This window comes from Flavobacterium sp. CAU 1735 (assembly GCF_039888695.1).
Lineage (GTDB): Bacteria > Bacteroidota > Bacteroidia > Flavobacteriales > Flavobacteriaceae > Flavobacterium.
Map to the genome: position 1 here is coordinate 1,097,086 of NZ_JBDQQQ010000001.1, position 230,686 is coordinate 1,327,771.

At 39.0% G+C, this 230,686-nt stretch carries 237 protein-coding genes, 1 tRNA gene and 1 pseudogene (1 of these 239 cut by a window edge); 126 read left to right on the forward strand and 113 right to left on the reverse strand.

All coding sequences use genetic code 11. The features are described 5' to 3' along the window. Positions 1–723 carry the 5' portion of an MFS transporter gene (locus AAFN64_RS05170; protein ID WP_300486649.1) on the reverse strand. Its footprint begins 450 nt before the window's first position, so 723 of the gene's 1,173 nt are visible here — the first part of the coding sequence; its start codon is at positions 721–723; its stop codon lies off the left edge, out of view. A gap of 277 nt (positions 724–1,000) precedes the next feature. Between AAFN64_RS05170 and AAFN64_RS05175 the strand changes: the two genes are divergently transcribed. The 3 genes from AAFN64_RS05175 to AAFN64_RS05185 all read left to right on the forward strand — a co-directional run bounded on the left by AAFN64_RS05175 (position 1,001) and on the right by AAFN64_RS05185 (position 3,855). Next, positions 1,001–1,408: a hypothetical protein gene (locus tag AAFN64_RS05175; RefSeq protein WP_136402666.1), complete on the forward strand. Its 408-nt coding sequence runs from the start codon at positions 1,001–1,003 to the stop codon at positions 1,406–1,408. Positions 1,409–1,575: 167 nt separating this feature from the next. Then, positions 1,576–2,040 (forward strand): protease complex subunit PrcB family protein, encoded by a 465-nt coding sequence (locus tag AAFN64_RS05180; protein ID WP_347759497.1) that lies wholly within the window; start codon positions 1,576–1,578, stop codon positions 2,038–2,040. Positions 2,041–2,205: 165 nt separating this feature from the next. Next, entirely contained in the window at positions 2,206–3,855 is a 1,650-nt protein-coding gene (locus tag AAFN64_RS05185; protein ID WP_347759498.1) for a patatin-like phospholipase family protein, read from the forward strand. Here the strand turns inward: AAFN64_RS05185 and AAFN64_RS05190 are convergent. Then, positions 3,839–4,828: an alpha/beta hydrolase gene (locus AAFN64_RS05190; RefSeq protein ID WP_347759499.1), complete on the reverse strand. Its 990-nt coding sequence runs from the start codon at positions 4,826–4,828 to the stop codon at positions 3,839–3,841. The genes AAFN64_RS05185 and AAFN64_RS05190 overlap by 17 nt on opposite strands. 143 nt (positions 4,829–4,971) lie before the next feature. Here AAFN64_RS05190 and cls point away from each other — a divergent pair, with 143 nt between their 5' ends. Beyond that, positions 4,972–6,447, forward strand: a complete 1,476-nt coding sequence (gene cls / locus AAFN64_RS05195) for a cardiolipin synthase (protein ID WP_300486665.1) — start codon at positions 4,972–4,974, stop codon at positions 6,445–6,447. Positions 6,448–6,529: 82 nt separating this feature from the next. Continuing rightward, positions 6,530–7,276, forward strand: a complete 747-nt coding sequence (locus AAFN64_RS05200) for a metallophosphoesterase family protein (protein ID WP_347759500.1) — start codon at positions 6,530–6,532, stop codon at positions 7,274–7,276. A gap of 7 nt (positions 7,277–7,283) precedes the next feature. On the opposite strand, the gene AAFN64_RS05205 is transcribed toward AAFN64_RS05200, so the two are convergent. Beyond that, positions 7,284–7,730 carry a nuclear transport factor 2 family protein gene (locus AAFN64_RS05205; protein WP_347759501.1) on the reverse strand — a complete coding sequence of 149 codons (447 nt, stop codon included), beginning with the start codon at positions 7,728–7,730 and terminating at the stop codon, positions 7,284–7,286. Positions 7,731–7,874: 144 nt separating this feature from the next. On the opposite strand from AAFN64_RS05205, the gene AAFN64_RS05210 reads away from it, so the two are divergent. Then, positions 7,875–8,459: a DUF308 domain-containing protein gene (locus tag AAFN64_RS05210; protein ID WP_300486674.1), complete on the forward strand. Its 585-nt coding sequence runs from the start codon at positions 7,875–7,877 to the stop codon at positions 8,457–8,459. 123 nt (positions 8,460–8,582) lie between these two features. Then, a complete protein-coding gene (locus AAFN64_RS05215) occupies positions 8,583–9,278 on the forward strand; it encodes an alpha/beta hydrolase (protein ID WP_300486677.1) in 696 nt (231 codons plus the stop codon). Between the two features lie 52 nt (positions 9,279–9,330). Here AAFN64_RS05215 and AAFN64_RS05220 read toward each other — a convergent pair whose 3' ends face one another. Beyond that, positions 9,331–10,554 carry a hypothetical protein gene (locus AAFN64_RS05220; RefSeq protein WP_347759502.1) on the reverse strand — a complete coding sequence of 408 codons (1,224 nt, stop codon included), beginning with the start codon at positions 10,552–10,554 and terminating at the stop codon, positions 9,331–9,333. 406 nt (positions 10,555–10,960) lie between these two features. Between AAFN64_RS05220 and AAFN64_RS05225 the strand changes: the two genes are divergently transcribed. From AAFN64_RS05225 to AAFN64_RS05275, 11 genes are all read left to right on the forward strand, one after another. Then, on the forward strand, positions 10,961–12,769 hold the full coding sequence (locus AAFN64_RS05225) for a hypothetical protein (protein ID WP_347759503.1): 1,809 nt from the start codon (positions 10,961–10,963) through the stop codon (positions 12,767–12,769). Between the two features lie 39 nt (positions 12,770–12,808). After that, a complete protein-coding gene (locus tag AAFN64_RS05230; RefSeq protein ID WP_347759504.1) occupies positions 12,809–13,930 on the forward strand; it encodes a ferritin-like protein in 1,122 nt (373 codons plus the stop codon). A gap of 17 nt (positions 13,931–13,947) precedes the next feature. Beyond that, positions 13,948–14,775, forward strand: a complete 828-nt coding sequence (locus tag AAFN64_RS05235) for an EboA domain-containing protein (RefSeq protein WP_347759505.1) — start codon at positions 13,948–13,950, stop codon at positions 14,773–14,775. Positions 14,776–14,808: 33 nt separating this feature from the next. Continuing rightward, on the forward strand, positions 14,809–15,714 hold the full coding sequence (locus AAFN64_RS05240; RefSeq protein WP_347759507.1) for a TatD family hydrolase: 906 nt from the start codon (positions 14,809–14,811) through the stop codon (positions 15,712–15,714). A gap of 8 nt (positions 15,715–15,722) precedes the next feature. Continuing rightward, a complete protein-coding gene (gene eboC / locus AAFN64_RS05245; RefSeq protein WP_347759508.1) occupies positions 15,723–16,613 on the forward strand; it encodes a UbiA-like protein EboC in 891 nt (296 codons plus the stop codon). 23 nt (positions 16,614–16,636) lie between these two features. Beyond that, positions 16,637–17,797, forward strand: coding sequence for a 3-dehydroquinate synthase (locus AAFN64_RS05250; protein ID WP_300486697.1), 1,161 nt, complete (start codon positions 16,637–16,639; stop codon positions 17,795–17,797). A 1-nt stretch (position 17,798) separates the two neighbouring features. After that, positions 17,799–19,094 (forward strand): metabolite traffic protein EboE, encoded by a 1,296-nt coding sequence (gene eboE / locus AAFN64_RS05255; RefSeq protein WP_347759510.1) that lies wholly within the window; start codon positions 17,799–17,801, stop codon positions 19,092–19,094. Beyond that, complete coding sequence (locus AAFN64_RS05260) at positions 19,039–20,463, forward strand: nucleotide pyrophosphatase/phosphodiesterase family protein (protein ID WP_347759512.1); 1,425 nt, start codon at positions 19,039–19,041, stop codon at positions 20,461–20,463. The genes eboE and AAFN64_RS05260 overlap by 56 nt, the downstream gene beginning before the upstream one ends. Before the next feature lie 11 nt (positions 20,464–20,474). Next, positions 20,475–20,897, forward strand: a complete 423-nt coding sequence (locus AAFN64_RS05265; protein WP_347759514.1) for a VOC family protein — start codon at positions 20,475–20,477, stop codon at positions 20,895–20,897. Positions 20,898–21,054: 157 nt separating this feature from the next. After that, positions 21,055–23,487: an outer membrane beta-barrel protein gene (locus AAFN64_RS05270; RefSeq protein ID WP_347759516.1), complete on the forward strand. Its 2,433-nt coding sequence runs from the start codon at positions 21,055–21,057 to the stop codon at positions 23,485–23,487. A 131-nt stretch (positions 23,488–23,618) separates the two neighbouring features. Continuing rightward, entirely contained in the window at positions 23,619–23,846 is a 228-nt protein-coding gene (locus AAFN64_RS05275; RefSeq protein ID WP_300486712.1) for a hypothetical protein, read from the forward strand. Here the strand turns inward: AAFN64_RS05275 and AAFN64_RS05280 are convergent. After that, on the reverse strand, positions 23,841–24,374 hold the full coding sequence (locus tag AAFN64_RS05280; RefSeq protein WP_300486714.1) for a DUF308 domain-containing protein: 534 nt from the start codon (positions 24,372–24,374) through the stop codon (positions 23,841–23,843). The two genes, AAFN64_RS05275 and AAFN64_RS05280, sit on opposite strands and share 6 nt — an antisense overlap. A 325-nt stretch (positions 24,375–24,699) precedes the next feature. On the opposite strand from AAFN64_RS05280, the gene AAFN64_RS05285 reads away from it, so the two are divergent. Both AAFN64_RS05285 and AAFN64_RS05290 read left to right on the forward strand, forming a co-directional pair. Then, positions 24,700–25,167 carry a GNAT family N-acetyltransferase gene (locus tag AAFN64_RS05285; protein ID WP_300486716.1) on the forward strand — a complete coding sequence of 156 codons (468 nt, stop codon included), beginning with the start codon at positions 24,700–24,702 and terminating at the stop codon, positions 25,165–25,167. 30 nt (positions 25,168–25,197) lie between these two features. Beyond that, positions 25,198–26,046, forward strand: a complete 849-nt coding sequence (locus AAFN64_RS05290) for an EamA family transporter (protein ID WP_347759517.1) — start codon at positions 25,198–25,200, stop codon at positions 26,044–26,046. Positions 26,047–26,428: 382 nt separating this feature from the next. Here the strand turns inward: AAFN64_RS05290 and AAFN64_RS05295 are convergent, their stop codons facing one another. After that, complete coding sequence (locus tag AAFN64_RS05295; protein WP_347759518.1) at positions 26,429–27,325, reverse strand: 3-hydroxyacyl-CoA dehydrogenase; 897 nt, start codon at positions 27,323–27,325, stop codon at positions 26,429–26,431. Between the two features lie 212 nt (positions 27,326–27,537). On the opposite strand from AAFN64_RS05295, the gene dapB reads away from it, so the two are divergent. Beyond that, positions 27,538–28,338: a 4-hydroxy-tetrahydrodipicolinate reductase gene (dapB, locus tag AAFN64_RS05300; RefSeq protein ID WP_300486724.1), complete on the forward strand. Its 801-nt coding sequence runs from the start codon at positions 27,538–27,540 to the stop codon at positions 28,336–28,338. Between the two features lie 42 nt (positions 28,339–28,380). Here dapB and AAFN64_RS05305 read toward each other — a convergent pair whose 3' ends face one another. The 6 genes from AAFN64_RS05305 to AAFN64_RS05330 all read right to left on the reverse strand — a co-directional run bounded on the left by AAFN64_RS05305 (position 28,381) and on the right by AAFN64_RS05330 (position 34,127). Beyond that, complete coding sequence (locus AAFN64_RS05305) at positions 28,381–29,232, reverse strand: aldo/keto reductase (RefSeq protein WP_347759520.1); 852 nt, start codon at positions 29,230–29,232, stop codon at positions 28,381–28,383. 78 nt (positions 29,233–29,310) lie between these two features. Then, complete coding sequence (locus tag AAFN64_RS05310; protein ID WP_300486729.1) at positions 29,311–29,697, reverse strand: DUF1634 domain-containing protein; 387 nt, start codon at positions 29,695–29,697, stop codon at positions 29,311–29,313. Positions 29,698–29,708: 11 nt separating this feature from the next. Then, positions 29,709–30,542, reverse strand: coding sequence for a sulfite exporter TauE/SafE family protein (locus AAFN64_RS05315; protein WP_300486731.1), 834 nt, complete (start codon positions 30,540–30,542; stop codon positions 29,709–29,711). Between the two features lie 109 nt (positions 30,543–30,651). Next, positions 30,652–31,293, reverse strand: a complete 642-nt coding sequence (locus AAFN64_RS05320) for a FadR/GntR family transcriptional regulator (RefSeq protein WP_300486734.1) — start codon at positions 31,291–31,293, stop codon at positions 30,652–30,654. Positions 31,294–31,439: 146 nt separating this feature from the next. Next, positions 31,440–33,137 carry a ribonucleoside-diphosphate reductase subunit alpha gene (locus AAFN64_RS05325; protein WP_347759522.1) on the reverse strand — a complete coding sequence of 566 codons (1,698 nt, stop codon included), beginning with the start codon at positions 33,135–33,137 and terminating at the stop codon, positions 31,440–31,442. A 15-nt stretch (positions 33,138–33,152) separates the two neighbouring features. Beyond that, positions 33,153–34,127, reverse strand: coding sequence for a ribonucleotide-diphosphate reductase subunit beta (locus AAFN64_RS05330; protein WP_300486740.1), 975 nt, complete (start codon positions 34,125–34,127; stop codon positions 33,153–33,155). Positions 34,128–34,656: 529 nt separating this feature from the next. Between AAFN64_RS05330 and AAFN64_RS05335 the strand changes: the two genes are divergently transcribed. The 17 genes from AAFN64_RS05335 to AAFN64_RS05415 all read left to right on the forward strand — a co-directional run bounded on the left by AAFN64_RS05335 (position 34,657) and on the right by AAFN64_RS05415 (position 54,891). Continuing rightward, positions 34,657–35,568 carry an NAD(P)/FAD-dependent oxidoreductase gene (locus AAFN64_RS05335; RefSeq protein WP_300486743.1) on the forward strand — a complete coding sequence of 304 codons (912 nt, stop codon included), beginning with the start codon at positions 34,657–34,659 and terminating at the stop codon, positions 35,566–35,568. 123 nt (positions 35,569–35,691) lie between these two features. Then, positions 35,692–35,868 (forward strand): histone H1, encoded by a 177-nt coding sequence (locus tag AAFN64_RS05340; protein WP_136402700.1) that lies wholly within the window; start codon positions 35,692–35,694, stop codon positions 35,866–35,868. A 172-nt stretch (positions 35,869–36,040) separates the two neighbouring features. Then, complete coding sequence (locus tag AAFN64_RS05345) at positions 36,041–36,652, forward strand: nucleosidase (RefSeq protein ID WP_347759524.1); 612 nt, start codon at positions 36,041–36,043, stop codon at positions 36,650–36,652. 93 nt (positions 36,653–36,745) lie between these two features. Next, positions 36,746–37,288, forward strand: coding sequence for a GNAT family N-acetyltransferase (locus tag AAFN64_RS05350; RefSeq protein ID WP_300486751.1), 543 nt, complete (start codon positions 36,746–36,748; stop codon positions 37,286–37,288). Positions 37,289–37,490: 202 nt separating this feature from the next. Further along, complete coding sequence (locus AAFN64_RS05355; RefSeq protein ID WP_300486754.1) at positions 37,491–38,516, forward strand: NAD(P)-dependent alcohol dehydrogenase; 1,026 nt, start codon at positions 37,491–37,493, stop codon at positions 38,514–38,516. Positions 38,517–38,731: 215 nt separating this feature from the next. Next, on the forward strand, positions 38,732–40,318 hold the full coding sequence (locus tag AAFN64_RS05360; protein ID WP_347759526.1) for an ABC-F family ATP-binding cassette domain-containing protein: 1,587 nt from the start codon (positions 38,732–38,734) through the stop codon (positions 40,316–40,318). Between the two features lie 559 nt (positions 40,319–40,877). Then, positions 40,878–41,135 carry a hypothetical protein gene (locus AAFN64_RS05365; RefSeq protein WP_347759528.1) on the forward strand — a complete coding sequence of 86 codons (258 nt, stop codon included), beginning with the start codon at positions 40,878–40,880 and terminating at the stop codon, positions 41,133–41,135. 270 nt (positions 41,136–41,405) lie between these two features. After that, a complete protein-coding gene (locus tag AAFN64_RS05370) occupies positions 41,406–43,013 on the forward strand; it encodes a T9SS type A sorting domain-containing protein (protein WP_347759529.1) in 1,608 nt (535 codons plus the stop codon). Between the two features lie 8 nt (positions 43,014–43,021). After that, positions 43,022–46,378, forward strand: coding sequence for a hypothetical protein (locus AAFN64_RS05375; protein WP_347759530.1), 3,357 nt, complete (start codon positions 43,022–43,024; stop codon positions 46,376–46,378). A gap of 10 nt (positions 46,379–46,388) precedes the next feature. Beyond that, positions 46,389–49,952, forward strand: a complete 3,564-nt coding sequence (locus tag AAFN64_RS05380) for a DUF6443 domain-containing protein (protein WP_347759531.1) — start codon at positions 46,389–46,391, stop codon at positions 49,950–49,952. 6 nt (positions 49,953–49,958) lie between these two features. Then, on the forward strand, positions 49,959–50,471 hold the full coding sequence (locus tag AAFN64_RS05385; protein WP_347759532.1) for a hypothetical protein: 513 nt from the start codon (positions 49,959–49,961) through the stop codon (positions 50,469–50,471). A gap of 283 nt (positions 50,472–50,754) precedes the next feature. Beyond that, positions 50,755–51,066, forward strand: coding sequence for a hypothetical protein (locus AAFN64_RS05390; protein WP_347759533.1), 312 nt, complete (start codon positions 50,755–50,757; stop codon positions 51,064–51,066). A gap of 3 nt (positions 51,067–51,069) precedes the next feature. Continuing rightward, entirely contained in the window at positions 51,070–51,588 is a 519-nt protein-coding gene (locus AAFN64_RS05395) for a hypothetical protein (RefSeq protein WP_347759534.1), read from the forward strand. 502 nt (positions 51,589–52,090) lie between these two features. Then, positions 52,091–52,624: a hypothetical protein gene (locus tag AAFN64_RS05400; RefSeq protein WP_347759535.1), complete on the forward strand. Its 534-nt coding sequence runs from the start codon at positions 52,091–52,093 to the stop codon at positions 52,622–52,624. Positions 52,625–52,716: 92 nt separating this feature from the next. After that, the gene (locus tag AAFN64_RS05405; protein WP_347759536.1) at positions 52,717–53,271 is read left to right on the forward strand and encodes a transposase; all 555 of its coding nucleotides are present in this window, start codon (positions 52,717–52,719) and stop codon (positions 53,269–53,271) included. A 292-nt stretch (positions 53,272–53,563) separates the two neighbouring features. Further along, positions 53,564–54,253 (forward strand): hypothetical protein, encoded by a 690-nt coding sequence (locus AAFN64_RS05410; protein WP_347759537.1) that lies wholly within the window; start codon positions 53,564–53,566, stop codon positions 54,251–54,253. 215 nt (positions 54,254–54,468) lie between these two features. Continuing rightward, positions 54,469–54,891, forward strand: coding sequence for a hypothetical protein (locus tag AAFN64_RS05415; RefSeq protein WP_300486777.1), 423 nt, complete (start codon positions 54,469–54,471; stop codon positions 54,889–54,891). 113 nt (positions 54,892–55,004) lie between these two features. Here AAFN64_RS05415 and AAFN64_RS05420 read toward each other — a convergent pair whose 3' ends face one another. Beyond that, positions 55,005–56,018: a phosphotransferase gene (locus AAFN64_RS05420; RefSeq protein ID WP_347759538.1), complete on the reverse strand. Its 1,014-nt coding sequence runs from the start codon at positions 56,016–56,018 to the stop codon at positions 55,005–55,007. Between the two features lie 642 nt (positions 56,019–56,660). Between AAFN64_RS05420 and AAFN64_RS05425 the strand changes: the two are divergent. The 4 genes and pseudogenes from AAFN64_RS05425 to AAFN64_RS05440 form a co-directional block, all read left to right on the forward strand. Then, positions 56,661–56,999, forward strand: a pseudogene (locus tag AAFN64_RS05425) (MerC domain-containing protein); the annotation flags it as partial. Positions 57,000–57,050: 51 nt separating this feature from the next. Next, positions 57,051–57,269 (forward strand): GDCCVxC domain-containing (seleno)protein, encoded by a 219-nt coding sequence (locus AAFN64_RS05430; protein WP_347759902.1) that lies wholly within the window; start codon positions 57,051–57,053, stop codon positions 57,267–57,269. A gap of 132 nt (positions 57,270–57,401) precedes the next feature. Further along, positions 57,402–57,743, forward strand: coding sequence for a hypothetical protein (locus AAFN64_RS05435; RefSeq protein WP_347759539.1), 342 nt, complete (start codon positions 57,402–57,404; stop codon positions 57,741–57,743). Between the two features lie 30 nt (positions 57,744–57,773). Then, the gene (locus tag AAFN64_RS05440) at positions 57,774–58,046 is read left to right on the forward strand and encodes a hypothetical protein (protein ID WP_347759540.1); all 273 of its coding nucleotides are present in this window, start codon (positions 57,774–57,776) and stop codon (positions 58,044–58,046) included. Between the two features lie 73 nt (positions 58,047–58,119). On the opposite strand, the gene AAFN64_RS05445 is transcribed toward AAFN64_RS05440, so the two are convergent. From AAFN64_RS05445 to AAFN64_RS05455, 3 genes are all read right to left on the reverse strand, one after another. Next, on the reverse strand, positions 58,120–58,935 hold the full coding sequence (locus tag AAFN64_RS05445; protein ID WP_347759541.1) for an alpha/beta hydrolase-fold protein: 816 nt from the start codon (positions 58,933–58,935) through the stop codon (positions 58,120–58,122). A 332-nt stretch (positions 58,936–59,267) separates the two neighbouring features. Continuing rightward, positions 59,268–60,254: a fumarylacetoacetate hydrolase family protein gene (locus AAFN64_RS05450; protein WP_347759542.1), complete on the reverse strand. Its 987-nt coding sequence runs from the start codon at positions 60,252–60,254 to the stop codon at positions 59,268–59,270. Between the two features lie 574 nt (positions 60,255–60,828). Beyond that, entirely contained in the window at positions 60,829–61,398 is a 570-nt protein-coding gene (locus AAFN64_RS05455) for a hypothetical protein (protein WP_347759544.1), read from the reverse strand. Between the two features lie 144 nt (positions 61,399–61,542). On the opposite strand from AAFN64_RS05455, the gene AAFN64_RS05460 reads away from it, so the two are divergent. Beyond that, a complete protein-coding gene (locus tag AAFN64_RS05460; RefSeq protein ID WP_300486787.1) occupies positions 61,543–61,692 on the forward strand; it encodes a hypothetical protein in 150 nt (49 codons plus the stop codon). 167 nt (positions 61,693–61,859) lie between these two features. On the opposite strand, the gene AAFN64_RS05465 is transcribed toward AAFN64_RS05460, so the two are convergent. Then, a complete protein-coding gene (locus AAFN64_RS05465; RefSeq protein WP_347759545.1) occupies positions 61,860–62,072 on the reverse strand; it encodes a helix-turn-helix transcriptional regulator in 213 nt (70 codons plus the stop codon). 3 nt (positions 62,073–62,075) lie between these two features. Further along, complete coding sequence (locus AAFN64_RS05470; protein WP_347759547.1) at positions 62,076–62,633, reverse strand: DUF2975 domain-containing protein; 558 nt, start codon at positions 62,631–62,633, stop codon at positions 62,076–62,078. 196 nt (positions 62,634–62,829) lie between these two features. Here AAFN64_RS05470 and AAFN64_RS05475 point away from each other — a divergent pair, with 196 nt between their 5' ends. After that, positions 62,830–62,970 carry a hypothetical protein gene (locus tag AAFN64_RS05475; RefSeq protein ID WP_347065392.1) on the forward strand — a complete coding sequence of 47 codons (141 nt, stop codon included), beginning with the start codon at positions 62,830–62,832 and terminating at the stop codon, positions 62,968–62,970. Positions 62,971–63,014: 44 nt separating this feature from the next. On the opposite strand, the gene AAFN64_RS05480 is transcribed toward AAFN64_RS05475, so the two are convergent. Together AAFN64_RS05480 and AAFN64_RS05485 are read right to left on the reverse strand one after the other, a co-directional pair. Next, a complete protein-coding gene (locus AAFN64_RS05480) occupies positions 63,015–63,656 on the reverse strand; it encodes an NAD(P)H-binding protein (RefSeq protein WP_347759548.1) in 642 nt (213 codons plus the stop codon). Between the two features lie 145 nt (positions 63,657–63,801). Next, entirely contained in the window at positions 63,802–64,773 is a 972-nt protein-coding gene (locus AAFN64_RS05485; RefSeq protein WP_347759549.1) for a polysaccharide deacetylase, read from the reverse strand. Between the two features lie 278 nt (positions 64,774–65,051). Here AAFN64_RS05485 and AAFN64_RS05490 point away from each other — a divergent pair, with 278 nt between their 5' ends. Beyond that, complete coding sequence (locus tag AAFN64_RS05490) at positions 65,052–65,555, forward strand: flavodoxin (protein WP_347759550.1); 504 nt, start codon at positions 65,052–65,054, stop codon at positions 65,553–65,555. A 56-nt stretch (positions 65,556–65,611) separates the two neighbouring features. Here the strand turns inward: AAFN64_RS05490 and AAFN64_RS05495 are convergent, their stop codons facing one another. Further along, on the reverse strand, positions 65,612–66,241 hold the full coding sequence (locus AAFN64_RS05495) for an NAD(P)H-dependent oxidoreductase (protein WP_347759552.1): 630 nt from the start codon (positions 66,239–66,241) through the stop codon (positions 65,612–65,614). 104 nt (positions 66,242–66,345) lie between these two features. On the opposite strand from AAFN64_RS05495, the gene AAFN64_RS05500 reads away from it, so the two are divergent. The 8 genes from AAFN64_RS05500 to AAFN64_RS05535 all read left to right on the forward strand — a co-directional run bounded on the left by AAFN64_RS05500 (position 66,346) and on the right by AAFN64_RS05535 (position 72,391). Further along, positions 66,346–66,714: a helix-turn-helix domain-containing protein gene (locus AAFN64_RS05500; protein WP_347759554.1), complete on the forward strand. Its 369-nt coding sequence runs from the start codon at positions 66,346–66,348 to the stop codon at positions 66,712–66,714. 63 nt (positions 66,715–66,777) lie between these two features. Beyond that, positions 66,778–67,548, forward strand: coding sequence for a methyltransferase domain-containing protein (locus AAFN64_RS05505; protein ID WP_347759904.1), 771 nt, complete (start codon positions 66,778–66,780; stop codon positions 67,546–67,548). A 154-nt stretch (positions 67,549–67,702) separates the two neighbouring features. Continuing rightward, positions 67,703–68,131, forward strand: a complete 429-nt coding sequence (locus AAFN64_RS05510) for a DUF1801 domain-containing protein (protein WP_347759556.1) — start codon at positions 67,703–67,705, stop codon at positions 68,129–68,131. A 25-nt stretch (positions 68,132–68,156) separates the two neighbouring features. Next, positions 68,157–68,963 (forward strand): AraC family transcriptional regulator, encoded by an 807-nt coding sequence (locus tag AAFN64_RS05515; RefSeq protein ID WP_347759558.1) that lies wholly within the window; start codon positions 68,157–68,159, stop codon positions 68,961–68,963. 82 nt (positions 68,964–69,045) lie between these two features. Further along, a complete protein-coding gene (locus AAFN64_RS05520; RefSeq protein ID WP_347759559.1) occupies positions 69,046–69,939 on the forward strand; it encodes a tetratricopeptide repeat protein in 894 nt (297 codons plus the stop codon). 188 nt (positions 69,940–70,127) lie between these two features. Next, positions 70,128–70,460, forward strand: coding sequence for a PadR family transcriptional regulator (locus AAFN64_RS05525; protein WP_347759561.1), 333 nt, complete (start codon positions 70,128–70,130; stop codon positions 70,458–70,460). Beyond that, positions 70,457–71,059: a hypothetical protein gene (locus AAFN64_RS05530; RefSeq protein ID WP_347759562.1), complete on the forward strand. Its 603-nt coding sequence runs from the start codon at positions 70,457–70,459 to the stop codon at positions 71,057–71,059. The genes AAFN64_RS05525 and AAFN64_RS05530 overlap by 4 nt, the downstream gene beginning before the upstream one ends. A 9-nt stretch (positions 71,060–71,068) precedes the next feature. Next, positions 71,069–72,391: a serine hydrolase domain-containing protein gene (locus tag AAFN64_RS05535; protein WP_347759564.1), complete on the forward strand. Its 1,323-nt coding sequence runs from the start codon at positions 71,069–71,071 to the stop codon at positions 72,389–72,391. Positions 72,392–72,536: 145 nt separating this feature from the next. Here the strand turns inward: AAFN64_RS05535 and AAFN64_RS05540 are convergent, their stop codons facing one another. From AAFN64_RS05540 to AAFN64_RS05560, 5 genes are all read right to left on the reverse strand, one after another. Continuing rightward, positions 72,537–73,334, reverse strand: a complete 798-nt coding sequence (locus tag AAFN64_RS05540; RefSeq protein WP_347759566.1) for an AraC family transcriptional regulator — start codon at positions 73,332–73,334, stop codon at positions 72,537–72,539. Positions 73,335–73,406: 72 nt separating this feature from the next. After that, positions 73,407–74,822, reverse strand: coding sequence for an aldehyde dehydrogenase family protein (locus tag AAFN64_RS05545; protein ID WP_347759567.1), 1,416 nt, complete (start codon positions 74,820–74,822; stop codon positions 73,407–73,409). Between the two features lie 100 nt (positions 74,823–74,922). Further along, positions 74,923–75,729 (reverse strand): helix-turn-helix domain-containing protein, encoded by an 807-nt coding sequence (locus tag AAFN64_RS05550; RefSeq protein ID WP_300491526.1) that lies wholly within the window; start codon positions 75,727–75,729, stop codon positions 74,923–74,925. A 145-nt stretch (positions 75,730–75,874) separates the two neighbouring features. Then, on the reverse strand, positions 75,875–76,603 hold the full coding sequence (locus AAFN64_RS05555) for an SDR family oxidoreductase (protein WP_347759568.1): 729 nt from the start codon (positions 76,601–76,603) through the stop codon (positions 75,875–75,877). 3 nt (positions 76,604–76,606) lie between these two features. Next, positions 76,607–77,605 carry an SDR family NAD(P)-dependent oxidoreductase gene (locus AAFN64_RS05560; protein ID WP_347759569.1) on the reverse strand — a complete coding sequence of 333 codons (999 nt, stop codon included), beginning with the start codon at positions 77,603–77,605 and terminating at the stop codon, positions 76,607–76,609. A 209-nt stretch (positions 77,606–77,814) separates the two neighbouring features. On the opposite strand from AAFN64_RS05560, the gene AAFN64_RS05565 reads away from it, so the two are divergent. Beyond that, a complete protein-coding gene (locus AAFN64_RS05565; protein WP_347759570.1) occupies positions 77,815–78,450 on the forward strand; it encodes an MgtC/SapB family protein in 636 nt (211 codons plus the stop codon). 45 nt (positions 78,451–78,495) lie between these two features. Here the strand turns inward: AAFN64_RS05565 and AAFN64_RS05570 are convergent, their stop codons facing one another. After that, a complete protein-coding gene (locus AAFN64_RS05570) occupies positions 78,496–80,883 on the reverse strand; it encodes a TonB-dependent receptor (RefSeq protein WP_347759571.1) in 2,388 nt (795 codons plus the stop codon). 125 nt (positions 80,884–81,008) lie between these two features. On the opposite strand from AAFN64_RS05570, the gene AAFN64_RS05575 reads away from it, so the two are divergent. Beyond that, positions 81,009–81,149: a hypothetical protein gene (locus AAFN64_RS05575; RefSeq protein ID WP_347759572.1), complete on the forward strand. Its 141-nt coding sequence runs from the start codon at positions 81,009–81,011 to the stop codon at positions 81,147–81,149. A 37-nt stretch (positions 81,150–81,186) separates the two neighbouring features. Here the strand turns inward: AAFN64_RS05575 and AAFN64_RS05580 are convergent, their stop codons facing one another. From AAFN64_RS05580 to AAFN64_RS05605, 6 genes are all read right to left on the reverse strand, one after another. Beyond that, on the reverse strand, positions 81,187–82,995 hold the full coding sequence (locus AAFN64_RS05580; RefSeq protein ID WP_347759573.1) for a serine hydrolase: 1,809 nt from the start codon (positions 82,993–82,995) through the stop codon (positions 81,187–81,189). Between the two features lie 62 nt (positions 82,996–83,057). Then, positions 83,058–83,915 (reverse strand): cytochrome c biogenesis protein CcsA, encoded by an 858-nt coding sequence (ccsA, locus tag AAFN64_RS05585; RefSeq protein WP_300491514.1) that lies wholly within the window; start codon positions 83,913–83,915, stop codon positions 83,058–83,060. Beyond that, entirely contained in the window at positions 83,912–85,210 is a 1,299-nt protein-coding gene (locus AAFN64_RS05590) for a cytochrome c biogenesis protein ResB (protein ID WP_347759574.1), read from the reverse strand. Before AAFN64_RS05590 ends, ccsA (AAFN64_RS05585) begins: the two co-directional genes overlap by 4 nt. A gap of 21 nt (positions 85,211–85,231) precedes the next feature. Continuing rightward, positions 85,232–86,722, reverse strand: a complete 1,491-nt coding sequence (nrfA, locus tag AAFN64_RS05595; protein WP_347759575.1) for an ammonia-forming cytochrome c nitrite reductase — start codon at positions 86,720–86,722, stop codon at positions 85,232–85,234. Positions 86,723–86,743: 21 nt separating this feature from the next. Beyond that, entirely contained in the window at positions 86,744–87,322 is a 579-nt protein-coding gene (gene nrfH / locus AAFN64_RS05600; protein WP_300491509.1) for a cytochrome c nitrite reductase small subunit, read from the reverse strand. 390 nt (positions 87,323–87,712) lie between these two features. Then, on the reverse strand, positions 87,713–88,699 hold the full coding sequence (locus tag AAFN64_RS05605; RefSeq protein WP_347759577.1) for a hypothetical protein: 987 nt from the start codon (positions 88,697–88,699) through the stop codon (positions 87,713–87,715). Positions 88,700–88,940: 241 nt separating this feature from the next. Between AAFN64_RS05605 and AAFN64_RS05610 the strand changes: the two genes are divergently transcribed. Beyond that, positions 88,941–89,516, forward strand: a complete 576-nt coding sequence (locus AAFN64_RS05610; RefSeq protein WP_347759579.1) for a Crp/Fnr family transcriptional regulator — start codon at positions 88,941–88,943, stop codon at positions 89,514–89,516. Positions 89,517–89,580: 64 nt separating this feature from the next. Beyond that, positions 89,581–90,591 carry an NAD-dependent epimerase/dehydratase family protein gene (locus AAFN64_RS05615; RefSeq protein ID WP_347759580.1) on the forward strand — a complete coding sequence of 337 codons (1,011 nt, stop codon included), beginning with the start codon at positions 89,581–89,583 and terminating at the stop codon, positions 90,589–90,591. A 40-nt stretch (positions 90,592–90,631) separates the two neighbouring features. Here the strand turns inward: AAFN64_RS05615 and AAFN64_RS05620 are convergent, their stop codons facing one another. Further along, positions 90,632–91,177 carry a hypothetical protein gene (locus AAFN64_RS05620; protein ID WP_347759582.1) on the reverse strand — a complete coding sequence of 182 codons (546 nt, stop codon included), beginning with the start codon at positions 91,175–91,177 and terminating at the stop codon, positions 90,632–90,634. 140 nt (positions 91,178–91,317) lie between these two features. Between AAFN64_RS05620 and AAFN64_RS05625 the strand changes: the two genes are divergently transcribed. After that, a complete protein-coding gene (locus AAFN64_RS05625) occupies positions 91,318–91,860 on the forward strand; it encodes a dihydrofolate reductase family protein (protein ID WP_300491504.1) in 543 nt (180 codons plus the stop codon). Positions 91,861–91,909: 49 nt separating this feature from the next. Here the strand turns inward: AAFN64_RS05625 and AAFN64_RS05630 are convergent, their stop codons facing one another. Next, positions 91,910–92,848, reverse strand: coding sequence for a ring-cleaving dioxygenase (locus AAFN64_RS05630; protein ID WP_347759583.1), 939 nt, complete (start codon positions 92,846–92,848; stop codon positions 91,910–91,912). Between the two features lie 310 nt (positions 92,849–93,158). Between AAFN64_RS05630 and AAFN64_RS05635 the strand changes: the two genes are divergently transcribed. Next, positions 93,159–94,748, forward strand: a complete 1,590-nt coding sequence (locus AAFN64_RS05635) for a sigma 54-interacting transcriptional regulator (protein WP_347759584.1) — start codon at positions 93,159–93,161, stop codon at positions 94,746–94,748. Here AAFN64_RS05635 and AAFN64_RS05640 read toward each other — a convergent pair whose 3' ends face one another. The 16 genes from AAFN64_RS05640 to AAFN64_RS05715 all read right to left on the reverse strand — a co-directional run bounded on the left by AAFN64_RS05640 (position 94,749) and on the right by AAFN64_RS05715 (position 108,525). Further along, positions 94,749–95,366, reverse strand: coding sequence for a TMEM175 family protein (locus AAFN64_RS05640; protein ID WP_347759585.1), 618 nt, complete (start codon positions 95,364–95,366; stop codon positions 94,749–94,751). Positions 95,367–95,368: 2 nt separating this feature from the next. After that, entirely contained in the window at positions 95,369–95,719 is a 351-nt protein-coding gene (locus AAFN64_RS05645) for a hypothetical protein (RefSeq protein ID WP_347759586.1), read from the reverse strand. Continuing rightward, positions 95,719–96,339, reverse strand: a complete 621-nt coding sequence (locus AAFN64_RS05650) for a dienelactone hydrolase family protein (protein WP_347759588.1) — start codon at positions 96,337–96,339, stop codon at positions 95,719–95,721. The genes AAFN64_RS05645 and AAFN64_RS05650 overlap by 1 nt, the downstream gene beginning before the upstream one ends. 11 nt (positions 96,340–96,350) lie before the next feature. Beyond that, a complete protein-coding gene (locus AAFN64_RS05655; protein ID WP_347759590.1) occupies positions 96,351–96,641 on the reverse strand; it encodes a GNAT family N-acetyltransferase in 291 nt (96 codons plus the stop codon). Between the two features lie 3 nt (positions 96,642–96,644). After that, positions 96,645–98,003, reverse strand: coding sequence for a sigma-54 dependent transcriptional regulator (locus AAFN64_RS05660; RefSeq protein WP_347759591.1), 1,359 nt, complete (start codon positions 98,001–98,003; stop codon positions 96,645–96,647). Positions 98,004–98,011: 8 nt separating this feature from the next. Continuing rightward, on the reverse strand, positions 98,012–100,285 hold the full coding sequence (locus tag AAFN64_RS05665; protein ID WP_347759593.1) for a histidine kinase dimerization/phosphoacceptor domain -containing protein: 2,274 nt from the start codon (positions 100,283–100,285) through the stop codon (positions 98,012–98,014). Between the two features lie 52 nt (positions 100,286–100,337). Beyond that, positions 100,338–101,003 (reverse strand): YoaK family protein, encoded by a 666-nt coding sequence (locus AAFN64_RS05670; protein WP_347759594.1) that lies wholly within the window; start codon positions 101,001–101,003, stop codon positions 100,338–100,340. 4 nt (positions 101,004–101,007) lie between these two features. After that, positions 101,008–101,481, reverse strand: a complete 474-nt coding sequence (locus AAFN64_RS05675) for a DNA starvation/stationary phase protection protein (protein WP_347759595.1) — start codon at positions 101,479–101,481, stop codon at positions 101,008–101,010. A gap of 1 nt (position 101,482) precedes the next feature. Further along, positions 101,483–101,911, reverse strand: coding sequence for a DoxX family protein (locus AAFN64_RS05680; protein WP_300491482.1), 429 nt, complete (start codon positions 101,909–101,911; stop codon positions 101,483–101,485). 10 nt (positions 101,912–101,921) lie between these two features. Beyond that, a complete protein-coding gene (locus tag AAFN64_RS05685) occupies positions 101,922–103,808 on the reverse strand; it encodes an amidohydrolase (RefSeq protein WP_347759596.1) in 1,887 nt (628 codons plus the stop codon). Positions 103,809–103,814: 6 nt separating this feature from the next. Beyond that, positions 103,815–104,543 (reverse strand): M17 family peptidase N-terminal domain-containing protein, encoded by a 729-nt coding sequence (locus tag AAFN64_RS05690; RefSeq protein ID WP_347759597.1) that lies wholly within the window; start codon positions 104,541–104,543, stop codon positions 103,815–103,817. Positions 104,544–104,560: 17 nt separating this feature from the next. Next, positions 104,561–105,946, reverse strand: a complete 1,386-nt coding sequence (locus tag AAFN64_RS05695; protein WP_347759598.1) for an alginate export family protein — start codon at positions 105,944–105,946, stop codon at positions 104,561–104,563. A gap of 33 nt (positions 105,947–105,979) precedes the next feature. Then, complete coding sequence (locus AAFN64_RS05700) at positions 105,980–106,612, reverse strand: hydrolase (RefSeq protein ID WP_347759599.1); 633 nt, start codon at positions 106,610–106,612, stop codon at positions 105,980–105,982. A 143-nt stretch (positions 106,613–106,755) separates the two neighbouring features. Next, on the reverse strand, positions 106,756–107,070 hold the full coding sequence (locus tag AAFN64_RS05705; RefSeq protein ID WP_300492122.1) for a phosphoribosylpyrophosphate synthetase: 315 nt from the start codon (positions 107,068–107,070) through the stop codon (positions 106,756–106,758). 8 nt (positions 107,071–107,078) lie between these two features. Next, entirely contained in the window at positions 107,079–108,074 is a 996-nt protein-coding gene (locus AAFN64_RS05710; RefSeq protein WP_347759600.1) for an alpha/beta hydrolase, read from the reverse strand. Positions 108,075–108,336: 262 nt separating this feature from the next. Next, the gene (locus tag AAFN64_RS05715; RefSeq protein ID WP_347759601.1) at positions 108,337–108,525 is read right to left on the reverse strand and encodes a hypothetical protein; all 189 of its coding nucleotides are present in this window, start codon (positions 108,523–108,525) and stop codon (positions 108,337–108,339) included. 287 nt (positions 108,526–108,812) lie between these two features. On the opposite strand from AAFN64_RS05715, the gene tpx reads away from it, so the two are divergent. The 13 genes from tpx (at position 108,813) to AAFN64_RS05780 (ending at position 121,152) form a co-directional block, all read left to right on the forward strand. Beyond that, a complete protein-coding gene (gene tpx / locus AAFN64_RS05720; protein ID WP_300492117.1) occupies positions 108,813–109,310 on the forward strand; it encodes a thiol peroxidase in 498 nt (165 codons plus the stop codon). A gap of 8 nt (positions 109,311–109,318) precedes the next feature. Continuing rightward, positions 109,319–109,687: a diacylglycerol kinase family protein gene (locus AAFN64_RS05725; protein ID WP_300492116.1), complete on the forward strand. Its 369-nt coding sequence runs from the start codon at positions 109,319–109,321 to the stop codon at positions 109,685–109,687. 46 nt (positions 109,688–109,733) lie between these two features. After that, a complete protein-coding gene (locus AAFN64_RS05730) occupies positions 109,734–112,265 on the forward strand; it encodes a DNA translocase FtsK (protein ID WP_300492114.1) in 2,532 nt (843 codons plus the stop codon). Position 112,266: 1 nt separating this feature from the next. Next, positions 112,267–112,911: an outer membrane lipoprotein carrier protein LolA gene (locus AAFN64_RS05735; RefSeq protein ID WP_347759602.1), complete on the forward strand. Its 645-nt coding sequence runs from the start codon at positions 112,267–112,269 to the stop codon at positions 112,909–112,911. Between the two features lie 7 nt (positions 112,912–112,918). Continuing rightward, on the forward strand, positions 112,919–114,367 hold the full coding sequence (locus AAFN64_RS05740) for an LptF/LptG family permease (RefSeq protein WP_300492111.1): 1,449 nt from the start codon (positions 112,919–112,921) through the stop codon (positions 114,365–114,367). Continuing rightward, complete coding sequence (gene ribB, locus AAFN64_RS05745; protein ID WP_300492110.1) at positions 114,357–115,493, forward strand: 3,4-dihydroxy-2-butanone-4-phosphate synthase; 1,137 nt, start codon at positions 114,357–114,359, stop codon at positions 115,491–115,493. Before AAFN64_RS05740 ends, ribB begins: the two co-directional genes overlap by 11 nt. 145 nt (positions 115,494–115,638) lie before the next feature. Then, positions 115,639–115,723 (forward strand) — tRNA-Ser (locus AAFN64_RS05750). 273 nt (positions 115,724–115,996) lie between these two features. Beyond that, positions 115,997–116,464: a hypothetical protein gene (locus tag AAFN64_RS05755; RefSeq protein ID WP_347759604.1), complete on the forward strand. Its 468-nt coding sequence runs from the start codon at positions 115,997–115,999 to the stop codon at positions 116,462–116,464. A gap of 159 nt (positions 116,465–116,623) precedes the next feature. After that, entirely contained in the window at positions 116,624–117,004 is a 381-nt protein-coding gene (locus tag AAFN64_RS05760) for a hypothetical protein (protein ID WP_347759606.1), read from the forward strand. Between the two features lie 144 nt (positions 117,005–117,148). After that, positions 117,149–117,805, forward strand: coding sequence for a hypothetical protein (locus AAFN64_RS05765; protein ID WP_347759607.1), 657 nt, complete (start codon positions 117,149–117,151; stop codon positions 117,803–117,805). 17 nt (positions 117,806–117,822) lie between these two features. Then, positions 117,823–118,731 carry a putative phage abortive infection protein gene (locus AAFN64_RS05770; protein ID WP_347759608.1) on the forward strand — a complete coding sequence of 303 codons (909 nt, stop codon included), beginning with the start codon at positions 117,823–117,825 and terminating at the stop codon, positions 118,729–118,731. 339 nt (positions 118,732–119,070) lie between these two features. Beyond that, positions 119,071–120,150 (forward strand): hypothetical protein, encoded by a 1,080-nt coding sequence (locus AAFN64_RS05775; protein ID WP_347759610.1) that lies wholly within the window; start codon positions 119,071–119,073, stop codon positions 120,148–120,150. 330 nt (positions 120,151–120,480) lie between these two features. Further along, a complete protein-coding gene (locus AAFN64_RS05780) occupies positions 120,481–121,152 on the forward strand; it encodes a hypothetical protein (RefSeq protein ID WP_347759611.1) in 672 nt (223 codons plus the stop codon). A 190-nt stretch (positions 121,153–121,342) separates the two neighbouring features. On the opposite strand, the gene AAFN64_RS05785 is transcribed toward AAFN64_RS05780, so the two are convergent. Further along, the gene (locus AAFN64_RS05785; protein WP_347759613.1) at positions 121,343–121,861 is read right to left on the reverse strand and encodes a GNAT family N-acetyltransferase; all 519 of its coding nucleotides are present in this window, start codon (positions 121,859–121,861) and stop codon (positions 121,343–121,345) included. Between the two features lie 208 nt (positions 121,862–122,069). Here AAFN64_RS05785 and AAFN64_RS05790 point away from each other — a divergent pair, with 208 nt between their 5' ends. Beyond that, positions 122,070–122,594, forward strand: coding sequence for a hypothetical protein (locus AAFN64_RS05790; RefSeq protein ID WP_347759614.1), 525 nt, complete (start codon positions 122,070–122,072; stop codon positions 122,592–122,594). A gap of 88 nt (positions 122,595–122,682) precedes the next feature. Next, entirely contained in the window at positions 122,683–123,063 is a 381-nt protein-coding gene (locus tag AAFN64_RS05795; protein ID WP_347759616.1) for a 2-dehydro-3-deoxyphosphooctonate aldolase, read from the forward strand. 209 nt (positions 123,064–123,272) lie between these two features. Here AAFN64_RS05795 and AAFN64_RS05800 read toward each other — a convergent pair whose 3' ends face one another. Further along, positions 123,273–123,548 carry a hypothetical protein gene (locus AAFN64_RS05800; protein ID WP_347759618.1) on the reverse strand — a complete coding sequence of 92 codons (276 nt, stop codon included), beginning with the start codon at positions 123,546–123,548 and terminating at the stop codon, positions 123,273–123,275. A 389-nt stretch (positions 123,549–123,937) separates the two neighbouring features. Between AAFN64_RS05800 and AAFN64_RS05805 the strand changes: the two genes are divergently transcribed. From AAFN64_RS05805 to AAFN64_RS05885, 17 genes are all read left to right on the forward strand, one after another. Next, entirely contained in the window at positions 123,938–124,210 is a 273-nt protein-coding gene (locus AAFN64_RS05805; RefSeq protein WP_347759619.1) for a hypothetical protein, read from the forward strand. Between the two features lie 69 nt (positions 124,211–124,279). Continuing rightward, positions 124,280–124,915 (forward strand): hypothetical protein, encoded by a 636-nt coding sequence (locus AAFN64_RS05810; protein WP_347759620.1) that lies wholly within the window; start codon positions 124,280–124,282, stop codon positions 124,913–124,915. Positions 124,916–125,023: 108 nt separating this feature from the next. Next, positions 125,024–125,203: a hypothetical protein gene (locus AAFN64_RS05815; protein ID WP_347759622.1), complete on the forward strand. Its 180-nt coding sequence runs from the start codon at positions 125,024–125,026 to the stop codon at positions 125,201–125,203. 44 nt (positions 125,204–125,247) lie between these two features. Beyond that, the gene (locus tag AAFN64_RS05820) at positions 125,248–125,808 is read left to right on the forward strand and encodes a hypothetical protein (RefSeq protein WP_347759623.1); all 561 of its coding nucleotides are present in this window, start codon (positions 125,248–125,250) and stop codon (positions 125,806–125,808) included. Between the two features lie 284 nt (positions 125,809–126,092). Next, positions 126,093–126,644, forward strand: coding sequence for a hypothetical protein (locus AAFN64_RS05825; protein WP_347759624.1), 552 nt, complete (start codon positions 126,093–126,095; stop codon positions 126,642–126,644). Positions 126,645–126,840: 196 nt separating this feature from the next. Then, on the forward strand, positions 126,841–127,683 hold the full coding sequence (locus tag AAFN64_RS05830) for a leucine-rich repeat domain-containing protein (protein WP_347759625.1): 843 nt from the start codon (positions 126,841–126,843) through the stop codon (positions 127,681–127,683). 126 nt (positions 127,684–127,809) lie between these two features. Next, positions 127,810–128,322, forward strand: a complete 513-nt coding sequence (locus AAFN64_RS05835) for a hypothetical protein (RefSeq protein WP_300492246.1) — start codon at positions 127,810–127,812, stop codon at positions 128,320–128,322. A 420-nt stretch (positions 128,323–128,742) separates the two neighbouring features. Then, the gene (locus AAFN64_RS05840) at positions 128,743–129,294 is read left to right on the forward strand and encodes a hypothetical protein (protein ID WP_347759626.1); all 552 of its coding nucleotides are present in this window, start codon (positions 128,743–128,745) and stop codon (positions 129,292–129,294) included. A gap of 12 nt (positions 129,295–129,306) precedes the next feature. Next, positions 129,307–130,098 (forward strand): polysaccharide deacetylase family protein, encoded by a 792-nt coding sequence (locus AAFN64_RS05845; RefSeq protein WP_347759627.1) that lies wholly within the window; start codon positions 129,307–129,309, stop codon positions 130,096–130,098. A 340-nt stretch (positions 130,099–130,438) separates the two neighbouring features. Further along, positions 130,439–131,266, forward strand: coding sequence for a hypothetical protein (locus AAFN64_RS05850; RefSeq protein ID WP_347759628.1), 828 nt, complete (start codon positions 130,439–130,441; stop codon positions 131,264–131,266). Positions 131,267–131,276: 10 nt separating this feature from the next. Next, positions 131,277–131,900 (forward strand): hypothetical protein, encoded by a 624-nt coding sequence (locus tag AAFN64_RS05855; protein WP_347759629.1) that lies wholly within the window; start codon positions 131,277–131,279, stop codon positions 131,898–131,900. A 94-nt stretch (positions 131,901–131,994) separates the two neighbouring features. Beyond that, a complete protein-coding gene (locus AAFN64_RS05860) occupies positions 131,995–132,681 on the forward strand; it encodes a hypothetical protein (RefSeq protein WP_347759630.1) in 687 nt (228 codons plus the stop codon). A gap of 70 nt (positions 132,682–132,751) precedes the next feature. Beyond that, positions 132,752–133,411 carry a hypothetical protein gene (locus AAFN64_RS05865; RefSeq protein WP_347759632.1) on the forward strand — a complete coding sequence of 220 codons (660 nt, stop codon included), beginning with the start codon at positions 132,752–132,754 and terminating at the stop codon, positions 133,409–133,411. Between the two features lie 74 nt (positions 133,412–133,485). Further along, on the forward strand, positions 133,486–134,115 hold the full coding sequence (locus AAFN64_RS05870) for a DUF1629 domain-containing protein (RefSeq protein ID WP_347759633.1): 630 nt from the start codon (positions 133,486–133,488) through the stop codon (positions 134,113–134,115). A gap of 93 nt (positions 134,116–134,208) precedes the next feature. After that, a complete protein-coding gene (locus tag AAFN64_RS05875; protein WP_347759634.1) occupies positions 134,209–134,928 on the forward strand; it encodes a hypothetical protein in 720 nt (239 codons plus the stop codon). 2 nt (positions 134,929–134,930) lie between these two features. Next, a complete protein-coding gene (locus AAFN64_RS05880) occupies positions 134,931–135,551 on the forward strand; it encodes a hypothetical protein (protein WP_347759635.1) in 621 nt (206 codons plus the stop codon). A gap of 63 nt (positions 135,552–135,614) precedes the next feature. After that, entirely contained in the window at positions 135,615–135,956 is a 342-nt protein-coding gene (locus AAFN64_RS05885) for a hypothetical protein (RefSeq protein ID WP_347759636.1), read from the forward strand. A gap of 230 nt (positions 135,957–136,186) precedes the next feature. Here the strand turns inward: AAFN64_RS05885 and AAFN64_RS05890 are convergent, their stop codons facing one another. Next, positions 136,187–137,314, reverse strand: coding sequence for a WG repeat-containing protein (locus AAFN64_RS05890; RefSeq protein WP_347759638.1), 1,128 nt, complete (start codon positions 137,312–137,314; stop codon positions 136,187–136,189). A 338-nt stretch (positions 137,315–137,652) separates the two neighbouring features. On the opposite strand from AAFN64_RS05890, the gene AAFN64_RS05895 reads away from it, so the two are divergent. The 4 genes from AAFN64_RS05895 (at position 137,653) to AAFN64_RS05910 (ending at position 139,704) form a co-directional block, all read left to right on the forward strand. Then, a complete protein-coding gene (locus AAFN64_RS05895; protein ID WP_347759640.1) occupies positions 137,653–138,039 on the forward strand; it encodes a hypothetical protein in 387 nt (128 codons plus the stop codon). A gap of 84 nt (positions 138,040–138,123) precedes the next feature. Then, complete coding sequence (locus AAFN64_RS05900) at positions 138,124–138,480, forward strand: hypothetical protein (RefSeq protein ID WP_347759641.1); 357 nt, start codon at positions 138,124–138,126, stop codon at positions 138,478–138,480. Between the two features lie 75 nt (positions 138,481–138,555). Further along, positions 138,556–139,047: a hypothetical protein gene (locus AAFN64_RS05905; RefSeq protein WP_300491127.1), complete on the forward strand. Its 492-nt coding sequence runs from the start codon at positions 138,556–138,558 to the stop codon at positions 139,045–139,047. Between the two features lie 54 nt (positions 139,048–139,101). Next, entirely contained in the window at positions 139,102–139,704 is a 603-nt protein-coding gene (locus AAFN64_RS05910; protein WP_347759642.1) for a hypothetical protein, read from the forward strand. Between the two features lie 113 nt (positions 139,705–139,817). Here the strand turns inward: AAFN64_RS05910 and gwsS are convergent, their stop codons facing one another. The 5 genes from gwsS to AAFN64_RS05935 are packed head-to-tail and all read right to left on the reverse strand — an operon-like array spanning position 139,818 to position 143,350. Next, positions 139,818–140,888, reverse strand: coding sequence for a grasp-with-spasm system SPASM domain peptide maturase (gene gwsS / locus AAFN64_RS05915; protein WP_347759644.1), 1,071 nt, complete (start codon positions 140,886–140,888; stop codon positions 139,818–139,820). Continuing rightward, on the reverse strand, positions 140,885–141,106 hold the full coding sequence (locus AAFN64_RS05920; RefSeq protein ID WP_347759645.1) for a hypothetical protein: 222 nt from the start codon (positions 141,104–141,106) through the stop codon (positions 140,885–140,887). The genes gwsS and AAFN64_RS05920 overlap by 4 nt, the downstream gene beginning before the upstream one ends. Continuing rightward, positions 141,096–142,067 carry a grasp-with-spasm system ATP-grasp peptide maturase gene (gwsG, locus tag AAFN64_RS05925; protein ID WP_347759647.1) on the reverse strand — a complete coding sequence of 324 codons (972 nt, stop codon included), beginning with the start codon at positions 142,065–142,067 and terminating at the stop codon, positions 141,096–141,098. Before gwsG ends, AAFN64_RS05920 begins: the two co-directional genes overlap by 11 nt. Positions 142,068–142,075: 8 nt before the next feature. Then, positions 142,076–143,089: a hypothetical protein gene (locus tag AAFN64_RS05930; protein ID WP_347759648.1), complete on the reverse strand. Its 1,014-nt coding sequence runs from the start codon at positions 143,087–143,089 to the stop codon at positions 142,076–142,078. A gap of 57 nt (positions 143,090–143,146) precedes the next feature. Continuing rightward, positions 143,147–143,350 carry a hypothetical protein gene (locus AAFN64_RS05935; protein ID WP_347759649.1) on the reverse strand — a complete coding sequence of 68 codons (204 nt, stop codon included), beginning with the start codon at positions 143,348–143,350 and terminating at the stop codon, positions 143,147–143,149. A 341-nt stretch (positions 143,351–143,691) separates the two neighbouring features. Between AAFN64_RS05935 and AAFN64_RS05940 the strand changes: the two genes are divergently transcribed. Together AAFN64_RS05940 and AAFN64_RS05945 are read left to right on the forward strand one after the other, a co-directional pair. Further along, positions 143,692–144,255, forward strand: a complete 564-nt coding sequence (locus tag AAFN64_RS05940; RefSeq protein WP_347759651.1) for a hypothetical protein — start codon at positions 143,692–143,694, stop codon at positions 144,253–144,255. Positions 144,256–144,368: 113 nt separating this feature from the next. Next, positions 144,369–145,109, forward strand: coding sequence for a DUF3667 domain-containing protein (locus tag AAFN64_RS05945; RefSeq protein WP_347759652.1), 741 nt, complete (start codon positions 144,369–144,371; stop codon positions 145,107–145,109). 176 nt (positions 145,110–145,285) lie between these two features. On the opposite strand, the gene AAFN64_RS05950 is transcribed toward AAFN64_RS05945, so the two are convergent. Together AAFN64_RS05950 and AAFN64_RS05955 are read right to left on the reverse strand one after the other, a co-directional pair. Further along, positions 145,286–145,681 carry a VOC family protein gene (locus AAFN64_RS05950; protein WP_347759654.1) on the reverse strand — a complete coding sequence of 132 codons (396 nt, stop codon included), beginning with the start codon at positions 145,679–145,681 and terminating at the stop codon, positions 145,286–145,288. A gap of 74 nt (positions 145,682–145,755) precedes the next feature. Continuing rightward, complete coding sequence (locus AAFN64_RS05955) at positions 145,756–146,787, reverse strand: RNA ligase family protein (protein WP_347759655.1); 1,032 nt, start codon at positions 146,785–146,787, stop codon at positions 145,756–145,758. Positions 146,788–147,114: 327 nt separating this feature from the next. Here AAFN64_RS05955 and AAFN64_RS05960 point away from each other — a divergent pair, with 327 nt between their 5' ends. The 8 genes from AAFN64_RS05960 (at position 147,115) to AAFN64_RS05995 (ending at position 152,461) form a co-directional block, all read left to right on the forward strand. Then, positions 147,115–147,945 carry a DUF4747 family protein gene (locus AAFN64_RS05960; RefSeq protein WP_347759656.1) on the forward strand — a complete coding sequence of 277 codons (831 nt, stop codon included), beginning with the start codon at positions 147,115–147,117 and terminating at the stop codon, positions 147,943–147,945. Continuing rightward, positions 147,942–148,439 carry a hypothetical protein gene (locus AAFN64_RS05965; protein WP_347759658.1) on the forward strand — a complete coding sequence of 166 codons (498 nt, stop codon included), beginning with the start codon at positions 147,942–147,944 and terminating at the stop codon, positions 148,437–148,439. Before AAFN64_RS05960 ends, AAFN64_RS05965 begins: the two co-directional genes overlap by 4 nt. A gap of 161 nt (positions 148,440–148,600) precedes the next feature. Further along, positions 148,601–149,317 (forward strand): hypothetical protein, encoded by a 717-nt coding sequence (locus AAFN64_RS05970; protein WP_347759660.1) that lies wholly within the window; start codon positions 148,601–148,603, stop codon positions 149,315–149,317. A 107-nt stretch (positions 149,318–149,424) separates the two neighbouring features. Then, positions 149,425–150,066, forward strand: a complete 642-nt coding sequence (locus AAFN64_RS05975) for a hypothetical protein (RefSeq protein WP_347759661.1) — start codon at positions 149,425–149,427, stop codon at positions 150,064–150,066. 44 nt (positions 150,067–150,110) lie between these two features. Then, positions 150,111–150,440 carry a hypothetical protein gene (locus tag AAFN64_RS05980; protein WP_347759663.1) on the forward strand — a complete coding sequence of 110 codons (330 nt, stop codon included), beginning with the start codon at positions 150,111–150,113 and terminating at the stop codon, positions 150,438–150,440. A gap of 45 nt (positions 150,441–150,485) precedes the next feature. Then, the gene (locus AAFN64_RS05985) at positions 150,486–150,899 is read left to right on the forward strand and encodes a hypothetical protein (RefSeq protein ID WP_347759664.1); all 414 of its coding nucleotides are present in this window, start codon (positions 150,486–150,488) and stop codon (positions 150,897–150,899) included. Positions 150,900–150,972: 73 nt separating this feature from the next. Continuing rightward, the gene (locus AAFN64_RS05990) at positions 150,973–151,536 is read left to right on the forward strand and encodes a hypothetical protein (RefSeq protein WP_347759665.1); all 564 of its coding nucleotides are present in this window, start codon (positions 150,973–150,975) and stop codon (positions 151,534–151,536) included. A gap of 76 nt (positions 151,537–151,612) precedes the next feature. After that, on the forward strand, positions 151,613–152,461 hold the full coding sequence (locus tag AAFN64_RS05995; protein ID WP_347759666.1) for a hypothetical protein: 849 nt from the start codon (positions 151,613–151,615) through the stop codon (positions 152,459–152,461). 95 nt (positions 152,462–152,556) lie between these two features. On the opposite strand, the gene AAFN64_RS06000 is transcribed toward AAFN64_RS05995, so the two are convergent. From AAFN64_RS06000 to AAFN64_RS06025, 6 genes are all read right to left on the reverse strand, one after another. Next, positions 152,557–153,015, reverse strand: a complete 459-nt coding sequence (locus AAFN64_RS06000; protein ID WP_347759668.1) for a GyrI-like domain-containing protein — start codon at positions 153,013–153,015, stop codon at positions 152,557–152,559. Between the two features lie 63 nt (positions 153,016–153,078). Further along, the gene (locus AAFN64_RS06005; RefSeq protein WP_347759670.1) at positions 153,079–153,708 is read right to left on the reverse strand and encodes a hypothetical protein; all 630 of its coding nucleotides are present in this window, start codon (positions 153,706–153,708) and stop codon (positions 153,079–153,081) included. 81 nt (positions 153,709–153,789) lie between these two features. Beyond that, a complete protein-coding gene (locus AAFN64_RS06010) occupies positions 153,790–154,659 on the reverse strand; it encodes a cation diffusion facilitator family transporter (RefSeq protein ID WP_347759671.1) in 870 nt (289 codons plus the stop codon). A 78-nt stretch (positions 154,660–154,737) separates the two neighbouring features. Next, on the reverse strand, positions 154,738–157,248 hold the full coding sequence (locus tag AAFN64_RS06015) for a cation-translocating P-type ATPase (RefSeq protein WP_347759673.1): 2,511 nt from the start codon (positions 157,246–157,248) through the stop codon (positions 154,738–154,740). A 19-nt stretch (positions 157,249–157,267) separates the two neighbouring features. Continuing rightward, the gene (locus tag AAFN64_RS06020; RefSeq protein WP_347759675.1) at positions 157,268–158,077 is read right to left on the reverse strand and encodes an alpha/beta fold hydrolase; all 810 of its coding nucleotides are present in this window, start codon (positions 158,075–158,077) and stop codon (positions 157,268–157,270) included. Positions 158,078–158,118: 41 nt separating this feature from the next. Then, positions 158,119–158,655, reverse strand: a complete 537-nt coding sequence (locus AAFN64_RS06025) for a DUF2867 domain-containing protein (RefSeq protein ID WP_347759676.1) — start codon at positions 158,653–158,655, stop codon at positions 158,119–158,121. Between the two features lie 79 nt (positions 158,656–158,734). Here AAFN64_RS06025 and AAFN64_RS06030 point away from each other — a divergent pair, with 79 nt between their 5' ends. After that, positions 158,735–159,361, forward strand: a complete 627-nt coding sequence (locus tag AAFN64_RS06030) for a TetR/AcrR family transcriptional regulator (RefSeq protein ID WP_347759677.1) — start codon at positions 158,735–158,737, stop codon at positions 159,359–159,361. A 15-nt stretch (positions 159,362–159,376) separates the two neighbouring features. Here the strand turns inward: AAFN64_RS06030 and AAFN64_RS06035 are convergent, their stop codons facing one another. The 10 genes from AAFN64_RS06035 to AAFN64_RS06080 form a co-directional block, all read right to left on the reverse strand. Further along, positions 159,377–159,745, reverse strand: a complete 369-nt coding sequence (locus tag AAFN64_RS06035) for a nuclear transport factor 2 family protein (RefSeq protein ID WP_300485807.1) — start codon at positions 159,743–159,745, stop codon at positions 159,377–159,379. Position 159,746: 1 nt separating this feature from the next. Beyond that, positions 159,747–160,190 carry an SRPBCC domain-containing protein gene (locus tag AAFN64_RS06040; protein ID WP_300485805.1) on the reverse strand — a complete coding sequence of 148 codons (444 nt, stop codon included), beginning with the start codon at positions 160,188–160,190 and terminating at the stop codon, positions 159,747–159,749. 18 nt (positions 160,191–160,208) lie between these two features. Beyond that, the gene (locus tag AAFN64_RS06045; RefSeq protein ID WP_347759678.1) at positions 160,209–161,120 is read right to left on the reverse strand and encodes a hypothetical protein; all 912 of its coding nucleotides are present in this window, start codon (positions 161,118–161,120) and stop codon (positions 160,209–160,211) included. An 11-nt stretch (positions 161,121–161,131) separates the two neighbouring features. Further along, the gene (locus AAFN64_RS06050) at positions 161,132–161,578 is read right to left on the reverse strand and encodes an SRPBCC family protein (RefSeq protein WP_300485801.1); all 447 of its coding nucleotides are present in this window, start codon (positions 161,576–161,578) and stop codon (positions 161,132–161,134) included. Between the two features lie 11 nt (positions 161,579–161,589). Beyond that, positions 161,590–162,075: a VOC family protein gene (locus AAFN64_RS06055; RefSeq protein ID WP_347759679.1), complete on the reverse strand. Its 486-nt coding sequence runs from the start codon at positions 162,073–162,075 to the stop codon at positions 161,590–161,592. A 187-nt stretch (positions 162,076–162,262) separates the two neighbouring features. Further along, positions 162,263–162,760, reverse strand: coding sequence for a VOC family protein (locus AAFN64_RS06060; protein ID WP_300485797.1), 498 nt, complete (start codon positions 162,758–162,760; stop codon positions 162,263–162,265). A 72-nt stretch (positions 162,761–162,832) separates the two neighbouring features. Next, the gene (locus tag AAFN64_RS06065) at positions 162,833–163,765 is read right to left on the reverse strand and encodes an AraC family transcriptional regulator (protein ID WP_347759680.1); all 933 of its coding nucleotides are present in this window, start codon (positions 163,763–163,765) and stop codon (positions 162,833–162,835) included. A 205-nt stretch (positions 163,766–163,970) separates the two neighbouring features. After that, positions 163,971–164,525, reverse strand: a complete 555-nt coding sequence (locus AAFN64_RS06070; protein WP_347759681.1) for an AAA family ATPase — start codon at positions 164,523–164,525, stop codon at positions 163,971–163,973. Positions 164,526–164,658: 133 nt separating this feature from the next. Further along, entirely contained in the window at positions 164,659–167,064 is a 2,406-nt protein-coding gene (locus tag AAFN64_RS06075) for an alpha-ketoacid dehydrogenase subunit alpha/beta (protein WP_300485791.1), read from the reverse strand. 205 nt (positions 167,065–167,269) lie between these two features. After that, positions 167,270–170,152, reverse strand: coding sequence for an aminopeptidase (locus AAFN64_RS06080; RefSeq protein WP_347759683.1), 2,883 nt, complete (start codon positions 170,150–170,152; stop codon positions 167,270–167,272). Between the two features lie 208 nt (positions 170,153–170,360). Between AAFN64_RS06080 and AAFN64_RS06085 the strand changes: the two genes are divergently transcribed. Then, the gene (locus AAFN64_RS06085) at positions 170,361–172,325 is read left to right on the forward strand and encodes an endonuclease (protein WP_347759684.1); all 1,965 of its coding nucleotides are present in this window, start codon (positions 170,361–170,363) and stop codon (positions 172,323–172,325) included. Between the two features lie 70 nt (positions 172,326–172,395). Here the strand turns inward: AAFN64_RS06085 and AAFN64_RS06090 are convergent, their stop codons facing one another. Both AAFN64_RS06090 and arsC read right to left on the reverse strand, forming a co-directional pair. Beyond that, a complete protein-coding gene (locus tag AAFN64_RS06090) occupies positions 172,396–174,873 on the reverse strand; it encodes an outer membrane beta-barrel family protein (protein ID WP_347759685.1) in 2,478 nt (825 codons plus the stop codon). A 96-nt stretch (positions 174,874–174,969) separates the two neighbouring features. Next, positions 174,970–175,311 (reverse strand): arsenate reductase (glutaredoxin), encoded by a 342-nt coding sequence (arsC, locus tag AAFN64_RS06095; RefSeq protein ID WP_300485785.1) that lies wholly within the window; start codon positions 175,309–175,311, stop codon positions 174,970–174,972. A 115-nt stretch (positions 175,312–175,426) separates the two neighbouring features. Between arsC and AAFN64_RS06100 the strand changes: the two genes are divergently transcribed. Then, complete coding sequence (locus tag AAFN64_RS06100) at positions 175,427–176,338, forward strand: CPBP family intramembrane glutamic endopeptidase (RefSeq protein ID WP_347759686.1); 912 nt, start codon at positions 175,427–175,429, stop codon at positions 176,336–176,338. Beyond that, a complete protein-coding gene (locus AAFN64_RS06105) occupies positions 176,331–177,371 on the forward strand; it encodes an AMP-binding protein (protein WP_347759905.1) in 1,041 nt (346 codons plus the stop codon). Before AAFN64_RS06100 ends, AAFN64_RS06105 begins: the two co-directional genes overlap by 8 nt. 99 nt (positions 177,372–177,470) lie before the next feature. On the opposite strand, the gene AAFN64_RS06110 is transcribed toward AAFN64_RS06105, so the two are convergent. The 3 genes from AAFN64_RS06110 to AAFN64_RS06120 all read right to left on the reverse strand — a co-directional run bounded on the left by AAFN64_RS06110 (position 177,471) and on the right by AAFN64_RS06120 (position 181,379). After that, positions 177,471–177,896, reverse strand: a complete 426-nt coding sequence (locus AAFN64_RS06110) for a DoxX family protein (protein ID WP_300485781.1) — start codon at positions 177,894–177,896, stop codon at positions 177,471–177,473. Between the two features lie 118 nt (positions 177,897–178,014). Beyond that, positions 178,015–179,646 (reverse strand): M1 family metallopeptidase, encoded by a 1,632-nt coding sequence (locus AAFN64_RS06115; RefSeq protein ID WP_347759688.1) that lies wholly within the window; start codon positions 179,644–179,646, stop codon positions 178,015–178,017. 104 nt (positions 179,647–179,750) lie between these two features. Further along, positions 179,751–181,379 carry a carboxyl transferase domain-containing protein gene (locus AAFN64_RS06120; RefSeq protein ID WP_347759689.1) on the reverse strand — a complete coding sequence of 543 codons (1,629 nt, stop codon included), beginning with the start codon at positions 181,377–181,379 and terminating at the stop codon, positions 179,751–179,753. Positions 181,380–181,556: 177 nt separating this feature from the next. On the opposite strand from AAFN64_RS06120, the gene AAFN64_RS06125 reads away from it, so the two are divergent. Beyond that, positions 181,557–182,201: a DUF47 family protein gene (locus AAFN64_RS06125; protein ID WP_136402937.1), complete on the forward strand. Its 645-nt coding sequence runs from the start codon at positions 181,557–181,559 to the stop codon at positions 182,199–182,201. Between the two features lie 31 nt (positions 182,202–182,232). After that, positions 182,233–183,300: an inorganic phosphate transporter gene (locus AAFN64_RS06130; RefSeq protein WP_347759690.1), complete on the forward strand. Its 1,068-nt coding sequence runs from the start codon at positions 182,233–182,235 to the stop codon at positions 183,298–183,300. Positions 183,301–183,352: 52 nt separating this feature from the next. Here AAFN64_RS06130 and AAFN64_RS06135 read toward each other — a convergent pair whose 3' ends face one another. Then, complete coding sequence (locus tag AAFN64_RS06135; RefSeq protein ID WP_300485773.1) at positions 183,353–183,772, reverse strand: hypothetical protein; 420 nt, start codon at positions 183,770–183,772, stop codon at positions 183,353–183,355. A gap of 142 nt (positions 183,773–183,914) precedes the next feature. Between AAFN64_RS06135 and AAFN64_RS06140 the strand changes: the two genes are divergently transcribed. Genes AAFN64_RS06140 through AAFN64_RS06150 form a run of 3 tightly spaced genes read left to right on the forward strand, consistent with a single transcriptional unit; the run spans position 183,915 to position 186,661 of the window. Then, complete coding sequence (locus tag AAFN64_RS06140) at positions 183,915–184,928, forward strand: bifunctional oligoribonuclease/PAP phosphatase NrnA (protein WP_347759907.1); 1,014 nt, start codon at positions 183,915–183,917, stop codon at positions 184,926–184,928. 3 nt (positions 184,929–184,931) lie between these two features. Beyond that, positions 184,932–185,540: a gliding motility-associated peptidyl-prolyl isomerase GldI gene (gldI, locus tag AAFN64_RS06145; RefSeq protein ID WP_300485771.1), complete on the forward strand. Its 609-nt coding sequence runs from the start codon at positions 184,932–184,934 to the stop codon at positions 185,538–185,540. A gap of 29 nt (positions 185,541–185,569) precedes the next feature. Continuing rightward, positions 185,570–186,661 (forward strand): peptidylprolyl isomerase, encoded by a 1,092-nt coding sequence (locus AAFN64_RS06150; protein WP_300485769.1) that lies wholly within the window; start codon positions 185,570–185,572, stop codon positions 186,659–186,661. Positions 186,662–186,704: 43 nt separating this feature from the next. On the opposite strand, the gene creD is transcribed toward AAFN64_RS06150, so the two are convergent. The 4 genes from creD to AAFN64_RS06170 form a co-directional block, all read right to left on the reverse strand. Further along, positions 186,705–187,979, reverse strand: a complete 1,275-nt coding sequence (gene creD / locus AAFN64_RS06155; RefSeq protein ID WP_347759909.1) for a cell envelope integrity protein CreD — start codon at positions 187,977–187,979, stop codon at positions 186,705–186,707. A 71-nt stretch (positions 187,980–188,050) separates the two neighbouring features. Beyond that, positions 188,051–188,500, reverse strand: a complete 450-nt coding sequence (locus tag AAFN64_RS06160; protein WP_347759692.1) for a hypothetical protein — start codon at positions 188,498–188,500, stop codon at positions 188,051–188,053. Positions 188,501–188,547: 47 nt separating this feature from the next. Then, on the reverse strand, positions 188,548–188,844 hold the full coding sequence (locus AAFN64_RS06165; protein ID WP_300485765.1) for a transcriptional regulator: 297 nt from the start codon (positions 188,842–188,844) through the stop codon (positions 188,548–188,550). A gap of 5 nt (positions 188,845–188,849) precedes the next feature. Continuing rightward, positions 188,850–189,458 carry a hypothetical protein gene (locus AAFN64_RS06170; RefSeq protein ID WP_347759694.1) on the reverse strand — a complete coding sequence of 203 codons (609 nt, stop codon included), beginning with the start codon at positions 189,456–189,458 and terminating at the stop codon, positions 188,850–188,852. A gap of 107 nt (positions 189,459–189,565) precedes the next feature. Here AAFN64_RS06170 and AAFN64_RS06175 point away from each other — a divergent pair, with 107 nt between their 5' ends. After that, complete coding sequence (locus AAFN64_RS06175) at positions 189,566–189,853, forward strand: hypothetical protein (protein ID WP_300485761.1); 288 nt, start codon at positions 189,566–189,568, stop codon at positions 189,851–189,853. Positions 189,854–189,855: 2 nt separating this feature from the next. Continuing rightward, complete coding sequence (locus AAFN64_RS06180; protein WP_347759695.1) at positions 189,856–190,212, forward strand: DUF1801 domain-containing protein; 357 nt, start codon at positions 189,856–189,858, stop codon at positions 190,210–190,212. A 64-nt stretch (positions 190,213–190,276) separates the two neighbouring features. On the opposite strand, the gene AAFN64_RS06185 is transcribed toward AAFN64_RS06180, so the two are convergent. The 4 genes from AAFN64_RS06185 to AAFN64_RS06200 form a co-directional block, all read right to left on the reverse strand. Further along, the gene (locus AAFN64_RS06185; RefSeq protein ID WP_300485757.1) at positions 190,277–191,122 is read right to left on the reverse strand and encodes a hypothetical protein; all 846 of its coding nucleotides are present in this window, start codon (positions 191,120–191,122) and stop codon (positions 190,277–190,279) included. Between the two features lie 15 nt (positions 191,123–191,137). Then, the gene (gene kdsA, locus AAFN64_RS06190) at positions 191,138–191,956 is read right to left on the reverse strand and encodes a 3-deoxy-8-phosphooctulonate synthase (RefSeq protein WP_347759696.1); all 819 of its coding nucleotides are present in this window, start codon (positions 191,954–191,956) and stop codon (positions 191,138–191,140) included. A gap of 91 nt (positions 191,957–192,047) precedes the next feature. Further along, positions 192,048–192,515, reverse strand: a complete 468-nt coding sequence (locus tag AAFN64_RS06195) for a 2-dehydro-3-deoxyphosphooctonate aldolase (RefSeq protein WP_347759697.1) — start codon at positions 192,513–192,515, stop codon at positions 192,048–192,050. A gap of 2 nt (positions 192,516–192,517) precedes the next feature. Then, positions 192,518–193,003 (reverse strand): DUF4199 domain-containing protein, encoded by a 486-nt coding sequence (locus tag AAFN64_RS06200; protein ID WP_300485751.1) that lies wholly within the window; start codon positions 193,001–193,003, stop codon positions 192,518–192,520. A 117-nt stretch (positions 193,004–193,120) separates the two neighbouring features. On the opposite strand from AAFN64_RS06200, the gene AAFN64_RS06205 reads away from it, so the two are divergent. Next, a complete protein-coding gene (locus tag AAFN64_RS06205) occupies positions 193,121–193,681 on the forward strand; it encodes a YeeE/YedE thiosulfate transporter family protein (protein WP_347759698.1) in 561 nt (186 codons plus the stop codon). Between the two features lies 1 nt (position 193,682). Beyond that, entirely contained in the window at positions 193,683–194,096 is a 414-nt protein-coding gene (locus tag AAFN64_RS06210; protein ID WP_347759699.1) for a DUF6691 family protein, read from the forward strand. Positions 194,097–194,139: 43 nt separating this feature from the next. Here AAFN64_RS06210 and AAFN64_RS06215 read toward each other — a convergent pair whose 3' ends face one another. Both AAFN64_RS06215 and prmA read right to left on the reverse strand, forming a co-directional pair. Next, positions 194,140–194,415: an ATP-dependent Clp protease adaptor ClpS gene (locus tag AAFN64_RS06215; RefSeq protein WP_300485746.1), complete on the reverse strand. Its 276-nt coding sequence runs from the start codon at positions 194,413–194,415 to the stop codon at positions 194,140–194,142. A 27-nt stretch (positions 194,416–194,442) separates the two neighbouring features. Continuing rightward, complete coding sequence (gene prmA / locus AAFN64_RS06220; protein WP_300485744.1) at positions 194,443–195,276, reverse strand: 50S ribosomal protein L11 methyltransferase; 834 nt, start codon at positions 195,274–195,276, stop codon at positions 194,443–194,445. 89 nt (positions 195,277–195,365) lie between these two features. Between prmA and AAFN64_RS06225 the strand changes: the two genes are divergently transcribed. Next, positions 195,366–196,583 (forward strand): porin, encoded by a 1,218-nt coding sequence (locus tag AAFN64_RS06225; RefSeq protein ID WP_300485742.1) that lies wholly within the window; start codon positions 195,366–195,368, stop codon positions 196,581–196,583. 197 nt (positions 196,584–196,780) lie between these two features. On the opposite strand, the gene AAFN64_RS06230 is transcribed toward AAFN64_RS06225, so the two are convergent. Both AAFN64_RS06230 and AAFN64_RS06235 read right to left on the reverse strand, forming a co-directional pair. Further along, on the reverse strand, positions 196,781–197,842 hold the full coding sequence (locus AAFN64_RS06230) for a nitronate monooxygenase (protein WP_347759701.1): 1,062 nt from the start codon (positions 197,840–197,842) through the stop codon (positions 196,781–196,783). Between the two features lie 130 nt (positions 197,843–197,972). Then, positions 197,973–201,038: a choice-of-anchor I family protein gene (locus AAFN64_RS06235; RefSeq protein WP_347759703.1), complete on the reverse strand. Its 3,066-nt coding sequence runs from the start codon at positions 201,036–201,038 to the stop codon at positions 197,973–197,975. Positions 201,039–201,339: 301 nt separating this feature from the next. On the opposite strand from AAFN64_RS06235, the gene ccsA (AAFN64_RS06240) reads away from it, so the two are divergent. Together ccsA (AAFN64_RS06240) and AAFN64_RS06245 are read left to right on the forward strand one after the other, a co-directional pair. After that, positions 201,340–204,480, forward strand: coding sequence for a cytochrome c biogenesis protein CcsA (gene ccsA / locus AAFN64_RS06240; RefSeq protein ID WP_300485736.1), 3,141 nt, complete (start codon positions 201,340–201,342; stop codon positions 204,478–204,480). Positions 204,481–204,618: 138 nt separating this feature from the next. Further along, on the forward strand, positions 204,619–204,852 hold the full coding sequence (locus tag AAFN64_RS06245; protein WP_300485735.1) for a hypothetical protein: 234 nt from the start codon (positions 204,619–204,621) through the stop codon (positions 204,850–204,852). Positions 204,853–204,884: 32 nt separating this feature from the next. On the opposite strand, the gene AAFN64_RS06250 is transcribed toward AAFN64_RS06245, so the two are convergent. After that, positions 204,885–206,114 (reverse strand): MFS transporter, encoded by a 1,230-nt coding sequence (locus tag AAFN64_RS06250; RefSeq protein WP_347759704.1) that lies wholly within the window; start codon positions 206,112–206,114, stop codon positions 204,885–204,887. 354 nt (positions 206,115–206,468) lie between these two features. On the opposite strand from AAFN64_RS06250, the gene AAFN64_RS06255 reads away from it, so the two are divergent. Further along, entirely contained in the window at positions 206,469–206,984 is a 516-nt protein-coding gene (locus AAFN64_RS06255; RefSeq protein ID WP_347759706.1) for a hypothetical protein, read from the forward strand. Between the two features lie 112 nt (positions 206,985–207,096). Here the strand turns inward: AAFN64_RS06255 and AAFN64_RS06260 are convergent, their stop codons facing one another. After that, on the reverse strand, positions 207,097–208,290 hold the full coding sequence (locus tag AAFN64_RS06260) for a thioredoxin family protein (protein WP_347759708.1): 1,194 nt from the start codon (positions 208,288–208,290) through the stop codon (positions 207,097–207,099). A gap of 356 nt (positions 208,291–208,646) precedes the next feature. Between AAFN64_RS06260 and AAFN64_RS06265 the strand changes: the two genes are divergently transcribed. Then, positions 208,647–209,384: a hypothetical protein gene (locus AAFN64_RS06265; protein WP_347759709.1), complete on the forward strand. Its 738-nt coding sequence runs from the start codon at positions 208,647–208,649 to the stop codon at positions 209,382–209,384. Positions 209,385–209,391: 7 nt separating this feature from the next. On the opposite strand, the gene AAFN64_RS06270 is transcribed toward AAFN64_RS06265, so the two are convergent. The 3 genes from AAFN64_RS06270 to clpB all read right to left on the reverse strand — a co-directional run bounded on the left by AAFN64_RS06270 (position 209,392) and on the right by clpB (position 213,439). Continuing rightward, positions 209,392–209,982 (reverse strand): hypothetical protein, encoded by a 591-nt coding sequence (locus AAFN64_RS06270; protein WP_347759711.1) that lies wholly within the window; start codon positions 209,980–209,982, stop codon positions 209,392–209,394. Between the two features lie 18 nt (positions 209,983–210,000). Further along, positions 210,001–210,678: a hypothetical protein gene (locus AAFN64_RS06275; RefSeq protein ID WP_347759712.1), complete on the reverse strand. Its 678-nt coding sequence runs from the start codon at positions 210,676–210,678 to the stop codon at positions 210,001–210,003. A gap of 154 nt (positions 210,679–210,832) precedes the next feature. Further along, positions 210,833–213,439, reverse strand: a complete 2,607-nt coding sequence (gene clpB / locus AAFN64_RS06280; protein ID WP_347759713.1) for an ATP-dependent chaperone ClpB — start codon at positions 213,437–213,439, stop codon at positions 210,833–210,835. A 155-nt stretch (positions 213,440–213,594) separates the two neighbouring features. Here clpB and ytxJ point away from each other — a divergent pair, with 155 nt between their 5' ends. Further along, entirely contained in the window at positions 213,595–213,978 is a 384-nt protein-coding gene (gene ytxJ / locus AAFN64_RS06285) for a bacillithiol system redox-active protein YtxJ (RefSeq protein ID WP_347759715.1), read from the forward strand. A 29-nt stretch (positions 213,979–214,007) separates the two neighbouring features. On the opposite strand, the gene argH is transcribed toward ytxJ, so the two are convergent. From argH to fahA, 12 genes are all read right to left on the reverse strand, one after another. Beyond that, positions 214,008–215,288 (reverse strand): argininosuccinate lyase, encoded by a 1,281-nt coding sequence (gene argH, locus AAFN64_RS06290; protein ID WP_347759716.1) that lies wholly within the window; start codon positions 215,286–215,288, stop codon positions 214,008–214,010. A gap of 1 nt (position 215,289) precedes the next feature. Then, positions 215,290–216,369, reverse strand: coding sequence for a M20 family metallo-hydrolase (locus AAFN64_RS06295; RefSeq protein ID WP_347759717.1), 1,080 nt, complete (start codon positions 216,367–216,369; stop codon positions 215,290–215,292). A gap of 2 nt (positions 216,370–216,371) precedes the next feature. Continuing rightward, positions 216,372–217,160 (reverse strand): acetylglutamate kinase, encoded by a 789-nt coding sequence (gene argB / locus AAFN64_RS06300; RefSeq protein WP_347759718.1) that lies wholly within the window; start codon positions 217,158–217,160, stop codon positions 216,372–216,374. Further along, positions 217,147–218,100 carry an N-acetylornithine carbamoyltransferase gene (locus AAFN64_RS06305; RefSeq protein WP_347759720.1) on the reverse strand — a complete coding sequence of 318 codons (954 nt, stop codon included), beginning with the start codon at positions 218,098–218,100 and terminating at the stop codon, positions 217,147–217,149. The genes argB and AAFN64_RS06305 overlap by 14 nt, the downstream gene beginning before the upstream one ends. Positions 218,101–218,106: 6 nt before the next feature. Next, a complete protein-coding gene (locus tag AAFN64_RS06310; protein ID WP_347759722.1) occupies positions 218,107–219,243 on the reverse strand; it encodes an aminotransferase class III-fold pyridoxal phosphate-dependent enzyme in 1,137 nt (378 codons plus the stop codon). A gap of 20 nt (positions 219,244–219,263) precedes the next feature. Continuing rightward, positions 219,264–220,229: an N-acetyl-gamma-glutamyl-phosphate reductase gene (gene argC / locus AAFN64_RS06315; RefSeq protein ID WP_300489672.1), complete on the reverse strand. Its 966-nt coding sequence runs from the start codon at positions 220,227–220,229 to the stop codon at positions 219,264–219,266. Continuing rightward, complete coding sequence (locus tag AAFN64_RS06320) at positions 220,222–221,412, reverse strand: argininosuccinate synthase domain-containing protein (RefSeq protein ID WP_347759911.1); 1,191 nt, start codon at positions 221,410–221,412, stop codon at positions 220,222–220,224. Before AAFN64_RS06320 ends, argC begins: the two co-directional genes overlap by 8 nt. Before the next feature lie 32 nt (positions 221,413–221,444). Next, positions 221,445–222,062, reverse strand: a complete 618-nt coding sequence (locus AAFN64_RS06325; RefSeq protein WP_300489669.1) for a GNAT family N-acetyltransferase — start codon at positions 222,060–222,062, stop codon at positions 221,445–221,447. A gap of 472 nt (positions 222,063–222,534) precedes the next feature. After that, positions 222,535–224,004, reverse strand: a complete 1,470-nt coding sequence (locus AAFN64_RS06330; RefSeq protein WP_347759724.1) for an N-acetylmuramoyl-L-alanine amidase — start codon at positions 224,002–224,004, stop codon at positions 222,535–222,537. Positions 224,005–224,008: 4 nt separating this feature from the next. Further along, positions 224,009–224,857: a hypothetical protein gene (locus tag AAFN64_RS06335; protein WP_347759725.1), complete on the reverse strand. Its 849-nt coding sequence runs from the start codon at positions 224,855–224,857 to the stop codon at positions 224,009–224,011. A gap of 163 nt (positions 224,858–225,020) precedes the next feature. Further along, positions 225,021–226,205, reverse strand: a complete 1,185-nt coding sequence (locus AAFN64_RS06340) for a hypothetical protein (protein WP_347759727.1) — start codon at positions 226,203–226,205, stop codon at positions 225,021–225,023. A 108-nt stretch (positions 226,206–226,313) separates the two neighbouring features. After that, positions 226,314–227,597, reverse strand: coding sequence for a fumarylacetoacetase (gene fahA, locus AAFN64_RS06345; protein WP_300489657.1), 1,284 nt, complete (start codon positions 227,595–227,597; stop codon positions 226,314–226,316). A gap of 111 nt (positions 227,598–227,708) precedes the next feature. On the opposite strand from fahA, the gene glyA reads away from it, so the two are divergent. Next, positions 227,709–228,983, forward strand: a complete 1,275-nt coding sequence (gene glyA / locus AAFN64_RS06350; RefSeq protein ID WP_300489654.1) for a serine hydroxymethyltransferase — start codon at positions 227,709–227,711, stop codon at positions 228,981–228,983. A 330-nt stretch (positions 228,984–229,313) separates the two neighbouring features. On the opposite strand, the gene AAFN64_RS06355 is transcribed toward glyA, so the two are convergent. Further along, positions 229,314–229,718, reverse strand: coding sequence for a VOC family protein (locus tag AAFN64_RS06355; RefSeq protein WP_300489650.1), 405 nt, complete (start codon positions 229,716–229,718; stop codon positions 229,314–229,316). Between the two features lie 174 nt (positions 229,719–229,892). On the opposite strand from AAFN64_RS06355, the gene AAFN64_RS06360 reads away from it, so the two are divergent. Next, positions 229,893–230,582: a hypothetical protein gene (locus AAFN64_RS06360; RefSeq protein WP_300489647.1), complete on the forward strand. Its 690-nt coding sequence runs from the start codon at positions 229,893–229,895 to the stop codon at positions 230,580–230,582. Positions 230,583–230,686: the final 104 nt, after the last annotated feature.

The window sequence follows — 230,686 nt, forward strand, 5'->3', positions numbered from 1 at the left end:
TCCCATATGCTGACTCCAATCCGGGATAAGGGTTAGTATCGCGCCATAGGCAATATAAGACAGAAAGGTAACAATAGCAGCCGGAAGTACTTCGATAGCAATAATATCCTTTCGAGAGATTTTTAAAATAGAAAAACGAAAGCGTTCTTTGTCCTTTAGTGTCTCTTTCATATTCATCAGAATCAGGATCGATAACAGCGCAAACAGGGAAGAGGCATAAAACAGTATATTCATCGAAAAATAGAGCTTTATCGAACTCCCGATTGCCGGTCCGATTGCCATTCCGGTACTAAAACAAAGTCCATGTAATCCCAACGCTTCGCCCCAACGTTCTCTTGGAATAATATCGGCCACATAGGCAGCCGTAGCGGTAGGTTTAAAACCGGTTGAAAAACCGTGTAGTAATCGCAGGAATAAAAAGCCGGAAACCGTACTTAAAATCGGGTAAAGGAAACCACAAACAAAGCAAACGATAGAACCGGTAGCCATAACGGGAACGCGTCCCATGGTATCGGTAAGCCGACCGCTAAAAGGTCGTGAAATACCGGCAGTAAGTGTAAATAAAGCGATGATCAAACCTTTATACTCCGCACCGCCCATACTACTCAGATATTCCGGTAGTTCGGGGATAAGCATATTAAAACTGGCTGAAAATAATAAAGAGCTCAGGCAGACCAAGCCGAAGTGAATATTGTAAATGGGGTGGGATGGCTTAGTAATCATTTCCGATAAAGATTTTAAGCACGCAAAAATACGAACTAAATGCGAGACGATAAAAAATTGTCCGATCTATTTGGAAGCGTTGTGAGGTTATTTTTGATCATCCGATTTGTTAAAAAAATAAAACAGCTTGGGTTTAGTCGGATAAAAACGCATTTTTTGTAAGGTGATTTTGGTTATGTTTTAATTTTGTAAAGTTTTTTTAGTTAAAAAAATAGCGGAGTTAATTATTTTTTTTTATAATTTTAGGAGTAAGTTTCAACCATTAAAATTATAACTAATGAAAAAGTTAACGTTAACCCTTGCTGTATGCGGAATGTTATTCGCAACATCGTGTAAAAAAGAAACACCAAAACCGGAAGAAGAAACAATGGAAGTAGCGCCACCACCGGCACCTGCTGAAATGGAAGCCGACACCAACTCGGATATGGCGAAGTTGGAGGCCGACGTAAAAGCTGCAGAGAAGTCGTTGGAAGAAGCAAAAGCTAAAGGTGATAAAGCTGCCGAAAAACTGGCTCAGGAAGCTGTAGACAAAGCGAAAGCCGCTTGGGAAACAGCAAAAACCAAAACAGTTGAAGCGGCTCAGGACGTAAAAGACGCGGCTAATAAAGCGGCAGAAGACGTTAAAGCCGGAACCGAAAAAGCGAAAGAAGATGCTAAAAACGCTATGGATAAATTGAAAAAATAATTGGCATAAAAAAGAAATAAAAACCGGGATCTTGATTCCGGTTTTTTTATGGTTTTAATTTTAAGGTGTTGATATATAGTGTTTTATTTATTTTTATTTAAATTTGAAAAGACTTTGGCGCTTGAAGTGTGCCGAATACGCAATAATAATCTAATAAACGAATGACTATGAAAAAAATACTACTTCTTTTTACAGGTTTGCTACTGGTAGCCTGTAGTGACGATGCGACTACGGTTGCAAGCGCTCCACAGGAACAGAATGTCAATTTCCAGTTGGTTGGAAAAGGAAACCTTTACGGCGGCAGTTCCGAAAATATCGGTCAGCAAAATTTAGTGATCAATTCACAAACGGAATGGAATGCGCTAAAAGCAGCAATGGATGCCGTTAATAATACGACCTATCAGTTTACACAAACGGATGTTGATTTTGAGCAATATCAGGTATTGGCCATTTTTGACGAAGTTAAAATGAATGGTGGATGGACTATTGATATCACGGATATTGCCGAAAACCAACAAAACCTGTTGGTCAATCTGGACAATATCAAAACAGGCGATGCGACTACCGTGATTACACAACCCTTTGAAATTGTAAAAATCAAACGCACTGCCAAACCGATCGTATTTGAATAGCAAAAATCCGGAATAGTACTACCAATAAGATGAGCCGTAATGGCTCATTTTTATTTTAAGATAATTACAAATACGGCGATAATTGTGTAATTGTTGGAAACATAATGGTAAAGATTTGCGTATTCCGTCATAAATAATGATTTTAGCGTGGCCAAACCCACACCCATGAAAAACATTGCACTCGCCTTTTCCGGAGGCGGATTTCGCGCGGCAGCCTATAGTTTGGGATGTCTGTCGTATCTAAACAGAATTCAATACGAAGGAAAACCGTTATTGCATAATGTCCGTTATATTTCATCGACTTCCGGTGGTAGTATCACCAATTTATCCTACAGCACTTTTCTATTCGAAGGGAAAACGTTTGATGAGTTCTATGCCTTTCTGGATCAGCAGCTCACAGGTGAACAACTTTTGGGTGACGCTATCCGAACTCTGGACAACGCCGCTTCCTGGAAAGAACGACCGCATAAGAGTCGTAATTTGATCAATGCTTTTAGTCTGGTATACGACAAGATGTTTTCCGGAAAAACCTTTGGGGTGTTTTCGAAATCCGAAAAACCGGTACACCTGGAGGAAATCTGCGTGAATGCGACCGAATTTTCAAACGGATTACCGTTTCGTTTCCAGTCGCAAAATGCCGATAAAAAACGATCGGGTGGAAAAATTGGAAACCGCTATATCTATTTTACGCCAAAAGGAAAAACCGTAGCCGATGAGCTTAGATTGGCCGATATTTTAGCCTGTTCGTCCTGTTTTCCGTCCGGTTTTGAACCCATGTTGTTCCCGGAAGACTTTACAGGTCCGAATCTGACTAAAGAGGCGTTGGAAAATGCCATTGCCTACGAAGAAAACGAATATACGTTGTCGGATTATAACCGGGTAGATTTCCTGAAAAATAAAAATTTCGAACAAAAACAATTCGGAATCATGGACGGCGGAATTACCGATAATCAGGGAATCGGGTCTTTTTTAAAAGCGGATGAACGCCGGAAAAAAGCCGATAAATTCGATTTGTTTATCAGTTGTGATGTGAGTAGTTATCTGATGGACGGTTATACGTTGCCGGTGTATAAAAACCGTTGGTATAATGGTTTTTCGCTTCGCAGCATCGGAACGCTGCTTTTTTTGCTGGCATGCGTACTTCCTTTGATGCTGGTTTTGATTGACGATTGGAAACCGTGGCACTATATCGTGGGAACGCTGACCGGAATTTTTTCGACCGTAGTGATCGGATTTGTGGTTTCAAAAATGATAAAAGCGGTCCGAAAACCTTCCGAAACCGGATCCTGGAATACGGTCTTTAAAAAATACAGCAGCATATTGTACCGACTGCGTTTTGATATTTTAAAGCACATGTTGTTGTCGCGAGCCAAATCGGTCTTTATTTTGGCCAATGATGTATATCTGAAACAAATCCGACGTATGTATTACGATCGTTTGTTTACGGATAAAAAATACCGCGATAAAGTCATTCAGAATACCATTTACGATCTGAGCCGAACCAATTTTAATACCGACGATGTTTCCATCGATCCGTTATATCCGTCACAAAAGTTAATTGCAGTAGCCGAAAAAGCCCGTACGATGAGTACGACTTTATGGTTCGATTCCCGTCATCAGTCCGAGAAAGTAAAAGAAAGTATTATCGCCACCGGACAGTTTACCACCTGTTATAACCTGTTGCAATACCTGAAAAAAATAAAGGAAACGGATAGAACGCCGGAAATTATCGAATTGGAAGCCGTGTTAAAATCCGATTTTGACGCCTTTAATACGAACCCGTTTTTTATGATTGCGGCTACGGCAACTTCGTAATAAACTGGACAGAACGTTGTAAAGCGGTGGTTCCGGCTTTATGGTCGAGATCAAACTGGTATTCATGCGGCAGTTTCGGAGTATAGGCATTCGGAAAAAACAAGGTGTCGACCGGAACGCCCAAATGACCAAGATGCCGGGCCAATACCTGAGATTGAAACAATAAATCATCTCCGTTTCCGGCCGAAATAAAGGCTGGCGGAAAATGTTTTGTGAGGTATTGATTTACCGAAGCGGTTTTAAAATAAGCATCCGTCAGAAAATCTTTTGTACCGCTATACGACCATAATATAGGTCGGGCGAGCCCTTTAAATCCGGTTTCCACATCGGTTTTTCCAATGTCATATGGCCCGCAATACAAAACCAATCCGGCGATAGGACAAACCGGAGTTTTCGGAACAATTTTTAGTAGTTTGGCATACTCCGGTGACGTAAGTAAAGCGGCGGTTTGTGCTGCGATTTGCGCTCCGGCCGAGTCACCTGCCAAAATTATTTTCGCAGTGCGGATATGCAATCGTTGTTGGTTTTGTATCAGATAATCCAAGGCTGTATTCAATTGGCGCACCGGACCGGGATAGACTACGGATGGCGCCAGTGCATAGTCAATACTAACTACCGAAAAGCCTTTTGAGGCCAGTATTTTACAATAATTGGCAACCTGTTTTTTATTTCCGGAAAGCCATCCGCCACCGTGAATCCAGACAATAGATGCGCTTATGACTTGGTTTTCGGGATAATATACGTCCAGAAGCGCTTCCGGATCGGTCGGATCATAACATTGATTCTGTATTGTGGTAATACGATCCGGAACGTATTTTTCCAAGGCTTCCGACTTTTTATCGGCGCCGTAATCAAACGCATAGCGGAGTAAAAGCGCCGTAGGCCACGGACTGATTTTTGAAGTAGCATAGCCGGCAATACCCAAAACCAGCAGGGTTCCCAATAACCATAAAATAACTTTTTTACTATTCATGGCGAAGTAACGGTTAGAATTACTTTTAATCCGGATTTCCGGGATACATTCCGGAGCTACACAAATATAGCATTTCTGTTTTTCCTGTTAAAATTTGTTACTGTAACGAAAACAAGGTACATTTAAGGTAAAATCCGGCTTTCATGACTCTGGAAGAATTGATCAATCAGTGGAGCACCTTATTTTTAGCAATTTATTACCTGATCGTAATAGCGGTTTGCTGTATCGTTATATACAATACCAAATCACCGGCCAAAGCATCAGCCTACCTGCTTTTGGTTACTTTTCTTCCGGTAGCGGGTATTTTTGTTTACTTTTCTTTCGGATTTAATTACCGGAAACGGGAAATCTATTCCAAAAAAATCATAAAAGACGATAATTTACTGGCGCAGGTAATCCGGGCGGTTAATGATAATTCCAGAAAGATACTGCAAAACAAACCGGAAGCTTTTGGCAATTTTGACAGTGTAGCGAAGATGGTTTTAAAAAATGAAAACAGCCTGATCTCCGATACCAATTGTGTCGACTTATTGATCAATGGGGAACAAAAATTTCCACGATTGCTGGACGACATAGCTGCAGCCGAAAAAAACATCCATCTGGAATACTATATCTACGAAGACGATGAAACCGGAAATGCGATTGCCAACCTGCTTATCCGAAAAGCCAGAGAAGGTGTAGCTGTACGTTTTGTTTATGACGCTTTTGGAAGTTCCGGGATCAAAAAACTGGCGCGTCGGCTACGGGAAAACGGCGTCGAAGTCTATCCGTTTTATAAAATCATTTTTTCATTGCTCGCCAATCGTGTTAACAACCGGAATCACCGGAAAATTGCCGTTATCGATGGTAAAATAGGCTATGTAGGCGGGATCAATGTAAGTGACCGTTATATAAACGATTCCCGGTTTGAAAATGATTATTATTGGCGGGATGCCAGTATTCGTATAGCCGGAACCGGCGTTTACAACCTGCAATATACGTTTCTGAGTGATTGGAATTTTGCATCCGGACAAACCCTACAACCGGAAGAATGCTTTTTTCCATCGGGATTAAACCGCGAAAAACCAGGTAATACGATTGTACAAACGGTGGTGAGTGGAGCCGATTCGAAGATGCCGTCCATTATGCTGTCGATGGCGCAAAGCATTGCAGTATCGCGAAAGGAAGTGTTGTTAACGTCACCGTATTTTATTCCGGATGAAACCCTGTTAAATGCCATTAAGGTCGTCGCGTTAAGCGGTGTTCCGGTTAAAGTATTGGTGCCGGGTATTTCCGATTCGAAAATAGTCAATGCCGTATCGGCTTCGTATTACAAGGAACTGATGGAAGCCGGAGTAGCGGTGTATCGCTATCAGAAAGGCTTTGTACACGCCAAAACAATGGTTTGCGACGGACAATTTAGTATGGTGGGTTCGGCCAATATGGACTATAGGAGTTTCGATCTGAATTTTGAAGCCAATGCGATTATTTACGATACGACCATAGCGGAAGCTTTGCGCGCTCAGTTTTACAAAGATCTCGACGATTCCGAGCAGATTGATCCGATACAATGGCGAAAACGATCCCGAATGCAAAAATTTAAAGAACGTCTGGTACGTTTGGCCGCTCCGTTAATGTAACTGATCGTTATAAAAAGAGGATCATCGGAAAATTAATATCCAAATTGACAAATGCTGTACCTTTGTAGTAAACTCCAGGCCTATGAGTAGAATAGCTATTTTTAGTGATGTACATGGAAACCTTCCGGCTTTAAAAGCCATTTTAACCGATTTGGATCTGCGAAAACCCGATCAGGTATATTGTTTGGGCGATCTGGTCGATTTTGCACCCTGGCCGAATGAAGTCATCGAATTATTGCGAAGCCATCGCATTCCTTGTATCATGGGAAATCACGACGAACGCATTGCTTTCGATTACCCGGTGATTCCGTTGAAAAAACATTCCGAAGACGAAACCCAGGCACGGATACAAGCTGTTGATCATACCCGAGATACCATTACGCCCGGAAATAAAGACTTTTTAAGTAAGCTACCACAAAAAATCAAGTTGACGTTTACGCAACAGGAACGTGAGCTTGCGCTTTTACTGGTACACGGTAGTACAAGGAGTAACGAGGAATATATTTATGAAAACCATAATGAGGCCGATCTGTACGACATGATGGCACAGGAAAATACCGATATTTTGGTTATGGGACATACGCACCAATCGTATATCCGAAACATAAAAACAGGTGAAGCCACCGAAAAACTAGCATTGAATTGCGGCTCGGTGGGGCGTTCCAAAGAAGGCGAATCCATGGCAACCTATTTGTTACTGGACATTGGGACGACAACGGTAACCGTCGAAATCATCAAATTGCCTTATCCGGTCGAAGAAACGGCCGATGCGATTATGGCAAGCGGAATTCCCGATTTTTACGCCAATTTTCTATTGTTACAACGTTAGGAAGTGGTTATTCGAAATTGTCGTAATACGTAAAATCTTTACTGATCATTCCATTTTCAATAGTGAAAATAGTACAGATCGGAAGTAGGAACCGGGATTTATCCGGTGCTGTACCACTCGAAGTAAACTCTACCACCACATGATGTTCTCCGGCCAGATAAATCGTCGAAACGGTATCTTTCAGATCGGGGAACAGTTGTGCTAATTCCGTATATTTTTTAATGATTTGATAGCGGGATTGCTTTACCACTTCCGGACCGAGCGACGGATCCCGAAATTCGGCTGTTTCGGTATACATTTCGGATAATTTTACCCAATCGTGCTTGTTAAAATAGTCGAAATACTGTTGGATCAGTTTTTCGTTTTGGTGTAACGTTTCTTTTCGATCTGTTTTTTTATCGGAACAAGACACCATTACCACTAAGGCGAACAAAGCTAAGACAAGATTTTTCATAAGCGTATCGATTAGATATAATTGTAAAAGTCACAGAAATTTAGTAATTTAAAACCAAATAAAAGTTTCTTCTGACAGGAAATTTTGAATTTGGACAGGCAAAAGAAGAAATAAGAAGCTGTATTCACTTTTAAATCGATCGATATGGAAAATCAATTGTTCAAAAACATTAAAAATGCTGTAAAACATTGGTATTTATCGCTTATTGTAGGTATTCTGTTTCTTTTATTCGGATTCTGGATTTTAAAAACGCCACTGGAATCCTATGTAACGCTGGCACTGTTGTTTGGTGTTGTTTTTTTAGTAAACGGAATCTTCGAAATTATTTTCTCCATTAGCAATCGGAAAGAAATCGACAACTGGGGCTGGATATTAGCCGGCGGGATTATCGATTTATTGTTCGGAATTGTATTGGCATCCAACGTAGGACTGTCAATGGCGGTATTGCCGTTTTATGTCGGTTTTATACTATTGTTCCGTTCGGTTGCGGCTATGGGCTATGCTTTCGACCTGAAAGGTTTTGGCGTACGTGACTGGTATTGGTTACTGTTACTCGGAATTCTGGGATTGATCTTTTCATTTATCATGATTTGGAATCCGATTTTTGGAGGAATGACCATCATCATCTGGACGGCATTGGCTTTTATTACCTATGGTCTTTTTAGAATTATCCTGGCTTTTAAACTACGCCGACTACACACTTTAGGTAAAAAGTATTTTGAAGAATAATACTTTTACGGTCAATTGTTTATGAAATTTCAGAATTGTTAAATAGAAGCGAAGAAAAAACAAAATCAATTTGTATAAAATGTTTTTTTCGTAATTTTAATAGACTGATTTAAAACAAAAATTATGGCAAATAAACTCAATATAGTACTGGTTCACGGTGCGTGGGGAGACGGGTCTCATTGGAAAAATGTCATCCCCGAATTGGCAATGGCGGGACATACGGTCGTGGCGGCACAAAATCCGCTAACGGCATTGGCCGATGATGTAGAAACCGTAAAACGCCTGGTTGAATCTTTGGATGGTCCGACGCTTTTGGTTGGTCATTCGTATGGCGGTGTAGTTATTACCGATGCCGCGGCAAAATGTCCGGACGTGGTAGGTCTGGTGTATATTGCGGCTTTTGCACCGGATGAAACCGAAAACCTAAAATACCTGCTGACAAAAGATGCTGTTCCGGCAGGAGGCGCTCATATTTACCCGGATGCGTACGGTAATTTCTGGATTAAGAGAGACAAATTCCGGGAAAGTTTTGCGCACGATTGTTCCGAAGCGGAAGCCTTGGTTATGGCGGCAACCCATAAGCCTACATCGGGCAGATGTTTTGAAGACAAGCCCACAACCGTAGGGTGGAAGCGATTGCCGGTTTGGTATCAGATTTCGGAAAGCGACCAGATGCTGCCACCGGTGACCCAACATTTTTTTGCCGAAAGGATGAATGCCAAAACCTTGTCGCTGGATGCCAGTCACGCCTCAATGGTTTCCCATCCGCATGAAATTGCCAAACTGATATTGCGAGCGGTTAAAGAACTGGAAAAATAATACCCAGACAAAATAAAAACACCCGGTAATCCGGGTGTTTTTATTTTTAGCATTAATGGTGTAAATAATTGCTTGGACCACCGGTGCCTTCAATCGATTCCGGCAATATACCATAGCGATTTCGCAAATCGACTTTGCCCAGATTTTCGCCGGTTTTTACGTCGACTACCGTAATCGTACCGGAATTCAGATTGGGTAGATTGAGCAGGTTATTCTGAACCGCAACTACCTCTCTTCCGGATTTTGTTTTAAAGAAAACCATATGATGCGCCCCTTCATCAGCGTCCAGTGTTCGCAATAGTTTTAACGTTGGCAATTTGCTGATGTCGAATACCAAGACTTTTCCGGGTTGTCCGAAACTAACGTAAAGTTGTTTGTTGTTGTCCATATACATTTCCAAAGCCCATCCCAATCCCATTGCCGAACCGTCGAATGCTTTTGTAAAGGCATCGTATTTACCGGTAGTCGGATTATAGGGAGCCATCCAGATATCGCCGCCAAGCATCGTCGTAGCCAGGGCAAATTTCGGAAACTGACCTCGCAGTAACAAAACCTCCACCGGACTGGACATATCCGTCGGACTATCAGCAACGGTATAGGTTTCAATCATTTCGTACGTATTTAAATCGATTAAGGTGCACGTATTCCCCACGCCGGAAGTCAGATCCGGATGGATGGTTGAGGTAACCATCATGAGTCCTTTTTCTTCACTGATCGAAATACCATGTGGATACATGATAAACTTGTTTGGGTTGACATCAATAGAACCGGATATTGTTTTGATCAATTGGTTATTGGACGCGTTAAAAACCCCCACACTTCCGCCTTTCAGGCTTCCGTCGCCACCCATAAAGGTTACAAAATAACGATTGTCGCTGGTAAAGAAAATATCTTCTCCAACGGTACTGGTACCGGTATTAATAGGAGTAGCATTAACCAATGTAGGCAAGCCATTGGCATCTTCCACCGTACGGATCTGATACAAATAACTGCCACCTAAAGCGGTAGTGTAGAGCCTTTGGGCAAAATAATCGTAATAGATATGATGCGGAAGTACGCCTACACCCAATTCCAGTTTACTACTGATATTTCCGAAGTTGGGAGATTCGGGATCGAGCTCGATTACGGCCATACCGTCTGATCCGCCGCCAAGATGCCGATAGTCGATAAAAAACATGGAATCGTGGTTGTTATTTTCCGGATCGTGATCGTGATGACATCCTGAAAGGGTCATCAAAGACAAAAGCAATAACGCTGAAAGTGATTTTTGTACCATAAGTAATAGTGATTTGGGATTAATTGGGATAACTAAAATACACAAAATGTGATTATTTTAAAATAAAATTAAAAAGTAATGGTTCTTTTTGAGAATATTTTATATTTTTAAATTTATTATTTAGTTGTCTTTTTTACAGTGTTTTAGCGTGTTAAGGGAAAGATTCGTACGGTTAGCAATGTGATTAAGTGGAAATACGCGATTGATAAAACGGGTATTTATACTTGGTGGTTAAGTGTTTGTATTTGTGAAATTTATACTTTTTTAAATGGAGTATGGACATATCAGTAGCTTATTTTCGGTTATAGGAATACCAGGTTTTGAATAAATAAGAAATAATCTCATTTTGAGAATAAAATAATTGCCCCAAATCTTTCATTAACGTAATAATTTAACTTGTTATAATATGGCTTATTTAAATTCACCGAGACTTACCTTTTCGGGGAAGTTTCAGGCAGATCCTTCCACGGTAAACAATGATGTGAATCATTACAACAATGAGACCTTCCAGCCCAGCTATCAGGAATATGGGGCAGGAGGAACGAATGGTTGGTGGAATCCGGACGGAACCGGAAACTGGCGTCTGATCGATTGTGTGATCACCAGTGTGACCTATAAGGACGGTACTACCACCAGCGATCCGAATGCCGATCCGATTATCGGAATGAGTATTATGGATGCCAACAGCCGCGTGGCCGGAAAAATTGTCGATCTGGATCCGCAACAACAATCGGTTTCTCAGATTTGGGGAATGATCGTTAGAATTGGACAGGGCGAAACCGATTTTGTAAAAGGAAATTTCGAACCGATTGCTTTTAACGACATCTGGTGGAATCGTTCAACCACTGAAAAAGGATCAGGAGGCGCATCGGCCAGCTATCAGTCGGTTGTGACAGACCTGCAATGGTCGGAAGTAGAAAGTAAATCCCGTTATCTGGAAGAATTAAGAAGTGAAAGCCCGGATCGCTTATCGATGAAATTCAACGTGGATGTGTTTAATCAGATACACGATTCCGCCCATTTTACGATTGGCCGAATAGTGGGAAGTATCGGACCATCGCGTCTGGATGAACCAAAACACTTTCTTATGGGAAGACAATTCGTTTCCGATCTTACCTGTAACAGTGGAATGTATATGCCATTGAGTACCTCCGTATATGTGGCCAATGGATTACTACAGGAAGAAACCAAACAATTTATTCTGGATCTTGGAAATTTTCTGCAAACAAAAGGCCCGGAAGGAACAATTGCAGAATCACGCACATTGGTTCTAGCTGCAAACATTGGGGGTGAAGATTATGTTCCGCTGGGAGAGCTCAACTTTAAGCTACCAAAATGGTATGAAAACAGAGGTGGTTTGGTTAAGATCAGACTAAATGACGAGCAGGTGGATATGGTGAGAAATTGCCCATTGGCAATCATGAACCAGCTACCGGACGGAAGCTTATCGCCTTTAGTTAAAGAACTTACCCATTATGTAAGAGCCGATCAGTTTGTATTCCGAATGAATCCGGGAGAAGAAAGCACCATCGATTTTTTTGCGACCGATTTAGGCAGACCAATGGAAAATCAGGCGGTTATTTGTCAGTTTCAGGATAGTTTGATCAATATCATGGGACAAGGAGACGGAACTCCGGTTACTTCCTCGCCCAATATCCTTGCTTTCGAATCCAGTGTGGTGACCGATAAAAATGGAAAAGCGACAGTAAGCGTAAATGCGTCCAATCCGCAAAACCCAAGAGGCTTTATCGATGGACAGGTTTATGCGTTATGGTATTACCTGGATGGCTATCCGACGGTCGATTTCACGTTTAGCATGGAAAATAATAATCCTGTTGTAACGCCGGCAACGTTATCCGGTATCGATCCGACGAACTTTATCAGTATTCTAGTTTTCGATGCCATTCAGCAGGAGATCATTGCCAAACCGGATTGGGACAAAGACGTGCAACCTGTAATGCAGCAATATGCCAATTTGTATCCGTTAATGTCCAAAGGGATTTTCAATTTGGCCAATAGAGAAGTGGTTGATAACAATGCCAAACTACTGCGATTTGTTTTCGATCTGCCGAGAGAAGACCCGAACCATATGCCGGTAACCCGTGACCTTTCGAGAGACAAAAAGCAAATGATACTGAATTATCTCGACAGTGTTATAGAAGAAAATGCGTTGGTCGAATTATCGACGGCAGAACGTATCATCCAAAGGAGCTAAAACAAACAAAACAAACAACAAAACAAAAACAAACTACTCATGATCTATCTTAAAAATATACGAATAGAAACGATTGATGATGTCAGAAAGGCACTTCAAACGGCAATAGAGCTGGAACATTCTACGATTCCACCATACCTGACGGCGATGTTTACCCTGTTTGAAACCGGGAATGACGAGATTTCAAAATTAATCGGATCGGTTGTAGTAGAAGAAATGCTGCATTTATCCATCGCTTGTAACTTACTGAACGCCATTGGAGGGAAACCCGTATTAAACCAACCCGGTTTTATCCCAACGTATCCGGGACCACTTCCGGGAGGCGTTGATACCGGACTGATTGTGCCGATCGCGAAGTTTACAAAAGACCTGATGAAAGATGTTTTTATGGCGATTGAAGAACCGGAAGATCCAATCAAAATAAAAAGTTTTATGATGATGAAAGGAGCAGAAGATAAGCTGACTATCGGAATGTTTTACGATAAAATTGCCAAACAGCTTACATTTCTGGAAGCAGAAGCAAAACTGAAAGGTAAAACCATCTTTACAGGCGATTCGACGTATCAGATGACCAATGAAAAATGGTTCCCAGCCAAAGAATTATTCCCGATCACGGATTTATTGGCCGCATTAAGAGGGATCAATATCATTGTGGATCAGGGAGAAGGAACCAGTACCGATCCATTTATAAGTGAAAAAGATTTAGGACCGGACGAAGCCGCTGAACCGGCACATTATTACCGTTTTGAAGAAATCTATAAAGGTAGAAAACTGGTAAAAGATCCGAATGCCGATAGCGGATATTCGTATTCCGGTGATCCGATTCCATGTGACGAATCAAAAATCCCGAATATGGCCATAAATCCTAAAATGAGCGATTACCCTACAGATTCTTCCGCTTATGTAAACAGCAAATTCTTCAATTATACCTATACCAACCTGTTAAACAGTTTGCACATCACGTTTAACGGTGCGCCGGAAAAAATCGACATGGCAATGGGACTGATGTATTCGCTGCGATTATATGCTTTGCGATTATTAAAACTGCCGAGTCCGAATCAGCCGGGATATACCGCCGGACCAAGCTATGAATATATCACAAACGATAATTTAACGCCAAGTGAAAAAGACATGTATATGGCAAACAGAGTAAATGTTTAATATAAAATTCCGAACAGATGTATAAAACGGCAGAAATTACAGCACACCAGGTCATACTGGAATTGTTGCAGGACACTTTACCGGAAGTCCAACGCAGCTGGTTCGACGCCAACATAGGTTCTAAAAATAGAGATGAACTGGGAAACCAGTTCATTTCCTTATTTAGTTTGGTTCCCCGTTATATCACGCCGGATGTACCGGAATACAAACCGGAAGCCCTCAGCCGACTGGAAAAACTGTATCCCGGATTTGCTGCTTCAGAATGGAACAACCAACAATTGTGCAGGGTATTTTTAATGGTTAATCTGCCTCTGGAAAGAAATGAAATCATCCTGAAATTGCTATTCGAAACAGCCGATATAAAAGAACTGATAACCCTATACAAAGGCCTGTATTTTCTTGATAATGCAGAAGATTTCACCTTGCGGATGCAGGAAGGTGTACGCACCAATATGACCGATGTTTTTGAAGCCATAGCCCTGCATAATCCGTATGCCTACCTGTATTTACCCGAAGATGCCTGGAACCAACTGGTTTTAAAAGCTGTTTTTACCGCGAGACCCTTATTTCGTATTTATGGTTTGGATTTGCGGGCAAACGAAAAACTGGCTTTTATGCTTCACGGATATATTCACGAACGCTGGTCGGCGGGAAGAGCCGTAACGCCCGAAATATGGAGAGGAATCGAAGGCTTTGTCGATGAGGTTATCGAAACCGATCTGTATAAAGTCATGCAAACCGGAACACCGCTCGAACAAGAAGTTGCCGCCAAAATTCTGGAAAACAACGGAAGATGCTGGAACGAAATAGGAGCCGATTATCAGGCATTGATCAGCAACGCATAACACACCATTACAAATTACTAAAAAAGAAAAACGATGTATTTTATAGACCCACATATTCACATGGTATCCAGAACAACTGATGATTACCAGGCCATGCGCGCAGCCGGAATAGTAGCCGTAATCGAACCCGCTTTTTGGTTGGGACAACCCCGAACCGAAGCCGGATCGTTTAAAGATTATTTCAGTACGCTAATCGGTTGGGAACGCTTCCGCGCGTCACAATTTGGAATCAAGCATTATTGTACGATGGGACTCAACTCCAAAGAAGCCAATAACGAAGCACTGGCCGAGCAGGTAATGGAATTATTACCGTTGTTTGCCGGAAAAGAAGGCGTAGTTGCCATTGGCGAAATTGGGTATGACGACCAAACACCTGCAGAAGACAAATATTTCAGACAACAAATAGAACTGGCGTTATTGTTTAACCTTCCGGTAATGGTGCATACGCCACACCGCGACAAAATCAACGGAACCATCCGAAGTATGGATGTACTCGAAGAACACGGTATTCCGCCCCATATGGTTGTAATTGATCATAACAACGAAGAAACCGTAAAACACGTATTGGATCGAGGTTACTGGGCTGCATTTACCATTTATCCGAATACCAAAATGGGTAACGAACGAATGGTTGAAATCGTAAAACAATATGGTTCCGAAAGAATCATTGTCGACAGTTCAGCCGATTGGGGAGTAAGCGATCCGTTATCCGTACCCAAAACAGCCGCTTTAATGCTGGAAAGAGGTATATCCAGGGAAGATGTACACCTGACCTGCTATAAAAATGCTTTATCGGCCTATTCGCAAAGCGGACAAATGAAAGAAGACGACTGGAAAAAAGAAATGATCGTAGAACAGTCGGCTTTGTATGACGGTAGCGGAATCCTGAGAGGACAGGATGCTAAAGTGATATCGTTTTCGAATATCGTTGATAATTAACCGATACTATGAAATTATATTATTATCTGACGTTAATGCGCCCGGCCAATATCATGACGGCTTTATCCGATATTTTGGGCGGCGTGGCAATTTCCGGTTTCCTTATCGCAACCGATTGGGAAACAACGTCGTGGAGTAGTGTCGGATGGTTATTGCTGGCTACCATTGGCCTTTATGCCGGTGGAATCGTTTTTAATGATGTTTTCGATCTTAAAGAAGATCGTATCAATCGCCCGGAGAGGATTTTACCTAGCGGAAAAGTCTCCGTTACAGAAGCAGTCGTATTAGGAATGTTGCTTTTTGTTATCGGAATTATAGCCGCCTTACTGGTTTCGGTAACCAGCGGTATTTTAGCTTTGATCATTATGGTATTGGCTTTAACATACGATATAATCGGTAAACACCATTCGTTTCTGGGACCGTTAAATATGGGACTTTGCCGGGGCGGAAATTTATTACTCGGCATGAGTATTATGCCCGAAAATATGTTCCGTGACTGGTATGTAGTGATCATCCCAGTCTTGTTTATTGCTGCGATAACATTAACCGGACAAAAAGAAGTAAGTGGAAACAACAAAACCTCCATTTTGCTTGCCATGCTTTTGGACGCGGTAGTCGTGGTGCTATTTATCGGGATAAGCCAATACGGTAATCTCAATTTAAACATTGCCGCACCGTTTCTGGTACTTTGGTACGGTGTTAACTTTTTTGCGAAGTATAAAGCCTATAAAAACAACCAACCCGATTGGATCAAAAAAGCCGTAAAAACAGGCGTATTGTCGCTAATCGTACTCAATGCTTGTTATATCGCCGGATTTGCAGACTGGAATTATGCACTTCCGGTTTTATTGTTATTACCATTATCCGTTTTACTGGCGCGGAAATTTGCCGTAACCTGATGTCCAATTTAATACGATGACTTATGTATAAAGCCCAAAATATCCGTCAGCATTTTCAGGTAGAATACCACTACGATGTTGTTTTTACCCGAAATGTCTTTAAAACCGACAATAAAGAACTAATAAACATCATTAAAACCGATAATCCCAAAATAGTAGTGGTTATCGAAAGAGATATCGCTGTTTATCATCCGAACATCATTAACGATATATCCGATTATTTCCAGTTGCACACTGTCGATAGCAGTATATTGATTGTACGAGGCGGTGAAAACATTAAAAACGACGATCATACTATTGAAGAAATATTACAGTTAATTCACAACAACCAAATCGACAGGCATTCCTATCTGATTGCCATTGGAGGTGGCGCCGTACTGGATGCCGCCGGATATGCCGCTGCAATCGCACATCGCGGGATTCGCCTGATTCGCGTTCCGACTACGGTATTGTCACAAAACGATTCGGGAGTAGGTGTAAAAACCAGTGTCAACTACTTTGGAAAAAAGAACTTTCTGGGAACTTTTTCGCCGCCGTATGCCGTTATAAACGATTCCTGTTTTTTGGAAACGCTGGACGACAGAAACTGGCGTTCGGGGATTTCGGAAGCGGTAAAAGTAGCCTTGATTAAAGACGCGGCTTTTTTTAACTGGATTGCACAAAATACCGAGGCGTTAAACGAACGGAATATGTCGGTTATGGAACAATTGATTTTCCGTTGTGCCCAATTGCATATCGAACATATCGGAACGGCAGGTGATCCGTTTGAAAAAGGCTCGTCACGACCGTTGGATTTCGGGCATTGGGCCGCCCATAAACTCGAATATTTGTCCGGATATGAAGTGCTTCACGGAGAAGCCGTTGCTATTGGAATCGCACTGGATGCGGTATATTCCTATAAAACCGGACGACTGCAAGAAGATGCGTTACAACGCATTCTGACCTGTTTAACAGATTTAGGCTTTGATATTTTTCACACTTTATTATCGGATGAAACCCAAACGGAAATCAATCCGCTATTGTACAAAGGACTTGAAGAATTCAGAGAACATCTGGGAGGAGAACTCACTGTCATGTTGTTAAAAGGCATCGGAAGTGGTGAAGAAGTGCACCATATGGAAAAAACGATCCTTTCGCAGGCAGTTCAATATCTGGCAAAATCGAATGTTCTAATTCAGGAATAAAATGAAAATCAGGAACAACGCCCATTTGAGTTATTGTACCAACATTCATTCCGGGGAAACCTGGGAAGAAGTGTTTGCAAATTTAAAGCGCTATACGCTCGACGTAAAATCGAAAATGGCCGTAGGAAAACCTTTTGGAATCGGATTGCGATTATCCAATGAAAGTGCGTTAACATTACAACAGGAAGAAAACCTGACGGCGTTCCGGCAATGGCTGTTGGAAAACGATGTTTACGTATTTACAATAAACGGTTTTCCGTATGGCAATTTCCACAAACAGGAAGTAAAAGACCGCGTACATTCGCCCGACTGGTTACATCAGGAACGAGTGGATTATACCCGTTTATTATTTGACCTGTTGGCACAATTAGTTCCAAAAGAAATTTGCGGAGGCATATCCACTTCGCCGCTTTCCTATAAATACTGGTTTAAAGAGGAAACGGAACGGGAAGAAGCCAAAAAGAAAAGTTGTCTGCAGCTGATTGCTATTGTAACGCATCTGATCGGTTTGCAAAAAACAACCGGAAAGAAAATGCACCTTGATATCGAACCGGAACCGGACGGATTACTAGAAAATACCGATGATTTTATTGATTTTTTCCAGAACTACCTGTTAAAAGAAGGCGTAACCGAACTGGTGAAAAAGATAAAATGTACCGGAGCAGAAGCGCGCAATTATATCCGCGAACACATCCAATTGTGTTATGATGTTTGCCATTTTGCTGTCGCTTTTGAAAAACCGGAAGAAGTAATCCGCATCATGGAAGCCAACAGGATCAAAATCGGAAAGATACAGATCAGTGCTGCTTTAAAATGCGATATAGCCTCCGAAGCAGACCGGGAAGTACTTTCCGCACGCCTACAACAATTTGACGAACCGGTTTATCTGCATCAGGCGGTAATCCGGACTAAATCGGGAGCCTTATTAAAATTTCCCGATCTAAGACAAGGTATCACCAACATGATGGAATGCGATTCCGAAGAACTTCGAACCCATTTTCATGTACCGATATTCCTGTCGGATTATCAGGGATTACAGTCCACACAGGAAGACATTAGTAAAGCGTTGCAACTTTGGTCGAAAAAACCGTATTCGACCCATCTGGAAGTCGAAACCTATACCTGGGACGTATTGCCATCGCAACTGCAAATGCATTTAACCGATGCAATACACCGGGAACTATCCTGGGTTTTAATGCAGCTTGAAACAGAACATTCAACCGTAATAAAAGCAGTAAAAAATGCAGCAAACAGCAGTCATAAACATAGTAGGGCTTACGTCCGGTTTACTCAATAACGAAACACTTTTCCTAAGCCGATGGATAAAAGAAAAAGCGGCTAAAAGTAGTATAGAGCCGGTTTTTCCGGCTTTAACCTGTTCGGCACAGGCCACCTATTTAACCGGGAAATGGCCATCGGAACATGGTATCGTGGGTAACGGATGGTATTTTCGGGACGAAGCCGAAGTAAAATTATGGCGGCAATCCAATAAACTGGTTCAGGCACCCAAAATCTGGGATAGGGCCAAAGCGATCAATCCGGAATTTACCTGTGCCAATATGTTCTGGTGGTATAATATGTATTCCAATGCCGATTTTTCGGTAACACCACGACCGCAATATTGGGCCGACGGACAGAAAAAACCGGATTGTTACAGTCAACCGGCAGATCTTCGCGATCGGTTACAGCAAGCGTTGGGAACCTTTCCACTTTTTGATTTCTGGGGACCGAAAACCTCTGTAAAGTCCAGTAAATGGATCGCCGATGCTTCCAAATTGGTACAGGAATGGCATAATCCGACATTAATGTTGATCTATCTTCCGCATTTGGATTATTGTTGTCAGAAATTCGAACAAGGATCATCGGAAATTACGAAGGATATCAAAGAAATTGATGCTGTTTGTGAAGACTTGATCCTGTTTTTTGAAAAAAAGGGAGTCAACCCGATTATTGTATCAGAATATGGAATTACGAATGTTAGTAATCCGATTCATGTGAATAGGGTATTACGCGACAACGGCTATATCACCATCCGCGAAGAAAGAGGACTCGAACTGTTGGATGCCGGACAATCATCGGCATTTGCGTTGGCCGATCATCAGATTGCTCATGTATACGTAAAAGACCCGTCGCAGATTGCCACAGTAAAAACCTTATTAGAAACCATTCCGGGCATAGAACGTGTATTGGACGAAAAAGGTAAAAAAGAGTATCACATCAACCACGAAAGAGCCGGAGAACTGGTTTGTATCGCTGATAAAGACAGTTGGTTTACCTATTATTACTGGGAAGACGATCATCGCGCGCCGGATTTTGCCCGAACGGTCGACATCCATAAAAAACCGGGTTATGATCCGGTGGAAATGTTTTTTGATCGGGAAAAGAAAATGCTCTTTCCGCGAATTGCGATAAAATTACTTCGCAAAAAACTCGGATTCCGAACCGTCATGGATTTGATTTCCCTTGATGCCGGACTGGTAAAAGGTTCACACGGACGAATAGATACGGATGATGCGGATAAACCGGTTTTTATCAGTAAATCCGTCACGAAAGAAAAAATAAGCGGTATCGACGTTTGTCCGCTTATTCTGGAAGCCATATTTGGCGAAGATGCCCGGAAAGCACAACAAACAGAACGCATTAAAGAAAAAGAATTAACCGATTAAAAACGAAAGCCATGATTTTTAAAGAAGTAAAACAGCAGCAAAAAATGGTGATCAAATTATCTGTCAGCGATATGCCTGTTTCCGAAAAATTCTATACCGAAAAGTTAGGATTTAAAGTACAGTCGGATTACACGATCAACAAAGGCGGGACTTTTGAAAATGACTCTTATTTACAACTGTTACACGATGATATGGACACCGTAGCGATAGGCTTGTTTAAAGATATTGACAAACCGCTACAACCCGAAGAAACCGGAACTGCGCCTACTTTTATTGTTAGTGATATTGTAAAAACCAGAGATCACTTACTTGCGGAAGGTATAACGGTAAGCGAAATCGTTGCCAATACATCCGACAAAGGATATATTGATCATTTTGCATTTTTTTCCGATCCGGATAATAATACACTGGCCATTCGCCAGAATATGAATTAATTGAATAGCGTAAAACCAATTGATAAAGCTTCCAAATGGGAGCTTTATCTTTTTAGTATTTCCGATTTTAAGTAATATTTAACAACCATTTTAAGAAGATTATTATTTTTATTTAGTCTAAATATTGGTAATTTTGTCCGCAATAAACTACAAAACCGTGAGACAATTTTACCTATTACTACTGGTTGTATGCAGTCAGTGTGTTATATACGCCCAGGAAACGTCAACAACGCTAGCCGGTAAAGTCGCTAGTGAAACCTTACCGATGGAATTTGTAAACATCGTAGTACTCGATTGGGAAACCAAAAAAATAGTGAATGGAACGGTAACCGATGCGGATGGCGCTTTTTTATTTACGATTGAACCGGGAACTTATACTGTTAAAGCCAGCTTTTTAGGATATGAAAACTACGAATCGCCCGCTATAAAAGTGGAAAGCGGTAACAACCAGATTCTTCCTTTGATCAACCTAAAACAGGATGGGAAATTGTTAAATGAAGTTGTTGTTGAAACGACAACCAAAAAGCCGTTAATCCAGTTGCAATCGGATAAAATCGTGATGAATGTTGAAAACAGCGTACTGTCTGAAGGGAATACCGCATTGGAATTGTTGGAAAAAGCACCCGGCGTTATGGTCGATAACGACGGGAATATAAGCCTGCGAGGGAAACAAGGGGTTACGATTATGATCAACGATAAAAAGACCTATTTGTCCCAACAACAGCTCACCAATCTTTTAAAAGGAACTTCTTCATCTTCTATTAGTGCTATAGAAGTAATCACCAATCCTTCGGCCAAATACGATGCCGCGGGAAATGCCGGAGTGATCAATATCAAACTTAAAAAGAACGCCCGTAACGGATTTAACGGTTCGGTAAATGCCAACTATGGACGTGGCCGTAAAAACCGTTTCGGCAGCGGATTAAACCTGAATTATAAAACCGGGAAATACAATTTTTACGGAAGTTATGATCAATACTATCGGGGCGAAAGCGAAACTTTTACTTTCGATCGTAGTTTCTATACAGATGCTTCCCGGCAAAGACTCGATAAAGTATCAAATCAGTACAGTGTAACCGACGAACCGTTAAAAACCAACAATTTTAAAGCCGGATTGGAATATGATCTTTCCGAGCATACGTTTGTTGGCTTTAAAGTGAGCGGTGATATCGGTAGTTATACCAACAATAGTATGTCGGAAAACAAGGTTCGTTCGGCCGATTCAAGTCTGCTGTCGGATGCGCTCACCAATAACCATAACTATTCCAAATGGAACAGTATGAGTTATAACGGTAGCTTTTTACACAAATTTGACAGTGAAAAACAGGAAATCAGCGCGGATGTCGATTATACCCATTCCCGTTTTCGGGACAATGCGCTGCTGGCTACCCAATTTAATCCGACACCGGTACAGAGTGCTTCTGAATCAACAAGAAGAGGAATGACACCTTCGAGTACCACTATTTTTGTAGCGAAAGCCGATTATGTATATCGGGTAAAAGAAAAACTGTCATTTGAAGCTGGTTGGAAAAGCAGTTTTGTAAAATCGGATAATGATGTGCGTTACGATACGATTTCCGGTGGTAACTGGGCGATTGATCAAGGAACGACCAACCATTTTATTTATAAGGAACAGATCCATGCCGGTTATATCAACTACAAACAAAGCTTCGGATTTATCGATGTTCAGGCCGGATTGCGTGCCGAACATACCATTGCGGAAGGGAATCAGGTTACGATGAACTCCGTTGTAAAAAGAAATTATACGCAGTTGTTCCCAAGTCTGTTTCTAAAAAAGAATATCAGCGAAGCGCATACCGTTCAATTGTCGTATAGCAGACGAATCGACCGACCGGATTATTATGATCTGAACCCGTTCCGTTTTTTTAGGGATCCGTTTATTTTTTATGAAGGAAACCCATATTTACAACCGGAGTTAACCCATTCGGTAGAATGGGGCTATTCGTTTCGAAGTAAGCATATGATCAACTTTTTTTACAGTACAACCAGTGATGTTATTGTAGATGCAATCACTCAGATTGACAATACCAATACTACAATATTGCGTTCCGAGAACCTGAGTACGCGAAAAAATTACGGAATGAGTCTGACATCTTCGGTAAAACTAACCCGTTGGTGGGATTCGAGCAGTTTTCTAAATCTCTACCGAAATGAATTTAGTGGTGAACAAAACGAAACCGATATCGCGACCGGAATATGGAGTTATACGATTAATTCGCAACACAGTCTGAGGTTTAAAAAAGGCTTATCCTCGGAATTTAGTTTCCAGTACAACTCCCGATCGATATACAGTACGTTCGAGCGCAAGGATTTCTTTGTCGTTTCGGCCGGTATCCAGAAAAAGCTGTTTTCGGATAAAGCGACGGTAAAACTGGCGGTAAATGATATTTTTAAAAGCCGACGGTTTTATAGAACCATGCAGTTTAACAATATCAATATGAAAGAAAACATCAATCTGGACAGCCGTATTCTAAACGTTTCTTTTACCTATAATTTTGGTGATCAAAGTCAGTCGGCACGGAAGATAAACATCGAAGACGACGAAACTAAAAAACGAATGAAAAATTAAAAAAGAGACTACCTTCGGGAGAGCCGCTGTTTCGAAATGATACGGCGGTTTTCTTTTTTAGAAAAACAGACGATGCTATTTGATAATTCACTAAATTGTAGTGGATTAACCGATTTTAAAAAATGAAAGCTATGGGTTTCTTCAGTCTTAAAACCACCTGGACCAATGCGGAGTTTATCCCGTTAAAGCTGTGTATTGCTGCGGCCTATGTTATCATCGGGACGTATTTTCATTCTTTTTTTGAGCACTATTACATCCCGTTATTTGCCCTTTTTGGAATTACCGTTATTTGGTGTGTGACGCTATGGCTACGGAAAATGAAACAGGAGAATCCGTCGGGCGGAAAAAACGAATTATAGAATAGGTTGTATGTTTTGCGGATAAAGCATAATATACAGAATTTTGGAAATCCCGATGGTAATAAAACTCAGGGAAGTCCACGTAATTATGGTAATCGCAGCAAAAAGCGGATTCAGAATCAGGAAAAGAGAGAATAGGAATCCCAAGGCTCCGAAAAGCATATACCAACCCCAATTGTGTCGTTTTAGCGAAAGGAGTTCAAAACCCAGCGCGAATATGGTGGACGAACGGAATAAAAGCATAAAACCGATAAAATAGGGAAGTATCATTTCGGAAAGTTCCGGATTGGCCAACAGGCAAATTCCCAATACCAAATCGAGAATACCGGCCGATACGCCCCATCCGTAGCCATATACCTTTTCTTTTTGGGTAATATAATAGCCCAGTTCCAAAAGACCGTTTACAAGGAAAGTAACACTAAATAAGGTGGCTAGTGCGGCATATGAAGTTACGGGTGTACAAAACACTCCTATTCCAACTCCGATAAAAAGTAAACCCAATACCAGAAAAATAAGCTTGTTATTCATAATTTTCTAAGCAATTAAATTAAATCGTATGCTAAAGCGATTGGAAACGCTATAGTTTTTTCAAGTTTGAAATCACAATAAATATACTATTTAAATCTTAAAATCAGTATAAAAATAGTGCCTGATTGGGACAAAAAATTAAAAAGGTAGGGCAGTATGCTCTTATGGAGTATAAAAAACGTCTTGTCATCCAAAGAAAGTAATCCGGAATCGCTCTGAATCCGTCGAAAGATTAAATCTGTGTCCTATAAAATTAAAGAAATTGTATCTGTACACAGTGCTGTCTTTTTGCGAAATTTGTGGGTACAAAAAATAATTTACCAAAATGATCACTATAGAAAAATACAAACCGGAATACCAGTGCTATTTCGAGGCGTTTAACAAGGCCTGGCTTGAAAAATACTTTGTAGTTGAAGCGATAGACGAATACGTGTTGACCCATCCGGAAGAAGCGATTTTAAACGACGGCGGACAGATTTTATTTGCCGTATATCAAAACGAGGTTATTGGTACCGTTGCTTTGCGAAAAGTGGCCGATGGTGTTATGGAATTTACCAAAATGGCGGTCGATGAAAAATACCAGGGATTGGGAGCCGGTAAGCTATTATGTGAAGCGGCAATTGCACTGGCACGGGACTTACAACTTCAGAAATTGGTCTTATATTCGCAAACACAATTGGAAACCGCCGTTGGAATATATCAAAAGTATGGCTTTGTACATAAGCCAATCGACAGCTCGAAATACAAAAGAGCCGATGTATATATGGAGATGGACTTGTTGTACGAATCGTAACGCAACATAAAAAATAAACTCAAAAAGCGAATGTTCCGGAATAAAAAAATTGCCCTGCCAGCCATACCGGCTGTTCTTTTATCGATGATCAGTATACAATCCGGAGCTTCACTGGCCAAACAACTGTTCCCGGTTTTAGGAATTAGTGGCGTAGCGACCCTGCGAATTGGTATTTCGGCAATGGTTTTATATGGATTTTTCCGACCGGATTTTCGAAAATTGACACGAAAAGAACTACTCTTAGGGTTACTCTACGGATTATGCCTCGGAGCAATGAACCTGATCTTTTATTTTGCGATTCAACGGATTCCGTTGGGATTGGGTGTAACACTGGAATTTTTAGGCCCATTGGTGTTGGCATTGGCTGGATCGCACAAACTGCTGGATTGGGTTTGGGCGTTACTGGCCGGATTGGGAATCTTCCTGATTGCTCCATGGAATGAAGGCACTGTTGATGTTTTGGGAATTCTATTAGCGATATTGGCCGGTGCTTTTTGGGCGGGTTATATCGTAATAGGCGGTAAGATTTCCAAAGTAATGAAAAGCGGCGATGCGGTAACGTTGGGGATGTTGTTTGCTTCTCTGTTTGTGATTCCTGTTGGCGTTTTTAGTGGCGATCTGAACATATTAAACGGTAATTTACTACTATTGGGACTGGTTGTAGCTTTACTGACCAGTGCCATTCCATTTAGTCTCGATATGGGGGCTTTACGACAATTGCCATCGAAAACATTTAGCATTTTGATGAGTCTGCATCCGGCATTTGCGGCCTTATCGGGATTACTCTTTTTAAACGAACAATTAAGCCTTATCCAAGGAATCGCCATAGGCTGCGTAATTGCTGCCAGTATAGGGGCTACACTAACAATTAAGAAGTAATAAAGTATCGTTTTAAATGTGAAAAATCAGACTACTAATTGCATTATTTTCTTTATAAATTGCTTTAATCCAAACGTATGAAAGGCACTGGGCAAAACGTATGGATACGCCACATTACCATCTTTTAGACATGTGAAAATTACAATTCGGTAGTGTATGATTGATCGGAATACTATGTTTTAACAACGTATCGAAATCAATTTCCGTATTGATAAAAGACGCGTCTTTTTTTACAGCACAGCAAAAAAATAAAAGGATGATAAGTAAAAAACAGGCAATCTTTTTCATAAATACAGCAATAAAAAATCCCTCTATACAAGTAGTAAAGAGGGATGATATACAGAATGCAAAGGTAATTCGAAAAAGAAATAGAACCAAAGGACTATTTTAGAAAATCAGGGTCAAGATAGGACGGATTGGGATATTTATAAAAGCCTTCTCCAGTAGCAACACCAAGTTTTCCGGTATCGATAAAATGTGTTTTCAGGTAGTCTACCACTTTTTGTTCATGGCCGTTTTTTGTTTTGTCGGCTGCAATTTTATTAATATTATAGGCTGTTGTAATGCCCACGACGTCTAATATTCCAAAAGGCCCTACAGGCGCACCGGTCGCTACCATCCAGGTTTTATCGATGGTTTCCACATCGGCGACACCTTTTACCAAAAGTCCGAGTCCGGCACCCAACAAAGGTACCAGTAAGGAATTCACAATATAACCCGGTTGTTCTTTATGCAAAGGTAAAGCCACCATTCCGATCGATTTGGCAAAAGCCACCACGGTATCAAAAACCTGAGAATCCGTTCCCGGATGTCCCATGATTTCGGCGGTATTGTGTTTCCATATTTCATTGGCAAAATGTAGTGCTAAAAACCGTTCCGGTCGACCGGTAGCAGCAGCAAACTGACTCGGTAATAAGGTGGACGAATTCGACGCAAAAATGGCTTTCTGAGGTGCTACGGCGGCCAGTTTCTGGTAGAAATCAATTTTAATCTCCGGATTTTCAGGAACGGCTTCAATAACCAGATCACTGTTGTCGACGGCTTTGCTTAAATCGGAAAAATAACGAATGTTTTCAAGAGCTTTTTGAACCTGTTCCGACGTTGCTTTCAGGTCTTGCTGATAGGCTTCACCTAGCTTGTGAAACGTTACTTTGGCTTTCTCCAATACGGTATCATTAATGTCATAAATATTTACCGTATAGCCGTGGAATGCCGTCTGAAACGCGATCTGCGCTCCCAAAACACCACTTCCGGCTACAGTTACAATTTGAATCGGCATGATAAATATTTTTTAGTTAAATCGTGTTGTATGCGTTATCGGTTGAAACAATTTCCGGAGTAGCAATTGGAAATCGTATCAGGTTAAAGTTACACAAAATGGAGCAAAAATTGAAACGAAAAAAAGGGTTTTGAAAATAAAAAAGTAACTTTTTTTAGTCACACCGAAGACGGATTGAAATTGTAAAATCCGTAACTTTAAAAGAAAAAACGATGAAAATAAGAGTATGTATTGCCGGTGCTACCGGATGGGCCGGTTCGGCACTAAGCCGGGGCGTGGCAGCGGATCCGGAATTGGAATTGGTTGCCGGAATTTCAAGAAAAGCAAAAGGTCAGAATCTAGGCGCGTTATTAGGATTGGGAGCGGTTTCAGTTCCGGTATACGAAACCGCTACAGAGGCATTGGAGGCAGTACCCTGTGATGTTTTTGTCGAATTTACCAAGCCCGATAGTGCAAAAACAAATGTAATGGCTGCGATCCGGAAAGGAGTTCATGTGGTGATTGGAACGTCCGGTTTGACTGACGCCGATTACAATGAAATTGCGGCATTGGCCGAAGAACATAAGGTAGCGGTACTCGCTGTAGGGAATTTTGCGATTACGGCGGTATTGTTACAGAAATTTTCGGAGATGGCGGCAAAGTATATTCCGAATTTTGAAGTAATCGATTATGCCGACGACCGGAAAGTGGATGCGCCAAGCGGTACGGTACGGGAATTGGTAAAACGGTTGTCGGAAGTACAGGTTCCGAATGAAACGGTTGCCGAAGCCGACAGAGTAGGACCACCGGAAGTTTGGGGTGCCAAGATGAATGGCGTTCGGGTACATGCGTTGCGTTTGCCCAGTTATACCATTTCGGTGGAAACCATTTTCGGACTTACAGACGAACGACTTACGATTCGTCATGATTCCGGAACCGGAGCCGAACCCTACGTAAAAGGCGGTTTACTGGCGATTAAAAAAGTAAGCAGTTTTACCGGTTTTAAAAGAGGATTGGATAGCGTAATGGATTGATAAAAGTAGACCTGATCGGTTGCCGATCAGGTCTGTAGTTAGCTAGAAAGCCACTTCGTCGGGAAGTAAGCCCGATCCGCCAATATAGGGCAGGGCATCGATACGTTTCATATCGCTTTCCGAAATCTCGAAATGGTATACGTTTAGATTTTGTTTGATTCGCTCCGGAGTAACCGATTTAGGTAATGGCAGGGTTTCGTTTTGCAGACACCAACGGATACATAATTGTGCCACCGAAACGGTATAGTTTGCTGCGATTTCCAATAAAGTAGGATCGTTTAGCATTTTTCCGGTTCCCAGTGGCGACCAAGCTTCGATCAAAATGTCGTTTGCTTTACAAAATGCTACGACTTCCGCCTGTAGATAACCCGGATGGTATTCGATTTGGTTGATCATCGGTTTTACGGTAGCCGTTTCCAATAAGGCTTCCAGATGGTGTACCATAAAATTACTCAGTCCGATCGCTTTGATTTTTCCGTCCTGATATAATTTTTCGAAAGCACGCCAGGTATCGGCATTTTTTTGTTTCCAATCGGAAAACTGTTTGGCATTTGCCGGCCAGTGAATCAGATAGAGATCCAGGTAATCCGTTTGTAAGTCACTTAACGTTTTTTCAAAAGCCTTTAGAGTGCTTTCGTAGCCACGCTCGGAATTCCAAAGCTTACTGGTAATAAACAATTCCTTACGGTCAATTCCCGAATCGGCAATCGCCTGACCGATACTTTTTTCGTTTCCGTAGATCGCAGCGGTATCGATATGTCGGTATCCGTTTTCCAAAGCCGATTTTACAGCTAGTACTGCGGTTGCTCCATCGGGTGTTTGCCAGGTTCCGAAACCAATTTCCGGAATGCTAACCCCGTTATTAAGCGTATAATCTGGAATGCTGTTATGCATGATGGTTGTGATTTATAGAGTTATGATAGATTCAAATGTACCAATTCAAAGGTGAAAAGATGTTAAATTCGTGTTGTATTATACCTTCAGTCCGCCAAAAATACTGGTCATAATAATACTGAGAACGATTAGGGTAATGACGATATACATTTTGTCCTTTTCAAGAATAAAAGCAAATAGCGACAGTACCACACGCAGGATTGGTGTCGCGATCAGGGCCAATACGCCAAACTGTATGATCTCGGTAGGGTTTAATGCCATTGCACCTTTTAGAATCCCTTCAAAAGTGGTGTATGCTGCACCTTCACCCTGGAAAGTATGATAGGAAGGAACGGGCGATCCGCCATGATGTAACAGGTAGGCAACACCACCGGCAATGGCCAGAAAGCAGGCTGTTAAAACGCCATAACGCAACACTTTTCCCACCAGTTGCTGTACATCGGTATCTGAAATATGTTTTTTCATAAGGCGTCGTTTTAAAATTTATGGTGATAACCGTTATAAATCATTTCCAATGCGACAAAAGTGATCGCCACACAGAAAATAATTCGCAATACTTTTGGATCCATTCGGGTGAGTAATTTCGAACCGGTAAAAGCACCGGCCAATACACCGATGATCACCGGAAAAGCAATTCCCGGATCCATATACCCCCGTTGTAGGTAAACAACAGCACTCGCTGCGGCCGTAACGCCAATCATAAAGTTACTCGTAGTCGTACTCACTTTAAACGGAATATGCATGGTCGCATCCATGGCCAATACTTTTAAAGCGCCGGAACCAATTCCTAGTAAACCCGAAAGTACACCGGCCACGGTCATAATTGAAAAACCGGCTCCGATATTTTTGAGTTTATACGGAACTTCTCCGTTTGGAGTGGGGTAGGTACTGTTTAATTTCAGTTTATAGGAAAGCGGACTTCCTTCGGTCAAAGCGGACTGGTTCTTTTTTCGCAAGGTCATTGCGGCGGAGAAAATCAGGACGCAACCAAATAAAATGGCAATCGTATTGGTAGGCGTATACACGGCTATCAACGCACCGATAACGGCTCCAATGGTGGTAGCAATTTCCAGAAACATACCCAGTCGGATATTGGTAATTCCTTCTTTTACATAGGCACTGGCCGATCCCGATGAGGTAGCGATCGAAGCCAATAAAGCAGCTCCGATGGCATAACGGATATCCACACCAAAAGCCAGTGTTAATAGGGGAATAACGACAACACCACCGCCCAAACCGGTTAGGGATCCCAAAAGACCAGCCAGATAGGCGCCTAATAAAAGGATTAGGGTAAAGGTTAGTATAGACATAATATTGCGGATTTTAATTTGTAATCGTGTTAATTCAATGCAAACATACGCTCTTTTATTTAAACATATGATGTTTTGAATTTTTTTGGACTAATTTTAACACCGGAGTTTACTGATTCTGATCGAGTATTTTTCGTAATGTAGCGATTCCGGCAGCTTCCTGTTGTGATTTCAGTGCTTCCAGCAACTGCTCGTGTAGGTGATGGTTCATGGCAAACTGGGTTATACCTTTCGGTTCGCGAGCCGCAAAGAAATTACGCAGAATCACGGTAAAACCATAGTATAATTCGGCCAGTACTTTATTCCCGGAGGCAAAGGCAATCGCCATATGAAAATCGATATCGGCATTGGCACATTCCTCCGGGTTTTCCGCGAGTATGGCTGTTTTCCGACGTTCCAGACAGTGTGTGATTTCGGTCAGTTGTGTTTCCGTTCGGTTGGCTGTTGCGAGACGTATGATTTCTTCTTCCAACAATTTTCGAACGGCATTGACATCTTTAAAATCAGCCCGTTGCAGGCGTTGTTCCATATTCAGCTCCTGGTAATTGTTGGTCACCGTAGTACCGGAACCTTGTTTGACTTTAAGGATTCCCGAAATGGCCAATGTTTTTATAGCTTCCCGAATGGTCGATCGACCTACGCCATATTTTTGCATTAATTCCGGTTCGGCAGGAATTTTTTCACCGGGTTGGTAAACCCCGTTTGCAATATCTTCTTTTATACTGTTGACAATCTTGGTGTACAGTTTCATAAGCTTTATTTTATACAAACATAAGATGTTTTGATGATAAGGCGGATGTTTTTGGGACAGATTTGTGACGAAGAACTAAAAAAGGACTTTATTAGCATTAATAAAGTCCTTTTTAAATTGAAAACCGGGTTGGTTTTTTATCTGTTTTAAGATTCGCAGCTACTGCAACTCACCAGATTGGTGATAAATTCTTTGGAAACACTTTGACTACGTTGGTAATACAAGGTTTTTACACCCAGTTTCCAGGCTTCGATCAACAGGCTGTTTACCTCTTTGATTGGCAATTCCGAAGGAATATTCAGATTTAAACTTTGTGCCTGATCCACGAATTTCTGACGGATAGCCGCTTGTTGGATAATCTCCAACTGACTGATTTCTTTAAAGGTTTTAAAAACATCCTTCTCCTGTTGTGTCAACTCTGTAATATGCTGAACACTACCACCATTTAGCATAATACCGCGCCATATTTCTTCGTTATCCAGCCCTTTTTCTTCCAATAGTTTTTTAAGGTATTTGTTTTTACGCATAAAATTCCCTTTGGAAAGTCCGGCTTTATAATAGTTACTACTAAACGGTTCAATTCCCGGAGAGGTTTGTCCCAAAATGGCCGAAGACGATGTGGTAGGAGCAATAGCTAACGTAGTGGTATTACGACGACCGTATCCTTTTAGCAATTCCGGTTCACCGTAAATACGCGCCAGTTCCTGAGTTGCCTTATCGGCTTTATCACTGATGTGTTTGAAAATTTCGGTGGTTTTCATTTTAGCTTCCATACCTTCAAACGGAATCATGTTTTTTTGCAGGTACGAATGCCAGCCTAGTACACCAAGTCCTAACGCACGGTGTCTTTTTGCAAATTTATTCGCAGCGGTCAGGTAATAATTTCCTTCCGTTTTTTCGATAAATTCCTGTAATACGGCATCCAGGAAAAAGATAGCCAGTTTAACGGCTTCGGTATCTTTCCATTCCTCATACAATTCCAGGTTCATCGACGACAAGCAACAGATAAACGATTCGTCTTTTGTAGACGGCAACATGATTTCACTGCACAGATTGCTGGCATTGATACGCATGTTGAGATCTTTATAGACCTGCGGTTTATTTTTATTCACATTATCGGAAAAGAAAATATATGGAAGTCCTTTTTGCTGACGACTTTCGAGTACTTTGGCCCAAACATGGCGTTTTTCGGTATCGCCGTCGATCATTTCCTGCATCCAGTAATCCGGTACGCAAATTCCGGTAAATAGATTTTGAATCGGATTACCTATATTTTTGATTTTTAGAAATTCCTCGATATCCGGATGATCAATATCCAGATAGGCGGCAAAGGCACCACGGCGAACACCACCTTGCGAAATGGTATCCATAGCCGTATCGAATAGTTTCATAAAACTTACAGAACCACTACTTTTCCCATTGTCGGTTACGGCACTACCGCGTTCGCGCAATTCTCCGAAATAACCCGAAGTACCGCCTCCGATTTTTGTCTGCATAATCACTTCGCCCAATTTATGGGTAATTCCTTCGATATGATCCGGAACGTGTACGTTAAAACAGGAGATCGGTAAACCTCTTTCGGTTCCCATATTGGCCCAAACCGGCGAACTGATACTCATCCAGCCGCGTTCGATCATTTCCTGAAAGGATTCTTTTAGCTCCGGGCGAAACAAACGACGTGCTGCAGCACTACAAATCCGGTCGATGGCGCCTTCAACGGTTTCTCCTTTTAAAAGGTAACCCCGGTTTAAGATTTGCTCACTTTCTGAATTTTTCCACCATAATTTTGGTAATGGGGCATTGTCGGTTGCGATTTCGCTATTGGTTTGTGGGATATTTTGCATGTTTAAAAACTCAAATTAAAATAAATCGTTAGCGGTAATACTTTTGTCATGTTTGGTATAGTCAACCGGACGTTTAGCGAAGAAATCATCCAAACTATTCGCAAATACCTCTTCTTCAAACCATGCCATAGCCTGATAGTCTTCCGGAGATACATAGAATACTTTCTCAATACCAATCTGACTAAGACTTTCGTCGATACGGAACTTCATAAAATTCACCAGATCGTGTTTTTTAATGATTTCAATTTCACCTTCTTCAAAGATCCAGTCCAGTATATCCGATTCAACACTGATCGAATCTTTAACGCTTTCGCGAATCAGGTCGATGGTTTCCGCATCAAAATATTCCGGGTGTTCTTCGCGAATTTTGTTTACGATATAAATACCCGCGTTGGCGTGCACTTGTTCGTCTACCGAAGTCCAGGCAATAATATTGCTTACATTCTTCATATATCCTTTAAAACGGGTAAAGGCAAGGATAATCGCAAACTGACTAAATAATGATACATTTTCGATCAGAATACTAAACAAAATCAGCGCAACGACATATTTTTTATTGTCTTCCGAGCGAGTATCCTGTAAAACTTTTGACAAATAGTTTACCCGTTGCATGATTACCGGAATGTCCAGTAATTTTTCGAATTCGTCGTTATAGCCCAATACTTCCAGTAAACGGGAATAGGCTTCCGAATGGCGGAACTCACATTCGGCAAAGGTGCTACCCAATCCGTTGAATTCCGGTTTTGGGAAATGCTCATAAATATTGCCCCAAAAACTTTTTACGGCCACTTCAATTTGTGCAATAGCTAATAAACTATGTTTGATTGCCGTTTTTTCGGCCGAACTCAAATGGGAATGAAAATCCTGTGTATCGGCTGTAAAATCAACCTCACTGTGTACCCAGTACGATTTGTTGATAGCCTCAGTAAATTGCAGTACCTCCGGGTACTCAAACGGTTTATAGTTGATTCGTTTATCGAAAATTGACATATATATAGAATTTAAAATTGAACCTGATTTGGGGAGGTAGCGTCGGGCTTTTTTCCGATCGGAAATAAGCTTGTCCGGTATTTTTCAAAGGTACGACAAGCCTGATTTTTGGTCAAAAGATTTGAGAAAGAAATCCGGATGTTTTATCAACAGCCCCTTTCGAACCTGTAAAAAAGAGTTATCAACAGCAGGCAATTTTACGGAAAGTAGTAGGATTGTGGCGACTTGCCCGGTATCCAAAAAAAGTTATAAACAGCTTTTCTTCCGATCTGTTTTTGTTTTTTAAAACGACTTATCAACAGTTTGTATCCGGTACTATTTTGTGCCCGTATAAAATCGCAGTCGAATAAGGTAATTTTATCTAAAATGATTTTAAATAAGCTGTTTGTAGCCGTATTCTGATTATTTCTTTTGAATCAAATAGTTATAAAAATAAACGCAATTAAGTTGCGTTTACTGAAATAATTGTATTTTTGTACCCGAATGGACATTTCTTGTCCTGATATTTCTATATAAAACATAAAAAGCTATGACAAAAACGACTTATGATGTTATTATTGTTGGAGGAAGTTACTCAGGTTTATCCGCAGCGATGAGTCTGGGACGGGCTTTGCGACAGGTGTTGGTTCTCGACGATGGAAAACCCTGTAACCGGCAAACACCGCATTCCCATAATTTCCTGACACAGGACGGAGAAACGCCACAACAGATTGCCGCAATTGCCAGGGAACAGGTAGCCCGTTACGAGACGATCCGTTTTTATAAGGGTAGCGCAACAGCGGCTCAAAGAACAAACGGGAATTTTGAAATCAAAACGGATGACGGTAGCGTTTTTACCGCCAGACGACTGTTATTCGCGACCGGTTTAAAAGATAATTTTCCGGATATTGATGGCTTCGCAGCTTGTTGGGGTATTTCGGTATTACATTGTCCGTATTGTCATGGATATGAAGTAAAACAACAACCGACCGGAATTATAGCCAATGGAGATATAGCCTTTCATTATGCACAACTTATCTTTAACTGGACCAAAAAGCTGACGATTTATACCAATGGAAAATCGACACTTTCGGCGGCGCAGGTACAAATAATAAAAAGCAATTCAATTGCAATTATAGAAAAAGAGATTGCTTCCCTCGAACACGAGCAGGGAAAATTAAAGAGGATCGTGTTTAAAGATCAGACAAGTATACCGCTTCAGGTGATTTATTCCCGTCCGGAGTTTACACAAAATTGTCCGATACCGGAAGCATTGGGTTGCGAAATAAATGAAATGGGACTGCTAAAAATCGATCCGACTTTTAAAACTACGGTCGAAGGTGTATCTGCATCGGGCGATTGTTCCAGCATGCGAACCGTGTCAGTTGCCGTCGCCACTGGGACTCAGGCCGGTGCTTTTATCAATAATGAGCTGTCGGCAGAAGATTTTGTTAAAATATAAGTCGCTGATTATTAATTGGTAGTGTTTTTGGAAGGCAGTAAAAGTAAAATTAACCCTTCCGGAAGCTTTTTTCCTAACCTTAAAATGCTATTTTTGTTTTTTAATTTTTAACAAATATATATTATGAAAGACTTATTAACGAAGATCAACGCCGAAATTGATGCATTCAAAGCCGAGTCAGAATTACAAGTTGAAAAAGGAAATAAAGCTGCAGGAACAAGAGCTCGTAAATCTGCTTTAGAATTAAGCAAATTATTAAAAGAGTTCAGAAAAGTATCTGTAGAAGAATCTAAAAAATAAGAGCTATAGCACAGGTATTTCGTTTGTAGATACGCTGAACTATAACAACATCGAATGCCACCGGACTACCGGTGGCATTTTGTTTTTGGAGCCATCGGTTTTCTGTATCTTTGCCGGACTAAAACAGGAATACGATATTGCTATTTATTTTTTATCTTAAATTTTAAAAACCTTGGATACCCAATCAAAAACGATAACGCAATTAGTAAAGGACAATCCGCTTTATGTATTTGCCTTAAATTCGGAAGCCGGAGAATTGTTCCAAAATGAAAAAACACTGTTTGTCGGTATCGGAAAAGTCAACGCAGCCTATCATTTGACCCGTGAAATTCAGCTAAACCGACCAGAGTTGATCATAAATCTTGGATCGGCCGGGAGTAACACTTTTACAAAGGGAACCGTAGTAAACTGTACCCGTTTTATACAACGCGATATGGACGTGAGAGGATTGGGATTTGATTTGTATAAAACGCCACTTTCGAACGAGGAAATCGTGTTGGAATACGGAGTAACAATTCCGGGGTTACCGGACGGAATTTGTGGTACCGGAGACAATTTTGAAACCAATCATGATACGACCGATTATACCGTTGTGGACATGGAGGCCTATGCGATGGCACTGATCGCAAAACAGGAACAAATTCCGTTTTTATGTTTGAAATATATTTCGGACGGAGCCGATGGTTCCGCAGCCGAAGACTGGACGATACAGGTACATAATGCAGCAATAGCATTTAAAAAAGTACTCGATTCGATTGTCATTGCTTCTCAGTCAACCGTGTAAGGTAGCGTCTGAAATGGAGTAGCCTTTTTTGTAAGAATGGTCTATAGGGATAGTCCGTTTTTTGGATAATTTTGAAATATCAAAAAAAAAACCATGTTATTTTCCATTCAAACACCGTTAGAAAACGATAAAGTCCAATTATATCCCTTACAGGAATCCGATTTCGAATCCCTTTTTGCCCTGGCTTCCGATCCTAAAGTTTGGGAACAACATCCCAATAAAGATCGATGGAAAGAACCCGTTTTTCGTGTTTTTTTCGACGGAGCGATGCAAAGCAAAGGAGCCTATAAAATTGTAGACAAAGCGACTGGAGAAGTCGCCGGCTGTACCCGTTTTTACGATTATAATGAAAAAGAAAACACGATTCTGATTGGTTATACTTTTTATGCGGTACAATTTTGGGGAACCGGAATCAACCCGTCTGTAAAAAGACTCATGATGGATTATGCTTTTCAATATGTCGCTGCCATTGACTTTCATATCGGCGCGACCAACTACCGTTCGCAGATTGCCATATCACGACTTGGAGTCACCAAAATTGCCGAAGAAAATATAGCCTATCATGGCGAAACGCCCAAACTGAATTTTATCTATCGAATCCGAAAACAGGATTGGGAAACCATCGAAAAAAAATAATCAACCGATAATAAAATGACGACCCGAAAAGAGTCGTCATTTTTTTTAGAAAGAGGTTTGGATCACGTTTTAAACGATAAGCGAAATAGTGATAACCGGAAAGTATTATTTGACTTGGAGGTGACAGATTTAACGCTTATATAACTTTTTTTAAATCGCATTTGCTTAAATTTATAAGATTAACCTTTAAAAAACAGTAAGTATGAAAGCAGTACGATATTTTGGACATAAAGATGTCAGAGTAGTAACCGATATGGAAAAACCGGTTCCGTCGGGGGATGAAGTACTATTAAAAATTGGAGGAGCCGGTGTTTGTCATTCCGATTTACATATTATTGATGAAGGAATTGTTTCGGGAGTTACGTTTACATTAGGACACGAAAATGCCGGTTGGGTAGAAGAAGTGGGACAGGATGTAAAGGGTTTTAAAAAAGGTGATGCCGTATTGGTTTACGGTCCGTGGGGATGTGGACATTGTAAACCGTGTCAGCATTCACAGGAAAATTATTGTGATCATCAGTCAGAACAAGCTTTTGGCGGTGGATTAGGACTTAACGGTGGTATGGCCGACTATATGTTGGTGCCGTCTTCCCGTTTATTGGTTCCCATTCATGACCTCGATCCGGTAATCGCAGCACCTTTAACCGATGCGGCTTTAACGCCTTATTCGGCCATCAAGCGATCGTTACACAAATTAATGCCGGATGAATATGTCGTAGTGATCGGAGTAGGAGGATTGGGCCACGTGGCTTTACAAATACTAACGGAAATGAGCGGCGCTACGATTATAGCCTGTGATATTACTCCGGAGCGATTGGAATTTGCTAAAAAATTGGGTGCTACCCATGCCATCAATTCAATGGATAAAGATGCGGCAGCGCAAATCCAGAACATTACCGGTATCCGAAAAGCCAAAGTCGTAATCGATTTTGTTGGCGCATCGTCTACAATTGACCTTGGCACGAAGGTAGTTGGCCTGGATGGCGATCTGACTATTGTTGGTTTGGGCGGTGGAAAATACGAATACAATATGAATGGCTTACCTTTTGGTGTCAGTATGACCAATCCGTATTGGGGTTCGCGTACTGAACTTATGGAAGTAATCGGGTTGGCCCGACAAAAGAAAATCCATATTGAAGTCGAAAAATACAAGCTAGATCAGGCGGTGGAAGTGTATGACAAATTGCGAAACGGACAGATAAAAGGGCGTGCCGTTTTAATCCCGTAAACCATCATAAATTATAAAAAGCGACTGCTGGAATTTTCCAGCAGTCGCTTTTTTATTGTGATACGGGAAAATAAATCGGGAATTGCGATAAAAATTTTATCTTTGTCGTACAAAAATGTAATCTACATGTGAAAATAATTTCTTTCAGGCATTACTAAAACCGGGGACTGCAAAGTGCTCCCGGGTGTTTTGTTTCACCTCTAAAGAAAGAAATTATGTTGATTTTACAGCATGTCTCCTATATACATCCCAATAGGGAGCTTTTATTTGACGACCTGAATCTGGTTGTTAACAATTATGACAAAATAGCCTTAATAGGGCATAACGGCGTAGGAAAGTCCACGTTGTTTCGGATCATCACCGGAGCTGTACCAATTTCCGGAGGTCAGTGTACTATTCGTACCGAACCGTATTATATACCACAGGTATTCGGACAATTTAACGAGCTTACCGTAGCTGAAGCTTTACGGATTGACAGAAAATTACAGGCACTATCCGAAATCCTCTCCGGTACTGTAACTGAAGAAAATTTTACGACGCTCAACGACGATTGGACATTGGAAGAACGTTGTCGGGAAGCTTTGTGCTACTGGCAATTGGACGGTATCGACCTGAATCAGCCGATGCATACGTTAAGCGGCGGACAAAAAACAAAAGTTTTTCTGGCTGGAATTGCCATACATCAACCGGAATTGGTTTTATTGGACGAACCCAGTAATCACCTGGATCGTGCCGGACGTCAGTTGTTATACGACTTTATCCAATCGTCCAATATAGCGATGATTGTAATCAGTCATGATCGCAAGTTGCTAAATCTACTCGATATAACCTGCGAACTGACACCAAACGGGATTACGACCTATGGCGGTAATTATGATTTTTATACCACTCAAAAAGAGATCGAAAAGAATGCTTTACACCAGGATATTCAAAGCAAGGAAAAGGCCTTAAAAAAAGCAAAAGAAAAAGAACGGGAAACCTTGGAGCGCCAACAAAAACTGGATGCAAAAGGAAAAGGCAAACAGGAGAAATCCGGAGTGGCAAGAATAATGATCAATACTATGCGGAATAAAGCTGAAAACAGTACTTCCAAACTAAAAAGCATTCATGCCGAAAAAATAGGCGGTATCGCCAAAGAATTGCAAAATTTACGAGCTACAGTACCGGATAGCGACAAAATGAAATTTGGTTTTGGACTACCGGCACTACATAAAGGCAAATTATTTTTTAAAGCAACGGAACTAAATTTCTCGTATGACAATAGGCCACTATGGAAACATAATCTGAATATTGAAATCGCAAGCGGCGATCGCCTGACGATAAAAGGAGATAATGGTTCCGGAAAGACCACATTGATTCAGATTATTTTAGGCAATTTGCAACCTAAAACCGGAATAATTCACAGAATACCGATTAAAACAATCTATATCGATCAGGAATATTCCTTAATCGATAATGGTATAACGGTATACGAGCAGGCGCAACAGTTCAATACGGCTGCTTTGCCGGAACACGAGATAAAAATGCGTTTAAATCGGTTTCTGTTTACTTATGATGACTGGCAAAAGCCTTGTAAAGTCCTTAGTGGTGGAGAGCGAATGCGTTTGTTGCTTTGTGGTCTTACGATTGGAAATGAAGCGCCCGACTGTATTGTTCTGGATGAGCCGACAAATAATCTGGATTTGCAAAATATAGAAATTCTTACCGCTTCGATAAATGAATACAAAGGAACCCTGATTGTTGTTTCCCATGATGCTACTTTTTTGGAACAGCTGCATATTGAGAGAGAAATAGTACTATAATTACTTCTTTACACCTGACAGGTTTTTAAAACCTGTCAGGTGTTTGCAATTTTGTGCCTGTATAGATAATTATTTTGATGCATATTGCGAATAAAAGATCTCGATCAATGAATACTAAGGAACGTTGATTGTAGTTTCTCAAGATGCTACTTTTCTGGAACAGCTCCATATTGGGAAAGAAATAATCGTATAAGTAGATGTGAAAGCACGGAATTCAAATTCGTGCCTCCGGGTTGCGTAGATTACTATAGCTGAGATTCTTTTTCTTTACTAATTTAAAAAATAGCCTTGAATCAGTTTAGATAAAGAAAATTATTTGTGTGAATAACAAGTCTAACTAAAATTATAATATAAAAAATTAAGTATAAATACGTATTGTATGATATGATGAAATTTGTTTGCATGTTACAGTTTCCCGTAATGGAATAATAATTTTGTTGACGTTATTTGTGACTGAAAATCAAGATAGATCACCAAATTTAATGTTGAAAAAGCCATTAAATTTTAGGAGTTCAGATCTAGAATCAGGAAAAATATATTGTTTAAAAATTTTAAAATTATGCAAATAGAAGGAGCAGTTATTAAAGAACAAGGTCAACAATTCGCTATTGTTATTGTAAAATCAAATGTCCTTAATTCAAACCAAAGAGATGATATAAGGAGAGAGTTTTCAAAATATTTTTCTGGAATGCCAATCATTCTTATGGCACAAGATTCAAGAGGTGTTCCAACATATTACGGAAGAAAAGATATAGTAGCATTTTTATCAAAATTGGACGTATCTCAGATTCCGTGGAAAAAATTCACTTTTAGTTAATTAACCTGAAGGCATTGATTATAAAACCGTGCTTACGGAATTACACCTGACAGGTTTTTAAAACCTGTCAGGTGTCTATAGGATTAGTTTTTTTATGTACGTATTGTGAATAATAAACCCTTTATTTTTTTATAAATGGTCAATATGTAGCGAAAAAATATGGTTTAATTTATAAAGATTCTATTTTTCACAGATTGCAATTCTTTCTTTTTGAAGAGCGATAATAAAGAATTATTTTTGCAGTCCACTAACTTAATTGACAACTGTTTAATGACAAAAATGACGAATCGTGCCTTATTACAAGGCAGGATTTCGGCACTACTATTGCCATGCCTTTTTCCGATGGTATCCCAGGCACAGGATATCTTATGGGAAAAATCGTATGGTGGTAAACATGCCGAGTTCCTCGCAGACGTACTGCCCACGCCCGACTATGGGTTCCTCTTAGCTGGCAGTTCCTTATCCGACAAAAACGGAAACAAAGAAATGGTTTCGAGCGGTAATTTCGATTACTGGCTCTGGAAAATGGATGAACACGGATCACCCGAATGGCAAAAAAGCTATGGCGGATCCGGTATGGATTTTCTTCAAAGTGTACAACTCACAACCGATGGCGGTTTTATTCTGGCCGGTGTATCGGATTCCCCGAAAAGTGCCGGAAAAAAAGATGATTCCAAAGGTCATGATGACTTCTGGATTGTAAAACTCGACGCCAAAGGAGCCGAACAATGGCAACGCACTATTGGCGGAAACGGTCAGGAGCAACTGGCTTGTATCCGTCGTACCAAAGATGGCGGTTATATTGTAGGCGGTTCGTCCGCATCGGGAAAATCCGGTGACAAAACGCAAGCGAACTTCGGTAACCTGGATTACTGGGTGGTCAAATTGCGTTCGGACGGTACGATCGAATGGCAACAAACCTATGGCGGAAAATACCTTGATCAATTAAAAACAATCGAACAAACTCCCGATGGTGGTTATATCATTGGCGGTTACTCCAACTCACCGGCTTCCGGAAACAAACTCAACGACAATATAGGTGTGGGTGATTACTGGATCCTTAAAACTGACAAACAGGGAGGTATCGAGTGGCAACGTACCATAGGGGGTAATGGCGATGATCACCTGACGGCATTGATCCAATGCAAAACCGGCGGCTATTTATTAGGCGGAAGTTCCAATTCGAACCCGTCGAACGATAAAAGTAAGGCCAACGGTAAAGGAACCGACTTCTGGGTGGTACGATTGGACACGGATGGACAAACCATCTGGCAGGAAACCTATAATTACGGTAAAACCGACCTGTTAACTTCGATCATTGAGAATGACGATCATACGTTTTTGATCGGTGGTTATGCCCATACGGAAGTAGGCGAAGGCAAAAAAGATAAAAAAGACATCAACGACTATATCGCGGTAAAAATAAACGATAAAGGCGAAGAAGTATGGAGTAAAACCGTAGGAAGTGATGGGGAAGATATCTTAGGCCGATTAATCGAAACCCGTGACGGTGGTTATCTGCTTGCCGGAACCTCCAAAGGGAAGCCCTCGCGTAATAAAAGCGGCGGACATGGCGGTAGCGATTTTTGGGTGGTAAAACTTAAAGATCGTTACAAAAAAGAACTGGACAAACCGGCGATTGAAGCCCTTCCGAACCCGGCGCAACAATTCACGAACATCATTGTGGGTTACGACTTCCAAACGGGAACTGCTTCGGTATTTGACCTTTCGGGACGTCAACTGCAACAGTTTTCGATCGATAGTCGTACCGTACCGGTTGACTTAAGTCAGTACCCGGAAGGTATCTATATCGTAGAAATCCGTACCAACGTACAACACAATTCGGTAAAAGTCATCAAGGGCATCCAACCTAAATAAGAAATTACATGAAAAAAATACTACTCACCTTACTGCTTTTAGGGCTTTATGGGACAACTACGGCCCAAGACCTGCCACCTAGTCCCACCGCAATGGTACTTCCGGATATTACCAAACCTTCGGTCGATGCACAGGCAATTACCAAGTTTGGCGACATTCCGATTAGCGAATATACCGGAATGGTTAATGCGGCGATTCCTGTTTACACCTTAAAATCCGGAAAGCTTTCTTTGCCGGTTAGTTTAGATTATAATGCGGTTGGCGTTAAAGTAAGCCAACCGGCCACCTGGACCGGAATTAACTGGGTATTGAGTGCTGGTGGTGTGATTACCCGTACCGTACATGATAAAGGCGATGAAGCGGATAATCTCGATGGTCGTATCACGGCCGATACGATTGTGCCGGCTGGTTTATTAAACGGTTCCATGTATACGGCGTGGCTAAATACGGTTCTTGCTAAAAGACGGAAGTTATACGATATCAAACCAGATGTGTTTACGTTTAACTTGCCGGGCTATTCCGGAAGTTTCTTTTTGGACAAACAGTTTGTACCACGATTGGTTAAAGCGGATAGTAACCTGAAAATTGAGATCATCGGGCCAGCCTCTGATCTAAAAACACGCTTGCGACAATCGAGGGAATTTTGTATCACGACACCCGATGGTATAAAATACTATTTTGGTGGTGATAATGCTACCGAAACCTCTTTTTTGGGTAATCGTATTGATAATCCGTATGTTCCTACGGCTTATTATCTGACAAAAATCCAGCACCCTATAAATGGAATAATTACATTGGAATATGTGAGTGATGATGTTAATCGTACTATTCGATTGGAAACCAACGAAAGCTTAACAGTTAAGACGTGGGAAAGACCTTCTGAGCATCGGGAGTGTATCCGACCGGCGACTACCGAAATGAGCCACGATATAAACACATCCTATAATATCATTGCCAATGGTAAAACGCTGTCCAAGATCGTAGGGAATCAGGGAGCTACTGAAATTCTATTTAACAGCACGACCGGTTCGATTCAGAATTACCGAAAAGTATTAAACAGTATTACGGTAAAAGAAGAAAGTACAGTGATCAATACCATCGATTTAACGTACTATTTTCCACAAACACAAACTACATCAGATCGTTTTTTCCTAACCAAAGTGGAGTTTAATAAAAACAAAAACTATGGTGCCGGACGTAAATACGAACAATATGAGTTGGAGTATTATGAGGCTGGTCTTTTACCTAGTCGGAGCAGTCAGGCGAAAGATGTATTGGGCTATTACAACGGAAAGTCAAACACAACTGCATTACCGCAAAATACAGATCCGTTGTTTTATAATTACTATTCGAATCTGGCTGATCGTAGTTCTGATTTTTCTTATGCCGTTAAAGGTGCTTTAAAAAAGATCATTTTTCCTACCAAAGGGTATACAGAATTTGAATATGAAATGGTCAAATCGAAAGAACTGGATTATGGGAATACAGGAGTACAGATGAGCATTTGGCGGAATAATCCGGGGAGAAATCCGGTTAATAAAACATCGACAACTGCTTCCATTATGGGGAACCCTTACGAAAACCCGGACGGAACCTTTGGTTTTACCGGAATTTATATGGATCAAACCATTAAAGGGGTGGCAAACATTATCAGTAATAGTCAAATGGGACACACTGATGTAATCATTTTGAAAATTACGGATATAACGGATAATACCGTACAGCAATTTACTTTCCGAATGCCGGATGGTAACCAGCAAATAGGGACCGGAAGTTATGACTTTTCAGTAGATTTTACATTTGATGTGAAAAAAGACCATCAGTATTATGTACAACTGTATAACAATTACCAATTTTCGACGATGCAATTCGATGCCGAAGTATATTTCGTTTATGTAAAAGGAATGAAGTTAGTCGATGACGGCCCACTTCGGGTAAAACGGGTTACCGATTATACGGCCGAATCTCAAAATGCTTTTATCAAACGATATTATTATACGGGATTGGCAGATGTTGCTAAAAACCCGTTAGATCTGGCTGTTTTTAAAAAGAACTATTCCTATACAACCAGTTGGCAGTTGATGCAATGTTGTAATGGCGGTGGCGAAGCATCGTTGGAACACAAACAACAATTGGATATCAACTTTAAAACACTCTCATCACAATCCCAAATACCGTTATTTCAGCTTGAAGGAAAGTACGGAGAAGTGATTGTGAGTTATGGAGGCGATAGCTTTGAATTAGGCGGAAAATACAAACGTTTTTACAACGTGCCATTGGCTATAAACGAAGATATCCATTTGGTAGGTAGTACTGTTTTTCAGGGCGAAAGAGGTAGTTATATGGGGAATGCAGAAGATATTTACCATGGAACGCTAATGGAAGAGGCCGATTTGATTAAACGCGGAAACAATTTAGTTATGGTGCGGCAACAAACGTATGCATATCAGTATGAAGATATGGCCAGTATTACGGGTATTATTGGTGGATATGCCTATTATAACTGTTTGTTCCCTTCGAGTGGAGCCGATAATTTAGATTTGGCGAAGTATACGTTAATTGCCCGTAAGAAACAGCTCATTCAGAAAAAAACAGTCGATTTTGTGGGACCATTTTTAAGCACAGCCATAACCACAACAGAAGATTACCGCTATAACAGTTTGATCGGATTGCCTACTTCGGTTATCAGCAGTACCAGTGAAGAAGGTACCGTAACTCATGTAACTTATGTCTATGCAGATCAACCGCATTTGATTCCCAATACAACACCAATACAACAAGAAGCGATGGGCAAGTTGGTGGAACTTAATATGGTTTCGGAACCAATGATGGTAAAAACGTTTAAAGGGCCTAGTGATGGACTTCCAACGGCGCAAGGAACCAAAGTAACGCTATTCAAAAGCTGGAACAACAATCCGAACCGGATTTTACCGGAAATTATTCGTATTTCAAAAGGAGCCGGTGCTTTGGAAGATCGTATCCTGATTGAAAAATACGATGGATACGGAAACATGGCGCAGGTGCTACAAAAAGACGGCGCTGCGACCTATTATCAGTACAACAGTCGCAACCAATTGCTGCTTAAAATAGAAAACTATGCCTCGGGAGGTTCCAATGATACGGCCAATCCGATTCCATTACCGGAACTAACACCGGGAGCACCATGTGGACTAAATCAGAGTTATCCGGGAAGTATTGTAACCATGTTCTATTATGATGCCGTTACGAAGTTATTAACCCGAACCGTCGATACGAATTGCCGCAATACCTATTACGAATATGATAGTCTGTTACGTTTAAAACGTATTAAAGACCATGACGGAAATATCATGGAAGAATATGATACCAATTATAGAACCAACTAAAACCAGCAGTATGAGAAAATTACTTATGGCCTTATTGTGCGCGCCGGTTTGGATGGTGGCACAAACGAATTCACAAAACTGGACCAAGAAAACCAGCTATCGGGAGGCCAATAGCGGGCGACCGGCTTCAGCGGTGACCTATTACGATGGATTGGGCCGACCGGTACAGCAAAATATAAACAAACAATCCGGCACCGGAAAAGATCTGATTACCCATATGGAGTACGATATGGGACGTCAAATAAAAGAATACCTGCCGTATCCTGCCACGACTAATGATATGAGTTATCAGGCGGGAGCGCAATCGGCAACGTTAAGCTACTCGCAATATAGCGGACAATATCCCTTTAGCGAAAAGCTAGTGGAGTTATCCCCATTGGCACGTACCTTAAAACAGGGTGCTCCCGGAAGCGATTGGCAGGTCAACCCGAATGCGAATACCGATCATACCATAAAAATGGACTATCTGACCAATGGTGCAAACGAAGTCAAAAACTATTTTGCGACAACCTCTTGGGATAATACCAATGGTGTTTATACGATACAATTGCAGGATAAAGGATATTATGCGATCAGCCAATTGTATAAAACGATTGTTAAAGACGAGAACTGGACTTCGGGAACCAATAATACCACTGAAGAGTTTAAAGATAAAAATGGTCGTGTGGTTTTAAAGCGTGCCTATAACAATGGGGCGCATGATACCTATTATGTATATGATATCTATGGGAATCTGACGTATGTGATCCCACCGCTGGTGACCAATCCGGCTTCACAGTTGGACGATTTGTGTTATCAGTATAAATACGATTCCCGTAATCGTATGGTCGAAAAGAAACTACCGGGCAAACAATGGGAGTTTATCGTTTATGATAAAATTGACCGTGTGGTGGCCACCGGGCCGGCTTTATCACCTTTTGGCGGTACACAAACCGGTTATCTGATCACCAAATACGATGCTTTAAACAGGGCTGTATATACCGGATGGTTACAAACGGCATCTACCCGCGCAACTATGCAGGGACAATACAATGCTGCTGCGACCATAGTGTCAGAAGAACGACTTAAGGTTGGTGTTACGCAAACTGTCGACAATGTTACAATTAGTTATACCAACCGGGTAATCCCGACCAGTGGCATGACACTGCTGACGGTAAGTTACTACGATAATTATACCTATGTCAATGCCGTTACACAGCCGGATGCACCGCTTCAAACCGAAGCGACTTCAGTGACCGGACAACCGACCGGAAGTTGGGTACGCGTAATAACGACTCCGTCGGAAACGCTTAACGAACAGAGTTATACGTTATATGATCCGAAATACCGTCCGATTCGTTCCTATACGACCAATCATTTGGGCGGTTATACCCGAGTAGACAGTAAACTGGATTTTAGCGGAAAAGTAGAATTTACGCAAACCTATCATAAACTGAATAACAGTAGTCCGGAGTATACGATCAAGGATTCTTATACGTATACCGATGAAGATCGATTGCTGACACATGTCCATCAAATTAATGGCGGTGTTGAAGAGCTTATTACCAAAAACAACTATGATGAACTGGGTCGTTTGGAATCCAAAATCGTAGGCGGATCGGATATTACCGGAACCAGCGGTATGCAAAAAGTAGACTACCGTTATAACATCCGCGGCTGGTTAACCGATATTAACAACAGTGCCCCTTTGGGCGATCCGGGACTTGCTTTGGGCGAAGGCGACCTATTTGGATTTAAGATCAATTACAATCAGGTAACGGAAAGTGACAATGCTAAAGTAATATACGCTACCGAAAGTCAGGATGGTAATGTATTACCGCTTTATAACGGGAATATTTCGGAGACTTTTTGGGTAACCAGTAATGATAACGTTCTTAGAAAATACGGTTATACCTATGATGCGATAAATCGGATGACGTATAGTTATTATCAGCGGCCGGAAACCGGAAACCCTGCTACTAATTCCTATAATGAATATGTACGGTACGATAAAAATGGAAATATCACCAACTTATTTCGTAACGGAAATCTGGACAATCAGGTTTTTTCAATTCCGATTGATGAGCTGACTTATTTCTATAACGGAAACCGCCTGATGCGGGTAAACGATCTGACCAATAATCCGGAAGGATTTAAGGATAACGGTTATGGGAATACCTATAACGATTATGCCTATGATGCGAACGGTAATATGACTCAGGATGCGAATAAAAAGATTACGAATATTGTTTATAATCATTTAAACTTACCAACAGAAATTCTGTTTAGTGATGGTAATAAAATTGCTTATATTTACAACGCAGCCGGAGTTAAGGTACAAAAAAGTGTCCTGGATGGCGGTAGTACATCCCGTGTTGATTACCAACAGGGCTTTCAATATGAGAATCAGGAATTATCGTTTTTCCCACATACGGAGGGCTATGTTAAAGTAACGGAAGGTAACTATTTTAACTATATTTATAATTATACCGATCATTTAGGGAATGTTCGTATGAGTTGGACCTGGCACAAGAAAAATGGTAGTCTGGTCATTATGGAAGAAAACCATTATTATCCGTTTGGGCTTAAGCACCGTGCCTATAATGTAGAATCGTATACCTATGCCATGCCAATGGACGGTTCTCCGGGATATAATATACCCGAACTGGTTGGTGAAACGGTTGATAATCCGAATCCGTATAAATATAAATACAACGGAAAAGAGCTGCAAGACGAGTTGGGACTGAATATGTATGACTATGGAAATCGTAATTATGATGCTGCTATAGGTAGATTTATGAATATGGATAGATTTTCAGAAAAATATTATCATAAGAATCCATATCATTATGGGGCTAATAATCCTGTAATATTTAATGATATTAAAGGCGATAGTATTATGATATATTCTAACCAAGATAAATCGTATGTTAAATATGAAAATGGAAATTTATATTCTCGAAATACTGAAACGGGGAAATGGGGTTCATATAATGGTAAAAATTTAAAAATAAATAAAGACGGAAGTAAAACTATTGGAGGCTTTTTAGGTAAAGCAATGACTGCACTTGATAAAATTAGAAACGGAGGGACATCAGGAAATGAATTAATTACTACGATTCAAAATAACTCAAAAGATATTAGAATTAGGGAAGGAGAAAATGCTTCATCTGGTGTTGCTGGTGGTGTAACTTGGAATGATTCTAATAGTGATGTGGCAGGAACAAGTAGGCCTTCATACATTGGACTAGCTCATGAATTAGGACATGCATATGATGGATTAGATGGGATTATGAACTTTAATACTATTGGAACTATTGGAAATACAGAAATTCCTGCAAATGAACTAATAGCTATGCATTGGGAGAATAGAATTAGGAGTGAAAATGGTATCTCTCCACGCTCAAGTTATGGAATGGGAAATAATGGACAAGCTGTAGGACAGAATATAAATAAATATGGGCAAAGCTTACATTTTTATAAACAATCAGTAATTCCTTCTATAAGTTTACAAACTCAATTTTCATCATCTGGTTTTAAAGTTGTTCCTGTAACGACTGGAGCAACTACAGTTGTAATACCTTATCAATATTAAATATTTATGAAAACACTATATGGTTTAATCATAGGAATTATACTTGTTATACAAGTACCTAAAATGATTACATTAAAAGAGTATTATTGTGGTTTTGGTGTCATATTTAACAAAGAGTATAAATATCCTTTTGTCCAATCTGACTATAAAGAGCCATTCACTCCAACTATAACGCAGCTTAAGAAAGCTGAGAATTTATTAATGATAGGTTACTATGACTATAAAAATAAAGTAATCGATAGTTTTAATTCAAATAAAAAAACAGATATTAAATTAAAAGAACCTAAAAATGTTAAGAAAAGATTTTCTAAATATTATAGACAATATGCAGGTTATGTAAATAGTTCTAATGATAGTATTATTTATATTGGGTTATTTAATTTTTCTAACTCAAAAAAAGCATCTATTTATTTTGAAGGTTGGGATAAAACGCTATTTTTAGGAAGTGGAGAATATTATGAAAATAACCAAGAGTCCTATTTAATAAATCTTAGCAAAGAAAATATATCTTTTAAGTAAACTTCTACAAAGTGTATTTATGAAAGGATCCCAGATAGCGCGGATTTGTAATCCGTGTAATTAAAACTAAAAAACTACAACCCCGATAGCGCGGATTTGCAATCCGTGCAATTAAAACTAAAAGCTACAACTGTAAAAAGTTGTAGTTTTGTTTTTATAGGATATGCGGTTTTTGTGTATTTTAAACTAAGCACGGATTGCAAATCCGCGCTATCTGGGTGTCGCAGCAACTGCTAGTGCAGAGGGAGGTGTAAGCAAATCAGTTTTTTCAGAAGTAGGTAAAGTGGAATCACTTGCGGAATCGAAAAATATTAAGAGCATGCAGTCAGGTCTGAGATCTGAAAAGGTAGTTGGTGAGATCTTGGATAAAATGAAATCTCCTGAAGGTTTTGATGTTTCTAAACATACAATTGGAGGGTATTTTTCAGAGGGTACTTATTATATAAATGAAGGAAATCATAGAATGGGGGCTGGATTACAATATCAAGTAGAAACTGGAAGTTCAATGTATGTTGATAAGTTTTTAGAAACAGGATCTTGGACATCTAAAACACCAGCCGCTAAGACATATAAATTTACAACTAATACAGATTAATACATGAACAGATATAAATTTAAAAAAAGCGAAGTTTATAAAATAAATTTGCCTCCAAGTTTTCAAGATATTGAGACTGTAAAAAATAATTTTGATTTGTCTAATTTTAATAATGTCTCAATTCTTTTAAGTAGTTTTTCATTTGATACAGAAAAGTTTGATTCATTTATTTTGCATGATTACGTTCAATATTTCGCTGTAGACAAAAAATTTCTTTATTTTTATGAAGAGAATAAAAATTCACCAATTAAAAAACTTTCTGTAAAGCAGAAAATCATTCTAAATTTAATCACAGTTATAGATAAATATGATTGTTTTCTCTTTTCACTCGAAGCTTTGAGTATTGATACGAAATTGCATTTGATTTTTCTATTTAGTTATCTAACAAATTATAAATATGAAAAGACTTTTATCTGTTTTGACTATTTAAAGAATGATCATGATAGTACAAAAGTTGAAATTAATTTATTAAAACCAAGTTGGCAAGAAGATTTACTAGAGAAATTGGAATTTAATGATTAGATTTTGGTAATCTACCTGATAGCGCGGATTTGTAATCCGTGTAAATAAAGAAAGAGCAAGCTACAACCCTAAAAAGGTGTAGTTTTGTTTTAACCCGATAGCGCGGATTTGTAATCCGTGCCAATAAAGAAGAAGCAAACTACAAACCCGATAGCGCGGATTTGTAATCCGTGCTAATAACGAAAGAGCAAACTACAACCCTAAAAAGTTGTAGTTTTGTTTTTATAGGGTATGCGGTTTTAGTGAATTTTAAGCTTAGCACGGATTGCAAATCCGCGCTATCTGGGGCTAGATTTGCTACAAGACTTTCTAATTCAGGATTATTAATAGAACATAATCATAGTCATCCTTATCATGACCTAGGTGAAGGTTCAAACAGTGATAAGAGCTTTAAAAAAGAAATTTTAAATAATATCTCAAGCTACAATGAAAGAAATCCTGATAAAAAGTCAGTAATACCAACTTTTAATGTATACTTCAACTATAAATATAATTCATATTGATGATGAAAAAAATGATTACATCTTTAATTGCTATCTTGCTCATATCTTGCTCTACATCTAATAAATATATAGCAGAGGCTAGTTTATGTAATTCTGATATTGACAATTATTTTAGTGTTAAACTAGTAAAAATAGAGGGAGATTTACAAAAATTAGTCGTGAATGCAAAAAATAATTTTACCAATAAAATTAAGAAAAAACCAGAGTTCATAATAATTAAACTTTCTAAGTCTTCTTCAAATCCTATGATTAATATTGATGTACAAGACTATCTATACAATAATAAATTTGATAAAGAAATATTCAATAATAATTTTGTTTTTGGATGTGTACTAAATAACACATTAGTCTTATTTGAAGGAGAAGAAAACTATGAATATTTTAAAGATTATTTAGCAATTACAAATGAGCAACTTTGTGTAAAAATTATATACAGTAAGTACACAAACGCTTATTATCATGTATATGAATTAAAAGGAAAAAATTTTATATTAAAAGAAAGTAAATCTACTTCTGATATATATACAGAGTAAAACCCGATAGCGCGGATTTGTAATCCGTGCCAATAAAGAAGAAGCAAACTACAACCCTAAAAAGTTGTAGTTTTGTTTTTTATCTATGAGCCATGTCAACAAAATATAAAGCCACAACAACCGAAAATGCCTATTTTATTACCCTAACTGTAGTAGGATGGATTGATGTTTTTACCAGAGTTAATCAGAAAAATGGTATTGTAAAAGCATTACAGTATTGCCAGAAAAATAAAGGATTGGAAATATATGCCTATTGTATTATGTCAAGCCATTTGCATTTACTTTGCAAAGCTATTAATGGTTTTATACTGTCGGATGTAATAAGGGACTTTAAAAAATTTACTTCGAAGAAAATAATTCAGACTATAATTGAAGAACCGGAGAGTCGGCGTGAATGGATGTTGGACTATTTTAAAAAAGCTTGTGAGCATTTAAAAAGGAATCAGCAATATAAAGTTTGGCAAGATGGATATCATGCAGAAATTGTTGAAACCAATCGATTTATTATCCAGAAAATAAACTATATTCATAATAATCCTGTCAAAGATAAAATTGTAGTTTGTCCGGAAGATTATTATCATAGTTCGGCAAGAAATTATGCGAATTTAGATAATGATTTAGAGGTTATTTTATTGGACTTATTTTAGTGGGCACGGATTACAAATCCGCGCTATCGGGGGGTTAAATTGAAAATTTAACAATATGGATTTAATATGGCTTTTTCTGTTGATTGTTACTGTCTTTATATCAATAAAAGATTTGATGAAATCGAAAAGACTACCTAATGACAACGTATATAACTTCTATCAAAATTCAAGGTTTTATCGCCTTTTAATTTTGGTTATTGCTTGTATAGTTGTTATTATAATGGTTATTGTAAGAAAAATTATTTAATAAAAAATAAATCCGCGCTATCTGGGGCTAAAATACTTAATGTAAATGAATAAGAAAATGATTATTCCAAGTCTAATTATGCTATTAACTGTTGGATGTAAAAACAGCAATAGTGATTCAAATATCGTACGACAAACCGATAGAACTACTGATACTGTTTTGGTATCAAGGATTGATTCAACTTCAATAATTAAAGAAAAACAAAAGACTGAACAAGAAGTAAAAGAAGTTGCTCCAGATACAACTATCAATAAAATTCTTATGCTTGAAAATGGTGAATCATTGCAGAAATTTTATAAGGATTATAAGATGATTTCAACAGTTGATAGATTGAGAGAAAGCCCAATAGTGATTTTTAGCAACTCTGATAAATCTCAATATTTATTAGCATACCAATACGAAGGTGGTTCAAAAAACAACTTCAGTTGTTTTGAAATTGGATATTTTGATAATGATAAAAAGTTAAGTAAAGATTCAAGTTACAACACATCTGATAGAATTTTTCAAACCGAATCAAAATTAGTTCTCGGTCTATCCTTAGATGAAATCATAAAAATCAAAGGCGATGGTTACAAATCAAAAGATGAAAATGGAGAAACTATTATAACTTATAGAATTGATGATTATGAAAAATCTCCATTTCTATTACGATATAATATGCCAGGCTATTTCATTGAATTTAGGTTAAAAAACAATAAAGCAACCAGAATTACTTTTGGTTTTGACTATCCTTAAATAATTGCGTAAAAGTCATTAAGCCCGATAGCGCGGATTTACTTCGTCTGTTCGGCTAAAGCCTCGGGTGTAATCCGTGCTATTAAAATTAAAAACTACAACCCTAAAAAGTTGTAGTTTTGTTTTTAGAGGGCATACGGTTTTAGTAAATACTTTCTAATCTTAGCACGGATTACAAATCTGCGTTATTGGAAAAAAAACAATCAAGATTATAGATGATACAAAGATTACAAAATAAACGTATTAGATTAGGTATAGTCTCAACAGTTTTCTTATTTATTGGTTGCAAACAAAATCAATCGAAAGCATTGTGTGGAACATGGTCAATAAAAGAAATGACTGTTAATCAGAAAAATTTCTCACCATTTTTATATGTCAATACATTTGGCCTTCATTGTAATGATAAGTCAGCGTGGTTTCATGCTTCATATTTTTTTGAAAGTGATAAGTCAGCACATTGGGAAATTGTAGAAAATAAAGGAGTTATAGATTCCATTAGAATCAAATCAAAAATTAAGATTTACAACGACAATTTTAGTGTTAAAATTGTAAAATCAAATGAAACAGAGCAGTTTCATTTAATCATGGAATCTAAAAATGTATATATAGCGGCGTATAAGATTATAGATGATTATTAGAGTTATACCCGATAGCGCGGATTTGCAATCCGTGCCATTAAAACTAAAAACTACAACTGTAAAAAGTTGTAGTTTTGTTTTTAAGGGTATACGGTTTTAGTGAATACTTACAGTTACAAGTCCATACTATCGGAACTAGCTACAGTTATTTTTTGTTCATAATAGTCAATCCAATTGCGTATTCTTCCCACATACATTTTAAGATAATTTTCAGTAAAAAATATATTGGACCAATCAAATCGTTGTGCTTGTACACCAAGATAAAATACAAAAATTGACGCTCCGGCATCAGGAATTGATTCCATTTCTGTTTCTGATAAATTTCTTATTTTTTGATAGCCATTTAGAAAGCTTTTTGCTTTTAATTCATATTCATTTTTGTCAGATTCTATAAAAAATAACTGTTTGCAAAAATAACCTACATCTAAAATTAATGACCCATTTCCGCAATTGTCAAAGTCAAAAATGGTGATTTCATTCTCATTATTGACACTCAGATTATCATACCAAATATCTAAATGAACGATTCCATTTTTATTTTCTAATAAATTACGTTCTTTAATTCTCGTTGCTATTTTACTACCAATTTCTTTTAAGAACTTCATTTCGTCTAAATCTTCGTCAAAAAAAGGTTTTAAATTGGTATAGGGTTGATTCAGAAGTGTTTCAGAATCATAATTTATTCTGTCAATTTTTTTACTTTCGGTTACGTTATGAATTTTAGCCATTAATGAACCAATGGAAAAACAAGTTTCGTTGGACATAAATCGCATTTTTTGGCCTTCAGCAAATGAAAAAAGTACTGCATATCGAATTCCTTCAGGAGCATTAATTTCTTGAATAAAGGTTCCATTACGATCTGAAATTGGATAGGAAACAGAAAGCGAATTTTGTTTGAGTAAATTCAGAAGTTCTAATTCTTGCTCAATTTCTATTTTTGTTCGCCATTTATGACAATAAACTCTAAAAACAAATTTTGTTTCATGATCCGAAATAAAGTAAGTATGATTTACTCCCGTTCTAAATAATTTACAATTAAGATTCTCTGATAGCAGGTATTTTTCTTTTATAAAATTCCCTAATGCTGTTTCTGATAATGTTGAGGCTAATACTGGAAAAGTTGTCATTTAGTTCGGTTTTTTATTATTGTGGCTAATTTATTACTGTGTATAAGGCGTCAAATAGATAGGTTCCTGATACCTATGAACAAGAACGACATTCAGGTGCTAATTTAAAAATAATTAAGAAATAGTATAACCCGATAGCGCGGATTTACTTCGTCTGTTCGGCTAAAGCCTCGGGTGCAATCCGTGCTGTTTCCAACAGCATTCGGCGGGATACAAGGTAGGGGCAAGCTTGTACCTTTTTCTATTTAAGCAGAAAATAATAAATCACAATCCAAATTACTGTAAAAGTTAGTCCTACATACAATGTGTTTAGATTTTGTTTTAAATCTTTTTTTATCACTAGTCGGTATAAAACCCAACCTATAAAAACTGTAAAAAAAATAATTGGAATATAGACTCTGAACATAATTTGTTTTGTTGATTAGTTTGGTTTAAGTCTAAAGTTATCTTGATTTAGATTGATAATAAAAATAAATAAATTTATTGAAAATGAGTTAGATATATGTGATTTTTGTAATGATAACAACATTAATATTCCCGATAGTTCCCGATGGCGCGGATTTATAATCCGTGCTAATAAAACCAAATCCGCACCATCGGTTTTTGTTTTTCTACAATATCTTTGTGGAAATTTATAGAATAATGACAAATAAAGTAACCGCTAATATCGATAAACTTGGAACAGTCGGTCTGTTTTTAACAGCGTTCTTTTCACCATGTTGCTTTCCGCTTTTTGCTTTTGGAGCTTCTGCTCTTGGACTTGGAAGTTTTGAATTATTTGGAGGTTGGACAATGTGGATTTTCCAGGCGATGGTTTTGATTTCACTTGTTGGACTTTTTATAGCTTACCGAAAGCACCGATGTATCTATCCTCTGTTGGTTGGCGTTCCAAGTGCACTTTTAATATGTTACGGTTATTATTTCGCTAGCGATGGTACCTATTTTATTTATACGGGAATGTTTGGGCTGTTTATTGGTACTGCCATAAACTACTACCGAAACAAACTTCACGGAAATTGTGATACCTGTACTATTTACAACGGCAAAACCGTTGCATTGGAATCAACGATTAGGTGTCCGAAATGCGGGCATAAAAAAACGGAAATGATGCCAACAGATGCATGTGAGTTTTTCTATGAATGTGAAAACTGTAAAACACGGTTACGACCATTGGAAGGTGATTGTTGTGTGTATTGTAGTTATGGAACGGTAAAATGTCCACCGATTCAGGCTAGTGGAAATTGTTGTTGATTTGCCTGTCTTTTGTTTTTAAATACATGTGGTTTTAGTGAATACTATAAGAACTTGGCACGGATTGCACCCGAGGCTTCAGCCGAACAGACGAAGTAAATCCGTGCTATCTGGTGTAAAAGAAATTAAAATATGAAAAGTAGATTATTCGTTGTAGTCTTTTTGTTTGCTAGCCTTATTAATAGCTCTTGTAAAGATAATTGTAATAATGAGTTAGCTGTTGAAGAGTTTAAAAAAGATCTTCAAACTGTGGCATATTCAATAAAAAACACGAATATAAATTTGAAAGAATTACCATTAGTAATCCAAAAAATTGAAAAAGTGTCTTCTATAGAATCGGAATCAGATAGCAATTATTTGGGTAAATTTCATCCTACATCATCAGATGTTATGAAGTGGACGAATTGGTTTGAAAATAATAAAGAAAAATTATGTTTGGACAACAAAAATAATATTTATTATTTAAAGGAATAAATCCGAGTTATCGGGATTAATAAAATGAATTTGCAGAAATATATTTTAGATAATAAAGAAGAATATTATCAATTAGCAATTGAATATTATTATAATATTGATGAGGATCATCGGAATGATCTTAGTAAGATTGTACTTAAGTCCATATCAATTCTAATTGATCATAAATTCATTCCAACACCTTGTGTTAAGATAAAAATAGAACTTCATCATCAAACGGAGCAAAAAAGAATTAGCACTTACTACTTATATCTTAGTGAAGAAAAAGAATTTATAGATGAATTTCTAATAGATAATGATTAAAGTCAGAAACCCCGATAGCGCGGATTTATAATCCGTGCTAATAAAACCAAATCCGTGCTATCGGTGTTTTTATTCAGTTTTTGTTTAATGCCCAGATAATTGCTTTTTCTTTTGTGGCTCTAAATAGTGTTGTGTGCTTTTCTTTTGGTTCGTCGGAAAACTTCCATTTTATGTTTGCTCGGTTTTCGGATTTCAATAGCGCTGCCAATTCTTTTGTAAAGGGGGCAATATCTTCCGCATTTGAGCCAGCAAACCAAATTCGTTTATCAGTTGATGGAAATTTTGCTAAATGCTCTTTTGCAGTTCTTACTAAATAATGATTATTCCACCATAGCGAAGGGTCAAAAGCAATATAATTGTCAAACATTTCAGGTGCTAAGAAAAATGTTTCCACTACAAAAAGTCCTGATGCCGATTCTCCGATAATACTTTTTTCGCTCGTTGTTCTGTAACGTTTCTCAATTTCAGGGAAAAGTTCCTCTTTTATAAAAGCTCTAAATTTTTCAGAACCGCCAACAACAGGTGCTATTTCCTTGTCTTTTGCTACTTCGGTAAAACCTGTTAAATCGCGTCTTCTTTGTGTGTTTTCTATTCCCACGAGAATAATTGGTTTTATTTTGTGCTCTTTTATAAGTTTAGCCAATGTATTTGCAATGTGTGGAAAGTCTTCTTTTGTTCCACCGTCTGCCATATACATTACCGACAATGAGTCGGTGTTTGATTTGTAGTTTGCCGGTGTCCAGACATTAATTATCCTTTCTTCTCCAGCCTGTTTCGATTGAATTTTAAAAGTTTCGTGTTCCGGAATTGGATCACTTGGTTGTGATACGTTTGAGCAACTCATAAGTGTTACCAGTAGAAAAATAAGGGTGTAATAAATACATTTCATTTGTTTTATTTTTAAGTTTGGTTGTTGTATGCTGACGCACAACTTTGTTACGATATATAAGGCGTCAAAAAGATAGGTTCCTGATAGCTATGTATAACAAGAACTACGTTCACGTGCTAATTTAAAAATAATTAAGAAATAGTATTTCAAAATCTTTAATCGGTTTCCAACGGCATTCGGAGTAACATAGCGTGTCCGTCCTTTTCTTTTCCACCAACACCCAAAACCAAGCAATAAACGGGTGTTGAGGTACCAATAAACAAAAAACCTACTCCAAATTGGAATAGGTTTTCAAAGGGAGAACCTTAAGACTATTGATGTTTCAGTAATCGTTATTTTTTGTATTCTTTTACGATTTGATTTATTTTACCAAATATGGACTGATCTTCTTTATCTTTCATTTCGATTTCAATTCTGTCTCCAAAACGCATAAATGGAGTTGAAGCTTTTCCATCTTTTATTATTTCTAAACATCTAACTTCAGCCAAACAACTTGAACCATTCAGACTTCCTTGGTTTGCGACTGTTCCGGAGCCGATAACAGTTCCGGCCATTAATGAACGCGTTTTAGAGGCATGTGCGATTAATTGACCAAAATCAAATGTCATATCAATTCCTGCATTAGGAGAACCAATACATTTGCCATTTAAAGTTGAATATAATGGTAAATGCAGTTTTCCATTTGTCCAATCGCCATCGAGTTCGTCGGGTGTAACAACAACTGGAGCAAATGATGTCCAGGGTTTGGATTGATAAAATCCAAATTGTTTGGATAGTTCGTTTGGTATCAGATTTCTTAGAGAAACATCATTGATAATTGTGATTAGTTTAATATGATTTAAAGCGTCTTCTGAATTAGTTCCAGCTGGAACATCATCAGTAATAACGGCTACTTCTGATTCAAAATCAATACCCCATTCTTCGTTTTCAATCGTGATGTCGTCATTAGCCCCAATAAATGCGTCAGAAGCTCCCATATACATTAACGGGTCTGTCCAAAAAGATTCAGGCAATTCAGAATTTCTAGCTTTACGTACCAGTTCTACATGAGTAACATAGGCACTTCCGTCTGCCCAATGATAAGCTCTCGGAATTGGAGCTAAAACTCTTACAGAAGAAAAATCAAATGTATTAGGGATCTTGTCTGCGTTTAAGTCTTGATAAACACGTTGTAATTTAGCCTCAGTTTCTTTCCAATTATCGATTGCAAATTGCATAGTTTCTGCAATTTCAGGCACTTTTACAGCTTTAGTTAATTCTTTATTTACGACTACTAATTGTCCATCTCTGGTTTTGTTGTCAATTGAAGCTAGTTTCATTTACTATTTGTGTTATTCGTTTTTTATAATTGTAGTTAAATTATTATAAGAACAACAAATTTAGACAAAAACATTGAAACGAACCCAAAGGTGATGAACATCATCGCTTATCTCTTATTTTGTGTTAACAGAAACAAATCTTCGGAACCACAATCCGACGCTCGGAATTACTTTAAACTAAAAAGAGCATACAAACCAAATTGCACGCTCTTTAAAGACCAAAATAATCAGAAGGATAAAACCATCAATCATTCAGATTATATAAAGATACGATAAATAAAACAAAAAATACTGATTGAATGGTTTTTGTGATAAGTTTATGATAAACGAAGTCGTTTCAGACCGCGCGGATTTATAATCCGTGCTAATAAAACGAATCCTAAACGTTTTACACCTGACAGGTTTCCAAAACCTGTCAGGTGTTTATTTAAACAGTTGATTTGATCAAATATTATTTATTCTCGGCTACATACTCGAGTATACCGGATAGCGCGGATTTATTTTATCAGTTTGGCTAAAGCCTCGAGTGCATCCGTGCTAATAAATCAGATGACTATTACAAATTCCGCTCAAACTATGATTTTAATGTAGCCAAATAATCGGCAATAACGTCTTTTTGGGTTAAATCAATAATCCGTTTTTCATACCAGTCGACTAAAACCATTTGCAGGTCTACACCAATAGCATACAGAAAATTGATTATCCCGGAATTGTCGGTTGTCATTTCGATTTCAGAAGCAAACGAATCGAACCATAGATAGGTTATACGATCATTTTCGGCATATAAAAAAATGGCAAAGTTGTGATAAACAAAACAACTCGCATTTTGAATGATACTTCGATACGACCTAAACGTGCTGTTTTTTACAAAATCAGGTTCGGCAAGTGGTATAAAACCATGGCTGATCAATTTTGTAGTCAAATCGGATATCATGATTGCTAAATCGAATGTAGGAACAGGACGGTTACCGCCAATGGGACGCGTAGTAAAATACTGTTCGCTTTCCGGAACCATTTCCCAGGAATTGCGTTCTTCGTCTTCTAATGCTGTCAATAGTGTAAAAGCCTCGTTTATAAAACGGACATTATTAACCGAAGTAAACTCATAACATAAAAAAGAATCCTCATGAAAATAGGGCTCCATAAGCGTTGTTTTAGCGATAGTTAACAAAGCTATCAAAAGTAAGTGATCAAAAATAAAAATTCTTTGTTGTTACGTTTTTCCGTAAAGGAAATGCTGGTTTATTGTGGTTCTTTGCGATGAATTATAACGTAATAAAGGAACATTATGGCATATCGAAAAGGCTATTTTAAAAAAGACGGAACCTATGTACAGGGGCATTTTACAAATCATCACAGAAGGAGTTATAAAGGCGGAAATGGCTGTATGATTTTAATTGTACCGGCACTTCTGATGCTGCTATTTTACGTGTTATAGGTTATTTTGGCTATTTGTTTACACTGATCTGGTAGTGTGGATTTGATAGCGGATTTGATAGCGCGGATTTATAATCCGTGCTAATAAAACAAACCCTAAACGTTTTACACCTGACAGGTTTCTAAAACCTGTCAGGTGTTTATTTAAAAAGTTAGTCTGATCAAATATTATTTATCCTCGGCTACATATTCGAGTATATCTCCGGGCTGACAGTCTAAGGCCTTACAAACGGCTTCCAGTGTCGAAAAGCGAATTGCCTTTGCCTTTCCTGTTTTTAAAATGGAAAGATTGGAAAGGGTCAGATCGACTTTTTCGGAAAGCTCATTCAGCGACATCTTTCGCTTGGCCATCATAACATCTAAGTTTACTATTATCGGCATATATTATATCGTTAAATCGTTTTCATTCTGAATTTCGATACCGCGTTTTACGATTTGAGCAATTACAAACAGGATCACAGCCATAAAAAGCCATACATCGGCACCATCGATATTTAAGATACGCAAGTTAGGAATTCCGGCACCTTGTTGGGTAAGCCATTCGGAATAATGTAGGCCGTAATACGAAAAAAAACCGATGCCCAAAGCCAGATAAGCTATGTTTAGAATAAATTGGCGTAAGGCACTACTAAAAGGATTGGCAATGTTTAATTTTTTGTCGACAAACAGTTTTACGATCAGATAAAACAATATTGCTTTTAATACGGCTACGATGGTCATAATAATGGCAATGACAGCAAAATGACCTCGATCTGATTTAAAAAGACCGGATAAATAATCGGCTCCCTCCCAAAAGTTGTGTACGCCATCCGGGTTGATAAAAAGTGAAATAATAGTGTTTACGGCAATGCCGCCCGCTTCTACACATAAGCCGATAAAAATGATCCAGGAAAATACCTGTAGTACTTTCAATATCTGGTTGGTGGTGATTTTAATTTCCATAAGATGATGATGATTTAAAATTTACAAGACAAATATCAGTAAAAATTTATTGAAAAACAATAAAAATAAATTGAAATACAAAATATTTGTACGTTGAGGTTTAAAATGAAATATTCTTATTTCCGGTTTTCCGTAAGGAAATCGCGGCTTGCGGACTGTTATTTGCGGGTAATTACAAACAATAAATAAGTAGATTATGGAAACGATTCAGGCGATTAAACCCGGACCAAAAAGACAAACGGACAAAGGAAAAGACGACAAACGGCAACGGGTTACACCGGACAACAAGCCAAAACATCCAACTTTAAAACCGCATAAGCATAAACGTAATGATTAACGGTATTAAAAAAGAACGGAGTCTGATAAAGACTCCGTTTTTAATTATTGATCAAAGCTATATAGAAAGGGGGCTTGTCGTATAAAACGAGGTTGCTCCATTTCCTGTAGCACAAAATTGGTCAGATCGGTAGCACTGATAAAATCACCGGGACAATCGACCAAAGACGTATGATACGAAAACGATTCGTCGGTTTGCCGGATTAAAGGCAACCGAATCATCGTCCAATTCAAATCACTTTGTGCGAGTAATTCGTATTCCTTTTGTTTGTCATATGTGGTATCCGGGAAATGATCATACATCCATTGAGTGGCCATTTGTACTGTATCACTTTTAGCATCGGTTGGTGTGTTTACATTTAATCCGGTTGTTACAATATAACGTGACAATTTATAGTGGCGCATGGCTTTTATAATATGACTGGTTGCGGTACTAAAAATCGTGGGTTCGCCCTTGGGTTGCCCAAGTGTACTCACTACCATATCACAGTCCTGTAACAAAAGCAATACCGATTCAAAATTGCGGGCATCGCCTTTTATAATTTTAAGCAAAGGATTTTGAGTATCAAAATTTTCGGGATTCCGAAGTAGTAATGTAACGGAAAAACCTTTTTTAAGCAGTTGTTGTACAAGGTATTTTCCGGATTTTCCGGTGCCGCCAATTACGGCAATTGTTATAGTTTTCATTGCGATTGTTTTATAAAATTAGAGAATAAAATACCGGGACTCCATTGGGAATCCGGATGTTCAGGAAGCATTCCTAAACCGGGATTGATATTTTATAAAACAGTTCGAATACGACTAAGATACAAAAAAGGAAGTAAAAAAGTCGCTAATTTTTAAACTCGGAACCGATACTGTTGCTAAGATCATAAAGCAACCACTGTTTTTCTAGTACGGCATTTTTTTCATTTTTCAGCAATCGGATGAAGTCTGAAACACCAACCGGTTCATTACCGTTACCATGAATCAGAACGATACTTCCGGAAGTCGCCAATTGTCCTTTTGCAAGCCAGGCATCACTACCAATTGGAATCAGCCCGTAATCCGTTACAAGACTAACGACTTTGTTGTCCGATACCAGTCCGGGAAAACGGAAAAATACGGAGGGGATAAGTCCTTGTTCGAGCATCACAATCTCATTTTGTAATATTTCGTAGTTAACATCGGTACCGGGTTTGAGCAGGAAATTGTCCTGTAATGGGAACTTAGGATCATAAAAATGACTATACGTATGATTGACCCAGGTAATACGGATCGCATTATTCTTTTCGAGTTGTTGCAGCCACCCGATGTCGTTGCGATGGTTTTCCAGAAAATGTCCGGATAGGGAGAGCGCTACCGGAACCGGTTTTTCAATGGAGCCAAATGCAGTCATAAGATCGTTGAAAATGTTCCGATCCAACGGTTTGTGCGACGGACAAAGGTCGATGGTTAGTGTAATTCCTTTTTCCTTTGGATAACCATGAATAATCCCTGCATCCTGTAACGAAAAAGATTGGGAGGAGGCATATTGCAAGGCTTTTAGATAGGGCGTGTTCTTAAATTGTTTTTTCAGTGTTTCCCAGGAAGCGGTTTGTACCTGTAATGCGCTAGCGGGTACAATCCGGGTTTCGAGTGTCGTACAATTTACGGTTAGATACTGCAGTTGTCCGTTTTGTTGGAAACGCCTTAAAACAATCAGATCTTCCCGGTTGAGTTGTCCGTAGCCGGTGTAACGTGTGTATTGGCGAATGTCAGATTGCGCATTCGCAACGGTAACAAGCAGGTATAACAAAATCAGAAATAAGCGTTTGAATGACATCACAGACTATTTTTAAACAGTATTGAAAGTACTAAATTCAATGCAATTTTAGCGATAAATACCAAGAATAATAAGTATGCTTATAGGATTCAGACAAAAAACAGACTGTATTAAGTCATTATAGGTCATCCGTTACAGTCTGAATTTTGTTTCAAAATTCAAATGACTTGTATCATGTTTAAAATAAAACAGTCGTCTAATTTTGTATTGTTAAACAATAATGAAAGCGTTACAGACTCTTTTCAATGTACACTCAGAAATTAATTTAAATCATGCCGATGCCCATACAAACGACTGTAAAAGAAAGCGAAATACTTATTGTGTATTTCTCACATACCGGTAACACAGAACAACTGGCCGGCTATATAAAGGAAAAAACCGGTGGTACCAGTATTCGGCTCGAATCGGAAATAGTGTATCCAACCGATCACCAGTCAGCTGTACATTTTGTCATGGAACAGAATAAAACGAATGTATTACCGGAGTTGAAAAACAAAATTGAAAGCCTGAATAGGTATAAAGTAGTGTTTTTAGGTTTTCCGGTCTGGGATAAGCGCCTGCCGCCACCGGTACGAAGTTTTTTAAAACAGTTTGATTTAAAAGGAAAAACAATACTGCCGTTTCATACCCATTCCGGTTTTGGTTCCGCAAACAGTATTCCGGAAATTCGGGAATGGTGTCCGGAAGCTACTATCGGGCCAGCCTTTTTGGAAAATGGTGATGCTGTTACAACGATCAAACCAAAAGTAATAGAATGGCTGGAAGAAGTATTGGGAAAATAAAAATCCCTGAGATCAGGGATTTTTACTAGTATTAGGATATGGAATCAAAACCGGAATTAGGCTACTGTTGTGGCAAATTCATCCTGTGGTAAACGTACTTTTTTAAAAGTCGCAAAAATATCATTTTCGGTATCGCGGTAGCCCAAAGCCAGTACCACAACACTTTTTAGTCCTTTTTCCTGTAAACCTAAAAGGCGATCGAATTTTTCCGGATCGAAACCTTCCATTGGCGTGGAATCCACGCGTAAATCGGCAGCAGCAATCATCGCGGTTCCAAGGCCGATATAGGCTTGTCGGGCGGCCCATTGGAAATTGTGCTCGTCGCCGCGTGACAAGATACCGTTTACCAATGCATTTTTAAAATCGGCTAGATTTTCAACCGGAATTCCGCGTACGGTCGCAATATGGTTCATATAGTCTTCAATTTGTTCAAGGGTGACTTTTTCAAATGCAGCAAAAACCAGCAAATGCGATGAATTAGCAATTTGTGTATTAAAAGAGCCTTCGCCCAATTCTTTTTTAAGCTCCGGGTTTTCGACTACAATCAGGCGATACGGTTGTAATCCGGTTGAGGAAGCCGATAGATTGGTCGCATTAATAATCTGGTCGATGGTATCGGGATTTACTTTTTCGGTGTTGAATTTTTTAGTCGCATAACGCCAGTTAAGGCTTTCGATTAATTCCATGATAGTACAATTTAATGATTCTGAGGACAAAGTTCGAAATAAGTTGTTTACTTTTGTTACTAACAAACAAAAAGTAATAGTAACATAGAGGTAACAAGCGGGATATGGAAACACCAATTCACTCACAAATGGCCTGTGGTAAGGCAATAATGGCGGTACACGATGCAATGTATGTTTTGGGCGGTAAATGGAAGATTTCGATTATTGCGTCGTTGCTATTTGGAAAAAAACGCTATTCCGATATTTTAAAAGATGTCGATGGAATTTCCGGAAAAATGCTTAGTCGCGAATTAAAGGAAATGGAAATAAATCAATTGATCAAGCGTACTGTGATCACGACGCAACCGGTTAGTGTGATGTACGAACTAACGCCTTATGGCGAAACGGTACAACCGGTAATTACGATTCTGGCGCAATGGGGAATTGCACACCGGGATCTGATTACCAAAGGAACTGCCGACGCAGGATTGTAATAAAACTTGCGATACGTTTTAAAAAATAGTAACTTGAAACGTTATAAACTAAAACAAGAAACGATGGCCTGGAATCCCGAACTATACGATCAGTTTAAAAAAGTCCGCTACCAGCCGTTTTATGACCTGGCGGCTTTTATTCAACCGAAAGAAAACCTTATAGCAATCGATTTAGGTTGCGGAACCGGAGAACAAACGGCGATTTTATCCCGACAGTTTCCCGGAAGTCATTTTACCGGGATTGATGCTTCGGCCGAAATGCTGGAAAAATCAAAAGCGTTTGCAAATGAAAATCTGCATTTTGAACAGGCTACCACCGAATCCGTTATCAATTCCGATCAAAAATGGGATCTTATTTTTAGTAATGCCGCGTTACAATGGTCGCCGTATCACGAAGAATTGTTTCCCAAACTCATTTCCCGTGTACAGTCCGGTGGACAATTAGCAATACAAATGCCGGTGCAAACGGAGAATATATTAAACCGGATTTTATTGGATCTGGTTCAGGAAAAGCCCTTTTCGGACTATTTAAAAGGGTATAAACGCGATTCACCGGTATTGTCTTTGGATCGGTATGCGCAGATATTATTCGATAACGGAATACGCGACATGCAATTGCTACAAAAAGTGTATCCGATTATCGCGGAAGATCATAAAACCTTATTCGATTTTATTTCCGGAACGGCCTTATTACCTTATACAGAACGGATGGACGACGAGCAACAGTTGCATTTTAACCAAGTGTTTCTGGAACGAATCGCGGCACATTTTCCAAAACTACCGGCATTATATGCTTTTAAACGAATAGTGTTATACGGCGTAAAGATGGTTTAAGATAAAGAATAAAGAGGAAAGAATAAAGAGGAAAGAAAGGGATCGTGTGGAATAGAGGTTTAGGGTTTATATAAAATTTAGTTAACGACGTATTCCGATATCCGATTTTTATATAATTTTCAATTTATATTTATTGATCAAATAAAAAGTAAGTATGGCCGCCATTAAAACCAAACAAACCGACGCCGATGTTCACGAGTTTATCGACAGCTTTGCCGCTACCGAACAAAAAAAGCAGGATAGCTATGCTTTAGTAAAGATCATGCAGGATTTTACTGGTTTTGAACCTAAAATGTGGGGACCATCTATCATTGGTTTCGGGCGCTATCATTATAAATCGGAGCGAAGCCGTCAGGAAGCCGACTGGCCTTTGGTGGGGTTTTCACCGCGAAAAGCGGCTCTTTCATTATACATTCATATGGGGAATGAAGAACAGCACCCATTGTTGGAAAAGCTCGGAAAATGCAAGATAAGCAAAGGCTGTATTTATGTCAAAAAGCTGGCGGATATCGACATTGAAGTGGTTAAGGAATTAATGGGGAACACGATACTGCAATTACACGAAAAATACGGTAAGTTGTAAAAGGGATTCCTGCATTGTATAGAAAATGAAAGCCATTTTTGAAACCTTTTCACCGGAAAACCCAATAATAGCGCAATATGTAAGCTATTATTATGTGGACATCAAACCGGATAATGTAAGAACCGAATTTACCTGTTTTCCACATTATAACAATGTTATTTCCCTTTATCGATCGCACGAAAGAACGCCCGATGGGATCATGATCTATCATCCCGACAGGAAACCGTTGCAAATGTTTACGCCGGTTCGGGAACAGGTGATGGATGTTATTCAATTAGGGAATCTCCACCGGATTGTTATCGTCTTTAATCCGTTGGGAATCGAACAATTTTACCAACAGGATTTTTCCGGATATATAACCGATTTTGAATTTTTTACCGAAAAAGAACTCCATCAGCTTTTTACAGCGGAACCTTCGGAACTAACCCGCTTACTGGATCAGTTTTTAGAAAATCGGTTTCACCGCTATCACAATGTTTTATTGGAACAATCGATAGCCTATATATTCCGGCATTATGAAGATTTTTCGATTGCGGCAATGGCCGACGAACTCCAAACCAGTCGCCGACACCTTGTTCGTATTTTTAAGGCGCATTTTGGGGTTTCCTTAAAGAAATTTCAGCAGATCGTACTTTTTAGAAAAACCATGAAACACAAACTTTTTACCAATCAGGATAAAAGTTTTACGGAACTGGCGTACGAATATAATTTTAGCGATCAGGCGCATTTGAATAAAACCTTCGAAAAATTTACCCATCATTCGCCCAAACAGTTTTTTAGTAAGGGAACGCTATTAGGTTCGGCCGATACCTTCTGGCATTTCACAAAATAGTAGGATGTCTCAATTTTACAAGTTTTCCGTTTTTAAAAAAAGTAATCTTGCTATTCCAAACCTTATAAACAAACCAAAAAATATGATAAAGCCAAACTTTCTTCAAACAATAACGATACTATTGCTATCGGCTACAACCTTTTCGCAGACAACAGACAATCCGGAACTTCAAAAAATGGCCGATGATGATCAAAATGCCAGAAAGCAACCGAACATTGACTGGACGATTTTAAATAAAGAAGACAAAACAAGACGCGAGCGAACCGCGCAATTGTTTAAAGAAGATCAGGTAAAAACCGCGAAAGACTATCTCAATGCGGGGATAGTATTTCAGCACGGTAGTGATTCGATCGATTCGGCTATGGCGGTTAAAAGTTTTGAAAAAGCCATACAATTGGACGAAACACTGAATAAATGGTGGTATGCGGCGGCGGTCGACCGTGATTTGATGCGAAGAGGAAAGCCGCAGATTTACGGTACCCAATTCGTTAAAAACAGAACCAGCGGTCGGTGGGAACGTTATAAAATCGATCCGACTCAGATCACGGACGAACAACGAAAATACTATAAGGTGGAAACGCTTGCCGAACAGGAAGCAAAAGAACGGGCGATGAATTTAAAATCGATTTCAGCGTATTATAACGAACAAAAATCAATTGATCCGATGATTAAGTTAATCAAATCGGAAGTCGCCAAAGGGAAACAATCGGAATACGATGTTAGTGAAGAAAAGATCAATAGTTTTGGATATGAACTGTCCGAATCGGGAAAAACGAACGAAGCACTGAAAATTTTAAAACTAAACACCGAGTTGTATCCGAAAGGTTTTAATACATTCGACAGCTACGGCGAAATATTACTACAAACCGGAGCGACAAAAAAGGCGCTTCAGGCTTATCAAAAATCATTGCAATTAAACCCGGATAATGAAAATGCAAAGAAGGTACTCGAAACGCATAACATCCGAATTAAATAAAAGCACCATCTAAAAAGTGTTTTCAAACTCCGAAAGTATAGTACTGTCGGAGTTTTTTTATTTCATAAAAAACCAAAATAATGATTTGTTGATTTTTAAATTATTGACTATTAGCTTGTTGTTGAAATAAATATATTTTTTAACTACATACTTTGTAATACTATGTATTTTGTTTTTATATTTGTCACATGAACGAAGATTTTACAACCAAATGGATCTCGCAACTCAAAAAAGGCACATTGTCATTTTTGGTGCTTAGTATTCTAAAAGATGGAAAAGAATACTACGGGTATGATTTAATCAATGAGATTAAAAAACGAACGCAAATCGACATCGCGGAAGGGACGCTTTACCCGTTGATGAACCGATTAAAAAAAGAAGAACTGGTAGCCTCAAAATGGGTCGAACAGGAATCGGGTATTCCAAGGAAATATTATACGATTTCCAAATTGGGATTGCACACTGTAAACGAAATGAAAATCTATTGGGACAGCCTCAATACAACGATTAATTCAATATGAAATTTAAAGAAATAGCTTTCCGGGAACCAAATTCGAAGCGAATTTACCTGGATTATATCGCGCGTATTCAACAGGCGATAAAGACACTGAACGCAGCCAACCAACAGGAAATTTTACTGGAAATCAACAGCCATATTTACGAAAGTCTGATGTCGGATCCGGATTCCGGAAGAGAAGAAGTAGCCCATTTACTGGATATTTTAGAAAAACTAGGACAACCGGAAGTCTTTTTAAAACCATTGGTAGCCGAAAAAAAATTGGAGGAAGCGACACGTACGTTTAACCCGTTTCAGGTGATCAAAGCTCTGGTATTAAACATCGGAAATGGAATTTCCTATATCATTTTTGCGGTTTTATACCTGTTGTTATTTGGATTCCTGTTCCTGATCGGTGCCAAATTGATCGATCCGGAAAACGTAGGTTTCTTCTACCGTGCAAATGATATTTGTATTTTGGGCTACTACCGAAGCTATGGTGTGACGCATTTGGAATATGAAAAGTTAGGCAATTGGTTTATTCCATTGATGCTGGTTTTAACCGTGCTTTTCTATTTTATGATTACCCTGTTACTCCGATTAAAAAGAACCTTAAAATCGTAAAAAATAGCTATGAAAAAAGAAATTAAGGTCGGTTTACTAAGCCTTTTTGTTACCGCATTTGGATGGGCACAAAAAATCGACACGCAAAAACTGGATTTGTATTTTAAAACGCTGGAAGCCAATAATAAATTTATGGGAAGCCTGGCGATTTCTCAAAACGGTCAGCAAATTTATGCCAAATCGGTTGGATATGCCGATGTGGAACACAACCGCAAAGCGAACGAAAATACAAAATACCGTATTGGATCGATCTCGAAAACGTTTACGTCGGTTTTGATTTTTAAAGCTATCGAAAACAAAAAGTTAAGCCTGAATCAAACCATTGAAAAATTTTTTCCAACGATTGCCAATGCAAATAAAATTACGATCAGTCAACTGTTAAACCATCATAGCGGAATCCATGATTTTACCAGAGACGACGATTATGAAGACTGGAATACCAAACCAATGACAGAACGTGAAATGGTTGCCCTTATCGCCAAAGGGGGAAGTGATTTCGAACCGGGAAGCAAAGGGAAATATTGCAATTCCAATTATGTATTGTTGACCTATATTTTGGAGAAAACCTTTAAAAAACCGTATTCGGAATTGGTACAAATTTATATTGCGAAACCACTGGGCTTAAAAAACACCTTTTTTGGAGGAAAGATCAATACCGAAAATAACGAATCCAAGTCGTATAGATTTGCCGAAACCTGGCAAGCCGTACCGGAAACGGATATGTCCATTCCGATGGGTGCCGGCGGTATGGTATCCACTCCGGGCGATTTGGTAGTGTTTAGCGAAGGCCTTTTTAAAGGAAAACTACTTAAAAAGGAAAGTTTGGACGCGATGAAAGCCATTGAAGACAATTATGGCCGCGGACTTTTTAAAATGCCGTTTGATGATAAAATTGGCTATGGGCATGCCGGAAATATCGATGGCTTTAACGGTACTTTTACCTATTATGCCGATGGTGATATCTCTTTTGCGATGACATCGAATGGGGCGAATTACAGTGGAAATGCGATTGCATTAACGATTTTAAGTGCGATTTTCAACCAGCCGTATGATATTCCGGAATTTAAAACCTATGCGGTAAGTCCGGAAGCTTTGGAACAATATCTGGGAACCTATTCATCTGCCGAAATTCCGGTAAAAATGACGATCACCAAAGAAAATGGTGCGTTACAATTGCTAACACCCGGTCAGCCGGCAATTGCGTTAGAAGCTTCTGCAAAAGACCAGTTCCGATTTGATAAAGCCGGATTAATTCTGGAATTTAATCCAGCGGAAAAAAGTATGGTATTAAAACAAAAAGGAGGCAATTTTATGTTTAAAAAAGACCAATAACCGGTTTTAATATTGATTTAAAGAAAATAAAAAAGGCTGTCTTAGTAGTAAGGCAGCCTTTTTGTATTTTGGAAATGGTATTACTGAAATAAATCGTTAAACTCAATAAGATTAAAACGACAAAAAATAATAAAATAAATTGCACTTATTTTAATAGCGCTGTTGGTGTTATTCCAAATTGCTTTTTAAAAGCAAAGGAAAAATGGGATAAATCTTCGAAACCGAGGTCAAGATAGACTTCGCTGGGTTTTTTATGTTGTTGTTCGATCAGGTAATAGGCTTCGGTTAAACGCCGTTGTTGTAACCAGTTTCGCGGAGAAGTCTGAAAAATTTTTTGAAAATCCCTTTTAAAAGTAGCCAGACTTCTGCCGGTGAGATAAGCAAACCGTTCGATCTTAACATTAAAATGGTAATTTTTGTGCATAAATGTTTCCAGATCGATTTTATGCGGTTCCGTGAAATCGAATAAGGTATCTTTTAATAAAGGATCATAGGCAAGCAATAAGGTAAGTGCCTCTTTTTGTTTGAGCGTTATAAAAGCCGGAGCCTTATCTTCCAAAAGATCCTGATACTGTAACAGGGATTCCATAAAATAACGGAGATGTCCGGAATCCGAAAGCGGAATATAAGCGGTGTCGTAGCGTTTGGGATCGATTGTGATTTTATTTTCGATACTGAAATTGTTTAGTAATTCTTCTTCAAAAAGAATCGAAATTGACTGAAATTCCTCATTTTCCAAAGGTTTTTTGATAAACTTCAACAATTGTTTTTTACGCGCAAAGTAAAGATCTCCTTTTCGGAAAACATGCCGGTTTGTACCATCGTTCAGTTCCATTTCTCCGGAAATAACCATAGACAAACTATGGGAGTGAACAAATTGTTCGCCTTCCCGGAATGCCGCAGCATGACAGGAATAGCGGATATTATCGGAAGTTGTTGCCATAAAAAATCGAAATAAAAACCTTGTCAGTTGTTACGCTGACAAGGATATAAATGTACTATTTTATTTGAAAAATCAGATTAGTATTGCCTTTGGTTCCAGATATTCGTCCAATCCGAACGAACCGTATTCGCGACCTAATCCGGATTGTTTAAATCCACCAAACGGAGCTAAAGGATCGTGCTTAAAACCATTGATGTTAATTCGTCCGGCTTCAAGTTGTGTCGCCATTTTCAGCGCGCGGTTTTCGTCGGCGGTACTGATATAGGCCGCCAGTCCGTAGGTTGTATCGTTGGCAATCGCGATGGCATCCTCGTCATTCTCATACGGAATAATGGAAAGTACCGGGCCAAAAATTTCCTCGCGGGCGATACGCATATCATTGTGAACATTGGTAAAAATAGTAGCTTTTACAAAGTTCCCGTTTTCCAGTCCTTCGGGATTCCCCAATCCTCCGGCGAGTAAAGAAGCACCTTCTTCGATTCCGGTTTGGATATAATGCTGTACGCGTTCAAATTGTTTTTCCGACACCATAGGCCCGACATGAGTCGTTTCATTTTCGGGATTTCCCACTTGTATTGTGGCTACAGCTGCTTTGGCAATACGGTTAACCGCTTCCAGTTTTGTTTTGGGAACCAGTAAACGAGTAGGAGCAACACAAGCCTGCCCGCTATTCATATAGGCCCCGAAAACCGCCTGAGGAATTACCTGTTCCAGATCGGCATCATCCAGAATGATATTGGGTGATTTTCCGCCCAGTTCCAGAGTAACTCTTTTTACCGTATCGACCGCTCCTTTGGCAATTAATTTTCCGGTGAGTGTAGAACCGGTAAACGAAATTTTAGCAATATCCGGATGACTGGTAATCGTAGCACCGACCACATTTCCGAGGCCGTTAACCATATTATAGAGTCCTTTAGGCAACCCGGCTTCATGGATACATTCGGTTAATAGTTGTGTTTGCAAAGCACTCATTTCGCTTGGTTTTACAACCACGGTACAACCGGCCGCAATGGCTGTGGCGAGTTTATTACAGATAAAACTATTGCTCGCATTCCACGGTGTGATAATTCCAACCACACCAACCGGAGTCATTTGTACCCGGGTATTACCGGCTATACGATTAAAATCAAACCCGCGTAGCACCTCGATCATGTTCGAAAAAGAAGTGATGGCATAATGGATACTCGTAGTGCAAAACTGGCGCGTTCCACCATATTCGAGTATCATAACTTCGATAAGCTCTTTTTCCCGTTTCTGAACGGCTGTTTTTAGTCGTTCCAATAACTCGATACGGGTTTCGATACTACTTTTTGAAAAGGATTTAAAAGCTTCTTTTGCCGCGGCAATGGCTTCCTGGGTATCAGTTTCATCACCTAACACCACTTCGCCGATTTTTTGACGGTTAGTCGGGTTGATCAAATCAAAAACCATTGTTCCTTTTGGGCTTATAAAAGCACCGTTTGTGTAAACTTTGTCTATTCGTTTCATTGTGTTTCAATTTTGATATAGCAAAGTTCCCACAAAAATGAGATTAGCATTTTGTTGAGAAGCTCAAATGTACTTTGTTGTATGGCTCATAAGGTTTTGTTTATTTGAGTAAAGCAGTTGGCGCTATTCCAAATTGTTTTTTAAACGCAAAAGAGAAATGCGAAAGATCTTCAAAACCAACTTCAAGATAAATTTCAATTGGTTTTTTCCTTTTTTCTGTAAGCTGATAATAGGCCAATTCCAGTCTTTTTTTTGTCAACCATTTTTGAGGTGTAGTATTAAACAGCCTTTTAAAATCCCGATTAAAAGTGGAAAGACTGCGACCGGTAAGGTAGCCCAGTTTTTCCAGGGGCATATTAAACATAAAATTGCGTTCCATAAAATGAATCAGATCCACTTTACCCGGTTCATCGAAATTAGCTAAAATCGTATCAATGTTTGGATCGATTTCTCTTAAAATACTGATGGCTTCGGTGATTTTTAAGGAAGCGATATGCTCCGGAAAATTACCTTCTAATTCAAAATAAGGAATCAGAGATGACAAACAACTTTCTAATAAGGGATGCGTATTAAAATGATATATTTTATGTTCGGAAAACAATTTTTTTGGGATATCTATTTTTTCATAGAACTTTTTAAGTCGTTCTATAGTCAAATGCATCACAACTGTTTTGTGTGGCTGACCATTTTTGGGGTAATTGATTATGGTGGCCAATTGATTTCTGGGAATCAGAAAAATGTCTCCGGTTTTAAAAAAGAAAGTACTATCGGCCTGAATGATTTTTGTTTCCCCGGAAATAAACCAGATCAACATATGCTCGTCAAACATAATATCCGATTTGAATAATTTATCATCATAACTGGAAAGTTTGATGTCCGGAGTGATGTATTTCGCCTGATATTCCATAAGATAGTATAAAATAGTTTTTTATAAAACGCTGATCACTACAAAAGTACTGCGTATTATAGGAATAACTTTGTTTAAAATGTCAAAATGTTTTAAAAGAATAAAAAGCCTGTCTGATCTAAAACAGGCTTTTTAAACAAGCAACTTAAATCGATTGTCCGCCATCGATTAAAAATGCAGAACCGGTAATAAACAACGCTTCGTCACTCAACAGATAGGTGATCAAACGTGCTACTTCCTGCGGCTTACCGAAACGGGCCAACGGAATACTGTTTATCATTTGCGTTTCGACATTTTTATCCAGTCCTAGTTTATCCATAATTTCGGTGGCTACCGGTCCCGGACTTACAGCATTCACTCTTATTTTTCTCGGAGCCAATTCAAGAGCCGCGATTTTCATAAAAGCATTCAGCGCGGCTTTGCTCGCGGCATAAACCGAAGCATTTGGCGGCGATATGGTTGCTGATGTTGAGGATAAAAACACAACCGATGTTGCCTCATTCAGAAAAGGAATAAACCGGCTTAGGGTAAAGAAAGCACCTTTGAAATTGACGTTCATTATGGAATCGAACATACTTTCGGTGGTCGTTTCTATGGCGGACACACTGGTTATTCCGGCATTGATCAACAACATATCTATGTTACCAAACTGCTGACTAACGGTGGCGACTAAATGAGTAATATCGGACACACTGGATTGATCGGCCACAACAGCGGTAACACCCAATTCCAAAGCCGCTTTTTCAATAGCTTCTTTTCGGCGTCCTGTGATAATGACCGTGGCGCCGTTTTCTTTGAGTTCTTTTGCCGTAGCATACCCGATTCCGCTATTACCACCCGTGATAACCGCGATTTTTCCGTTAAAAGGTTTCATTTTTTAAAGAATTGGAAAGTTTATACCGGTTAGCTGCTCACTTAAATCCCATAGTTTTTTAGCATTGGATTCGTCTAATGAATACAATTCCACACCATAAGATCCGACACTGGCTTCGTTGGCCAATGGGGCGATATCGGTATCTTCGCAATACACGCCGCCAATCGTATCCAATAGCGGACTTGTCGTACACCATACCGTTGTTGCGGCACCTTGCGGAATGGTTTTTAATCGTGCGGCTACTTCCGGCAGCATGGCTCCGTTTTCGTCCAGGAATCCCATTTTTTGGAATAATTCTAATGATGCTTCTCTACCTAATTCCGTACCGCCAATGGAACCGGGATGTAAGGAATAGGCCCGTACATTAAATGCTTTGGCGCGGTTGTCGAGTTCCATTGCAAATAAGTTACTGGCCGTTTTGGATTGTCCGTAAGCTTGTAAGGTTTCGTATTCCCGGTGAAGGAAATTCGGATCTTCAAAATTAAAAGGAGCCATTTGATGACCTAAGGAAGACACATTGATTACCCGCGCACCGTTAGCTTTTTTTAAGGCAGGGAATAACATCGCGGTTAGATGAAATTGTCCCAGATAATTGGTAGCCAGTTGTGATTCGAATCCGCGACTGTCTCTACGCAAAGGTACCCACATAATCCCGGCATTGTTAATAAGGATATGCAAAGGTCTGTTGGACGCCAGGAATTTTTTGGAAAAAGCGGTAATCGAATCCGGATTCATAACATCCAGTACTTCCAGTTCCACATTTTTGATACCGTCAAGATTTTTCGTTGCTTTTTCGATATCCCTTGCGGCAACGATTACCGTTGCACCTGCACTGGCAAGTGTTTTAGTCGTTTCAAGTCCGATACCGGTATTACCACCGGTGACAATTATGATTTTTCCGTTGAGGTCAATTCCTTTGATTACCTCATTTGTAGTTGCTGTTGCGTTAAATCCGGAACCAATAGGTTGTTGTAACGCGCCCTGATAATTGTTCTGTCTCATCTTTTTTAGTATTAAAAGTTATAGGACAAAATTACCGGGTTATGAATGCTGTCATTTTGTTTAAAATGTCAAATTACTTTGTTTAAAATGTCAAGGGATTTTTTGCTTTTTTTGTAACACCTGACAGGTTTTAAAAACCTGTCAGGTGTAGCGGGTGTTTTGATCAAAAAAAATAGATATATTTATAATAGTCTAAAAAGCAATACGGTATGGCAATAGAAATGGAAATAATGCTACGTTTTTTTATAGCTGTTATTTGGGGCGCTATTATTGGTGCAGAACGGGAATACAGGGGGAAAGCAGCCGGATTCCGAACTACAATACTGATTTCAATAGGGGCTTGTTTTTTTACCGTTATGTCCATTTGGATAGGGGGAGAAGGTAATCCGGATCGGATCGCTTCCAATATCGTAACCGGATTGGGATTTTTGTGCGCCGGTGTTATTTTTAGAGCCGACAATCATATAAACGGGATTACTACTGCCGCGACGATTTGGGCGGTGGCAGCCATCAGCATGGGAATAGGAGCCGGGCATTATCTGATTTCGGCTTGTGGCGGTGGTTTGATATTGTTGGTACTGACTACATTGACCTATCTGCAAAATAAAATCGACCGAATCAATCAGTACCGGACACTGCATATCACATTTGATAAAAAGGACGATGGTTTTTCCCGATGTACCGAACTTTTTGTAAAGTATGGTGTCAAATCAAGGTTGATTGCTCAGCAAAAAGAATTGGATACGATTATACTAAGTTGGGAGATACACGCCAGCGAAAAACAACTGGAATCGCTGAGTAAAGCCCTTTTATTGGAATCTTTTTTTTCTAAAATAGAATTATAGCCAATAGCGCAAACGTAGTTAAATCGCTATTATGAGGTTTATCAATTATAAAGCCCTGTTATTTTCATCGAATTGAATCTTTTGATTGACTCCTTTAATCGTGCTATTTCCAAATTTATAGGTCACGGACAAATTCAGATAACGATTACTGGATCGATAGGCATAAAAAGACTGGAAATCTTTAAAATATTCGTCTCCTTTTGATTGTGTGGTATTGAAAACATCATTAAAAAGAAAGGTATAAGCAAGATTCTTTTTAAGAAAGGAACCCTTTATTCCAATCGAGTTTTTAAAATAACCGTAGAAAAAAGTATTTCCATACTGATAGGGCGTATTTCCGGCTAGAATTACAAATAAAGACAGGGTTTTGTCCGTTCTGAGCGGAAAGGTACTGTTCAGATTACATTCTGCAAGAAAGCCGTTGCTAACAGCTATAGCATCGGGTATATCGGATTCCGTAGTCATAAAACTACCTTGTAAACTGGCTGTGTTTTCCATCCAATTTAAATGGTTTTGTGTATAACTGATCGTGGTACCGTAGGTATGCATGGTATAGAAATTCTCCAGTTGGTGGATCCTAAAACCATCGCTAAAACGAATGATTCGGTCCCAATTATCATCGGATCGGGTATAGTAAAGGTTAACGTTAAAATTGTTTTTTAAAGTATAATTCAACTCAATAGTATTACTGATTGCAGGTCTTAGATACGGATTCCCTTCCTGATATTCGTAGGTGGAATAATACCTGCGGAATGGATTTAATGACTGAAAATTAGGCCTGTTAATGCGTCTGGAATAACTAAGGCTAAAAGCGTGATTTTCATTAGGCTTATAAGTCAGATATCCGGTTGGGAAAAACTGACCGTAATGATTGGTTGTCTGTTGTTGGTTGGGAATACTGCCTTCCAGATAGGTATATTCATAACGTAAACCGGCTTTGGCTTCCCATTTGGAACCTAATTTCCGTAGTAAACTAAAATAGGCGGCATAATTGTTTTCCCGGTAAAAAAAGTCATTGCTAATCGCCGTATTTAGAATCGGAATACCATTTTCAATGTCGTATATTTTTAGCAAAGCATCATTCCGGATCGCGGTATATTTAAGACCAAATTCCCCAATAAGACCAAACAGTTTTTTTTCGAGATCGGCCTGAAAAGCGGTAATTTGATAATGACCGGTATTGTTGTTTAGTAAGGTGTTTTCAGTACTGTTTTCATAGGTTTTAGCCCATTTGTCGGTATCGGTTTTAGCTTTTAGATAGTTGCCCGAAAAGCGGATAACGGTGCCAAGAGTATCCAGTTTCAGGTCGTAAAAAACAGTACCGGAATGGTATTGGTTTTGCAGGCTATCGGTAGATAACGATTGAAAGTTTTGTTCGACAGCCGTAATTTTCCGGAAGGTTTCGCTGTTAAGCCGCTGATCGGTATTCATTGTGGAATAATTATAAGTAAAACCGACAGTACTTTTAGCATTCAGTTTGTATTCGGCTTTTAGATTCGGACTTATATACGCGGATTTATATAGCGATTCCCCGGTGTTATTCCAGTAATCGTTATTCGTATAGGTAATGTTATTGGTTGTGTTTTGTTGCCGTTTAAAACCCGTATAGGTAAATCCGGTCGACAATGATAAGCGTTCATTCTGATAATTAAAAATTCCTCCCGATCGACCTGAATTTAGTACGGCATCCGAATAAAAAAAACCGCCCGCCTGTAGGGAAGCATTCCATCCGATTTTACTATTCTTCTTTAAAATAATATTGATCAGTCCGCTTAGGCCTTCGGCACTATATTTTGCCGGTGGCGTAGTGATCACTTCAATTTTGGCGATATCGTCCGAACGGATACTTTTTAGATAATTGAGAAGTTCCTCACCTTGTAAATTCAATAGTCTGTCATTGATCATTACAGCGACCGAACTTTTACCGGCAATCAGAATCGCATTATCGGTAATTTTTACCTGTGGTGTATTGGATAAGGCTTCAATGGCATCGACACCCTGAGCGTTAATAGAATTTTCAACATTAAAGACGGTTCGGTCCACTTTGCGTTCCAATAGTTTCTTTTTGGTGATGATGGTCACTTCTTCCAAATCGACTTTAGCGTTGGTTGTTATCGTAAGGGTGATGTCTTTTAGCGTATCACGATCAATGGTTATGTTTTGCGAAAACAGGGTTGTATTCTCTTTTACAATCTCAAAAAGGTAATTACCCGATGGAACAGTCATTTTATAAAAACCATTTTTATCTGTAAGACTCTGCTTTTGTACACCGGCATTGGTAAGCGTGATTTGAGCATCCATAACGGGATGATTTTCAGAATTGGTTACTTTTCCGCTAATCGATTGACCAAATCCGGATACCGTGTAAAAAAAGAATACTAAAAAAAGAATAATTCCTGAAGCGTTACGGTAAAACGGGATGCTGATCGTCATATAATAATAGCTGTTTTTTGATAGTGAATGGTGAATATCGAAACCGAATTAAATATATAAGGGATAAAAGGGATGTTTTATTGTTTTTATACTAAAATATTTTTTTAGATAAACGAGTATCTCAGATGATCCATGATTCGTATCGTTGGATCGTTGTTGCTATAATAATGCTTATGATCAAACGCCTGACGTATACGGGAATCGGCCGTTTTTTCCAGATGGGTAATAAAATTGGAAATACCAATGTAAGCGATACTATCTTTTAAAATAAAAACGACCTTCGTGATTGAAGGTCGTATCTTTTTATAATGTTTTTAAAATTTGGGCAGCGTTTTCGTTTTTTGGATTTAATTCCAACGCCTTTTGATAGTTTTGTTTTGCTTTGTCTTTTTCTCTGGTATTCATATAGGCCTCTCCCAGGCTGTCGTACACATTTTCACTGTCGGGATACAATAGTGTATTGACACGGAAAATGGCGATTGCTTTTGTAAAATCTTTTTGACTCAGCAGGCTATAGCCCAAACGATTTAGATAATCTTCGGAAAGGGACTGATGGTTGGGATCTTCGGTTTTTGCATTTTGATAGGCTTTCTGACCTTTTTCAAACGAACCTTCCAAAAGTAGTTCTAAAGGTACTTTTTCATCGTTTTTTAGCTGTGGATTTCCAGGACGGGCCGGTTCATCCGGAAAAACCAATGTAAGTTCTTTTGTTCCCATTTTTGTATCTCCTGTAATTTTTACGTTAAAAGGCGCGTCACGAAGCGCATAGGTGTTTTCGGATATTTTAAGCAGTGCTACCGGACGTTCTATATTGTTGATCAACATTAATTTTCCGTTATCGCTATAGACTTTATAAAATCCGTATTTGTTTGATTTGTAACGTCCCGTATTATTAAAATCCTGTTGGGTTAACGGTAAAATGGTATGAGCAGGTGTTATATAATCCGGCCATTGATACACCGAAGCAACCGAACGAATGAGTTCTTCTATAAATTCCGGTTTATTGGTATTGGTTAACACTACAATTCCGTCGCCGTTGGTTTTGTTACCTACGAATTTACTGGAAAAACCTTCATTCCAACCGCCATGACTAAAGTAAACCTGTCCGTTTTTGTTTTCCAGAAAAATCCCCAATCCGATAAACGATTCGATAAAAGGAGTTGTAAATGCCTCGGCCATTTTTTGAGAAAGGACAAGCGAACTTTTATGATTCACGGTATTTTGAATGTCGATGACAAACTTTGCCAGATCCTCGGCGGTAGTCCATAAACCGGCTGCGGCCTGCTCGGGATAGGTATGGTATTTTCCCGGTACTCTCACTCCATTAACGTTATAGGCTGTAGCGGCAAACGATGCTTGTGCTGTTGGCAACGGTTGCACAAAAGTACTGTTTTTCATTTCCAGAGGAACAAGTACTTTTTCAGACATAATGGAAGCGAAGTCTTTATTTTCAAGATCCATAAGGAGTTGTTGCATAATGGTATATCCACCACCGGAGTACCGAAATGAGGTACCGGGAAGTTTATCCACTACGACAGCCGGTGAATTAGCCGGTTTTTGTCCGTTTAAAATCTGAATAACCGATGGCAAAGGCGCACCGGCTTCATACCCGGCAAAGCCATGTCCTGTTAAGCCAGCGGTATGACTGAGAATATTTTTAAGGCTGACTTTCTTTTCTTTTGTAAATTCATTTTCCGGAATTTTCCACGATTTTAAATACAAATTGACATCGGCATCAAGATTAAGCTTTCCGGATGCAACGGTTTTTAATGCAGCATAAGCACTAACCGGTTTACTTATAGAAGCTGCCTGAAATAAGGTTTTGGATTCGACCGGGGTTTTGGATTCGACATCGGCAAAGCCATACGATTTGCTCCAGATCACTTTCGAATTTTTGATCACGGCAATACTCATTCCGGGAATAGCGTAATGTTTCATCCGGGATTCTAAGGTCCAGAGTGGTTCGCCTTTAAAGCGAACAGCCGGCATTAATCCGGATTCTACTTTGGAAATGTCGTTTTTGCTATTTGATTTTGTTTGTGCCGATGCCGGGAGGATCATGCACCCGAAAGTAAATGCCAGTATGGCAATCGTTGATAAAGTAGGTTTCATGTTGATTGTTCGTTTGTGATTGATTGATTTAACAAATAAACGAAATTTACTACATGATTGTTTTACAGGGCAGTATTTTTATTTTTAGGATGATAGGGTATAAGGAAATAGAAAAGATACGAATCCATCGACGAATAGACATGGGTACTTTTTTGAGCGGCTGGTAGATAATTAACACCAATCCATGTAATTATCAGTAAAACAAAGGCTATAGGTAATACGTACAGCGCAAATTTTTCGTATTTTTTACCGAGGAGCCTTAGATGTATATAGGCCAGATAAGCGAAAGAGGTAATAAAAGCCCAGGTTTCTTTTGGATCCCATTCCCAGTAGTGTCCCCATGCTTCTTTTGCCCATACGGCTCCCATCAGTAAACCTAAGATCAGGAATCCGAATCCTACATAGACGGTATTATCTATAAAATCGAATATTTTCGGATCGTTTTTTTTGAATTTGATGCTCTTGTATAGTTGAATAAAAGCACCAACTGTTGTTGCTCCAAACAGGGCATAGGAAAGCATATAGGCCGTTACATGAGGTACAAACCATTTGCTTTGTAACGCAGGCATCAGATTTTTGGAATGTATTTCAGGTTTTAAGAGGTTGACCATCACAAAAGCTGTAGCCATAACTGCCGAAAAAGACAGCAGCCAGGAATATTTCCAACGGCGATACGTAATGTATCCAAAAGCAGCAAGAAAAAAGGAATACCACAAACGGGTTTCGCCCATAGTTCGCATTGGAGGTCGTTCCAGTTTAATCCACAGTCCGATAATAAAAAATGCAAATATAAACAGACCAAGGATCATTAATATATCGGAAAGTTTTTTGGGAAGTTTAGGGAAATATAGTATACTACCGGCCGATAACCAGCAGATTATGGATAGTAATGCAAATCCGGTAAAATTATCCCAAGTCATATTTCGAGAGGTTGTTTATCGTTTGTATACTTATGTTTGATTTGTTTACCATTCCAGATCATGGCAATAGTCCCCAATGCAATCAGTCCAAAACCGATATAAACAGCAGTTTTCCATGGATCATAAACCAGTTCCATACTGCTATATTTTGATAATTGCCCGGCCTGATTATTGTAACCGTATTGATAGACCATCCAGTTATTCACCTGAGCCGGTTTATTGACTTCGATGATTGCTTTTTTGGGAGTTCCGTTAGGGGTATATAGTATGACATCAGATCGAAACCGTTTTGGCTCGGCCTGGCTCATCACTACGGAAAGATGTTCTGTTAATGGTAACGTCATATAAAGTTGCGCCTGATTGCCGCCACAAACCCAACCGGAATGTTTGACTCCGGTGGAAGGGTTATACATACTGATATGCGCTGCGGGAGTAGCGCCAGGCATTGGCATTTCGCGATACGTACTATCACTGTTGCGAATAGCCTGATGAATATATTTTTCCAGTTTCAATTGCCATCCGTTAAGCATGCCGCTGGAGTTTTCGGAATCAATCGAATAGAAATCCGGCTTGGCTTTTGGTTGTGGTGCGCCGCTATGACGATCAATGATGGTCAATTGCGGTGGATAGGTTTCCATATCAAAATCGTTAAGCTGAATCGCGATTGGAAGTTCTTTCACATTTTTGGAAGCATCGTATACCCGCCATTCGGTTTCACCTTCGGGTACGTGCATGATATATCGTTCCATATCGGCATGTCCCAGTCCTGTGCTGAATAGGACCAGCCATATTCCTATATGGTAGGCATGAAAGGTATAATCTTTCCATTTAAAATTTTGCAATCGTTGTGCTATAAGCACTCCTAGAGCGAGTAACATGGTAAGATAAATCAGGACAAAAGCCCATGAATGAGTCATCTGATCAAATCCTAATTGAGAAAAAATAGTTCCGGTATTCGTCTGTTCACCTGTTAGCTGAGGTGTCAATCCCATGATAAGGCTTAGCAGTAAGAATGCCATAATCAAGGATATGGAAAACGGAATCCCGGAAAACCATTTTATAAAGCGGTTCTTTTTCAACAAGGATAAACCAATACAAGTCAAAATAAGACCTCCTCCGATATAATAATTTACCGGAGCTGCGAGCAAATAGAAATTAAAACCACCTCTAAGTAGAAGCTGAAGCATACTACCAACAACAACGATACCGCAAACGATAGTGATACTTTCCGGAAACCCCCAAGGCATTTGCCATATTTTTCGTTTGTTTTTCGTTGTTGTCTTACTGCTTTTCATACCGGATTTAATTATTTAAGATCAGTTTAGTTTACCTTCCGCTTTTGCTTTTTCAATCCATTTTGGGATCGTATTTTTAATCCACTGATTTTTTGCACTGTGAAGTTTTTCCATATCAAGTCTGACATACTTTTGGGCTTTTTCTTTTGTTGAAATATCAGGCATCACAATGTCCATCACGCCAAGCGGAAATAATACCTTTTGCAATTCCAGTTGCGCCTGCATGGTAAGATCAAGGCTATGCGCCAGAATACGCTGTGATTCTACAGGAGCATGGAACGAAGCCCCGTGTGAAGCTCCTACAAAATCCCATCGCCATTGTGCCTGACGGATTAATTTTAAAGGACCTTCCATTTTTGCTTTGTCAACTCCGTTGTCCCATGCTGTTTTGGCCATAATATGAACTTTAGCAAGTTCTTTTTCAATTCGGTTACGGATCTCCAATACCTTATCCTGATAGTCATAGACATAGTTTCTCAGATTATCCTCACTGTCGCGGTGACACGTCTGACAGGTTGAAGCAATATTTTTCATCGGACTCATAATCTGATGATCGGAGTATTTGATACCACCTTCCGCTTTGTAGGGCATATGGCAATCGGCACAACTAAGTCCGCGTTGCGCATGAGGTCCGAGAAGGTATAGTTCATAATCGGGATGTTGGGCTTTTAGCATTGAAGCTTTGCTTAAGTGATGCACCCAATCGGTATGATTGACATTGTCATAATAGTTTTCCATCGCTTCAACGGTCATCCCACCATCCCACGGGAAAGTCAGGTATTTACCGTCGCCTTTAAAGTAGTATTCAACATGGCATTGTGCACAAACCAAGGAGCGCATTTCCTGAGGCGTCGCTTCGGCAATATCTTTTCCCTGACGTTCAAAAGCCTCAATCAGCGCAGGGCGGGTAATTGCCAGTTTCATTGTTTTCGGATCGTGACAATCGGCGCATCCTAATGGATTGACAATCTCACTACCGTTCTGACTCCATGGTGTTTTGTAAAAATTTGCGATACCTACTTCCTGCATCATTCGAGGTACATCAGGACTTTTACACGTCCAGCAGGTTGACGGCTGCATTTCTCCCTGTCCGTTTTCGGGAGCGCCTGTACGGAGTGTATGCCTAACATCTTCTACCGTATACATATGTCCGCGTGGTGCTGCATAATCGCGGGCAAAAGCGTAGCCGGCCCAAAGAACAACCATTTCGGGACGTTTTTCGAGAATATCTTCGAAGGTATTACCAAGGTATTTACTACGGAAATCCATCTCTTTGGTCTTTTTCCAGGTGTTGTATTCACGGGGATAATTAAGCCCCCATTCGTCACTTTTCGGATTAATTCCGGTTATTTCGACTACCCGGTTGTTGTGTAATGTAGCGATTTCGGCTCTGCGCTCTGTAATAGAGGCCGCTAATAAACCTAACATAAATACGGCAATCATAGCAACGGCAAATATCCCCCAGCCGATGATTGGTTTGCGTTTTATTGATTCTGCTAATTTTCTGAACATAGTGTTTCTATATTTTGATTCCTATTTTTTTATAAGTGCTTTCAGCCAGTCCGGGACAGGGGATTCCGGTAGCGGTGCAATGGCATTTGGAGAAGAGGAAAGGTTGCTTACAACGGTATGCGGTACTTCACGATGGCAATCCCAACAGGCTTTTCCGGCACCGTTTCTAGCCTCGGTATAACCAATCATTCCGGTGTTTACCAATTCGGTATTGAGTTGGGTATGACATCGGATACAATTATCCATAATCACTTTATGACTGGCAGTACGAGGACGGATAACCTGCGGCTCACTTCTGGCCGTAAAAACCGAAGCATGCTTAAGACCATCCATAGCTTTAAAGGCATATTTTTTGAAAACATTATCGTGTGGCACATGACAATCATTACAAGTAGCCTGCAAATGGTGGGAACTATGCGTCCACGACTGATTGTAAGGAGTCATTATATGACAATTTGTACACGCCGACGGATCGTCGGACAGATACGAATGCATACGTGACATATATACCGTATAGGTACTTAGCCCCGCGGCTATACCACCTATAATAAATAGAGGAATAATTAAGGCACGAGGTATACTGTTTAGTAATTTTTTCATCTGCTATCAAACACATATTAGACTTTCTAAAAGTACTTACTCGATATAGTAAAAAAGCTAACGAATGTCATGTTTGTAGAAGAATGCTGTTTGTGTTTTGGCCGTTTAGAAGATCATTTTTTAGTTTTTATAAGTTGTTTGTGTGTTGATAATCATTGTGTTGTGTTGTTTTTTTAAAATGATCAATAACGATAGAAAGCTGTTGTTTTAACTCTGGAGGATATTGATAATTGACCTCAAGAACATCGTAATAGTCCTCAATAGGAATTGTTTTTTTAATTTAATTCCCGTGTTTTATTGCTAATCTGGAAGTAGGATATAAAAAAACTACAACCTTTTGGGCTGTAGTTTGTAATTTTTAGGAGTTGTAAATTAGGTAAGTGAGCCGTCTTATTGAAAACGACCCAATGTTATAGCCATGACTTCCAGATTGGAGGTTTGTACTACGCTAGGATCATACAGGTAATGCGCTGCTTCCATACCGCCTTTCCACGGACCGAAAATAAAACCGATTGGCTGGTCGTTGCTATTAGTGAAAAAATAGAGTTCGCCATAGCCTACGCCCGAATCGGTATCACCATCGCCGGAACGGGAATCGTTAAAATGTAGCGAAGTACCGGATGCGGTACTGTCGTATACCGAAATACGATAGGCATTTGTAACTTTGGAATCTAGGTTTTGAAACAAACTCAATGAAACCGGTTGTGGGGCTTCGGTAAGCACCATAAAATGACCGTTGGATTCAGCATCTTTGTAGGCCATACAAACGATATCGCCGGCCTGAGCCTGGGAAAAACCTCCTTTGGCTACGCCATTATAGATTTTATCGGATTCCTGTTTCTGTATGCCGGGAGCATAAACGCTACCACAAACATAACTCCAGCGTCCGGGACGAAGTACCGGTAAGGCCACCGCAAATTCAAAAGCGGTCGGAATCCAACCCGGTGCCGAAAAATGGGCAGCATCGGGGTTTACCTGACTCTGAAACAAACAAAAGGCATTTTCTGTCGGGTTGTCGTTACCGGTAGCGATAAGCACGCGCGATCCGTAGCCAACGCAGTCGATGTTGGCAGTAAACGTATTGGTTGTAGGATCGTAAGCGGCATTCGGAAAGTAATCGACCCTTGGCCATACATTTGAAAAAGCGTCCGGAACGTGAATGTAATAATCGGGAGACGGATTGATATAATTGGTGCTGACATTAAAAAGCGTACCGTTATAAGCAACCTGTTTGCCGGATACATTTACCCCGGGAAAGGTCTGTTTTTTTTGTTGTACCAAAAAAGGGGAAGCGATTGCTGCTGCTGCATCTAAAATAGTAGGGTAATATCCCGGTGTATAGCTATCGGGATTGGCGAAAAAATTGATAAGTGCCATCGATTTTAATAATTAATGTTGGTAATGATTTTAGGACTCGTATCAAATATAGGATGGCGCATTTGGCTGCGAAAACGTAGAATTACCTGATGTGTAAAACCGTATAAATGCCTGATCGATGAAAATAAAAACACCTGACAGGTTTCGAAAATGGGTCAGGTGTTAGTCGGATCCGTTTTTACTTTTTAATTCCATTTAAGTCGGCTAACTTTGTGAAACTCATAAAAGGCAAAAGAAAAATATGTACGAATCGTTATTAAAACTTATTTCCCAAAACATAACACTCCGTGCAGAAGATGAAGCGTTGTGTCGGCATTATTTGTCGTCGATATCGGTATCTAAAAATCAGATTATCGAAGAAGAAGGAAAGGTACCGGAATACCTGTATTTTGTGGTTTCGGGATTTGTACGCCTGTTTCATTACAACGACAAGGGTGATGAGGTCACCACACATATCAATTGCCCACCGGGTTTTATCACTTCGTATGCTAATTTTAGTAATCAAACGATATCGGACGAAAATCTGGAATGCATAACCGATTGTGAACTGTTGCGCATTACAAAAGCCGATCTGGATGCACTTACGCTTAAAAGCCCGGTATTTAAAGATTTTAGCATTTTTGTTTTTCAGCAATCGTTATCGTATAATGAAAACCGATCGAAAGAACTGGCCACGCTCACTGCAGAGCAGCGTTATAAAAAGCTCATCGATGCCCAACCGGAAATTGTTCATAACGTTCCGGTACAATATATCGCCTCGTTTCTCGGCATGAATCCAAAAAGTTTAAGCCGTATCCGCAAACAGATCATTAGGTAACATTTGTGAAGTGGTTTTAGATGATCAAGGCAGAACTTTGTCGTATCATTTAAAATCAACAAAAATGGAACAGCATCAATTGGCACTTGTTTCGGGTGCAAACGGACATTTGGGGAATAATCTGGTACGATTGCTACTCGCTAAAGGAATCCCGGTACGTGCTTCGGTACGCAATACGAAAAACAAAGAACCATTTGGCGGTTTGAATTGCGAAGTGGTGGAAGCCGATATTACCAACAAAGCCTCGTTTGTAAAAGCCCTACAAGGTGTGCATACGTTTTATGCCGTGGGCGCTTCGTTTAAATTATGGGCGAAAGATCCGAAGAAGGAAATTTATGAGGTCAATATGGAAGGTACCCGAAACACAATAGAAGCCGCCGCCGAAGCCGGTGTGAAGCGGATTGTTTATGTGAGTTCGATTGCTGCGTTAGACTACCGACAGCTTCCCACAAAAGAAAGTAACGGTTATAACACCGACCGTCGGGATATGTATTACAATTCTAAAAACGATGGCGAAAAGCTGGCATTCGAATTGGCTAAAAAGCATCAGATTGAATTGGTTGCCGTGTTACCGTCGGCGATGATAGGTGGTGTTGCTTTTGCACCGCTCAATGTGTCGTACAATATCATTAGTCTGATTCTGAAAAAGCAAATACCGGTCGAAACCAATATTACCTTAAACTGGATTGATGTAAACGATGTAGCCGAAGGGTGTTATCTGGCAGCAACCAAAGGGCAAAACGGCGAACGCTATATTCTGGCGAACGAACAGTGTACCTCAATAAAAGAAACTACGCGAATCGCACAGGAATTGTTTCCGGAACTAGGTTTAAAACTTCCGATGGCGGTTCCAAAGCCAATTTTATATACAGTAGCCTGGTTGATGGAAACAACAAGCAAGCTCATTGGCAAAGCACCCGTTATTACTACAAAAGACATTGCGATGTTTTCGGGATTACAGCAGAATTTCGATATAACCAAAGCACGAACCGAACTGGGATTTAGTCCTAAGAATACCTTAGAAACGGTTCGGGAAGCGATGCAGTATTTGCGGAAAAATGAGCATCGGTTGTAAAACACCTGACAGGTTTCAAAAACCTGTCAGGTGTTACTATTTATTTTTTTAGTTCAGCCATTTTATTCTTTGCTTCTGTAAAGCTAGATTCAATAACCTCACTATCACTAATAAACAAAGTATTGTCACTACCAGATTTATCCAGTTTTAAATACCAACTTGTTTTTCCTCCGCTACAAAAATAGCCCATTTGGAAACCATCAGTGGTAGTAAACGTATTGTCCAAATAATCGGGATTACTGGTAATGTCGGAATTAATTTCGTTTTTTAAAACTTGTAACGCTTTTAACAATTCTATTAAATCTGAATATTCAATAGAGGCAATACTATTGCTTTTTACGATTTGAAAAAAATAAGCGAAAGCGGCTCCATTCGATATTTTTCTGATTCGGGTTTCGACTGTAGCATTATAGGTTGTTTTTAATTTTGGAAGTTTTGTATCCACAATTTTTATAATACTACCTGTTTTTGAAGTAAAAGCATCCATTTTAGTTGTAACGGTTCCTTCTTTCTTTGCGACTTGCGAAAAAGTTGAAATTGAAAATAAAGATAATGTGGTAATCAATACTAGTCTTTTAAACATCATAATTTGAATTATTAAATTTTTGACTAAAGTAGCTAGCCCACGACAGATTCTATTACGGAGAACCATACTGTTACAGAAAGGATAAAAATAACATCGAAAAGACACCATCCTTTTTTAAATTTGTAAGAAAAGCAAAAGTGATGAAACGAGTAATTTTAAATCTTGCCGTTACCTTAGACGGGTTTATTGAGGGACCAAATGGGGAAGTGGATTGGTGTATTATGGACGATGATATGGATTTTGACGCCTTTTTGGATAGCGTGGATACGTTGTTTTACGGAAGGGTGAGTTATGACGCCTGGGGGAATTATCAGCCCGATGCCCATGCGGATTTGGCCGAAAAAGCAATGTGGGAAAAGATCCATTCTAAAAATAAATTTGTCTTTTCAAATCAGAAACGAGAGCATAAAAAAGATGTTTTTGTCACGTCGAATATGGGGCATAACGTAGCCGAAATAAAAGAACAGGACGGAAAAGATATTTGGTTGTATGGTGGTGCCAACCTGATTAAATCCTTTATTGATTTAGGACTTATCGATATGTATAAAATATCGGTTCACCCGGTTGTTTTAGGAAGTGGAAAGCCCTTGTTTGAGAATTTGAAAAACCGAATAAATCTAAAATTAACCGACACCCGCGTATTCCGGTCGGGCGTTGTGGAGCTTACCTATATGCCGATTTAAAAATAACACCTGACAGGTTTCAAAAACCAGTCAGGTGTACAAAAGCTATTTAATTAATAGGAACCAAGTGGGCTTCAATACTGGCTCTATTCGGTTCGTATTGCGCCGGAAGTTTTAAATTTTTACCCAATTCTTCCAAACTTTCGTCTACCGTAAAACCGGGATTTTCTGTTGCGAGTTCAAACAAAACACCGCCCGGTTCTCTAAAATAAAGCGAATGGAAATAATTACGGTCAATTTGCGGGGTAATCGACAAACCGTAGGCTTCAATTTTTTCGCGGAAGTACATTAAAACGGCATCATTTTTTACGCGAAAAGCGACGTGATGTACCGATCCGTTGGCTACATGACCGCGTTTTTCTTCCGGTAATTCGACCAAATCCACTATAGCTGCATTTTCAACAGCCGTGGTTGCATACCGGTAACGGTTTACATCCTGTTCGATTAAGGTATAGCCGAATATTTCGGTTAAAATGGCAGCCGTGGGCTGGATATTGTTTAGCGTTAGCGTAATGGTATGAAAACCTCGCGTTGCCACATTCGCTTTGATTTCGTCGGTTTCCCAGGGTTTCCGATTATCTTCCGTTTTCGATTCGATTAACTCCAGTTTTAACCCGTCGGGATCCAAAAACGTAAGGTATTTTTCTCCGAATTTTTCAGCTGGTTTATTGTGAATAACGTTGTATTGCTCAAAACGTTTCTGCCAGAAATCAAGACTACCTTTTGGAACCGAATATCCGATTTCGGTAGCCATTCCGGAACCTTTTCGTCCCTGTTGAATACCTTCTCCCCAAGGGAAAAACGTTAGAATGGTTCCGGCACTTCCAATTTCGTCACCAAAATAAAAGTGATAGGTTCCCGGATCGTCAAAGTTGACTGTTTTTTTGATAAACCGCAGTCCCATTATTTTGGAATAAAAGTCGAAATTGCGTTTGGCATCTCCGGCAATTGCGGTAATATGGTGTAGTCCTAAAATGTTATTTTCCATGATGTTATCTATTTAATTATTGCGATTCTTTTACAAAGTTACGTCAGTTATACCCGGAAATCGGTTAATCTAAATTAAGAATTGCGATGGCCGGATTGGTAACGTTTAAAGAGTATCCAAATCCTGTTCCTTTTTGTTTAAAGTGTTGTTGTTTAGGTTTTTAATTTTTAATGGGTGGTTTTTATCGGTACGATATATCGTAATTTTATGAGGGTATTCTGTTTTATTTCGGAAACAAATAGCGGTTGAATACGGGCTATTTCTTAAATTTACCCTGTAACAGCATAAAAATGGTGCCAATTACTTACTTATGGAAAATCCGAAAGATCAGGCGACAATAATGATGAACCGATTACAGGAGCGGGAACGGGAACAACAGCTGATCTTGTCGGTCTGTCAGGCACTTTCCGGAGTGGTAACGCATAACGAGTTACATACGGTTGTTGGAAGTTTGCTAAAAGATCATTTTTCTTTTGAAGATTTGATCATCGCGTCATCCGATAAAAATGAAACGGAATACCGGATTTTCTATCAGTATACTGTACTAAAACCGACAGAAAATACAGCCTATCCGGTGAATGATGGATTTTTTGATAGTTGTTTGGATACGGCCGACACTGTTGTTTTTGATTTAAAACCGGTTTCGGAAAGAAAACAACTTCCGGTCTATCTCGATCCGATTGCATCGAAAGGAATTAAAAACGGAATCGGAATTGGTTTGCCGATAAGGAAGGATGATCAAACGGTACTTTTTCTGTTTTTTAAAAATGCGTCGGTTTTTACCCGGGAATCCAATCGGATGCTGCGCGGAATTGCGACCCAACTTGCCATAACTATAGGTAATATTAAAATGGCAACGGTCTACGAAAGTAGTTTTGCGGAATTACAGCTTTTAAAAAAACAACCCGTTGAACAACCCGAAACAACGGTAGCCTCCGACAACGGTTTTTATGGAATTATCGGAAAGAGCAAAGCGATGCAACAGGTCTACGAGCTCATTACACAAGTAGCTCCGTCACCGTCGACCGTTTTAATTTTCGGGGAAACCGGAACAGGCAAAGAACTGATTGCAAATGCGATTCATAAACTATCACCGGCTTTTACCGAAAAACTCATTACGGTTAATTGTGCCTCGATACCTGAAAATCTGATTGAAAGCGAATTATTTGGTCACGAAAAAGGAGCTTTTACCGGAGCGACTGCTACGCGAATCGGAAAATTTGAACAAGCGGATAACGGTACAATCTTCCTGGATGAAATAGGAGAGTTGCCACTGGAACTTCAAGGGAAACTACTTCGGGTTTTACAGGAAAAAGAAATAGAACGGATTGCTGGCAAAAATACCTTAAAAGTAAAGGTACGCGTCATTGCAGCAACCAACCGATCGCTCGAAAAAGAAGTAGCCGAAGGCCGTTTTAGAAGCGATTTGTTTTACCGGTTAAATGTGTTTCCGATAGCACTTCCGGCTTTGCGCGACCGTTCGGAGGATATTGAGCCGCTGGCACATTTCTTTTTAGAAAAACATTCGCTGAAAACAGGTAAAAAGAGCAGTGGCTTTTCTAAGAAAGTACTGAAAAGCATGATCGCCAATACCTGGCCGGGAAATGTACGCGAACTGGAAAATATGGTGGAACGCAGTATTTTATTTGCAAAAGAGGGTGTAATCAAAGAGATGACGTTTCCAACGGTTTTAAAAACGGAAACTACAAATCCGGAAACGGAATTATATACGGCAACATTACAGGAAGTGGAAAAAGCCCATATTTTAAAAGTCGTTAAAAAATGTAACGGAAAAATCTTCGGTCCGCAAGGCGCTGCGGTTGTATTGGGCTTACCCGGTACGACACTGATTTCGAAAATGCAGAAATTGGGTATTAAAAAAGAACACTATATAAGCTGATCATTCCTGTTGCAGGTTTATTTTTCCGGAGGATACAGCCCAAAATAAAAGCAAAATCATGTTGATCGTCAAGGCGGTTACCGGAAACGAAAACGAAATTCCAAAAGCGATCAGATAGGAAGGCAAGCCATAGGCATAATTATTCCTGATTTTTCGGATCGCCCGATCGGTAATACCCGGGCGTAGTAATTTTTTATTGGTACTGGCAATCCACCACAAAAGATTGTAAGCGATATTGATCAGTACAAACATTCCGGTATAAACCGCCACGGCTATAGTAGCCGCTTCGCCACCGAAAAAGCGGGCTAATAAAGCGGTAGGATAGGAAACCGCTGCCACCAGAAATAAAATCAGTCCGTTGGCAAACATAATGGCGGTATTGCGACTATAGATCTGTTTAAAAATTTTATGATGGTTGACCCACATAATAAAAATACTGAAAAAAGAAAGCGTAAAAGCCAGATAGGTAGTCCACTGATTTTTTAAAAAAGTGAGCAATTCCGAACCGTTTTTTATCGTATCGGCTTCCGGCGCACGTAAATCCAGCACCAAAAGGGTAATGGCGATGGCAAAAACGGCATCACTAAAGTTTTCGATTCGTACGGTTTCTTTTTCCATTTTTATAGTTTTACAAATATTGATTTTCGCAATTTCGGTTCCAGATTTTTTGTTTTGTGTCCTTTTCCGGTGGTGTCTTCGACCAACAATATCGAACCGGTTGTAAACGATCGTTTTTCGCCTAACGACGTTTCAATTTCAACACCGCCATCGAGCAAAATAATATACTGACGGTCGGGTGCCGTATGGAAATCATAATCGTAGGAAGGACTCACTTCTCTAAATACGATGGATTTTACCGTTTTTTCATCCGATAAAAACCCAATTATTCCATTATTGTGTAGCGGAACTTCGAAATCTTCAAAATGACTTTCGCCGTTTTCGTCACTGTAAATTCGTGTGATGGTTATCATTATTTTGAAGAAAAAATAAGTTTGTTAACCCAATCAATTTCATCCTGATTAATGGTATGTGCCATGTTTGGATAGATTTTTTTGGTAACATCGGCACCCATTTTTTGCAGCAATATTTCCGTTTCGTTGACCCGTTCTACCGGAACATGAAAATCAGGATCACTGGTACCAATAAAAACCGGGGTCTGATCAAAGTTTCCTGTGTAATGTTCGGCATACACTTTATCGCCAATCAATCCGCCGGTAAAGGCTACAATACCACCGTATTTCGCTGCATTTCGGGTTGTAAATTCCAGCGTAAGACAAGCACCCTGCGAAAAGCCGAGAAAGTATATATTTTCTTTTTTGATACCATTTTTGTCCAGTTCGCTAACTATTTGCGCAAGGGTTTCCAACGCATTCGAAAGCGACGGTTCGTTTTGTTCCAATGGCGCTAAAAAGGAATACGGATACCAGGTATGGTTATCGGCCTGAGGTGCGATCCAGGCAAAATCGCTCACGTTCAAATACTGCGTTAACGAAAGGATATCATTGGCTCCGGCACCACGCCCGTGAAGCAGGATCAGTGCTTTTTTGGCCTCGGTTAACGGTAATCCGACTGCTATATTTTCTAAATTCATAGGCTATTGTTTTATTTTTTCCAGATATCCAGATACGCTTCCGGATGTTTTTTAAACTGTGCATGTACATACGGACAAAGTGGGATAATTTGCATCCCATTGGCACGGACATATGCGGTCATTTCGTTTAGTAAAAGCTTGGCATAGCCTTTTCCTTCGGCTTCCGGTTCTACACCGGTATGATAGACTGTCAGGACAGCATCTTTAAGGCTAACGGTCATTTCGCCTAGTTTTTTACCGTCGACATAGAGGTTAAAAGCCCCTCGGTTTTTTTCGTCTAATTCTAATTTTATAGTTTCCATATTTTATTCGTATCCTTGTTTAATACCTAATTTTTTCATTTTTGAGAACAACGTTTGCGGTTGCATTTTTAAAAGTTCGGCGGCACCACCCGGACCGGAAACTTTTCCGCCGCATTTTTGCAAAGCAGCCATGATATGTTCTTTTTCCATCTCCTCCATCGATTTTAGCGTAGCGCTATTTTCCTGTAGCGGATTAACCGTATTCGTAGGAAGGTCAAATTTTTCAATTTCATTGGATCGCGTCAGCAACACATTTCGTTCGATAAGATGTTCCAGTTCGCGAATATTTCCCGGCCAGTCATAGTGCATTAATTGCGCCAGGGCAAAAGGATTGATACCGGTGACATTTTTCCGGGAACTGGCGGCATATTTAGCCAGAAAATAATAGGCCAGTGCCTCGATGTCTTCTTTGCGTTCTTTTAACGGCGGCAATTGAATCGGGAAGACATTCAGGCGATAATATAAATCCAGTCGGAATCGACCTTCGGCTACTTCTTTTTCGAGCGATCGGTTGGTCGCGGCCACTACGCGTACATTTATCTTTACGGTTGACGAACCGCCCAGTCGCTGGATTTCCTTTTCCTGAAGCACCCGTAACAGCTTTACCTGAGAATCCAGTGGTAATTCACCGATTTCATCCAGAAAAATCGTACCGTTATGGGCTTGTTCAAACTTTCCGATACGCAGGGTATTGGCACCGGTAAACGCCCCTTTTTCATGTCCGAAAAGTTCCGATTCGACCAGTGATTGCGGTAAAGCGGCACAATTCACCACGACAATAGCATTTGATTTATGGGCGGAAAGATCGTGAATCGCATGGGCTACGCGTTCTTTTCCGGTACCGCTTTCGCCTAAAATCAGTACGGAAGTTTGCGCCGGTGCTACGATTTTTATTTTTTCGATCACATCTTTTAAAAGTGCACTATTGCCAATGATTCCTTCAATTTCCGTATCGGGTACTGTTGGCGCAATCGAGGTAAAGGCGCCTTTTTCCTCATCAAACCGGTATTTGGCAATGTCGAGCATCACCACCAGATCCCGTTCCCTAAACGGTTTTACCATAAAACCATAGGGATGCGTTTCTTTTACCGCTTCGAGCGTTGACTGATTGGTGTTGGCCGAGATATACAGAAAAGGCAATTGCATTTCGCGCAGTTCCCACGCCAGGTCAATTCCGGTTAGATCGCCTTTTAGCATAATATCCAGTAAAACCCAATCGGGTCTTTTGGATTCGATTAATTTACGAGCCTGAACGACAGAAGAGGCTATCCCGGTTATCTGATAGCCCGCTTTAACGAGCATGATTTTTAAATCGTTTGCGACTATAAACTCGTCTTCTACAATTAGAATTTTCTCCTTCATGCGTTAAATTATATAATTTCTGAATTTTCGGATGTCTCTTCAAACTCAGAATTTCTTGTAAATGTAATTTTGATTTCCAGTCCGTTATCGTTTTTAAGTTCAAAAGTTCCGTCAATCTGATTGGTTAATCCGGTCATTAAATTCATTCCGAGGGAATTTCGTTCCGTTTCGTCAAAATCTTCCGGAAGACCAACCCCGTCGTCGGCAATGCGCAACAGATAATTGGCGTCGCCGGTGTTTTTAAGATCAATACAAATCGTACCCTTTCGATCGGTCGGAAACGCATATTTGATGGCATTGTTAATGGCTTCATTGATGATCAATCCTAATGGCACCGCCTGAGCGACATCGAGATATACTTTTTCGGTGTCCAAAACAAAATTGATTTTCAGATCGGTATCAAAAGACTCCCGCATATAGCCGATCAATTCATAAATATACCAGGACATATCGATATTGGCCAGATTATCGGACTGATACAATTTTTGATGAATCAGTGACATCGCGTGCATTCGGTGCTGACTGTTTTGTATGGCCATTAGCGCGTCTTCGTTCTCCAGATAAGCCGATTGCGTATTTAACAGGCTAATCACGATCTGAAGGTTGTTTTTTACCCGATGGTGAATCTCTTTTAAAAGCCATTCCTTTTCAATCAGCATCTTTTTGTTGAGCTCGTTTTGCTCGTTAATCTGCCGGGTTTTGATTTCCAGTTGCTCATTTGTTTTCTTTTTTAACCGGAAACGATTGTAAAGCAATACAATAAACAGAATCAAGATCACCACACTCGCAATAAAAACATAGCGGATAATGGTATCATTATGAATTTTTATTTCCTGTAATTTGGACTGTTGTTTTAGCAAATCGATATTCCGATCCTTTTTCGCGCTTTCAAATTCGATCTGAAGACTGTTGATTTGCTTGCTTTTTTCACCTTTAAAGACAGAATCGGAAAGACTCTTATACAGTTGATAATGCTTTATTGCATCGATGTATTTCCCTCGTGACGAATCGGCTTTAAACCAGATCAGATAACTTTCGGACCGGATCAGGTTATTTCCGGAACCGGCCGCCAGCGAATCCAGCAGTTTGATGGTTCGGTAAAAATCATCGTACTTTTTGATTTGGTAATGATAGGACGCAAAACTTCTTAAAATGGCAATACTATTCCCGTTTTTATCGGCATTTTCACCGTAATAAGCGGTCAGTTTTTTATAATAGAAACCCGCCATGGGATCGTTTTTTAAAATCCGGTAAATATTAAACAACAGATAATTCTCTTTCATCAACCGCTGAATGTTAGCGGTCGGAAAGTTGCGCTGCATTTCTTTGATCAACTGAAGGGCCTTTTGCTCTTTTTTTTGCCGGATCAGCATCGAACACAAATTTTCACCGATTGTCCGTACGTATTCGGTATCCTTATGAAATTTTGCGATTTCCAACGCCTTATACCAGTATTCTTCCGCATCATCATTTTGGCGCAGGTAATAATACACCAATCCGATATGATTGTAAATGGAACTTAACTGTAACGAGTTATCGTTGACGGCAAGTGCGGTTTTTTCGGCTAAAAGACCATATTTTAAAGCTTCCGGATAATTTGCTTTTTGCGTATTTACTTCCGACAGCAGATTATAAACCCCTTGAACGTCCGGATACCGTATCGATCTGTAAAGCGTCAGCGCTTCTTTTAACAGCGGTTCGGCCTTGACGTTATTTTCATTAATCGTATATAATTCGGCAAGCTCCTTTAAAGTCGTAGCCTGTTTTTCGATTAATCCGGCTTTTTTAAAAAACGCAATGGCCATTTCTTTATAGCGGACTTTTTCTTCGAGTTTGGCGTCGTATATCGACAGTTCGGCATAACTTTGCGCCTGTAATTCGATTAAATTATTGCTTTTGGCATAGGCAAGCGCCGCGTTGGCTTTTAGTAAGGCCTTTTGCATAGCGCCTTTTTCCCGGAGAATCTGCGCTTCTAAAAGAATGGATTTCCCTTTTCCTGTTTTATACCCCAAACGATCGCTTAACAGACCTGCTTCAGCATTAACTGAATCGGCACTTCGGAGATCGGTTTTAAACTCGCCCGGTTTGTTCAGGAAGTAGCTGCTTAAATCCAAAAGCAATTCGACTTTTTTAGCGTCATTTTTAGCCGTTGCTATTTTGAGTTGTAATTGCCTTGGATCGTCAATTGTTTGTGCATTTCCATTCAGATTTGCCCAAAACAAGAAAGCTATCGTAAGGCGATATACGGGAGTTTTAGCAGCGTTTAAGGGGGTATAATTCATTTTTTAAAGATACTCTATTATCAGAAATCTGCAAATTCACAATCGGGTTTTCCTAGTTGTTTCGGTGGTATAAATAACAAATGATCATCGCGATTCCGGGTACGATTAATGTTCCCAAACCAAAAAGCTTTCCGGCAATGGCACCCAAAAAACAACCGATAAGAAATCCGATGATTGTTACAAGCTGTTTTTTAAAACTGATAACCACTTCCGGATCTTTACATCCGTTTTTGAGCAGGTTTCCCAAATCGAGTGCGGCTTGCGTTACATTTCCTGTCATCATGGTTGTTGGACCGTGTGTCTCCTTACTGTATAATTTTCCGAAGGCATTCTGAAGTCCCATGCCAAATACGGTTGTCATCGCAACGGTGTACATGGCCCATTCGGTAAAGATTTCCATATAACCAAAAACATAGGATGCGATACCGCTCACAAGCAATAATATACCTTCCCAAAAAAGTAGGGTATACCGATTGGTTGCCTTTAAAGCGATTCGGCCACCGGTAATTACCGCAACGATAAATACGGGAAACGTTAGTAATTTTATCCACGCATGTATATCCGAACCCTTAATGATCTGATAGGCAAATACAATAAAGTTCCCGGTAACGTGTGCGGAAAAGATCGAATCGGCCGCGACAAACGTTACGGTGTCACAATACCCTGCTATCATCGTGAGCAGCAGGGTTACATAGCCAATATTTTTTTGTAGTTCCATAGTATTATTTTAGATGTGCCCGAAGCATCCAGGCCATTTTTTCGTGATTTTCCAAAAGTCCGGTAATATAATCGCTGGTTCCCGCATCGTGAAACTCCGACGCAAAACGGTTGATATTTTCCCGTAGGTGAATGATAATGCTTTCGTGATCGGCTAATAAGGCTGTGATATAACCGGCGCTATCATTTTTTTCTCTTGATTCTTCCGTAAGTTGTGTTAGTGCCAGGTATTCTTTTAAGGTTCCGGGCGCATAATGACCCAAAACACGGATTCGTTCGGCTACTGTATCTATAATTTCATCCAATGCTTTATATTGCTGTTCGAAAAAGAGATGCTTGTTGTAAAAATCAGGGCCTTCAATATTCCAATGCGCCTTTTTTGTTTTGGTGTACAATATAAATTCATCAGCGAGTACTTTGGTTAATACAGTAACCACTTTCGCGATATTTTCCTGTTGAATTCCGATGTTTGTTTTCATTTTAAATCAGGTTTAATAGATAATAATCGAGTGAATATTTTCCGGCACCGAGTGCCAGAAGTAGTAGTAATGATAAGGTATACATATAGGGAACATCGCGCACTTCGGGCGAGTCTTTTCGATGTACTACAAAATAACCGATGGCCGTCACGCCAATGGTGGGTACTATCATAAGTCGGGTGCCAAGTCCCAAGATCATAAAAACCGGTACCACCGTATCTGAAAAAGTCGCCACAAAACGGTTTAATTTTTCAGGTAAATGCAACGGATTAGGAACCTGTTCCGTTTGTCCGTTTTCGACACGGAATTTTTTCATCCCATGGACGCCAAAAAGCGCTGCCGCCAGTAAAATCCGAAAGAACAGCAAGGCCATATTGTTGTATGGTGTTCCTAAATCGGAGAAAAGGATTTGTTTGAGAATGTCCATCATTTTTCAGGATTTAGAAGGCAAAACAAGAACAACCCAATGCGCCCCAGAATGCCGTATAATTGTTAACTGGTACCGTACTCATCCGGGCCACATCGTGGTTGTGTGCATGTACATCACAACTACCGCTGCAACTGTGAATCTGTGCTGTCAGACCCGGTTTTGCATTTGGTTTTACATTTTTTTCGATCGCAGTTTGCAACGTACTTTTCGTTGGATATCCGTTATAAATATGGGTTGGCGACCAATCCGGTAAAATCGGTATATTGGGCGGCGAAAACGATGAAAAATCACCATTAGCGTACACAATTTTCCCATCGACAATCGTTAAATCGGCTTCAATTTTTTTAAGATCTTCATCCGCGATCGTAAAATAATCGCGATCCAAAACCACCAGATCGGCAAACATCCCGGTTCGGATATCGCCTTTTTTGGTTTGCTCCTGCGAAAACCAGGCGCTACCTCTGGTATACAATTCCAAAGCCGTTTCACGACTCAGTCGGGTTTCATGATACAACTGCAGGCCGCCAACGGTTTTTCCTACCGTCATCCAATACATGGAAACCCACGGATTGTAACTGCTCACGCGTGTCGCATCCGAACCGGCACCGACCGGTACGTCCATTTCGATCATCTTTTTGATCGGCGGTGTGTTTTCGGCCGCTTGGGCACCATAGCGATCCGTGAAATATTCTCCTTGGTAGGCCATCCGACTTTGAACGGCAATTCCGCCACCCAAAGCTTTTACCCGTTCGATATTGCGTTCGTCGATTGTCTCCGCATGATCAAATATCCATGGCAATCCGTTGAATGGGATTTCCCGGTTTATTTTTTCAAACACATTCAAAAAACGCGTAATACTTTCGTTATAGGTCGCATGCAATCGGAAAGGCCAACGGTTTTCGACTAAAAGGCGTACCACTTTTTCCAGATCGGCTTCCATGTTTTCGGGTAAATCCGGTCTTGGTTGCAGGAAATCTTCAAAATCCGCAGCCGAGAAAACCAGCATTTCGCCCGCACCGTTGTGTCGGTACATATCATCGCCCTGGTATAATTTGACCGTATCGATCCAATCTTCAAAATCCTCAAACTCGTGTTTTGGCTTTTGTGTAAAAAGATTATACGCGATTCGTACGGTTAGTTGTTTCTTTTCATTTAGTTCGTTAACCACCTTATAATCGTCCGGGAAATTCTGAAATCCACCACCGGCATCGATAACACTGGTAATTCCAAAGCGGTTTAGTTCCTTCATAAAATGACGTGTGGAATTTAACTGATGCTCGTAGGACAATGTAGGTCCTTTGGCTAAGGTCGAATATAGAATCATCGCATTGGGTGTTGCAATGATCAGTCCGGTTGGTTCGCCTTTCGAGTTTCTTTCAATATGGCCTCCCGGAGGCGCAGGTGTATTTTTAGTATAGCCAACCGCTTTTAAAGCCGCTTGATTCATAATGGCTCTGTCGTATAAATGCAAAATAAATACAGGCGTTTCCGGAGCGATGGCATTGATTTCTTCTAAGGTTGGCATTCTGCGTTCTGCAAACTGAAACTCCGACCAACCGCCTACCACGCGTACCCATTGCGGATGTGGCGTACGATCGACCTGTTCTTTAAGCATTCGTAACGCATCGGCAAGCGACGGAACGCCATCCCAACGCAATTCTAAATTATAGTTTAATCCGCCGCGGATGAGGTGTATATGCGAATCGTTAATGCCGGGAACAACTCTTTTTTGCAATAAATCGATCACTTGTGTTGTTTCGGATGCAAATTCCATCACCGCACTGTCGCTTCCAACGGCAATAAATTTTCCGTCTTTAATAGCCACCGCTGTACTATTTGGGGTTTCCGAATTAAAACTGTGAACCTTACCGTTAAATAAAATTAGATCTGCTTTCATATCGGTTTATTTGGTGTTAAGCTTACTGATCGCTTCTTTGATACCATCGCCGGCAACCGTATAAAATGCAGGACCGGCAAGGAGTATGATTTTGGTCAAAGGCTTGTGATCGGATAATTTTTTATCTTTTAAAAATGCCTGCGTTCTATAGGCTTCAAAAGAACCAAGCACTACGTTTTCGGCTACTAAAGCCGTAGGAGAATCGATACCGGCATCTTTAATATCGCTGGCAAAAGAATAATCACTTACGCCCAAGCGTAAAGCCTCGCGCATGGCCACGCTTCCAACACTGATCATTAAATCGGGTGTAAACGTATTGCGATTTCCTAAACCGATAAGCAGTAATTTTTTGGCAGCCAGCGTACCTTGTGGTGGTGTAATTAATAAAGTTTCCAACGAATGACCGGTAAACTTTCCGCTTTTACGCAATTCGGTAATGATTCCTTTTAGGGCATCGTCCAGATGTACCATTCCGTTGAGGTTAGCGGGTAGAGCAGGTGGGTTAAAAATATCTCCTTCGGTATATTCAAAAACACAGGCAACCTGTAATTCGGATTTGGCAGCGGAAGGCCCCTGAACGAGTCCGTTTACCGCTACACCGTCGACTTTTCCCCAGGTTACGGTCGAACCGATCGCCGCGGTTTGTGCCAAAAGGATGGTAGGAAATAAACCCCATACTAGTGCTAAAAGCAATAGTCTGACGTTTCCTGATTTGTATTGTAATAGATTTTTCATAGTCGTAATTTTTTTGATTAAAATTTGAATCCAAGTCGGGCATTAAAGAAAATACCGTCTTTAGAATTGGGAATGCTTTCGTTGATAAAAGCCCCGGTTTTAAAATATTGGATACCGCTAACAACCGATATAAACGGGCTTATACTATAGGTGAAATTGGCAAGGTAGGCCGTCCCGATATAGCGTTTGTCCGAAGTGTCTCCGGAAAGATTAAGGATACCGCTAGGCCGATAAACACCATCCTGCGTGCTATAACGCCAGTTAAAAACCACATCGACCTGCATCTTTAATTCCGGAAGCAAATCCAGAGTAGCATACGGATGGATATCGATCAGGTTTACCGGTCCAACCTGTGGACTAAAACCAAAATAACCGCCTTTAGGGTATAACGGATTAAAGGTTTGCAGTTGTCCGTCGCCTTTGTTCTGATCGCCTGAAATATAATCGTTCCGCAAATTGATCGTCGGTTTGAATTTTACATTTTCAAAAGAATAACCTATATCAGCCGAAGCCGTCCAGGCATTTATCGCTCCGGAGCCAAAACGTCCAAACTGGTAGGCCGCTTCCAGGTTGTAAATAAAACCGCCTCCGTATTTCCAGAACCGCGTTCCGACGGTATGCCGTCTTTCGGGTGCGATGTCTTCATTAAAGCGCGATTCGTCCCTTCTGATTCCGAGATAGTACCAATCGAGATTTCCCGCTTTTGGAATAATTATTTTGGAATAAACACCCCATAAATTCAGTTGTTTCGACATTTTATTGTCCAAAACTCCGGGATAAACCGTATCGGGCATCATCATAAAACCATCAATCGCGAATCGGGTAGTGGTATACATGAGTTTGCCACCGGTAAAATATAGTCGGGCGTTAGGACCTTCCCGTACCGAAAGCAACCTTCCGGAGCCATAATCCAACTCCTGTCGTCCGAGGCGAAGCGTTATTCCGGCATTGTCTTTTTTCCAGAGGTTGATATCCGCAAAAAGATTCTGGACATTTAGCTGATCTTCATCAATACCTCGTGGTCCATTACTTCTTCCGTCTTGTAGCGCACTCCTAAGCTGGGCGAATATCCGAACGTTTTTTCCCAGATGAATATCGGTATGTAAATCATAACGTTGCAGTAAAAAGCCATTATGACCAATGTTGAGCCTTCCCCAATCTTCATTATTGAAATCAACATATTCATACCGGGCTTCCCCGCCAACTGACATATAAAAACTTTTTTCCTTATTTAAAGGTATGAATTTTAGCTTTTTATAAGTATTTCGAACGGAATCTTTTAGGTATTCATAGTTTTCATCGTAGCGCAAAAGTTTAAAGTTTTGTGCCGACACGATGTTTCCTAATAACAGAAAAAGAATAAGGAACGGGACGTTTTTCGCTATGGATTTTGATGATTTCAATAGAATGAAGGATAAGAAATGGAACGGATTGTATTAGTGTTTTAGCATATTGTGGGCATAATGAATCCCCAAGCCATACGAACCGCCGTGTTTTTTCATTAAGTTGGTCACCGGAACATAGGTTTCCTCGCGTGCCCAGTCTCTTTGAAGTTCCAACAAATACTGGATCGACGTGATTGGCATAGCGCCCGCCTGAACCATTCGTTGTACGGCGCGTTCGTGGGCTTCGATGCTCACATCCCCGCAAGCATCGGTGATTACATATACTTCATAACCTTCTTCGATAGCCGATAAAGCCGGTCCGACGATACAAACGCCTGTCCACAATCCGGCCAGTACTAATTTTTGTTTTTTTGTAGCGGTAATAGCCGTATATGCTTTTTCATCTTCCCAGGTATTCATGGTGGTACGGTCGATATAACCTGAGGATGCAATTGGATAATATTCTTCGATTTCCGGGAAAACCGGTCCGGCAAAACTTTCCTCGGCAACCGTTGTCACAATTGTCGGTACGGAAAATATTTTTGAAGCGCCACAGATAATCGCCACATTGTTTCGTAGTTCGCTTAGTGCGATCGTACTGGTGGCGAATGCCATTTGTCCTTCAAAGTCAATTAATACAAGGGCATGATTATCCGGAGATAATAAATTTGTTGCTGGTTTCATAGTGCTATTTTTATATTTTATTAGTTATCAGGCGAACAAAGTGCCATGATTTTAAAATGTTGTGATATAGGGTTTTATTATAAAAGGTGATTTTATTTTGTTACGATATTTCGTAATTTTATTAGCGTCTTATTTGTTTTATACTAATGTGTCGCAAGTTTTCGGATCATTTCTGTAGAAAGCGCATCGGCATAGATTCCAAAAGCACTGGTTAAAACACCTTTGATATTGTGAACATCCGATACAATTCCATAAACGATATCTTCATCACCTGGATTGGTATCGCCTTCGAAACGGAAGAGATATTCAATTTTAAACTCGTCCGGTGACATCGATTGCGTATTGTTATTAAAACGGATACAATTTTCGTCCAGATTAAAATTCTGGGTAAAGCCTTCCCGGGTGAGCCATTGCAAGGCTTCGGTAACCGTATCAAAAGCAGGTTGTGTTGAATTCATATCCGGAATTAATTAAAAAGACTTTTTTTCAATTCGGCTGCCGCATAACGGAACAAGGATTTTACCTGAGGCAAATGTGCCAGCGGATTTAATAACCCGAAATCGTGGATCATTCCGTTGTAGCGTACGGTTGTGACTTCAACACCGGCTTCGTCCAACTTGCGACCGAAAGCTTCTCCTTCTTCGCGAAGTACATCGGCTTCCGCCACCTGGATTAGCGTAGGCGGGAAGTTTTTTAATAATTCTAAAGAAGCATTAATAGGCGAGGCATAAATTTCTTCGCGTTGTGTCAGATCCTTTGTATAGTGATCATACATCCATTTCATTAGAGGCGTTGTTAAAAAGCGGTCTTCGCCATATTGCTGATAGGTTTCATTTTCGAAATTTGCGGCAACGATAGGCCAGAACATCACTAGCGAAGCGATTTTTGGACCGTTGTTTTCGATGGCTTTTAAAGCAGTAACAGCGGTCATATTACCACCCACGCTATTTCCTACAACCGAAAGTCTGGTTCCGTCTACATTGATTTCGTTTCCGTTTGCAGCAACCCATTTTGTAGCGGCATAAATTTCTTCGACAGCCTGCGGGTAATGCGCTTCCGGCGATGGTGTGTAATTAACAAAAACACCTGCAGCGCCTGTTAAAACCACAAGGTCGCGAATCATACGTTTATGTGTCGGATAATCGCCCAAAACCCAGCCTCCGCCGTGAATAAAGATAAAAACAGGAAGCTTTTCGGTAACGCCTTCCGGTTTAACGATATTTAATTTTAGAGTATAACCGTCCTGTGTGATGGTTTTTTCCGATTCTTCAATACCGGAATAGTCGACTTCCACCGATTTTTGTGCGCCTACTAATACCTGTCGGGCCGCTTCCGGAGTCATGGTTTCCAATCCAGGTCCGCCCGTATTTAAAGCGGTTAGGAATTTTTTTGTTTCGGCAGAAATTGCCGGATCTTCTGAGAAATGGAATTTTCCGTTTTCATTTGTAAGTACTGTTTTCATGTTCTATATTTTTAAATTAATGAGCTATAGAACACTAGCCAAACAACGTGCCTTTTTTGTTAACTGTTATGTTTACAGTTTTTTATGGTTTTTAAAAAGATTTTTTATTTACGATATATCGTAGATTTATGAGAAGGTAAACGGAGTTTTTATAAAAAGTAGCCTGGACACGCGGATTTTGAATCGGTGCTTAACACCTGACAGGTTTCGAAAACCTGTCAGGTGTTGCTGTTTGTGCAATCTGCAAACCGTTATCAAGTTGTTATTTGCCTTTATATTTTCGTACCATAATCGCTATAGCAATAATAAGAGCGAGCGCATAAACGGCGGCTAATGCAGGCTTTTCGACGGTAAAGGTTTTAAAGTCGATTTGCTTAAATAAAGATACACCTAAAATGATTGCAATAATTGCTAACGTAAAGGAGAACGATTTTTTTTGTTCCTGTTCCATGGGATTAAGGTCTGGTTAAGCATTATATAGGTAAAAATATATAAAAATCTTAACGGAACAGGATATTTTAACGTTCATTTCTAGTGACTTAGATTGTATAATGGGATTATTTCAAAACAAAAAAGCATGATTTTAAAATAAAACCGATAGGGATGGCATATCCTAATCCGACGTAGGTAACCGTCGGTTTGTCCATGTTCCTGTCCGGAGTTACCGTTTCGGATAAAAACCGGCTTTTATATTTCCGATATAATTTTATACTTTTGAATACTAAAAAAAATGAAACAATGGCACAAATCACTTTACAAGGGAATACCATTCATACCTCAGGAGAATTACCGCAGGTAGGTACACAAGCAAAAGATTTTCAACTGGTAAAAAACGACCTTTCCGTGGCTTCGTTATCCGATTTTAAAGGAAGTAAAGTTGTATTAAACATCTTTCCTAGTGTTGATACGGGTACTTGCGCGGCATCGGTACGTAAATTCAACGAAAAAGCCAGTAATCTGGAAAATACAAAAGTATTGTGTATTTCGCGTGATTTACCATTTGCTCAGGCTCGTTTTTGTGGAGCGGAAGGTTTATCAAATGTGATCAACTTATCTGATTTCAGAGATGGAAATTTCGGAAAAGAGTACGGATTGACTATCGCCGACGGTCCTTTGGCTGGTTTACACTCACGTGTAGTTATTGTAATTGACGAAAACGGAGTGGTTCAGTATAGCGAGCAGGTTCCGGAAATCGTTAACGAACCCAATTACGATAATGCTTTGGCAGCACTTTAAACAAGTCAATGAAAAAAGATAATTCCTTTTTTACCGGTCGGCTGAAAAGCCTTGTCTTTGCCTTTAAAGGCGCTTATAAACTGATCACAACCGAACACAGTGTCATGGTTCAGTTTAGCCTGGCAATAGTGGTCACTCTGGCCGGATTTTATTTTCATATTTCAAAAGAGGAATGGCTTATCCAGACCCTTGCGATCGGATTGGTACTTAGTATTGAAGGATTGAATACGGCTGTCGAAAAGATAGCCGATTTTATCCATCCGGACTACCACCAGAAAATCGGTTTTATTAAAGACATAGCCGCCGGAGCTGTATTTTTTGCCGCTATGGCCGCCATAGCTGTGGGATTAATTATATATTTGCCACGGCTAACCTAATTCCAGGCTTACTGCATTTTTTTGCAACATAATTTCGAAATTTTAAATGGCAAAAGCAACAAAAAAAGATACTCCTGATAAAGGGGAAAAAGCAACAAAACCGAAATTTACATGGCACTTATCCCGCCAGTACAAAGTCCTACTCGGGGCTTTACTTGTTTTATTTTCGGTAGCCTTGTTACTCTCTTTTATTTCCTATTATATCTACGGTGATTACGACCAAAGTGCCTTAACCGACTTTGGAGATCGCAGTGAGAAAACTTATAACTGGTTAGGGAAATTTGGAGCGTTCCTGTCCGATTTCTTTTTATACAAAGGATTCGGTGTGGCTTCCTTTTTATTTGTCCGACTATTCTTTTTAGCCGGTGCCTACCTATTGGTTGACTTGTCGCTAGGAAAACTCAAAAAGAGCATTTTCTGGGATTTGTTTGCGATGGTAATTTTGTCCATATTATTCGGTTTTTTCTGGAATTATGTCCCGCAGTTAGGGGGGATTATTGGTTATGAAATGAACCTTTTCGTCCAGGATTATCTTGGGAAAACAGGTACTTTTCTGGTACTCCTTTTTGGTATTATTGTCTATCTGATTCTGAAAATAAAAGTTTCTACCGAAGGCATCAAAAATTTCTTTGAAAAAACCAATCAGTCGTTTAACGAAGAATTAAATCAGGATGCTCCGATAGCACAAAACACGGTTATTACACCGGTTCCGCTTCCGGATGAAATCATCGACGAATCGATCGAAATCTCCAACCCGAGTCTGGATTTTAATAGTGAAGAAGACGAAGAAATCTTGTCTAATATCGAATTAAAAACCAAACCTTCGGCTTTTGAAATCGATCAGGAATCATTAAAACCGACTATTGAGCACGCCTCGGAAATCACGTTAAAAACCAAACCGGTAGAACCGGTTGTTCCGATTGTAACGCCTCCGGTTGTACCTACGCCGGTTGTGCCTACATCCGAAATTATCAAAACAGACGACGAACATTTTGTCATCGAAAAAATAGAAGAAGAAACGTTTGTAGAAGAAAATCTGGCGGCTAAGTTAGTGAAGGATTTCGGAGAATTCGATCCAACACTCGATTTGTCCCATTACCAGTTTCCATCAATCGATCTTCTAAAAGAATATAACTCCGGTGGAATTACAATCAACCAGGCGGAACTCGAAGAAAATAAAAACCGTATTGTCGAAACGCTACGTAACTACAAAATCGATATTGCGCAGATCAAAGCAACCGTAGGACCAACGGTAACGTTATACGAAATCGTACCGGAAGCCGGTATTCGTATTTCCAAAATCAAAAGCCTTGAAGACGACATTGCTTTATCGCTGGCGGCTTTGGGAATCCGTATTATTGCTCCAATACCAGGAAAAGGAACCATTGGTATCGAAGTACCAAACAATTCGCCTACTATGGTTTCGATGAAGAGCGTTATTGGCTCACCGAAATTTCAGACGGCCGAAATGGAATTACCTATTGCCTTAGGAAAAACGATTTCAAACGAAACCTTTGTAGTCGACCTGGCAAAAATGCCGCACCTTTTAATGGCCGGTGCTACCGGACAGGGTAAATCGGTTGGACTAAATGCCGTTTTAACGTCGTTATTGTATAAAAAACACCCGGCCGAAGTAAAATTTGTATTGGTCGATCCTAAAAAAGTAGAGCTTACGCTTTTTAATAAAATTGAACGCCATTATCTGGCCAAACTTCCGGACACCGAAGATGCCATTATTACCGATAACACAAAAGTGATCCATACGTTAAATTCACTTTGTATTGAAATGGACAACCGTTACAGTCTGCTAAAAGACGCGATGGTTCGGAATATTAAAGAATACAACGAAAAATTCAAGCTTCGTAAACTAAATCCGGAAAACGGTCACCGGTTCTTACCGTATATCGTTTTGGTTGTCGATGAGTTTGCCGACCTGATCATGACGGCTGGTAAAGAAGTGGAAACACCAATCGCCCGACTGGCACAGTTGGCGCGTGCGATCGGAATTCATTTGATCATCGCAACACAACGTCCATCGGTAAACGTTATTACCGGTATTATCAAAGCCAATTTCCCGGCACGGATTGCTTTTAGGGTAACCTCCAAAATTGACTCCAGGACTATTTTGGACAGTCAGGGTGCCGATCAGTTGATTGGACGTGGGGATTTGCTTTATACACAAGGTAACGATCTTACCCGCGTACAGTGTGCGTTTGTCGATACGCCTGAAGTAGAAAAAATAACCGAATTTATTGGTTCTCAAAAAGCCTATCCGAATGCTTATTTGCTTCCGGAATACGTTGGTGAAGAAAGTGGCATAAGTCTTGATATTGATATTTCCGACAGAGATTCTTTATTCAGAGATGCCGCCGAGATTATTGTAACCGCACAACAGGGATCGGCTTCTTTGTTACAAAGAAAATTGAAATTAGGATACAATCGCGCCGGACGACTAATTGACCAGCTGGAAGCAGCCGGAATCGTTGGTCCGTTCGAAGGCAGTAAAGCCCGAAGTGTATTGATTCCTGATCTTGTTGCTCTTGATCAATTCTTTGCTAACGAACAAAATGATTTGTAAAATGCGTACTTTTTTTCAACTTGTAATACTACTCTTGTGCAGCTTAACGTTGCAGGGGCAGGATTCCAAAAAGGCAAAAGACCTATTGGATGAAGTTTCGGCAAAAGCCAAAAGTTATGATAACATCGTAATCGATTTTCGTTTTACGTTGCAAAATCAAAAACAAAACCAAAATCAGGATAGCAAAGGGAACCTTACTTTAAAAGGCAACCAGTTTGTTTTGAACTTTATGGGCGTTACCCGTATTTTCGACGGAAAGAAAAATTACACCATTATACCAGAGGACGAGGAGGTGACGATTTCCAAATACAACGAAAACGACGAAAACTCCATTACGCCGTCCAAAATGCTAACGTTCTTTAATTCCGGGTATAAATACAACTGGGATATCCTGCAAAACATCCGTGGGCGAAAAATTCAGTATGTAAAACTAACACCGCTTAGTACCAAGGATAAAACCAAAGAAATACTGTTAGGGATTGATACTCAGACCAAACATATCTATAATAAGATCGAAATTGCGAAAGACGGTACAAAAACAACGCTTACTGTTAATTCTTTTAAAACGAATCAGCCTATTTCGAAAAATCATTTTACCTTTACCGAGAGTAAATATCCTAATTACTACATCAATAAATTAGATTAATTATCGGGTGAAAATATTAGACCGTTACATTCTTAAAAGCTTTCTGATTACCTTTGCTACGGTATTTGTAATCCTTTTTTTTATATTCATTTTACAAGGAATATGGCTCTTTATTGCCGAACTAGCGGGTAAAGACCTCGATGCCTGGCTTGTATTTCAGTTCCTGCTTTTCTATTCGCCAAAAATGATTCCGTTGGTATTGCCACTTTCTATTTTACTGGCTTCGATTATGACCTTTGGAAGTTTTGCTGAAAATTATGAATTTGCTGCGATGAAATCGTCCGGTATTTCCCTGAAACGGGCGATGCAAAGTTTAAACATCTTTATCGTGTTGCTAAGCTTTGTATCCTTTTTTTTTGCCAACAACGTCATTCCAAAAGCCGAGTATAACTTCGTAAACCTCCGAAAAGAAATTTTTCATACCAAACCCGCTATGGCTATAGCCGAGGGACTTTTTAATAAAATCGGTAATATTTCTATTAAAGTCGACAAAAAATCCGGTGAAAAAGGGGAGCAGTTGGAAGGTGTAACGATGCACGAAAAATCCAACCTCGGCACCGGTAACAAATCGGTTATTAAAGCCAAAAGAGGTTTGTTGATCAACGAAGAAAACTCGAACATTCTAAAACTGGATTTGTTCGACGGCTATTATTATGAGGATGTGATGCCGAAAAGCTACGAAGAACGCAAAAGAGAACCGTTTGCCAAAGCCGCCTTTAAAAAATACCGGGTCAATATCGATCTGACCGCTTTAAATCCGGTAGATGAAAACGAAAAGATCACCAATACCAACACCATGCTTACCCTGAATGAGTTGAATTTTACGATCGACTCACTGGAAACCAATCTTAAAAAGGATAAACTTTCCTTTGCGGATAATATTATACAGGGAACCGATTATGCCTTAAAACCCAAGCATGGTTCCACAGGAGGAGACCCGAATAAAACAAAAGACCTGTTGTCGTTAATGACACCGGAAATGCAATATAAAGTTCTGGAAGTCGCCAAAAACAATATCATGAGCATGAATTACTCTATCGACAGTAATAGTGCTGATTTACTCGAAAAACAAAAAAATATCAATGTACACTGGATTGTACTCCACGAAAAATTTGTGGTCGCTTTTTCCTGTCTGCTAATGTTCTTTATCGGTGCGCCCTTAGGAGCGATCATCCGAAAAGGAGGACTGGGATTACCAATTGTATTTGCGGTACTTATCTTTATTATTTACCACTTCATCAATACTTTCGGTAAAAAAGTGGCACAGGAAAATGGTATTCCTCCCTTTTTAGGAACCTGGATGGCCTCCATTGTATTAACGCCTCTGGCAATATTCCTAACCTATCGTGCCACCAACGATATTGGTGTCATGATCAATTTTGACTGGATTACCTTGCCGTTCCAAAAACTTTCCGAAAAACTATTTAAAAATAATAACAATCAAAATGGCAACTAACACTAACATACAACTCAACACTATAGAAGAAGCTATTGAAGATATCCGACAAGGCAAAATCATTATTGTTGTAGATGATGAAGATCGTGAAAATGAAGGGGATTTTATCGCAGCAGCTGAAAAAGTTACTCCAGAGATGATCAACTTTATGGCCACACATGGCCGCGGTCTGATTTGTGCCCCCTTAACCGAGGCCAGATGTAAAGAACTTGATTTAAACCTGATGGTGACCAATAATACCGTACTTCATGAAACCCAGTTTACCGTTTCGGTTGACTTAAAAGGACATGGATGTACTACGGGTATTTCGGTTCACGACAGAGCTAAAACCATACTTTCATTAGTAGACGACAATACCAAACCGGAAGACCTTGGCCGACCAGGGCATATTTTCCCGTTACGCGCCAAACAAGGCGGTGTATTACGTCGTACCGGTCATACGGAAGCCGCTATCGATTTAGCGCGTCTGGCAGGTTTAAAACCAGCCGGAATCCTTGTGGAAATCTTAAACGAAGACGGATCTATGGCACGTTTACCACAATTGATGGAAGTAGCCAAGCGATTTGATCTTAAAATCGTTTCGATTGAAGCATTGGTGGCCTACAGAATGCAACACGACAGTTTGATTCAGAAAAAAGAAGATTTCGAGATTGAAACCCGTTTCGGAACTTTCCGTCTTCGCGCGTATCTTCAGATTACCAATAAACAAGTGCATATTGCACTAACCAAAGGAAGCTGGAGTTCTGGTGAGTCGATCCTGACCCGTATCAACTCTACACATGTGAATAACGATATTTTGGGTACGCTTACGAATGATGCTGATAAACGTCTGGATGATATGTTCCGTCGTATCAATGAGGAAGGCCGTGGAGCGATATTGTTTATCAACCAGGAAATCCAGTCAGCCGATATGCTAAACCGTTTGTCTGAACTGAAAAACTTACAGGCGCAAGGCGTAAACAAGGCACCTCAAATTAAGATTGACACTAAAGATTTCGGAATCGGAGCGCAAATGCTACACGATTTGGATATCTGTAAGATCCGTTTGTTATCCAATTCCGAACAAACCAAGCGTGTGGGGATGATTGGATACGGTCTTGAAATTACAGAATACGTAGGTTTTTAATAAATCCTGATTTTATAAGTCGATCACTATAAGTTAGTTACGAAAATGATCACTTTTTTTAGTGATTTTATAGTGAAAAAGACTTGTAAAACCCGGAAAACACACTATATTTGCAACCGCAATCCTAAAGCGGTTGTGACATATTGGAGAAATGGCAGAGTGGTCGATTGCGGCAGTCTTGAAAACTGTTGACTGTAACAGGTCCGGGGGTTCGAATCCCTCTTTCTCCGCAAGAATTTTCTTATAAATCCTTAAACTTAATTGTTTAAGGATTTTTTTATTATGCTTATTTGCGTTATTGCAAATAGAACTTCTTTTTTCTTATTGCAGATTCTAGTTATGTATAAATTAGGTAAAAACACGTATTGTTTTGTTGTGTATAAATCGCTTTCTTTCGGGTTTACGAAATTAAAAGACGAGTAGTTTCGTAAAAAGTGATGTTATGTGACATTTTTGTATAACCGGTAAAATAGATTAACTTCCGAAATTAAATCATTAATTAGATGATAGCAGAGTTAAAATTAACATTCAATATTGTTCCTCATAATCTTTTGCATTCGCTTCAAGGTTTATTTCCTTTAAATGGATCATCATTGATTGAGGTAATTTCGAATACAATTTATGCACCTAAACCAAATTTGCACAGTAGTTTTTCACATGGATTTCAAGCAGCCGATTCAACTTTACTATTCCAAATCACAGGCCATGAACTTATGATTCATGTCGAATTACCACCGTCAAACAATCTTTATTTATCATTAAAAAGAAAAGTAAACTCATATCATGATATACTTATAACTTTTTTTAAGAATAATGGAGTCAATATTGACTCTATAGAACAAGAAGTAATGATTTCATCGGAGGATAGTTATATTTTAATAGGTAAAATTCCAAATAGAAATACTGAATTCAAAAATGAATTGGATAACAATAAGTTCGAATTATTTTTATTCCGCTCGGATTACTTCTAGTAAATTTATTAGGAAAGAAATTAGGTTGGATCTCCAATATCGAAACTGTTGTAGTAAGTAGCTGCTCTTTGATAATTGCTCTGATTGTCTGGTATATAACAGAATTTTTAACTTTTAAAAATGATAAGCAATTTAAATTTGTACCTTTAGCATAATTACATGGAAACAACTGACAAAATAAACGAATTTGATTATATTCAAAAACTTTATCGAAAAATAATTTCTGAATTTCCTGACTATAATGTTTTTATAGAAAAGAAGTACGATAAATATCGTCCAGATATTTCAATTGAGTTTAAAAACAAAGTATTGCTTTTTGAAGTTAAAAATTCTAGAAGTTATTCCTCTTTACCATTTTCTACAATTCTTCAGCTAGAAGATTATAAAACTAACATCCCGAATAGTGAAGTAGTATTAATAAGTTTGTCTTCAATAAATGAAATATTACAACAAAAACTGAATGACATTGAAATCCAAACATTGGTAAAACCACAATTTGAAACTATTATTGATTTTATAAAAAAGAAAAACATCACATAACAACAGTTTTGTATAGTTGCTATTTTTGTTGTAAAAGTTCGTTCAGTTTTCATAACTTGTTCAGTCTAGCGGAGAGAAACTCAGCTTCGATTTCTAAAACTAGTGTAAAACCGCAGGACGTCAAGACCACAAACACGATCATACATGGATATATTTGATCATTCAAAAAGCTTAATTGAGAATATTTATTTAATTAGTGGGCCAATAATAGCTTTATTGGGGTTCGTAGCATTTTCTCAACTAAGACTCTCAAAAAAAGTTATCGAACTCACTTCTAAAAGACAAGCTGCAGAGTTATCTGCAAAGCAGATAGAAATTTATTGTAATGTAATAATACCATCACAATCAAAGTTGAGTGATGGATTAATAGAGAGTAAATTAGAAGACGTTAATATCAATGGACTCAGGCAATTTACGACGCAAGAATTATTAAAAAAAATGAATACTGGAGAGATTCTTGAAAGATCTAAATTTATTAGTGAAAAAGTTACCCCTATTTTAGAAGTTTTAAATAGTATGGAAGCTTTTTCAACATACTTCACAAAAGGTGTTGCAGATGAGGAAATCGCCTTCTCTTCAATTGGTAGCACTTTTTGCTATAGTGTAAATACATATTCTTTTATTTATTGTATACTAAGAGACGAAAAAGATGAAGTTTTACCTTTTAGTAACACAATTAAACTTTATGAAGTTTGGAATTCGAAGCTGCAAACAAAAAAAATCAAAAAAGAACTCAAACAAAAAACAGAGGAGCTAAGAAAAGTAGAAGTTGAAAAAATAAATATACTGGGCACAAAGTAAACTGCAGCTGTAATTTTATGAAAAAACTACTACAAACATTATTTACAATTATAATTACAACCTTCAGTATAGTAGGGTTTGTAGGTTTTTTTGTTATAATTTTTGATAATGAATATTTTCAGACTACCTATAAATTTGATCCTAAATTAGCTGCGGACTTTGGAACTTTTTTTGGAGGATTCATTGGTACGATTTTTAGTATTGTCAGTGTACTTTTACTAATCTACACAATAATATCACAAAATTCTGATTCAAAGCGAGCAGATCTGGAAACAAATTTCTTTAGAATGATTGATTATCATAATCAAAACGTAAATCAAATAAAAGTTACGAATCTAGATACAACTAAAAACGACATCTCTGAAGGGAGAAGGACATTTGTTCAATTCAAAATTCAAATTCATAGGTTGTTACCAATTGTAAGTGAAGTTAATATAGAAAATAATCTAAATCTTGACAAAAATCAGCAACTCGATATAGCATATATAATTTTCTACTATGGATTAGAAGGCTCATGGATGACGTTCATTACTGAAAAGTTGCAAAGGTATCCACAACCCGCAAAAATCTCGCAAAAAATACTTGAAAAGCTTAATGCATATCCTCAGTTGAAGTACGGACGAACCAATCAGACAAATCTGAGTACATATTTTAGAAATATGTATAATGCAATCAAAATGGTTGATGAGAGCAGATATCTGACGACACAGCAAAAACAAAATTTAATAAAAATATACAAAGCCCAACTGTCTAATCCTGAATTATATATTATCTTTTTTAATGTTTTATCTAGATTCGGTAAAAAGTGGAAAGAGAATGGATACATAACAAAATATGAGTTTCTAAGAAATATACCAAAAGATTATTGTGATGGATATGATCCGAAACAATATTTTCCAATGATTTACGAATACGAAGAATATTAAAGCTATATCTAACAGCAGTTTCGCACAATTGACCCCGATAGCGCGGATTTACAGCCGTGCCAATAAAGAAGAAGTAAACTACAACCTTAAAAAGTTGTAGTTTTTGTTTTTTAACATATGTGGTTTAATGACCTTCGCGCGGATTATAAATCCGCGCTATCGGGGAATTTAGTTAAAGAAGGAAAAACTCCAAAACAAGCGGCTGAGTTAGTAGCAAAACAAATGAGAGATAAGATTAGTGAGAGTTCGACAATGGTAATTAATGAACTTTTTAAACCCTGATAGCACGGATTTGTAATCCGCGCTATCAGGGTTAGAAAAAATAATATATTTTCATATATGGACATTATAACTAAATTTTGTACAAAATGCAAGACAGAAAAACCCATTCATGATTTTGCCATGAGCAAAGTAACTAAGAGTGGTCGTAGACATCGTTGCACCTGTTGTAGAAATGCAAGAAGACGTGAAGTTTACAAAAATCCTGAACTGAGAAATTGGAACAAAATATGGACATTAGACAAGTGCAAAAATGAAGCTCTTAAATATAATAATAGAAGTGATTTTGTCCGTTATTCCTGTTCTGCGTATCACCGGGCAATAAAGGATGGCTATTTAGATCAAATTTGTACCCATATGACTTCCCGATGGAAGCCTTATCGATTTTGGAGTTTTGATCAATGCCAAAAAGAGGCACTTAAATATAAAACAAAAATTGAATTCAAAACAAATAATTCATCAGCTTATAGCTTAAGCCTAAAAAGAGGTTGGATCACAAGTATTTGTTCTCATATGGAGGCAATTGGCAACATACATAAAAGATTAGTATATGCTTATGAGTTTCCAAACAAGGCTGTGTATGTTGGTTTAACCTGTAACAAGAAACGCAGGCAACTACAACATTTACAGTATAGGAAATCACCCGTTTACAAGTATTCACTGAAAACCAAATTAACCCCTATATATAAATCAATATCAAAAACATATATCACCGCTGAAAGAGCCCAGAAACTAGAAGATAAAACAATCGAAAACTATAAAAGTAATGGTTGGCAAATTTTAAATAGCGTAAAAGCAGGTGCTCTGGGATGGAGTAATAGGAAATGGACATTTGAGAAATGCCAAGTAGAAGCGTTAAAATATAAAACCAGAAGCGATTTTCAAAACAATAGTCGCAGGGCCTATTCTGCAGCTCACAGAAATAATTGGATGCAAATATGTGATCATATGGTTTATAGAAGATTGCCAAAAGGTACTTGGACTTATGAAAGTTGCAAACAAGCTGCATTACTATGCAAAAACAGAAGTGAATTTCGATCAAAGTTCATTGGGGCAGTTAGAAAAGCAAATGAGGAAGGTTTTTATGAAGAAATTGTTTCACACCTGAAAAAATGGGAAAGTAGAACAAAATCTATGTGAAGCTTATTAGTAATTCATTATCTAAATTGCCCAAAAAGATCAGTAACGGCATCAGGTGTTCGATTGTGACCCGATAACGCGGATTTGCAATCCGTGCTAATAAAGATGAAGTAAACTACAACCTTAAAAGTTGTAGTTTTGTTTTTTTAACATATGTGGTTTAATAACCTTCGCGAGGATTTAAAATCCGCGCTATCGGGAATTTAGTTAAAGAAGGAACAACTCCAAAACAAGCGGCTGAGTTAGTAGCAAAACAAATGAGAGATAAGATTAGTGAGAGTTCGACAACGGTAATTAATGAACTTTTTAAACCCAAATAATAAAAAAACTATGAAATATTTTAAAATAATTCAAAATACTGATTCAAAAATAATTGGTAAATATCCTCAGGTAAAAGATTTAAAAATCAATTTTCATGAAGCAAGAGCATCACAATGGGGTAAAATTGATGAATGGAAATCTGATGACGACATTCCTGATTTGAATAATTTTTTATTACAGACAAAATCTAAATTTACAGATTTAATTTCTAATTCTTTTATTATAGTTTCTGATGGAATATTTATAAGTGAAAGATGCAAAGAAATTTTTGAAAAATTTAAGGTAAACGGTAACTTTTACAATGCAACAATATATAAGCTTGATGAAAAGCTTTCATATTGCTTTTTAAAGTATGAATATGGAGGTTTAAGTAATATAATTTGGGAAAAATCAGAATTTATTGAATATAACATCAATACTTTGGAATTTGGAAATATAGTACTAGTGAAAAATTTTAAAGATTACAAGGAAAAAGTTGATTCATTAAGAATATCTAAAAACGATGATATGGCTTTATGGAATCTTTTTCCGAAATTAATAAGAATTAATAAAAAGTATGATATGACTCCTATGTTTAAATATGGCTTAATCTGTAATGAAAATGTTAAGAATGCTATTGAAGAAAATCATTTAACAGGTTTTTTGTTTGAACCATTAGAAATAGGAATTTCTTTTGAATAAAAATTATTGTGATAGATAATTTTTACAAGAAATTTTAATATAACTTTAAAGAAAGTTAAAAAGCATCTCATAATCGGGATGCTTTTATTGTTAAACTGCATTTTCGTTTAACATTTTAACTAAATCCGATAGCGCGGATTTGTAATCCGTGTTAATAAAGAAGAAGCAAACTACGATCTGGATAGCGCGGTTACAAATCCGCGCTATCGGGTTTCTCGATTTTATAGATTACAGCATCTTTTCCATCCAGCTGTGTATCACTTTCGTATTCAAGACCGATTTTTTCAAGAACTTTTATTGATCCAATATTCGCTTTCATTGCTCTCCCAATGATACGTTTCAATTTTAGTTTTTCAAATCCGTATTGCAGGCAAGCTATGGCGCTTTCCGTTGCATATCCTTTGCCCCATTCTTCTTCAAAGAAACGGAACCCAATATCTGTTTCATTTTCAACTCCATCGAATTTTAATCCACACCATCCAATAAATGTATTTGTACTTTTGAGTATTACCGCCCATCTTCCGTACCCGTTCAATTTATAGTCCTGATAATTTACAAGAAATTCTGTTGCTTCTTCTTCATTTTTGAAAGCCACATTTCCGGTATATTTTATTACATTAGGATTTGAATTTAAGTTATAAAAACTTTTCGCATCATTTGGATGTAATTCTCTTAATATAAGACGATTGGTTTCCAGGATATATCTCATTTATAAAAGCGTAGTCAGATTGATTTCTATTAACGTTTATTTTAAAACATAAAAATAAGTAAAAAGACGTATTGCTTTGTTGTGTATAAATTGCTTTCTTGCGGATCTACGAAATACAGCTATATCGCTTTTTAATGAAATAAATAAGGGGAAAGTTTCGTATAAAACAATGTTATGGACAAGGCTAAACAAACAGGCAATAAGCAAAATGGCACCGGCAAATAAACTGACAATTAAGAACGACACAATAGTTTATGAACAAGACCCACAGAATAGATGGACGCTTGACATTGATAAAATTAAATTTATTGGAGAATATACAACTTCGGCAGGACCATTAGCAGACGACTGGTTTTTTGTTTTTGCCGACACTGTTGACGAATGGTGGCAAGCACCGACACACTCAGTTGATCACGAACAGTTTTGGAAACAATTAGGACAAAAACTCAACTGTGAATTAGCACCAGGACTTTTCGCTTCGACAAATTGGGCGACACGAGTAATATATCCTAAATCGCTTGACGGACATGAGCTATTTATAGTTGTAAAGACAGAACCTAAACCAAAAACATTTTGGCAGAAATTCTTTGGAGGAGATGATAACAACGAACATCTTGAATTGACAGAAAATGTAAAACAACTTTTTAAAGTTGTAGTTTTGTTTTTTAGCATCTGTGATTTAATAACCTTTACGCGGATTACACCCGAGGCTTTAGCCGAACTGACGAAGTAAATCCACGCTATCTGGACAATTTAAAATTACGTATAGTCTTAAAATAAGTGAATTAAAAATTAAACAAAAAAGAAATAATACAAACTACATGAAAAAACTATTAATTATTTTCACATTAACTTCATTAATCTCATGTTCAACAACAAAATCAGGTACACAAGAAATAGCTACCGATTCAACGTATGGATATTCTAAAGAGAACCCAATTAAGGTTGGAGGTAATACCAATGGTCCTGCAAATGAGCAAAAATTTTTAAGCTCATTATCTGGTCCAAACGGAGAAGAATTATGGTATAAAAGATCAGGAAGCTGTTGTAGTTTTGAAACTAGAAATAGTTCTTTTGGAATGGGAATGTTAGATGTTTATAAAGTCACATATGAAGGCAAAAAGGATACTTTAACTTTATATTTTAATATGTATGACAAAGTAAAACCTAAAGCTCCATTGGGACTAAAATTTAAAAAATAAACGATCCCCGATAACGCGGATTTACTTCGTCAGTTTGGCTAAAGCCTCGGGTGTAATCCGTGACAATAAAGATGAAGTAAACTACAACCCTAAAAAGTTGTAGTTTTGTTTTTTAACATATGTGGTTTAATATAACCTTCTCACAGATTACAAATCCGCGCTATCTGGTCATAAAATAGGTTGACTATTTTTTGAATTTACATTTGTCATTAGACATCAAAAAGTCCTGTATTTTCTTCCTTCATTTTCTTTTTGATTTTTTCAATTATTTTCTTTTTACCTAGAATAGAGGTACCAATCCTACTTTCGGAAAGAAAAGTAACCTCATTTTTATCAATTATATAATCATACAAAATCAAATCCATTTCGATCACATTCGTTCTTTTAAAAGAAATTGTAAATTCAGTACTTAGGAATGCTATTACCTTTTCAATATATTCTTCTCCAAAGTTTTTAGATATTTTAACTTCCTTTTTAAAAAACATAATTACCTATAATTTAAAGTTGCGTTGCTTTTGCAGATCTCTTATCGGACGACCTAGAGAATCTGATTTAGGATAGTGCAATGTACCATATTTACGGCATCATTTCAAAATTTCATAAAAATCGATTCTTAAAAAGGAGATTAATTTTTATATATCGGTAGAGTAGTAGCTGCCGCTCTTTGTGCAGTAATATAGCGCAGCTTTTTTATACTTTTAAGCTAATTAATTTAAGAATTTTATTACTATTTTAGCGAAGTATAAACGAAGTAAATCGGTGAAATTTATACAATTATTGTAACGATTGAGGTATATGTATAAGTTCGTTACAGCTAAGTTTAACAAAACCTTCATCGATAACAAAAATCACAACAACATCGAAACTTAATACTATGACTGTAAAAGAGTATTGCCTTGAAATACAAAAACTCTTAACAGAAGTTGGGGAATTAAACTGGGCAAAATGTTTTGAAAACTTTATAGCTGAATTGGAAGTCTCAAAAGATAATGCAACCTACAGAAAAATAATTTCAATATATGGTGGAATGGGGGCTTTTGATGATGTAGTACTTTATAAAGACGGTGTGCTCTGCCAAAAAGAAAACGACACTTTATATAAATTAAAAAAGGAATTATATACTCAAATTGTGGCTGACTGGAAATAGAACCATGCTTCGTTTAATGGTCGCACGAACCATTACTTTGTCGGTGAAAGCAGCAAAAAAGAAATTGATTTGGCAGGATTTAGCATAAAAAATCCAGCTTATTATTTAGAACTAAAAAAACATATGGTAGAGATTAAAAAATTTATTGAAAATTTTATTGAGGATGAATATACTTGCAATAAAACAAATTATGATTTTTCTATTTCTGATGAGGAATATGAGAAGATGAGATTAAAGGTTGAAGATTACTTTCATACTGTAAATAGGGACGAATATTGGAGAGGGTTAGAGGAAGAAGATGTACAGGAATTGGATATTAAAATGAAAGATTTATATTTTCAAAATGTAGAAAGGGCAATTCCGCGTACCTTATTTCAAATAAAGCAATATAAAAATCCTAAAGTAGGAGAAGGTTTAGCCAGATGGTTAGTTGATGAAGAACTTTTTGCATGCTATACGAGTTATACGGAAAATAATGGCTTGCCTCTTGATTATGCTGCGGTATTCTACGTAGCACAAACAAATGAAGGATTGAAAATAATCTATAGAATACGCTATGAAAGTGATGCGCCTAGGTGGGGCCACTCACATGATTTAAAAATAAATCAAATAGCGCATCCCGGTAAACGCATAGCTGTTGAAAAATATCAAGCGCCGCAGGAAGCAAACAGTTTGGCTGATTATAATGCCGAGTACAATAATTAAAGCCAAAATTTTCTGTGCTTCGTTTCGTGTCTACACAAAACGAAATGAAAAAGGTTCGTGTCGCACTAATCATTGCTTTGTCAAAAAATAAAAATTACGTTTTAAAATATGGAAAATTTATTCAAAAAATTAGTGACCTTTTTTAATGAATTAAGTTCAAACGATTTAATAGAATTACACGAAGAGTCTCTTTTCCCTCAAGAATTTAACTTGTCTGACAGGCTTCTTCAAAGATATCAAAAAAAATTTCTGATGAAGCAGGTATTGAATTTAGCAACGACGCTATAAGGATATTAGGCTTAACGTCTCTTTCAATAAAATGGACTAATAAATTGACTCCTAAAGTAAAGGAGAACATCAGTGGCGGGACATCTTTTCTAATATATAAAGCCCTTTGTGAAATTCAAGATGAGTGGCTTAAAGAAAACCCGCTCAATCATCCACAAGAATTAGTGGGAAATTTATATTCATTTAATGACAGTGAAATACGCAGGCATATTTCCCAACGAGGGAGAGGCTGTTTTTATAGAGAACATGGCAAATGGCCATTGACTATTTATTTTTTTGATGAAGGGGTACGTATTCAAATGAATATGTCATTTGAAAGCTATATTCAAGCTTTGATAGATAGTTGTGCGGTTAGTTACTGGCAATACTTTTATGTTGATATAGATGAACTGATCAAACAAAATAAAGAAATGATATTAAGACATGGGATAGTAATCAATTGCCCAATTGAAGACACAGATTTAGATAGTCCAAGATTAAAGTATTTAATTGATGAATTAGAAATAATAACGAAAAATTTACCAATACTATTCCCTGAAAGAGATTTTAATTATCATCAAAAACGGCTTGAGCAAATAAAAGAAAAAGCAATGCCATTTTTGTAATAAAAATTTATATTACAAATTCCTAAAAAGCCAAATTTTTCTTTTTAAAGTTTGGTTTTTATTACAATAAATGAAGGCTTTAAAATGAAAATAAATACCCCGATAGCGCGGATTTGCAATCCATGACAATAGAAAAGAAGTATACTACCAACCTAAAAAGTTGTAGTTTTTAGTTTTAAGCACACGGATTACACCCGAGGCTTTAGCCGAACTGACGAAGTAAATCCGCGCTATCTGGTAGGGAGGAATTATAGAAGATATGAACATAAAAACAGGAAATAAAGATGGTAGAGTCGGTCAGTTTTACACAAAATACAGAAATTCATATAGAGTTTTTCTTAAAAAAGAGAAATATTGTTATTAATGATTTGAAAAGCATTTCGAATAATTGGGAACTTTATTTTTTTCGGTTTAATGAATTAAACGAAACCGAATTAGACAAATATTTGGCTAAGGACAGTTTTTATATAGAAGGTGCTATGTATATAGCATATTATGGAAAAGAACTCATCGGATTTAAACATTGGGATTTAATAGATCAATTATGTTCATATTTTATTAATTCTATTTATGAGATAATAATAAATAATAAAGAATTTGAAAAATTTTGTTTCCCAGACCAACCTGTTGAAGTTACTTTAACAAAAGAAAAAGAACTTATAAGTATCAAAATAGGTAATGAAAATCCCGTTTTCGTATACAAGGATATATTTATTAAAGAATTTTTAAATGCCTGTAAAAATCTTTATGAAAGAATAAATGTAAATTCATATAAATTGGAAATTGAGAAGATTGAAGAAATTCGAAAGTATATGACTAGTCCCGAAATAGGTTGACTATTTTTGATTATACAAATTTGATAAAAGTTCAGACGTTTTTAAGATGTCTAAACTTTTTCTTTTTAAAGAATATCCGATTTCTTTTATCTTGTTGGCAAATTTCACAACCCCGAGAATTGATCAAACGATTTTTTGGTTATCTTCCCGAACCTTATATTGAATCTGGAAAACTTTGAACCAAAATATTTAAAAAATGGCAAACCACGACGACATGACCTTGGGAGATCTTTTAAAAAAATCTCCTAAAAAAAGTATCTTTAGTACGATCGGGCAGCTCTTTAAAAAGAAGCCGTTGACGCTTGAAAAAGCCTTTAAAAACCCTTTAAAATACACCTCACTTAACCTAAGCCACCAGAACCTAAAGGAATTGCCGGAAACCATCGGACAATTTAAAAACCTGAGACAGCTATATCTGGACAACAATCAGCTGACAAGTCTACCGGATGCCATTGGTGACCTGACTCAATTAGACTTACTAAGTCTAAGAAACAACCAGTTAACAAACCTGCCGGACGCAATCGGAAATCTTAGCGGGCTTACCTATATCGACCTAAAAAGCAACCAGCTCACAAGTCTGCCGGACGCAATCGGAAAGCTTACCAGACTAACCAATATCGATCTGGAAAGCAACCAACTAAAAACACTACCCGATAGTATTTGTTCTTTAGAAAGAGTATATAGTTTCAATGCTGCAAATAATCAACTAACGCAGCTTCCGGAACTATTCGGAAACATGACTCAGATTCAAGTACTAAACTTGCATCACAATCAATTAACGCATTTGCCGGAATCCTTAGGAAACCTGAAAGAAATGGTTGTCTATTTTAATATTAACAATAACCGCTTAAAAACCCTGCCCAACACGTTGCATAAAGTAGTATTTGAAGACATCTATCTTAATAACAATGAACTGGAATCACTCGGAACCTTAGGTCAGGGAGGCTACCGAATTGATCAACTGCACCTAAAAGGTAATCCGCTTTTAACGATACCGGAGGCACTATCGAAAAGACCTGGCTTATCGCTGTACCAATAACTGCTTCTTCGAAGTACAAAAGACCGTGCTGCGAACAAGTAATACCAGCATACTGCCTTGTGGTACACTAAATCATGGCATTTATATGATTACCTCAAAACGTTAGCTACACGCTTAAACCACTTTATGAAAAAAAACATAACCCTAATAGCCCTTTTTGTTTTTACAATCTGCCAAGCACAAAGTCACCAACTCAACTGTGAGCATATCCATAAAATAGAGAACCCAAAAGAATATTATGATGAATATAGTTCTGGTGGTGGTTATGAGAATTTAACCGTAATGAAAAAGAATTTTAAAAGTGACTTTTTCAATTCAAAAGATAAAGATTTAAAATCGATTGTGATTAGAATACAAACGCAATCTGATGGAGCCAATATAATGCATGATTCCCAACTTTATGAACCAAAAGAAAATGAGATCGCTTTATTTTTAGAAGATGAAGATAGAAAATCATTTATTGGAACTTCACAAAAAATGTTCTTCAAAGTTGGTGGAAAACTAAAAGCATCAATCAGTAAAGGAAAAACAAACGGATTAAAAATTCTGGAATTTATGAAATGTGGAATGCTAAATCTGAAAAGAATGCCAATTGATGATAAGATAGTGGAATGTTTAGAAAATGAAATAACTAAATAAATGAAAACAGAAGCTAACACTAGATTCATTACTGACAGCTTCCTTGGAACGTTATAAATAATTAAGCCCCGATAGCGCGGATTTATAATCCGTGCTATCTAGTAATAATTAAGTATTTGATTATACATTTTCTCTTCCAATGGTATTAAAATACAACAAAAGCAGCATCAGATGTTGGATTGTACTACCTCTTAGCCTGCAACTTTACAAAAGCGATAAATTTTATCAGGGCTTTTTTTGTCGTTCATGATAGACATGGATAGTAAATCTGCGCTATCTGGAAAATACAAAAAGTGGTAAGTTATTAATTTAGAAAAACTGTTGTCCTGCGTTCATTTGTTCTTCATCTGTTCTTCATTTAGAATCAGTATATTTATATATCAAACGGAATAAATAAGCTCATTTAAAACTAATTGCATCATGGAAAGAATAGTCAAAACAGATCACAGAAAGAACAATCTGAATACAGTTTTCAAAGTTATTCTTGTATTGTTGATGGTTGCTTTCAATACCAAATCTTTCGGACAGAAAAACGCTAAAGATGAAATTATACTGCCAATAGAAGTAAAAGCAGCATTTGAAAAACAATACCCCAATAGTAAGGCTTCCTGGACAAGAGAATATAGAGGCGATAATGATGATCAACTGAGATACGAAGCAAAATTCAAGGGGACTAAAGGAAACGATCTGGCTGTCTATGATAATCTGGGCAACCTGAAAGCCTTTGAAGCCAGTATAACGTTGAGGGATCTTCCTGCAAATGCTACTAAATATTTAAAAAAAGGAAATTTCTTAAATAAAGTTACCGAAGCGGTTAAGGTTACCGACATGGATATACATCCGGATTCAGATTTAGATTGGAATATAAAACAGATGATCACGTATGAAGTAGGAGTTGTTAAAGGAAGTCAGTTTTATGACTTGGTTTTTAGTGATAAAGGAGCGTTTATCAGAATGGTAGAAAAGGATTAAGCCTTAGAATTTATGAAGCCGTTTTTTTATAAGTCCTTTTTAATTATAACAACGATAATTGTATCCGCCTGCGATAATAAAAAAGCAATACCACAGTCGGTCCCATATTCAAAACCCTATAGGGCAGGCGTGGTTTTGTCTTTTGACGATGCCTATGTAGACGAATGGTTTGAGGCCGACCAGGCTTTAAAAAAATACTCCTGGAAAGCCACTTTTTGTGTTTGCAGGATTGATTCCATAGGCGCACCCCAATTAAACAAGCTTGTTCAGATGCAGAAAAACGGACATGAAATAGCCGGGCATGGATACCATCATTTTAATGCGGTTACGTATGCGGCAGCAAACGGAATCGATAATTATGTAAAAGTAGAAATAGACCCGATGCTTGCATCGATGAAAAGGTTGGCTTTACATGTTACCTCATTTGCTTATCCCTATGGGGAAAGATCAGAGGAACTCGATAAGGCTTTAGCTCCAAAATTTAATATTATCAGGGGAAGGGCATTTTGTGGCGATGTTCCGGAAAAAGAAGGCTGTTATTTTAGAGGTACAAAATATATGTATGCCTTTGATATCGATAATAATCATGTCCATTTTAGTATACCTTACCTTTTAGAGCTATTGGATTATGCCAGAAAAGAAAATAAGATACTTATTTTGTGCGGTCATAAACCGGTTAAGGAGTTAACAGCTAATTATCAAACAAAAATTGAAACCTTAGCATTTATCTGTAAATACATAGAATTGAACAATATGCAGTTTTACACTCTGTCCGATTTGGATAACTTAATGGCAAAGGAGTAAATTTCCAATTCACAATCGGATTAAAATCGGATAAAAGGACATAAGATGTTTGATGTACTACCTCTTAGCCTGCAATTTTACAAAAGCCTGATACTAGTGTCAGGCTTTTTTTATTGTATTTAGAGAAGGCACAGACTCTAGTTATGATCAAAACGGACTCCAGTAAATAAATGAAAAAGCAATGCCATTTTGTAATAAAATTTTTATATTAGGAACGTCTAAAAAAACGACATTTTTCTTTTAAAAGTTTCGTTTTTTAGTAAATAAGTAAGGCTTTAAAATGAAAATAAACACCCATTCAAATTCCGTATTGCCTAACTAAATTTGAAGCGTCAAAAAGATGGATAAACCCGTACATATATTAGATCAGATAGCAATTCAATGGAAAAATGAAGAAGAACGTTTCTTCCTCGATACCGAATTTTCCGAAAACTACATCAAAGTCGAAATGCCAATTGGCAAAAAACACGCCTGGCAAGTAGATTACCACGACATCTCTAAAAGTGCAAATTTAGAATCGATATTTAATGATCATTATAGAACGGAAGAGGATGACGATTTTGTTCCATTGATGAATATGTATAACAGAATGATGCGGAAAGGTGCTTTCCCGTCAACCGAATTGGATTTGGGAGTGGTTAAACTATATGCAGAAGCCAAACTAACGGATGTTGTAAATGGAGTAGAAGGTGGCGGCTGGATTGTTAGTAAAAAATTATTCGAAATCCTTAAAAATTTCAATATTGGCGATTATCAGGAATACAAGATTGCTGTACAAAGTAAGAAAGTCGTTTCGGAAGACTATGTATACCTGCATTTTATTAATTATGCCGATGACTACGTAAATTATCCGCTATCTGTTTTTTATAAAGGAAAAGGATATTTTGATTTTGCCGCAAGAGCGATACTACCCGAATCGTTCCAGTCATCCGAAGAAATACAGGCGGTTTCAAACCGATTAAATGAAGGTGTTTCCCGGAGCAATTTTAATGAAAGGATAACGATACAATCTAAACAAATTGTGCTCCATCCCAACGAACTGGATCTGTTTGCGTTTAAGAATTACTTTCTATGTCGGGAACAATTTATATCTACACGATTAGCACAGAAGTTACTGGATGAAAAAATCACAGGACTTGATTTTATCAAAACAACCAAAGTAAAATAACAATAAAAAAATGGAACAGAATAAACCCCAGATATACACGCTTAATTGCAGAAGTTGGATTGGAACCCTGAGTAAAAAAAGTGTCCGAGTACAGCAACCAAAATGCGAAAAGTGCAACAGACAATTAAAAGAAGAAATCAAATTCTCAAAAGTGGAATTGGAAATTGATAAATACAACGGAGAAGATTGGGTAAGTTCTTCGGGCTTGTTAATGGTTACCAAAAAGTTGTATGATGCCCTTATGCAGGCAGGAATTAAAGGATTTGCACCTCTAAAAGTAAAAAAGGTACCCTTTAAATATGCAGACATTGATGTGACAACAATACCCGATTTTGTTTATTTAGCCATTTTATCACCCGCAATCCGAAATATTCCTATTGCCAGCGATTATACAGGAACTTGCGAAGGATGTAATCTGACGCTCAATAAATACAATGAAGAAAAATCCCAACTGATTATGCGGAAAACGACTGAAAATCCGATTCACTTACAGGTCTTTTCGGATAGGTACGAAGGCGCTGATATCTTTGAATTTACGGATCACGGAGAAATTGGTGTGACCCAAAAATTTCTCGATGTTATTAAAGATTTTAATTGTCCTGAGGGGATTATTATTCCGGCAGAATGGATTTAAAATAATATCGAATTACAACTAAAAGAAAAGAACAAAACAGGAAATTTGGCACTATTGACCAAGGCTAAACAGAACTACTTTTTAAGATATAATCATGGAATTTAAAATAACCGAACAATTTAAAAATTTAGAAAACATAACGCAATTAAGTTATTTTGAAGATGTAAAAATTAAATCTAATATTTTAGAGACCGATGAACAAACAGCCGATTTTGTTATAAACGATTTTTCACAATTAGGTTATGAGGAAGTGGCAAATAGATATTTGGATATTTTGAATATTGACAAATATTATTTTCATGCCTGGTTGGAAGTGGATGGTTTTGCTTCTCAATTAGAATTTAATATTGAAAAACTTTACTCAGGGTTGTTATTAGTTGACAAAAATTATGATAAACAGCTTTGGTTTAAAGGACAAACAGCCGAAGAAATAGCCTTATGGAAGACTTTCCGTATATTGGATGGCCGTCCGGAGATTGGCGATGGTAAATTAGCGGTTTACAGTATTCAAAATGGAGTAGCGCCACCTAATGAACCGGCCATTTATTATATTAATCGTGCTTTAGCTTATAAAACCAATCTGACGTTTAACGGATATTATGAAGCCGTTTTAGACATGCTTGGAATAGCCGATTGGCAATATCTTTTTACCGAAGTTGCATTAGAAGATTTAAAAGCAGATGGGATCTATCAAAACGTAAAAGAATCGTTGGAAGCACTGCAAAAAGCTTTTCCGGATAAAGACTACAGCCGCTATTTTAAACTTTTGGAAGAACGATAAAATAAGCCAAAAAGCAGTAATAGTAATCTTGCGCGTTTGAAAAAAAAGAATTATCAGATTTAAAATTTGTATGAAATACTTTGAAATATGTCAGGAAACCGATTCTAAGATAATTGGTAGATACCCACAGGTAAAAGAACTGAAAATTGATTTTCACAAAGCCAGAGCCTCTCAATGGGGTATTATAAGTCAATGGAAAACGGATGATGATATTCCCGACCTCAATAATTTTGTACTACACTATAATTCGAGATTATCCGACTGTGTCTCGAGTAGTTTTGTCATTACCACTTCCGGTTTATTTGTCAGTGAAAAAGGCCATCAGGTTTTGGAATCGTTTAAAATAAACGGCAGTTTTTATCCAATGACTATTTTTAGAAGAGGAATACCACATCCATACCGTTTTCTGTGGTATGAATCGGGAGGAAAAAGCAAAATAGATTGGGAGAATTCCGATTTTATTGCGTTTAACAGCATCGAAAAACAATATGGAGAGACAATTAAAGTCGTAAGTTTCGAAGATTTCAAGATCCAAAACAGAAAATTATTTGAAGCCAATGACAATTGGAGTTTAACCCGTAAATCGCTAAAATTCACGGAATATTTCGATATTACACCCGCCTTTGGAATTGGTTTAATCTGTAATGAAAATGTGAAAAAAGCAATAGAAGAACATCATTTAACAGGCTTTATGTTCAAGCAATTGGATATAGAAATTGTTTTTGATTAAATAAAAACAACTCAAAAACAGCTTCTAAAGCGACTTTTGTACGCTACTATCAGAGAATAAAATATAAGAATACGATGTCAAACTTTATCAGAATACAGAGTTATCATACAGATGGCCATCTATATTATACCGCTATCGAGAACATCGATAACGACGCCAAAAAATTAGAATTCGAAGGAGTGGTTCTTGAAAATATCGGAGATCCGACCCTTAAATTCCGAAGTAAAAATGCAAAAGTAACTGATTATATAATGGGAATCGGGCACTTTCCGATTGTTTCAACCCGGTTTAAAGACATATTAAGTTCGCTTCCGGATAGTAAATACATTCAGTTTATTAAATGTAAATCGAATTATGCAAAACAAAAAGAAGAATTCTGGATCATGAATATCCTTGAATTAGTGGATTGTTTTGACTGGGAAAAAAGCGAATATATAAAAGAAACAAAATATATAAATCCGAATGAATTTTGGCCTGATGCTATTACAAGAGTGGAAATGATTGATGAAAAAACAAATGGCAGGAATATTTTTAGAGTACTTGATTTTCCGACCTATATTTTTATCAGTAAGCATCTGGAGGGTATTATTTTAGAACAAAAAATAAAACTGACTTTAGTACGGACACAAGATTTAACGCAGGTTGTAGATGCTGATCCAAACGACCCGACATTGGCAAAATGGGGTCATGAGAATTTAGATTAAAAACAGGGGTTACAATAATCGGAATGAATATAATCCGACGTTTTAAAGGCACGGATTATAAATCCGCGCTATCCGGTAAAAACGAAATAACAAATGAAAAAAATAGTACTATTACTTTTACTCTTTCCACTATTCTTTTCCTGTAACGGACAAGGAAACAAAACAACCGAAACGACCTATAGCCAGAAACTGGAATACGGACTTAAAGGAGCCGTAAAAGAAGTAGTCACGTATATACATACCGTTGAAGATGGAAAAATACCTGCAAATACGGGCAAACCCTTCGGGAAAATTACGATGACGTTCGATAAGATGGGCAATGTTATTACCATAAATAAGATGTGGGATATTAAAAGTATCGGCAAATCGGAGTTTTTAAGCGTTTTTTCCGGCAAAGGAAAATCCTTATCGTATAAAGAAACAGCACATCTTTACGATGGAGAACATACCGAAAATAGCTATAAATACATTTGGCTAGACGATTACAGTTATAATGTTCGCTCGGAGAAAGACAGTTCTTATTCAAACATTATTACCTTAGATAAAAATTACCGCTTACTCAAAAGTGTTTTCAAAAAGGAAGAGGTTGTAGAATCAATACAAGAAATTGAAACGATTTACAAAAACAATAAAATACAGGAAATTGCAAGTACGGAGACTGAAACCACCGATGGGAAAAAGACGGTGTCGTATCGTATTCAAGTCGCCCAGGAATATGACAATGAAGGAAACCCGACTGTACTTTATGGATATTACGACCTGAACAAACAAAAAGTGAAACATGTGTTGTACAAAGAATATACCTACTACTAAGAATGACCGAAAACGAACTACAAAAAATCTTAAAAGAAAAAATAGCACAAGGCGACTGTCTTAATAAATCCGTACAGCAGATTTTACTGGACTATAAACAATCCGGCGGACAACAGGAAACAGCCCGAAAACTTATGGAACAAGTGGCAGTTGATCTTTCAGATGATGAAACGTTACAAGACAGAGCCTACGATATACTGGACATCGTTACCGGTTGGTGTAACCCCGAAATAAAAGTTTGGGACAGACAAAAACCAGTCCAACTAACCGATGGACTTCAATTGGAGGATGACGAAACAGGAGTCATATTTAATCATTATTCATTCTGTGAACTGGTAAAACACATCATGGTCAATTATGGAAAGATAGACTACAATTTAGCAACAGAAAAACTAAATGATTCCTATCTGATAAAAGAACCCCGTACTATTAAGGACGTCGAATATATCACACATGAACTGGAATTTCATTGGGCAATGCTACTCGTTCACGGAGATATGTATTGGACAAAAGGAATACCCTGTAACTTTAATAAGTTTATAGACGAATATTTAGCCTGGGAAACGGAAATAAAACAAAAATACAACTTGAAAAATTCATACGAGTATTACGATAAGTACTAAAAAGCCACTAACAAATGACCGTAAAGGACATAAATCAGCGTTATCAGGTGTAATTCAAAAACTATGGAAAACAAGCAATTATTTCATGTTATCTGGACTATTTTTAATGGATATCCCGTATGGGACAAAAATGGTGACTGGCAAAAACTGGCTGATACTTATTCCGAATTAGAAAAGCACGATATCCATTATCATTTATACAAAGAATTAAAACCGGAATACTTAAATAAGACTCCGAAGCAGGAACTTTCTTTACTTCATGAAAAAGCAATAAACCAATTAAAATCCGACATTGAAAAATTGTGTAAGGAAAATCAGGATCGAATTGTTAATGGCTTGAACATCAAAATGCTTAAAGTTGATGCTTCAAAAGTTGAAATGCTGGTATTTTCCAATTCAATGTAATAACTCAAAAAATCGCACGATTAAAAAGTAGAACGGCAACACTTCTGAGCTTCGAATATCCGGAAACCTATGTTGGAAAAGGAACCTGGGGAAAAGGCTTTTGGTGTTCCAACATTCTGAATAAAGAAGATTTAGCGATATCAATTATAAAGGACTTCCGATAACAGCGATCGGAGATTTCAGTTCATTTGATCGTTATCTCTTTAAAAATATAAGGATTGCGGTTCTGTTTAAAATAATCGTTTTCCTTTTTTGTCTATAAAAAACCAGATTCCGTTTTGTTTTACCAGAGCTGCTCCGTCTTTAAAGGCATCCACACTTTGGTAGACTTCCGGGAACAACACGTTTTGCTTAGCGTCTATAAAATAGCCTTTTCCGTCTTTCACCACTGCAAAAATACCTTCGTCGGAATACATCTCATCATAGATAAATGGAATAACCGTTTCTCCTTTTTTATTGATGCAACCATATTTTCCGGATATCGGGATGATGGCCATACCGTCATAAAAGCTATAGACATTCGAATATTGTATCGGAATGACCAAAGTTCCTTTTGTGTTTACAAATCCATATTTGTCATTTAAGGATACAGCCGCCATACCATCGCTAAAATGAGGATAACCGTCATAACGTAAAGGCACTACCACTTTTCCCTTTTTGTTGATAAAACCTGTTTTTCCATCGCGTTTCACGTCTGCCAGGCCATTCTGAAAAGAAGAGGGACTTTCGTATAGTGGCGGAATGACAATCTTTTCCTGTTTATCCATAAAACCCCACTCGGATTGTCCACGGAGTTTTACAGCGGCCAGTCCTTCTTGAAAAGAAGCAAGGTTGTCAATGTCACGTCGAACCGGTTTTCTGTTGTTCAGGGTATCGATGATATACCATTGGCCGTTTTCTTTGACAGTAGTCATTTCTTCATAAAACGGACTCGCATCTTCATAAATAACAGGAATGACTTCATTTCCTTTTTTGTCGATAAAACCCCACTTTTTGTTTAATTTTACAATCGCTCTGTTGCTATCCTCAAAGCCGCCAATAAAATCATATTTAAAAGGCACCACTTCCCGACCTGTGGTATCTACAAGTCCATACTTATCGTCCAATTCAACGGCTGCCAGTCCTTTATTGAATTCGAATACAAAGCTATATTTACAGGGCACAACATTGCGTCCTTTTTTATCAATAAATCCGTATTTTTTATTGATTCCCACAGTGGCATATCCATTTCTGTACGGATAGAATTCGTTATAGGCCGCCAGTGGATCATCGGTTTTGTATTCCTGAGAACACCCTTGTACACAACTAAAAAGCGTTATAACGGAAAGTAATATCTTTATTTTGTTTAGCGTATTCATGTCTATTTATGCGTTCAGATTGGATTTTTCGTTGTGCTATATGTAGTATTTCGGAATCGGTGTTTGTTCCGTAATGATTGCTTTATATTGTTTGGAATAGGATGATTAAATGATTTTTAATACATCATAAGCAAAATTATTTTTTGCGGAAGATATGTTTTTTTTTCGAAGAAAAAGTGTACAAAAATAACATTTTACCTAAAATTAAAATTTCGATCATTTTAGAAAATAATCACTATTTTCGTTTGCGATCTAATTCGTAGAATCGTCGCCTGATAGAACGAAAAGCCTTGCATTTTGTCCGGATGGGAAAGCCAAATAAGTTTAAATTTCAAAAAATGGAAAATCAGATATACAATTGGTTTGTTAAAAAAGGGAACATTCTGATTCAAAGAGACGACACTTGTATTTCGCTAAAACTTAACGGCGAAAAAGGAGAAAGTTGTTTGCTTACGCGTTCCGACAATGACGACATAATTCAGCTATTGACTAAAATTGCTAAGGAGATTTGGGAAGATCCTGACTATGAAAGAAAACCGTATCCAAATCAACTTTGCTTGGAGGTTGACAATGTATATTATTGGGACATAGAGGAGTCAAGACTTATGATCAAGTACAATGAAATTGAAAATGCTGTAGAAATTGGCTGTGACGGAAGTCAGACACTGAATTTAGAAATTAACTATGCTGTAGAGATCATCCAGGTTTTAGAACATTTTAACTAATAAAAAAGGATTTTGTAAAGCAGATAAAAAGTTTTGTAAAAAAAGGAGCGATAGCGTAGTACAAAAGGGATCAGAAAAACTAATATGGAGTTAAAAAAAAGTATTGACGATGTTGAAAAATTTTATCTGTGTGAATACCGGGACGGTTCCCGACTTTCGGTAAATGTATGGGCTGCGATAAACAGTGGGCGCCTTTTAATCTCAGGGCAAGATTTGGGCGATTTTGTTAAAGAGCGTTTTGCCGACAGCGATTATGAGTATTGGTACTCTTTTGATGTTGAAAACACGAAAGTTCTTATTACAAAACTGTCAGAACAAAACCCTACGCTTGATATAAAAGCACTATTAACTGAAAATTTTAGCGGTTTGGATGGTTGTCGAAACCTTCGGGATTTCTGTAAAGAATTTGATATCCGATACGATTTTAGTTCGTATATTTAAAGCTTAATTTCAGACGAATACATTTTACATCGGTTTCGTATAATTGAAAATAAATAAAATTTTTACAACTAATTTATGGCAAGTGAACTGACAATTTTCAGCATTTATAAAATTCAAAATGAGGAAAAATACTTTTTGCTCCGAACGGAACGCCCCGGTTTTTCCAATGCATCTCAAGTTCAGGAGGATTTAGCCTATAAAATCGAGCAGGATAAACGGAACCATATTCTGGATCAGATTGGGGAGAATTATCAAAATAAGAAAACAAGCTTTGAATTAATTGGAGAACTTCAGGATTATCCAATTGGAGAAGAATTGTATCGTGACAACGGAAATTTCGAATTAAATAGTTACTATCTGGAAACGGAATCCGGATGGCCATGGATTATTTTAGGCACTGCAAATTCTGAAACTGAATTTTTAACGGCACTAAACGACGACGACGATTTACTTCGACTTGAGCCGATTGGACAACCAAAGCAAATTACAGCAACGTTTGTAATCGAAAATGACTTTGACTTTTCTGAAATTGAAAATGGTACTGTAAAAGATCTTAGAGATATTTAAACGGAAGTTTTCAATTGAACTTTAATTTCCCACCCAAACCCTGGCAGTAATTTTATGGAAACAGCATTTGAAATTGACGAACAAAAACTTTTACATTTTTTGGCATCCACAAAAGTCAACGATTCTTGTGGTGGTCATAACGATTTTTGGGAGTGGCATAACGAAACGGAAGAATTGAAAACCAACCTAACTAAAATTGGACAAATTTCAGTTCAGCCTGGCGAAAAACAATGGGAATCCCAATATTGGGGACAAGATGCGAAAATCCAATTCGACAGGTATCCGTATTACGGTTGTGAAATTTTTCAATGTACAAAATGCAACACTGTTTTCTTCTATTATTTAGAGATCGGCGGACATGGGCCACAAAAAAGATATCGGGTTGTTCGAAAAGATTTAATAGACATCGAGACCATTAAACCTTCTCATCCAATTGTTATCGACTATAAAGGGCTGGATTATATCATGTATAAAAATCCGGATTTAACCTATGCAATTTCGATTAGCAAAAATGTAGGAATTGGAATAGATATTTACCACCAACTATCAAAAGAGGAACAGGAGCTTTATCTGAAAGAGGGTATCATTAGCCTCGACAGCCGAATGAAAGACATGGATTTGAATTATAGCAACTATAAAGTAACATCCTGGCGATAAAAACGGCGGGAATTAGCGATAAACTCTTTTCATACTTAAACTGGTATTTCACCTAAAATCATCGCTTAACCTTATTCAAACACAACAAAAGTGGTATCGGATGTTATTTTTATTTACATTTTATAAAAAGTAATGGCATTTTTTTTCAAAGGATTACAACTCCATTTTTCCCATATAGTTGTATTTGGATTATAACCACATTTTAAAGGTTTAGAGTATATATCTTTTGGATTTTCAAGATAAGCCCTACAATCTGTACAGATGTGCCTAAATTCACAATCTTTACAACCGTCTATTTGGTTTTTAGTTATATTCCAATATTTTTTAAATTCTTTATTACTAATAACTTCTTCTAATTTGGCAGTCTTAATATTACCAAAAACTTCTCTCATAGACGGACAATTTTTAATATCACCATTGGTATCTATTGCTAGTTTTCTATTCAAACAACTATTATGATGTTGTGACTCGGTAAAAGTTTCAATTGTAATATTAAAGAGATTGTGGCTTATTATACCACAATGAATTGGAGCGTTTATTTTTTGTTTTGTACAAATCACAACTCCAAAACCGTCTTTACCTTCGCTAATTATTTTAGTGTCGTCGCTAGAATGAAAAGTAATACTTCTAATTTTATTATTTTCAGAAACCCATTGCATAAATTTAGTAGAAATATCAAAGTCTCTTTTGATAATTAAATCGATTGTTTTCATAAAACTGTTACTTACTTGTTTGACAATTTCCTCTATGTGACCAAAGCTAGTAGCATCAAAAAATCGAGCTTGAATATGTCGACAATTAAGAGGTATAATGAAATTTGTAAGAATTAAATCAAAATCATGATTGGAATTTTTAGAAAAATCTATAATCATATTTGATACAGCAGCGGGATAATCGAATTCTAAATCCAAAATCGGAAATCTGGAAATTTCACTTTTTGTACAAGGAAAGATTAATTCATTTTTATTTAACAAATCTAAATACTCCTCAAATATATGGTGATTCGTTACATCCAGTTTTTTTGATATTTCGGTAACGTCTATGATTCCATTTTTATCAAATAAATTTGCCAAACTATTCGGTATCAAAATATATTTATTTCGTTGTAAATCACAGATGGTTGATCTGTTTTTTCCAATTACAATCTGACAATTTGAAAAAAGTTTAAATAGTTGCGGCTTCATAAAAATTGAGATAAATCTATAATCTTAGAAATTGGCTTGTAAAAAGGAATTAAAACAGATGATTTTGTCTCATAATGTCCAAAATCAACTTCCTTATGTTTTAAATCACCATCATTTTTGAATACTTCAACATCCCAATATTTAGCAATAAAAGGATAGGCTGTTGGATTTTCTATTATATCCATTTTAACAACTTTTTTTATAGTCTCAGTTTCCATTTTTAGTTAATCTTTTTGCTATTAATTTTTCAATGTAATAATTACAATTAAGGCTAACCCATTGGAATTGACCTATTGGATTTACTTCCAAAAAGTAATATTGATTTTGGGGTGTTACAATAATATCAAATGAGCCACAATTCAACCCCATTTGAATCATTAATTTATGTAATTTTCGTTCTAATGTTTTAGGTAATAGATAAGGGACGCATCTGTTTGGTCGTATTCGATCATAATTTCGAAAATCAATTTTTGTCTTTTCGTTTTGTTGGCTAAAAATGGCCATACTTTTAAATAGTCCATCACTATAAAAACTCCTTATTTCGTATTTTTTTTCAATATATTTTTGAAAAAATGAAGGTGAAAAGAACGATTCTTTTTCTTCCAGATCATCTTTTGTAAGTAGTTTTGAACGCGTTGAAAATTTTATGGAATGACTATTAAACTTGAAATTGATATATGGATTTTTTATGGGTTTAGTAATAACTTTTTTATGTTTTGTTGTAAATTGATATAATTCTAAATTGTTCCCAGTTATTAAAACATCAGGTATTTTTATTCCTAAAGACAATGCTACATTTAGCATTTTCAGCTTACTAGCATAATTATCATCAAATTTATTGATCAGATTGATAGAAAAACCACTATTTAAGAATTCTAGAACAGGTGTAATTGTTTCGGTGTTTATTTTTTTATGAACTTCTTTATTTCTTACATCATTTTTATCAAAACTAATGAATTCACCTCTTCTGTACCATACGTTAGAATTGTGATTTAGCTTCTTATCATTTATTCGGGCTTCAATTTTTTTAGTATTTGACATTTCAACACTTAAGTTGTCTATATGATAATCATCTAAAAAAGTATTTATTTTGATATCCTTTTTTAAATAGTAAATCCATGCGATTACATCATCAGTACTTAAATCATTACGCTCAGACTGAATAAAAATTTCTTTCATATACTTATTTATCTGCAATTCCAAAATCCGGAAAACAATTTAAAACCATATTCTATTTCATATTCCTTTTTTTGATCGTCAACATGAGTAGAAACGATATATAATTTTTTTCGCATCGCATTCGTTTCTGGTATATTATTATGAGTGCTATAATCCGTATAAAGATTTAATCTATAAACGCCCTTTAGTTTTACATTACAGTAATAGGGAAAAGAACTTCTAAATCTGTAGGTATTGTCATAAATTAAACCAATATCTCTGGGATGGATATTCCCCTTTATCATTTCTTTAATAAGAATATTTTTGTATAAAAAATAGGAACAAGGATTGTGTACCATAATAACCAGACTATATTCTGTAGCACTCAAACTTTTATCATTCGTGTTCATGTAAAATAAGCGCGAATCATGTTTTCGTTGCTGATATAAATCCAACCAGGGTTTGTTTATTTCCTTAAAAATCAAACTATCGCTCAGTCCAATTATTTTATCTTCCGGAAACCCTTTCTTTTGGGTTAAGTCCATCATCTTATTCGATGTTTTATAGACAAGATTCATATATTTTGACCACTTCAATCTTTTATCTTTTTGGTCCTGAATTGCATTTTTGTAAAGCCAGTCAAGGTATTCAAAATCTATTTTTTTAATGTAATTGGACCGGGCAATCCTGTATTTTTCAATTAGTTTTTTGTCTTTTTTTAGTGTTGGAATAACTTTTTTGAATAATGGATACTTTTCAATAGTTTCCAATTTCAATCCTTGTGTAAAAGCTTGTTCAATATATTTTTTATACGGTTTTTTCGAAAATATCGCAATTTGTGCAGCGTTGACCAGATCTTTTACAAAAATGAAATCATAAGTCGAAAAAACATTATCGTAATAGTATAAGCAGCTATCGACTTTTTGCTGCATAAAAAAAAGTTCTTCAGCTTTATTAATGTTCAAATGATAATCCCTGTAATCTGTTTTCTGAGAATATATGAGTAACGGTATCAGAAGTACTAAAGAAAATATTCTGTTCATAATCGATTAATCTTAAAAAGATGGAGCTGCAATCAGCTCCATAAATAATTGCAACTCCTAATCTAATACTCTAAAATCCCAGGCGGTTCCTCCTCCGTCTGTTTGCCCTGCCGTTTGAGTTTCATAGTCTCGGTAGTCATTATGACCTTTAAGGCACGTTGCAACGGGTTCTATTCTGCCACCAACAATACCGACTATGTTTAAAATTTCATTTTCTTTGAATGATTCAAATTTGTCTGTTTTTAAACTTTCTAGTTCCATAAATTTATATTGTTAAATTAAACACTTGATTTAATAGTCTTTTGCCACCAGCAGTAGATTTTTTAATAACGCTATTAAGAATTTCACTAGCAGAATTTATAAAAATTGAAAGTCGGAAATAGTATGGTTGAACCAAAAGGCCAACTTTTTGATTTTTTTGTTAATCGTAATTCTAAAAGCTAATCGTGTTCGTGATTATGTATATGTGTTTTTGTCGATAATAAAAGTTTTATCTTACTTTTTTAAGTAAATTGGCCAAATAATTTGATCACATGTAATTAGACAATGTGCATGTTCAAAAAAAATCGAGAGACAAAATAATAACGACGCAACCCAAAAAAATGAACGAATCAGAAAGTATTCTAATAAACAAAATTCTAGATTTTGAAAACACCATTCAAGGATCAATTGAATGGGAAGATTTAAAAGATGTTGATTTTGCCATGTGGCTTCCGTCAGAAGAGGATGCCGTTTTTGAATCGTCTCCAATTATAGGGAAATGGGAAACGGCGTATTCCATAACCCAACATTACTGGTCGTATATCACTGCCGACCTACTTAAAAAATTAGAAATCGTTGGTGAAAACACAAAACGATTGGGACTTCCGGATAGCTTTCAGGCTTTTGCGTTTGAGACAACAGATAACGAACAAATAATTTTATCCTTATCCAAAGAAAAAGGCATACGCTATCATTTTGCAAGAACCACTTCATTGGAATACAGACTACAGTTTCTGGATACGTTTATAGTGTATTGTAAAAGCTGGAAAGAACTAGTCGACACCCATACCGGAATGCAGGATGATGATTTAGGTTTTATTAATTGGTGGATTTTGACTGTTGAAACCTCAATAGCAGTCGAAAAAAAGGAACCATTAACCGGTGTCGGGATTATTACGAAGTAAAAGGAAACGATTAACACAGGTTTTACACAGTAACGGGTTTGCCCTTTTAGTTAATCTACTCCGACAGACCACAGAAAACAACAAAAAATAAAATTGATATCTATAACGTACTAATGACCACTAACTGTTTAAATTGTAATAAAGAAATTTCGGGTAAATTTTGTAGTAATTGTAGTCAGCCAACATCCACACATCGCTTTTCGTTACATCACGTTTTTCAACATGATTTTATTCACGGTATATTTCATTTCGACAAAGGGTTTTTCTTTACGATGAAAGAATTATTTACCCGACCGGGACATAGTGTCAGAGAATATGTACAGGGAAAAAGGGTAAAGCATTTTAATTATTTTGCAACGATAATTCTTTTGATGACCATTGGTTACTTTATTAAAAAATGGGCTAAAGTTGATGCAACCGTTTTATATGACGATAAAAAGACAGTCGAAGGCCTTTTAAAAGTACTAAAAGATTATTCGAAAATTACCGTTTTCCTGAACGTACCGATCATTTCTGTTGTGAGTTATTTGTTTTTTAGAAAAAGCAAACAAAACTATACAGAAAATCTGGTACTCAATTTGTACCTGTTATGTGGAACATTGGCCATCAGTCTTATGCTAACCATCTGTTTGGTTTTTAGTGATAACAAAGACTTTCTGGTTGCCGTAAATTATGTTGCGATTGCGCTAACCTTATTGTATGTATTGATTTTTTATTACCAATACTTTTCGGTCTTTGGTTTAAAAAAATACAAACTCATTATTCGGGTAACGATAATTGCCGTTTTATATTTAGTGATCAAGCAAGGAACCAATACGATTCTAAACAACATTGGGCTTAAATATTTGCATTAATAAAAAGCAAAAGTGCAGTATTGGTTTTAATTGTAAGCACGGATTACAGATCCGCGCTATCTGACATTGGGCTTAAGTATTTGCATTAATAAAAAGCAAAAGTGCAGTATTGATTTTAATTGTAAGCACGGATTGCAAATCCGCGCTATCTAACTATCGAAACGCAATAACATTCATTACTCCTGTTTCACTGCAAATGCAATAATATGTCCGTCAATATCGGCAAAATAACAGACTTTATCTCCCCAGTCACGAGGTGAAATCGGACTAATCAGTTTTGCGCCGCATTGAATAGCATTGTTAAATTCGAGTTCAATATCGGTTACATAAAAGTAAAGTTCACATCGGGGAATACCATTACCTTCGTCGGGATGCGGCGTTTTATTCAACAGGATTTTTGCAATTCCTTTGTTAGGCATTAGTCCCAATTTAAAATTTTCAGCAAGTATAAATTCGGTCATCCCCGGAACGTTTAAGTCTGGATCCTGTCGCAATAGCTTGGTATAAAATTCGGCACTGGCCTGTTGGTCGTTTACATATAGGATCGTTTCTATAAATTTTATTTGCTTCATGGCTTTTGTTTTTTTGATATAAAGTTCCCGATAGTCAATTCTGATTTTCTTATGTTTTAATTGTCAAAAAGTTATCAATTAGCAGACGTTATCATTCTATTTATTTCAAAGTTGACCCTTTCGATAATCCATTCTTTTTCGTCTGGTTGTAAATCGTTTAAAAGATTGTTGTTGTTTTCATTAAAATCGACAAGCACATCATTTGAAAATTCGGTTTTAATTTCAAGAATTCGGGCAGGATTATTTCGATCCAATGCACCTATTTTTGAAATCGCACTGACCAATCTGTTTTGCGTGATATAGTGCCGCAATTCCGTTACAATAAACGATAAATCTTCTGTTCTGGAAGAAACATCTGGAACAAAGGACCATTTTTCGGCTTCATGGAATTTGTCTTCTTCGTCAAATTCGGCATTTTTTAATTTAATTATTGGTCTTAAAGCTAATGTGTCCTTGTTGGTTTGATTAAACGGTTTGATCACGACACCTTCAATGAGATTGTCTTTTAGTTCCGGGAGATTAAATTCTTTCGGAATCGTAGAGTTTATTCGGATATTAAAATTCATCGCCTCAGCAAATTTTCCGATCAATAGCGGTTTTGCGTAAAAGATGTCAAACTGCTTAAAATAAGCCACAGCACTTTCATAATCCAGATAATACTTAGAATCGGATCCACTTGTTTCGATGGCAATATCAAAGGCACAAAATGCAATTTCAGGGGTATAATACACGCCGGTTTGAATGGCCTGTAAATCTTTTATGGAATCGACTTCCGGATGCGGATAGTTTCCACCAAACAATTCGCCATAAACAATATATTTCTCTCCGTTTATATCGCTGCTGAGTTGTTCAAAGAGGCGAAGTATAGCATCTTCCAGTCGGTTTACAACCAATTGAAAACCAAAAAAATCGTCGTTCCATTGGAGATAGTCTTTTCTTTTAGCAAATTTTAATGTACCATTTTCGTAAGTAAAACTAAAGTTGGCACCGTGGACTTTTTCGGTCACAACCCATTTAAATTTCTCCATTTCGGAAAAATCTTTTTCACTGAAGCCTAGTTTTTTAATGTTATTAGGCATCTTTTCATACCCTGAAAATTCGCTCATTGTTTTTTTGCTAATAGGTTGCAAATTAGTACTGTTGCGCCACTATAGCGCGGCTGTTTGCAAATATATCGGAAATAGTTGAAAGAAAAATCGGAGTATTTAAACCGTGTTGTTTTATGCTCGTCTATAATTTTTAATATACTATATTGAAAGTAGTTAGAGTAAAAATTAAGTAAAAATACGTATTGCTTTGTTAGAAGGAAATTGGTTTCTTGCGAGTTTGCGGAATTTTCAAGAAATAAACTTATTGGAAAGTTTTGTGAAATGATATTGGCGGCAGTTTTGCAAAAAAAAGGAAAAAATTAATAATCTTATAAAATCAAATTTATGTCAAAAATGTTTTTTAATAGGCTACATCTAAACTTGTCTGACAATAGGTTAAAAAGACCTTTTATAATAGACGGAATTAGAAGTGTCGCTGCTGCTGGTTACAATGATTATTCCTATAAAATTATTGATATTGAAACTCTCAATAATTACATTTTAGGTTATTTAGTAAAATATGATCCATATGGACGTGGAGAAATTTTAGACGAAGTAACAGGTACAGCTAGACAGGGTGGAACAGTAAATAGCATAGTAGCTAAGTCAATGTTTTTAATAAACACTGACGAAATGATAATAGCATATGAAGAGATTCAAAATTTAATTTCTAAAACGATGTTTGTTAGAATGTTTACAGATCTTTTTCATATTAATCATGAAGGGCAAGATTTTGAATTTTCAATATCTAGCATAAGAGAGCAGTATTCCTTCATAGAACAAGTTAAAACTATGCGTGAAATTAAGAGGGTCTCTATATCATTAGTCCCTTCAAATCCTAATAATGCAGATCTTTGGAGACAAACCGATGAAAGATTACAAAGTAATAATATTACAAAATACAAAGAAATTCAAGAATCAAATAACGCAGAAGGATTGGTAATTGACGACGAAACTATTGCAAAAATGGCGATGTCTGAGGATGGTTATGGAATTGCAGAAGCAAGTGGAAAAGATGAAAATGGCCACCAAATGACTATAACTACCAAAACAAGAAATCAAGAAATAACTCAAAATTTACCAGATAATATTGAAAGAACTGGAATGTCAAACATAATTAATTATCTTAGTAGAACATTTGAAAGAATAAGACAAAGAACAAATCATCAAGAATGAGGAGAATAAAGGCAGTAATAAAAAGTTGGGATTTTGTAATAGTTCTTCTGAGTACTATCACAACATATTTTCTATTACCTGATTATGTAAATATGAAATTTGCACTTTCTTTTTATAATGTTGCAATGACGGTTCTTTCAATAATTTTTTCTTTATTCTTTACTGCCATGGCTATCTTAATATCATCACCAGATAATGATTTTATTGAATTTTTAGAGGAAAAAAATACATTTACTGAATTACTTTGGTCTTTTAAGTTTACCTTATTCATTTTATTTGCAAGCCTTGTTCTATCAATTATACTATATACTGGGACTTCTTTTTGGTTAGAAACAAATTATAGAGATGTTTGGTTGCAAAAATCAATATTGATTTTAACATTAGAATTCTGTTTTCTCTATGGTATATTAGCAACATGGTTTTGCATAATTGATACTATAAAATTTTCAAAATATCGAACACTTTTTCTAAAAAAAAATAAAGAAAAAAATTAAACTGCCGCCAACAATAATTTTAAGAAATCTGGGTCTCGGGCAAAATTCAAAGATGACTTTATATATTTAACACCGGTTCAAATAGAATGGTTCAATACAAGAACCCTTAATTTCTTAAAGTCGATAGAATATTAGCAGCAAACCTGACAAAGTTTATTATTATGAGAATATTTAGAAAAATAATTTATGACTCGCAATATATAAATGGAACGGGGGAAATTAAATTTTTCACTGGAAATGATGAAAATGATGAGAGTGTAACAGAAATGACTGAAGACCAAATTATTAAATGGTTATTTGCTAATTCATCCTTTAGAAGTATATTCTATGAAACTTTATTTGAAGACTACAAAACTGTAAAATATTTTACTGAGGTTACACATCCTTTTACTACGAAGAACAAAAAACCAGGAGACATTGATGTTCTTTTAGTCGATCCATCTCACCCAGAAAAAACAATTGTATTTGAGTGTAAAAGGGTTAAATGCATTTCACAAGATGATCAAACAACAAAAATAAATAACCTCCAAAAAATTAAAAAAGGGGTTGTCCAAGCAGAATTTTACAAAAATCTAGGTTTCTATCAATCCTATTTAATGATCATTTTACTTGATGATGGTAGAAAATATAATACTCCAAATATATTATTTAGAACAACAGACATGCCTAATGATTATTATAACATTCCGACTGATGAAGGTCTATCTGAAGAAATAGGAATTATTTTTGTAAAAGTTGAACAATTTTCTGGAAGGCATATTGATAAATCTGGTGGTTTCGGTATTTGCATTGAAAGATACTCTAATGAATTTGAACAATCTGCCGAATTAACTAATAAAGTTGTAGATTTTGTTAATAATAGTAATTATTCTACGTAATTACTGATTTGCTTTTCTTCTCAAAATAATTCTATCTATATCCGAAAATAATCAACTCCTTAGTTATAACCGCTGACTAAAAAAATCGAAAAAACGACATCTAAACAATGGAAAATTTCATAAGTCGAAATAATGAACTAAAGACTAAATACAACAATCATTTACAGAAACTTACAGGGCTAAACATAGATTTTTATACAGTCTTAAAAAACGAAGAGATTTTAGATCTTAAGACCGTTTTATCAGATATCAACAATTTACTAACTTACAAGTTAACTCTTGAAGCCGGAAAATGGATTGGAACTTATTTTAATCTAAATGAAATCGAGATAAACAGCATTTTAGGAAAAATTGATTCTATTAAACCGAACTCCCAAGGTTTTGATATAGTTATAAACGAATCTATAAAGCTAATTGCCGAAGTAAAATGTAATATCCCCGTAAAAGGTAGCTCGAAATTTGGATCAATGCAAAGCAAACACCTAATAGACGATGCCTACAAATTACTAAATAATAAAAAATACATTTCGGATACATCAGAGTATCTTAAATTCCTATTTATAATAAACATTGGAGAAAGGTCTGATCATGCTGTAAATAAACTATTACAAAAGACAAAACTTCGTGTGGAAAGTGAGGAACGCTCACATAGAAATATTACTAGAGAGCAAATGATACTTTTAGAAGATAAAGAACGTCACGAATTAAAAAAAGAAAACGTTTATATAAAAACATTGGCACTGAACTAAAACCCTCGGATGCCGATAAAGACATTACCGACCGATTAATACAAGTGGGTATAATTATTCAAACCGAAGTCATCGATCATTTAATCATTTCAGAAAAAAGCTATCTAAGCTTTACCGATATTGGACTTATGGACGAATTAAGAAAAAGTACCAAATGGGTTCCAAGGTATGTACTGGAAGAGCGAATACAAAAGGAAGCAAAGGAACTTGGAAGAACAGCAGGTTTAAAAACCGGTTTAAGAACCGGTCGGGATGCAAAAGCAAGAGAAATGGCAACGAAATGTTTGGAGGAAAGGATGGAAATCGAATATATTGCGAAACTAACCGGGCTTACCGTAAAAGTTGTCGAGAGTTTAAAACAGAAAATGCAATAAAGCAACCCAAATGAAGTTTGCATCAAAACAAGTAACCAACGCTATATGATCAAAATAAATATAAACACCCTTGACGGCGAACTGGATATCGAGATTAAAAAAAATGACAATCAGTATGATTTGATTGTTATCATGTCGAAATCAGACTATTTTCAGGAAAAGGGTAGGGTTTGGCATAAACAAATTGACGACAATCAAACGATAAACAAAATTGTCAATCTAATCAAAGCCTGTCATACGAATCCATCTGTCCCGAACGGTATAACGATTAATGATGGTATCGTTAGAAAAATCTGTCTGGATGATGATACTGTAGCCATCCATTTAGTTCTTAAAGACAGTTATCATGAAAAAACAAATGAATCGGAGCTTATAGAAAGTATCTTTGAATATATTTGCGAATGTATACAAGATCCGATTCTTGAAAAATATACACGCGCTTTCGATAACTCCAAGTAAATTGTCGACTACAATGATGCTATAGCGGAATCGCACTAATTCTTACCAAAACAAGTAACCCATAAATAGAAAAATGTCCCATTTAAGTCAGGTTATTGTAATTGTTGTTTCTCCTTCTGATATGAAGTGTGTGTTTGATCGTATGGACACTGTTTTAAGGAAGCATCATTTCGAATTTGAAGAAGAACCATTCGATTCGGTTTTCCTTGCCGATATTGAAACCGATGATGGCAGCGATTATGTATTTGAATCGAAATTCATCGATCCGGAGTCGAAACAGGAGCATGATGATCTTATTGAAAAACTTAGAAACCACAGAACCGGAGGATTAGTCAACTACAGAGGTATTGAAGAAAAATTTGATGGATTGGCACCCTATGATGTTGGCGTTTCATTTGATTCATTAGATAATCAGACGATTGAATATATGGTTATTACCACAAGAGATTATATATACGATCCTCATGCCGCAGTTTTTGAAAATATTATCGCAACCATTTTAGATTCGATGGCCGTTATTGGTATCGCAAATGGTAAAGATTATCCGTACGAATGGAGCGAAGCAGAAGTAGCGCAATTGATCAAGAAAGGAGAACTTGAAGGTACACATCCGCGATTATGCTATAAGAGAAGCTAATAAAACAAAAAATCACTTCGAATTGAATCATCCCAATACTACAACCGCTCGAATTTTCTTTCTTAAATCTAGAATAATGAATAGTGCCATTGTTTTTAGACGTGGTCCAACCGACTGGATTCAGATGAGTATTTGGAATTTGGATAACGACACGCTGGAACCCGGACAATGGATCCATAAAAAAGTACCGATGCGAAATTGTGATATATCGCCTTCCGGTAACTACCTGATTTATGCGGTCGATAATTTTGAAAACGGTAGGAGCAGAACGGTCATCAGTAAACCGCCATTCTGGACCGCGCTTACCGTTTGGGAACACGGAGATATGCTTTTTGATAGAGGAGGAGGGTTATTCGCCGATGAAAAAACAGTAGTACTTAATGTACAATCTACCCAAGCGCTTGATCACTATCCTGTACCGTCTCATTTGAATGTTGAGACTTTTCAAACACAAAAAGAATATTCACTTTCAAAAGGTCAGGTCAATTTATTGCATGAGCATCGACAGGAAATAAACGGATGGACGGAAGAAAAAGATCCCTCTTTTATTCAAAAGGAAACGACGCCGTTACTCCAAGAAACGACTCCGAAAAGTATCGTTCCAAAACTTTGGAAGAAAAACATCACGAATAGTGCGGCTTTGTATTGGATTACCTTTTACCATCCCGAACAGCGAAAAAACGTTGATTTGTTTTATTTGGGAAGAAAGGAAGAGAAAATAAAGCTCCATGATATTACGTGGGCCGACATTGACAATAGAAACCGGATAATTGCGACCAAAGAAGGGAAATTATATGCTTCAAAAATAGCAACCGACGGTTCTGTTGACTATACAAATCTGGAAATGGTGCACGATTTGAATCCCTTAAAACCAAGTCGGATACCGACACCGCTAACAATGAAAACCTGGGAAGATAGCCTATAACACGGGTTTTGCGTCAGGCATATAGAAACGAATACGAAATCATCTTGTACAAAATAAAAAGCGCGGATTTGTAATCCGTGCTTTTATACTTTAGATTATGCCAGGGCGATATAAATAGCCACTTCGGCATTTTCAGGATCACTGGCTTTTTCGGAATAAACTTCAAAGTCGGCGGTGTACGCTCTGTTTCTGTCGGAATTCCAGATATCAAACCAGGCTTCGGCAAGTGCGCCTTGAAAAATATTTCCTTTCACAATTACTTTATCATAGGTTCCGGATACAAATGTTTTGGCGACCATTCCTTCGGGAACAAGCGACGTATCGGATACACGACAGCCCAAAATGGTGGTATACGGTTGGGTATGGTCTTTTTCGTAATCGGTGTAAATACAGTAAATCGTAGTATCGATTTTGTTCGGAATCTTTTCCAACAGTTTTTCCGATATAAATTGTTGCCATAACGCTCCGATATCGGTCATCGCCTGTTGATTTTCGTTAGTGGTGCGCACGGCAATTCCGATCACGCTAAAAGAGGCTATTTTTTCGATATTCATGTTTTTGTTTTTTAAGGTAAATGGGAAACGGATTGTCCAAATGTATTCATTTTAAAGGTGATTTTAGGATACGACCGACCAAAAATCAAGTGCCATTCGGGTTTCGTCGATCATTTCCATCAGCGCCAGACCGTTTGAATCGGAAAGATAACCGGAACAGATTTGTTGTGTGGCTTCCAAAGTTGTTCCAAACGTCACTTCGGCATACATATCTTCCGAAAGCGATCCGATAAAATGCAATTGGGTATTTTGGAAACGCGACAGGTAATTTTTTTCAATAGCCTCGGAAACCGATAGTAACTGCTGAATATTCCCTTTTTTTAAGGCAAATGTTCCGAATTCAATACAGGAAAAATGTTCCGGCATAAAGAAGGCTTCTTTTTCGATGTCCAGATAATGGATGTCGACCGTTTTTTTATCGATCAATTTTAAAAAAGAAAGCGCACCGGGATTCGAAACGATATCTTTTTCAATAGCAGTAAGTACAGCGGTGTGCTCGGCCAAAAGAATATTCGCATATTCTCCTTTATCATTTTTAGCAAGACAGTGAAAAACAATGCCTTTCTGATGTGCCAGAAAATCATTTTCGAAATCGGAAATGGCTTTTAAGAGCGCTTCTTCTGTGGTGTTTTCGGTTATTCGGAAACGGGTAAACTCCATTACGGAAGCCTTCAGGTGGGGTACTTTTATCATGGTGTTATGTGATTAAATTACTAACAGCACGAAAGTAGTAGTGGCGAGTGACAACAGTATGTCAGTTGCCGTAAAAAAAAATTATTCGTTGGGTTCGATATGAATCAGAATATGGCCCAGTTCCGGAATTTGTTCTTTTAGCGTATCCTTAAGCCGGTGTGCGATTTCATGACCTTCTTTAACGGTAAGCTGCGCGTTTACAATAGCGTGCAAGTCCACATGGTATTTCATACCGGATTTCCGGATAAAGCATTTTTCGGTATCGATAACACCATCCACCTGAACTGAAATGGTGCGTATTTCTTCGATCAGATCGTCGTAAAAATGTTCATCCATGATTTCACCCAAAGCGGGACGGAAAATCAGATAGCTGTTATAAAGGATAAAAAAAGAGGCAAACAAAGCCGCCCAATCGTCGGCTGATTCGTATCCTTTTCCAAAAAACAAAGCGATGGAAATTCCGATAAATGCAGCCAGCGACGTAATAGCATCGCTTCGGTGGTGCCAGGCATCGGCTTTTAAAGATGAACTATTGGTTTCAATTCCTTTTTTATAAACCATCCGAAACGAAATCTCTTTCCAAATAATGATAGCCCCCAAAACAATCAGTGTATACGGTTTTGGCAGGTCATGTGGTGTATTGATATTGATAATGCTTTCGTAGGCAATAATCGTAGCCGAAGTGATCAGAAAACCAACAACAAGGAAGGTGATCAAAGGTTCGGCCCGCCCATGTCCGTAAGGATGATTTTTATCGGCCGGTCTATTGGAATATTTAATACCGAACAATACCAGAAACGAAGCAAAAATATCGGTAGTCGATTCGATCGCATCGGCAATAAGGGCGTAGGAGTTCCCAAAATAACCGGTTAATCCTTTAATCAGCGCCAGAGCGGTATTCCCGATAATACTGAAATAGGTGGTCTTGATAGCGGTTTGTTCGTTCGTCATAGTAAGCTTCCAAATAGAGGTCGAAATTACATAAAATATAAATGTCCGAAGATTAAAAAAATGTTTTTTAAACGAGAACTATTTTTTCTGTTCGTAAGGGTTATGCTCCTTGCTGCGTTTCCATCCTTTGACCAGTTCAAACCAGATAACCGATAAAAATCCAACGGCACTACTAAGCGCTAATGATTGTAACGGTAGCTTTTCGAACTCAAAAAAGGAAGTCAGTGGCGGAATAAACAACATCATGCCGAGCAGTACCAATGTCAATAGAATGATCCCTGTAATCATATTGTTTTTATAGCGCAATGTTCGTATCACGGAATAATAAAACGAACGGTTCACTAGCGTCAGGAAAATATTTGCAATAATCAATGTTGTAAAAACCAGCGTTCGCGTTGCATTTTCGCTATAACCATCATAAACCGCAAACTGGTACACAATGATAATTCCGGCCGTTATACCCAATCCTTGTATGATGCTGGTAAAAAGCTCTTTCCAGTTAAAAAACGTAGTCGAAAACGGTCGTGGGTTCCGATTCATACTATTGGCTTCCATCGGTTCGTTTTCATAAATGATGGAGCAGGTAGGTCCCATGATCAATTCGAGAAAAATCACGTGAACCGGCGAAAAGATATTCGGATACATCCAACCCAGTGCCAACGGTAAAAAGACCGTTAAAATAATCGGTATATGAATCGAGATAATGTACTGGATTGCTTTTTTCAGATTGGTATAAATCCGTCTTCCCATCGCAATGGCGGTAACCATTTTTGATAAATCGTCTTCCAGTAAAATCAGGGAAGCCGCCTGTTTGGCAATTTCGGTACCTTTTTTCCCCATGGCGATACCAATATGCGCTGCTTTTAGTGCCGGTCCGTCATTTACGCCGTCGCCGGTCATGGCTACGATTTCGCCCTGAGCTTTTAAAGCATTGATGATTTTTAGTTTGGTTTCGGGATACATTCGGGTAAATACATGGGTGTTTTGTACGCGTTGTTGTAGTTCCTGTTCGTCCATCCGCACCAGCTCGTCTCCGTTCAAACTGTTTTCGCTACCCGAAAATTGAATCTGCCGCGCTATGGCAGTCGTGGTTTCGGCATTGTCTCCCGTTACAATTTTTACCGTAATACCGGCTTTGTAAAATTGTTGCAGCACTTCGCCGATATTTTTTTTCGGCGGATCGTAAAACGCCACGATTCCTTTAAATACAAACGGGAAATCCTGTTGGCGTTTCGGGTATTGCGTTCCGTCAAAAGTGGCTTCAGCTACGCCAAGAATGCGGTAACCGTCGGAAGCGAGTTGCTGAATCGCATTGTTGATTTTATTTTTTTGTGTTTCGTCAAAAGGAATGCAGTCTAAAAAAGCTTCGGGTGCCCCTTTGGCAGCAATAATGCGGTTTTTGGAGCTGTTTTCGAAGATATGCGTCATCATGGGTGGCTTACCGCCTAAAGGGTATTCGTGCGCCATTTTATATTCCGGGCGTTCATCGGGATTATGGGTTTCCCGATAAGCGTTATGAAGCGCAATTTCCATCGGATCAAAAGGAATCGGTTCACTGGACCACATCGCCATCCGGATGATTGCATTGCTTTCGCTATTCGTACTGTCGGCATAATCCGAAATTGTATCGGTTTGAAACGAATAGATTTTAGCCAGGCTCATTTTATTTTCGGTGAGTGTTCCGGTTTTATCGGTACAAATTACAGTAGCACTACCAAGGGTTTCTACTGTTTTCATTTGCTTGACCAATATTCCCAACCGCATTAAACGCCAGGCTCCGAGTGCCATAAATGTGGTAAAAGCTACGGGGATTTCTTCCGGGAGTATACTCATGGCGAGCGTTAAGGCTTTGAGTAAACTGTCGAGCAGGTTTCCGGAATGATAATAATTAATACTCCATACAATCAGGAAAATAATAGCACCCAAAAGCACCATTTTTTTGACAAAATTCCCGATTTGTTGTTCGAGCGGCGTTTTTTCCTCTTTGATGCTTTCGAGGCTTTTTCCGATTTGTCCCAGTCGGGTTTGATTGCCAATAGCTGTAACGATAGCAATTGCAAGTCCGCTTACAACGGTGGTTCCCTGATAGAGGTAGGGTTCCGGACTTGTAGGGTCTTTGGAGACGGATAGGGATTCGCCGGTGAGAATCGATTCGTTAACCGAAAAGTCGTTGGCCTGTATAATCCGGGCATCCGCAGCAATAGAAGTTCCTTCTTCCACCACGAGATGATCGCCTACAACGAGTTCGGTACTTTTTATTTTTTCGGTAGTACCGTTACGAATTACGGTACATTCCGGTTCGGTATAAGCTTTTAATTTTTCGAGAGCATTCCGACTTCGGGAATCCTGATATAAGGAGATGGCGGCTACGAGAACAATGGCCGAAGCAAGGAAAATCGCATCACCGGTATCCCCACTGATAAAATACAATAGTGCTGCGACTAAAAGCAATACCACCATCGGTTCTTTTAGCAATTCTTTGACAGCTTTCCAAAAGCCGTTTTCTTTTTTGTAGTCGACTTCGTTTTTACCGTATTTTTTTCGGGATTCGAGTACTTCTTGTGTGGTAAGGCCTTTACTATTCTGCATGGTTTGTAAGATTGTAGAGTTAACGTTGTATAAAACTGTTTATTCTTTGCATATAGGTAGTTCCAAAATCCCCCTGCGATAATTTAGCAAAACCTTCCAGATGATTCCCGTCAAATTCGATTAATTCTCTGTTTGTAGCCATTTCCGAAAACAACTTACTGTCTGCCACCGTAGTCATTTTGTCTTGTTTGCCGGCAAAAAGCAAATAAGGACAACGGATAGTGGTTGATAATTTTTGAATGTTGAAGTTGGTATCCGGTAGGAGTATCGTTTTGTCTTTAGCCTGTTTGATTTTGGCAGCAATGGCAGATGGATCGAAAACCAAACCTTCGGCAATTACAAAATCGACCGACTGTTTCTGTAGGGCCATGTTGGTCATAATGGTTCCCATTGAAAATGCCCAGATACCGGTTTTATTATTTTTATTTTTGGTTTTAGCCCATTGGATTACAGCTTCCAGATCGGTTACAAACTCATTATAATACAGGTAATCATTGTTGATCGTAAAATCCTGACTTTGCCCGAAACCGCGATAATCAAAAAGCACTACGGTATAACCATTATTCGATGCGACCCACGCCTGATTAAGCCAATAGGACATATTCCCGGAATCGCCATAAGTCAGAATCAAAGTGGTCTTTTTATCGTTCGCCGGATCGGGTTGAATTGTCCAGGAATGTAACGCATATCCATCGGAAGTGGTAATCGTATTGGTTGTATAGCGTAACGAAAGATCTTCCGGTTTTGCGATATAGTTTTTATCCGGTTTTAAAGCCCAGCTATTGGTAAATGATAGTAAAATGAGAAAGGAAATAAAATACTTTGCCATGGGGAATGTATTTGGTTTTAGGATTCCCTTAAAAGTACCGATTATTTAGCCAAATTCAAAGATTTTTTTCTTTTTGGCTTGGCTTCCGAATCAGGATTTTTATAGGCTTGCTGCACCATGTTTTTAACAACCATGCGATGAAAGGGTTTTATAAACTGCATATACATACGTCCCTTACGGTTGTTGTAGGATACCAGCGTTGTGACTTTTATATTGTATAAAGGCGTTTGCGAGCTTGTGATCACGGCTCTGAAATTGAGATGTGTATCATCGGCACCCAATAGCATTTCATTTTCGGTTATTGAAAAAATTCGGAAAAATCCAATGTAATGGCCTACTTCAAAACCGACGTTATAGTCTGCCGGTTTGTCGTTTTTCAGACCGATAAAGCGCACCATGAAATTACGGACAGCAAACAAGGCACGGATCCATTTTGGAGAACGACCAAAGATTAGTTGGGTTATTTCTGTAATTGAATTTGTATGATTTGTGGTAGCGAAAGTATCGGAAAAATCAATTCGGGTTAAACTACTAATAGCGTTTTCACCAGGCGTATAGTTAACTTCAATTACTTTCATAGGAGTAAATACTTTAGGGCAAATGTACTAAATAAAGTTAAAATTAGTACAGTTGTACTAATTTTTATATTTTTGTACCATGAATAAAACAAAAAAGAAAATATTGGAAGCGGCTTTAGAGCTTTTCAATACTTACGGATTGCCAAATGTGAGTCAGCGAAAAATCTCAGAGTATTTGGGAATAAGCCCCGGAAATCTAACGTACCATTTTAAAAAGAAAGAAAATATAGAGGAAGCTTTGTATTTTGATCTGGTTAACTGGATTAGTGAAGAATTTAGACAGATGGGCGAGAAGGAGGTGAGTTTACAGAATCTGATCACTTTTGTAGATAGCTTTTTTGTTACCATTTATGCCTATCGTTTTGTCTATTTGGATATCGTACACCTGATGCGTAATAACGATGTTATTTCGGCACATTATAAGCAACTGATCATTTCACGTAAGCTACAGTTTTTGCGCATGATTGAACAATTTATCGATTCCGGTCTGTTTCGTGAAGCAGAATTACTGGACGAATATGAAATGTTGTATAAGCGCATCCAGATTATTTTGGATTTTTATCTTTCGGCAGAAGAAATCACCGAAAATGCGATTGGCTACCGCCCGATGGGAAACCATACGCTTTTATTTATGCATTCCATTTATCCGTATCTGACCTTAAAAGGGAAAAAACAATTTCAGGAAATCCTGCCGCTTTATGAATAACGACAGGAAAGAATATTACGAGTGATTGGTGGAGATATGCGGAAAATTTTCAATAATTTTCCATTCATTATGATCATCTAAAACTAGCGAGATAAAGGAGATAAACGACAAAGCACTACTTTTTAATTCTGCTTTGACCATAGCAATCTTACCGATCTGATCTACAGAAATAATGGTTAGTTCGCGAGGTTTTCCGCCAAATACTTTGTCTTCGATCAATTTCAAGTAATCGGTTTTACTGAAAATTACCACGCCTTCTTTTTCAAAAAAGCCGTTTTGTGTATTTCTAAAGTCCTGATGCAATACCCGATCCAATAGAGCGGTATCGCTGTTGTCGCCTCCTCTGATAAAATCGGTTACGGCGTTTAAAAGGGCTGTATTCATATTAGTTTCCGTTTTCTGCAATATTTTTTACAATTTCCAACGCCTGCGGAAATTTTTGGTTGAAATAGTCTTCAAAGTCTTCTGTAATGTCCATGCTGATTTCCAGTTGTGTTACCTCTTCCAAATCGATTAAAATATAGTTTTCCATCGCTCCGGTCCATTTTTTACTTTCCTCGTCCAACGGTTCTTCTTTACCGTTTTTAAGAATTCCGAGATGCTTAAAAGACATGATTTCGTTTGGGACCATTTGATCAATAATACTATACATACCACTCTGACTGGCGTCTACAAACAGGATGCGACTACCTTCCTGCCAGTCGGAAACAGCGGTTGAACCTTCGCTGAAAACAGCAGCCCATTTACGGTAGTTGGCGTCTTCCCATAGCGCATTCCATACCGTGGTACGCGGCGCTTTAATATCGATTTTAAAATGTAGAATTTTCATAAGTTGGAGCTTTTGAGGTTAGTTTACTTTTAGGGATGCAGTTTTAATAATAATATCAGTATCGGAAATCTGACTATATCGAATGATCACATTTCCCTTTTTATTTTTATCGATCTCAATCGGTATAACATCATTTTCCCATTGGGTACAATGCGTTGAAAAAGGTTTGACCGCATAGATCCATTTTCCGTTTTTTAAAGTCCACACATAATAGGAACGCCAGCAACTGGTAAACCATTCGGGCAGCAGGCCAATTTCGTCGGTTTTGTTTCCGTTCAGGTCACCTTTATTAGTCGGGTAACCGCCAATACAGTCCTGAATACTAATGGCGGGGATTGTCGTGTCGGAAAACCGGATATAAGCAGTGCAACTACCAATGCAGTCCATTTCATTATCACTCAGTTGCGGTGCTTCCAGCCACATATATTCCGCTTTGCCATCGCCATTATAATCGCCTTTTACGGCATCTTCCGGAATTTTAAAAGCGGATGCTTGTTTTTTAGCACGATTTTTATCGGTTATAAGATCGCTTTCCGCTATGATTTTCCAATCGGGAGCATCATTTTTAAAAACGAGATAAGAGGGATAATTTTCGTTTTTTCCGTTATACCGTACCGTTTTCAGAAAACTGCATTTCACAGTACCATCGGTCTGTTTTTCGATTATAATGTTGTTTACGGTTTGTTTAAAATCCGGGAATTTTTTTAATAGCGCTATTTTCCGGGTAATACAGCCGGCTTTGCTTTCCGGCTTCCCATAAAATAATACGGTAGTATCATATAAGGATTCGAACGAATCGGTAGTAGTAGTACTATGTGCGTTGTTCCATTGTTGAACCAAAGCGTGAAAAGGAGTGTCCGTAATTGACGGATTGCCGGCAAAAATAATCCGACTGATTAACAGAAAGCTATAAAGGAAGAGGTGTTTCATCGTTATAAATATCACTCAAAATCAGGAAAACGGTCGGCTACCAGTGCTAAGTTGATATGATGTTCCAAAAGTGCCTTCAAAGAGGCCAAAACGAGTGTAAAGCCTTCGGTAGCGTTGCGGACATCGGCAATAATTTCATCTACGGTTCCGTCGTAACCGGAGTCGGTAATGCTCACAAAAGTGGTGTTGTCTTCCCGTGCGGTAAACGCAAACTCAACCGTGGTAGGCCATTCGATTACGATACGTTTATTGGGTTCGATGGTTTTTACGGTTATGGTAACGGAATGGTGGTACATTTCCCAATCCCATTGTACGGATTTCCCGGCTTCGAGCGGTCCGCTGCTTTTGGTAAACCAGAATTTTGTGGTGATATCCGGGTTGATAAAGGCTTCAAATACTTCAGAAACCGGTCTGCGGATAAGCATTGCGGCTTTAGCGCTATACGTTTGTGGATGCATAGGAGATATTTTTAAGCGCCATTATAGGCTTGTTGCAGAATACTGATATCGAGTTTGTCCATTTGTAATAAAGCCATCATCACACGATGGGACTTTTCAGGATCGTTAGAACCCATAAGTTCGCCTATAATTGCAGGTACGATCTGCCAGGATACACCGTATTGATCCTGTAACCAACCGCATTTTTGCTGCTGACCACCTTCGGAAAGTTTATGCCATAAAAGATCAATTTCGTCCTGATTGTGACAATTTACGACAAATGAAATGGCCGGTGTAAAGGTAAATTGCGGACCGCCATTTAGCGCGACGAATTCTTGTCCTTCCAGTAGAAAGCTGGCGGTCATTAATGTACCGGCTGGAGCAGGGCCACCTTCGCTATAATAGCTGGTTTTGAGTACGCGGGCATTGTTGAAAATGGAAATATAGAAATTCATGGCTTCTTCTGCCTGATTGTTAAACCAGAGAAAAGGCGTTATTTTTTGAATAGGTTTGTCCATAATCGGTAGTTTTTTGTTTGCTATCTCAAATTTAGCAGAATTGTAGGAATAAAAGAAGTATTTGAGCGCTAAAACACGAGTAGTTTGTTGTAAGTGTGTGGAATAGGGATAAAAAATGGATGAGGTAAATCCAAATAAAAAGAAGAATCCTTTAAATGTTCTGGTATTGAAAGGATTCTTCTTTGAATCAGGGTTTGTATATTCCGTTAAAAAGGATTACCCGCCATTTGTCCGGATCTTCATAGGTTTCGCTTTTTCCGTTCCAATAGGGATTTTCAGGTGCTACGGGAGTGATTCCGGAATCGGCCATCCGTTGTACGGCCTGATGGTATTTTTCGGGTGTGTCAAAATAAAAAACCAATAAATTTTCGCGGGTTGGTTCCGGTAAAGCAGTCTGACTGTTATGTTGCGTAAATTCCAGATGATACTGTTCGCCGGGAAGACCAAGCATAACGCCATCATAGCCATCGTGTCCGGAAAAGGAGCCTAATTCTTTTAAACCTAAAGCCTCTTTGTAAAAAGTCACAACCGCTTTTAAATTGTTGGTAGGACGTGCGATTCGGAACTGAACGGCACTGAAACCGCTTGTGTTTTCATTCATGGTAACTGTTGTTTTTGTTTTGTTCTGACAGGCGGTTACAACGAATAACCCGGTCAAAACGGCTGTTGCTAAAAAATGTTTCATATAATTTTTAGGCAAATTTCCGGTAAAACGACAGGGACATCAAGAGCGGTATTGCGGTTATAAGAACCAATTTTACCGAGTTTGACGGTATTCGGATGGTGTTTGGTTTTTTTGCGCTTTAAAAAAACGTCCAAAATGAGAAATCGTATCAAAATTCAGAAAAATCGAGATCTCTTTAATGGTGAGTTCGGAATAGCGCAATAAAAATTCCGATTCCAATAGAATGCGTTGGTGGATCAAATCAATGGCAGAATAACCTAATTGTTGTTTGGTACATTCGCTCAGGTATTTAGGAGTGATATGCAGTAAATCAGCATACTCTTTTACGGTTTTAAGTGTGGCAAAGTGACGGTCAATCAGTTTACGGAATTTATGAACAATCTGGAACTGCCGGTTCATATTGGTTGTGGAATTGAGCAGACAGATTTCGCAAACGCGATTGTAATCGAATAGAATCTGAACCAGATATAACCGGATCATATCCAGAAAAAAAGGATTGGTCTTATTTTGTTCTTCCAGTATCTTATCGAACTTATATAGATTGGCCTCAAAATTGACCGTGTCCAGTTCAAAAATGGGCGGATAATCCGGATTGATATAGAGCAATTCATCCAAAATGGCGGTATTCAGGAATCCTTTTCTTAGAAAATCGGAACGGAATACGATTAGTTTGGCTTTAAAATCGTCTGAAAACCCGGATAAAGCATTAATATGTTCGGCTGGAATAATAGCGATATCGTGCGCTTTTATGGTAAATTGATGCTGCCCAACAATGCTCTCCAGACTACCGGAAAGGCAAAGCAGTACGCTCGTAAATCCAAAGCGGGCCACGCCAACTGGTTTTACGGAAGGATCAATTTCTAGAACTGCGAAATCGTCATGGAACGGCTTTGAGTCGGCTTTTTCTGTCAATCCGGAAAAAAGCGAAATAAAAGTCGGGATATCCAAAGGTTTTGGACGTTGTAAAAAAAGTTCTTTGTTAATGTAGCATTGTTTTTCCAGCATGATAACCAGTTTCGATTATATTTTAGTAACGGTATTCGTATAACTTTTCGTGTTATAAATGTACGATTTTTTTATATTATTCTGAAAAACAACACTTTTTGATTATTTTTTGAAATTTGTTATAATCTGAAAAGAAAAATAAAACCGGAAACCGCTTTTGTTTTTAAGTGGAAAACAGATCCCTTTAATCTTTTGATCAAATGTTTTACAGAGTGGCTTTTGTATGTTGTAGCATAAAAGTCAGCCGGTTTTCGACAGTGTCTTTTGGAACTTCTATAATGCTATAACCGTATTGTCGGTATGTTTTTACCATTTGTTCGTAGGTCGCAACGGCTTCTTCCCAACTTTGTTTGCGTTCGGCATCGGTATGATAAATTGCTTCCCAGGGCGGTAGGATAAAAACGTTACGATTGTAACGATACTCCCGGGCATACGATGTCATTATTTCGGTAATCGGTTGTTTTGTTAACTCGGCATAGCATAATGTATCGGGAATGCCGCGATCGAAGAAAACCGGCTGATTTGGAATGTGCTTTTTTGTGGTTTCCGTATAACTTAAAACCGAACGTTCGAGCATGAGCTGCGTATATAAAACGTAATCCTGCCAGGGTAGCGCAGTACCATTGTCCCGGATTTGTTCGCTGATAATTTCCCGGGCCACCTCAGGGATACACGAATAACCGCTTTGAGCGAGGGCGTCGAGTAAGGTGGTTTTTCCGGAACCGGGACCACCGGTTAGTACATAATAGTTATCCGGCATAAGGAATCTTTAAGTTACGTTATCTAAGTTGTAAATAAAAGTAATAGCTGAGGCTTTGATAGCAATACGTTATGAATGTTGGGTAAGTAGCAAAAAAAACCGGAACTAATTCCGGTTTTTTTAATGTCCTTTATTAATAAAGGCTTGGATATTTTGAAGGATTTACTTCGTTCATAATCTCATAAACCTTTTCGAAGATATCTTCTACAGATGGTTTGGAGAAATAATCCCCGTCGGTTCCATAAGCCGGACGGTGCGCTTTGGCAGCCAATGTTTGCGGCTGACTGTCTAAGTGCAGGTATCCTTTTTGTGTGTCGATAATCTGTTGTAAGATATAAGCCGAAGCACCACCCGGTACATCTTCGTCGATTACCAGTAGACGGTTGGTTTTGGCAAGGCTTTTCACGATGTCGTGGTTGATATCGAAAGGTAACAATGATTGTACATCGATGATTTCGGCATCAATACCTACTTCCTGTAATTCTTTAGCAGCCTGTTCTACCAAACGAAGTGTAGAACCGTAGGAAACCAAAGTAATATCGCTACCTTCTTTAAGTGTTTCGATCACACCAATTGGCGTCTTGAAATCTCCTAAATTGGTTGGCATTTTTTCTTTTAAACGATAGCCGTTCAAACATTCGATAACCAAAGCCGGTTCGTCGGTTTCCAATAAAGTATTGTAAAAACCGGCAGCTTTTGTCATACTACGCGGAACCAAAACATGGATACCACGAATGGCGTTCAGGATCATTCCCATTGGCGAACCGGAATGCCAGATTCCTTCCAAACGGTGTCCGCGTGTTCTAATGATCAATGGTGCTTTCTGACGACCTGCTGTACGGTATTGTAACGTAGCCAAATCGTCGCTCATGATCTGAATCGCATATAATAAATAATCCAGATATTGGATTTCGGCAATTGGTCGTAAACCACGCATTGCCATTCCGATTCCCTGACCTAAAATGGTCGCTTCACGGATACCGGCATCGGCCACACGGAATTCACCGTATTTTTCCTGCATGCCTTCCAATCCCTGATTTACGTCACCGATATTTCCGGAATCTTCTCCAAAAATCAAAGCTTCCGGGTATTTGGTAAAAATAGCATCGAAGTTATCACGGATAATTAAACGCGCGTCCACATCTTCGGAGGATTCGGTATATACCGGAGCCACTTCGGCTACTTTATAAATGTTTTTATCCGATTGTGAGAACAAATGCGAACTATAACGCGGTTGTACTTTTTCGGTATAATTGGTAATCCAGCTGGCCAATTGTGCTTTTCCGCTTTCATTAACGATAAGACGAACAATTTTACGGGCTGTAACCAAAATATCTTTGCGAATTGGCTCTTTTATTGCGGCCAGATCGTTGCTGTATTTTTCAATAAAAACTTTATTCGGACTGGAAGCGGCAATGGTGTTTAAAAGCGCTACCAATTCCTGTTGTTCTTCTTTAATCGGGTTTACGTAGGCACTCCAGGCGGCTTTTTTACCTTCCAGAACCTGTTTTTTAGCCTCGGTATCCATCGCTTCGATTTCTTCAGCTGTAGCGATGTTGTTTTCGATTAGCCATTTACGCATTTGCGCCATACAATCGAACTCGGTTTCCCATTCCAAACGCTCTTTGCTTTTGTAACGCTCGTGCGATCCGGAAGTGGAGTGACCCTGAGGTTGTGTTAATTCCTGTACGTGGATTAGTACCGGAATATGTTGTTCCCGTGCGATGGCAGCTGCTTTGGCATAGGTTTCGACCAAAGTCGGATAATCCCATCCTTTAACGGTAATGATCTCATAACCGTTGGTGTCGGCTTCACGCTGGAATCCTTTTAATATTTCGGAAATACTTTCTTTAGTCGTTTGGTAACGGGCATGAACCGAAATTCCGTATTCATCGTCCCATACACTCATCACCATCGGAACCTGTAATACTCCGGCAGCATTGATGGTTTCGAAAAACAAACCTTCGGAAGTAGAAGCGTTACCAATGGTTCCCCAGGCAACTTCATTTCCGTTTACAGAGAAATTGGTATTGTTTTCCAGTCCGCTTACATTGCGGTATATTTTTGAGGCCTGTGCTAAACCTAAAAGACGTGGCATTTGCCCGGCAGTAGGAGAGATATCGGCACTTGAATTTTTCTGAGCGGTAAGGTTTTTCCAGTTTCCGTTTTCATCCAGACTATGTGTGGCAAAGTGTCCACCCATTTGACGTCCGGCACTCATCGGATCATGAGCCAAATCCGGATGGCCATACAAACCGGCAAAAAACTGTTGAATAGTCATTTCGCCAATTGCCATCATAAAGGTTTGGTCGCGGTAATATCCCGAACGGAAATCACCGTTTTTAAATGCCTTTGCCATAGCAAGTTGCGGCACTTCTTTACCATCTCCAAAAATCCCGAATTTCGCTTTACCGGTTAGTACTTCACGTCTTCCCAACAAGCTGCATTCTCTACTGATAGTTGCAATTTTATAATCGTTAAGCACTTCTGTTTTGAAATCTTCAAAAGAAAGCGCTTCTTTAGCGGCCGTTTGATTCATAGTCAAATAATAAAATAAATGAGATTTGGACAAATTTAATTATTTACCCAATACAAAACAAAGAATTGTTAAAATTACAATTTAATATTTGATAAAAAAAAGAGGGTATAGGATGCTTTTGTTGCATATATTTTATTGAAACCTATTTTTTGTCAAGGTATTTCTAATAAAATAAAATAAAAAAGGGACTTTTTTTAAGTTTTATTTAGAACCACTTACGGGTAAAAAGGGAAACTAATGTCCTTGCGCTTAGTGTTACGACAAATCGAATACGTTGCCCATAGTTCGGATCTTTTACTTCCCAACCATTGTTGGAGTATACCGGAAAATACAATTCGAAATAATCCTGAACCAGATTGAGTCGGATACCACTGTCGTATACAAACTGCGGATTGGAAAACTTATTTTTAATAATCCCGGCATCGCCGTAAGCTTCGATCCAGTTCCAGATACTAACACTAACATTGGATGTCGTCATCCACTGATTGGCATAACGGTTCTTCAATTTGGATTTAAAACCGCCGTCGGCCATCACAAATTGCTGACTGAAAAGGCCGGTGGATTCCGAACGTCCGATAAGGTTGTAACCGAAAAGATAATCCGATGGACGATCCAATCCGAAACTAAAGAAATCGGTTCCGGTTTCGTTATACATAAACGTACCACCAAAGAAACGAACGGTTAACTGACGACGGTCGTCAAATAATTTACGGTATTGGTATTCCGCGGATATTTTACTGAAATTATTGGCAATCTGTAAATCGGTCAGAAAGCTGTATAATTTGGCTGTTTCCGCTTCTCCAACAGAATAGCGCGCATTGAAAACGGAATAATTTTCTTCTTTTTTATTTTTCAACAATGGAGAGTCTTCTTTTTCTACAAAAACATGGCGGAATAAAATGGTTTCCTTTTTATTTTCGCGATAATCCGGTTCACGGAATCGGAATTGTACCGATGGTGTAATCTTGGTATACGAAGCATTTGGCGCATAGTGCAAGGTTGAACCCGTAATGGAATAACGGATATTATACAAACGTTCGTCTCTTACGTTATGGAAATAGGAGAGTGTGGCACTACCGACCAATTCTTTGGTATTACTGGAATAATCCGGTATGATGTCAAACTGGAATGGCTTGTCCAAAAGGGTTTCGTTATGAATACGCATTCCTAGAATCAGACCGTCATAGAGGTTATAATTGAAATCCGGAACATAGAATAACTGGTTGTATTGCGGATCTTCCAGATCTTTAAAAAAGTTAAATTTTATAGGACGGTTTAATGCTGGAAACCCTTTTAAGGTTTTATAATTATTCCGACGGTTAAATTCGGGCACCTCATTGCCATAGTTCAGTGCCAATCGGTCGATGCCTTCTTTGGAAACGGTCACAACGGTATCGGTGGCGACATTGGGCAACCATACTTTCGAAATAACGCGGTCTTTTTTAACCCCGTAAAGGGATATCGGTACAGTGGCATGCGCGTTGTTTTTAACGGTAACCTGTACGGTTTTACCATCGTCACTTTCTTTGATTCTACCAAATTTGTAATCGATCAGATCTCTGGAATCGATCACCGATTTAAAAAACCAATCGATATTTTTATCCGTTTTCGATTTTAGGATATTTTCGATATCCTGACGCGTCGTTTGCTGCGTTTTATTTAAGGTCACAAAATCGTGTAACGCCTGATCCACGCTTTCCTGTTGCAAATAAGCATCCAGATAATTCAGTGCCAGTCCGGCTTTGTATTTTCCGGAGATTTGCTCGTTGAATTTAACAAAGGTGTTTTTTGGATTTCCAATCGGCTGATCCAAATTCATACGGGCCATCATCAGATAGAGATAGCTGTATTGTTCGTTAAAACCGGTACTAAAAAGACTAAAACCGCGTAATATTTTATAACGGGCAAGCGTCCCGGTCATTTTTACATTCGGGTAATTGTCTTCTATATATTTCATCATCGTATAAACCTGAATACCGTCGTAAATCCAGTTGTCATCGCGATGATTGAGTTGTAAGGTGTTTTTTAGGTAATTGTTGACGTAGGTTTTCAGGAATTTCAATTCGTAGACAAAGGAATCCGGAAAAGGTCTTAAAAACTTTGGAAGTTGGTTAAGTCCGTAAAATGGATTACGGTCGTAGTCGGTCTGACTAATGATCATTTTATTTTGCGCCGGACTACCCAAATGCTCGGAAACATAATTCACCACTCGGTCGATGATCACTGCTTTTTGGAAATCATCCAGTTTTTTTTCGCTGATATTGGTTGCGATTTCGGTTTTATCGTTTTTATAAAAGCTATAGGTAGCGGCGGTTTCAACGGCCAGTAGTATATCCTGACGGTTTTTGCCACTTAGGCTATATATTTTATAGGGATCCTCCTCGTTTGTAGCCAAAACGTCTAAATCGGTTGTCAGAGATAGTTGTGACGGAATTTTAATCTGGATATCAAAATCGGATACGGCATTCGAGATATCGTCCAGGTTTTCGTTACTGTCTTTTACAAAACCGCCCTTTTCATAACGCGCCGGGGTTAAAAACCAGTTTTTGATATAAAAACCGCCCTGACTATCGAATCCGTATCGCGTAAAACGATCGTTCGGAAGCTTTACCGAATAAACGATGTTGATTTTAAATTTCTGATTTGGATATAAAGGATTCAGCAAATGTACATCGACCAGATCGGGTTGGTTGGGAAGGCGGGACCATTCGAGTCTTCTCTGATTTTGATCAATAATTGAAACGATATCGGTATGGCCGCGGTCGTTATCACTCGCCAGATGGAAAATCCGGGTAAACTCGTCCGAAAAGCGCTTCCCCAAAGGTGAATTTTTATCGGAATAAGCATTGTTCCAATCGTTTAAAATATAATCTTTTAGCGTGTCGTTGGTCGTGTTGTGATAGGTTATTTCCTGTTGAATCTTTAGTGTTTTGGCATCGGAATCAACGGTTATCTGCATGGCGCTGTGGTGTTGCGCATGAATGCTGCATATTCCTGAAAGTAAAGCAATACAAAGATAGATATAGGCTTTCAATAGATAACGTTTCTTGTGTTTGACCTGATTTATAGTTTCACATTCCCGATTCACAATGTTACAATTTTAATTCAGAATATTTGCGAAAATTCTTTTAACAGAAATAAAAAAAATCAGACACTATTTTGATGCTTAGCCATGCCAAAACCTGCTTTTACTATGTTAAGAAAAGGTAATTTTTTGATATCCAGTTACGTATTAACATTTGAAAAAGATCATTTTTTAGTCTTTATGGCTACATTTGTCTTTAAACTTTCTTATAATGACAAAAAAACTCCTCCAAATTTTATTTCTATTAGCGACGAATTTTATGTTTTCGCAGGTGGTTATCAACGAACTGGATTCGGATACGCCTTCGACAGACGATAAAGAATTCGTTGAATTAAAATCGGCGACACCCAATTTTTCGTTAAACGGCTATATTCTGGTTATGTTTAACGGTGGAAGTACCGGAACGTCGAATTTGAGTTATTATGTGATCGATTTAAACGGTATGGTTACCGATGCCAATGGAATTATCGTATTGGGAAATCCCTTAGTATCGCCGGTTCCAAACTATCTTTTTTCGATCAATACCATTCAGAACGGACCGGATGCGATTGCGATTTATCAGGCGAGTGCTTCCAGTTTTCCAATGAATACGCCGGCCTCAACGACCAATCTTATCGATGCGCTGGTTTACGGAAACAACAATACGCAGGCCTCGGCTTTATTGACCGCTTTGGGTGTTTCGACTCAGATTAATGAAAATATGAATTCCCAGGGAACTACGCAATCCATTCAGCGTAAAAACGACGGGACGTATGAAGTTAAAGCGCCAACACCGGGCCGTAACAACGATGGTAGCGGTATTGCTTTTAACGGTATCACGATTACCGCTCCGACAACACATCTGACCGAAGGCGATAGTTTTAACATCACCTTTACCACGCAAACGAATGTAACGAGTAATCTTACTTTTAATTTTACGCTGAACAACGGTAGTTTTACCAATGCTGATTTCACCGGAAATACTACGGTTTTTATACCGGCAGGTTCCAATTCGTTTACCACGACGATTCAACTTGTAGATGATACCGAAGACGAAGGCGATGAAGTTTTACGAATTAAATTCGGGACACTTCCATCGGGTTATGTTCGGATGAACGACTTTATCGAGATTCGCGTAATTGACAACGATTATACCACTTCAGCCTGGGGAACGCCTCTAAATCCTACCCATGGTGTGGTAAGTAGTACCGCTCCGGCCGGTTATTACAGTTCGCTGGAAGGACTAAGCGGAGCAGCGCTAAAACAGGGAATTCAGAATATTATTGCCAATCCGGCCGTAGTACGCGCGCATAATTATGGTGATATTGTCGATATCCTGAAAAAAGCCGATCAGAATCCGCTAAACAGCAATCAGGTTTGGATGATGTATGTGGAAGCGCCACGTGCAAAACTCGATTTTCAGACCGGAAGCAGTAATGTAGGCACCTGGAACCGCGAACACATTTATCCGCAATCCCGTGGTGGATTTAGTAACGGAACGTCATCTACACCGGATGGAATCAATGTTTGGTTACCAACGAATGCGGACGATATTAATGCGGCCCATGCCGATGCACATCATTTACGAGCGGAAGACGGACCGGAAAACAGTTCGCGTAACAACCGCGATTATGGCGGTACCGATTATAACGGACCGGTAGGCAACCAGGGATCCTGGAAAGGCGATGTAGCGCGTGCTTTATTTTATATGGCGATCCGTTATAACGCATTGGATCTGGTAAACGGTAATCCACCGGATACAACGGTAGGACAATTGGGCGATCTGGCGTCTTTATTGACGTGGAATCACAGCGATCCATCGGATGATTTTGAAATGAATCGTAACAATTATATTTATACCTGGCAAATGAACCGTAATCCATTTATTGATCATCCAAATTTAGCGGATTATATCTGGGGTGTTCATGCGGGAGAAGCATGGTCGGCTACCTTAACAACCGAAGATATAACAAAACTACAAATGGTATTGTATCCGAATCCGGCACACGATTATCTGATGATTAGCGGTAGCGTTGATCGCGGACAAATTGAAATCTATAACATCGCCGGACAAAAAGTACGTACATTCGATTTTGACGGAACAACCCGATTACAATTGGGATTGCCATCCGGAATTTATATGGCGAAAGTAACCGCAGCGGATCAAACACTGATTAAGAAGTTGATCATCAATTAGAAAAAACGACAACTAGATTGCATAAAAAAAGCTCCGTAGATACGGAGCTTTTTTTATTGCTTTTGGGAGATTATCCACCCATATATTCTTCACCACCACCATTATCGTCGCGTTTTTGTTGTTTATCCCTGTCGGATTTACTTTTGTTAAAACGGTACGTAAAGGTTAGGTTGATCTGACGCTCTCTCCATTGCATTTCACTGTGTGAATTCAGTAGGAGTGGAATGTTGGTATCGGTAATTCTTTTTCTGGAATTAAAAACGTCGTTTACATTTAAGGCAATTGTTGCTTTATCTTTCAGAATGTCTTTACTCAAAGCTAAGTTTGCCGATAGGATTCCTTCGCTTCTTCCCTGAGAGGTATTTTGCGGTGCATTATACGTCCCATTGGTTTGCCAGTCGATTCCATACGGTAAGCTCACTTTCGAACTCACACGGGTAAACCAGCTGTAAGCCGTATTGCTTAAATCGGTAAAAACCTCTGTATTGTTTTGATCAATATAAGTATAACTTCCTTCCAACTCGTTGCGGAAGAAGTTGAAGTTACCGTTTAATTTCCACCATTTGTATGGCGTATAATTCAACGTAAATTCAAAACCAAAACGATATTCGGTAGCTAAGTTCACCGGCGTATTGGCGTATACCGGGTTACCGTCGATTACATTTCCGGTTGCTTTTTTAATAAACTGGAAACTATCATCGGTTTTATTAAAATAAGCTGACGTATTTAATGTCAATTTGTCCCAACGTTTCAAATAACCCAGGTCAAAGGAGTTGGTATACGACGGATTCAAATCCGGGTTTCCTTCGAATACGTTGATGTTACTCGATAGTCCGTTAAACGGATTTAGGAAACGCCCTCTTGGACGGTTGATACGTTTGCTATAACTTAAACTAATACTGTTATCCTGTGCAAACTCATAGCTTAAGAATACACTTGGGAAGAAATTGTGGTATTTTTTGGTGTTGAATTGTTCCGTACGTAAAAAGTCAATCCCGATGTTGGAATCTTCAAAACGCATTCCTACCATATAACTGAATTTACTGATCTTAGAACCAAACTGTGCATAAAGCGCGTTGATTTGCTCTTTATATTCGAAAATATTGGTAAAGTTCGGATCGTTCATCCAGGCGTTACTACTAAAATGATCCACACGGTAATCGGTGATCAAATCGGTAAAGTCACCACGGTAACCCGCTTCAAACTGACTTTTCTTTCCAATTGGTAAAACGTAATCGGCTTGTAACAGGCTTCGCGTTTGTTTTTGGTTGTTTAAGGTTCTGTCAATAGTAGCCACACCGGTATCAAAACGGGTATCGCTAATCGTTGCATCGTCATTATCACGGTTGGTAGAAGCCGAAAAATCAACGGTTAATTTATGACCATCTTTTTTAAACTTCTGCGTGAAATTTGTCGAGTATTCTAAATTTTGTGAATCGTTTGACTGATCGTTAAAACGGTTACGAGTGTATAAAAAATCGTGATTGGCATCATAATTATTAAAGAATACATTATCCGGATTGGCACCGTTGTTTTTACGGACTCCAATCGAGTTCGTCCAGGTTAAGGATTTGGTTAAATACCATTCCAATCCGAAACCGGCATTATACCCTTTACGCTCTCTTTTGTTTTTACGACGCTCTTCGATATAGCTGGAAACCGCACCGGTAGTACGATCTAAGTTTTCCGAATCGGTAAACGAATTCCCCGGACTGTTGCTGTAGTTGTAACCGAAGTTGGTAAACAGGTTAAACTCTTTGCTTCTGAAGTTGATATTGGTATTACCACCAAAATTGTCCGGATTTCCGGCCACAGCCATAACGCTACCGTTAATTCCCTGTGCTTTTCCTTTTTTAAGGATGATGTTTACAATACCGGCACCACCTTCGGCATCATAACGCGCCGACGGGTTGGTGATGACTTCCACTTTATCAACCGAATCGGCCGGAAGTGTACGCAAAGCATCCGCAACATTGATTCCGGCTAATCCCGAAGGTTTTCCGTCGATCAAAATACGAACGTTGTCGTTACCTCTCAAGCTTACGTTACCGTCAGAATCAACCGTAACCGAAGGAACATTGTCCAACACATCGCTCACGCTACCGCCTTTAACGGTCATGTCTTTTCCAACGTTGTATACTTTTTTGTCCAGTTTGATCTCTACGGTACTTTTTTCGGCTACTACGGTAACTTCCTGAAGTTGTTTGGCATCAAGTGCCAGTGTGATCATTCCCAGACTGGTGTCTTTGTTAAGTTCTTTTTGTGGGATTTCAACAGTCTTAAAGGAAAGGAATTCCACCTTGATATAGTAATTTCCGGCGGGTACTTCAAAAGTGAATTCCCCTTTGTCGTTGGTCATCGCACCGGAAACAAGTGATTTGTTTTTAAGATTTTGGGCATAGATATTAGCATATTCCAGGGGTTGCTTGGTTTCGCTGTCCACAACACGTCCGGTAACGGTAACCTTATTGACGTCTGGTTTTTGAGCGAAAGAGACAACAGAAGACAATAGTAAGAACATTACTACCGCAAAATGAAATCGTTTCATGTGTAATTAGTTTGATTTGCAAGGTTTGACTGCAAAAGTAACCTTGGGTTTAAGTGCGGAATCACAAATGTTTGTTAAAACAAACGTATACTGATTCTAAATAATATCCAGAATCTTTTCGGTTGGCCGGCCAATAACGGCTTTGTCGCCATTGATAACAATCGGACGTTCAATTAGTTTTGGGTTTTCGGCTAAAAGGGTAATGATCGCATCGTCGGAAAGCGTCTGACCTTTATAATTTTCGGTCCAAAGCGTTTCTTTCTGACGCACCAGTTCGATCGGTTTAATCCCTAGTTTCTGGATAATCGATTGCAGTTCTTCGCGGCTCAAAGGTTCGTCCAGGTATTTTACGGTTTCAAATGTAATTCCTTTTTCTTCCAACAGGCAAAGTCCTTCTCTGGATTTGCTGCATCTCGGGTTGTGGTAAATTGTAATCATAGCGCAATATTTTTTACAAAGGAACTACTATTCTGTGAAAATTGGATTAACTTAGTGAAAACAAATTTTCCGTCATAGGTTGCTATAGGAAATTTACTAAAATACAGTAACAGATATGTTTATCGAACAAGTCAAAACCAAAAACTTTCGTTTCTTTTTGTATTTACCGATTCCGGTGTTCTTTTTTGCCGTTATGATTGCCAATTATATGGCGGCTTCCGAGATCGATACCGAACAGGCAATGCATCAAACCATAGCCGCTTTTGGTGAAAATATGACCTTTGTAATGATTATTCTGCCACTTTCTATTGCTTGTCTGTTGTTATGGGTTTGGGTAAAAGTGATACACCGTCAAAGTATTACCAGTTTGACGACTTCGCGGCCAAAAGTGGATTGGAGCCGGATTTTATTTTCATTCGGATTATGGGCAACAATATCGATCGTACTGACGCTGGCGGTTTATTTTTCGCATCCCGAAAACTTTACGTTCAATTTCCAACCGGGACCGTTTTTTACCTTTCTGATATTGGCGGTATTGTTTATCCCATTGCAAACCAGTTTCGAAGAATACTTGTTTCGCGGTTACCTGATGCAAGGTATCGGTGTGGTGACACGAAGTCGGTTGATTCCATTTTTGACCACTTCTATATTGTTCGGACTACTGCATATTGCCAACCCGGAAGTCGGGAAAATGGGAAATATTATATTGATATATTATATCGGAACCGGATTTTTTCTGGGAATAATGACACTAATGGACGAAGGTTTGGAACTGGCGTTGGGTTTCCATGCGGCCAATAACCTGGTTGGAGCACTTTTGGTTACTTCCGACTGGACGGTTTTTCAGACCCATTCCATTTTAAAAGATATGTCGGAACCATCGGCCGGTTTTGATGTGATACTGCCGGTGTTCGTTATCTTCCCGGTATTGCTGTATATCTATTCGCGAAAATACCAATGGAAAAACTGGAAAGAAAAGCTAACCGGTAAAATCGTATTTGAAAATAAAGAGGATTATGATGAATAAACTAACCTACAAAAATGTGCACAATCGTTTTAAGTTAAACGGGCTGCATTTTAACGGAAAAGAACTGTATGATAAAGCCTATGTTTTTGTAAAAGAAGGAGACGCCCACGAAAAAGCATTAGGGAACTTTATTTTGGAATGGTTTGACGGAAAAGAATATATCGAAATGACAACTTCCGGAACCACGGGAACGCCTAAAAAAATACACTTACAAAAGGCGGCAATGGTTAATTCGGCACTGGCAACAGGCGATTTTTTCGATTTAAAACCGGGCGATACGGCACTTCATTGTTTGCCGATACAATATATAGCCGGTAAGATGATGTTGGTGCGCGCCTTTATCCTCGGATTGGAGTTGGATTATGTCGTACCGGATTCCCGTCCGTTGGATATAACGGGAAAAAAATACGATTTTGCGGCGATGGTACCTTTGCAGGTGGAACAATCACTGGCCGAATTGGATCAGGTTCAAAAACTAATTATCGGTGGAGCCAAACTAAACGCCACTTTGGTCGAACAGTTAAAAACACTACCGGTGGCCATTTATGAAACCTATGGGATGACGGAGACAATTACCCATATTGCGGCCAAAAAAATACAGGAAACAGCTTTTACGCTATTACCGGGAATACATATTGCTACCGACGAACGCGGTTGTCTGGTGATAACCGCACCACGCATTTGTGAGGAATCCTTGGTAACAAACGATATGGTAACGATAATCGGAGAAAAGCAATTTATATGGTTGGGACGTTATGACAACGTGATCAATAGTGGTGGCGTGAAATTGTTCCCGGAACAGATCGAAGAGAAGCTGGCTATGGCTATACCGCAACGTTATTTTGTGATCGGAAAGGAAGACGATACGCTGGGCGAAAAGTTGGTATTGGTGATCGAAGGGGAACCGTATACCCTGGCACCGGAAGCTTTTGGCAAATTGGATAAATTTGAAAAACCGAAAGAAATCCTTTTTGTAACCCATTTTAAAGAAACCGAAACCGGAAAAATCAAGCGGAAGGAAACCGTGGCATAAGGGCATAAAAAAACCACAAAGTCACCTGTTAGCTGTTCACAACACGTTTCTGAATACACGTTGGTTCAAGTGGTCTTTGTGGCGGGTTTTTTATAAGAACTATTGGTTCATTTTAAAATAATAGTCGGCCGAATGTTTTCCACTTCCGTAGAATAGGAAAAAGACACAAACCAACAGCGTGATAGCGGCCATAATCAGGTTTTGTACATTCATTTGTCCTAAAAAGTTAATCATCACCGCTCCGATTAGTATCGGCAATTGCGCCCAAATCGACCAGCGGGTCAGTAATCCGAAAACGATCATAATACCGCCTACCATATGTGCCGAGGCCACATAATGGATTAGTAGCATTTCACTACCAAAATTCTTGTTCATATGACCGAGAATTTCGTGTAAGTACTGTCTGTTTGTGATAAAAAATACGCCTTTTAAAAACAAAAAGACACCAAGGCCAATACGCACCAGATCTATCGGATAGCTGGTATGAGCGTTGGCCCATTTGTTTAAACTTTTTACTCTATCCATAACAAATGACAATTTGATTTAGTATGAAAGTTACTAAATAAAATCAATATTTGATAATTTATCGGTTAAAAGTTGTGTTTTTGTGGGTTTTAAATGTTAAAATGATATATTTTGTAAATTATTTCTGAACATTGTAATACATCTTTTTAGTATTAAATTCCAATTGATCGGCGGTTACCTTTTTGTCAAATTTTTGCCATTCGGTAGTAACGTCAATTCGGGCGGTTTTCCCTTTGTAAGTATATTCTACCGGCATCTGGAAATTATCCACATTGGCTTTCCAACGGTATTCCAAACGGTTGTTTTGAGTTCGAAGTTCCAATACCGGAATGTTTTTATAGCGTAGGTATTGGTTGAATATCGGTGTCAGGTCTTTTCCGGTTTCCTTATTAAAGAAAGCGATAACCGTTTCGGTATCGATAATTTGCTTTTTATAGGTTTCGGAATAATCCAGTAAAAGCTTCCACCATTTGGCGTCGTCGTTAAGGATGTGACGAATCGTATTGAGCATCAAGGCACCTTTGTAATACATATCGCCCGAACCTTCTTTATTTACACCATAAAAACCAATAATAGGACGGTCGTTTTTAACGTTGCGACTTTGACCGTTTACATAAGCTAACGCTTTGTCGTAACCCAGATTGCATTCTACAAAAACCGCTTCGGTATAGGTGGTAAATGCCTCATGAATCCACATATCGGCAATATCTTTAGACGTAATGCTATTTCCAAACCATTCGTGTCCGGATTCGTGTATTGTGATAAAATCAAATGTCAGTCCGATACCGGTACCGCTCAGATCCGATCCCAGATAGCCTTTGCGGTATTTGTTTCCGTAGGCTACGGCACTTTGGTGTTCCATACCTAAATAAGGTGTTTCGACCAATTTATAGCTGTCTTCCCAGAATGGATATTTTCCAAATTTCGACTGGAAACAATCCATCATCGGTTTTACTTCTTCAAAATGTTTACGGGCTTTGTCTTCATTTTCACGTAACACATAATAATCGAGATCAAGACCTTTGTAATTGTCGTGGATATGCGCATAATCGGCGATATTAACCGTAATGTCATAATTGTTTATCGGGTTGATCACCTCCCAATCCCAACGGGTATACCCATTTTTTAAATCTTCGCTACCTTTAAAACGACCGTTAGAAACATTCATCAAACCGTTTGGAACCGCTACTTTTACGGAGGCGCCATTATCGGGCTCGTCGGTTTGCGAATCTTTAACCGGATACCACAAACTTGCTCCGGTTCCTTGTACGGCTACGGCGATCCAGTCTTTTCCTTTGCTGTCTTTGCTAAATACAAAACCGCCATCCCATGGTGCATTTTTGGCTACGATGGGTTTTCCGGAATAATAAAACCGTATGGTTTCGGTGTTTCCTTTTAGAAGGCGTTCCGGAAAGGCAATAAAAACGGCATCGTTATCGCGTTTGTAGTCCAGTTTTTTATTTTGAAACACGATACTGTCGACTTTCATGTTTTCAAACAGATCTACCTGAATCATATTGGTATGCGTAACCACTTTAAAAGTGATGTCGTTATAACCGGTGATCGAACGTTCTTCCGGGTTGATTTTGATGTTCAGGTCGTAACGTTGTACGTCATAACTGGTACGTTCGGCCCGCAAACCACCATGAAGGGAATCCCTACGGGTAAAAACGTCTTTTTCGGTGATGAGCTGAGCGGAAACCTGTTGGAAACCAAGTAATAAAAGAGAAGCGAGTATAAGGTTTTTCATAGTCGTATTGATTTTAATCCGGGTAAAGAAAACGGTAGTATAAATAAAAAATCTACTGCTTACGAATAAGTAGTAGATTTTTAAAATTGTTACAATATGTTGTGTTAAACCTGGATTACGCCAAGGTTAAACGGTTTTTCAATAGGAGCGTGGTTGGCAGCTTCGATTCCCATGGAGATCCATTTACGGGTATCCAACGGATCGATAATAGCATCGGTCCAAAGTCGTGAAGCGGCATAATAAGGGGATACCTGCGCATCGTAACGCGCTTTGATTTTGTCGAACATCTCGGCTTCTTTTTCCGAAGTCAGTTCTTCTCCTTTGGCTTTTAGCGAAGACGCTTCAATTTGTAATAACACTTTGGCTGCCTGCGCACCGCCCATAACGGCTAGTTCGGCACTTGGCCAGGCGAAGATCAATCTTGGATCGTAAGCCTTTCCGCACATCGCATAATTTCCGGCACCATAGGAGTTTCCTACTACTACGGTAAATTTCGGAACAACGGAGTTGGATACGGCATTTACCATTTTGGCACCGTCTTTAATAATACCGCCATGTTCGGATTTGGATCCTACCATAAATCCGGTTACATCCTGAAGGAATACCAACGGGATTTTTTTCTGGTTACAGTTGGCAATAAAACGGGTTGCTTTATCGGCACTGTCGGAATAAATAACACCACCAAATTGCATTTCGCCTTTTTTGGTTTTAACCACTTTACGTTGGTTGGCTACAATTCCAACGGCCCAACCGTCAATACGGGCATAACCGGTAATAATTGTTTGTCCGTACCCGGCTTTATATTCGTCGAATTCCGAATTGTCTACCAAACGATTAATGATGTCCATCATATCGTATTGTTCGGAACGCGCTTTCGGTAGGATACCGTAAATTTCGTTTTCATCCAAAGCAGGTTTGGCCGGCTTTTCACGGTTGTATCCGGCTTTTTCGAAATCACCAATCTTACCTACAATGTTTTTAATCGTATCCAAAGCATCTTTGTCATCTTTGGCTTTATAGTCGGTTACTCCTGAAATTTCGCAATGCGTTGTTGCGCCACCCAGCGTTTCGTTATCAATCGTTTCGCCAATAGCAGCCTTAACCAGGTAACTTCCGGCCAGGAAAATACTTCCGGTTTTGTCTACAATCAGGGCTTCATCACTCATAATCGGAAGATACGCACCACCGGCAACACAGCTTCCCATTACGGCAGCGATTTGGGTGATTCCCATGCTACTCATGATGGCATTGTTGCGGAAAATACGACCAAAGTGTTCTTTATCGGGGAAAATCTCATCCTGCATCGGAAGGTATACTCCGGCACTATCCACCAGATAAATAATCGGCAATTTGTTTTCCATTGCGATTTCCTGTGCTCTCAGGTTCTTTTTCGCGGTAATCGGAAACCAGGCTCCGGCTTTTACGGTAGCATCATTGGCAACAACAATACATTGTTTTCCTTTGATATATCCGATTTTGACAACCACACCACCGGATGGACATCCGCCGTGTTCTTTATACATGCCGTCGCCTACAAAAGCACCGATTTCGACACTTTTTGACTTTTCGTCCAATAAATAATCGATACGCTCACGGGCTGTCATTTTGCCTTCGGCGTGTAATTTTGCAATTCGTTTTTCGCCACCTCCGAGCTTTACTTTTGCTAAATTTTGTTTTAATTCGGAGACTAAAAGCTTGTTATGATCTTCGTTTTTGTTGAAGTTTAAGTCCATTATATGTTGTTTCGCTTTGAGTTTGTTTGTTGGAGCGCTAATTTACGATTTAATTACCAATAAAAAAGTGGGTGTCTATTGAAGTTTTTGAAGGGGATTAATTAAACATGAATTGTTATTTAGTTAACGTTAGCTTAACATTACAAGGGTAATTTCGCGTCATTAAATTAACATATGATGTCATTAAACAACATTTTCCAGTTTTTAGTACCGAAAGATAAGAAATTCTTTCCTCTTTTTGAGCAGGCTTCTATTAACCTGATTCAATTGGCAGAAACCCTTCACGAAGCAGTAAATGCACCGAAAAATGAAAGAGAAGAGTACTTCAAAAAGATTGAAGAGTTAGAAGCTAACATCGAAGAAATTACCCATAAAACAAACCTGGAATTAAGCCGTAACTTTATCACGCCATTCGACCGTGAAGATATCCACGCTTTGATCACTGCTATCGATGACGTAGCCGATTATATGCACGGAGCGGCAAGTAGAATGCGTTTGTATCAGGTAGAAAAAATTACAAAATCGATCCGTAAATTAACGGAAATCAATTTGGAAGCTTGTCAGCATATCGGAAATGCAATTAAGGAATTAAAAGACCTTAAAAACTTAAAAGCCATTGCTGATGCTTGTAAAAAAATCAACAAACTGGAAAGTAAAGCGGATAACGTATTCGATAAAGCCGTAGCGGATATTTTCGAAAACGAAACCGATGCTAAAAATATCATCAAATACAAAGAAGTATTATCGGCATTAGAGACTGCTTCCGACAAGTGTAAGAGTGTTGCCAATGTTTTAGAATCGGTAACGGTTAAATATTCATAACAACAGTCATCACCCCCAGAAAATAAATCGTATGGATTTTACATTACTTGTCATTATCATTGTATTAGCACTGATTTTTGATTATATCAACGGTTTTCACGATGCGGCCAACTCGATTGCGACCATCGTGGCAACAAAAGTACTGACGCCCTTTCAGGCGGTATTATGGGCGGCGGCTTTTAACTTCGCAGCTTATTTTATCTCCATGTACTGGATCGGTGAATTTAAGATTGGTAACACCATTGCCAAATCGGTTAACGAAAACTTTATCACGCTGGAAGTGATTCTGGCCGGACTTATCGCAGCAATTATCTGGAACTTACTAACCTGGAAGCTTGGAATTCCGTCTTCTTCATCCCACACCTTATTGGGAGGTTTTATGGGAGCAGCACTGGCACATGCCGGCGCTTTATCCGATAACGGAGTAGACGTAATTAACTACGCCAAAGTAATACCAACGTTCCTGTTTATTTTTTGTGCTCCGTTAATCGGTATGTTTATTGCCTATCTGATTACCATTTTAATTATGAATATCTGCCGAAAGGCCAATCCACATAAAGCCGATAAATGGTTTAAAAAATTACAGTTAGTATCTTCGGCTTTGTTCAGTTTAGGACACGGAGGTAACGATGCCCAAAAAGTTATGGGTATTATCGGAGCTGCTGTAATCTGTTACCATATGAACATTGGTGACGTAGCCTATACCGCTTTGGATTCGAATCACCGTTTTGCACACTTTGTGGAAGACTGGGCCTGGGTTCCTTTTGTGAGTTTCCTTGCGATCGGTTTGGGAACACTAAGCGGTGGATGGAAGATCGTTAAAACCATGGGATCTAAAATTACCAAAGTAACACCATTAGAAGGTGTAGCAGCCGAAACTGCCGGTGCGGTTACCTTATATTTAACTGAGCATATGGGCGTTCCGGTATCAACGACACACACCATTACCGGTTCGATTATCGGGGTTGGAATTACAAAACGTATTTCAGCGGTACGATGGGGTGTAACGATTAACCTGCTATGGGCCTGGATTCTTACGATCCCGGTTTCGGCCCTGATCGCGGCAATAATGTATTATATTTTGAAAATGTTCCTGTAATTGGAAATTGAAATAAAAAAAAAGAGCTGTCATTTGACAGCTCTTTTTTTTATTATTTATCTTTTAGATATTTCATGTTGTAAACCACAATCCGGTCGTTGTAATAGATGTATAATTGTTTGCGGTTACCTTGTTTTTTACGGGTGTAAATAGCAATCGTACAATCATCTCCTTCGTTGGTGACACATTGAAAAGAAGCAATGTCGTCGGTAGGGGTAGATTTAACATCGAAATATTTAATGATTTTAAACAACTGTTCGACGTTGGAATAAACCATAATCCGGTTTTTTTGAGTATTCAGATCGATAATGATTTCCGCTTTACGGAATTCGGTATAATCGCTCCATTTTCCTTTTTTATCTTTTTCGGCCACGCTGACACCGGTCGTGACAAAACGGTAATCTTGACTATAAAGCTGACTGCTTCCGGATAGAAACAGCAAAAAAAGTAGGGCTTTTCGAATCGTTTTCATTTTAGTACTATGCTTTAATGGGGACAATAATACAAAAAAAACGTCCGGAATGCCGTATTATTTTATTGGTTTTTTCGAAACCTTTATTTTTAAGGAAATACTAACCCTTTTGTGAACCAAAAAAATGTAAATTCGCAGCATGATGAATAAAAATGAAATGGAAGCGATCCATACGTTATTGGCCTCGCCAAAAAAAATCGCGATCATTCCCCATCGAAATCCGGACGGAGACGCTATGGGGTCGACACTGGCATTGTACCACACTTTTTTACAACTGGGCCATAAGGCGGTTGTCATAGCGCCCAATGAATTTCCGGATTTTTTAAACTGGCTTCCGGGAGCCGATACGGTTCGGGTTTTTGAAACCCAGAAAAAAACCTGTGAAACGCTGATAAACGAGGCGGATATTGTTTTTACATTAGATTTTAACGCTTTGCACCGAACCGGTGAACAGATGGAAAATTTCCTAAAAACGTTGACGGAAAAATTATTCATCATGATCGATCACCATCAGTTGCCGGATGCCTATGCAAAATATACGTTTTCCGATACGGGTTACGGTTCTACCTGCGAAATGGTGTATACGTTTTTAACCGAATTGGGATATGCCGATTTGATCAATAAGACTGTGGCAACCTGTATTTATACCGGGATTGTAACCGATTCGGGTTCGTTCCGATTCCCGCTTACAACCAGTACGACACATCGTGTTGTAGCCGATCTGATCGACCGTGGTGTAGAAAACAGTAAGATTCATAATCTGTTGTTTGATACAAGCTCTTATAACCGTTTGCAGTTATTAGGACGCGGTTTGCAAAACCTGAAACTGCTACCGGAATACAAAACGTCTTATATTACCTTAAGTCAGGACGAATTAGATCAGTTTCATTATGTGAAAGGTGATACCGAAGGAATTGTAAACTACGGACTATCGATTAAAGGAATCGATTTTACGGCTATTTTTATCGAAAACAGAGAAGAGGGGATTGTTAAGATATCGTTCCGTTCGCAAGGTGGTTTTGATGTAAACCAATTTGCCCGCGAACATTTCAACGGCGGCGGACATATCAATGCGGCCGGCGGAAAATCCTTTTTACCATTAGACGAAACGATACAACAATTTATTGCTATTTTAGCGTCTGAAAAGACAACATAACTTATGAAAAGAATCTATTTTTTAGTGCTGGCCGTTTTGGGATTTGCTTTTACAAGCTGTTCTCAACAACAGGCACGGCATCCGATTTCGCATAGTTCGGGGACTTTTATCAAAGAATCGATCAAGCGAAATAAAAAACTGATCGCCAATGAAGAATCGCTTATCGAGGCGGTGATCAGTAAAGATACCGCAAAGGCCTATGTTGCTTCCGCTAAAGGGTACTGGTATCGTTATGATATCAAAAATGATAAAGAAACCCTGACGCCTAAAAAAGGCGATATCGCTTATTTTGATTATAACATCAGCGACCTGGACGGTAAACTGATTTATTCGGAAGCCGATTTAAAATCGCAGGTATATCATGTGGACAAACAAAACATCATGATGGGACTTCGCGATGGAATCAAACTGATGAAAAAAGGAGAAAAGGTAACGTTCTTATTTCCGTCGCATATGGCATATGGCTATCACGGGGATAATGATAAAATCGGCACCAATCAACCGTTAATCTGTACGGTTACATTGACCGATTTAAAACCGGGTGCTTCCGAAAAAAGCAAGCCAGCTCCGAAAACCGAAACTGAAAATACAAAAAACCAACCCGAAAACTAGTAATAATTATCAATTTAAAAATGAAATCAATGACAAGTTTATTTTTAGGCCTTGTTGCATTATTTAGCTCTTGTACGTCATCTTACGATAAGTTAGGCGACGGGCTTTATGCCGATATCGAGACAAATAAAGGTAACATAATCGTTAAATTAGAATACCAGAAAACGCCGGTTACCGTAGCGAATTTTGTATCGTTAGCCGAAGGTAAAAATCCTTTTGTAAAAGATAAATTCAAAGGGAAACCGTTTTATAATGACGTTAAATTTCACCGTGTGATCAAAGATTTTATGATTCAGGGTGGTGATCCGGACGGAAATGGAGAAGGTGGACCAGGTTATAAATTTAAAGATGAAATCGCACCGGAATTAAAACATACCAAAGCGGGAATCTTATCGATGGCCAATGCCGGACCGGGTACAAACGGAAGTCAGTTTTTTATTACACACAAGGCAACGCCATGGTTAGACGGAAAACACAGTGTTTTCGGAGAAGTGGTTCAAGGTATGGATGTTGTAAATAAGATCGAGCAAAACGATGTGATCAAAAAAATCACAATTATCCGTGTTGGAAAAGACGCTAAAAAATTCGACGCGCCAAAAGTATTCAAAGGCTATTATGATACCGAATCGGTTGCACAAAAGAAATTGGCCGAAGGTTTAAGTAAAATTAAAACGGATAAAGTAGCGGCATTTGCAGCAGCAAAAACAGGAGCTACTAAAACACAATCCGGATTGGAATATGTTATTGTTAACAAAGGAAACGGTAAAAAACCAGCTGCCGGAACACAGGTATATGTACATTATGCCGGTTATTTCGAAAACGGAGACTTGTTTGATACCAGCTATGAAGATGTTGCAAAAGCTTTCGGAAAGCTTGATGCCAACAGAGCCGCTGCGAATCAGTATATGCCATTCCCATTCCCTTACGGTAAAAAAGAAGGTTTGATCCCGGGCTTTATCGAAGGATTGGAAAATATGTCATTTGGTGATAAAGCGATCCTTTTTATCCCGTCACATTTGGCTTATGGAGAAAGAGGGTATGCGATTATCCCGCCAAACACCAATTTGATCTTTGAAATCGAAATGTTGGAAACGCCACCGGCGCCAAAAGCAAAACAATAAATAAAAGTAAAGTCCCGACAAAATCGGGACTTTTTTTATAGGATTAATTGCTGTTCCAGTCGATTTTTCGGGAAAGGTACATCACAAGTCCAAGGATGATAAACAAACCGATACTGCCTACAAGAAGGGCGTAATTTTCCATTTGAATGATAATATAAATAAACAGATACAAAGCCGATAGCGACGTACCGATGAGCAGCGGGAATTTAGGATTCTTCAGAATGGAAAAGGAATACAGACTGATCATCAGAACAACTGCGAGACCGGAAAGAATATAGGCCAGGCGGAAACTACTGTGCTCGGTTATCGCGATAAGCAACGTATAGAACAATACCAGCGCAATACCGATCATACAATACTGGAAAATATGAATACGGATTTTACTGATGGACTGAATCAGGAAAAATGTCAGGAACGTAAGACCGATTACCAGGAAGCCGTATTTGGATACGCGTTCATTTTTTTGATATTCGTCAACAGGCACAATAAAATTAACCCCAAAGGCATATTTGCTCAGATCCGGTAGAGTATTAAAATATTGCTGCGAAAACGCTCTGTTGATATGCAGTACTTTCCATTTGGCCTGAAAACCATCATCTGAAATCACTTTTGTTTTATCGTTCGGAAGGAAATTTCCGGTAAAGCCCGGGCTATGCCAGTTTGATTTCATACTCATTTCCGTCGTTTTTCCAATCGGTACAATTTTGATCAGCTGACTACCATCGTATTTGATTTTAAAATCAAAAGAAGTTGGAAAAGTTGCGCCTGCCATATTGATAGGAGCGGTTTCCAGTGCTTCATAACCGGAATTGCTATTGTAGATCGGTTCGAAGGTATACGGTTTGCCACCAAATGTAATGTCGACTTGATCTTTAATACTCTTCAGATTGGTGGTCTGAATCAGGATGGTCGCTTTGTCCCAATGTATATTTCCTGCCGGAATATTCTGTATGTCAAAATCCGGTTTTACATAGGAACCTTTAAAATTCATTTCGGCCGTGTAGACCGTGGCGTTATAAATATTCCGGTTTAACGGTTTGGTTTCGACTGTCGTCTGATTTTCCAGTTTTTCCGGAAACAGATAAGCATATTTATAGGTTTGGCTATTGGCTTCGGTATACGGTACTTTTAAAATAGGTCCGTAAAAATAAACACTGCTTCCCCATTTTTCACTCACTTCTTTAATCACCTCATTTTTCCGCTGTGAACGTTCCGAAATTAAATCTTTGACAAATTGTAGCGGTATTAGTAAAAACAGCGTCAGAAAGCCAATCATGATCATTTTGACCGTTGGCGTTTGGAAAAAAGGAATCGGCATTTTTGGGAGGTTTACTTCCGGTCTGGAAGTGTCTTTTTCAGATTGATGGTCCATGTTGATTTGATTTAAGGTTATTGAATTTTAAAAGTTTTTCGAATGTTTTCGGTCGGTTGTAATAAGAGTTTCGAATAGTCGAGGTAATGAAAGGCCAATGCTTTGCGGCCTCGTTTGTAATACGAGTGAAAGAATGCTAATTCGAAGCAATAAAATAGTGTTCCGATTAGTACTACCATAAACAGATAGGCACTTCTTTTTCCATTGCCGTAGCATTGCATTGCGATTTCTTCTTTTACAGACGTTCCGATTCCGGTGAGAATATGCATCACATCGTGGTCTTCCAGTTTGGGTTCCATTGTAAAATGATTTGCAGTTAAAAATATTCCGAGGTCGTTTCCTAGTGTTTTTTCGGGATAGGAGAGTAGTTCCTCTTTGGTAACGTTCCATGGCGTATTCTTTTTAAAAAAGTGCTGATACGGTAATTTGGAAAGTGTGTAAAACAGTTCAAATAATTTATCTTTCATATTTAAAAGTACTTTGAATTTCAAAGTAAAAAAGCAAAAAAATAGCGTTAGTGTTTTTGGATTAATTTTTCAAGAGCGTCAATATGTTCCTGAAAGGCTTTTCGGCCCTCCTGAGTTGCGATATAGCGGGTATTGGGTTTTTTCCCGATAAACTGTTTTTCAATAACGATATAGTTTTCACTTTCAAGCGCTTTGGAATGACTCGCCAGATTGCCGTCTGTCACGCCTAGAAGTTCTTTAAGCGTCGTAAAGTCGGCGTACTCGTTGACCATCAGTATGGACATAATGCCCAGACGGATCCGATGGTCAAACGCTTTATTGATATTTTCGATCAGACTTTTCAAAACAATTATTTTCGGTCGTATTTATAATGCATCACAGTACCGTAGAGGATATGGCAGATTCCGAATCCAAGCGCCCAAAAGTACAAACCATAATTGGAAAATACTACGGATAATAATCCTAAAATGATTTCGGTAATCCCAAGATAACGCACATCCCGTAAGGTGTATTTACTGGCGTTTAGACAAGCCATACCGTAAAAAATAAGGGTAGTGGGAACGATCAGATCGTAATAGCTTTTATCAAATAATAGCAAGGTCAGAATCCCACCGGTTACCAGTGGAATAAAAAAATTGATCAGTAGTCTTTTGGAAGAGGAGTTCCATACTTTTTCGCCTGTTTTTTTGGCTTTGTTAACGGTGAAGATATACGCCGTGATTAAAGAAACAAACAGTACCGCCAGCGCAACCAAAACAAGTTGTTGGAACAGGGAACTGTTCACGGAAACATAGGCATCGGTGTTGGTACGGATCAGATACTGTGCCATAAAGGCACCAATCAAAGCATACACACCGGCCAAAACGCCGGAAAGACCGCTTAACGAAATAAACTGTGTCGATTTATTCATCAAGTCCTTGATGTCTTTTAAATCCTGTAAATAATTATTTGTATCCATTTAAAAGTACTTTGAAAAACAAAGTAAGTGATATTTTTTGAAACCAGCAATTTTTTAAGAAAATAAATCTGATAAAAGATTGATCGGAAATTACCAAAACAAGTGATATGTTTGTAAAAAGATTTAAAACGATGCGTATAGTAGGTTATTTACTGGTTATCATAGGGATATTGTTCGGAGTGTATCTCCTGATGGCACTTATCGGTGTTACATCGTATACGGAACATCTGAAAGGGGAGAAACCCAGTTTTCTGATTGTATACTATATGGGGATTATTGTTGCCATGATTGTATTGGCTGTAGCCGACTTTTTGCTAATCCGCTACGGACGACGTCTGATTCGTAAGGCAAAAAATAAAACACAAAATAGTTCTACCGAAGAGCAACAACTGTAATTATGAAACCAGCCGACGTCTATATTATCAACCAGCCGGAGCCGTATCGTTCGATATTATTGCACCTGTTGGCCGTTTTAGAAACAACATTGGAAGGATCGTACGAGTTGGAATGCAAATGGCAAGTGCCTTATATGTATTATAAAAAGAGGCCTTTCTGTTTTTTTAATGCGAGTCATAAAAAACAATTTGTAGACATTGGTTTTTCAAGAGGTTTTAAATTGCAACAACATCAGGATGTATTGGTGGCCGATGGCGGTAGGAATACAATGAAATCACTGCGCTACCGATCGTTGGAAGAAATTGATAATACGGCACTAATAGATGTGATCAAAGAAGCGATGACATTATATCCATAAAAAAAGGCTCCAAACGGAGCCTTTTTATCTAGTATCTTTTGTCTAGCGTCTTTCCTCTTTTAAATTATATTCTAAAAATACCACCAAAAGCAATCACACGTTGTAAAAACATAAAATGCTGTGACGCTTTATCGTCGTTGCTATACGTCGTTTTGATGTCGTTCATGTTGATATAACCACCTTTTAATTCGGCCTGAATAAAGAAGTGTTTAAAGAAAGTCAGGTTAAGTCCGGCTTTGGCCGAAAGTCCGAATCCGGAAATATGGAAATCGTCATGACGTTCTTTATTAAACAATTTTGCATTGGTTTTAGGGAATAAAACACCACCACCAACACCTTCGGTTACATTGATCTGAAATACGTCGGTATCGGTAATTCCAAACCATTTTGAAATATCGTCCACACGGGAAAATTCCGTGTTGATATAGTTTAATCCGTCGGTATGCTCGAAAGTAAGGAAACTTTCATCGGTTAAATCAACCATTCCATTGCTCACGACCGTGTTGTTGTATTCTGCCGGATACGTACCGGAAATACGCGCCCGCTGATCCTGTTGCATTACATATTTCATATGATCCACACCAATTGAAATATTGTATTTGTCGGTGATAAAATAACCAACACGCAGATTGGTCTGTGGAATCGTCATTCGTCCCGGGTTGATATAGTCAATATGCCATCCTTTGGGTTTGTCCTGAGCCGCAACATCGTGCAGTGTAAAATCGTAATCGGCACCTTGAAAATGGATATCCGAATTGGTGAAATTCGCGCGGTTTCCGCCCCAGAAAACGTAAAACTTACCTTTGTTGTGAGCCGTGTATTTTTCAGGTGTGATTGCTTCTTCCTGAGCAAAGGTGTACTGTGAAAAAACACAAAAAGTTAGCACAGCCATTAAAAATGGATGTTTCATTATCGATAGTAAAAATTAAAATGAATTTACAGTTTTACGGATCGCTACCAGTTTTTGCATCAGCCCTTCAAAATAATCCAGGTGTAGCATATTGGCACCGTCGCTTTTCGCATTGGCAGGGTCGAAGTGGGTTTCGATAAAAATACCGTCTACACCAACTGCGATTCCGGCTTTGGCAACCGTTTCGATCATATCCGGACGACCACCGGTAACGCCGACCGATTGGTTGGGTTGTTGTAGCGAATGCGTCACATCGAGTACCGTTGTAGCAAATTGTTGCATGGTTGGGATTCCTCGGTAATCCACAATCATATCCTGATAACCAAACATGGTTCCGCGATCGGTTAGCATCACGTTTTCGTTTTGGCAGTCCAATACTTTTTGTACGGCGTGTTTCATACTTTCCGGACTCATAAACTGACCTTTTTTCAGGTTTACGGTTTTTCCGGTTTGCGCCGCAGCTACCACAAGATCCGTCTGACGTACTAAAAACGCAGGAATCTGAAGAATGTCCACATATTCGGCAGCCAATTCAGCATCGTGGTTTTCGTGAATATCGGTAACGGTTGGTACGCCAAATTCTTTGGATACCTTTTGAAGTATTTTCAGGGCTTTTTCATCTCCGATACCGGTAAAACTATCGATTCGGGAACGGTTAGCCTTTTTAAACGAGCCTTTAAACACATAGGGAATGGCAAGTTTGTCGGTGATGCCTACTAATTTTTCGGCAATTCGCATGGCCATTTCCTCGCCTTCAATGGCACAAGGTCCGGCCAATAAAAAGAAATTTCCGCTATCAGTATGTTTGATTTGCGGTATATTGGATAAGTTCATAATAGATTCTTAAAAAGTGAAACAAATATACAACAAAAATCCTTCCAAAAAACGTTTTGGAAGGATGCGATTTCTTATAGTATTCTTAAAATTAGTGTGTTCGGGATGGGTTTTTCTTAATGGATAAACCTTTAGGGCACATTATTTTGCCTTTTTCGAAAGTGTTAAAGTAAAGTACGATAGGTTTTGCCAGACCTTCCCAGCTTACGGTATATTGTGCCAGCATTCCGGCACCTACACGGTTGTGTTTCGTTGGAAACGGACAACAGGTTCCGGTTTTTTCGAAGCTTAATTTTTGCCCGTCAGGACCTTCCAATCCGTTAAAAAAGTACGTCACATTATTTTGTTCCTGCGATTCCGCTACAAACCCGATATTGATCGGATAGTCCGAATCATATCCGTATTTGGCGTTATCGCTATATTCGGTCAGCAGATAATAATCCTCGCGAAGGATAGGGCGGGAAGCGGTTTCGTCTATATTTTTAATGGTCGATTTGGTGCTGATACAGGAAGAAACCGACAGCGCCAGTAATAGCAGGGCAAAAGCTGTTTTTTTCATAATTAATTTCGGTTTTTGGTCTGAATAAAATAAGCGGCAATTGCCGATAGTATAATTCCTAAAGACAGGATGTTTAAAAATCCTTGTGAAATAAAGCTCTGAAGGTTAAAATAACCCGTTGCAAATTCCTTATTACCCGGTTTGGTTTTGATCACATTCGCGATAGCATTGTCGAAAAAATCCGGAGAAATCACCTCATGGAAAAACGTTTGTACCAGCGGACTTATTGCAGCGATGAGTAACGTCAGAATAGCCCCCGAAATAAACGCCTGTTTGTAGGTGATGGTACCGTTGTAAAAAGTTGTCTTTTTTTCTTTTAATGCCAGCGTATAAACAATAATGTATACGATTCCGAACAGCAAACTGATATAGAAATAACTACTGATCTTTTCGTCGTGAAAGCCGGCAATTTTCTCTAAAAACAGCCATAAAACAGTGGCTACGGAAAAAATAATACTCCATTTTATTTCGGTAAAAAACTTTTTCATCTGCGGGTAAATTTATGGTTTCAAAGGTAGCAGAATATTTTGTTTGCGGAAAATTATGTAATCAATGTTACACAAAATACTGGTCGAATAAGTACTTTTGCCCTAAATCAGTTTTTTATGGAAGTAATTTATGGAACCTGGCCCTGGTATATATCGGGCTTTTTGATCGGAATGGTGATGCTGGCGCTACTTTATTTTGGCAAAGCATTCGGAATGTCCTCTAATTTACGAACCTTATGCAGTATTGCCGGAGCGGGTCGTTTTGCCGATTTTTTCCGATTTGACTGGAAAGCGCAACGTTGGAATCTGGCGGTGGTTTTTGGAGCCATGCTGGGCGGTTTTGTAGCGGTTCACTTTTTAAGTGACGGAAGTGGCGTAAACCTGAATCCCACAACAGTAGAACAATTGGCAACGATGCATATCGAAGCACCGGAAGGCAAACTGGCTCCGGATTCGTTAATGGGTTTTGAAGCCTTAAAAAATCCGAAAACCTTTATCATTTTATTAGCCGGAGGGTTGCTGATTGGTTTCGGAACGCGTTATGCCGGCGGATGTACGTCCGGACACGCTATTTCCGGGTTAAGTAATTTACAGTTGCCTTCGCTGATTGCCGTAATCGGTTTTTTTATCGGCGGATTGATCATGTCCCATTTTCTATTACCTTTAATTTTCAGATAAGATGAAATATATCAAATTTATACTGGTTGGTTTTGTATTCGGAATCGTGCTAACCAAATCAGAGGCGGTATCCTGGTATCGTATTTACGAAATGTTCCAGTTCCAGTCGTTCCATATGTTCGGAATTATTATGGTTGCGGTGATGACCGGCTTGATTGGTGTTCAGTTGATCAAACGTAAAAAACTAAAAGATTATACCGGTGCGCCCATTGCGATCGAACCCAAAGAAAAAGGATTTGCCCGTTATATTATTGGCGGTACGTTGTTTGGATTGGGCTGGGCGATGGTTGGTTCATGTCCGGGACCGATTTTTATTTTGTTAGGAGCCGGATTTTGGGGTGCTGGTGTGATTTTACTCGGTGCGCTTTTAGGAACCTATATCTACGGATTGTTAAAAGATATACTGCCGCATTAAGAGCGGTTTGTAAATAAAAAAGTCCCGATTTATCGGGACTTTTTTATTGAATTTCAGCGCTTAAACCGGCATCCAGCAATGACGAACACTGCGGTTTCAGGTCGGTATACGAACCGGTTTTTACCGTACATTTTCCGGTATAATGTACCAAAATGGCACATTGCTCGGCTTGTTCGGAGGTATGGTCGCAAACGCGGATTAAAGTGTCTATTACGTGATCGAAAGTGTTTACATCGTCGTTAAACAGTACAATTTCATTATTTAATGAAATCAGCTCTTCGACCGATACGCTTTCTAAAACTTTTTCCTGGGTACTCATAATCAGAAGCTTAGTTTAATTTTTTAGCTAATTTACATATTTTAGAGATACCCAATTGTTCTTTTGGAACTTTTTAACATACGTCAGTCCTTTTTCGGTACATGACGCATCGATAAATGGAATATCCTCTTCATAAAAACCACTTAACAATAGAATACCGCCTTTATTCAGACGGTTTACATAAGCCTGCATATCGTTTAGTAAAATATTACGGTTAATATTCGCGATGATCAAATCGTATTGCTGATCCACCAATAAAGCAGCATCGCCTTCGTAAACCGTGATATGCTTACAATTATTTCGTTCGGCATTTTCGATGGAATTCAGATAACACCAGTTGTCGATATCAATAGCATCGATGGGTTGTGCGCCACGCATTTCGGCCAAAATTGCCAAAATTGCCGTACCACATCCCATATCTAGGGTTTTCATTCCGGTTACATCGGTTTCCAATAAGTGTTGTGCCATCATAAAAGTCGTCTCGTGATGACCGGTTCCAAAACTCATTTTCGGCTCGATTACGATATCGTATTGTGCCTCGTTTTTCTCGTGGAAAGGGGCGCGAATCTGGCAAATACCGTCAATGTCGATCGGCTCAAAATTCTTTTCCCATTCTTCGTTCCAGTTTACCTGTTCGATCTCTTCTATAGTATAGGAAATAGTAAATTCCTCAGAATGTAAAATCTGTATATCATCCAGGATATTTTCATTCCACAGCTCTTTTTGAACGTAAGCGGACAGCCCGTTTTCGGTTTCGATAAAACTTTCGAAAGCCGTTTCTCCCAGTTCAGCGATTAAAATTTCAGAACCTAACTCTTTGGGTTCCACAGAGAAGTGGTATCCTATATAATTATTTTGCATAACATTAATTTTTCGCAAAGGTAACATTATCTTAATATCGTCAGCGGATAAATAACATTAGTTTTGCTCTCAGATAACACAACACTAACATGAGAATACAACTAACTTTTGTTTTACTGTTCGTCGCAGCTGTATTACAGGCGCAGGACATTAAGATTAGCACCAAAGATAACGATTTAAAATTAGCGGCATTACCCTATTACAGCTACGGTAAGGGGCTTGGAATTACTTCTGCCGACAGTCTTTTCCAGTTAAATATTCGTTTCCGGATGCAAAACCGTATCGGATTTATCAAAAATGAAGGGGAAGACGATGCGTATGACGGACAGATTCGTCGTTTGCGTTTGCGTTTCGACGGTTATGTAGGAAACCCACATTTTCTGTATGTGTTACAATTATCATTTGCACCGGGCGATGTAGGTGAAATTCACGATGGGGAAAACATCAATATTATCCGGGATGCGGCGGTTATTTACCGACCAAACCGAAACTGGAGTTTTACTTTCGGACAAACAAAATTACCCGGTAACCGTCAACGGGTCAATTCATCGGGAGCGTTACAGTTAACCGATCGTTCGATAAACAATGCCAAATTTAATATCGACCGGGATTTTGGACTTCAGGCGTATTATCTGAATGAGCAAAAAGACCGGTTTTCCTATAATTTAAAAGCGGCTGTTACTACTGGTGAAGGTCGTAACTGGACCAAAAGCCCGGATAACGGTGTGGCTTTAACCGGTAAGATCGAATTATTTCCATTAGGATCGTTCACGAAAGACGGATCGAATTTTGAAGGCGATCTTGCCCGCGAAAAAACACCCAAATTATTGTTTTCGGGTGCTTATCATCAAAACAATAACGCCAGACGAACCCAAGGTCAGTTAGGAGACGATTTGTACCAGCAAAAAACCTTGCGTTCCTTTTTTGCGGATGCGATGTTTAAATACAACGGTTGGGCTGCTATGGCGACCTATATGTCCCGTGCATCACACAATCCGGTGGCTGTTGATCCGTTGGATCCGACCTTAACAAATTATGCTTATGTTGGTCACGGAATGGACTATCAGTTGAGTTATACGTTTCCAACGAATTATGAAATTATCGGACGTTTTTCAACGCAAAAAGCGAATAAAGATATTGCTGCGTTTACACCAAATACCAACGAATATACCCTTGGTGTAACGAAATACCTTTGGGAGCATGCCTTTAAATTGCAAACAGAGTTTACCTACGATCGTCTGAGTTTTAACGACGGATCGACAAAAAATAACTGGTATGTTCGCTTCCAGATTGAAATAGGTATTTAAAAAGAATACTCATATGAAGAGACACCTGACAGGTTTTGAAAACCTGTCAGGTGTTTTCTTTTAGGGTGTATTTTTACTTTGAAGAATAAAACAGATAAGGAAGGTGTTTCTATTCGCTATCAGATTGAAAATAGGCATTTAAAAAAGAATATTCTTTGGATAGACACCTGACAGGTTTCGAAAACCTGTCAGGTGTTTTAGTATGTTAATTCAGCCTGTCGAATCAGTTCCCGGAAAATCGCGGCACAATCCGGTAAATGGATTTTAGGGGCGGATTGTCCCGACCACAGATTGGTAAAATCACCTTTGTTTTGTTGTTGGGCTTTTTGGCGCAATGCGGTCGTCAGACTATTTTGTATCGGATAGGGAAGTGGTGTGAAACCGGAATGCTCCACTTCGGTCATAAATTGATTTTGCAAACCACGAGCCCATCGTCCGGAAAATGCACGGGTAAGTTGACTATCGGTATCTTTTGCCGCCAAAACCGCCTGCTGATAAGCCGGTATCGCCAGACTTTCGGTTGTGGCAATAAAAGCCGTTCCAATTTGCACTGCGGAAGCGCCCATAGCAAAAGCCGCTTTAATGGTTTTCCCATCGTTGATTGCACCGGATGCTAAAACCGGTTTACCGATACGATTTACAATTTGCGGAACCAATGCCAGCACGCCAATTTGTGGTAGCGGAATATCCTCGAGGAAAGTACCGCGATGACCACCAGCTTCAATACCCTGAGCGGTAATCATATCGACACCTTTTTCGTCTAATAGTAGCGCTTCTTCCAAACAGGTTGCCGTTCCGATTAAAACCGTACCGTTGGCTTTTAATTTTTGCAGACTTTCATCATCCGGAATCCCGAACGTAAAACTAACAATAGGGATTTGTTCCGCAATCAGAATATCGATTTGTGCTTTGTAGGAATAAAAAGTGAGTGTGTCCAAAGCTAACTCCGGGAATTCCAGCCCGTTTTTCTGGCCAAGTCCGATCAGGAAATCCTGCATTGGCGTAGCCTGATCCCGATTTACTTCCGGGATTGTATGCGCGAACAGATTGACGGCAAACGGACGCTGGGTGAGTTGTTTGGTTTTTCGGATTAATTCGGTTGTTTTTTCAGGCGATAAACCGCCAACGGGAAGTGATCCCAATCCGCCTTCATTGGCAATCGCGGCAACCATCTCGGGAGTGGTTACGCCTAACATCGGAGCCTGAACGATTGGATATTGAATGTGTAACTTTTCGGTAATGGAATGGAACCGGTTCATGGTAAATGTTTTCTCAAATTTATGAAAATGCTTACCGTAAAACCGGGTTTGGGATATATTTAACGCCCAAAAATCAAAAACCGGATTGGAGGCGAATCCAACCCGGCTTTCTTCCTAAAAATATAATAAACTACTTAACAACCAGTTTTTGGGTAATGCCTTCATCCGTCTTGATCAGATAAATACCTGCCGTCAGTTTTGATGTGTTGATCAATAGTGCATTTTTCTCCGACTGGATTAATTTTCCGGTCAAATCATATAGTGAATAGTTGGCCATACGGTTAAAATAAACCACACCTTTGGTAGATGGATTCGGGAAAACAGCAAAGGTTTTTGGAGCATGTACATAATCGTCGTTGGTCAGATTTGCGGTATTTACTTCATACATACTAATCGTACCACTGATTTCGTTGGCTACAGCTACATAATTTTTATTGTTCGGACTGTCCGCAGCTTTGATAAAGGTAACGCCTTCCGGACCAAAATCTCCGGAATAAGCCGATGTGCTACGACTGTTTTTATAGTCTACGAATTTTACATCGTTCGGATTGGTCACATCATAAACCATTACACCACCAACGCGCTCCAGCGTGATAAACGCAAAGGTTTTCCCGGCAATTTGCGTTAGCGTAACACCTTCCGGCTCCGGACCTTTGGCACGGCTTCTTCCTTTTTTAACGTTATCACCGTGGTCGGCATTAAAAATCGGACTGATCGACGGTGTCATAGCGGTATACATCTCGAAATCGTCGCCACTGTCAAATACGATCGCTTTCGTATCGGCATTAAAGATGGAGAACGAACGGGAACCTAAAATTTTGATTTCTTCAAAATCGGCATCCGCATCGGTATTTCCGTTAAGATTGGTTACACGTAGTCTTCCGGCGTTGTGGTTTTGTTTTAAAACCGAGGCATTCGGGAAAATAGCAGGATCTAAAGTATAGGTATTGGCACCAACCGTAGTTCTTTCGGTTAAACCGGCATATTCTTTTTCATCACCTTCGTTGGCCATAACCAGGTAGGTTGTTCCGTTTACGGTATAGTTTGCTACGGCATCCGGAATATAATACGCCTGAATGGGCCAGTTGGCAATCAATACTTCGTTGTTATTATCGGAAATATCCATACCGTTACCCGGCAGACTGATATCTTTTGTACCTAAAGCCCAAATGTCGGAAATGGTTTTAGTTACCAAATCAATTTCGGCAATGGCGTTATTTTCCTGAAGGGTTACCCATGCTTTTTGAGAATCAGGACGAACGGTGATGTATTCCGGTTCCAAATCCTGTGCCAGCGTACTGGTACTTTTGGTTTTACGTACGCCTGAAGCGATAAGAGCAGCTTCCTGCGCATTAAAAGCGGTAAATGAAGCCGTAGTGACATTAGCCTGCGTTAAAGAAGCGATTCCACCGGAAATATCGATAATGGAAACCGAACCTTCCGGATCTACGGTATAGGCATCATTCGGTTGTCCTTCGTTGGCAGTTAGCACTTTTGTTCCGTCCGGTGTAAACGTTACCATATCGGGTAGCGCCCCTACGGTTACCTGTTTTAAGAACGTCCCATTGGTGTCGAAAAATACCACCGATCCGTTTAGTTGTTCGTTGGCATTTGGCGAAGCAACGGCTACCACTCCGTTTTTAACAGCTACACTGGTAATACCACCATACGAAGCCATATTGATGGAGTTGATTACCGTTAAATTGGCCGGATTCGAAAAGTCGATGATTTCCAGCTTGTCGGAAATAGCACTGATGGTAAAAAGACGTTGCGTAGCCGGATCGTGTACGATGATCTCGCAAGAACTGGTACTTGCTCCGGAAGGATCGAAACTTCCGATATAGTCCAGTTGGATATCGTGATTCGGACTAGGCGCCTGGCGGTCGTTATCCTTGATATATACGGTAGCCATTGGATTTCCGTTGATCGTTAAACCAACCGGGTTTTCAAGGCTTAGTACAAAATATTCGGCATGTTGTTCTTCCTGGGTATCGTCGATAATCGGAATCGAAATAGTTTGAGTTGCGTTACTACCCGCTGTAAAATGTAAGGTTTGGGTTTGTAATGTAAAGTCATTTTGATCGGCTGTACTGAACGGAGCCGCCTTTACTACTAAATCAACCGATGCATTAGCAGGATTGGTTAGATTTAGGTTGAATGATAGCGTACCGTGATTTTCGTTTACCGTTACAAAATTGGAAGCCATCGCAATTTTAGTATCGAAAGCTACCGTCGAAAACTGAACTGCAGAACTATATGTTATGGCATTATCATGCATATCTTCGATCAGATTCGGTAATAAGAATACAAAATAGGTAGTACTGTTATTAAACGGCTGTGTCGGGTTGATCGTAATCGTGTTGTTGTTAAAAGTAGCGTCAAATGGTACAGTAGCTCCTGTAATACTGCCTTGGCGTACTTGTACTAAAGCATCCACATTGGTATTGGTAATAGGCGAATTGTCAATCAGACGGACATCTTCATTAAACGAAATTGTAGGCTGTGTATTGATGGCTACGTTAGTCGCATTATGCGTTGGATTAAAAGACGCTAATGGAGGCGTGGTATCGCTACCACCTGCCGTAGAACCGGTAATGGTAAGATTATCAAAACGGTTATTTCCGCTTGAACCGGCAGCTGTGCTACCTCCGAATTCAATTTTCAGGGCAAAATTAGGGTTGTTGGCGGCACCTGCGATTCCGGAGAAATCCAGGGTTACCACTTCATAGGTAGGTTCGGTTTGAGGAGAATAGGTGGTTACGGCCAATCCGGTAGTGATAAAATCGGTTCCGTTTAACGTATACGAATAGTTTTGAGACGAAGCACCTTGTGTGGTACGAGTCGTTGCAAATTTAATGATGATATTCTGATATCCAGTAGTGGGTGCGGCAACCAGTAGTGCGCGGGTGTTACTCGGATTTCTCGGGCGTAAACCCAATCCGGCTGCATCACCGTTTTGTGCGTTCAATGCCGATCCGGCTACATTGTCCATATATCCGGCACCGGTTCCGGGATAGGTAATCTGTGTTCCGGTTGGAATCAATGAGGCATCGGGAGCTACGGTTGTTAGCGTTCCGGATGGAAGTGCATTAAAATTCCAGTAGTGAATTTGCTGTGTCTGTCCCCAGGTAAAGGTCGATCCCATAAAAAGGAACAGGCGTAACAGGTTCTTTTTAGAAGTGTAAAATTGTGTCATGTGTGTTGTTTTGGTTGGGTACAAAAGTGAAGGTTTCAGGTTAGGGTAGTATTAACTTAAAAATAAATCGGTGTAACAGAATGTTTAAGAATAGGTTAGGAAGGTAAACCAATACACAACCGGATGTTAACTTAACTTTTCCACAGGACGGTCACCGATATAAAAAAAAAGGACAAAAATGCCCGTTTTAAGAAAGGTTTATCAATTTTAACAGCTGTTAAATATTACGTTAAAAAGCGTTAATAGGAGTTTGTTTTTAAGTACTTTTGCGACAATTTATAAAAAAACAAATCCAATCACCATGGGTAAAAAAATAGTCTCATTTTTGTTCTCCACGCGTTTAATGGCTTTCCTGTTTATTTTCTTTGCAGCAGCGATGGCCGTAGGAACGTTTATCGAAAACGATTATAATACCACGACAGCCCGTATTCTGATTTACAATACGAAATGGTTCGAAGGTATTATGGCGATCTTCCTGATCAACTTTTTTGGAAATATCAAACGCTACCAATTGCATAAAAAAGAGAAATGGGCTACGCTATTGCTGCATTTGTCTTTTATTTTTATCATTTTGGGAGCTTTTATCACCCGTTATATCAGTTATGAAGGTGTGATGCCAATCCGCGAAGGCGAAAGTTCCAATCAGATTTTTTCAGACAGAACGTATCTGACTGTTTTTGTAGATGGTGATTACCAAGGCGAAATGCGTAGAAGAACCTTTGAACAAAGAGCTTTGTTCTCACCGGTGACGAATAACGACTTTACCATTTCCAAAAAGTTTAATGAAACGCCATTTGAAATCCGTTATAAAGACTTTGTAATGGGCGCCAAAGAGGTGATCAAACCAAGTGAAAAAGGGACATTGTTTTTAAAACTCGTGGAATCCGGCGACGGAACCCGTCACGAGCATTACCTGAAAGAAGGGGAAGTACAAAATATCCACAACGTATTGTTTGCGTTTAACAAACCAACCGATGGTGCGATTAATATCATCAAAGAAGGCGATAAATATTCGATAAAATCACCATTTGAAGGAAACTTTATGCGAATGGCCGACCAGATGAAAGGCGATGTTGCGAAAGATATGGTTCAGGACTTGATGTTCCGTTCCCTGTATAATATGGGCGGTACGCAATTCGTACTACCGGAACCGGCTATAAAAGGTGTTGTAGCATTCGAATCGAACAACGATTTTAAAGACGATAAATCCGACGATGCTTTGGTGTTAACCGTAACTGTTGGAGGCGAAGAACACGAAGTAACCCTATTGGGCGCCAGAGGAAAAATGGGCGTGCCGAATTCCTTTAAACTGGGGAATCTGGAGTTTACCATGATGTACGGAAGTAAAGTTTATGAAACGCCATTTAAAATCCGTTTAAATGATTTCGTAGCCGAAAAATACCCGGGAACGGAAAAAAGCTACTCGTCTTTTGAAAGTAAAGTAACCGTACTCGATGGTGCGGAACAACGCGATGAACGTATTTATATGAATCACATTTTGGACTATAAAGGATTCCGCTTCTTCCAGTCGTCATTCGATCCGGACGAAAAGGGAACCGTGTTATCGGTAAACCACGATTCGTGGGGAACCAATATGACCTATTTGGGTTATTTCTTATTGTATGTTGGACTTATAGCGATCCTATTTGATAAAAACAGCCGATTTGGCGATCTGAAAAAGAAACTGGAAAAAGTGCGTACGAAAAAAGCAAAATTACTACCGGTTATTGCGTTATTGCTATCGTTTAGCGGTTTTGCACAAAACAACCACCAACATCAGATGCCAACGCCAAAACAAATCGACTCTTTACTAACCAAATATAAGGTAAGCGACGAAGAAGCAGCAAAATTTGGCCGATTGGTAATTCAGGATCAGGGTGGACGTATGAAGCCTATCAATACGTTTTCATCCGAACTATTGCGAAAAGTAAGCAAACAGGATCATTATAAAGGAATGAACTCCGATCAGGCGTTCCTGTCGATGACACAATTCCCGCAGGTATGGTATAACGTTCCGTTGATCTATATGAAAAAAGACAACGACAGTATCCATAAATTAATCGGAGTGTCGTTGGGCGAAAAATATGCTCCGTTGGTAAGTTTCTTCGACGAAAGAGGGAATTACAAACTGGCTGGTGTTTTGGACGAAGCCTATAAAGCTGCGGTTCCAAACCAATTCCAGAAAGACTTTATCGAAGCTGATAAAAAAGTAAACCTGTTGTATTCGGCATTAAGCGGTCAGATTTTAAAAGTATTCCCGGTTCCGAACGATCCGAATAACAAATGGGTATCGTTCCTGGAAGTGAACGAGCAAACGCATACCGCTTTGGATTCCATTAAAAACGTTATTCCGTATTATTTGAGTAGTATCGATAAAGCTGCTATTTCGGGCGATTATAAACTGTCGGACAGCCTGCTTAAAGGATTGGAAAACTATCAGATCAAATACGGATCGAAAGTACGTCCAAGCGACAAAAAAATTGATACGGAAATCCTGTACAACAAATACGACATTTTCAAAAAGCTATTCTCCTGGTATATGTATGCCGGAGTATTGATGTTCCTTTTTGTGATCATCAAAATTTTCAAAACCAATAAAACGGTTAATATACTGGTAAAAATCAGCCATGCGATTATTGCGGTACTATTTGTATTGCATACCGCCGGATTGATCTTCCGTTGGTACATTTCCGGTCACGCGCCGTGGAGTGATGCTTATGAATCGATGATTTACGTAGGATGGGCGACCATGCTATTCGGATTGGTATTCGGCCGAAAATCGGAATTAACGGTAGCGTCTACAGCCTTTGTTGCGGCCATGATCTTGATGGTAGCACACTGGAGTTGGATGGATCCTGCGATCGCCAATTTACAACCGGTATTAAACTCGTATTGGTTGATGATCCACGTGGCGGTTATCGTAGGTAGTTACGGTCCGTTTACACTGGGGATGATCCTGGGAATTGTAGCGTTATTGCTAATGGTGTTCACGAACGAAAAGAACAAAGAAAAAATGAACCTGAACATTCAGGAGATTACCTATATCAACGAAATGGCACTTACTGTCGGATTGGTGATGTTAACGATTGGTAACTTCCTGGGCGGACAATGGGCTAATGAAAGCTGGGGACGTTATTGGGGATGGGATCCAAAAGAAACCTGGGCATTGATCAGCATTATGGTATACGCTTTTGTAATCCACATGCGTTTGGTTCCGGCCATGCGTGGTAAATGGATTTATAATGCGGTTAGTGTTTATGCTTTCTATTCCATTTTGATGACCTATTTTGGAGTAAACTTCTATCTGTCCGGTTTGCATTCGTATGCCAAAGGAGATAAAGTGGTAACACCAAACTTCGTGTATTATTCAATGGCTTTGATAACGCTGTTGGTGGCATTGGCCTACTACAAAAACAAAAAATACCTGCATAAAAAGAAATAATTGCAAAATAATAAAAATAATGAAAGCTACCTTCGGGTAGCTTTTTTTATTTATGGGTATTAAATAATTTGATTTTTAATATTTTTTTAACAAAATACCTATTACATTTATACTCGTTAATCAATAAAAACAAACAGTATGAAAAAAGTAGTTTATTTAGGAATGGCATTATTATTTACCATGGCAATGTCGGCTCAGGAAGTGAAAAAAGAAGTAAAAAAAGAGACTGATGCGGCTAAAAAAGAAATGAAGCACGAAGGCAAAAAAGCGAAAGCGGAAATGAAATCCGAAGGCAAAGAAGCGAAAGCTGAGATGAAAGCTGAAGGTAAAAAAGCGAAAGCCGAAGTCAAAGACGAAATGAAAAAAAAGTAACAAAATGAAAAGCGCCCGGAAGAGGCGCTTTTTTATTCAGTATAATCCAAATCTTTATTATGGGTTTCGGCGATTGTAAGCGTCGAATAAATAGCCAAAGCAAATACAATCAATCCGACTATAGAAGCGGAAACAATTACCCCGTTATGCACTTTTAAATGATCAAAAGCGATTAACATCACCGGAAGCAAACCGCGAACCATATTCGGGATCGTTGTAGCGGCCGTACTGCGGATATTGGTTCCGAACTGCTCGGCACCCACCGTTACAAACATCGCCCAATAGCCGGTTCCCAATCCGAGCCAGGCACAATAAAAGTAATACATAGTCTCCGACCGTGTTCCGCCGTATAGCATCAATACAATTCCTACAATCGTAAAGAGCATCATATATAAAATGGCCTTTTTCCGCGAACGCAACAATTGCGAAATCAACCCGCTGGCAAAATCGCCTACGGAAATCCCAACATACGCCCACATAATCGCTTTACCGGGGTCAATTTCTCCAATCCCGAAGGATGGCGCAAACTGATTCCCCATCACCGCCAGAATCCCCACGCAAAACCAGGTGGGCAATCCAATGGAAATACACTTTACATATTTTATAAAACGCTTGCGATTGGTAAAAACGCCAAGAAAATTTCCTTTTTGAATATCGGTATCCCGAAGGTCTTTATATAGGCCGGATTCCATCACGCCTACGCGTAAAAAAAGCAGAAACAGTCCTAACGAACCACCGATAAAATAGGCATAGGTCCAGTCGCCGGCCAGTTCTACCGTAAGCTGCGCCACTACGGCACCTAAAAGACCAAAGCCGGCCACAATGGAAGTTCCGATTGCCCGTAATTCTTTGGGTAATGATTCCGAAACCAGCGTGATTCCGGCGCCCAATTCACCCGCCAGTCCGACACCCGCAATAAAACGCAGAATGGCATAGGTCATCGCTTTGTCGTTAAAGGGGAGAAACGGAAGGAAACCGCACAAAATATTAGCCACGGAATAGACAAGTATGGAACCGAAAAGTACCGAAAGCCGTCCTTTTTTGTCGCCTAACATGCCCCAGAGTATACCACCTAACAATAGTCCGACCATCTGGAAATTCAGAATCATCGTACCATCGGTATCGACATCAAGACCAAGGGTTTTTAAACTGGGAATACGAACAATGCCGAAAAGGAGTAAATCGTAAATGTCGACAAAATAGCCTAAAGCTGCTACAATTACAGGAAAGGATAATAAATGTTTAATTTTTTGGGATTCCATTTATATTTTAGGTTAAGTATTGCCAAAAATATAAATAATTGTCTTCTGTGTTCTTTTTTTGCCAGGATATTTTTAAGACGATTAATAGCCTGAAAATTTCGTCAGCTATGTCCTTGTTTAACGGGGTGGATTTATATTATTAAAAAAACAAGATTGCTGATTTTTATCAGAATACTATAGAATTATAACTAAAATTTTGAAAATGTAACGTTTTTTTGTCAGTTTAATAATTGGAAATAAATCAGAATTAAATATCTTCACGGTTTTATTTTGAAAATTCACAATTTCGAGATATTTTGAAATCTAATTTGAAATTAAACTAAAACCAAAAAACAATCTTAATAAAACACAAACATGGAAGAAAAACAAATCGTTTACACCTTGGAAGGTACTGGTACCAGAGAAACAAATTTAAAAAATGAGGCCACCAATTTATTGGCGAAACTAAAAAATCAATTTGGAAGTACACACTCGGTTACTGCAGGCGAATTTGGTGTGTTGGATAAAGATTGGTCGCATGAAATCAAAATCAGAAAAGGCGATAAAGTTGGCGCTGCAGTTACGTTAAAATGGGCGAAATCGAACCCAACGGTTCTTTCAATAGACGTTGACGAATCTTCTAAAATGGGATCCAGAATATTGTATGGTGGGTTATTTTCTTTTATGGGTATTGGTGCTTATATGGGGTATAATCATATCGAACCATTCGCATTTTTACCGGGTCAGAAAATAGCAACAGCTTTAGCAGCATTGATCATGGCTATTCCGGGAATTATTGTGGTTTATATCCTAAAATCGATGCTCATGAAAAACGAAAAAGAGGAGAACAAACAATTGGTAGCCAGTGTTATCAACGTATGTAAAAAGTAATCAATTTTTCCAACAGTCGTTCTGACGAGGAAAAACACAATATTGAGTACTATAGAGAAGCAGGAAAAGATTTTACCTAGTCGAAAGAGGTAAATTTTTCCTGCTTATTTTTTTAATTCCCTTTAAATTCGGTTAAACGGGCCATATCCATTTGATTGGTTTTATAAAAAGCAGTGGCTTTTTCCAATAGTTTTTTAAACGCATCCTGGTTGTTGATTTTTTTAAAATAGCGCAGTTCGGTATAGAACATATCGGCTTTATCATCGTTGTCTTTTGCCAGGTTGTGTAACGCATCAATTTTAGATTTGATCACGGCAATACTGTTTTTCTCTTTTACGATATCCAGAAACTGATTGATAATATAGGTCGCGCCGGCTACGGTTTCGTTTTCGATCATCTTACTAAAAAGAGCCAGTGCTTCTGTTTCCCGACCGTCTTTTACCAAAACTGCCGCTTCCTGTTGCCATACATAAGCATCCGGATTGGTACTAAGCCCGGTTTTTTCGATCAGTTCTTTTACCGATTTGATTTTAGCGAGATTCCAACTGTTTTTAGCATCACTGTTGATCGTTTTTAGCAGGATATCCTGTAGTACTTTGATCTCATTTCCGGCTTTCGAACCGGTTTCAAAACCTTTTAATTTATCGGTATTATTGACCCAATAGGTGAAAAATCCGTTATCAATGGTGAACACGCAGTTTTTTAGTATCGTATAACTTTTTTGAGTTCCCAACTGGTCTTTCGGAAAAGCGTCGTACAGGTCGTTGGCAATACGATTGGTCATTCGATCGTCTTTATACAATTGTACCAAAGTGGAATACGCATATAATGTACGAATGCTTTTGTCGCCCGAAGCATATTTTTTGGACAGATTTGCAGTGCGTTCCACCGGATCCAAAGCCGTTTTTCCAACCGTATTTACAAGGTAACCGACATCGGCTTTTGCTCCGGAACAATGAATCAGCGTGTTATCGGTATCAAAAAACAGAAAATACGGCACGCTTTCCAGTTTTAGTTTGGACTGCGCGATATACAAACTGTCTTCTTTTTTTATGTTTTCAGTATTGATTCTGTAATTGACAAAATGAGTATTGTAGAAATCACCCATAGTGGCGTCTTCAAATACCGGATCCAGGGTTTTACAAACCGAACAGTTTTCATTGTAATATTCAATAAACAGCGGTTTGTTTTCTTTTTTAGCTTTTTCGAGAGCGGTTGCCAAACCGGATTCAAAGCGTACGCCCTGCGCATTCAGTGATACTGTTGCGAGGAATACAAACAGGAGGGAATATAGTTTCGAAGTCATACCGAGTTGTAATTAAGGTGGAAGGTCATACAAAATTACCATTATCCTGTGATAAAAAAACGGGGAAAAACCCGGATTAACATTTTTTTAGTTAAAAAAGATATTTTAGGTAAAAATCAGGGCTAATTGTTATAATGTTAAGATGTTGCTAAAATTTATACGAAACCATTCTATAGTAGCGTTATAGTAGTTTGATGACTTTTCAATTCTTCGGAATTATACCGTGCCGATAGCCGGGCACATTTCAGTTTTACTACATTTTTTTAGCGTCATATTACAGAATCGGATATGGTTTTTCCAGTAGGGCCTATTTCGGTTCCTGACGATTGTAATTTTACCGTGTTAAAAGTATTGAAATGAAGCACGAACTTAACATAATGTCCATTTGGAAAGGTGAAACCCAAGCCCTCTCTTTTTTTCAGAGGCTTTTCAGGCGACCAAAAGTCACACCGAAACCACTGACCACTCCTAAGATGATCAGTGAAGACTGTAACGGCATTATGTTAGGCGGAAAAAACGTGAAATCATTACTGTTTTCGACCGATATGGCGATCATTGAAAACAATGATGCCGATGCAATATTGGCTGTTTATCCATTTGCCCCTTCTCCGAAAATTATGAAGGCATTAATTGATTTTTCCGATAAACCGGTAATATGTGGAGTAGGCGGGGGGCTTACGCAAGGGAAGGTGGCAATGGAAATGGCTATACAGGCGGAAGCCTTGGGTGCGGCGGCGATAATCGTAAACCAGCCGTTTAAAAACAAAGACCTCAACGTGATCCGTAAAAAGATTACAATTCCGATTATTTCCAGTGTTTCGGTAGCCGATTTTTCCTTTCAGGATCGTGTCGATGCCGGAGTGGATATTTTTCATATCACCGGCGGAAAAAACACCGCTAAAATTCTGGAGCATATCAGTTATGCCGTTCCGGGTTATCCGATTATGGCAACCGGAGGAAAAAGCCTGGAAAGTATTCAGAGTGCCATCACTTCGGGCGCGGATGCTATTGTTTTAACACCACCAACCAGTGGCGAATTGTTTAAGTCGATTATGGATGGGTACCGTAAAGGACTGGATTATTTGCGGCATTAATCGATCGCTATTTTGTCTTTTTATATTCTTTAATAATACGATTATCGATCTGATTGTCTTTTAAAATAGCAATGATCAAATCTTTTGGTGCTTCTTTTCCGTTAATACGGGTCAGGATTTCCAGCGTCATATTGTTGTTCTGACTGATAAAGAGCAAGCCGTAATCCGGACTAAAATAGCTGCTACCGGTAATCATCGTACGATGACCGTGTTTGCTGCCGCATAACGGATCATAACAATTGTAATCGATGTGTTTGTATAGAATGTATTCCTTGTCATCGAGATGATACGTTATCTTTTCGGCGTAAAAGGCATCGGTTAGCCCTGTATTAAGACTGTCTTTTCCTTTTAGGTCTTCACGGGTAAACGGGAACGTAAATTTGCGTTGGTGACCGTGAATGGTCATCGCAATGGCATAATGGTTTTTTTCAGCGCGAATAACCGATTCCGAATAGCTAAACTCCTGTATTTTTTCCCCGTGAACGGCAAGGTATTTCAGATTGCTAAAACGATTGACCGGGCGAATGTCAAGGCTATTCTTTTGCGAATAACCGATACATATATTTAAAAAAAGGAAAACGGAAAGTAGGCGTATCATAGTAAGCGGAAATGAGGATCAAAGATACAGATTATCCCGTTTGAGTCCGTCTAAGATCAATTGGAAATTATAAGGGCTAACACTATTGATCACAAGTGAATATTCCTTTTCATAGTCGTTATACAGGATGCGGATCAGATCATAATCGGTTTGCCAGTAATATTGATACCTATCGGAACATTCCGGAACAAAAGTATAATGTTGGTTCAGGTAGTCCATAATCGATTTGACATCTTTCGAAACCAGATCTTTTGCCGGAAAAGACGAATGATACTGGTAATCGCGTTCCAAGGCATAAATCTCAATCAGCACCTCTATGGATTCGTATAAACAGAAATACTGATTAACCGCGTCATCCCAATACCAAACCGCACCATTTTCCGCAATCAGATAATACGGCTCGGTTTTACTGTTGTCCATCGAAAAAGCAGCTTTACCGTCGATGGTTGTATAATAGATTTTTTGATTTTTGGCCGTTATGGCATCCGATAAAAAATACAACTGGATGGCATAATCCGAATCCTTATCGGGAGAAAAGGTATAACCGGAATAATCCTGTTGTATCTGGAATAATCGGTCGCTGTTTTCCAAACGATAGCGGGAAAGGTATTTTTGAATAGCTGACGCCGAACCCATCCATTCCGGATTCCGATCGAGCGTATTGATATAGTTTTCGGCTCTGCTGCTTAGTGTCATAGTCGTTGGAAAAGGAATCCAATTTATAAAACTTTAGCGAATAAAAAAACACCGGCCTTTTGTGGGGACCGGTGTTTTCAACCAAAAACCAACCCTTTCGGGTATTATGAAAAGCTACACTATTTTATTTATGATCCGTTACTACGGCTATTTTTTATTTGTTATCGGTTGCCGCCTGGTTGCGGAAAACCAATTGGCCATCGAAACTGTCCAGTAACACGATACTATCGGTGGCTACTTTACCGGAAAGAATTTCTTTCGACAATTCGTTTAGCACTTCGCGTTGAATTACTCGTTTTACCGGACGCGCACCAAAGTGCGGATCATATCCTTTTTGCGCCAGATAATCGATCGCTTCCGGTGTGGCATCCATCGTAATATGCTGTTGTGCCAGCATTTTGATCACGCTTTTTAACTGTAATCCTACGATTTCACGGATGTTGGCCGAACTCAATGGTGTAAACATCACGATCTCATCAATACGGTTAATAAATTCCGGACGAACGGTTTGTTTTAGTAAACCGAGTACTTCCACTTTGGCCGCTTCGGTTGCCGCTTCGATACTTCCTTTCAGATTCTCGAATTTCTCCTGTATGATATGACTACCCATATTGGAGGTCATGATGATAATCGTATTTCTAAAATCAGCCAGACGACCTTTGTTGTCTGTTAAACGTCCTTCGTCCAATACCTGTAACAGGATGTTAAACGTATCCGGGTGGGCTTTTTCGATTTCATCCAACAAGACTACGGAATACGGTTTTCTTCGTACGGCTTCCGTCAACTGTCCACCTTCGTCATAACCGACATATCCCGGAGGCGCACCAACCAGTCGGCTCACACTATGACGTTCCTGATATTCACTCATATCGATACGTGTCATCGCATTTTCATCGTCAAACAGGTATTCGGCCAGGGCTTTTGCCAATTCGGTTTTCCCCACACCGGTTGTACCTAAGAACAGGAACGAACCGATAGGTTTGCGGGAATCCTGTAAACCGGCACGACTACGGCGTACGGCATCACTAATCGCCTGTATGGCTTCTTCCTGTCCAACTACTCTGTGGTGCAATTCGTCTTCCAGTTTTAATAATTTTTCGCGTTCGCTTTGCAGCATTTTGGTTACCGGAACACCGGTCCATTTGGCTACAACTTCTGCAATATCGTCATGGGTAACCTCTTCCTTAATCAAAGAATGACCGGATTGGTTTTCCTGTAATTGTTTTTGCAAGGCGTCCAGACGTTCCTGTGCTTCTTTGCTTTTTCCGTAACGGATTTCGGCTACTTTACCGTAATCGCCATCACGTTCGGCGCGTTCAGCCTGTAATTTCAGATCTTCAATTTCCTGTTTGGTCGCCTGAATGTTGTCTACAACATCTTTTTCCGATTTCCATTTGGCGAAAATCTCGTTGCGTTCTTCTTTCAGGTTGGCCAGATCCAGACCTAATATTTTAAGTTTGTTTTCGTCGTTTTCACGTTTAATCGCTTCAATTTCGATTTCCAGCTGCATAATTTTACGATCCAAAACATCCAGTTCTTCCGGTTTGGAGTTGATTTCCATACGCAATTTGGAAGCCGCTTCATCCATTAAGTCAATCGCCTTATCCGGAAGGAAACGATTGGTGATATAGCGTTGCGACAATTCCACAGCGGCAATAATCGCATCGTCTTTGATACGCACTTTATGGTGTGCTTCATATTTTTCCTTGATACCGCGTAGGATCGAAATCGCACTTTCGGTATCCGGTTCGTCCACCATAACTTTTTGGAAACGACGTTCCAGTGCTTTATCTTTTTCAAAATATTTCTGATATTCGTCCAGCGTAGTCGCTCCGATAGCTCGTAATTCACCACGTGCCAAAGCCGGTTTCAGAATGTTGGCTGCATCCATCGCGCCTTCGCCACCTCCGGCTCCAACCAATGTATGGATCTCATCGATAAATAACACGATGTCGCCTTCGGCAGAAGTTACTTCTTTTACCACCGATTTTAAACGCTCTTCGAATTCCCCTTTGTATTTGGCTCCGGCAATCAACGCCCCCATATCCAATGAAAAGACCACTTTGTCTTTTAGGTTTTCCGGTACGTCTCCCTGAACAATACGGTGGGCCAGACCTTCGGCAATTGCGGTTTTACCCACACCCGGTTCTCCAACCAACATCGGATTGTTTTTGGTACGACGGGATAAAATCTGTAATACACGGCGGATTTCTTCATCACGACCGATCACAGGATCCAGTTTGCCGTCGTTGGCCAGCTGGTTCAGATTTTTTGCATATTTGTTTAAGGCATTATAGGTTTCTTCGGCCGAAGCTGAGGTTACCCGTTCGCCTTTTCGGATTTCATTAATGGCACTTTCAAGGCCTTTTTCGGTCACACCCTGATCTTTTAAGATCTGTGCCACTTTGCTTTTCGATTTGAATATCGCCAATAATAAATGTTCGATCGATACATATTCGTCGTTCATTTTTTTAGCAATATTGGCGGCTTCGTTTAAGGTTGTTCCGGCATCGCGGGAAAACATCAGTTCGCTTCCGCTTACTTTAGGAAAACTTTGAATCGTACTGTCCAGAATTTGTTTGAACAGGTTTACATTCACATTCAGTTTTTTCAAAATGAATGGTGCCACATTCTCATCAACTTCGAGGATACCTTTAAAGATATGCTCGTTCTCGATTTGCTGATGGCCTGAACCTTGCGCAATTTGTTGCGCTTGTTGCAGGGCTTCCTGAGATTTGATTGTTAGGTTATTAAAATTCATATTTTTAAATGTTGTTTGTCGATTGTGATAGTTATTTTTTAACTTTGATTGGTAGTAGTCAATTTATGTTCCAATGTAAAAAACAAGACAAATTGGCGTTTTAGTACTTAAATTTACAAAAAATAAATGCCAAAATGGCGTAAAATCGGACAGAAATGGGATTTTTGGATAAAATATTCGGAGGACAGGAAGAAGCTGTTCCTTCAAAGGTGAACTGGAAACTTTTAGAAACGACCACTTTGGATGCGATTGCGGAACAGTCTTTCGAAAAACCGGCGGTTATTTTTAAACACAGTACCCGATGTAGCATTAGCCGTATGGCTTTAAAACAATTTGAACGGGAATATGCTCTGGACGATGAACTGGATGTGTACTTTTTGGATTTATTGGCACACCGACCGCTTTCGAATGGAATAGCGGAGCGTTTTGGCGTACAGCACGAATCGCCGCAACTTATAGTGATCAAAGATGGAAAAGCGGTGTATAACGCTTCCCACAGTGCAATACAGGCCGACGATCTGAAACGATGGGCCGAATAAAAAAGAGGTTCCAAATGGAACCTCTTTTTTTATAGTACCGCCTGCATTTTTTGACGGATCAGATCCAGACACAAATTATTGATACTGCCTTCGTGGGTATGAGAAATCGCTTCCGGTGCATTATAAGTCCCTTTTTCAATTTGTTCCGCTACGATTTTATACGCATCGCGAAACGGAATGCCTCGGGTTACCAGTTCGTTCAGTGTATCAACGGTAAAGAGGTGTTTGTATTTCGAATCCTCTAAAATGGAGGTGTTAATTTCGATGTTTTGTAACGCATAACAGGTCATTTCCAAACAGGATTTTAAATTTTCCATTGCTGGAAATAAGCCTTCTTTTAACAACTGAAACTCCCTGTGATAACCACTCGGCAGGTTATTGGTGAGTAGCGTCAGTTCGTAAGGCAGACTTTGTATTCTATTGCATTTACCGCGGATCAGTTCAAATAAATCCGGATTTTTTTTATGCGGCATAATACTCGACCCGGTTGTTAAATGACCGGGAAGCCTGATAAAATCAAAATTCTGGCACAGATACAGGCACGCATCGGTTGCCATTTTCGATAAGGTTGCTGCGATGCTACTCATTGCAAAAGCGGCTGTTTTTTCGGACTTGCCACGGCTCATTTGTGCGGCTACAACATTGTATTTCAACGTCGAAAATTTTAGCGTTTGAGTCGTATGTGTACGATCGATCGGAAACGAACTACCATAGCCGGCCGCAGAACCCAACGGATTTTGATCGACTACTTGTAGCGCGGCATTTACTATTATCATATCGTCGATCAGACTTTCGGCATAGGCGGAAAACCACAGGCCAAACGACGATGGCATGGCAATTTGCATATGCGTATAACCCGGTAATAAAGCGTCCTGATGCTTTTCGGCCAGAACAAGCAGTAATTCAAATAACTCCGTAATCAGATTTTTCAGTTCGCCGATTTCGGTTTTCAGATAAAGATGTACAGCCACCAAAACCTGATCGTTTCGGGAACGCGCCATATGAATTTTTTTTCCGGTAGCGCCCAATTTTTCAATCAGCATAAATTCGATTTTGGAATGTACATCTTCAAAATCCGTATCGATGGTAAAACTTTTACTGTTGCAATATTGCAGAATATCTTCCAGTGCCAGAACGATATCGGTGGCTTCCTGTTCTTTTAATAGACCTGTTTTGGCCAGCATTTTGGCATGGGCAATCGAAGCCAGCACATCGTATCGAGCGAGTACCAGATCCAGTTCACGGTCGTTTCCAACGGTAAAGTTTTCTATTTTCTGATCGGTGGTGATCCCTTTTTCCCATAGTTTCATACTATTCTGTTTTTTTGTTAAAAAAGCCATTAAGGATTTCGATATACAAAGCGATTCCCTTTTCAATTTCATGGCGGTAAATAAATTCATTGGCCGTATGGGAACGCAGCGAATTCCCGGGCCCTAATTTTAAAGATTGACAACTCAAAACCGATTGATCGGAAAGGGTAGGAGAGCCGTAGGTTGTACGCCCCAATGCTACGCCCGATCGAACTAATGGATGTTCCGGTGCGATGGAAGAAGCATTCAAATGCATCGATCGCGGTTGTACCGTCGCGTTTACGGATTGTACAACCGTATCGAGAATTTCGGTATTGGTATATTGATCATTAACACGGATATCAACCACCAGTTGGCATTCGGATGGTACGACATTGTGTTGTTTTCCGGCATTGATCTGCGTAACGGTCATTTTTACCGGACCGAGTATTTCGGATACTTTTTCAAAACGATAGTTCCGAAACCATTCGATTACGTTTAACGCATTATAAATCGGATTATCCGGATTTTCATGCGCTGCGTGACTGGCGGTTCCGCGTACGGTTATGTCCAATACCAAAAGTCCTTTTTCGGCTATGGCCAATTGCATTTCGGTCGGTTCGCCAACAATGGCACAATCCAGTTCCGGAAGGTGTTGTAACACGCTGTTCAATCCGTTTGGACCGCTGCTTTCTTCTTCGGCCGAAGCCACCATCACGATATTATGCGACAGGTTTTCCTGCGGATAAAAATAAGCGAATGCGGCGAGTAAGGCTACAAGGCAACCCCCGGCATCATTACTACCTAACCCGAAGATTTTTCCGTCTTCTTCCAAAGCGGTAAACGGATCGAGCGTATAGGCCTGATTGGGTTTTACGGTATCGTGATGGGAATTGAGCAATAGCGTAGGCTTGGTACGGTCGAAATGACGATTATAGGCCCAGAGGTTATTATTTTCCCGATGATACGGAATGCCATCTTGCTCGAACCAGTCGGCGATTAATACAGCTGTTTGGTTTTCTTCTCCGGAAAAAGAAGGGGTTTCGATTAGCTTTTTTAGTAAAAGAATCGCTTCGGCGGTTAAATTGATTATCGTTTTCATATTTACAGCTGGATGACGGTACATAATGTATTTTGGTTTTCTAAAGTGGATAGGTTTCCGATGATCACGCGATCGACGCCTTTTGTCAATGCTCTGAAACAATTATCGAGTTTGGGAATCATTCCCGAATAAATGGCACCGATAGCCAGCAGATCGCGGTATTTTGATGTTGTTAGTAATGGAATCAGGGACGATTCGTCGTTGGTATTAATCAACACGCCTTGTTTTTCAAAACAATAGATGATTTTTACGGAATAGATATCCGACAAAGCAATACCCAGTTCGGCCGCAATGGTATCGGCATTGGTATTGAGCAACTGACCTTTTCCGTCGTGCGTGATGGCACAAAACACCGGTACCACTTTTGAATTGAGAAGCGAAAGGAGTTGCGGGGTATTGATATGGCGAATATCGCCCACAAAACCAAAATCGATATCCTGAACGGTTCTTTTCTCCGATTGAATCAGATTGCCATCGGCTCCGGAAAAACCAAAAGCCGGACAATCCAATGCGTTGAGTTGCGCTACCATTCGTTTATTGATCAACCCGGCATAGGTCATTACAACCACATCCAGCATCGGCTGATCGGTTATACGTCGACCATCCACCATTTGCGTTTCGAGGTCGAGTATTGCAGCGAGTTTACTGGCTTCTTTACCGCCACCATGAACCAGAATTTTGCTGCCTTTTAGCTGTGAAAAAGCAGTAAGCGCCTGATGCAATGCGATCGGATCATCAATAATGTTTCCGCCGATTTTAACAAGGGTTAGTTCCGGTTTAGCTGTTTTCATCCTGTAAAATTTTAGTGAGTATTGCCTGTGTGGCATAGGTTCTGTTATTTGCCTGCGGGATCACTATGGAATTATCGCCATCCAAAACCGCATCGCTCACAATCTGGTTACGGCGCACCGGAAGACAATGCATAAACTTAGCCTGGTCGGTAAGCGCCATTTTTTCCGGGGTTACCATCCACGACAAATCCTGAGAGGTAATGGCGCCATAATTGTTGTAATTGCTCCAGTTTTTGGCATAAATAAAATCGGCATTCTCAAAAGCCTCGTCCTGATTGTACACAATGGTGCTGTTTTGTGTGATTTCGGGATTGAGTTCATAGCCTTCCGGATGGGTGATCACAAAATCGACATTAGCTTTTTGCATCATTTTGACAAACGAATTCGGAACCGCATGAGGCAACGCCTTCGGATGTGGCGCCCAGGTTAAGACAACTTTCGGCCTTTGTCGGGTTTTATATTCCTGTATGGTCAGTATATCGGCTACGGCCTGTAATGGATGTTCCGAAGAACCTTCAAGACTGATCACCGGAATGGAAACGGCTTTTATAAAAGCGTTGATCACATATTCTGCTTCGTCTTTTTCCTTATCGGTTAACGTAGGAAAACTACGGATTGCTATGATATCGCAGTATTGTGCAACCACCTGTGCGGCTTCTTTGATATGTTCGGATTTCGTCCCATCCATCACGGCTCCGTCTTCAAATTCCAGACTCCAGCTTTCGGAATTCAGGTTTAAGGTGATACAATTCATTCCCAGATTAGCCGCCGCTTTTTGCGTACTCAATCGGGTTCGCAGACTTGGGTTAAAAAATAAAAGTCCAATGGTTTTATTCGCGCCTAATGCTTTATGTGCATAGGGATCGGATTTGATCTGTTTGGCCAGTAATAACAGCTCGTCGAGATTTTCTATATGGTTTACGGATGTAAAATGTTTCATGGTATTTTAGTCTAAAGTGGTAAGGACTTTTTCGAGTCCGCTCACAAATAAATCGATATGTTTTTGAGTGATGGATAACGGCGGAAGAATGCGCAAAAGATTTTTCTGCGACGCATTTCCGGTAAAAATATGCGCTTCGTAAATCAGTTTCTGACGTAATTCGCTAACGTCAAAATCGAATTCCAGTCCGAGCATCAGGCCTTTGCCTTTTATCTTTTTTACCGCAGGAATTTGTTGCACCCGTGTTCTAAAATAATCACTGATCCCATTGACATTTGCGAGAAGCTGTTCCTGTTCGATCGTTTCCAAAACCGATAAAGCGGCCGCACAGGCCAGGTGATTTCCGCCGAAGGTCGTACCAAGCAAACCGTAGGAGGCTTTAAACTTTGGATGGATCAGAATTCCACCAATAGGGAAGCCATTGCCCATACCTTTGGCTACCGAAATAATATCCGGCTGAATCGCATGATGCTGGTGCGCAAAAAACTGCCCGGATCGCCCGTAACCACTTTGGATTTCGTCTAAAATAAGAACGACATTATTCGCCTTACAGATTTGCTGTAAAAACTGAAAAAAGGCTGTAGTTCCTTCGTCCAGTCCGCCGACGCCCTGAATTCCTTCGATAATTACGGCACAAACAGTTCCTTTGGCGATTTCCTGCGCAACAGCCTCGCTATCGTTTAACGGAAGAAAAACAACTTCGTGTTTGCTGTTCAGCGGCGCGACGATCGATGGATTATCGGTTACCGCAACCGCGGCTGAGGTTCGTCCGTGAAACGCTTTTTGAAACGCAATAACTTTTGATTTTCCGTTGTGAAAGGAAGCCAGTTTTAAAGCATTTTCGTTGGCTTCGGCACCGGAATTACACAAAAACAGGGAATAGTCGGGATAGCCGGAAAGGGAAGTCAGCTTTTGCGCCAATTGTTCCTGTATCGGGTTTTGAATGGAGTTGGAATAAAAACCGATCTTTCCAACCTGATCGGTAATGGCTTTTATATAGGCCGGATGAGAATGACCAATGGAAATCACACCGTGACCACCATAAAAATCAAGGTATTCCTGGTTGTTGTCATCCCATACCGTTGCGTTTAAAGCACGGACAGGAGTGAGGTTGTATATCGGATAAACATTAAATAAAGGCATTGTTGTAAAATTAAAATGGGTTAAAAACTGCCTGATTTTAGTTGTAGCCCGGTTTTTTCGTCCAGACCAAACATCAGGTTCATATTCTGTATCGCTTGTCCCGAAGCCCCTTTTATCAGGTTATCGATAATAGAAGTGATCAACAGGTACTTTCCTTTTTTTTCCAGACTGATGATACATTTGTTGGTCTGCACTACCTGTTTTAGATGAATAGTATCGGTAGTTACGACTACAAAAGGATCGTTCTGATAAAAAGTTTTGTATAACGCAACAATAGCATCCAGCGATTTTTCCGTTTGAGTGTATAGGGTCGCAAAAATCCCACGGCTAAAATCCCCACGGTTTGGAATAAACAGCAACTCCTGATTAAAACCGGGTTGCAGTTTGTCCAGACTTTGTTGGATTTCGCCAAGGTGCTGGTGTTCAAAAGCTTTGTAATGCGACATGTTATTCGTGCGCCAACTGTGATGGGTAGTCCCCGATGGTTGTACGCCAGCACCTGTACTACCGGTAGTCGCGTTGATATGAATACTGTTTTGTAGTTCCTGATCCTGCGCTAAAGGTACTAATGCCAATTGTATCGCAGTAGCAAAGCACCCTGGATTGGCTACAAATTGAGCCATTTTGATCTTTTTACGGTGAAGTTCCGGTAGGCCGTATACAAAAGAACCGGCATCGGGATGTAAACGAAAATCATTACCCAGATCGATAACACGCGTATGGGAAGCAAAATGGTGTTTTTCCAGAAAAGCCTTCGACTGACCGTGGCCTAAGCAAAGAAAAACAAGATTTACTTCGGGATTGATCGTATCGGTAAAGATCAGATCCGTATCACCCAATAAATCCTGATGTACAGTTACAACGGGTTTTCCGGCATTGGTCGTACTGTAAACAAAGTCGACTGTTGCTTTGGGGTGGTTTTGGAGCAGACGTAATAACTCTCCGGCGGTATACCCCGAACCGCCAATAATACCTGTCTTAATCATAATCGAGCGCATTTACCTGTGAATAAATAGTTTGTGCATTTCCGAGGATTTTGATAAAACCCTTCGCATCCGTAGCCGTCCAGGCATTGTTCATTTCGCCATACTGACCCATTCCGGTGTTCATTAAATCGTGTTGCGATGCAATGCCATCGAGTGAAAAATGATAGGGTTTTAGGGTAACGGTAACTGTTCCGCTTACGGTTTGCTGCGTATCGGTTAGAAACGTTTCGATATTACGCATCACCGGATCGAGGTATTGGCCTTCGTGAAAAAGCATGCCGTACCAGTTTCCGAGTTGTTCCTTCCAGTATTGCTGCCATTTGCTCAGTACGTGTTTTTCGAGCAAATGATGTGCTTTGATGATGATCAAAGGAGCGGCGGCTTCAAAACCGACACGCCCTTTGATCCCGATAATGGTGTCGCCCACATGAATGTCACGACCAATCGCAAAAGCAGCGGCTAAGTTTTCGAGTTTGGCGATATTGGTTGTAGGTGTGGCTTTTTCGCCGTTTATAGCTATCAGTTCGCCTTTTTTAAATTCAAGAACCACTTTTTCGGGTGTCGTTTTTTGTAGTGACGACGGGTACGCTTCGTCTGGTAACGGAAGGTGCGAGGTTAGGGTTTCCTTTCCGCCCACACTGGTTCCCCAGATTCCTTTATTGATCGAGTACTGCGCTTTTTCCCAGGAATAGGAAACCCCTTGTTTTTCGAGATAGTCAACTTCTTCCTGACGGGATAATGTAAGATCGCGTATAGGGGTAATGATTTCAATTTCCGGCGCTATGGTTTGAAATATAAGATCAAAACGGATTTGATCATTACCGGCTCCGGTACTTCCGTGTGCGACGGCATCGACTTCGATTTTTTTGGCATAACGGATAATTTCCAATGCTTGGAAAACCCTTTCGGCGCTTACAGAAAGCGGATAGGTATTGTTTTTTAGCACATTCCCGAAAACCAGGTATTTGATGGCTTTCTGATAATATTTTTCAATAATGTTGCAGTTGGTATGCTGAAAACTTCCCAATTCGTAGGCGCGGGCCGTGATGGTTTCTAATTCGGCTTCCGAAAAACCACCGGTGTTCACCAAAACGGTATGTACCTGATAGCCTTTGTTCTGTAGGTGTTTCAGGCAAAAAGACGTATCCAGTCCGCCGCTATAGGCTAAAACTACTTTTTTGATTTCCTTGGATGTAGGTTGTTCTGTCATCGTATTTATTTTTTTAAGAAAAGTGCCTGTTTGATATTTTTCAGTCGGCTCAGGACTTTCTGATTAAAGGTATAGGTTGCTTTTGGCTTTCTTTTTTCGTTCGGATCGTATAACATTCCGGTGCAAAGGCACATTTTGTTTTCCTTCCGCTGTAGAATGTCAAAATTCGAACAGGTCCTGCAACCGCTCCAAAAGCTCGGATCATCGGTTAGTTCCGAAAATGGCACCGGCCGGTAACCTAAATCGGAATTGATTTTCATCACGGCCAAACCGGTAGTGATTCCAAAAATTTTTGCTTCGGGATACTTTTTTTGCGAATAGTCAAAAACAAACGTTTTGATTTTTTTAGCCAGTCCGAGGTGACGGTAATCCGGATGGACAATAAGGCCCGAATGCGCTACAAACTTGCCATGACTCCAGCTTTCGATATAACAAAAACCGGCAAATTTTCCGTTTTCGAGTGCGATAACAGCATCCTGCATGTCGATCTTTTTACGGATGTATTCCGGTGTCCTTTTGGCAATACCGGTGCCTCTTTGTAAGGCTGAGGTTTCGATGGTGTCGCAAATCTCTGCCGCATAGACATAATGCTCCTTTTGAGCAATAACAATGATTACATTCATCTTTTACAATGATGGGTAAATATTAATAAACAATAAAAAGTAAAGGGTAATAGGAAGGAGTCGAAACCGTCGGGATGTTTCGAAAAAGGCAGTGTTTACCGTCGTGTTGCAGGAATTGCAAACGGTAGTACTAAAATGATATTTAAAATAAGGCTAATAAAGCCGGTAAAAACAATAGCTATTTCCAAAATGGGAAAAAATAGAAGATGAATAACAACAGGAAAAACTCGGGTACTAGAATAGACTCCGCACTGTCCGCGAAGTAGTGGACAGGCTTTTCCGTAGGGAACGGTTACTATGTAACGCAGTTAATTTCATCGGGACAAATGTAGTATAAATTATAACATAAGTTGAAAAAAATAATAAAAATGCTGTTTTTTGTCTTTAAATGGGGGTTTTTGCACGATTTATTCAATAAAAAAACCGGGATTAATCATATGATTAATCCCGGTTTAACCGTCAAAACAGTTCTTTATTTTTTCACCACTTTTCGGATATATTCTTTATTTCCGGTCGTGATTTTAAGGATATACATACCCGTTGCCAGATTGCGGATATCGATTTGCTCGGATAGCGTATTGTTGGAAGGCATCACATTGCTTTCCAATACGATACGACCATTGGTATCCACCAACATCAGGTTTACTTTTTGATCGGCGATATTTTCTACCGACAGGTTTACAAAACCATCAGACGGATTCGGATATAACTGTAGGTTTTCAAAACCATTTACAGGACTTTCCGCAGCCATTCGGGCACCACAGCTAATCGCTACAGCCGAACGCGTTCCGTTGGAATTGCTGGTCGATCCGGCACTGTTTTTCGCTACCATCGAATACGTATAGGTCGTACCAGCGTTGATCAAATAAGTATTTAAAAATGATGTACCGGTAACGTCCGGAGCATATAAGTTTCCGTTGCGATAGATATCGTAGGTAGTGGCATTGGCAGAAGCCGTCCACGTCACATTAATAGCGCTGGTTGTTCCGCTACAAGTTGGTGTTAAAGTAACCGTAAATGCACCCGGAGCGCCACAAGCCGGTGGTGTAGCCGACAAGGTTCCGTTGGAGTTATTGGTTGTTGCACTTCCTGCATTTTTCGCTTTTACGTAGTAAGTATACGCCGTTCCGGAAGTAACCGCCGTATTCAGGTATTGCGTTCCGGTAATACTGCTGGCATATAAAGCTCCGTTACGATAGATGTCATAGCTTGTCGCATTGGCCGAAGCTGTCCAGTTCAATCGAACGCGGGTTGCGGTTCCGTTACATTCCGGAGTAGCGGTTAATGTAAACGCACCCGGAGCACTCGTACTACAAGTTAGCCCTAAATTCGATTTAAAAGCATTAAAATAAGCAGATGCAAACGAATCCCTCCAGGTAGAACTGGTTAGTTTGGCCGCATCGGCTGTGGTATCGACAAAACCGATTTCATTCAGACATCCTGTAGCGGAGGAATAACGCAATACGCCCAGGTGATAGGCCAGGAAGCTGTTGTCTTCTACGCAGCGTCTGTTAGCCCATGAACCGTAGGATACCATATCGGCCTGGATTTTCTGAGCAAAAGCGATATCCGGAGCCGTATCGGTATCGTCGGCGGTACAATAAAAGGTTTCGGTACCGGTTCCGCCACCGGCATTACAGTGAATACTTAACAGACGGTCGGCATTCCAGTTGTTCGACATGGTTGCCCGTTGTGTTACCGAAGTCCAACTGTTCAGATTGGTTGTACGGGTCATGTATACGGTCCAGGAACAACTACCTTGGATTAAGTTACGGGTACGCAAACCTACTTCCAGTGAGGTTTCAATTTCAGTAGCGGTTCGACCATCGGGATTATCGCTGGTTGTGGCACCATAGCCGTGTCCCGGGTCGATAACAATGATTTGTGCATTTGCGGCGAAACCTAGTATCAGGGCAAAAAGGAGTGTAGTTATTTTTTTCATAGCATTAGTTTTTTAGTTCAGAAGTGAAGATTCTACCGGTTTTATCATCGGTAAACAATACTTTGTTTTTTCCGTAGAAAGAAGGGAACATTTCGGCAAAAACCTCCGTATTTGTAATTTTTCTCGGTTTGAAAGCTTTCGTATCAAACAAATACAATTCGGAGTTGGTTACGCTATGTCCGTCTTCACTTTCGTCTAAAAATCCTAACAGGAATTTATCGTCTGCCGACCATCCGGTGGCGATTCCGGTTCCGACTTTTACGGGTTTATTTTCTCCATTCAGATCGTAAACAAAAATATCCGCTCCGTTGTGAACGGCCACTTTTTTACCATCGTTAGACAATATGGCATTGTAAAACTGCCCTTCGTCATTGGTGATCACCCAGGTTTTTTCAGTAGCAAGATCTTTCGCTTCGATCTTTAAAGTCATTAGATTGGTGTAAACCACAACTGGTGTTTCCTTACCCTGGTACGATGGCAGAAAAGTGTGGTTGATGTCGTCTTTTAATTCACGTCTTTGAGTGGCCACATCATAGGCATACACTCTTGACTGTGCAAAGAATTCTTTGCCACCTTTTTCTTTAAAATAAAAGGTGCTGTTGTTGCGATCCCAGGTATAACCGTAACCGCTTCCTTCCTTATCGGAAATTTTTTGTACCGTATTTTTGGCCAGATCCAAAAGATAAACTCCTTTAAAATGCTCGCCGGTTAAAAGGGCATGTGTTCCGTCTGGCGAAACTACGGGATTTGTGAAAAATCCCTCGACGTTTACGCGATTAAAATCGGATAGTTTCTGAGCATGCCCGCAGATGCCTAAAAACAACATCGAAATGTACAATAGGTTTTTTTTCATAATGTATAGATTTGATTTTCATAAAATTACTATTTATATGGTACAAAATGCGAAATATTTATTAACAAATAATTAATATTATACTTCTTGTTAATATTTATGGGGCTTGGGCATAAAAAAAGCACTTCTTTTGGAAGTGCTTTTAGGGTGTTTTTCAACAATATTAACGTCGGAATTTATTCCGGGTGATGATGTTTTTGAGTTTTGCTTTCAAATCTTCGCCGGTATCATAAACCATTTGCTCGTTACCTGGAAACGGAACCGGTTTGCGGTCGAAATATTTAAAATAGTTATCATCGCAGGCACGACGATCACCTTGATAATTGGCATAGATATTTTGGAAAACATATTCGCTGCTCAACGGAAACGAATCGATCAGTTGGTTGGTTTTAAAGTCGATATAATCTACTTTGGCCGTTACCTGACAGGCTTTAAACTGTGTAAATTCGTAAATGTCGATTCGGATTGTACGGAAATTATCTACTTTAACCGGTTTTCCCAAACTGTCGCGAACCACGCGGCCATTGGCATCAACCAAATTTTTAACGCCGTCTTTGATTTGTTTTTCTTTGATAAACTGACGCTCTTTGATTTGCTCCGGAGAGATTTTAATATCGCGGAAGTTAACAATCAGACCATAATCGTAGGTAATTCCTTTCTGGCGATTACTATGGTAAACGGTCCATTTGTCGTCCAGACCAAGCGTACTGAAGTCCAATAAATCCGATTCCAGGCGTACCGGAATTACCATATTGGTTTCGTTTTTAGAGTATACATTTACAAAGTCGGTTCCTTTAAACTGGGCGTCGTCCATTAATTTGGTAACGTCTTTAAAGTTAGGACTCAGCGTTAGCAGATAAGCGAAATCATCGTAAGCTCTTCTGTAATTCAGTTTGTTATTGGTCGCCATTAAGGCTTTGGAATTGTCGTACAGGAATTTAGCCAGTGCATTTTTACTGCTTACAATCTGATCGGAATAATCGTCAAACGGAAAAATAGCATTCCGGTTTTCTTTTATAAGTCGGAGCGGCAATAACGGGCGAATACGCTCCTGACGGTTGTTAAGCTGTAAATAGGTATTGTATAGTTTTTCCAGTTTGGAAGGATTCGCATCTTTAACAAGGAGTTCAATGGTGCGAAGATCACGGTCTTTGGCTTTGGCAAATGCCTCTTCCAGCAGGTACACATAATCTTGTTTTCCTTTTGCATTTTTATTGTTTCGCAATCCTTCGATAGCCCGGTCAATGGCCCCGTCGTAATCGCCTTCACTCAGCATATTCTGGGTTTGTTTGACACCACAGGAACAAACAAAAGCCAATATGAATACTAAAGCAGTAATTTTCCTCATAAATGAAATCTTTAAAGATGCCCAAAAGTATAAATTTTGAACGGATTATATGAAACGGGCATAAAAAAACTCCGGTCAGGCCGGAGTTTTTATTAGGAATATAATGTCTTATTTTCGTTCGAATGGCGGTAATAGTTTGCTGGAAACTTCACCAAATCCGATACGTACCTGATCATTCTGGCAGAAACCTTTCATGATCACGGTATCACCGTCGTTGATGAATTTACGCTCGGTACCATCGTTCATTTTTAGTGGGTTTTTACCACCCCATGTTAATTCCAACATCGATCCGAAGCTGTTGTCGGCAGAACCGGAAATGGTTCCGGAACCCATCATATCACCAGAATTCACACGACAACCGTTAACGGTATGATGCGCCAACTGCTGACTCATGGTCCAGTACATATATTTAAAGTTTGATTCACAAACGACAGTAGCATCGGCATTTTCAGGAGCGATAGCCACTTCCAGGTTGATATCGAAAGCATGATCGCCGGTTTGTTGTAAATATGGAAGCGGAGTTGGTTCCTGTTTTGGGCTTGCCACGCGGAAAGGCTCCAAAGCATCCAACGTTACGATCCAGGGGGAAATGGAAGACGCAAAGTTTTTAGCAAGGAAGGGACCTAGTGGCACATATTCCCATTTCTGAATGTCACGGGCACTCCAGTCATTTAACAATACCATACCGAAAATATAGTCTTCGGCTTCACCTACCGGGATGTTTTCACCCATGATGTTGGCATCTGTCGTAATAAAAGCGGTTTCCAATTCGAAATCCACTAATCGCGACGGACCGAATACCGGTTGAGTTTCACCATTTGGAAGGGTTTGTCCCATCGGGCGGTGTACCGGAATTCCGGAAGGCACGATTGTAGAACTTCTTCCGTGGTAGCCTACCGGAATATGCAACCAGTTTGGAAGTAATGCATTGTCCGGGTCACGGAACATTTTGCCCACATTGGTCGCGTGTTCTTTACTGGAATAGAAATCGGTATAATCGCCGATTAGAACCGGTAATTGCATTTCGATGTCATTTACGTTAAAAATAACGATTTCTTTATGGGCGTCGTTATCGCGTAATTGCGAGTTTTCGGCATCAAATATATCAGCTAGTCGGTTACGTACCAAGCGCCATGTTTTTTTACCGTCGGAGATAAAATCGTTCAGCGTATCCTGCATGAACATATCGTCAGTTAGTTCAATACCTTCAAAATAACCCAATTGTTGCAGGGCTCCCATATCGATCGCAAAATCACCAATACGTGTTCCGATGGTTACCACATCATCTTTAGTTATAAAAACCCCGAAAGGAATGTTTTGTATCGGAAAATCGCTGTTTCCAGGGACGTGTAACCACGATTTTCTAGTAGGGTTATTGGCACTTATAGGCATATTGTATGTTTGTTTTTGTTGTTGAAAAATTCGAAATCAAATATAGTAGCTATTGTGAATTTAACAAACCATTTTCGTATTTTTGAGGTCAATTTAACGAAATATTATAAAATGCAACGCGACGAACAAATTTTCGACTTAATTCTTGAGGAACAAGATAGACAAATTCACGGATTGGAACTTATTGCATCTGAGAATTTCGTGAGCGATCAGGTAATGGAAGCAGCGGGTTCTGTTTTAACAAATAAATATGCAGAAGGATACCCGGGTAAACGGTATTACGGCGGATGTGAAGTAGTGGACGTAATCGAACAAATCGCAATCGACAGAGCCAAGGCTTTGTTTGGGGCCGACTATGTAAACGTACAGCCACACTCCGGATCGCAAGCCAATACGGCCGTTTTCGCAGCCTGTTTAAAACCGGGCGATAAAATATTAGGTTTCGATCTTTCACACGGAGGACATTTAACACACGGTTCACCGGTGAACTTTTCCGGAAAATTATACAATCCGGTATTCTACGGAGTGGAAAAAGAAACTGGAATGTTGAACTACGATAAGATTCAGGAAGTAGCAACCCAGGAACAACCAAAATTGATTATCGCTGGAGCTTCGGCTTATTCCCGCGATATGGATTTTAAACGTTTCCGCGAGATTGCCGACAGTGTAGGGGCGATTTTAATGGCCGATATTTCACACCCGGCTGGTTTAATTGCTAAAGGATTGATGAACGATCCGGTTCCACATTGCCACATCATCACGACAACAACACACAAAACCCTTCGCGGACCAAGAGGTGGAATGATCATGATGGGGAAAGATTTTGAAAATCCGTTTGGAATCAAAACGCCAAAAGGAGAAATCCGTATGATGTCGTCTTTATTAGACGGATCGGTATTCCCGGGGAATCAGGGTGGACCGTTGGAGCATATCATTGCGGCAAAAGCAGTAGCCTTTGGCGAAGCGTTAAGCGATGAATTCTTTACATATGCGATGCAGGTTCAGAAAAATGCAAAAGCAATGGCAGAAGCGTTTGTAAAAAGAGGATACAATATTATTTCGGGAGGTACCGATAATCATATGATGCTGATCGATCTTAGAAATAAAAATATTTCCGGGAAAGAAGCTGAAAATGCGTTGGTAAAAGCCGAAATCACCGTTAATAAAAATATGGTTCCTTTTGACGATAAATCGCCATTTGTAACGTCTGGTATCCGTGTAGGAACTCCGGCAATTACCACACGTGGCTTGGTAGAAGCCGATATGGAAACCATCGTTGCTCTGATTGATAAAGTGATTCTAAATCATACAGACGAAGCGGTATTGGAAGAAGTAGCCGATGCGGTAAATGACATGATGGGCGAACGCGCCATGTTTGTTTTCTAAACATCAGAATATATAAAAACAAAAATCCTTCCGTACGGAAGGATTTTTTATTGGTATTAAAATTAAAGATAAAAGAGTCGACAGCTATATAAAACCTCATAGAGGAATTAGATAGTTAGGTGTTGTCGGGGACGTTAAAAATTACAACAACTGGCCGAAATTGATGATCAGCAGTATAAGTTGTTTAATTAGCATAATCATTAGCTGTACCATGAGTAAATCAATGATTTAAAGAAGGTTTAACGAACTGCAAGTTACAAAAAAAGATAATAGTCGATTACGGTTTTTCGGATTATTTGCTGTGGATTTGTCTTAAATAAATCATAAAATTTACTGTGGCATTCCTTCCGGATCCATATAAACAATTTCCCATTGATGACCGTCCAGATCGGAAAAACTGTGCGAATACATCCAGCCGTAATCCATCGGTTCGGCATAAAGCGTTCCACCGGCTTCGACGGCTTTGGCTATGATCGCATTTACCTTTTCCCGACTGTCGGTGTCCAGGCATAAAAGTACTTCGGTTGTCTGTGTGGCGTCGCTAATTGCCTTACGGGTAAAATCCTTAAAACGTTCGTGTACCAGTAACATCACAAAAATAGTATCGCTAACGACCATGCAGGTGGCTTTGTCGTCTGTAAACTGCGGATTAAATGTAAATCCCAGTTTGGTAAAGAACGCAATCGATCGATTGAGGTCTTTAACGGGTAGGTTTACAAAAATTCTTGTTGCCATAAGTATGTCTGTTTAGTTGGTTATCAGTAGGAAGGCTATGAAGTTACTTTTTTTTTGATTGTTATAGTGGTAATGAAACGTTAAGAATTAAAAGGTATAAAATAGCGTTAAATGTAGCCGGAATATTTTTAGGTAGGGTTGAATTTGCTATTTTTAGACTTTAAAAGTAAATAAGTGAGATCACTATATCTGTTGTTCATTTTAATCGGGTTATCTGCAAGTGGTTGGGCGCAAAATGATTTTGTAACCAAATCAAAACCGATTCCCCGTTTGAAAATACCGGCTATTAGCCCGGATAAATCATCCAATTCGACCGCTTTTCCATCGATGAATTTTAGTTCGTCTATTTTTGATACGCCCTTAAATCCGCTGGAAACCTTAAAGCCCAATACTTCTTCGTTTCAGATTGGAGAAGACAATTCCAAATTTGGCGCGGAAAAAGAAAAATTTGCCAATCCGGGCGATGTATATGTCGAAAAACTAAAACAGGATTTTAAAGGTGAAGGTAATGGTGATTCGCGTATCTTTAAAAGAGACCAGTCATTTGGGGAAATCCGTACCAAATCGGAATACGTTAAAATTGTTTACCGCGATCACGAATATGTGGATGGTGATATGATTAAGTTTTTAGTAAACGGAAAAATCGTGATTCCGCAGATCATTTTAGATGCTAGTTTTAAAGGAACGACACTCGGATTGGAAAAAGGGTTTAATAAACTCGATTTCGAAGCGTTAAATCAGGGAAGTTCGGGTCCGAATACGGCCGAGTTTCATGTCTACGACGATAAAGGCCAATTGCTTTCGGCCAACCGTTGGGATTTGGCCACCGGGTTTAAGGCAACGATTATGATCATCAGAGAATAAGATACTATAACAACACCTGACAGGTTTTGGAAACCTGTCAGGTGTAAAAGATGTAAAAGAGAGAAAAGAATAAAACATAAAACATTAAAAAAGGGTCGCTACAA

What these genes read in the sequence shown, in the direction of transcription:
- AAFN64_RS05175 (WP_136402666.1), top strand. Translation starts at nt 1,001, where the DNA reads ATGAAAAAGTTAACGTTAACCCTTGCTGTATGCGGAATGTTATTCGCA.
- AAFN64_RS05180 (WP_347759497.1), top strand. Translation starts at nt 1,576, where the DNA reads ATGAAAAAAATACTACTTCTTTTTACAGGTTTGCTACTGGTAGCCTGT.
- AAFN64_RS05185 (WP_347759498.1), top strand. Translation starts at nt 2,206, where the DNA reads ATGAAAAACATTGCACTCGCCTTTTCCGGAGGCGGATTTCGCGCGGCA.
- AAFN64_RS05190 (WP_347759499.1), bottom strand. Translation starts at nt 4,828, where the DNA reads ATGAATAGTAAAAAAGTTATTTTATGGTTATTGGGAACCCTGCTGGTT.
- cls (WP_300486665.1), top strand. Translation starts at nt 4,972, where the DNA reads ATGACTCTGGAAGAATTGATCAATCAGTGGAGCACCTTATTTTTAGCA.
- AAFN64_RS05200 (WP_347759500.1), top strand. Translation starts at nt 6,530, where the DNA reads ATGAGTAGAATAGCTATTTTTAGTGATGTACATGGAAACCTTCCGGCT.
- AAFN64_RS05205 (WP_347759501.1), bottom strand. Translation starts at nt 7,730, where the DNA reads ATGAAAAATCTTGTCTTAGCTTTGTTCGCCTTAGTGGTAATGGTGTCT.
- AAFN64_RS05210 (WP_300486674.1), top strand. Translation starts at nt 7,875, where the DNA reads ATGGAAAATCAATTGTTCAAAAACATTAAAAATGCTGTAAAACATTGG.
- AAFN64_RS05215 (WP_300486677.1), top strand. Translation starts at nt 8,583, where the DNA reads ATGGCAAATAAACTCAATATAGTACTGGTTCACGGTGCGTGGGGAGAC.
- AAFN64_RS05220 (WP_347759502.1), bottom strand. Translation starts at nt 10,554, where the DNA reads ATGGTACAAAAATCACTTTCAGCGTTATTGCTTTTGTCTTTGATGACC.
- AAFN64_RS05225 (WP_347759503.1), top strand. Translation starts at nt 10,961, where the DNA reads ATGGCTTATTTAAATTCACCGAGACTTACCTTTTCGGGGAAGTTTCAG.
- AAFN64_RS05230 (WP_347759504.1), top strand. Translation starts at nt 12,809, where the DNA reads ATGATCTATCTTAAAAATATACGAATAGAAACGATTGATGATGTCAGA.
- AAFN64_RS05235 (WP_347759505.1), top strand. Translation starts at nt 13,948, where the DNA reads ATGTATAAAACGGCAGAAATTACAGCACACCAGGTCATACTGGAATTG.
- AAFN64_RS05240 (WP_347759507.1), top strand. Translation starts at nt 14,809, where the DNA reads ATGTATTTTATAGACCCACATATTCACATGGTATCCAGAACAACTGAT.
- eboC (WP_347759508.1), top strand. Translation starts at nt 15,723, where the DNA reads ATGAAATTATATTATTATCTGACGTTAATGCGCCCGGCCAATATCATG.
- AAFN64_RS05250 (WP_300486697.1), top strand. Translation starts at nt 16,637, where the DNA reads ATGTATAAAGCCCAAAATATCCGTCAGCATTTTCAGGTAGAATACCAC.
- eboE (WP_347759510.1), top strand. Translation starts at nt 17,799, where the DNA reads ATGAAAATCAGGAACAACGCCCATTTGAGTTATTGTACCAACATTCAT.
- AAFN64_RS05260 (WP_347759512.1), top strand. Translation starts at nt 19,039, where the DNA reads ATGCAGCAAACAGCAGTCATAAACATAGTAGGGCTTACGTCCGGTTTA.
- AAFN64_RS05265 (WP_347759514.1), top strand. Translation starts at nt 20,475, where the DNA reads ATGATTTTTAAAGAAGTAAAACAGCAGCAAAAAATGGTGATCAAATTA.
- AAFN64_RS05275 (WP_300486712.1), top strand. Translation starts at nt 23,619, where the DNA reads ATGGGTTTCTTCAGTCTTAAAACCACCTGGACCAATGCGGAGTTTATC.
- AAFN64_RS05280 (WP_300486714.1), bottom strand. Translation starts at nt 24,374, where the DNA reads ATGAATAACAAGCTTATTTTTCTGGTATTGGGTTTACTTTTTATCGGA.
- AAFN64_RS05285 (WP_300486716.1), top strand. Translation starts at nt 24,700, where the DNA reads ATGATCACTATAGAAAAATACAAACCGGAATACCAGTGCTATTTCGAG.
- AAFN64_RS05290 (WP_347759517.1), top strand. Translation starts at nt 25,198, where the DNA reads ATGTTCCGGAATAAAAAAATTGCCCTGCCAGCCATACCGGCTGTTCTT.
- AAFN64_RS05295 (WP_347759518.1), bottom strand. Translation starts at nt 27,325, where the DNA reads ATGCCGATTCAAATTGTAACTGTAGCCGGAAGTGGTGTTTTGGGAGCG.
- dapB (WP_300486724.1), top strand. Translation starts at nt 27,538, where the DNA reads ATGAAAATAAGAGTATGTATTGCCGGTGCTACCGGATGGGCCGGTTCG.
- AAFN64_RS05305 (WP_347759520.1), bottom strand. Translation starts at nt 29,232, where the DNA reads ATGCATAACAGCATTCCAGATTATACGCTTAATAACGGGGTTAGCATT.
- AAFN64_RS05310 (WP_300486729.1), bottom strand. Translation starts at nt 29,697, where the DNA reads ATGAAAAAACATATTTCAGATACCGATGTACAGCAACTGGTGGGAAAA.
- AAFN64_RS05315 (WP_300486731.1), bottom strand. Translation starts at nt 30,542, where the DNA reads ATGTCTATACTAACCTTTACCCTAATCCTTTTATTAGGCGCCTATCTG.
- AAFN64_RS05320 (WP_300486734.1), bottom strand. Translation starts at nt 31,293, where the DNA reads ATGAAACTGTACACCAAGATTGTCAACAGTATAAAAGAAGATATTGCA.
- AAFN64_RS05325 (WP_347759522.1), bottom strand. Translation starts at nt 33,137, where the DNA reads ATGCAAAATATCCCACAAACCAATAGCGAAATCGCAACCGACAATGCC.
- AAFN64_RS05330 (WP_300486740.1), bottom strand. Translation starts at nt 34,127, where the DNA reads ATGTCAATTTTCGATAAACGAATCAACTATAAACCGTTTGAGTACCCG.
- AAFN64_RS05335 (WP_300486743.1), top strand. Translation starts at nt 34,657, where the DNA reads ATGACAAAAACGACTTATGATGTTATTATTGTTGGAGGAAGTTACTCA.
- AAFN64_RS05340 (WP_136402700.1), top strand. Translation starts at nt 35,692, where the DNA reads ATGAAAGACTTATTAACGAAGATCAACGCCGAAATTGATGCATTCAAA.
- AAFN64_RS05350 (WP_300486751.1), top strand. Translation starts at nt 36,746, where the DNA reads ATGTTATTTTCCATTCAAACACCGTTAGAAAACGATAAAGTCCAATTA.
- AAFN64_RS05355 (WP_300486754.1), top strand. Translation starts at nt 37,491, where the DNA reads ATGAAAGCAGTACGATATTTTGGACATAAAGATGTCAGAGTAGTAACC.
- AAFN64_RS05360 (WP_347759526.1), top strand. Translation starts at nt 38,732, where the DNA reads ATGTTGATTTTACAGCATGTCTCCTATATACATCCCAATAGGGAGCTT.
- AAFN64_RS05365 (WP_347759528.1), top strand. Translation starts at nt 40,878, where the DNA reads ATGCAAATAGAAGGAGCAGTTATTAAAGAACAAGGTCAACAATTCGCT.
- AAFN64_RS05370 (WP_347759529.1), top strand. Translation starts at nt 41,406, where the DNA reads ATGACAAAAATGACGAATCGTGCCTTATTACAAGGCAGGATTTCGGCA.
- AAFN64_RS05375 (WP_347759530.1), top strand. Translation starts at nt 43,022, where the DNA reads ATGAAAAAAATACTACTCACCTTACTGCTTTTAGGGCTTTATGGGACA.
- AAFN64_RS05380 (WP_347759531.1), top strand. Translation starts at nt 46,389, where the DNA reads ATGAGAAAATTACTTATGGCCTTATTGTGCGCGCCGGTTTGGATGGTG.
- AAFN64_RS05385 (WP_347759532.1), top strand. Translation starts at nt 49,959, where the DNA reads ATGAAAACACTATATGGTTTAATCATAGGAATTATACTTGTTATACAA.
- AAFN64_RS05395 (WP_347759534.1), top strand. Translation starts at nt 51,070, where the DNA reads ATGAACAGATATAAATTTAAAAAAAGCGAAGTTTATAAAATAAATTTG.
- AAFN64_RS05400 (WP_347759535.1), top strand. Translation starts at nt 52,091, where the DNA reads ATGATGAAAAAAATGATTACATCTTTAATTGCTATCTTGCTCATATCT.
- AAFN64_RS05405 (WP_347759536.1), top strand. Translation starts at nt 52,717, where the DNA reads ATGTCAACAAAATATAAAGCCACAACAACCGAAAATGCCTATTTTATT.
- AAFN64_RS05410 (WP_347759537.1), top strand. Translation starts at nt 53,564, where the DNA reads ATGAATAAGAAAATGATTATTCCAAGTCTAATTATGCTATTAACTGTT.
- AAFN64_RS05415 (WP_300486777.1), top strand. Translation starts at nt 54,469, where the DNA reads ATGATACAAAGATTACAAAATAAACGTATTAGATTAGGTATAGTCTCA.
- AAFN64_RS05420 (WP_347759538.1), bottom strand. Translation starts at nt 56,018, where the DNA reads ATGACAACTTTTCCAGTATTAGCCTCAACATTATCAGAAACAGCATTA.
- AAFN64_RS05435 (WP_347759539.1), top strand. Translation starts at nt 57,402, where the DNA reads ATGAAAAGTAGATTATTCGTTGTAGTCTTTTTGTTTGCTAGCCTTATT.
- AAFN64_RS05445 (WP_347759541.1), bottom strand. Translation starts at nt 58,935, where the DNA reads ATGAAATGTATTTATTACACCCTTATTTTTCTACTGGTAACACTTATG.
- AAFN64_RS05450 (WP_347759542.1), bottom strand. Translation starts at nt 60,254, where the DNA reads ATGAAACTAGCTTCAATTGACAACAAAACCAGAGATGGACAATTAGTA.
- AAFN64_RS05455 (WP_347759544.1), bottom strand. Translation starts at nt 61,398, where the DNA reads ATGGAGCCCTATTTTCATGAGGATTCTTTTTTATGTTATGAGTTTACT.
- AAFN64_RS05460 (WP_300486787.1), top strand. Translation starts at nt 61,543, where the DNA reads ATGGCATATCGAAAAGGCTATTTTAAAAAAGACGGAACCTATGTACAG.
- AAFN64_RS05465 (WP_347759545.1), bottom strand. Translation starts at nt 62,072, where the DNA reads ATGCCGATAATAGTAAACTTAGATGTTATGATGGCCAAGCGAAAGATG.
- AAFN64_RS05470 (WP_347759547.1), bottom strand. Translation starts at nt 62,633, where the DNA reads ATGGAAATTAAAATCACCACCAACCAGATATTGAAAGTACTACAGGTA.
- AAFN64_RS05475 (WP_347065392.1), top strand. Translation starts at nt 62,830, where the DNA reads ATGGAAACGATTCAGGCGATTAAACCCGGACCAAAAAGACAAACGGAC.
- AAFN64_RS05480 (WP_347759548.1), bottom strand. Translation starts at nt 63,656, where the DNA reads ATGAAAACTATAACAATTGCCGTAATTGGCGGCACCGGAAAATCCGGA.
- AAFN64_RS05485 (WP_347759549.1), bottom strand. Translation starts at nt 64,773, where the DNA reads ATGTCATTCAAACGCTTATTTCTGATTTTGTTATACCTGCTTGTTACC.
- AAFN64_RS05490 (WP_347759550.1), top strand. Translation starts at nt 65,052, where the DNA reads ATGCCCATACAAACGACTGTAAAAGAAAGCGAAATACTTATTGTGTAT.
- AAFN64_RS05495 (WP_347759552.1), bottom strand. Translation starts at nt 66,241, where the DNA reads ATGGAATTAATCGAAAGCCTTAACTGGCGTTATGCGACTAAAAAATTC.
- AAFN64_RS05500 (WP_347759554.1), top strand. Translation starts at nt 66,346, where the DNA reads ATGGAAACACCAATTCACTCACAAATGGCCTGTGGTAAGGCAATAATG.
- AAFN64_RS05505 (WP_347759904.1), top strand. Translation starts at nt 66,778, where the DNA reads ATGGCCTGGAATCCCGAACTATACGATCAGTTTAAAAAAGTCCGCTAC.
- AAFN64_RS05510 (WP_347759556.1), top strand. Translation starts at nt 67,703, where the DNA reads ATGGCCGCCATTAAAACCAAACAAACCGACGCCGATGTTCACGAGTTT.
- AAFN64_RS05515 (WP_347759558.1), top strand. Translation starts at nt 68,157, where the DNA reads ATGAAAGCCATTTTTGAAACCTTTTCACCGGAAAACCCAATAATAGCG.
- AAFN64_RS05520 (WP_347759559.1), top strand. Translation starts at nt 69,046, where the DNA reads ATGATAAAGCCAAACTTTCTTCAAACAATAACGATACTATTGCTATCG.
- AAFN64_RS05525 (WP_347759561.1), top strand. Translation starts at nt 70,128, where the DNA reads ATGAACGAAGATTTTACAACCAAATGGATCTCGCAACTCAAAAAAGGC.
- AAFN64_RS05530 (WP_347759562.1), top strand. Translation starts at nt 70,457, where the DNA reads ATGAAATTTAAAGAAATAGCTTTCCGGGAACCAAATTCGAAGCGAATT.
- AAFN64_RS05535 (WP_347759564.1), top strand. Translation starts at nt 71,069, where the DNA reads ATGAAAAAAGAAATTAAGGTCGGTTTACTAAGCCTTTTTGTTACCGCA.
- AAFN64_RS05540 (WP_347759566.1), bottom strand. Translation starts at nt 73,334, where the DNA reads ATGGCAACAACTTCCGATAATATCCGCTATTCCTGTCATGCTGCGGCA.
- AAFN64_RS05545 (WP_347759567.1), bottom strand. Translation starts at nt 74,822, where the DNA reads ATGAAACGAATAGACAAAGTTTACACAAACGGTGCTTTTATAAGCCCA.
- AAFN64_RS05550 (WP_300491526.1), bottom strand. Translation starts at nt 75,729, where the DNA reads ATGGAATATCAGGCGAAATACATCACTCCGGACATCAAACTTTCCAGT.
- AAFN64_RS05555 (WP_347759568.1), bottom strand. Translation starts at nt 76,603, where the DNA reads ATGAAACCTTTTAACGGAAAAATCGCGGTTATCACGGGTGGTAATAGC.
- AAFN64_RS05560 (WP_347759569.1), bottom strand. Translation starts at nt 77,605, where the DNA reads ATGAGACAGAACAATTATCAGGGCGCGTTACAACAACCTATTGGTTCC.
- AAFN64_RS05565 (WP_347759570.1), top strand. Translation starts at nt 77,815, where the DNA reads ATGGCAATAGAAATGGAAATAATGCTACGTTTTTTTATAGCTGTTATT.
- AAFN64_RS05570 (WP_347759571.1), bottom strand. Translation starts at nt 80,883, where the DNA reads ATGACGATCAGCATCCCGTTTTACCGTAACGCTTCAGGAATTATTCTT.
- AAFN64_RS05575 (WP_347759572.1), top strand. Translation starts at nt 81,009, where the DNA reads ATGATCCATGATTCGTATCGTTGGATCGTTGTTGCTATAATAATGCTT.
- AAFN64_RS05580 (WP_347759573.1), bottom strand. Translation starts at nt 82,995, where the DNA reads ATGAAACCTACTTTATCAACGATTGCCATACTGGCATTTACTTTCGGG.
- ccsA (WP_300491514.1), bottom strand. Translation starts at nt 83,915, where the DNA reads ATGACTTGGGATAATTTTACCGGATTTGCATTACTATCCATAATCTGC.
- AAFN64_RS05590 (WP_347759574.1), bottom strand. Translation starts at nt 85,210, where the DNA reads ATGAAAAGCAGTAAGACAACAACGAAAAACAAACGAAAAATATGGCAA.
- nrfA (WP_347759575.1), bottom strand. Translation starts at nt 86,722, where the DNA reads ATGTTCAGAAAATTAGCAGAATCAATAAAACGCAAACCAATCATCGGC.
- nrfH (WP_300491509.1), bottom strand. Translation starts at nt 87,322, where the DNA reads ATGAAAAAATTACTAAACAGTATACCTCGTGCCTTAATTATTCCTCTA.
- AAFN64_RS05605 (WP_347759577.1), bottom strand. Translation starts at nt 88,699, where the DNA reads ATGGCACTTATCAATTTTTTCGCCAATCCCGATAGCTATACACCGGGA.
- AAFN64_RS05610 (WP_347759579.1), top strand. Translation starts at nt 88,941, where the DNA reads ATGTACGAATCGTTATTAAAACTTATTTCCCAAAACATAACACTCCGT.
- AAFN64_RS05615 (WP_347759580.1), top strand. Translation starts at nt 89,581, where the DNA reads ATGGAACAGCATCAATTGGCACTTGTTTCGGGTGCAAACGGACATTTG.
- AAFN64_RS05620 (WP_347759582.1), bottom strand. Translation starts at nt 91,177, where the DNA reads ATGATGTTTAAAAGACTAGTATTGATTACCACATTATCTTTATTTTCA.
- AAFN64_RS05625 (WP_300491504.1), top strand. Translation starts at nt 91,318, where the DNA reads ATGAAACGAGTAATTTTAAATCTTGCCGTTACCTTAGACGGGTTTATT.
- AAFN64_RS05630 (WP_347759583.1), bottom strand. Translation starts at nt 92,848, where the DNA reads ATGGAAAATAACATTTTAGGACTACACCATATTACCGCAATTGCCGGA.
- AAFN64_RS05635 (WP_347759584.1), top strand. Translation starts at nt 93,159, where the DNA reads ATGGAAAATCCGAAAGATCAGGCGACAATAATGATGAACCGATTACAG.
- AAFN64_RS05640 (WP_347759585.1), bottom strand. Translation starts at nt 95,366, where the DNA reads ATGGAAAAAGAAACCGTACGAATCGAAAACTTTAGTGATGCCGTTTTT.
- AAFN64_RS05645 (WP_347759586.1), bottom strand. Translation starts at nt 95,719, where the DNA reads ATGATAACCATCACACGAATTTACAGTGACGAAAACGGCGAAAGTCAT.
- AAFN64_RS05650 (WP_347759588.1), bottom strand. Translation starts at nt 96,339, where the DNA reads ATGAATTTAGAAAATATAGCAGTCGGATTACCGTTAACCGAGGCCAAA.
- AAFN64_RS05655 (WP_347759590.1), bottom strand. Translation starts at nt 96,641, where the DNA reads ATGGAAACTATAAAATTAGAATTAGACGAAAAAAACCGAGGGGCTTTT.
- AAFN64_RS05660 (WP_347759591.1), bottom strand. Translation starts at nt 98,003, where the DNA reads ATGAAGGAGAAAATTCTAATTGTAGAAGACGAGTTTATAGTCGCAAAC.
- AAFN64_RS05665 (WP_347759593.1), bottom strand. Translation starts at nt 100,285, where the DNA reads ATGAATTATACCCCCTTAAACGCTGCTAAAACTCCCGTATATCGCCTT.
- AAFN64_RS05670 (WP_347759594.1), bottom strand. Translation starts at nt 101,003, where the DNA reads ATGGAACTACAAAAAAATATTGGCTATGTAACCCTGCTGCTCACGATG.
- AAFN64_RS05675 (WP_347759595.1), bottom strand. Translation starts at nt 101,481, where the DNA reads ATGAAAACAAACATCGGAATTCAACAGGAAAATATCGCGAAAGTGGTT.
- AAFN64_RS05680 (WP_300491482.1), bottom strand. Translation starts at nt 101,911, where the DNA reads ATGATGGACATTCTCAAACAAATCCTTTTCTCCGATTTAGGAACACCA.
- AAFN64_RS05685 (WP_347759596.1), bottom strand. Translation starts at nt 103,808, where the DNA reads ATGAAAGCAGATCTAATTTTATTTAACGGTAAGGTTCACAGTTTTAAT.
- AAFN64_RS05690 (WP_347759597.1), bottom strand. Translation starts at nt 104,543, where the DNA reads ATGAAAAATCTATTACAATACAAATCAGGAAACGTCAGACTATTGCTT.
- AAFN64_RS05700 (WP_347759599.1), bottom strand. Translation starts at nt 106,612, where the DNA reads ATGAAACCAGCAACAAATTTATTATCTCCGGATAATCATGCCCTTGTA.
- AAFN64_RS05705 (WP_300492122.1), bottom strand. Translation starts at nt 107,070, where the DNA reads ATGAATTCAACACAACCTGCTTTTGATACGGTTACCGAAGCCTTGCAA.
- AAFN64_RS05710 (WP_347759600.1), bottom strand. Translation starts at nt 108,074, where the DNA reads ATGAAAACAGTACTTACAAATGAAAACGGAAAATTCCATTTCTCAGAA.
- AAFN64_RS05715 (WP_347759601.1), bottom strand. Translation starts at nt 108,525, where the DNA reads ATGGAACAGGAACAAAAAAAATCGTTCTCCTTTACGTTAGCAATTATT.
- tpx (WP_300492117.1), top strand. Translation starts at nt 108,813, where the DNA reads ATGGCACAAATCACTTTACAAGGGAATACCATTCATACCTCAGGAGAA.
- AAFN64_RS05725 (WP_300492116.1), top strand. Translation starts at nt 109,319, where the DNA reads ATGAAAAAAGATAATTCCTTTTTTACCGGTCGGCTGAAAAGCCTTGTC.
- AAFN64_RS05730 (WP_300492114.1), top strand. Translation starts at nt 109,734, where the DNA reads ATGGCAAAAGCAACAAAAAAAGATACTCCTGATAAAGGGGAAAAAGCA.
- AAFN64_RS05735 (WP_347759602.1), top strand. Translation starts at nt 112,267, where the DNA reads ATGCGTACTTTTTTTCAACTTGTAATACTACTCTTGTGCAGCTTAACG.
- ribB (WP_300492110.1), top strand. Translation starts at nt 114,357, where the DNA reads ATGGCAACTAACACTAACATACAACTCAACACTATAGAAGAAGCTATT.
- AAFN64_RS05755 (WP_347759604.1), top strand. Translation starts at nt 115,997, where the DNA reads ATGATAGCAGAGTTAAAATTAACATTCAATATTGTTCCTCATAATCTT.
- AAFN64_RS05760 (WP_347759606.1), top strand. Translation starts at nt 116,624, where the DNA reads ATGGAAACAACTGACAAAATAAACGAATTTGATTATATTCAAAAACTT.
- AAFN64_RS05765 (WP_347759607.1), top strand. Translation starts at nt 117,149, where the DNA reads ATGGATATATTTGATCATTCAAAAAGCTTAATTGAGAATATTTATTTA.
- AAFN64_RS05770 (WP_347759608.1), top strand. Translation starts at nt 117,823, where the DNA reads ATGAAAAAACTACTACAAACATTATTTACAATTATAATTACAACCTTC.
- AAFN64_RS05775 (WP_347759610.1), top strand. Translation starts at nt 119,071, where the DNA reads ATGGACATTATAACTAAATTTTGTACAAAATGCAAGACAGAAAAACCC.
- AAFN64_RS05780 (WP_347759611.1), top strand. Translation starts at nt 120,481, where the DNA reads ATGAAATATTTTAAAATAATTCAAAATACTGATTCAAAAATAATTGGT.
- AAFN64_RS05785 (WP_347759613.1), bottom strand. Translation starts at nt 121,861, where the DNA reads ATGAGATATATCCTGGAAACCAATCGTCTTATATTAAGAGAATTACAT.
- AAFN64_RS05790 (WP_347759614.1), top strand. Translation starts at nt 122,070, where the DNA reads ATGGCACCGGCAAATAAACTGACAATTAAGAACGACACAATAGTTTAT.
- AAFN64_RS05795 (WP_347759616.1), top strand. Translation starts at nt 122,683, where the DNA reads ATGAAAAAACTATTAATTATTTTCACATTAACTTCATTAATCTCATGT.
- AAFN64_RS05800 (WP_347759618.1), bottom strand. Translation starts at nt 123,548, where the DNA reads ATGTTTTTTAAAAAGGAAGTTAAAATATCTAAAAACTTTGGAGAAGAA.
- AAFN64_RS05805 (WP_347759619.1), top strand. Translation starts at nt 123,938, where the DNA reads ATGACTGTAAAAGAGTATTGCCTTGAAATACAAAAACTCTTAACAGAA.
- AAFN64_RS05815 (WP_347759622.1), top strand. Translation starts at nt 125,024, where the DNA reads ATGGAAAATTTATTCAAAAAATTAGTGACCTTTTTTAATGAATTAAGT.
- AAFN64_RS05825 (WP_347759624.1), top strand. Translation starts at nt 126,093, where the DNA reads ATGGTAGAGTCGGTCAGTTTTACACAAAATACAGAAATTCATATAGAG.
- AAFN64_RS05830 (WP_347759625.1), top strand. Translation starts at nt 126,841, where the DNA reads ATGGCAAACCACGACGACATGACCTTGGGAGATCTTTTAAAAAAATCT.
- AAFN64_RS05835 (WP_300492246.1), top strand. Translation starts at nt 127,810, where the DNA reads ATGAAAAAAAACATAACCCTAATAGCCCTTTTTGTTTTTACAATCTGC.
- AAFN64_RS05840 (WP_347759626.1), top strand. Translation starts at nt 128,743, where the DNA reads ATGGAAAGAATAGTCAAAACAGATCACAGAAAGAACAATCTGAATACA.
- AAFN64_RS05845 (WP_347759627.1), top strand. Translation starts at nt 129,307, where the DNA reads ATGAAGCCGTTTTTTTATAAGTCCTTTTTAATTATAACAACGATAATT.
- AAFN64_RS05850 (WP_347759628.1), top strand. Translation starts at nt 130,439, where the DNA reads ATGGATAAACCCGTACATATATTAGATCAGATAGCAATTCAATGGAAA.
- AAFN64_RS05855 (WP_347759629.1), top strand. Translation starts at nt 131,277, where the DNA reads ATGGAACAGAATAAACCCCAGATATACACGCTTAATTGCAGAAGTTGG.
- AAFN64_RS05860 (WP_347759630.1), top strand. Translation starts at nt 131,995, where the DNA reads ATGGAATTTAAAATAACCGAACAATTTAAAAATTTAGAAAACATAACG.
- AAFN64_RS05865 (WP_347759632.1), top strand. Translation starts at nt 132,752, where the DNA reads ATGAAATACTTTGAAATATGTCAGGAAACCGATTCTAAGATAATTGGT.
- AAFN64_RS05870 (WP_347759633.1), top strand. Translation starts at nt 133,486, where the DNA reads ATGTCAAACTTTATCAGAATACAGAGTTATCATACAGATGGCCATCTA.
- AAFN64_RS05875 (WP_347759634.1), top strand. Translation starts at nt 134,209, where the DNA reads ATGAAAAAAATAGTACTATTACTTTTACTCTTTCCACTATTCTTTTCC.
- AAFN64_RS05880 (WP_347759635.1), top strand. Translation starts at nt 134,931, where the DNA reads ATGACCGAAAACGAACTACAAAAAATCTTAAAAGAAAAAATAGCACAA.
- AAFN64_RS05885 (WP_347759636.1), top strand. Translation starts at nt 135,615, where the DNA reads ATGGAAAACAAGCAATTATTTCATGTTATCTGGACTATTTTTAATGGA.
- AAFN64_RS05890 (WP_347759638.1), bottom strand. Translation starts at nt 137,314, where the DNA reads ATGAATACGCTAAACAAAATAAAGATATTACTTTCCGTTATAACGCTT.
- AAFN64_RS05895 (WP_347759640.1), top strand. Translation starts at nt 137,653, where the DNA reads ATGGAAAATCAGATATACAATTGGTTTGTTAAAAAAGGGAACATTCTG.
- AAFN64_RS05900 (WP_347759641.1), top strand. Translation starts at nt 138,124, where the DNA reads ATGGAGTTAAAAAAAAGTATTGACGATGTTGAAAAATTTTATCTGTGT.
- AAFN64_RS05905 (WP_300491127.1), top strand. Translation starts at nt 138,556, where the DNA reads ATGGCAAGTGAACTGACAATTTTCAGCATTTATAAAATTCAAAATGAG.
- AAFN64_RS05910 (WP_347759642.1), top strand. Translation starts at nt 139,102, where the DNA reads ATGGAAACAGCATTTGAAATTGACGAACAAAAACTTTTACATTTTTTG.
- gwsS (WP_347759644.1), bottom strand. Translation starts at nt 140,888, where the DNA reads ATGAAGCCGCAACTATTTAAACTTTTTTCAAATTGTCAGATTGTAATT.
- AAFN64_RS05920 (WP_347759645.1), bottom strand. Translation starts at nt 141,106, where the DNA reads ATGGAAACTGAGACTATAAAAAAAGTTGTTAAAATGGATATAATAGAA.
- gwsG (WP_347759647.1), bottom strand. Translation starts at nt 142,067, where the DNA reads ATGAAAGAAATTTTTATTCAGTCTGAGCGTAATGATTTAAGTACTGAT.
- AAFN64_RS05930 (WP_347759648.1), bottom strand. Translation starts at nt 143,089, where the DNA reads ATGAACAGAATATTTTCTTTAGTACTTCTGATACCGTTACTCATATAT.
- AAFN64_RS05935 (WP_347759649.1), bottom strand. Translation starts at nt 143,350, where the DNA reads ATGGAACTAGAAAGTTTAAAAACAGACAAATTTGAATCATTCAAAGAA.
- AAFN64_RS05940 (WP_347759651.1), top strand. Translation starts at nt 143,692, where the DNA reads ATGAACGAATCAGAAAGTATTCTAATAAACAAAATTCTAGATTTTGAA.
- AAFN64_RS05945 (WP_347759652.1), top strand. Translation starts at nt 144,369, where the DNA reads ATGACCACTAACTGTTTAAATTGTAATAAAGAAATTTCGGGTAAATTT.
- AAFN64_RS05950 (WP_347759654.1), bottom strand. Translation starts at nt 145,681, where the DNA reads ATGAAGCAAATAAAATTTATAGAAACGATCCTATATGTAAACGACCAA.
- AAFN64_RS05955 (WP_347759655.1), bottom strand. Translation starts at nt 146,787, where the DNA reads ATGAGCGAATTTTCAGGGTATGAAAAGATGCCTAATAACATTAAAAAA.
- AAFN64_RS05960 (WP_347759656.1), top strand. Translation starts at nt 147,115, where the DNA reads ATGTCAAAAATGTTTTTTAATAGGCTACATCTAAACTTGTCTGACAAT.
- AAFN64_RS05965 (WP_347759658.1), top strand. Translation starts at nt 147,942, where the DNA reads ATGAGGAGAATAAAGGCAGTAATAAAAAGTTGGGATTTTGTAATAGTT.
- AAFN64_RS05970 (WP_347759660.1), top strand. Translation starts at nt 148,601, where the DNA reads ATGAGAATATTTAGAAAAATAATTTATGACTCGCAATATATAAATGGA.
- AAFN64_RS05975 (WP_347759661.1), top strand. Translation starts at nt 149,425, where the DNA reads ATGGAAAATTTCATAAGTCGAAATAATGAACTAAAGACTAAATACAAC.
- AAFN64_RS05985 (WP_347759664.1), top strand. Translation starts at nt 150,486, where the DNA reads ATGATCAAAATAAATATAAACACCCTTGACGGCGAACTGGATATCGAG.
- AAFN64_RS05990 (WP_347759665.1), top strand. Translation starts at nt 150,973, where the DNA reads ATGTCCCATTTAAGTCAGGTTATTGTAATTGTTGTTTCTCCTTCTGAT.
- AAFN64_RS05995 (WP_347759666.1), top strand. Translation starts at nt 151,613, where the DNA reads ATGAATAGTGCCATTGTTTTTAGACGTGGTCCAACCGACTGGATTCAG.
- AAFN64_RS06000 (WP_347759668.1), bottom strand. Translation starts at nt 153,015, where the DNA reads ATGAATATCGAAAAAATAGCCTCTTTTAGCGTGATCGGAATTGCCGTG.
- AAFN64_RS06005 (WP_347759670.1), bottom strand. Translation starts at nt 153,708, where the DNA reads ATGATAAAAGTACCCCACCTGAAGGCTTCCGTAATGGAGTTTACCCGT.
- AAFN64_RS06010 (WP_347759671.1), bottom strand. Translation starts at nt 154,659, where the DNA reads ATGACGAACGAACAAACCGCTATCAAGACCACCTATTTCAGTATTATC.
- AAFN64_RS06015 (WP_347759673.1), bottom strand. Translation starts at nt 157,248, where the DNA reads ATGCAGAATAGTAAAGGCCTTACCACACAAGAAGTACTCGAATCCCGA.
- AAFN64_RS06020 (WP_347759675.1), bottom strand. Translation starts at nt 158,077, where the DNA reads ATGGCAAAGTATTTTATTTCCTTTCTCATTTTACTATCATTTACCAAT.
- AAFN64_RS06025 (WP_347759676.1), bottom strand. Translation starts at nt 158,655, where the DNA reads ATGAAAGTAATTGAAGTTAACTATACGCCTGGTGAAAACGCTATTAGT.
- AAFN64_RS06030 (WP_347759677.1), top strand. Translation starts at nt 158,735, where the DNA reads ATGAATAAAACAAAAAAGAAAATATTGGAAGCGGCTTTAGAGCTTTTC.
- AAFN64_RS06035 (WP_300485807.1), bottom strand. Translation starts at nt 159,745, where the DNA reads ATGAATACAGCCCTTTTAAACGCCGTAACCGATTTTATCAGAGGAGGC.
- AAFN64_RS06040 (WP_300485805.1), bottom strand. Translation starts at nt 160,190, where the DNA reads ATGAAAATTCTACATTTTAAAATCGATATTAAAGCGCCGCGTACCACG.
- AAFN64_RS06045 (WP_347759678.1), bottom strand. Translation starts at nt 161,120, where the DNA reads ATGAAACACCTCTTCCTTTATAGCTTTCTGTTAATCAGTCGGATTATT.
- AAFN64_RS06050 (WP_300485801.1), bottom strand. Translation starts at nt 161,578, where the DNA reads ATGCATCCACAAACGTATAGCGCTAAAGCCGCAATGCTTATCCGCAGA.
- AAFN64_RS06055 (WP_347759679.1), bottom strand. Translation starts at nt 162,075, where the DNA reads ATGGACAAACCTATTCAAAAAATAACGCCTTTTCTCTGGTTTAACAAT.
- AAFN64_RS06060 (WP_300485797.1), bottom strand. Translation starts at nt 162,760, where the DNA reads ATGAAACATTTTTTAGCAACAGCCGTTTTGACCGGGTTATTCGTTGTA.
- AAFN64_RS06065 (WP_347759680.1), bottom strand. Translation starts at nt 163,765, where the DNA reads ATGCTGGAAAAACAATGCTACATTAACAAAGAACTTTTTTTACAACGT.
- AAFN64_RS06070 (WP_347759681.1), bottom strand. Translation starts at nt 164,525, where the DNA reads ATGCCGGATAACTATTATGTACTAACCGGTGGTCCCGGTTCCGGAAAA.
- AAFN64_RS06075 (WP_300485791.1), bottom strand. Translation starts at nt 167,064, where the DNA reads ATGAATCAAACGGCCGCTAAAGAAGCGCTTTCTTTTGAAGATTTCAAA.
- AAFN64_RS06085 (WP_347759684.1), top strand. Translation starts at nt 170,361, where the DNA reads ATGACAAAAAAACTCCTCCAAATTTTATTTCTATTAGCGACGAATTTT.
- AAFN64_RS06090 (WP_347759685.1), bottom strand. Translation starts at nt 174,873, where the DNA reads ATGAAACGATTTCATTTTGCGGTAGTAATGTTCTTACTATTGTCTTCT.
- arsC (WP_300485785.1), bottom strand. Translation starts at nt 175,311, where the DNA reads ATGATTACAATTTACCACAACCCGAGATGCAGCAAATCCAGAGAAGGA.
- AAFN64_RS06100 (WP_347759686.1), top strand. Translation starts at nt 175,427, where the DNA reads ATGTTTATCGAACAAGTCAAAACCAAAAACTTTCGTTTCTTTTTGTAT.
- AAFN64_RS06105 (WP_347759905.1), top strand. Translation starts at nt 176,331, where the DNA reads ATGAATAAACTAACCTACAAAAATGTGCACAATCGTTTTAAGTTAAAC.
- AAFN64_RS06110 (WP_300485781.1), bottom strand. Translation starts at nt 177,896, where the DNA reads ATGGATAGAGTAAAAAGTTTAAACAAATGGGCCAACGCTCATACCAGC.
- AAFN64_RS06115 (WP_347759688.1), bottom strand. Translation starts at nt 179,646, where the DNA reads ATGAAAAACCTTATACTCGCTTCTCTTTTATTACTTGGTTTCCAACAG.
- AAFN64_RS06120 (WP_347759689.1), bottom strand. Translation starts at nt 181,379, where the DNA reads ATGGACTTAAACTTCAACAAAAACGAAGATCATAACAAGCTTTTAGTC.
- AAFN64_RS06125 (WP_136402937.1), top strand. Translation starts at nt 181,557, where the DNA reads ATGTCATTAAACAACATTTTCCAGTTTTTAGTACCGAAAGATAAGAAA.
- AAFN64_RS06130 (WP_347759690.1), top strand. Translation starts at nt 182,233, where the DNA reads ATGGATTTTACATTACTTGTCATTATCATTGTATTAGCACTGATTTTT.
- AAFN64_RS06135 (WP_300485773.1), bottom strand. Translation starts at nt 183,772, where the DNA reads ATGAAAACGATTCGAAAAGCCCTACTTTTTTTGCTGTTTCTATCCGGA.
- AAFN64_RS06140 (WP_347759907.1), top strand. Translation starts at nt 183,915, where the DNA reads ATGAATAAAAATGAAATGGAAGCGATCCATACGTTATTGGCCTCGCCA.
- gldI (WP_300485771.1), top strand. Translation starts at nt 184,932, where the DNA reads ATGAAAAGAATCTATTTTTTAGTGCTGGCCGTTTTGGGATTTGCTTTT.
- AAFN64_RS06150 (WP_300485769.1), top strand. Translation starts at nt 185,570, where the DNA reads ATGACAAGTTTATTTTTAGGCCTTGTTGCATTATTTAGCTCTTGTACG.
- creD (WP_347759909.1), bottom strand. Translation starts at nt 187,979, where the DNA reads ATGCCGATTCCTTTTTTCCAAACGCCAACGGTCAAAATGATCATGATT.
- AAFN64_RS06160 (WP_347759692.1), bottom strand. Translation starts at nt 188,500, where the DNA reads ATGAAAGATAAATTATTTGAACTGTTTTACACACTTTCCAAATTACCG.
- AAFN64_RS06170 (WP_347759694.1), bottom strand. Translation starts at nt 189,458, where the DNA reads ATGGATACAAATAATTATTTACAGGATTTAAAAGACATCAAGGACTTG.
- AAFN64_RS06175 (WP_300485761.1), top strand. Translation starts at nt 189,566, where the DNA reads ATGTTTGTAAAAAGATTTAAAACGATGCGTATAGTAGGTTATTTACTG.
- AAFN64_RS06180 (WP_347759695.1), top strand. Translation starts at nt 189,856, where the DNA reads ATGAAACCAGCCGACGTCTATATTATCAACCAGCCGGAGCCGTATCGT.
- AAFN64_RS06185 (WP_300485757.1), bottom strand. Translation starts at nt 191,122, where the DNA reads ATGAAACATCCATTTTTAATGGCTGTGCTAACTTTTTGTGTTTTTTCA.
- kdsA (WP_347759696.1), bottom strand. Translation starts at nt 191,956, where the DNA reads ATGAACTTATCCAATATACCGCAAATCAAACATACTGATAGCGGAAAT.
- AAFN64_RS06195 (WP_347759697.1), bottom strand. Translation starts at nt 192,515, where the DNA reads ATGAAAAAAACAGCTTTTGCCCTGCTATTACTGGCGCTGTCGGTTTCT.
- AAFN64_RS06200 (WP_300485751.1), bottom strand. Translation starts at nt 193,003, where the DNA reads ATGAAAAAGTTTTTTACCGAAATAAAATGGAGTATTATTTTTTCCGTA.
- AAFN64_RS06205 (WP_347759698.1), top strand. Translation starts at nt 193,121, where the DNA reads ATGGAAGTAATTTATGGAACCTGGCCCTGGTATATATCGGGCTTTTTG.
- AAFN64_RS06210 (WP_347759699.1), top strand. Translation starts at nt 193,683, where the DNA reads ATGAAATATATCAAATTTATACTGGTTGGTTTTGTATTCGGAATCGTG.
- AAFN64_RS06215 (WP_300485746.1), bottom strand. Translation starts at nt 194,415, where the DNA reads ATGAGTACCCAGGAAAAAGTTTTAGAAAGCGTATCGGTCGAAGAGCTG.
- prmA (WP_300485744.1), bottom strand. Translation starts at nt 195,276, where the DNA reads ATGCAAAATAATTATATAGGATACCACTTCTCTGTGGAACCCAAAGAG.
- AAFN64_RS06225 (WP_300485742.1), top strand. Translation starts at nt 195,366, where the DNA reads ATGAGAATACAACTAACTTTTGTTTTACTGTTCGTCGCAGCTGTATTA.
- AAFN64_RS06230 (WP_347759701.1), bottom strand. Translation starts at nt 197,842, where the DNA reads ATGAACCGGTTCCATTCCATTACCGAAAAGTTACACATTCAATATCCA.
- AAFN64_RS06235 (WP_347759703.1), bottom strand. Translation starts at nt 201,038, where the DNA reads ATGACACAATTTTACACTTCTAAAAAGAACCTGTTACGCCTGTTCCTT.
- ccsA (WP_300485736.1), top strand. Translation starts at nt 201,340, where the DNA reads ATGGGTAAAAAAATAGTCTCATTTTTGTTCTCCACGCGTTTAATGGCT.
- AAFN64_RS06245 (WP_300485735.1), top strand. Translation starts at nt 204,619, where the DNA reads ATGAAAAAAGTAGTTTATTTAGGAATGGCATTATTATTTACCATGGCA.
- AAFN64_RS06250 (WP_347759704.1), bottom strand. Translation starts at nt 206,114, where the DNA reads ATGGAATCCCAAAAAATTAAACATTTATTATCCTTTCCTGTAATTGTA.
- AAFN64_RS06255 (WP_347759706.1), top strand. Translation starts at nt 206,469, where the DNA reads ATGGAAGAAAAACAAATCGTTTACACCTTGGAAGGTACTGGTACCAGA.
- AAFN64_RS06260 (WP_347759708.1), bottom strand. Translation starts at nt 208,290, where the DNA reads ATGACTTCGAAACTATATTCCCTCCTGTTTGTATTCCTCGCAACAGTA.
- AAFN64_RS06265 (WP_347759709.1), top strand. Translation starts at nt 208,647, where the DNA reads ATGAAGCACGAACTTAACATAATGTCCATTTGGAAAGGTGAAACCCAA.
- AAFN64_RS06270 (WP_347759711.1), bottom strand. Translation starts at nt 209,982, where the DNA reads ATGATACGCCTACTTTCCGTTTTCCTTTTTTTAAATATATGTATCGGT.
- AAFN64_RS06275 (WP_347759712.1), bottom strand. Translation starts at nt 210,678, where the DNA reads ATGACACTAAGCAGCAGAGCCGAAAACTATATCAATACGCTCGATCGG.
- clpB (WP_347759713.1), bottom strand. Translation starts at nt 213,439, where the DNA reads ATGAATTTTAATAACCTAACAATCAAATCTCAGGAAGCCCTGCAACAA.
- ytxJ (WP_347759715.1), top strand. Translation starts at nt 213,595, where the DNA reads ATGGGATTTTTGGATAAAATATTCGGAGGACAGGAAGAAGCTGTTCCT.
- argH (WP_347759716.1), bottom strand. Translation starts at nt 215,288, where the DNA reads ATGAAACTATGGGAAAAAGGGATCACCACCGATCAGAAAATAGAAAAC.
- AAFN64_RS06295 (WP_347759717.1), bottom strand. Translation starts at nt 216,369, where the DNA reads ATGAAAACGATAATCAATTTAACCGCCGAAGCGATTCTTTTACTAAAA.
- argB (WP_347759718.1), bottom strand. Translation starts at nt 217,160, where the DNA reads ATGAAAACAGCTAAACCGGAACTAACCCTTGTTAAAATCGGCGGAAAC.
- AAFN64_RS06305 (WP_347759720.1), bottom strand. Translation starts at nt 218,100, where the DNA reads ATGAAACATTTTACATCCGTAAACCATATAGAAAATCTCGACGAGCTG.
- AAFN64_RS06310 (WP_347759722.1), bottom strand. Translation starts at nt 219,243, where the DNA reads ATGCCTTTATTTAATGTTTATCCGATATACAACCTCACTCCTGTCCGT.
- argC (WP_300489672.1), bottom strand. Translation starts at nt 220,229, where the DNA reads ATGATTAAGACAGGTATTATTGGCGGTTCGGGGTATACCGCCGGAGAG.
- AAFN64_RS06325 (WP_300489669.1), bottom strand. Translation starts at nt 222,062, where the DNA reads ATGAATGTAATCATTGTTATTGCTCAAAAGGAGCATTATGTCTATGCG.
- AAFN64_RS06330 (WP_347759724.1), bottom strand. Translation starts at nt 224,004, where the DNA reads ATGAAAAAAATAACTACACTCCTTTTTGCCCTGATACTAGGTTTCGCC.
- AAFN64_RS06335 (WP_347759725.1), bottom strand. Translation starts at nt 224,857, where the DNA reads ATGAAAAAAAACCTATTGTACATTTCGATGTTGTTTTTAGGCATCTGC.
- AAFN64_RS06340 (WP_347759727.1), bottom strand. Translation starts at nt 226,205, where the DNA reads ATGAGGAAAATTACTGCTTTAGTATTCATATTGGCTTTTGTTTGTTCC.
- fahA (WP_300489657.1), bottom strand. Translation starts at nt 227,597, where the DNA reads ATGCCTATAAGTGCCAATAACCCTACTAGAAAATCGTGGTTACACGTC.
- glyA (WP_300489654.1), top strand. Translation starts at nt 227,709, where the DNA reads ATGCAACGCGACGAACAAATTTTCGACTTAATTCTTGAGGAACAAGAT.
- AAFN64_RS06355 (WP_300489650.1), bottom strand. Translation starts at nt 229,718, where the DNA reads ATGGCAACAAGAATTTTTGTAAACCTACCCGTTAAAGACCTCAATCGA.